Here is a 230686-nt window from a genome sequence, read left to right as displayed (position 1 = left end):
CCGCCCCCTCTCCTTCCCCTCCCGGCTCACCCGACCCCGGTCCTCCGGTCACCGTCCCGGCCGTCGCCCCTGTGACCGCCCCCGCCTCAGAACCACTGGCAGGCGTTCGCGAACCCCGCGCGCTGCGACGATTTCTTGTAACAGAGGAAGTAGAGCCTTCCGCCTCGAACACCGCACTCGGTGCGGTCTTTCCAGCAGGCGAGGAGGTCCGGGTCCACCGCCGGGTTGCTCGCGACCGTCGTGCCCTCCTCGAGGTCCGGCGCCTCGTCGGGGACCGGACAGAGCGCCGCGTCGGAGGGCGACCGGACGCCGACCGTGTTCGACTCGATGCCCGTGTGGAAGATCGCCTCGGCCACGCGGCGCGCGGCGGCGGCGCGGTCACGCCCGCACAGCGAGAGGATATCGAGGCTGGAGCGCTCCACCTGGACGAGGACGAAGTTGCGCCCCTCGGTCACGGTGAGCTCCAGCCCCCCCGCGGTGAGCTCGTGGCGGAGCAGGTCGGGCGTGTCGTCCGTGGCCGCGTGGATCGCGTGGCGCGCCCCCAGGGCCTCGTTGTGCGGGTTGACCTCGCTCCTGAAGATCGAGTCGCACCAGTAGTACGAGTCGGCGCGCGCCTGGTCCGGCACGTCGTCGAACCGCGCGACGGGCGTGAACCCGTCCGGGGTCACGCGCGCCACGGCCGCGAGCCACGCCGCGATCCGCGCGTCGATGTCCTGCCCGAGAGCGCCATTCCCGTTCATCGCCCACCTCCCGAACGCCCGTACGTTGCCACGATCTTCTCGACGCGGTACCCGTCGTTCGGCGCCGAGCTGAACCAGATGAGCCCCCAGAACACGCCGAGGATCGGCTCCACGCTGTCGAACACCCCGGCGCCGCCCGCGTAGTACCGCGTCCGGCCGCCGTGCGAGAACTCGAGGGCCGCCTCGTACCGGTTGAGCCCCGGGCTGAGCGTCCCGTCGGAGAGGCGCGTGTGCGAGGCCGGATAGGTCCTCCCCTCCTCGACCGGACCGTCGACGAGCGCCGCGCGCCACACGCGGTCGCCCACGGTCCTCGTCACGTCGAGCCCCGCCCACGGGTGCTCCTCCAGGTCGGCGGAGAGCGTCCTGCGCCCGCCGTCCACGTTCGGATCGCCCCACACCACGACGATGCGCGTCCGCCCCGGGATCCCGAGCTGCCGCAGCATGCCGCGGATGAGCCGGACGATGGCCTGGCACTCGCCGCTCTCTTGCACATAATCGCTCATCGGCCAGGCCCCTCCCTCGCTGTTCAGGTACGTCGGGTGGTGGTATTGCCGGGGCACCCTGGGGCTCGGCTGGAGCGTGTAGATCGGGAATTTGGCGAGCAGCCCGTCCACGATCTCGTGGGGATCCAGGGTGTTGAGCGGCTCGATCCACGAGACCGCCCTGTCCATCCGCCTCAGGGTCACCCCATCTTCCTGCCAGATGTTCTGTTTGTCGGTCTGGGGCCTCCCCATCGTGACATAGACCAGGTTCGATGTCCGGGAGGGCGACACCGGGGCTCCCCCGCCCGCCGACCAGGACAGGTTGAGGGTGAACTTCTGGAGCCGCCTCGCGAGCTTCCGCGACGACACGAGGTCGAGCGGCCCCCCGCCCGGCGCGAGGCTGCGGCTCTCGAACGTGAGCCCCGCCGGCCCGACGGCGCGGATCGAGGTCGGCCCCGCGCTGGACGCGCCGTTCCTCGACTCCAGGCCGACGCGGATGACGACGCTCCTGCCCATCGAGATCGACAGCGGCGCTGCGGCGTTCGACGTCCACTCGGGCTGCGGACACGGGTCGCCCTCGTTCCTCCAGCCGCTCTCCCCTTTGCAGTCCTTCAGGAGACCGTGATCGGACCTGAACTCGATGGAATGCAGCGCGATGGACTGCGCCGCATCGGGCGCAGCTTCGGGCTGCGGGCTCTCCGTGGTCGGATCCGCCATATCGACCTTCCTCGCTCCCGGCGCTCATGAACTCGGCCCCCGCCGAGCCCCCCCGCCGGTTCACGGGGATCGTAACGTCAGCGCCGGTCGGGCCAAGTCGGGAGTCGTCGCAGGGGCGGAGGCGCCCTGCCGGAGAGCGCCTCCGCGGCGCGGCGCGGCGCGCTCGCGATCGACGCGAGCCCGCGCGGCCGGGCCGCGTCCATCGCGAGCGCGCGTGGGCCATGCGCGCGGGCGTGGCGCGGAGCGCGTGACCGGCCCTCGCGCGGACCGGCGCCGGCCACGACCCGGGTTCCTGCCGCCGCGCGGCCGAGCTAGATTGCGCCCATGCCCAACAGCCTGTTCATCGTGCACGTCCACGTGCATGTCAAACCCGAGCTCGTCGACGCCTTCCGCCAGGCGACGATCGAGAACGCGCGCGAGAGCGTCAAGGAGCCCGGGATCGCCCGGTTCGACGTCGACCAGGACCTCGACGACCCCACGCGCTTCGTGCTCGTCGAGGTCTACAGGAACAAGGAGGCGCCGGCCGCGCACAAGGAAACGGAGCATTACAAGCGGTGGCGGGACACCGTCGCAGACATGATGGCCGAGCCGCGGACCAGCCGGAAATACGTCAATGTCTCCCCGGACGACGCGGGGTATTGACGTGGCGCCCCCCGTTCAAGCGCTCGCCTTCGAGTTCGCCACCGCGACGCGCATCGTCTTCGGCGCCGGCAAGCTCGCCGAGGTGCCCGCGGCCGTGAAGGGCCTCGGCGGGACGCGCGCGCTCGTCGTCACCGGGCAGCGCCAGGGCCGCGCCGCGCCGCTCCTCGCCGCGCTCGCGGCGGCGAACGTCGGCGCGGTGACCTTCGCCGTCGCCGGCGAGCCCACGGTCGAGCTCGCCCGCGAGGGCACGGCCCGGGCCGCCGCCGAGCGGTGCGACGTCGTGGTGGCCTTCGGCGGCGGCAGCGCCATCGACGCCGGCAAGGCCATCGCCGCGCTCCTCGCGAACGGCGGCGACCCGCTCGACTACCTCGAGGTGATCGGCCACGGGAAAGCGCTTTCCCATCCGTCGGTGCCGTTCGTGGCGATCCCCACGACCGCCGGCACCGGCTCGGAGGTGACGCGCAACGCGGTGCTCGCCTCGAAGGAGGCCCGCGTGAAGGCGAGCCTGCGCAGCCCGCACATGCTGCCGCGCCTCGCGGTGGTCGACCCCGACCTGCTCGCGGGCGCGCCGCCCGAGGTGCTCGCCTCGAGCGGGCTCGACGCGCTCTCGCAGCTCATCGAGCCGCTCCTCTCGGTCCGCGGCAACCCGCTCACCGACGGCCTCGCGCGCGAGGGCATCCGCCGCTCGGCGCGCTCGCTCCGCCGCGCGGTCCTCGAGGGCCCCGACGCGGCCGCGCGCGACGACCTCGCCGTGGCGAGCCTGCTCGGCGGCCTCTGCCTGGCGAACGCCGGGCTCGGGGCGGTCCACGGCTTCGCCGCGCCGGTCGGGGGCATGTTCGACGCGCCCCACGGCGCCGTGTGCGCCGCGCTCCTCCCGGCCGTCCTCGAGGTCAACCTCCGGGCGCTGCGCGCGCGCGGCCCCGACCACCCCGCGCTGCCGCGCTTCGACGAGATCGCCGCGCTCGTGACCGGCCGCGCCGGGGCCGCCCCCGAGGAGGGCATCGCCTGGGTGCGCGAGCTCTGCCGCGACCTCGCGGTCCCCGGGCTCCGCCGCTACGGCGCGAGCGAGGCCGACCTCCCGGCGCTGGTCGCGAAGGCCCGGGCGGCGAGCAGCATGAAGGCGAACCCGCTGCCGCTCACCGACGACGAGCTCACGGAGATCGCGGCGGCGTCCTTGTGATCGCGGCGCCGGTGGTATGATTCCGCGGTGGCGAGCCCTTACCGCACGAGACCGCCCTCTCCGCCTGCCCGGCCGACCGACGAGCGGAAGCTCGGCGCCGCGACCCTCGCGTTCGGCCTGCTCTGCGGCGTGATGGGGCTTTCGCTGGCCGAGGAGGGTCGGGCAGAGTGCGCGCTGCTCGGAGGCCTGGGCGGCTTCGCCCTGCTCCTCCAGCGCGAGGGCGCTCGCTAGCCCCCACCACACCCCCGACGACCGGAGCTCGATGAAGAACGATCCCGCCCCGAATCCCACCCTCGACGCCATGCTCGCTGCCCAGCGCATCGCGTTCGCGCCTGTCATGTTCCAGGTGGCGCGGGTCATGCGGAACCGCGGCGTCCTCAAGGCGCTCCAGCGCGCCGGCAGGAGCGGCAGGACCCCGGCCGAGGTGGCCCAGGACACGGGCCTCTCCGCGTATGCGGCCAAGACGTTGCTGGAGGCGAGCCTGAGCTTCGGCCTGGTGGAGTGCGCCGGCGCGCGTGGAGAGCGCTACACGATCACGCGGGTCGGGCTCATCGTCGAGAACGACCGGATGACCCGTATCAACATGGATTTCATCCATGACGTTTGTTACGAGGGCATGCGCCACCTCGACGAGGCGATCGACGACGGCAAGCCGGCGGGCCTGAAGGTCTTTGGCGAGTGGCCGACGGTCTACGAGGCGCTGCCCGAGCTCCCGCCGCAGGTGAGGGAGAGCTGGTTTGCCTTCGATCACCTCTACTCCGACTCGGCGTTCCCCGAGGCGCTGCCGGTCGTGTTCGAGCGGCGGCCGAGGACGCTGCTCGACATCGGCGGCAACACGGGGCGCTGGGCGATCCAGTGCTGTACGCACGACCCGGACGTGCGGGTCACCATCCTCGACCTGCCCGGCCAGCTCGAGGACGCCCGGGTCAACGTGGAGCAGCACGGGATGCTCGGCCGGATCATGGGCACGCCGATCGACTTCCTGGATCACGGCCAGGCGTTCCCGACGGGCTTCGACGCCATCTGGATGAGCCAGTTCCTCGTGTGCTTCTCCGAGGCGGACATCGTCCAGATCCTCCGGCGGGCCCGCGCCGCCATGGGGGGCGAGACGGTGCTCTGGATCCTGGACACGTTCTGGGATCGGCAGAGCAACGAGGTGGCGGTCCACTGCCTGCACGGTTCTTCCCTGTATTTCACGTGCCTCGCGAACGGGAACAGCCGCATGTACAGCGCCGCCGACATCAAGCGCTGCATCGACGAGGCGGGGCTCGTCATCGACGCGGAGATCGACGACCTCGGCCTCGCCCACACGCTGCTCCGCTGCCGCAGGCGCGACGTCGACGGATGAGGCGGCCCGCGCGCGGGCGTGTTTGAACGCCTTCCGCCTGCGGTCCTCGCGGTGCATAGTGGGGTTCCCCGACGGCGCGCCGCGCCATGGGCCCACAAGGAGAAACCATCGTGTCCCAGCCTCCGCTCACCCAGCTCTCCGACGAGGAGCGCCTCTTCCGCGACTCGGTGCTTGATTTCGCCCGGAAGCGCGTCGCGCCGCGCGCGGCGGCGATGGACGAGCAGGGCGCGATCGACCACGATCTGCTGCCCCCGCTCTTCGATCTCGGCCTGATGGGCATCGAGATCCCGGAGGCTTACGGGGGCTCCGGCGCGAGCTTCTTCAACGCGATCCTCGCGGTCGAGGCGCTCGCCGTGGTCGATCCGAGCCTCAGCGTGCTCATCGACGTGCAGAACACCCTGGTGGCCAATGCGCTCCTCCGCTGGGGCAGCGAGGCGCAGAAGGAGAGGTACCTCCCGCGGCTGAGCCGGGAGTGGGTCGGCTCGTATGCGCTGAGCGAGGCGGGCTCCGGCTCGGACGCGTTCGCGCTCGCGGCCCGGGCCGAGCGCAAGGGCGACCGCTGGGTCCTGAACGGCCGCAAGCTCTGGATCACGAACGCGAACGAGAGCTCGCTGTTCCTGGTGTTCGCGAGCGTCGATCCGTCGAAGGGCTACAAGGGCATCACGGCGTTCGTCGTCGAGCGTTCTTTCCCCGGGTTCTCGGTGGGCAAGAAGGAGAACAAGCTCGGGATCCGCGCCTCCAGCACGTGCGAGCTCGTCCTGGAGGACTGCGAGGTGCCGGAGGGCAACGTGCTCGGCGAGGTCGGCAAGGGCTACAAGATCGCGATCGAGACGCTGAACGAGGGGCGGATCGGCATCGGCGCGCAGATGCTCGGCCTGGCGGCCGGCGCGTTCGAGCACGCGATGCGCTACATGGGCGAGCGCAAGCAGTTCGGCCAGTCGATCGCGAGCTTCCAGGGCGTGCAGTTCCAGTATGCGCGCGTGGCGATGGAGATCGAGGCCGCGCGGCTCCTGGTCTACAACGCCGCGCGGCTCAAGGACGCGGGCCAGCCGTTCGTGAAGGAGGCCGCGATGGCGAAGCTGTTCGCGTCCGAGGTGGCCGAGCGGACGGCGTCGCTGTGCATCGAGTTCATGGGCGGCGTCGGCTTCACCAGGGACTATCCGGTCGAGAAGTTCTATCGCGACGCGAAGATCGGGAAGATCTACGAGGGCACGTCGAACATGCAGCTGTCGACGATCGCGAAGCTCCTCCAGGCGGAGTACGACGTGAAGGGGTGAGCGGCGGGCTGCATGCGCGCGGCCGTCGCGTATGCCGCGGAGCTGGCGCGGGAGCGGCCCGCCCGCGTCACGGTATCTGCCGCTTGATGTTCGTCATCCACCGGAGCGTCGACACCTGCTGCGGCAGGATCACGTCCCGCACGAGGACGTGCGACTCGGTGTCGAGCTCCTCGAGGTCGTTCCGGTAGTCCTTGAGGCCATGGTCCTCTCCCTCCGCCAGCACCGAGAGCGCCGTCTTGTAGCCGAGCGCCACAGCGGTCCGCTCGACGGCCTTGGCGAACGCGCCCCACGGGCCGGAGCTCTCCGGCGGATCGCCCCCGAGCTCCTCGATCCGGCGGCGCAGCAGCTTCACCCGCGCCTCGTGCGACGCCAGGTTGAGCCGGAGGTGCTCGGCCACCCACCCGCCGCCCGCGACGGCGATGGCATGACGGTACGTCTCGACCGCGGACATCTCGCCGCGGCAGAACGATTTGAGCTGCTCGATCGAATCGTCGTCAATCAAACCGTCCAGACCCACGCTCTCGTCTGCGAATGCGATCGGCTCCATGGGGACCCTCCTGAGGTGTCTGTGACCGCCGTTTCCTTCCTCCTTACCTCCCGAGCAGCGGCCTCCGCGCGGACCGTCCACGCAGTACTGTGAGCGAAACTGCCAACCATCGCCTCACAGCGGAGATCGCACGACCATCTTGCCTCAGGGGTACAAAATCGCCTCACGCCGAGTCAGCCTCGGCTGATTTCTCTGGATATCATTCAAGCGGCGTTCCACCTATCCGGAACCTCCGCAACTCCGAGCGGGCTCATCCCCAGAGGTGCGAAGGAACGCCCGGGGTAGCGAGGCGCATCACCGATGGATGGGTTCTTGATCTCGCGTTCCGGGTGGCTGTCCCGGACGTGACCGGGGCGCTAGTTCCGCCCTCCAGGAGTCCGGCCGGGGATCCGGATGGAGATTTCAACGCCAAGGCGCCAAGGCGCCAAGGCGCAAAAAGACATGAAATTATTGTCTTTTTTGCGCCTTGGCGCCTTGGCGTTGAAATCTCTCCTCTCGCGAGGCAGATCCCTGGCAGGACTTCTGCCCCGCAGTACTAGGCGAACGACGCGAAGACGCGCGCACCCTTGCTGGTGCCGCAGGACTCTCCGCTGCCGACGTCGCGCAGGATGGCTTGCAGCGCCGCGGCGTCGGCGTCGTCGCGCGCCGCCACGCCGATGAGCATCGCGCCCTCCTTGAGGCGGCGCTCGGCCTCCGGGGCGCGCTGCTCCGGGATGCCGGCGTCGACGAGCACGCTGCTCAGGCTGGCCACCGTGCTCGCCGAGCTCGCGTCGGCGAGCTGCACGGCGATCGGGCCTGCCACCGCGAGCCGCAGGCCGGGGACCACGAGACCGGCGCCCGCCGCGCCGAGGATGGAGCTGAGCGCCTGGCCGTGGACGGCCGCGCCCTGGACGCGCGAGCGCGAGAAATGCTGGCGCCTCGCGGCCTCGCTCACGATGAGGCAAATGTCTCGGCGCGAGTGCCCGCTGTCCAGGATCCGCCGGATGGCGTCCTCGGCCTCGACACGTGTACGCACCGTCCCGGTGATCAACCTCTGGCTCGCCATGCAGACCTCCTTGGCTGAGGGTTCGCGCCGCTCTTCGGAGATCCCGAAGAACACGAAGCGTACCGGGCGCGACCTTCGCGCAAGTCTGCGAAACTGTTCGCGAACCCACCGCAGCGCTGCCGCGTCCGGGGCACAACGCCACAGCGCCATGGGCGCGTTGTGACGGAGAGACACGTCGATCTCGTCAGCACCCATGACGACCAGAGTCGGGACGTCGAGGACGGCCAGAGTCGGACGTCGGGGACGGCCAGAGCGCAGGTTGTGGTGGGGATTTCGACGTGGCGGCTCAGGCCGCGGCGCGACGCTCTTTGCTGGACCGCTTGGCGCTCTTCACGCCGCGCCGCGCACCGCCGGCGCGCCGCGCCTTGGCGGCGGCGCGCACGCTCTCGCGGAGCTGGTTCGCGAGCGGCACGGCGTCGCGCTCGCTGAAGCCGCGGACGATCCGCAGCATCGTGGCCTCCTCGGGCCGGAGCGCCGCGAGCGCTTCGTCCGTGACGGCCTGCTCCGCCTCGAGCAAGGTCTGCAGGGCGCCCTCGGTGTAGGCGCGGATCACCGCGGGGTGGACATAACAGCGCTGGCAGACGGCGCGCGTGTTCCCGAGGCGCGCAGACACCATGTCGATCACCTGCGCCACGCACTTCTTCATCTGGCGGGCCGTGGTCGCGACCTCCATCTCGCAGAAGAAGGACGCGCACAGCACCGTGCCGGTCCACGTGCGGAAATCCTTCGCCGTGAACTCCTGCCCCGCGATCGCGCGCAGGTACTCGTTCACGTCGTCGGAGTGGATCCGCTGCCGGCCGCCGTCGCCGTCGATGTACTGGAACAGCTCGTGACCGGGCACGTCCTGGCAGCGCTTCACGACGCGCGCGAGCCGGCGGTCGCGCACCGTCAGCTCGTGCTCCTTACCGCTCTTGCCCCGGAAGTGGAACCTGATGCGATCGCCCTGGATCTCGACGTGCTCGTCGTGCAGCGTGGTGAGACCATACGAGTTGTTGTCGCGCGCGTACTCGTCGTTCCCGATGCGGATCGAGGTCTCGTCGAGCAGGCGCACCACGGTCGCCAGCACCTTCTCGCGCGGCAGCCCCGGCAGCGCGAGGTCGCGCTCCGTCGCCGCGCGGATCGCCGGGAGCGCCGCGCCGAACGCGAGCATCCGGTCGTACTTCGTCTCGTCGCGGACCTCGCGCCAGCGCGGGTGATACCGGTACTGCTTCCGGCCGCGCGCGTCCCGGCCGGTGGCCTGGATGTGCCCGCGCTCGCTCTGGCAGATCCACACCTCGGTCCACGCGGGCGGGATCGCGAGGCGGCGGACGCGCGCGAGCGTCTCCTCGTCCTTCACGGGGCGCCCCTCGGCGTCGAGGTACTTGAAGCTCTTGCCCGCCTTGCGCCTGGAGATGCCCGGCTCACCGTCGTTGACGTACCGGAGGCCCGCCGACCTGGCCGACTCGATCGGCGACGGGGTGAGCGGCGCCGCCGCGGCGACCGCGCGCGGGTCGTCGACCGCGCGCGGGTAGTCGACGGTCTCGACGGTCTCGACGGTCTCGACGGTCTCGATCGCCAGGGTCACACGGCGCCGGCGGACGACCGCGCTCGGCGCGGAGCGCCGCTCGCGCCGCGGAGCGCTCCGCGAGCGACGCCTGGTTCGGGGGGTTGTTGCGCTGGAGCTCTGCATACGTCACGAGCTCAGACGGCGTCCTCGACGACCGCAGCCGGGGCGCGCAGCGCGCGCTCGCGGTGCGCCTCACCGAGGTACCGCCGCACCTCCTCGTCGATCGCCGCGATCGCCATCCGCTTGAACATGCGCAGCGCGAGCGGCACGTCGACATCGAGATCCACGGCGCTGGGCCGGAGCTCGAGGCGCCCCGTCACCTTGTACCCCTTGAAGGAGAACCCGAGATCCGCGCGCCGATCGTCGCTCCAGAGCATGGAGGGCGAGTACTCCGCGTAACGATCGCGATACCGCGCCAGCGCCCGCAGGACTGCCGTCTTCGCTTCGTCGTCGTTCAGGTCGTGATGGACCGTGTGCTTCATGGATGACCTCGGGTGATCGCTGGAACAAGCATCCAGCGGGGGCTGCTGTGCGACAGGCTCGGCAGCGCAGCGGTCGCCAGGGTTAGCAAGGGGGGTGCCTGCCGGGCGCCGCGGCGTCGGCCGCCCCCGGCGCCGCGATCTCCGGCAGATCCAGGGCAGATCCAGGAAAACCGCGCGCTGCTCGTCGCGTCGCTCGCCGCGCGCCTGGCGAGCTTCGCCACAAGCGAGGCAGATCGCTACGGTGGCCCCCCCTCCCGCGGGCGCGCGCCACGGGTCAGCTCGGCGGCATGCCGCGTGCGTTCCACGCGATCATGCACGCAGCAGGAGCGCTGAGGTCATCGCCTGGACTCAGGGGGTGGCTCGGGCCGCGGGCGAGCAAGGCGCTGAAGGTGCTGTTGATCCTGCCTGTCGCGCTCTGGCTCGGCTACGTCGTGATCATCAATGTCATGCTGAGCACGAAGCTGATGGCGCGGCTCATCAGCTACAACCCGATCGACGCGTCGCTGCAGTACGAGTCGGCCTGGAGCTTCTGGCCTGGTGTCGTGCACGTCGAGGATCTCCAGCTCAGCGGGTCGGACAGCTTGCTGCAGTGGGCTGTGTTGCTCGACGAGGTGGACGTGGACATCCACCTGACCGATCTCCTCCGGAAGAAGTTCTACGCCGAGGACATCCGCGCCGAGGGCTTCGTGTTCCGGATGCGGCTGCTCGTGGATCCGACGAGCGAGCGCGATCTGGAGGCGCCGCACATCGAGGCGCTGCCCCCCATCCCGAATTTCGCGAACCCTCCGATCAAGCCGGCGCTGCCGCCGCAGCGGGATCTCGAGAACTCGGACGAGGGGTACAACCTCTGGACGGTCCACCTCGAGGGCGTGGACACGACGCTCAAGGAGATCTGGATCCAGCAAGTCCGCTATGCCGGCGGCGGCCGCATCCGGGGAGGCTTCTATTACAAGCCGCTCCGCTCCGTCCGTGTCGGGCCGCTCGCGATGGAGCTCCGCTCGGGCGATGTCCACCTCGCCGATCGCGTGGCCGCGCGGGTCGACGGCGACCTCGACGTGACCATGAACACCTTCGATCCGCGGGAGATCGACGGGATCGACCTCCTCGACACCACCTGGGCGCGCGCGCGCCTCGACGTCGCGCTCCCCGGGGTCGATTTCATCCACTTCTACACGGGCGAGGACGCCGAGCCGCGGGTGGAGGACGGGAGCGGAGAGCTCCGGACGAACCTCGTCATCAACCGGGGCAAAGTAGAGCCGGGGAGCTCCGCCTCGTACGCGACGAGCCACCTCGTGGCCACGGCCTCTTCGCTGCGCGCGGCCGTCGAGGCGGGCGTGGACCTCCGCGTCGGCGAGCGCGGGGAGGCGCGCCTCGAGGTGCGGGTGCCCCGCGCGACGCTCGAGCGCCCCGAGAAGGGGCTGCCGCCCATCGTGGTGGAGCGGGCGAGCGCCGTCTTCGACGCGCCGGAGCTCCACCTCATGAGGTTCCCGCCGGGGTTCTCGTCGAAGGTGGATGTCGTCGCCGCCGCGATCCCGGACCTGCGCTGGCTCAACGCGGACGGCGCCGCGCCGGACGCGCCGCGGTTCACGGGCGGCGCCGCGTTCATGCGGAGCAGCCTCGAGGTCGACCCGCTGGGGCGCGGGTCCGGCGTGCTGAGCCTGCTGATGAAGCAGGGGGCGCTGAGGTGGAAGGAGACGACCGTGAAGGGCGACGCGGAGGCGCGCATCGCGCTCGACGCGGCCAGCGTCCTGAACCCGGCGGCCACGTTCCGGAAGAGCCGTATCGAGATCAAGGACCTCGCGGTCGAGCACAAGGGCGAGGCGTGGCCGGACTGGTGGGCGCGCATCGACATCGACGAGGCGAAGGTGGGACGAGGCCTGATGCAGGCGGCGATCCGGCTCGAGTGCAAGGACGCGCGGCCGGCCGTGGAGCTGCTCGACGCAGAGGACGCGATCCCCGGGTGGGCCACGGGGCTCCTGACCATGGAGGGGCTCAAGGCGTCCGCGACGGTCACGCGCAAGGCGAGCGACGTCGACTTCAGGCTGCTGGAGGCGCAGGGGGGCAACCTCGCGATCCGCGGGCGGCTCACGAAGTCCGACGGGCAGGACCCCCGGGGCGCGTTCCTCGTGAAGAGCGGGCTCCTGTCGGTGGGCATCGACCTCGCGCAGGACGGCGCCGGCGTGCACCCGCTCGTGGGCGACGACTGGGTGAACGAGCAGATCGCCGCGCTGGGCAGGTGAGCCGGCGTCTCCGGGCGGGCGACCCGGCGTCACGGGGCGATTGGTCCTGCGCCTCGCCGAGGCGGCGCGACGGGGAGAATCCCCGCCGGTCCAGGTCGCCGGTCGCTATCCTCGACGGATGACGTGCGCCGTCCAGATCCGGCCGGCCCGGCCGACCGACGCTGACCGGGAGGCCGTGGCGCGCATCAACGCCGCGGTCCCGCGCGAGGAGCGGCACGACATCGAGCCGCGCTCGGCGGGCGCGCTGCGGGAGCTCGACGAGCTGCTCGCGCGGCGCGGCCACGTCCTCGGCCGCCACGTCGCCGAGGTCGTCGCGACGGGGGAGATCGTGGCGTATGCGCACCACTTCCACGTCCCGTGGGAGCACCACCCCGCGCGGTTCTGGTGCGCTGTGCGGTGCGCCCCGGACCACCGGCGGCGCGGCATCGGCGCGCTGCTGTTCGCGGCGATGGAGCGCGACCTCGCGCGCCTGGGCGCCCTGGAGCTCCGCGCCATGGCGCGCGAGACGCAGCCGGAGATGCTCGCGCTCGCCGCGCGGCTCGGCTTCCGGGAGCTCTTCCGGAGCTGGGACTTCGAGCTCGACCTCACGCGGCCGGCGGGGGCGGTGCGCCTCGGGGAGCGCGCGGTGACGGGCGTCGCGATCGCGCCGCTCTCCGAGGAGCGGGCGCGCCGGCCCGGGTGGCTCGCGGAGCTGCACGCGCTCTACCTCGCCGTGAACCGCGAGGTGCCGCTGCCGAACCACGTCGACCCGGAGCTCCCGGCGGACGCGTTCGCGGCGTACCTGGAGCGGTCGCCGACGTCGCTGCCCGAGGCGTGCTTCGTCGCGCGGGACGGCGACAGGTACGTCGGGCTCTGCATCCTGCACCGGAGCGAGGACGACCCCGCGTGCCTCGACCACCTGTTCACCGGGGTGGCGACGGCGAGCCGCGGCCGCGGGGTGGCGAGGGCGCTCAAGCTGGCCACGATCGATTTCGCGCGGCGGAGGGGGTATTCGCGGATCGCGACGGCGGTCGAGTCGAACAACCCGGGGATGCTCGCGCTGAACGAGGAGCTCGGGTTCGTGCGGCGCGGCGGCCTCGTCGTGCTCGAACGGCAGATGAAGTGGAATCTTGCAGGGTGACAGCGTTGCCCGCGCGGAGCTGGCCAGTTACCTCGCCATCTTCTCGAGCGGCCCAGCCCCGCAGGGCCCCGACTCCCTCGGTCGACCGCGCACGCGCCGGCCCCTCCGGCGCGTGCGTTGCCCATGCCCGCTCTCAGACGCGGGCTGCAGAGGCGGCGTCCTGCTGCAAGCGGGCGATCAGCGCCACCAGCACATCGAACGACATCACGGCATTCGAGTGCATGGTGTGGAACACCCTGCCATCCACATCGAGAATCTGCGACCGCTCTGCCCAGAGGTTGGATGCGACGTCGGCAATGCGTTCGATCGCGATGGTCTTCCCCTCGATCGTGAGGTGGCCGCGGGTGAGCTCGATCCTCTGCATCGGATGGTCCATGTTGCGGGAGGCGAACAGGGTCTTGGACAACGCCACGCTGTCGGGCAGAGCCCGGAAGCCGACCGAGCCACCGGCCTGAAGCTCGCGGTAGAGCCGCTCCCCGCGCTGCGCTACATGGCGCATCCGCAACGTGTGGCTCAGCTCGGCGTAGCGCGAGGTGCGCGCTCCAATGAAGACCCACGGCGCCTGTGGTGTCGCTCGGTAGCCGATACCGCCGAAGTAAAACGTGTAGAGATCCTCGATGTCGGCGTAGAAGTCGGTCCGGGTGCCTTTGCGCTCCCGAGCCTGGATCGCGTTCTGGTACAGCACGAACACGGGCTGCGAGCCGACGACCCACCACGTGCCCAGCGCGATCACGACGCCCAGCGCGATCGCCCCGTAGCCAGCGCGATACAGCACCGACACATCCCCATCGAACCGCACCGTGCTGCCCGGCCCTGGGACCAGGGACAGCACCAGGGCGCCCGCGCCGGCGAACAGCGCCGCCAGAAACCATCCGGCAAAAAGAAGCGAACGGCTCTTGCCGTAGGTGCCGATCACATCGCCTGGATTGTGCATGCGTCCATCCCTAGGTGTCGACGTATCACCGTTGCCCCGGTCGCTCCCGAACACGGCGCGCGTGCCGCCAGGGCTGGGCACGGTGTGCGGTTCGGCCCCTTCGCGGTGCCCTCCGCAATATCCCATGTCACGAGGAGCCCGATGGCGGCATCGCCGCCGGGACCGGGATCGTAGACAGCCTCGCTCCAGGTGTCGTGACCGTTCACCATGCTCAGCGACGCGTGGCCGTACGGCTCCAGGCGCCGCCCGAGCAGAAGTCAAACGTCGTCACGACGTCCTTCGTCCAGGCGCCGACGTGGTAGCGGATGAGGTCCTTGCCGTCAACGTGGAACAGGACGTCGGGATCAGATGTGTGCGAGTACACCTGCTCGACGCCCGCCGGCGAGCTGTCGAGCGCCTTGATGAGCCGGTACCTCTTGCCGTCGTAGCTCCGCCCGCCAGGAGTCCGGCGCCGGCCAGAGGTGGCCGGACTCCTGCGCACCTCAGGTCTCGCGACCGCTTCCAGGGTGAGCGCCGCGCGCGGCGCGTTTGCGCTCATCACAGCGCGCAGATCAGCCGCTGGCCGCGCACCGAGGTTGCGCCGTCGAGCTGCTCGATCCAGGCGACGAGCAGCTTGGTGCCGAGCTGCGCGACGGTCGAGCTGAGGATCTGCGCGCTGCTGCCGTCCGGGAGGGAGAAGACATGCTCCTGAGGGAGCAAGGACTCACCCGTCCGCGTGAACCAGCCCAGATTCACGGTCTTTCCAGGGTGCGGCACCAGCGTCACATACACGTTTTCGCCGTCGCTCATGGGCGGGCCCGGGGGGTTGTACTGGCTCACGTTCTGGAGCTCGAAGACAGGGGTAAAGCCGGGCGGGGGGACCTCGACGAGCGACGAGAAGTCCCTCACGACGCCCACCTCCGCCGAGACGGCGAGCCTCGGCGGAGGTACGATGTGCGCGATCAAGAGCGTGACCCCATCGCCCTCGGGCAGCGGGAACGCTCCGAAGAAAGACTCCACCTCTTCAGGAGATGGGCTGAACTGGACCTGGTGCGCCACGCCGAGATCGGCGGCGGCGGCGCCCGTCCTGAAGAACGCTTCTCCGGTCGCGCTGTCGTCCAGCAGGAGGAGATGCCGGCCGCTCGTGACCGTGTAGAAGCGCACGTTGAGCGAGGCGTCGGTACGCGGGCCCTGGGCCACCAGGGTCGGCGCAGGCTCGGCCGACCCGCCGACGACGAGCGAGCGCGTCGAGCCGCCCGGCGCCTCGCAGGTCGCGGCGTAAAAGATCTCATCGCCCGCTCGGGCGAACGCCATCGACGCGGCCACGTTGGGGCTCGAGCACTCCGGGGCGAGCGCGGGGAACCGCTGGAACGTCCCTTCCGACGAGACGCCGTCGGTGGTCGTGAGGAAGACGAGCTGCCCGATGTCGGACCCCACCCTGCCCAGCAGGGTCAATTGCCCTCCCGACTCGCGGCCGGTAACGAAGGCCGCTCCGTCGGCGAGGGGGAACTCCGCCCTGGATCCGACAGGGTCCCGGAGCTCGTGCACCGTCCCGATCACGAGCCGGCTCGCCGCCTTGTCGATGACCGAGACGAAGACGCGACCGGGGCCGCTCGCCAGCACGAGCGAGGAGGCGTCGACCTCATGGCCTCCGAGGTCTTCGGACGTGAGGATGTCGAACGGATCGAGGTCCAGCACGCACTTCGCCTCCGCCGGCTTGCAGACGCCGTCCTGACAGGCGCCGCCCGGGCAGTCGGAAGGAACGGTGCACCCTTTGCCGCCGCTCCCCTCCTGGTTCAGCTCCGCGTCGGTGCGCACGCCCGCGACGAGCTGGCAGCCGGCGACGAGCAGAGCGCCTCCGGCGATGACGAGCTTCCATGGTCGCATCGCTCGCATCTCAAAAACTGCCTCGCAACGACATCCCCGCCGTTCCCGCCCCGACCGCGGGCTGAAGGCGCACCTCCAGCGCCGCCTTCGGCGCGGCCTCGCTCGACGGCGCGGTCAGGAACACGACCAGGCCCGCGATGAGCGCCGCGCCTCCCGCCGCGAACGCCACATTGGAGATGTTGGCGGTCGTATTGGCGGCCTGATGGAGCTTGATCCCCTCGGCGTCACAACGGGGAGGGTCGTCGTCGGTGCACCCGTGCTGGCTGCGCGCGTCACCAACTTTCAAGAGCGTATCGACGCCGAACACGGCGCCTACCGCGATCCCGGCCAAGCTCACCCCGCCCAGCACGAGCCCCACGGTCTTCTGCGCGCTCCACGAGCTCGCCGCGGGCGCGGCGCTCGTGGCCGCACGCGCGCGCGAGGGCCGCTCCGGCGCGGGCGCGGTGGCCGCTCGTGGCGGGGGCGCGTCCTCGAGCCGAGGGACGCGTACCGTGCTCTGCCCGGCCCTCGGCTCGATGAGCACCTTCGCGCTCCATGCCTTCTTGCCGGGCGCCGCCGCCTCGATCGTATGCTCGCCCGGATTGACCGGGATCGCCGAGCCGAACAGCGCAGCATCGAGCAGCTTCGTGTTGCGACGCACCTCGAGCCCCTCGATCCGGGCCTCCGGCGCCACCTCGATGACGAGCCTCGAGAGCTGCGGTTCCAGGAGACCCGCGCGCCGCGCCGCCTCCTTCGAGCGCCGCGGATCGTCCGCTTTGCGCGCCATCGCCTCGGCGTCGTTGAAGGTCGCCCAGGCGCTCGCCGTCTCCCCATTGAGCTCGTAGCAATCCGCCAGGGCGAGCAGCGTCCCGGCCATCGGATCCAGCTTCTGGCTGGCGACGAGCTTCGAGCACCCGAGGGCGTAGCTGCCCTGCTTGATGAGCGCGCGCCCCTCGCGGAAGAGCACGTCGGCGGCCGCCCGGTCCTCGGCGGTCGGGTCCGCGAGGGCGCGCGGCGCGAGCGATAACGAGAGGACCAGCGCACTGGCAGCGATGACGCCGCGTTTCACACGCATCGGGCCTGGGCCACGCACCGCCCGGAGGATATCGGCCCCCCTCGCCCTTGTCCCGGTGTCAGCGCCGCTCATCGTACGAAAACGTCGGCTCAGGCTTCGGGGCGCGAGGGCCCTCGGCCGGGGGCTTCGCCCGCACGAGGGGCTTCGTCGCCTTCCGCGTGGCCTTCGCCGTCGCCGAAGGCGAGGTGGGCTCCGCCTGCGCCGTCGCGCTCGCGCCGTGAGAGGCGATCGTGGAGGGAGGAGCCTGGGGCTCATCGGGCGCCGGCAGGGCCGCGTCCGGCGCCCCCGAGGCGGCCGCCTGCGCGCCTGTCGGAGCCGAGGGTGGCGCCCCCTCTTGCCTGCCGCCGACGAGCGCCGCGAGCGCCGCGCCCGCGACGAGCGCGCCGGCGAAGAGGAGGAGCGCCCGGCGGCGCGGCTTCTTCCCCAGCAGCTCGTAGGACGACGAGGTGCTGCGAGGCGGGGACAGGGTGTGCGCCGTCTCCTCCACGGAATTCGGCGGGAGCGGCGCGGTCTCCTCGGCGGCTCCGGCGCTGGCCGGCGGCGGAGGCGACTCCACGCGGCGCGCCGCCGGCTCGTGCTTGGATCCCGACGAGGACAGCCGCTGCAGGTCGAGCACGCGCGAGACCCGCTCCGGATAGCCCGACGCTCGCGCGGGCGCGTGAGGCGCGAGGGCGCCGGCGAAGGCCGCCACGTCGCTCCAGCGCTGCTCGCGATCGTGCGTCAAGCACCGCTGGATCGCGGCGTCGAGCTCCGGGGGCACGTCGCTCCGGCGCTCGCGGAGCGGCGTCGGCCGGGCCGCGAGGATGCGCCCGTAGAACTCCGGCAAGCTGTCCGCGTGAAACGGCGTCTGCCCGGCGATGAGCTCGTACAAGAGGACGCCGAGCGCCCAGAGATCGCTGCGCGCGTCGACGTCCTTCGACGAGATCATCTGCTCGGGCGACATGTAGTAGGGGGAGCCGAGCGTCTGGTCGTCATCGGTGAGGGCGAGGTCCGCGCCGCTGATCTTCGAGATGCCGAAGTCGAGGACCTTGATGCACGGCGAGCCGCTGACGTCGTGCGTGACGAAGAGGTTCGACGGCTTCAGGTCGCGGTGCACGATCCCGGCGGCGTGGGCCTCGCCGACGGCCTCGCACGTCTGGAGGACGTACTCCACGGCGTCGTCGATCGAGAGCGACCCGCGCTCCCTGAGCAACGCGGCGAGATCCCGCCCTTCGAGGAACTCCATGACGATGTACGGCGCCCCGCCCTCGAGGGTGCCGACGTCGAACACGCGGGCGACGTGCTGGCTGCGCAGCCGCACCGCCGCGCGCGCCTCGCGCAGGAAGCGCGCGTGCGCGCCGGCGGCGTCGTCGTGGGCCGAGCGCATGAACTTGACGGCCACGCGCTGGCCGAGCTCGACGTGGACCGCCGCGACGACGACCCCCATGCTCCCCGTGCCGAGCAGACGCTCCACGCGGTACTTGCCCGCCAGGATGTCGCCGGGCTGGACCGGGCCGGTGCGCATGGCTCCCCATGTGGTCTCAGCGGCTCCGGGAGGTCAAGCGCCGCTTGATGGCCTCGCGCGCGCTCCGCCGCCCTGAAACGCGCTGGCAACCCCCACATGCCCGGGGGAGATGATGCCGCGGGCAGCAGCAGCGCTCCCGATGTGGGACATGGTACACAACGGCCTCGCTCTCCTCGGCGATGGCCCCCGCCGTGATCTTCGCGGTCCTGCTCGCGCTCGCGCTCCACGAGACGCTTCGGCTTTCTGAATCGTCGCAATCACCTCCCGAGAGGACGACGGCACGGATCTCCATGACGGCTACGAGGGAGCGAGGACGTCCTGTCCGAGTCTCTCCCTGCCGGCGTATCGGGCTTCGCCGCTCGCCCCGGCGCCTCAGGCGACCGCGTTCTGCCGTACTGCATCGCTCCGCGATCCTCGGAGGCCGCTGCGGTCGCCCGCTCCTCGGCCGCAGGGGCGGCTCAAGGCTGATAGCGCCTCAGCCATGTGCGCGTGTCCCTGTGGCGAGAGCCGTGGATTTCATTCACCATGGCGCTGCATGTGGCCAGCCGGCATACGGAAGGAATCTTCAGATGTCGTCGCGCCCTCGCCCGATGGCAGCGCCCTGGACGCGAGCGCCGCGGGCTGCCTCGCCGGGGGCGGCGAGATGGGCGCCCTGATGCGCTCGATCGACTGGTCGAAGACGAAGCTCGGCCCCGTCGCCAGCTGGCCGATAAGCCTCAAGACCGTGGTCGGCCTCGTGCTCGGCAATCGGTTCTCCATGATCGCGTTGATCGGGCCGGATTTGCTGCAGATCTACAACGATGCCTATCGGCCCATCCTGGGCAACAAGCACCCTGCGTCGATGGGCGCCCCGGCGGCCGAGGTCTGGGCCGAGGTCTGGGACGTCGTCGGCCCGATGGCGCTGAGCGTGCTCGACGGCGGGCCCGCGACGTGGAGCGAGCACCTCCTGCTCCCGGTGCAGAGGCGAGGCTTCGTCGAAGAGACGTATTTCACGCTCTCCTTCAGCCCGATACCGGGCGACACCGAGCGGGTCATCGGCGTCCTCATCACGGTGAAGGAGACCACGGAGCAAGTGCTCGATGCGCGCCAGCTCCACATGCTGCGCGATCTCGCGACCCGCTCTGCCCACGCGAAGTCTGCCGAGGAGGCGTGCTCCACAGCCGCGGAGATCTTCGCGGCGAACGGCGCCGACCTGCCGTTTTCGTTGCTTTACCTCTCGGACAGCGGCACGGGCGACGCGCGCCTCGTCGGCGCGAGCGGGCTCGACGAGTATCAGGGAGCCGCGAAGCCTGAGCGCGTCTCCCTCCACGAGCACGCCGACGCGTCCTCGACCTGGCCGCTCGCGGAGGCGGCGCGCCCCTCTGGCGAGCTCCTCGTCGGCGATCTCGCGGCCCGCTTCGGCGCCTTGCCCCTCGGCCGCTGGGGCAGCGCGCCCGAGCAGGCGATCGTTCTGCCCCTCTCGCGGCCAGGACAACCTCGTCCGTATGGCTTCCTCGTCGGCGGCGTGAGCCCGCATCGCCTGCTCGACGAGTCGTATCGCGGGCTGTTTCGGCTGATCACCGATCAGGTGGTGACCGCCATCGCGAACGCGCGGGCCTACGAGGAGGAACGCAGGCGCGCCGAGGAGCTCGCCGCGATCGACAGCGCGAAGACGCTGTTCTTCAGCAACGTCAGCCACGAGTTCCGGACGCCGCTGACGCTGATGCTCGGCCCCATGGAAGACGCGCTCGCGTCGCCGGAGCGCGCGCTGAGCGGTGAGCACCTTTCGCTCGTCCACCGCAACGCGCTGCGCCTGCTCAAGCTGGTCAACACGCTGCTCGACTTCTCGCGCCTCGAGATGGGCCGAGCGCAGGCGTCCTACGAGCCGACGGACCTCGCCGGCCTCACGGCCGATCTCGCGAGCGCGTTTCGCTCCGCGATCGAGCGAGCGGGGCTCGCGTTCAAGGTGGACTGCCCGAAGCTGCCGGAGCCGGTGTTCGTCGACCGGGACATGTGGGAGAAGATCGTCCTGAACCTGCTGTCCAACGCCCTGAAATTCACGTTCGAGGGCGAGGTCCTCCTGTCGCTTTGCTCGCGCGGGGACCACGTCGAGCTCGCGGTGCGCGACACGGGCACCGGCGTCCCCGAGCGCGAGCTGCCGCGCCTCTTCGAGCGCTTCCACCGCGTCCAGGGGGCGCGCTCGCGCACGCACGAGGGCTCCGGGATCGGGCTCGCGCTCGTGCACGAGCTGGTGCGGCTGCACGGCGGCAGCGTTCGGGCGGAGAGCCGCCTGGGCGAGGGGACGGCGTTCACGATCGCGATCCCGCGCGGGTGTGCGCACCTGCCGGCGGAGCGCATCCGCGCCGAGAAGACGCTCTCGTCGACGGCGACCGGCGCCGCGCCGTATGTCGAGGAGGCGCTGCGGTGGCAGCTCGCGACGGAGGCGCCCGCCCTGGCGCTCGCCCCGGCCGATCGCGCCGAGCCCGCCCCTGTCGCGGTCCCGCTCGACCCGAGCACGCGCATCCTCGTCGCCGACGACAACGCCGATATGCGCATGTACGTGCGGCGCATCCTCGATGAGCGGTGGACCGTCGAGGCCGTCAGCGACGGCGCCGGCGCGCTCGAGATCGCCCTGCGATCGCCGCCGCATCTCGTCATCGCCGACGTGATGATGCCGGGGCTCGACGGCTTCGGCCTGCTCCGGGCGCTGCGCGCCGATCCGGCGACGCGGAGCGTGCCGGTGATCATGCTCTCGGCGCGCGCGGGCGAGGAGTCCCGCGTCGAGGGGCTCGCGGCCGGCGCCGACGATTACCTCGTGAAGCCGTTTTCGGCGCGCGAGCTCATCGCCCGCGTCGCGACCCACCTCCAGCTCGCAGCGCACCGGCGGGAGGCGGAGCGGGAGCGCGAGAGGATGTACGAGCTGTTCGAGCGCGCGCCCGTCGGGATCGCCGTCTACCGTGGCCCGGAGCACGTCGTCGAGATGGCGAATCCTCAACTCGTGTCCATGGTGGGCGATCATCGTGAGGTGATCGGACGCACGTTGGCGCAAGCCTTCCCGGAGATCGTCGGCTCGCCGCTCCTCGAGGTCTTCGACCGGGTCTACGCGACGGGCGAGCCGTTCGTCACCTACGAATGCCGGTTCGACCTCAATCGCGGGCGCGGCGGGCTGGAGGAGTCGTACTGGAGCTTCAACATGCACCCCATGCGTGAGCCGGGCGGTGCCGTCGTCCGGATCCTGGTCATTTCGCTCGACGTCACCGAGTACGTGCGGGCGCGAAAGAAGCTCGAGGAGGCGGCGCGGGAGCGCGAGGAGCTGCTGCGCCGCGCGGAGGACGCGCGGCGCGACGCGGAGCGAGCGAACCTGGCGAAGGACGAGTTCCTGGCGATGCTCGGCCACGAGCTGCGGAACCCGCTCGCCCCGATCGTCACGGCGCTCCACCTGATGCGCCTCCGCGCCGGGGGGCACGCCGAGCGCGAGCGGCTCGTCATCGAGCGGCAGATCAAGCACCTGACGGCGCTCGTCGAGGACCTGCTCGACGTCTCCCGGATCACGCGGGGCAAGGTCGAGCTGAAGAAGCAGCGTATCGAGCTCGCGGAGGTCGTGGCCAAGGCGGTCGAGCTGGCGAGCCCGCTGCTCGAGCAGCGGCGGCACGACCTCACGGTCGCGGTCCCCTCGAGCGGCCTCGCCGTGGACGGCGACGTCACGAGGCTCGCCCAGGTGATCTCGAACCTGCTCACGAACGCCGCGAAGTACACCGAGACCGGCGGCGAGATCGCCGTCCTGGCCGAGCGCGCGGGGGGCGAGGTCGTCCTCTCGGTGCGCGACAACGGCATCGGCATCGCCCCCGAGATGCTGGCGAGCGTCTTCGAGCGCTTCGTGCAGGAGCGCCAGGCGCTCGACCGCGCCCAGGGTGGCCTGGGCCTGGGCCTCGCCATCGTCCACAACCTCATCGCGATGCACGGCGGCCGCGTGAGCGCGCACAGCGAGGGCCGCGGGCGTGGGAGCGAGTTCACCGTCCGACTGCCGGCTGTGGCGACCGCGCGCTCGCCCGAGGCCGCGCCGGCGCGCCCGCCGGCCGAGATGCAGGCGACTCGGTCGCCCGCCGACGGGCGCCGCATCCTGCTCGTGGACGACAACCTCGATGCGGTCGAGCTCCTGGCCGAGTCGCTGGGCACGCTGGGGCACACGACGCGCGTCGCCTCCGACGGCCCGTCCGCGCTCCGGATCGCGGAGGAGTTCGCGCCCGACGTCGCGCTGCTCGACATCGGGCTTCCGGTGATGGACGGCTACGAGCTCGCGCGGCGCCTCCGCGAGCAGCCGGCGGGTGAGCGCGTTCGCCTGATCGCGATCAGCGGTTACGGGCAGGAGGCGGATCTCCGGCGCTCGAAGGAGGCAGGCTTCGAGACGCACCTCGTCAAGCCCATCCAGTTCGATCGGTTGACGGAGCTCATCGAGGAGCCTCCGGCCCGCAGGCTCGAGTGATCCACGTCCGAGATCCTCGGCGACGACACGACGTGACCGCGCCCGGAGCGCTTTGGCGACGCGCGCCGCGGCGAGATCGAGGCAGCTTCTGACGGAGAAGGAACGATGGATATGCAACGTAAGCGAATTGCGAGGATGGGTGTGCTGTTCGTAGGATTCGCCGCGACCGCGGGATGCACGCTGATCTCGGGGGTAGGATCACTTGATTTCAACGGTGAGGCCGCTGGAGGAGCTGGCGGAAGCGGTGGCGCCGGTGGCGGCGGCGCCGAAGCGGGAGGCGGCGAGGCGGGCGGCGCCGGCGGCGGCGGAGGCGAAGCGGGCGGCGGCGAGGCGGGCGGCGGCACGGGCGGCGAGGCGGGCGGCGGCACGGGCGGCGAGGTGATGGCCCAAGAGTGCGCGCCTGGCGAGGGGGTCGCCGTGGGCGCCCGCGTCTGGGGTGACGCGTGGCTCAACGGGTTCGTCCTTCATTGCGCCGACTTTCAGAGCGACGGTCACACGGGGGATGGGTACGATTCCGGCCCGGTGATCGGCAGCATGGCGGGCTCGCGCGTCTCCAAATTCTGCGACTACCCCAAGAATGTCGTGGCGTTCAGGTATACGTACGACGCAGAGCATGTGTACCAGGTCCAGTTCGGTTGCTCGACACCCGAGGTATGGAAATCGTCGACGCCTGGCGTCGAACAATGGCTCGATCCCATCGGCGGGACGACGGCCGGCCCGCAGCAGTACGAAGAGCAATGTGAGGCGGGGTCCGCCTACAGCTACTTCAAGCTCGGCGTCAGCGAAGATGGTCAATCCATACGAAGCTTCGAAGAGCCTCGCTACTGCTTGCAAATGCCCTGATCCCTGCCGGGTCGAGCGAGAGCTGCCGCCCGGCTGACGTTCGAGGGGCGCGACCACCGGATCGTCCGCGGCGCGATCTCCGTGGAGAGCTTCGCCGAGGCGGCGTGCGCGGGGATGCCGCGCGGCGAGGGGGGCTGACGCCGGCGCGACCGAGGCCGTGCTCAGGGGCTGAAGCTCGTGTACAGTCCGGGCGCAGCCTTGCTTCGGCGGGCGCTGACGGAGGCGATCGATGGTACTGTCGTCGGAGGTGTTGCGCGGCCTTTCCGGTCTCGGGATCGCCGCGCCCACGAGCTGGCATGAGCAGCCGCGCGAGCTGCTGGGCTTGCCTTTGCCGGAGCCGCTGCGCCAGTTCGCGGCCATCGAATGGCCCGAGGGGATCGCGTTCTCCCTCGATCCCTGCGCGACAGGCCCGATCTCCGACGAGTATTGGCTGCGCCGCGTGGAGTTCGGCGGCGTGTGGGCCCCCGACGAGCCGATCCGTCACGCCGACGGGCCCGCGCCGCTCGTGGGCATCGCGACGCCGAACGATGACTGGGCGGTTCTCCGCCTCGATGACCCGAACCCGTCGAATCCCACGGTGTACTTCCTTTTGCACGACGATCCGGGGCAGAGCCTCGGTACGGGGGTGCCGCTCGGTGCGCTCCTCGACGCTCTGTGTGTCCGCGCGGACGTTGTCCTCTCGAGCGACGTCCGCTTGCCGCGCCGCCGGCTCACCCATCCAGACCGCATCCGCTCGCTCCTTTACGAGGAGGCGACCCAGCTCGATGACCTGAAGCCGCTTCGTCGGCTCGAGAACCTCGCGCTCGATTCCTGCGAGCTCCCCGATCTCGAGGCCTTGTCGGCCGTTCCCACGCTTCGTCGCCTCTTCGCCACGCATTGCCGGATCGCCGATTGGTCGGGCCTGTCCTCGCTGACCCACCTCACGGATCTCCATCTCACCGCGTGCGACCTGACCGAGCTCGGCCCGCTCCTGGATCACCTCCCGGCGCTCGAGCGCGTCACGGTCGCTGGCAGCCCGCTGGGCCTGGCTGCTCGAGCCGATATCGCGCGGCTCCCCGCGCCGGTCTTTTTACCGCATCCGGACGCGATCGAGACGGAGGTCAACGAGGCGCTCCTGGAGCTCCGTCAGTACAACATCCACGGCGCGTGCGTCCGCTGGAACGACGGTTATATGGTCGGTCTGTGGAGCAACCAAGACTACCTGAGTTGGTATCGAATCGACGTCGACCGCTTCCGGACCGCCCTGAAGGAGCGCCGCTACATATGGGACATTCGCTCGTGGATCGAGGCGTGCCCCGAGGTGGTTGACGTCGGCTGGGCCTCTCACTGGAGCGGCCTCGGCTTGCGCCCCTGGCTCCACGCCTGAGCTCCTGCGGGGCCTGATCGAGGTGTCCCGACGCGCTCCGCGCCGCGCGCCCGACGAGCCGCTGGCGCGCCGTCCACGTTCTCCTTTCACCCGCGCAGGCTCGACGAGGCCGGGCTCGTGAAATCGACATCGGCCCGTGCCCAAACCGGCTGCCCCACGTTCTTCATCGGGTGAAGGGGCCGGCGGCAACGGCGGGCCGCTTCCGGGGCGCCGCGCTGCATGGGCCGGCCGGCTCCCCTCCATCCACACGTTGCGAGCTGCAGAGCTGGATCATGCGCAAGATTTATCTCATGGCGTCGATTTTCATTGCGACCGCGCTCCTCGCGGCCGGCTGCAAGACGGGGACATGCGCGGATGCCGTCGAGCACGCCGAGGCCTGCGGGGTCGACGACCTCGAGCTCGATGACGACTTCGCCGGCTGCTCCGAACACGAGGCGTGTCGCGCGTCGTGCGTGCTCGACGCGCCCTGCGACGAGATCAAGGCGTCTTTCGCCGGCGGCACGGACCGCAGCACGGAGGTCTGGCGCTGCTACGAGCAGTGCCCTCTCTCGGATTGATGGCCGTTGTACCGATCGGGTTTTCTCGGCTCTCGGCGCGGTCCGCCTCGCAGCTGATCGCGCCGCTCCCGGAGCGCGTCACCGATGAGATATCCTCCGGGCTCGGCCCGCTCCTCCCCAGGGCCGTCCAGGAGGCGACATCGTGAAGGCAGCTCCGGAGCAGATCCCGCCGCCGCCGAGGGGCTCCCTCGGCGAGCTCTTCAACCCCTTCCTCCCCGAGCAGATCGAGGACCCTTACCCGATCTATGCGCGCGCGCGGCGCGAGGAGCCGGTCTTCTATAGCCCCCGGCTCGACGTGTGGGTCGTCACCAGGTACGCCGACATCGTGGCCGTCCTGCGGGACACGGACCGGTTCTCGTCCTTCAACGCGCTCTACGTCAGGGCCGAGCCGATCCCCGAGGTCCGCGCGGTCCTCCGCGAGGGGTACGAGGAGTTCACCTCGCTCGTGCAGAGCGACCCGCCCGATCACACGCGCGTGCGCGCCGTCTTCGGCAAGGCCTTCACCCCGCTGCGCGTGGCGGCGCTGGAGGGGCACATTCGCGAGCTCACGCGGGATCTGATCGACGCCGTCATCCGCGATGGGCACGCCGAGCTGGTCTCGCGGATCGCCCTGCCGCTGCCGGGGTACGTCATCTGCGATCTGCTCGGGGCGCCGCGCTCCGAGATGAAGCAGCTCAGGGCGTGGCACGAGGACAAGCAGGCGCTGATGGCGGGGAGCGCGCCGCCAGAGGCGCAGGTGGCGAGCGCCCGCGGATACGTGGCGATGCAGCGCTATTTCCAGGCCCAGATCGAGGCGCGCCGCGCCGAGCCGCGGGAGGATCTGCTCTCGCTCCTCGTCCCGGAGGAGATCGGCGGGAGCGCCGCGCTGAGCATGCAGGAGGCGGTCTGCAACGCGATGGATCTGCTGGCCGCCGGGCACGAGACGACGACGGCCCTGCTCGCGAGCGGGATCGACCTCTTGCTCGCGCACCCGGAGGCGGCAGAGGCGCTGCGCGGCGACCCGTCGCTGATCCCGGGCGCGATCGACGAGATGCTGCGCTGCGAGTCCCCGGTCCGCGGCTTCTTCCGGGCGGTGACGGCGGACGCCGAGGTGGCCGGGGTCCGTATCCCGAAAGGCGCACGGGTGTACCTGCTGTATGCGTCGGGGAACCGGGACGAGGCGGAGTTCGCCGACGGCGAGCGCTTCGATATCCACCGCAGGGACACGGGCAAGCACCTCGCCTTCGGCAAGGGCATCCACTTCTGCGTCGGCTCGCTGCTGGCGCGCACGGAGGCGAAGATCGCGCTCGAAGAGCTCCTCGAGCGGCTGCCCGGCCTGCGGCGCGGGAAGGACCCCGCGCGCCGGAGCCCGTTTATCCTCATGCGCGCGTTCGACTCGCTCCCCATCGCGTGGGACGCGTAGCCCTCCCCCGCGCCGCGCCGGCGACGTGGCAAGCTCAGCCAGCTCTGCGCGGCATCCCCGGCGAAGGCCTTGAAACGAGCTTCTCGTAGAACCTCCTCGTAGCCTCGAGATCCTTGATGGTCGGGCTTGATCGAAGACGCGCCGAGCCGCCTTGCGAGATGACAAAGCCGAGAGCCTCGCGGTGCGCATCCCAATACCGGGACATTGACGGATGCCTCGTTCCGAAGGAGACTCGCCGCATGGGACTGCTGACCTTCGCCATCAACGTCACCCTGGACGGCTGCGTCGACCACCTGGAGGGGATCGTCGACGACGAGACGCACGCCTTCTTCACCCGCCTCCTGGACGAGAGCGGCGCGATGCTGTGGGGCCGCGTCACCTACGAGATGATGGAGAGCTACTGGCCGGCGGTCGCCCGCGGCGACGAGGAGGCGCCTCCGGCGATGCGCGAGTGGGCGGTCAGGCTGGAGACCAAGCCGAAGTACGTGGTGTCGTCCACCCGCAAGGACTTCCCGTGGACCAACAGCCACCACATCGCCGGCGATCTGCGCATGGGCGTGCAGAAGCTCAAGGACGCGACCCCGGCCGGCGTGCTCCTCGGCAGCACCAAGCTCGCGACCGAGCTGGATCGGCTGGATCTCATCGACGAGTACAAGTTCCTCGTCCACCCCAGGCTCACCGGCCACGGCCCGACCCTGTACCAGAGCGGGCTGCCCGCCACGCGGCGGCTCGATCTGCTCTCGGCCAAGCCGCTCCGCTGCGGCGCGGTGGCGATGCACTACCGGCGCGCGCGCTGACTCAGAGGAGCCCCATCGCGCCCAGCGCGCGCTGCAAGCGCTTGTACAGCAGGCAGTAGCCGTTGACGTCGAACCAGAGCGCCTTCAGCCAAGTCGCGCCGCGATTGGCGAAAATGAACAAGGAGCTGCTCTGCGGATCCTCTCCGAGCTTGAGCTTGACGGCGTGTGCCAGGCGATCGAAGCCCTGGCGCATGTCGAGCGGCTCGGTGCACACGAAGATGCGAACGCCAGCCGCGATCATGAGGCCTCCAGAACGTCGAGCAGGCGCCGCAGGCCGTCGGCATCGAATGACGCTGGCACTCGGAGACAGCGGCCCTGGCCGAGCTCCAGCTCGAACCGCGCGTCCGCTGGCGTGGACTGGATCTCGATCAAGCCGGCGCGATCCCCAGCCATAGGCACCGCGGCAGCCAGCTGGGCCTGCTTCGACGCGCGCGCCCGCTTCTGCGACTGTCTGCGTTCGAGCGCAGGCGCAGAGGCCTTGTCGTCGCGCACCAGCAGCCACTTCCAGTACATCACTTCTTCGCGCTGCGCTCCGGCTTCTTTTACCTACGCGCCACAAGAGCGGCGACGACCCGCTGGGCCGATGGGCAAAGGCCATCGACGGGCGCCGGGGTTGCCACGTCGCCGTCGTGGCGCTGGCGCGGCGGCTGTCGGGGGTGCTGTGGGGCATTTGGTGCGACGGCACGGTCTACCATGCGCAGAGAGCGCAGCGGTCGCTTCGGCCAAGGGCCTGTGGCTGCAAGCACAATCGATCGAGCAGCCGGCGCAAAGTAAGAAGGAGGCCGCGATCAAGGCGCGCCGCTGCCAGCGCTCGATCGACAAGGGACTCGGCGCCGCCGCTGCAACGGCTCGGTCGAGGCCGGCCTCGACCTCAAGAAGGGCCTCGATGCGCTGACTTTCCCCCTACGGGAACGTACGCCACGAGCGCGTCACGCTGGGAGCGTGACGGACGGCCACGTGGATGAGCGCGGAAGCATCGAGAGTGTTCGGCCTGTGGGTCGAACGTACCATCCCTTAGAATGCGCCTCCACGGTCTCGTTTCGGACCCCAGTGTCCATCCAGGTCAGCAGGGCGACCGCCGGCCTGTCAATGCGGATCGTCTATCGAGCCACAGCTCGCTCCTGCGAACACGACGAGGCGCTCAAACACAAGCGAAACGACGCCCGACCAAGGCGAAGGGAGACATCCCTGCCGAAACGACCTGCACTGACGACGCCGAGCGCCACCGCTGCCAAGCCGAAGCCGGCCAGCCGCGCAAAGAGAGCGCTCAAGCCCTCGACCTCAGGGCTGCCTCATCGTCGATGCATGGGCAAAGTGCTGAGATAGCGTCGCTTTTTCAGGAGGAGGCGGACCGAAACCCGGGGCAGGACCCGCAGTTGGGTTGTGACATCTTCGATACGTTTTGAGTTGCGTCTCCCCCTCGAAACGGTCGTCACATGGGTCGGAACAAGCCGTCAGATGTGTCGAAACACCGCGTCGGGGCCCGCAACGCCCCGTCACGTCCCCTCGAAACGATCCGTCACCTACGCTCGGATCCGGCCGTCTCGCCGGCCCGGAATACGCCCAGATGACGAAGTTTATCTGGGCTCGACGTACGGCAGCACAACCAAGCTGTCGACGTCGAGTTTCCCAGACATCAACTGGGAGTGTAGTGAGAGCACGCCATTTCCGTCGGGACCACCCGTACGTGGACCAGGCCGCGCCTTACGAAGGTTGATGAACCACTCGTGTCCGCGCGTGCGGAGGCGGCTGCCTCCTCCGCGGTACGCCAGCCTGGGTCGGGTCGCGATGTGGTAGCCTCGAGGTAGCAGAAAAAATGTCACCGGCGGACAGCCGCGGCGTACACCCGTCGGGAGAGCACATGACCCCCAATGTGACCATGGACGGCGCGGAGCTTGTTGAGAGCACGCTCTCCATCCTGTCTGTCGACCGTTGCGCAGTTACAGCGACTGAACCATCGCTGATTGGCGCTACCGCGTCGCTCAACAGCATCATGCAGCGTTACGCGGCGGGCGAGGCAACGGCCTTCGGCGAACTCTACGAGGCGCTTGCACCGCGCCTGCACCGTTTCTGTCTGCGCCTTGCGCGGAACCGCAGCGACGCCGACGATCTCTTCCAGGACGCGTTCCTCCGGCTTCACCGCGCGCGCGCCTCTTACATTCCCGGCGCACCGGCCCTCAACTGGGCCTTCGCCATCGCACGTTCCGCGCACCTGGACCGCGTCCGTCGCCGCCAGCGACGCCGGGAGGATCTGCGCGTAGCCGACAGCGGGCCCATCACGTGCCGCTCGCTGCCGAGCCGCGACGGCTCGCCGGAGGACGACGCGTGCACGCGCCACATGCTGCTGGTGGTCGATCGCGAGATCGGTAGGATGTCCGAGAAGAACCGGAGTGCCTACGTCCTGCTGCGGGAGGAGGGGCTCAGCATCGCCGAAGCGGCAAGCGTGCTCGGTACGACTGGCGATGTCGTCAAGCAACGCGCCCATCGTGCGTACGAGCAGATCAGATCTGCCCTACGCTACGCCGGGTGGGATGAAGGCATGCTATGATCGAGAACAACTTTGCACACAGAATTCCCCGTCGCTTCGAATCGGTGGCGAGGCCGCCCCATGAACTCCATGCCCGCCTGGTCACGGCGATAGCAGAAACGCCGGCGCCACGGACGCCAATTCGAAATCGTCTATTTCTGGTCGCCTGCGCGCTCCCGTGCATCGTCGCCGCTACGCTGCTCGGGCTCCACGCGCTGTTCGGACGACCCCTGCTTCGCAGCGATCTCCCCTCTCTCCCGACCGGGCAACTGCTGCTCGAATTCGTCTTGCTCGGCATCCTCACCGTCGGCACCACGGCAGTCGCCGTCCGGCCTGGATCGGCCGGGTTTGGATCCGGCGCGCGACTGCTCGGCACCACGACGCTTGGGGCAACGCCCGCATTTCTCGTGATCGCCCTCCTCTTTCCGCTGCGATCTGTCGATCCCGAAGCCGTTGTTGCGTCTACGCGGCTGCATCCCTTCGGGTTGCCGTGCATGGTCAAGGCCGCGATCATCGGCACCGTCGCGCTGGGAGCGCAGTCCTGGGCGCTGCGTCATGCCGTCCCCGTGTCTGCAAGGCTTCGCGGCGCCGCCTTGGGGGCTGCGAGCGGCGCGTGGGCGGGCCTCGCCCTGATTATCCACTGCCCCGCCGCAGAGCAGCTGCACGTCCTGACCAGTCACGTCGCTCCCATTGCTGTATTCACCGTCCTCGGGATGCTCGTGGCTCCTTCCTTTGTGCGGTCATGATGAGGCTGTGTTGCGAGTTTGGTGATGGTGAGAGGCAAAATCCTATTGCAAATGTCACCGCCCTCCATCGGCGGCGTAGTAAGAGTCTGGAATCAGATCGACAGCGCTGAGATCTGCAGAGCCTCCGGAGCTGATCCCGCAGCGAAGAGCCCGTTGAGCTCTTCTTGACGATCTGCTTGATCTTCTCCCGGAGGCGCGCGCGCTCACCTGCCGGCCATGTCCGGGGTGGCGTCGGACGAGGACGTGGTGCCCGAGGAAGCTCATCGGCTCCGTGACGGGGGTCACGAGCGTCTTCGAGCGAGCCGATGAGCCCACTGCGATAGAGCGCCACCGCTTCTGCGCGCCTCGATCGTGACGAGCCCGGCGCACTCGCCGGCCGCGAGCGGACCGCGCACCTGCCGCGACCGCGTTCCGTGGCCCCACAGCCCCAACCTTGCCCCCCCAGCGGGCAAGCCGCGGCGCCGCAGCGCGGGCAGCGGGCTGGTCGCGCGCGCTCTACGTCTACGGTGGGCGGTGAGGCGATCCAGCCTTTGACATCGAGGTCCAGATGGACGATGTGTTGGGGGCTCCGCTCTTTCAAGCGATTCGGAGCACGACGGGAGGGGGCCCGCGGCCAAAACGAGCTCCTCCCGTCGCCTATTTTGTGGCAAGCGCACCATCGGCATCAACAACGGTGCTCAGTAACAGACGGCAAGCGCGTGGCCGCGTTCGGGCGCGAGCTGGGCGAGCGGATCCGCCGTGTTCTCGTCGTGGAGGCCGCTCCTCCGTCACCAGACTTGAACCCGGAGCGGGACGTCCTCTGTATTCCTGACGAAGAGCTGGAGTCCGGCCCACCGACGCGCGACGGACGAGCTCTCCCCCGGCTCCGCGCAGAGCTCCTCCCAGAAGCTCGACACATGGAGCATCACGCAGCCCCGCTTCGAATCGTTGTTCGTGATCTTCACGTTGGTCCACCCCCACCAGCTCCACGTCGGGAAGGTCGCCTCCTGACCTGGGTTCAGTGTGATGTCCGAGAGCGCCAGCGTGGCCTCTTCAATGTCTCCCGTCGTGTCGCCCGCGTCGCTGGCCGCCTCGTCGTCCTCCTCGGGGGCGGCGACGCAAGCGGTGAGCGCGAGCACGGCGAACAGCGATGAGATGTGAATGAATTTGTTGAACATTGTGATCCTCCGATGTGTGATCGACGGTGTCCGCTGGGTTCAACGAGGTCGCGCGCTCCGCCGTCCGGCGCCTGCGTGCCCCCCGGCCTGGACCAGAAGGGTCAGCCAGGAGGTGGGACGCTCGCGCCAAGCGCCGGCGAGTCGCTGCCGAACCTTCGTGTCACATTGCTTGATACGCCGTCGGCGGCGCGCGGTGACGTCCTTCAATCTCGGGATCGCAGTGCGCACGACCCAGCTCCATCAAGGCCGCACGACGGCAGGAGCCGCGATCGCCCCGAGGAGCGTGAGCACGGCGACGGGCGCGACGTGACTGGCCAGGACGTGCAGCGGCGTCGATGCAGGGCAGTGGAGGACCAGGGCGAGGCCCCCTTACATGCCGCTCGCGGTCCCCAGAGCAGCGCCGCGCAGCTTCGCAGACACGGGGACGGCGTGACGCCGCGCCCAGGAGAGCGCCCCCAGCGCGACGGTGCCGATGATCGCGACGATGGCCATGCAGGGCAGCTCGCAGGGGTGCAGCCGCGCAGACGCAGCGACGGCCTCTGGATCGGCGGCGCGCAGCGGGAAGCCTGGTGCGGCTCTCGCTCAAGCGCGCCTTCGCTGACGGGACTGTCGCGGTGGACAGGGATCCGCTCTCGCTCCTGTGCCGCCTCGCGGCCAGCGTTCCGCCGCCGCGCTTTCACACCGTCAAGTACGCGGGCGTGCTCGCCTCGGCGAGTCGCCCACGTTGGCGCGCAAGCGCATCGGACCGCGCCGTGCGAAGCCAGAAGAGCCTACAAGGCGGACGATGACGCCGCTCCGAAACGCAAGCGTGGCGGCTATCGAGCGGTCGACAAACCGCGCCGAGCTCTTGCGCCGCACATGTGCGTTCGATGTCCTCGAGTGCCCAGCTTGCAAGGGGCGGATGAAGCTCGTCGCCATGGTCACCGAGCCCCGGAACATCGTCCGCTTCCTCTCCGCGCTCGGCGAGCCGACCGATGTTCCAGCACGCTCTCCCAACCGGGGACCACCGTACTGAAAAGCACCGTTGTGCGCCGCAAGGCGCTCGGTGACGCCGCATAGCGTCTCGCGACGCGCCTCCCGCGCCAGACCAACGCCCGGACAGACACGTGTGCCCACGGCACGCCGATGCGCCCCGTAGCGCGCTCGGCGCCGCCCGGACCACGCTCTTTCGACCCAGGACCGAGCCATCACGACGCTCGCGGTCCCACCATTTCGGTTTGCTGCGCTACACTTCTTCGCGCTGGGCAGCTTCTTTTGCCTACGCGCCGCTCGATCCAGAAGGTAGTTTTTTGATGAGGATGGAGCTGTCGGTGCCGAGGGGGGATCCGCATAGATCGCGTAGGTTTCCGTAGGAAGCGGGAGCCGCAGCGGCGCCTCTTCGAGGTCCTACGTTTCGAGGCGGAGCGGCTCGCGGCGGCTCCGCGCCGCGTCGGGGCGCGGAGCCACCGCCAGCGTCACGGCACGCGATAGCCGTGGCGCAGGACGGGGAAGAAGCCGAGGTAGAGGTCAGAGCTCCCCGAGACCGCCCCGATGGTAGGCCACTGGAGGTCGACCCGCATGCCGCCGAGCTCGGCGACCTGGCCGCGCAGGAGGTGGCGATAGAAGTGCACGAAATTCACCTCGCCATTGGAGCCGTCGTAATAGCCGTGCTGATGGCCGCCGTGCAGGCCGTCGATGCCGTTGTAGAGGTGCAGCGCGTTTTCGTTGTAATGCTCGTAGTTGTGCATCACCTCGTGAAGGAACTCGGCGTTCAGGAGGTCCGGCTTCCCTGCGGTGTAGCTGGTGGAGAACCCGACGTTGGTGCCGTCGAACGCCCACACGATGTTGCACACGTCATCGACCGAGGAGCCGTCGGCCCGGTGCTGCGAGAAGAAATATACAATCATGTCGTACTGGCTGGCCAGATGCGCGGTCCCGGCCTCCGCCAGGAAGCGCGTGGTGTCCCACCCGTCGTGGTTCTGCTCGTAGATCGGCACGTCCTCGATGGTGGGCAGGACCTCGATCTCCCAGGTCGCGAGCCCGTAGGACAGCGGCCGGAACCACAGATCGTTGGTCGCCTCGGCCTGCGCCACGAGGTCATCGACGTCCTCATCGAAGAGCACGCCCGTGTTCGACGCGTCCGGCCCGCCCAGCGAGGAGACGTAGTTGATGCTGTTCCGGATGGGCAGGATAGCGATGCGCGTCACCTCCTGGATCCCGAGCGGCGCGCTCGCCGTGGCGTTGACGTTCACGGGCGAGGAGCCGACGGTCACGTCGTGCTCGTAGAACGAGCCGGTGTAGTCGGCCGGCGGCAGCTCGCTGCCAATCCCGACGCCGAGCGTGTAATCGCCCGGCGGGAGCGAGAGGGTGGTGGGCGTGGTCCGGCCGGTGAAGACGTCGTTCACGTACACCTTGCCGGGCGTCGCGCCTTGAGCCGTCACGGTGACGGGCTGGAACGCCGGCCGGTTCGGGGTGCTCACGGAGAACGTCCGATCCCACACGAGCCCCCGCCACACGTCCGACCCGTTGCACAGCGTCGCCGGGCACGACTCGCTCACGACGAGCGCGTCGTCCACCCAGAGCTCGACGCCGGCGCTCGCCGGGCCTCCGGTGTTGAGCAGCTGAACGCGGAGCTCGTTGGCGCCGCTCCCGAACCAGTCGCTCACGTCGATGCGCTGGTCGATGTCCGACTCGCCGAAGTGGAACATCCTCCGCTGGATGCCGCCGACCGAGACGACGATCCGATCGTCGCCGCCCGAAACGCGCAGCTCGACCTTCGAGGGAACGCCAGACGTGCCGCCCACGAAGCGCAGGTTGTCAATCAGGTAGTCGACGGTCGTGTGTGGGACGTTCAGGGCGACCTTGAACGTCAGATCGCTGTAGGTCTGTTGCAGGGCGGTGACGACGCTCGTCGGCACGCTGAACGAGAGCGGTGCGTACGTGCCCGCGGCGAGCCCGGCGAGGCTCACCTGGCCCAGGTAGACGCTATGGACGCCGCGGGACGGGATATCGACATAGAGCTGCGCGGTGCCGAAGGCGGGCGAGACCGGCGGCTTCAGGTCGAAGGCGAGGGTCGATGTCACGCCCGACACGGTCGAGAGCGGCGCGGACCGGAGCTCCGCGAAGCTGAAGCTCCGCAGCGCGAGCGCCGAGGCGCCCTGCGAGCTGCTGGCGCTCGCGCTCTTCGTGGCGCCGGTCACCGTCCAGTCGGCGGGGCTCTCGAACCCGAGCACCGACGCCGGCGTCGTGAGGGCCTGCCCCACCTGATCGATGAGCTGCTCGTCCGCGTCGGGCGCCTGCGCGCAGGCGCCGAGCACGAGGGCGCAAGAGGTCGTTATCATGAAGCTTCCACGTCGCATGAAATGATCTCCTTCGTGGCATTGACGGACCGCCGCGCGCCTCCGCCATCTCTGGAGACGGCGAGCCGGACAGCCCCTCGCTGAGCCGCGGCGCAAGCCGCGTGGCAGCGATCGTTCAACGCGCCACGTAGACCGGAGCGGCCGCGGGCGGCCGCGTGGCGGCCGCTTCGGCCTGCAATGGCCCGTGGCGCGTCGTTCGATGGTGCTACGCGTCGCGTCCAGGTCGGTTTCGCGACTTTCTCACGCGGCTGCGCGATCGTTGGCCACGTGGGCCACGTGGATCGGGTTCGGGTCGGCCGGGGTGCACCGCGAGCGGCCGAAGCCGCGCGTCACGCTACCCGGACGCGCCCACGTAGTAGACACAGGTCCCGCGGTAGACCACGCGGGGGTAGGTCTCGATCTGGACCGGCGCCTCGGCGATGTGAACGACCGGCTCCTCGACCACCGCGAACTCCTGGTACGTGACGGTCGCCGGCGCAGGCGTGACGGTCCTGGTGTGGACCTCGGCCACGCCCCCGGGTCCCGCCGAGGAGCGCGAGCGTGGCCAGCGCGGCGAGCTTGCCGCGCCGCAGCGGATGCTGCGGAGTTTCCGGGCGACGAAGGGTCGAGGACCGGCATGGTCGTCTCTAGGAGGTTCATCGCAGCAACAGCGGTGCCATCCGGCGGCGCCGGCGCACGGCGCCGCGGGTATAGCACTTGCTGAATACCTGGGCATCGGCGCGACAGCGCCAGACCTCGCTTGATAAGGAAAGACGATCCCCATGAAACTCTCGAAGGTGCTCTCCGGTCTCGCTGGACTCACGCTCGCCGCCGCTTCGCTCGCGGGATGCATCGTCGTCGATGGCGACGGCGGCCATGATCACGTCGATGACCTCGGGAGCGGCTCGCTCACCGTGACGACGGCGATCAACGGCCTCAGCGACGCGCGGCAGTGCTCCAAATACGACGTGGATCTGCTCGCGGTCCGCGTCGAAAGCGAGGAGGGCTTCGTCTACAAGGCGCGCGTGAACTGCGAGGAATTCGGCGTCGCCTTCGACGGCCTCGGCGCGGGGTACCATGACGTCGATGTCTGGCTCGAGGACTTCGATGGAGACCCGAGGAGCGACGTCGTGCGCGTCCCGTCCGTCGAGGTGATCGACGGCATGGACACGCTGGTGGACGTCGACTTGCCCTCGAGGTCGATCTACCGGTGAGATGCGCGCGGCGCGCTTGATCGACCGCGCCGCGCCGCACCGCGCGGGAGGCGCTCACTCGCTCGCGACCGCGTTCGCGAGCCCGTAGACCCATGCCGATCAGAGGGAGATGGAGCATCCGGACGCCGCCGAAGCGCACGTGAACACGCCCGAACCTTGATGGTCCACGCACGCGCCATTCGCGCATTGGTCGCCCGTGGTGCATGTCGCGCCGTTCGGCCTCTTCGGCGCACAGACGGGTGGGTCGCTCGAGGTGTCGCAGTTGCCCTCTTTGCACTGACTGTCATTGGCGCACGGCTGCCCGTTGGCCTCGGGGTCGCTGCAGATGGTCTCACCACCTGAGTCGTTGCAGTAGCCGCTCAGGCACGCGCGGTTGCTCGCACATGCCTGGCCGTTGGGCTTCGCCGCCACGCAAAAAGAGCCACGTTTGCTCTCGCACACAAGGCCATCACCACATTCGCGCGTGCATGGATCGCCGGCCCCCGGCTTCACCACGCACGTACCGAGGTGCGCAAAGGGCGCGACCTCGCAGTAGGTGTCCGCGTCTGCGCATTCCGCGGACAGCGCGCAGTCGCCCCCCGTCGCGACCTTCGCGACGAACGCGCCGTCGCATGCGGGCCACGCCCCGGAGGCTCCCATTGCCTCGACGTCGGGGCACGACAGCGCTTGCAGTTGATCGATGCAAGAGTGCGCCGGACCCTCGCGGAACTCGAGCCGCCCCGCCGCGACAGCTTCCGCCTGGAGCTCGGGGTACCTACCCATCGAGGATCGGAGCTTGTCCACGCACGCGTCTGCAGGAACCGTCACGCCGCAGCATGCGGTGAGGTTCGCACAGAGCGCGCCAAGGATGGCGTCATGGAAGTCGTTGACGGAGAAGTCGTGGACGGGTGAATCGATGCAGCCGATCACCGTCACGAGCGGGAGGAGCATGATGCCTGCGATCCCATGGCGGACGCGCCTGGTCGGGTCGCCATCGCGGATCTGCCGTCGAAACTCCTTGGCGTTGCGAGTGAGCTCGGCGAGGTTCCTGTAGGGGTCGTCACGTCGGGCGTTACAGGCGTCGTCGTCATGGGGATAGGGCACAGTCCACTCCGACGCGTTGCGGGGCAAAAAGTTTGATTTCACCGAGCGAACGAGGTCGGCGCGGATCCGCCTCGGCGCCCTCGTGCTCACCTCTCGGCTGAGGCGCCGCCAACCACGTACAAGGAACGCGATCTCCGAGGATGGATCCTGGTCCCAGAGGTTTCCACAGCAGCTCGGCGTGATCTCGCCATCCAGATTGGAAGCTTTCGCCCTGGACGCCACTTGACATGCGGCTCCTCGTCGTGGTGCGATGTCCATCAGGTCGCGCAAGGACTCGATGTGACCTGCGCGTCGCATCGCTCCGGGGGGAACAGGCACGTGATGCGCTGGACGCTCGTCCCGCTGCCGACTCGATCGTCGTGATCGAGTGGGCCGTCTCCGGACGCCGGGCGCGCATCAGGTCTGATCTGCGCGCGAGGGTGCCGCGCGCGACCGCACGAACCACGTACGAACGAGCGACAACGTAGCAGGGGGTCTCATGACGATGATCGGGCGAAACTGGGCAGTGGCCATCGGGCTCATGCTGACGACCGCGGCATGCGGCTCGAGCGATCCGGACGCGGCGCAGACAGCCGCGCCCATCCAGCGAACGCCGCTTCCTCGGAGCGAGTTCATCCCGCTCGAGATCGAGGCGACCATCGACGCGCTCGTCGCCGAGATCAACAAGAGCTCGATCGAACCGATGCAGATCGCGGTGTTGCTGAAGTCCCTCGACGGCTTCTTTGCGCCGATCGCCACGGGCGCGAACCGAGCCATGGGTGAGCTCGGGGTCTCCGGGAGGGCCACGGGGAACGTGCTCGCTCCTTACAGTGCCGAGACAGAGCTAGAGGAATTGACGGAATTCCAGACTCAACACATCGAACAGTCGGTGGCGGAAGGCGCCGAGGGGATAGTCATCACGCCCGTTGGCGAAGGCAACGCGGCCGCGCTCGACAAGGCCATCGCGAAGGGGATCCCCGTGGTGACGCTCGACGCCGACCTGGCGAGCTCGAAGCGCCATATCTACGTCGGGGTACTCAACGAGGAGGCCGGGGCCCTGGCAGGCAACACCCTGCTCAAGATGCTGCCCGAGGGGCCGGGCACGGTGCTCATCCACGGCTGGGCCGACCCGATCTGGGCCGACGGTGTCAATCGAACTCAGGGCGCAAGGAAGGTGTTCGAGGATGCCGGTTACCACGTTCTGGTACATCAGTCCATCTATCATGACCAAGCCATGGACGTCGATTTGATGAGAGGCGAGATCGAGGACGCCGACCCGCCCGTCGTGGGCCTGATCGGAATGTTCATCGACTCGTATCGATGCGTGCTGGCCGCGGACGCCGCGGACGCGCCGGACCTCCCCATCGTCACCTTCGACTTCGCGCCGGAGACCGCCGGCTATATGCGCCAGGGTCGCATCAAGGCCACGCACGTCCAGCGGCAGTACTACGAGGGGTACCTCGGGCCCTACATCGTCTACGGCATCAAGAGCATCGGCTTCGACGCGATCAAGGAGATCCTCGCGCCGCAGCTCGTCAAAGACAGCCAGTTCAACCTCGGCGTCGACGTGGTCCCGGGGGAGAAGGTCGACGCCTACAACCAGTTCCTCGACGAGGTCGGCGCAGAGCAGTAGCGGCGCGCAGATCGAGGAGGATCTGCTCCTCGCCGCGCGCGAGGTCGTCGCCGATCCCCCGGCTGCTCGCGACTGCAGCGAAATCAGGGACGGATTCGGTCGCTTGGACGAAGCCCTGCGGGCGACGCCGAGCGGCTTCGAGCGTGCGGCCCGATACCCACCCGCCCAACGTCCAGCATCAGCCGCCTGCCGGAGCGACGGAGCGAAGCACCGACGCGGAGGCAGGTCGGCTGCATGCAACGGTCAGGCGATGTTGTCCCCAGCAAGGCGATGTTGTCCCCAGCAAGGAGCGCAAGTCCTCGGACCGGCAGCTACGTTTGGCGGCGGAGCAACTCCACCCCCTTGTAGAGTGCCTCAGCGCGATTCGCTGGTCCCGTTGTGCCGGTACGACGGGCAAGGGCAAGGTCAGCTACGCGCGCCATCGCCGGACGTGCTAGGCCTTCGCGTATGCCGACCCCCAAGCCCGCTGATGTCGATGCGTACCTCGCTGCCCAACGTCCCGAAGTCCGCGCCGCCCTCGTCAAAGTCCGAGCCGCGATGCGCCGTGCTCTCCCAACTTCCGTTGAGGCCATCAAGTACGGAATGCCGGCGTACCTCGTTGATGGCCGCGCCGTTGCATCCTTCGCGGGATGGAAGGACCATTACGCTCTCTACATCGTCTCGCCTACGCTCTTTGAAGCTATCACAAAGGATCTTGAAGGCCGCGAGGCGAGCAAGGGGATCATCCGCTTCAAACTCGACGAGCCCGTGCCCGAGTCCGTCGTGGTGCGGCTCTCGGAGTGGAACGCCGTCGCTGGCGGTACCGCCTCTGACGTCCCCAAGAAGCCGACGAAACCAAAGGCAGCTGCTTCGCCTACTCCAAAGCGCAACACTCGAAGCAGAGCTCCTTGACCGGTTCTTGACGTCGATACAGCGCATCGCGATCCCCGCAGGCCTAACTATCATTCGACTGACCTCGACGAGCAGGTCGAAAGCCGTCCAGGCCGCGGGCTTCCTGGCGCTCGAGTGGTGCCGGTCGATGGACGGCCTGTCGTGGCCGGTCAACGTGCTGGCGAGCCTCTTCCAGTCGGCGATGACGCGGACGGAGGGCTTCAACGAGGAGCGCGTGGGTATCGGGTGAGCGCGGCGCCGGTCCGGGTCGCGGCGCGTCCGCCGCGGAGGCGCGGTGAGGCGGCGCCGGCGATGGACGCGCCGCGGGCCCGCCCCGCGGCAGGGCTCCGCGCGAGGGATGTCTCGGCGCGGTCGGGGCCGGGGCGGACGCTCGACAGCCCCTCTCGGCGACCTCTGAAGATCGGCGATGTTCGATTCATGAAACCCGTACGATCGGCAATCGGGACATCGTCGATCACCACCTGATTACGAGTGCTCCCGACGCCTCGTTCGCGGCGGGCTCCGTCGCGGTGTGCGAGCCCGGCGCGGTCGTCGCGGGCCACGCGGGCCACGCGGGCCACGACTGCCGGCCGGGAGCGATCGCCTCATGACGCAGCGCCGCGACCACATGCCCCTCCACGCCGAAAAAAGCCGTACGTCCCGCTTGACCTTCATTCCGCGGTTGTGTGTAATCGGCTGCGCTGCGAATAGCCTTGAATTGTGGACCGTCACCCTGCCACGGCGTCGATGGACTCGCCCATCGAAGCGTGAGTACCAGCGTGATGCAGCATGGTATCCGTGCCGACCGCGCCCCTGAAACGTCGGGGGCGCGCCCGTGTCACCGGCTGCCGCCCTGGAGCTCACTCCGGCGCTCCTGGGACGGTTCTGAACGAGATGCGTGACGCCCTCGCGGCGCTGCTCGGGCTCGCACACGGCGGCTGATGTTCTGCCCCTGAAGAGACTCCTGCCACCACACACGACATGACCTATCACGACTTCAGCTCCGAGGACGCCAGCATTCACCGCTCGTTCGAGCTCCAGGCCGGGCGCACGCCCGGCGTCGTGGCCGCATCCTTCGGCCCTGACCGGCTCACCTATCAGGAGCTGAATCGCCGCGCGAACCAGCTCGCGCACCACCTGAGGAGCCTGGGCGTCGGCCGCGACGTCCTCGTCGCGCTGTGCGCCGAGCGCTCCCTGGAGGCGCTCATCGGGCTGCTCGCGGCGCTCAAGGCCGGCGGCGCCTATGTCCCTGTCGACCCCGCGTACCCGCGGGAGCGGGTCGCCTTCATGCTCGAGGACGCCGGGGCGCCCGTCCTGCTCACCCAGGCGCGGCTGCTCCCGTCGCTGCCGCGCCACGGGGCGCGCGTGGTCCTCCTGGACGGCGATCGCGATCTGACCGCGGGCTTCAGCGGCGAGGACCCGCCGGACACCACGGGCCCCGACGACCTCGCCTACGTCATCTATACGTCGGGCTCGACCGGCAGGCCCAAGGGCACGCTGCTGACGCACCGCGGCCTCACCAACCTCACCCGCGCGCTGGCCGAGCGATTCGACGTGGCGCCGGGCTGCCGCGTGCTCCAGTTCGCGTCCCTCAGCTTCGATGCGTCGGTCTGGGAGATCGCGATGACGCTCGCCCGGGGAGGCACCCTGGTGATGGGGGCGCAGGCCGAGATGATCCCCGGGCCCGCGCTGCTCGATCGGATGCGCGCGGAGGAGGTGTCGATCGCGACCTTCCCCCCCTCCGCGCTCGCCGCCTTCCCCGAGGGCGCGGAGCGCTCGCTGCCCGCGCTCCGGACCCTCATCGTCGCCGGCGAGACCTGCCCGGCCGACCTCGCCGCGCGCTGGGCGCAGGGGCGCAGGTTCATCAACGCCTACGGTCCCACCGAGTTCACCGTGTGCGCCACGATGGCCGACGGGCTCGACCCGGTTCGGGACCCCGGCGAGCCCCTCTCCATCGGCCGGCCGATCAGGAACGCGCGCTGCTACGTGCTCGACCATGCCATGCGCCCGGTCCCGGACGGCGAGGCCGGCGAGCTCTACCTCGGTGGACCCGGGCTGGCCCGGAGCTACCTGGGACGGCCCGAGCTCACGGCGGCGCGGTTCGTCCCCGATCCGTTCAGCTCCACCCCGGAGGCCCGGCTCTACCGCACGGGGGACGTGGTGCGCCGCCTGCCCGGCGGCGATCTCGCCTTCCTCGGGCGCGTCGACCAGCAGGTGAAGATCCGCGGCCACCGCGTCGAGCTCGGCGAGGTCGAGGCCGCGCTCGGGCGCCACCCCGCCGTCCGCGCGGCGGTGGCCGTCGCCAGCGAGGGCCGCCTCGTCGCCTACATCGTCGCGCGCCCGGACGCGCCGGACGCGCCCCCGGCCGCCCCCCGGGCCGTCGTGCCCGCGCTGCGCAGCTTCCTCCGCGAGAGCCTCCCCGAGGTCATGATCCCGTCGACGTTCGTGCTGCTCGACGCGCTGCCGCTCGGCCCCAGCGGGAAGGTGGACCGCGCGGCCCTGCCGCCGCCGGACGCCGCCCGGCCCGATCGCGGCGACGGCGAGCCCCTCGCGCCGCGCAACCAGATCGAGGCGGCGATCGCCGCGGCGTGGGCCGAGGCGCTCGGGATCGAGCACCTCGGCGTCCACGACGACGTCTTCGACCTCGGGGCGCACTCGCTGCTCGCCGCGCGGGTGCTGTCGCGGCTGCGCCGCGCGCTCGGCGTCGAGCTCTCCCTGCAGAGCCTGTGCGACGCCCCCACGGTCGCCGCGCTGGCCGAGCTCGTGGAGTCGCTCCCCCGGCCGAAGCAGCGCCCGGCCGCCGCGGCCATCCGGCCTGCGCCGCGCGACCGGCCCATCCCCCTCTCGCACGGGCAGCGGCAGATCTGGCTCCACGCCTCGCTCCACCCGGGCGCGCTGTTCTACAACGAGCCGTTCTCCCTGCGCCTCCGCGGGCCCCTCGACGTCCCGGTCCTGGGGCGCGCCCTCGACGAGCTCCTCAGGCGCCACGAGATCCTGAGGAGCGTCGTCGCGGTCGTCGGCGGCGAGCCCGTGCAGCAGATCCTGCCCCCGGCGCCGCTCGATCTGCCGGTCGTCGAGCTGACCGCGCTGCCGGCGCTATCGGCTGAAGCGCGGTGGGGGCGCGCCGTCGCGCTCGCCACAGACGAGGCCCGGCGCCCGTTCGATCTCGCCCGCGGCCCGCTGCTCCGGGCCACGCTGGTCCGGCTCGACGAGGCCGACCACGTGCTGTTCGTGGTGGTGCACCACATCCTGATGGATGGAGTCTCCATCTTCGACGCGCTCCCGAGGGAGCTCCACGCGCTCTACCAGGCGTTCGCCGCGGGCAGGCCGTCGCCGCTGCCCGAGCGCGCGATCCACTACGCCGATTACGCGGTCTGGCAGCGGGAGCAGCAGCTGAGCGGCGCCCTCCAGCCGCAGCTCGATTACTGGAGGCGACAGCTCGCCGGCCTGCCCACCCTGGAGCTGCCGACCGACAGGCCGCGCCCGGCCACCCCGAGCCTCGCGGGGGCCCGCCACTGCGTCGCCCTGTCGCGGGAGCTCACGCTCCGGCTGAAGGCGCTGGCCAGGGAGCAGGGCGTCACGCTCTTCGTGGTCCTGCTCTCGGCCTTCAAGGCGATGCTCTACCGGTACGCGCGGCAGGACGAGGTCGTCGTGGGCACGTCCGCGTCGTGCCGCCACCCGCCGGAGACCGAGGACCTCCTCGGCTTCTTCCTGAACACGCTCGTGCTGCGCACCGACCTGCGCGGCGACCCGACGTTCCGGCAGCTGCTCGGGCGCGTGCGGGCGGTGAGCCAGGCCGCGCTCTCGCACCAGGACGTGCCGTTCGCCAGCGTCGTGCAGGCGCTCCAGCCGAAGCGGGTCCCCGGCCAGAACCCGCTGTTCCAGGTCGCCTTCGTGCTGGAGCCGCCCGTGCCGGCGCTCGATCCGGGCTGGACCCTGAGCCAGCTCGACGTGGACACGGGCGCGTCCAAGTTCGACCTGATGCTGGAGCTCGACGAGCGCGAGGACGGCATCATCGGGCGCATCGAGTACAGCACCGCGCTGTTCGACGCCCGCACCATCGAGCGGATGGCGGGCCACTACGAGGCCCTGCTCGAGGGCGCGTCGCGCGACGTCGATCTGCGCCTCTCGGCGCTGCCGCTGCTCACGCCCGAGGAGCGGAGCGCGCTCCGCGCGTGGGGCACCGCCCCGGCCGGCCCCGGGTCGGACGCGTGCATTCACCGCCTCTTCGAGGCCCAGGTCGAGCGCTCTCCCGAGGCCGTCGCGGTCGTCTTCGACGACGGCGCGGGCAACGTCACGTCGCTCACCTACCGGGAGCTGAACCGGCGGGCCAACCAGCTCGCGCACACCCTGCTCGGCCTCCGCGCGCCGGGGGCGCCGGGGGCGCCGGGGGCGCCGGGGCCCGAAGCCGCGCCCGGCCCCGACGAGGGGGCCCTCGCGCGCACCGACGAGGGCGCCCTCGCGCCCGAAGACCGCGTGGCCGTGTGCATGTACCGGTCGATCGAGATGATCGTCGCGCTCCTCGGCGTGCTGAAGGCGGGCCTCGCCTTCGTGCCCCTGGATCCGACCTACCCCACCGAGCGCCTCGCGTTCATGCTGGAGCAGGCCCGGGTCCGCGTGATGCTCACCCAGGTGCGCGTCGGCGCGGTGCTGCCGGGGTGCCGCGCGCGCGTCCTCTGCCTGGACGCGGATCCCGAGGAGATCGGCCGGGCGCGCGACGACAACCCGACGGAGCTGGCGACGCCGGACCAGCTCGCCTACGTCATGTACACGTCGGGCTCCACCGGCCGGCCCAAGGGCGTGGCCGTGCCGCACCGGGGCGTGGCCCGGCTCGTCAAGGGCACGACGTACGCGCGCTTCGCGCCGGACGAGGTCTTCCTGCAGCTCGCGTCGATCTCCTTCGACACGTCGCAGTTCGAGATCTGGGGCGCGCTCCTCAACGGCGGCCGGCTGGTCGTCATGCCCCCCGCGCCCGCGTCGCTCGACGACCTGGATCGCGTGATCCGGCAGCACGGGGTGACCACGGTGTGGCTCACCGCCGGCGTCTTCCACCTCCTCGTGGACGAGCGGATCACGGCGCTGCGCGGCCTGCGCCAGATCGTGGCCGGGGGGGACGTCCTGTCCCCGCAGCACGTCAACCGGGTCCTCGCCGAGCTCCCGGGGTGCCGGATGATCAACGGCTACGGGCCCACGGAGGCCGCGACGTTCGCCTGCTGCGCCGCGGTGGAGCGCCCGGTCGGCCACACGGTGCCCATCGGAAGCCCGATCCCCGGCACGAGGGTGCACGTGCTCGACCGGGATCTCAACGAGGTCCCGGCCGGCGTCCCCGGGGAGCTCTGCATCGGCGGAGAGGGCCTCGCGCGCGGCTACCTCGATCTGCCGGAGCTCACCGCGGAGCGGTTCATCCACGATCCCATCGGCGGCGAGCCGGGAGGGCGGCTGTACCGGACCGGCGATCGCGTCCGCCTGATGCCGGACGGGCAGCTCGAGTTCCTCGGCCGCATGGATCAGCAGGTCAAGGTCCGCGGTTACCGGATCGAGCTCGGCGAGATCGAGGTGGTCCTCGGCGAGCACCCGGCCGTGCGCGAGGTGGTCGTGGTGGCGCAGCCGGCGCGCTCGGGCGACCGGCGCCTCGTGGCGTACGTCGTCCCGCACGGCGGCAGGGCCGCGGCGCCGCCCGCGCAAGCCGGGGCCCGCGCGCGCCCGTTCATGGCGGATCCGACCGGCGGGCTCGAGCGTGCGATCCGCGATCACGCGCAGCGGCGGCTGCCCGACTACATGCACCCCTCGGCCATCGTGCTGCTCGACGCGATGCCCCTCACGGGCAACGGCAAGGTGGACCGCCGCGCCCTGCCGGCCCCCGTCGAGCTCCGCCCCGAGAGCGCGCCCATGGTGGCGCCGCGGAGCTCGCTCGAGGAGCGACTCACCGCGATATGGCAGGACGTCCTCGGCATCGAGCGCGTGAGCGTGCAGGACAACTTCTTCGATCTGGGCGGCCACTCGCTGCTCCTGATGCGCCTCCACGAGCGCGTCCGGGAGTCGTTCGGCAGCGATCTCTCCATCGTCGATCTGTTCGCGCGCCCGACGGTCACCGATCTCGCCGCGTTCCTCGCGAGCGGCAGCGGCGGCGGGAGCGACCTCTCGGAGGCCGACGCCCGGGCGCTGAAGCAGCGAGAGATCCTGAAACGAAAGAAGCAGGCAGCCAAGAGCAGACAGAATGGATCCGCTTGATCAACCCGTCCCGGAGGACCAAATCGCGATCATCGGGATGGCCGGCCGCTTCCCGGGCGCGAGGAGCGTCGACGCCTTCTGGCAGAACCTGCGCGATGGGGTCGAGTCGATCGCGGCGCTCTCGGATCAGGATCTCGCCGCGGCGGGCGTGCCCCCGGAGGTGGCCTCGGACCCGAGCTACGTCCGCGCGCGGGCCGTGCTCGACGAGGTGGAGTGGTTCGACGCGGCCTTCTTCGGGATGACCCCGCGAGAGGCCGAGATCCTGGATCCGCAGCACCGCTTCTTCCTGGAGTGCGCGTGGGAGGCGCTCGAGCACGCCGGGTACAACCCCGAGGCGTTCAAGGGGACCATCGGCGTCTACGCGGGCGCGAGCGGCCACGACACGTATTTCCTGAGCAACCTTTACCCGAACCACGAGCTCAGGAAGGCGATGGACTATCAAGTCTACGTCGCCAACGACAAGGACTTCCTGCCCACGCGGACCTCGTACAAGCTGAACCTCCGCGGGCCGAGCGTCGCGGTCCAGACCGCCTGTTCCACCTCGCTCGTGGCCGTCCACATGGCCTGCCAGGCGCTGCTCACCTACCAGTGCGACATGGCGCTGGCCGGCGGCGTGGCCATCAACGTCCCCACGCGGTCGGGTTACCTGTACCGGCACGGCATGATCCTCTCGCCCGACGGGCGCTGCCGCGCGTTCGACGCCGAGGCGCAGGGGACGGTGGTCGGCAACGGCGCGGGCGTCATCGTGCTGCGCCGGCTCGAGGACGCCCTCGACAGCGGCGATCACATCGAGGCGGTGATCCGGGGCTCGGCCGTCAACAACGACGGCTCGGGCAAGATCGGGTTCACCGCGCCGGGCGTGGAGGGGCAGGCGCAGGTCATCGCGCAGGCCCTGGCGATGGCGAACACCGATCCCGAGACGATCAGCTACGTGGAGGCCCACGGCACCGGCACGCGCCTCGGGGATCCCATCGAGGTCGCGGCGCTCACCCGGGCGTTCCGCGCCCGGTCCCGCGGCCAGCGCAAGGGCTGGTGCGCGCTCGGCTCGGTCAAGCCGAACGTCGGGCACCTCGACGTCGCCGCCGGCATCACCGGCGTGATCAAGGTCGTGCAGGCGCTCCGCCACCGGCAGATCCCGGCCAGCCTGCACTTCAAGATGCCGAACCCGGAGATCGACTTCGCGAACAGCCCGTTCTACGTCAACGCGGCGCTCGCGGACTGGGAGCCCGGCGACGGGCCCCGCCGCGCCGGCGTGAGCTCGTTCGGCATCGGCGGCACCAACGCCCACGCCATCCTCGAGGAGGCGCCCCACGCGGCGGCGGCGCCCGGCGGGCGGTCCTGGCAGCTCCTCCTGCTCTCCGCCCGCACGAGGACCGCGCTCGACACGATCACCGAGAACCTCGTCGGGTACCTCAAGGCGCACCCGGACGTCAGCCTGCCGGACGTCACGTTCACGCTCCAGGTCGGCCGCAAGACGTTCCCGCACCGGCGCATGCTCGTCTGCAACGACGCAGACGAGGCGGTGAGCCTGCTGTCGACGCTCGGGGAGCGGCGGGTCCTCGCGCACGTCGAGGAGGCCATCGATCGCCCGGTCGTCCTCATGTTCCCGGGGCAGGGCACGCAGTACGCCGGCATGGCGCGGGAGCTGTACGAGCGGGAGCCCACGTTCTGCGCCGGCGTCGATCTCTGCGCGGCCATGCTCCAGCCCGAGCTCGGGTTCGATCTCCGCGAGGTGATCTACCCGCCCCCGGGGCGGGAGGCGGCGGCCGCGGAGCTGCTCAAGCAGACGCGCTTCGCCCAGCCCGCGCTCTTCGTGATCGAGTACGCGCTCGCCACGCTCTGGATGGAGTGGGGCATCCGGCCCGCGGCGATGATCGGCCACAGCCTCGGCGAGTACGTCGCGGCCTGCCTCGCGGGCGTCTTCTCGCTGGAGGACGCGCTGAAGATCGTCGCCCGGCGGGGCAAGCTGATGCAGGAGATGCCGCCGGGCGCGATGCTCGCGGTCCCGCTGCCCGAGGCCGAGGTGCAGCCGCTGCTCGACGAGGGGGGCGGCGCGCTCTCGCTCGCGGCCGTCAACGGGCCGGCCGCCTGCGTCGTGGCCGGGCCCGAGGACGCCGTCGAGGCGCTCTCCGACCGGCTCTTCGCCGAGCGCGAGCTGGAGTGCACGCGCCTCCAGACATCGCACGCGTTCCACTCCCGGATGATGGAGCCGATGCTCGCGTCGTTCACCGCGATCGTGGCCCGCGCGCGCCCGAGCGCCCCGAAGATCCCGATCGCGTCGAACGTCACCGGAACCTGGCTGTCCGCGGCCGACGCGCAGGACCCCGGGTACTGGGCGAGGCACGTGCGCGAGCCGGTGCGCTTCATGGCGGGGCTCGGCGAGGTGCTCGCCGATCCGACGCGCGCCCTGCTCGAGGTCGGCCCGGGCCGGGTGCTCGCGACCCTGGCCAAGCAGCACCCCGCGCGGGGCGCCCGCCGGGTGATGCTCTCGTCGATCCGGCACGTCCACCACCGCCAGTCCGACATCGGGTTCCTGCTGGAGACGCTGGGCCAGCTCTGGCTCTCCGGCGTCCGCGTCGACTGGTCGGGCTTCTACACCCACGAGCCCCGCCGGCGCGTGCCCCTGCCGACCTACCCGTTCGAGCGGAAGCGGTACTGGATCGACCCGCCCGCGCCCGCCGCATCGAGCGCCGCGCGCCGGCCGGCGCGCAGCGCGCCGGAGCCGGCCGGCCTGCTCCACCTCCTGGCCTGGAAGCGCTCGGTGCTGTCGGGGTCGATGAAGGCGTCGGCCCGGCCGGCCAGGGCGCAGTGCTGCGTCGTCTTCGCCGACAGCTACGGGCTGGGCGCCCGGATGGAGATGCGGCTCCGCCGGGACGGCTACAAGGTCATCACCGTGCGGCCGGGCGAGGGCTTCGCCGAGACGGGCGAGGGCGAGTTCACCGTCGCCCCCGCGAGCCGCGCGGACCACGCGTCCCTCTTCGGCGCGCTGCGCGCGGCGGGCGTGTCCCCCTCGCGCATCATGTTCCTGTGGGGCGTGACCAAGCCCGCGCGCGCGCCGCTCGACGCCGGCCGCCTCGCGGAGGCCCAGCGGCTCGGGTTCGCCAGCCTCGTCGCGCTGGCCCAGGGGATCGGCGACGCGGGGATTCGCGACGAGGTGCGGCTCGGCGTCGTGACGAGCCACATGCAGAAGGTGACCGACGCGGCCGTGCTCTGCCCCGAGAAGGCCACGCTGCTCGGCCCGTGCGAGGCCATCCCCAGGGCGTACCCGAACGTCTCGTGCATCAGCGTCGACATCGACCTGCCGGAGCCGCGGACGCTGCAGGAGGCGAGGCTCATCGACCAGCTCCTCGCCGAGGTCACGCTGGAGCAGACCGAGCCCGTCATCGCCTACCGGAGCGGCGAGCGCTGGGTCCGGATCTTCGAGCCCGCGCGCATGGACCGCGCCGAAGGCCTGCCGCCGCGCCTCAAGGAGGGCGGCGTCTACCTGATCGCCGGCGGGCTCGGGGCCGTCGGCTCCGCCCTCGCGGAGCACCTCGCGAAGGTCGCGCGCGCGAAGCTCGTGCTCACGGGCCGGACGGCGCTCCCGCCCCGGGAGGCCTGGGGCGGCCTCGCCGGCGCGGGCGTTTCCGGCGCGGGCGCCCCCGCAGCGCTGCGCCGCAAGGTCGGCGCGGTGCTCGAGATGGAGCGGCTCGGCGCCGAGGTGCTCCTCGTGACGGCCGACGTCACGCGGATCGACGACATGCAGCGCGCCGTGGCCGAGGCGCTCCAGCGCTTCGGGCGGATCGACGGCGTCGTCCACGCGGCGGGCGCCGGCCGCGCCGTGCCCCTCCACCGCATGACGCGCGAGGAGGGCGAGGCGCTGCTCGCCCCGAAGGTCGACGGCGCGCTCGTCCTCGACGAGGTGCTCCGGGGGCTCCGGCCCGATTTCGTCGCGTTGTGCGCCGCGCGGACCGCGGGCGCCCGCGGGGCGGGCCTCGCGGGCCAGTGCGCCGCGACCGCCTTCCTCGGCGCCTTCGCGCAGCGGCGGGCCGCCGGGGACGGCCCGCTCACGATCGCGATCGAGTGGGACCCGTGGCAGCAGAAGGACACCTCGCGCGGCAAGGAGCTCGAACCTGCGCCCGCGTCGAGCGACGGCGGTCCGGCCTCCGCGGAGGAGGGGCTCTCGCGCGACGAGGCGCTCGACGCCTGGATGCGCGTCCTCACGAGCCCCACGCCCCACGTCCTGGTCCTGAAGCGGGAAGCGCAGGCCAGGCAGCGCGCCGCGGCCAGCTCGAGCGCGCCCGGCTCGAACGCGCCGCCCTCGCGGGAGGCCGAGTCCGAGGGCATCCCGAGGTCGGTCCACCCGCGGCCCGACCTCGGCACGGCCTACGTGGCGCCGCGCGATCCGCTGGAGCGCGCCGTCGCCGAGACGTGGGAGAAGCTGTTCGGCATCGAGCGGATCGGCGTGCACGACGACTTCTTCGCGCTCGGCGGCGACTCGCTGCTCGCCGTCCAGCTCATCTCCCGGCTGCGCAACGTCGTGAACATGGATCTCCCCGGCCACAGCCTGCTCAACGCGCCGACCGTCGCGGCCCTGGCCGAGCTCATCGCGCAGTCCGACTCGCCCTCATCCACCTCGATGTCGCGGCGCTCTCCCGCGCGCCTCCTGCCCGCCTCGCTTGTGCGGATCAAGCCCGGCGCCGGGCGGCCGCTCTTCCTGATGCACCCGGTCGGAGGGCACGTTTACTTCTACCACGATCTCGCCACCTGCCTTGACCCGGCGCAGCCCGTGTACGGGCTCCAGGCGCAGGGCATCGAGGGCAAGGCGCCGCCGCTCACCCGCGTCGAGGAGATGGCCGCGCGTTACCTCGAGGCGGTGCGGCGGCACATCCAGCCGGAGGGGCCCTACGTGCTCGGCGGCTCGTCCTTCGGCGGGGTCGTCGCCTTCGAGATGGCGCACCAGCTCATCTCCGGGGGCGAGCGCGTCGCGCTGCTCACGATGATCGACACGCCCGCGCCCACCGCGGTGTTCCCGGAGGATCTCGACACCCCCGAGCGCCTCGCCTACCTGATCAGCGGCGATGCGAGTCTCCCCGTCCCCGCGGAGGAGATCGGGCACCTCTCCCCGGACGAGCAGCTGCTCCACGTGCTCCAGCGCAAGAAGGGTGTCTCCCGGATGTTCCCGAAGCTGGCGCTCCAGGAGCTCGCCACGTTCCGCAAGATCGTCACCGCCAACCTGCAGGCGATGCTGCGCTATGTCCCCCGCCCCTACCCGGGTGACGTGCTCTTCTTCGAGGCGAGCGAGCGCGACGCCATGACCGTGAACAACCCGGCGCGGGGATGGCTCGATTTGATCCAGGGCCAGCTCACTGTCCACGAGGTCCCTGGCAATCACATCACCATGAATTTGCCGCCGAACGTGCAAGTCATGGCCGATCATCTGCGCGCGGCCCTCGACGCGGCGGGACATCAGGGCTGATGTTGACGCCCGGCCGGCGGGCTCTTTACCATGGGTGTGGAGCGGCGACGGCGACGCCCCCGCGCGGTCGCGCGGGCTCGAGTGCGGCCGGGGCGCGCGGCGGAGGTGGAGAATGTCGAAGATCACCGCGGAGCAGGCGAGAGAGGAGCACGTCGCGCTCCTCAAGGCGTGGACGAAGGCGGTGGGGGCCGTCAAGGACTACGGCTTCCTCGATCGCCACCTGGCCGAAGGCTGGCGGTACGTCGATTACAACGGAGTGCAGCGCGGCAAGGACGAGTACCTGAAGCTCGTCGACAGCATGTTGACGTACACGCAGGAGCTCCGGCAGTGCGACGTGCGTATCGTCGGCGGGGACGTCGCTATCGTGAGCGGCGTCTACCGCTCGCGCGCCGAGCTCAAGGGCGGTGTCAAGCTCGATAACACCATCGCCTTCACCGCGGTCTGGGAGCTCAAGGGCGGTGAATGGAAAGCCCTCGTGCACCACACGACGAGGATCCCTGACGCGTCGTGATCGACGTCCGCGCCGACCGCGTCGACCGCGTCGAAGCGCTCCGGCGGCCGGCGCCTCGCCGGCGAGGCCGGAGGAAACGTTGACAGGGATCCTGCTTCGAGTACCGTACACTCTGGATCGTCCTGTCGACGATCACCAGGGTTCTCATGGATCTTCGCCGGTTCCTCACGCACGCGGTGCAGATCGCATCTGCGCTGTCGAAACTTCATAAGTCAGGCACCCTTCACCTGGACATCCGCCCCGCGAACCTCTCCGTGCACCCGGAGAGCGGGGAGGTGTCGCTCGACGGTGGGCTGGCCGTGGTGCGCGGCGATCTCGGCCTCTCCGACGAGACGAAGATCAACCCGGAGTCGCTGCCCTACATCGCGCCGGAGCGGACGGGCCGCGTCGACTGGCCGATCGACGAGCGCGCCGATCTCTACTCGCTCGGCGTCACGCTGTACGAGCTGCTCTCCGGCAAGCTGCCGCTCGACGCCGAGGACGCGCCCGCGTGGGCGCACGCCCACATCGCGAGGGCCCCTGTGCCGCTCGCGGAGCTGGTGCATGACGTGCCCCGGATCGTCTCCGAGATCGTGATGAAGCTCCTCGCGAAGTCTCCGGAGGAGCGTTATCAGACCGCCCGCGGGCTCTGGTCGGATCTCCTCATGTGCCAGACCGAGCTGGAGGAGCTCGGGATGATCGACTCGTTCCCGCTCGGGACGGCCGACATCCCGGACCGGCTGCAGCTCCCGACGAAGATCTACGGCAGGAGGCGCGAGCGCGCGATCCTGCTCGAGGCGTTCGAGCGTGTGGTCGCCACGGGCACGGCCGAGCTCGTGCTCGTCGCCGGGTACTCGGGCGTCGGGAAGACCTCGCTCGTGAAGGAGGTGCAGGCGCCCATCGTCCGCGAGCGCGGGGCGTTCATCTCCGGGAAGTTCGATCAGCTCCAGCGCGACATCCCCTACCGCACGATCGCCCAGGCGTTCGGGGAGCTCGTCCGGCAGATCCTGACGGAGAGCCCGCAGTCGCTCGCGGGGTGGAAGCACCGGTTGAGCGACGCGCTCGGCGAGGAGGGGCGGGTCATCATCGACATCATCCCGCAGCTCTCGCTGATCCTCGGCGAGCAGCCGCCGGTGCCGCCGCTCGCGCCGAACGAGGCGCGCAGCCGCTTCGTCCGCGTGTTCCATGCGTTCCTCGGCGTGGTCGCGCGCAAGCGGCACCCGCTCGTGCTGTTCGTGGACGACCTGCAGTGGGCAGATCCCGCCAGCCTGAGGCTCATCCGCGACGTCGTCGCGGCGCCCGAGAAGCGGCACCTGCTCGTGATCGGGGCGTACCGCGACAACGAGGTGACCCCGTCGCACCCGCTCATGGAGGTGCTCCGGCAGATCCACGCCACGGGCGCGCGCGTCTCGACGCTCAGCCTCGACCCGCTCCCGCACGAGAACGTCCTCGAGCTCGTCATGGACACCTTCCGCTGCGAGGACGAGCTGGGGGCTCAGCTCACCAGGCTCCTCGTCCAGAGGACGGGCGGCAACCCGTTCTTCGTGGGCCAGTTCCTGACGGAGCTCTATCGCCAGAAGCTGGTCTGGGTCGATCCCGTGAGCGCCGTCTGGTGCTGGAACATCGAGGCCATCGCCGCGCAGAACCTGACCGACAACGTCGTCGACCTGGTGCTGGGCCGCCTCAGGCGGCTGGACGGCGAGACGCAGCGGGTCCTCTCCCTCGCCGCGTGCCTCGGCGCCCGCTTCGACGCCGAGGTCCTCTCGGCCATGTACGGCGAGTCGACCGAGACGACGCACGCCGCCATCTCCCCGGCCATCCGCGAGGGGCTCGTGGCGCGCCGAGGCAGCACGTACAAGTTCCTCCACGACCGCGTGCAGCAGGCCGCGTACCTGCTCATCCGCGAGGGCAACCACGCCTCGACGCACCTGCGCATCGGGCGCCTGCTGCTCGTCCAGACGCCGGAGGAGGCGCTGGAGGACCGGCTGTTCGAGATCACGAACCAGCTGAACATCGGCGCTTCCTTCATCACCGATCCGGGCGAGCGGCGCAGGACGGCCGAGCTGAACCTCCGCGCCGGCAGGAAGGCGAGGGCCTCCGGGGCCTACGGCTCCGCGGTGGCCTACTTCGCCGCGGGCTGCGCGCTGATCGGGGAGGACGACTGGGCGGGAGCCGACGATCTGCTCGCCTTCGCGATGCACCTCGATCTCGCCGAGAGCGCGTGCGTGAACGGGGAGTTCGATCGGTCCATCGACCTCTGCTCGGTGCTCCTCGAGCGCGCGCGCACGCAGCTCGACAAGGCGGCGGCCTACCGCGTCCTGATGCAGAACCACATGGCCCGGTCCGAGCACGACGCGTGCATCGGCGTCGGGCTGGAGTGCCTCGCGCTGCTCGGCATCAAGCTCGGGAGGCAGCCGGCCGACGAGGAGGTTGTCGCGGAGATCACGGCGCTGCGCGACGCGCTCCGCGATCGCACGGCCGACGAGATCCTCGGCCAGCCGAGGATGACGGCGCCGCCGATGCTCGCGGCGATGGGCGTGATGGCCGTGATGTACGCCTCGACCTTCTACACCGATCCGAACCTCAACGACCTCCTGGTCTGCCAGATGGTCCGGCTCAGCCTGCTCCACGGCAACGCGGAGCCGACCGGCATCGGGTACACGTGCCTCGGCAAGGCGCTCTGCCAGAAGCTCGGCGCGTACCAGGACGGCGACCGGATCGGCAGGGTGGGCTACGAGCTGACCGAGAAGATGAACGCGCTCGTCTACAAGCCCGAGGTGGCCAACCTCTATGGCTGTCTGATCTCGGTCTGGACGCGCCACATCGACACCGGGATCGCCTGCCAGCGCGTGAGCATCCAGGCCGCGAACGAGGTCGGGAACCTGACGTGGGGGAGCTTCAGCAACATCCAGCTCACCCTGAACGTGATCGTGCGGGGCGACCCGCTCGAGGAGGCGTACAAGGGCGCGGTGAGCGCGCTCGACTACGCGACGAAGGCGAAGATCACGTTCGCCGCGGACGCCGTGACGAGCATGCTGCGCCTGGTCCAGGCGATGAGGGGCGCCACGCGCCACCTCGGCACGATGAGCGCGGACGACTTCGACGAGCAGGCGTTCGAGGACCGCCTCGAGAAGGAGAGCTTCCCGAGCGTGCGGCTCGTCCATTACGTGATGAAGACCGCGCAGCACCTCCTGGCCTCCAACCCCGACGAGGCGGCCCTGGCCGCGGAGAAGGCGGAGCGCAACATCTCGGGGGGCAACGGGATGTTGTTCTCGGCCGAGTACCACTACTTCGGCGCCCTCGCCCGGGCGGCCCGCTTCTCCGGGGCCCCGGCCGAGGAGCAGGCCGGGCTCCGGCGGTCGCTCGCCGGCCACGAGGAGCAGCTGCGCGTCTGGGCCGAGAGTTGCCCCGACAACTTCGCCGGCAAACACGCGCTCGTAGCGGCGGAGCGCGCGCGCGTCGACGGCAGGCACGACGAGGCGGCGGCGCTCTACGATAAGGCGATCGTGGCCTTCCGCGAGTCCCGGTTCATCCACCAGGAGGCGCTCGCGAGCGAGCTCGCCGCCCGGTTCTACCTGGATCGCGGCTACAGCGGCCTGCCGGGGCTCTACCTGCGGGAGGCGGTGGCGTCGTACTCGCGCTGGGGCGCGAGCGAGAAGGTGAGGCAGCTCGAGCAGCGGTATGCGCTCGTCCTGAACCAGGAGCAGCGCCGCGCGACGAGCAGCGGCGTCATGACGATGGCGGCGGAGGCCATCGACGCGCAGACCGCGGTGAAGGTCTCGCGGTCGCTCTCGAGCGACATGACGCCGAAGGAGATGATGGAGTCGCTCATGCGGCTCGTCGTCGAGCACGAGGGGGCGGAGCGGTGCTGTCTCCTGCTCACCGGGGACGGCCTGCGGCTCGCCGCCGAGGCCGTGGTGGACCGCGACGGCATCAGCATCCGCGTGTACGAGCGGAGCACGGCGCCGCTCGCGACCCGCGTCCCGGCGTCGATCGTCAACTATGTCGAGCGGACGCGGGAGCGGGTGGTGCTCAGCGACGTCGGGGCGAGCGGCGCCTTCGCCGGGGACGAGTACCTCGTGCGCGAGCGGCCGAAGTCGGTGCTGTGCATGCCGCTCATGAAGAACCCCGGCGAGGTGGGCGGCCTCCTCTACCTGGAGAACCGGCTGGTCCACGGCGCGTTCATCCTGCGCCGGCTGCCGCTCCTCGAGTTCCTGGCCGCGCTGTCGCTGCAGAACACCGTGCTCCGCGGCGAGCTGGAGCAGGAGGCGCTGAAGGTCCAGCGGACCGAGGAGGCGCTGCGCCGGAGCGAGAGGGCGCTCCGGGATCTGGCGGAGTCGAGCGACGTCCCCACGTGAGGCGCGGGCCGCGCCGCCGCACCGGCGTGGTGTGGCGGCGCGGCGTTCAGGCGCTCTCAGGCGCTCTCGAGCACGTGGCCCACGCTGTCGAGGAACGGCCTGTCCGACACGGAGAGGTGGAGCTGCACGAACCGCCAGTGATCCCCGTGGCGCTCCACCGTGCAGGTCAGTCGGAGCGCGGGCAGGTCGAAGCGCACGCCGCCCATGGTGGCGTGGATACCGAAGCCGGCCGTCCCGGCGCAGGCGGCCGCTCCCCCGGCCAGCAGACGCACCTGGACATCGCCGGTGATCCTGCACACGAGGTCCTTCAGGATCTCGCTCTGCCGCCGGAACGAGGCCTCGATCTCGGCCCAGCGCGTGAAGTGCAGCTTGTCGTGTGTGCCGTAGAAGATCAGGGCATCGTCACGTACGAACATGTCGCATAACGCGTCCACGTCGCCTCGCTCGAAGGCGCGCGCGAACTCGACGAGCATCTGGCGAACCGAATCTTCTGGACTTGCCGGCTTTCTCTCCGAGGACTCCATGCGCTCCGCTGCTCCCGTACCGATCCGAGCCTGATCTCGGCCGAGCATACAGCACCCCGGAGGCGACGCGCGACGCCCTGCGCGCGAAAGCGCTCGGAGTCCGGGCGGCTGCGCGCGACAAGGGTCGTCGCGGCCACGAACACGTAACACCACACGACCCCGACCAGCGCCAGCCGACCAGGTGCCCCCTCGAACCCCGGAACCCAGCTGACCGGAAACCCCACGAGCAGGAACAGCAGCCCCACGCCCTGCAGCTGCGCGATCGACATCCGCTTCAGGAGGGCGCCGACCGACGCGCGCCTCCTGCGGCCCGTACGCCGCGAACGAGAGCGCCGCCATGAGCTGGAGCGCCCCGAGCATCAGCAGGGCAGCGGGCATGTACCTGGACGTCCGCCCCTCCAGCAGGCCGAAGAGCGAGATGCCGGGGACGATGCCAGCGGCGCTGGCGAGCTGGATCATGGTCAGCAGTCCCGGCGCGCTTGCTGCTCGGCTGCCCCTCGAGGATCGCGAAGCGATACTGCTGCACGAACGCGCCTTGCAGACCGACGCCGCAGACCGCCGCGCAGAACAGCGGGAGATCGGCGCGCTCCACCGCGACCGCGGCGACAGCCGCGTTGGGCCACGGCCGAGCCCCGCTCGGCGGAAAGACAGACGGAAAGTGTTGAAAATGCCGAGCTATCTTCCGGCCCCTTCTCGCTGTCGCAGAAATCCCTGGCGGGATTTCTGACGCGCGAAACCAGCGCCCACAAGCCCCTGTCAGGGGGTCGTTCCGCGTCCGGAGCGCGCGTCACCCCTCGCCCGCGAGCACCGCGGCGATCGCGACGCGCTCCCCGCGCGGCCGCCCGGCCGCGTCGGCGTGGGCCATGTCGAGGGCGGCCAGCACCGTCGAGAGCGTCGTCTGGTCCAGGACCGACGACGCCTCGAGGGCGTGGAGGTCCTCTCCCACGAAGTTCTTCGGGCACGCGTCGATGACCGGCAGCGCGCGCGTCGCCGGCGCGGGCGCGAACCGGATCGGCAGGCCGTGGGTGCGGCAGATGAGCGGCCGCGCCGCGTAGACCGCGCACCTCCCCTCCCCGTCGAGCGCCGGGCACACGCCCGGGTCGCCCGCCCGCGCGCGCGCCGCGAGCGCCGCCCGGTCGGCCTCGGGGAGCGCCGCGACCGCCTCGCGGAGGGCGTCTGCCTCGAGCGACGTCACGGAGAACCGCCGCCGGCAGCAGTCGCTGCACCCGGTGCGGCAGGCCATCCGCGCGCCGTGGCGGGCGCTCGCGTGCGCGAAGAACGCGTCGACCTTGGTGAAGAGCTCGCGGAGGCGCTCGCGCGGCGGGGGGCTCATGCGCCGGGTTCTAGCAGCCGGCGCCCCCGGCGCCCCGCCAGGGACACGAAAGCCGCCGGCAGGGACAGGGAGAGCGCCGGCCGGGACTGGGGTTCAGGTCGAGAGCGACCGGGGGCGGCCGCCCCGGCGACGAGAAGGCGGCGCCGGGGACAGGAGCGGACGCGTCAGGGACGAGGCAATCGACGCCAGGGACAGGAGCGAGCGCACCCGGGGCCCCCCTGGCGGGCCTTCACCTGTCCCTGGCGCCGGCACCGGAGCGCCGGCGCACGCGCAGGGCAGCGAGCCCCCCGATGAGGACGAGCCATGTGGGTGTCCCCTGGATTCCGGGCTCCATCTGGCAACCACCGCTGTCTCTGCCTGGCGGGCCGCCGCCAGAGCCGCTCTGCGCGCCGGTGTCACCGGCGCTACCCCCGTCGCCCGTCCCGCTGCTGGAGCCTGCGCTCGTGCTCGTGGAGCCGCCACCGCCAGCGGTGCTGGCATCACCGCCGCCGCCGCCGGTGCCGGAGGCATCACCGCCGCTGCCGCCTGTGCCGGACGCATCACCGCCGCCGCCGGTGCCGGAGGCATCACCGCTGCTGACGCCGGTGCCGGACGCATCACCGCCGCCGCCGCCGGTGCCGGAGGCATCACCGCTGCTGCCGCCGGTGCCGGAGGCATCACCGCTGCTGCCGCCGGTGCCGGAGGCATCACCGCTGCTGCCGCCAGTGCCGGAGGCATCACCGCTGCTGACGCCGGTGCCGCTTGCATCACCGCCGCTGCCGCCAGTGCCGGAGGCATCACCGCTGCTGACGCCGGTGCCGCTTGCATCACCGCCGCTGCCGCCGCTGCCGGAGGCATCACCGCTGCTGCCGCCGGTGCCGCTTGCATCACCGCTGCTGCCGCCGGTGCCGGAGGCATCACCGCTGCTGACGCCGGTGCCGCTTGCATCACCGCCGCTGCCGCCAGCGCCACCCTCTCCACCGCCGCTGCCGCCGGCGCCACCCTCTCCACCTGCGCTCGGCAAGCACACGCCAGCCTGGCACACCCCTGTGCCCGGACGCTGCCCAGGAACATAGAGGTACACCAGGTGGGACGGGTATGTACTGTGGCCGAGCTCGCCGCCCACGATCAGAACGCGTCCGTCATTCAGCCGCGCCGGCACGTATCCGTCGATCGGGATGCTCATCGCAGGCCCCAGCGACCAGATGTCCCTCGCCGGATCGTAAAGCTCAGCCGTATGATCGAGCGAATACGGGCCACCCAGATTGCCCGCCAGGAGCACCCTGCCGTCGGCAAGGAGCACGGTCTCGGTCACATACCGCCGGGCGGCCATCCCCGCCGCTGGCGTCCAGGTGTCGCTCGCCGGATCGTAGAGCTCGACTGTCGCGAGGTCGCTGCCATAGGAGCTGCCCCCCACGACGAGCACCCTGCCGTCCTCGAGCAGCGTTGCCGTATGCGACGAGCGTGCCGAGCTCATCGAAGCCACAGGCGTCCAGACGTCGGCCGCCGGGTCATACACCTCCGCGCTCGCCAGGCTGTCGCCGCCGCCGGCGACGAGCACTCTGCCGTCCTGGAGCAGCGTCGCCGTGTGATGGGATCGCTGCGCATTCATGGGCGCAACAAGGGTCCAGACGTCCGCGGCCGGGTCATACACCTCCGAGGATCCGGCGCTGCCCCCCGTGACGAGCACCCTCCCGTCCTGGAGCAGCGTCGCCGTGCCGAGGATGTGACTCTGGAGCATGGGCGCGGCCCCCTCCCATTCGTCCGTGGCCGGGTTGAACCGGTCCACGCGATCGCTACTGGTCACAAGGACCGTGCCGTCCTGCAGCAGCGTGGCATGGAGGGGGGAGCTTGGCCGGACCTGGAGACTCCACCCGAGGAGCTGCCATCCGTCCACGCTCGGGTCGTAGCGCATCGCCCCCAGGCGCGCGGGGGTGCTGTTCTCCCTCGCCAGGACCAGCACCGTGCCGTCCTCCAGCAACGTGGCCGTGAGCGCGCTCTTCATCTCGTTCGGCATCGTCGCCGCGGCCTGCCAGGCATCCGGCGTCCCCGCGAGATCGCAGCGCGCGCCGTCGGGCTTCTCGGGCGCGGGCCCCGAGCACCCGAGCGCAGGATCGCAGGCGGGAGGCTCGTGACAGCCGTCCGGCGGCTGGCAGCTCGCCGGGCTCGCTGCGACGCAGGCGCCGCCCTCGCACGTGCTCGTCGCGGAGCACACCTCGCCGTCGTTGCACGGGGTTCCGTCGGGCGCGGCGGTGCCGCCGGCGCAGGTGCCCGCCTCGCAGACGCCTCCCTCGAGGCACGCGTCGGTGTCGTCGCAGGGCGTGCCCGAGAGCGGCGTGCAGGCGCCGTCCCTCGTGGCCCCCGCCGAGGCCGCGCACGCGTCGCACGGACCGGCGCAGGCCGCATCGCAGCAGACCGAATCCGCGCAGAAGCCGCTCGCGCAGTCGCCGCCGGCCTCGCAGGCGGCGCCGAGCGGCGCGCGCTCGTGAAAGAGCAGGGCGGAGGCCGTCGGCACCGGCGCGTCGGCGGCCGAGGCGGCCTTGACCAGCCCGCCGGCGATCAGCACGCTGCCGTCGTGGAGGCTCGTCGCCGTGTGATGCGCGCGCGCCATCCTCTCCGGCGGCTCCACGTCGAGGGGCCCCCAGGCAGCCGTCGCCGGATCATAGACGTCGAGCGCGGCGCTGAACTCGCTGAAGTGCGACAGGATCACGAACTGGCCATTTTCGTCCTCGTATCCGCAGTCGTACAACGTCATGCCTCCTGTCAGGAGGACGCGTCCGCTGGGGAGCAGCGAGGCGCCCAGGCCGCTGTCGAAGCCCCCGACCGGCAAGCATTCAGGAAACGGGTCGTAGAAGGGGTCATGCCCGTCGATCACCATCCAGCGATCGACCTCGTGGAGGTAAAGCTGCGAGGGCCCCTGGCCCCAGAACCCGAATCCGCCCACGAAGAGGACGTCGCCGCTGGCGAGCCGCGTCGCGCGGTACGTCGGGGACCAGTGCTTGGGCTGGAAGGCCTGTGTCCAGGAATCGGTCTCCGGATCGTAGATGTTGCCGTGGCGGCTGCTCGCCGCGAAGCGGCTGCCCACCGCGAGCACGCGGCCGTCCAGGAGCAACGTCGCGGTCGAGACGGACACGCCGCTCAGCGGTCGGATGGGAGTCCATGTGCCCGCGAGGTCATCATAGATGCTGCCCGCGAGGTTGCGCGACGCGCTGCCGAGCATCATCAGCTTGCCGCCCGGGAGGTGCACGGCCTGGGGCGCCGTGAGCGCCGGGGTCAGGGGCGCCGCCGCGCTCCACTGATCGAGATCCGGGGAATAGACCTCGACATTCTCGCCGTCCGTCAACAAGGCCAGCCCGTCCGGCAGGACGGCCGTCGCGGCGACCTCGCGCAGCGGGCTGCGAAGCGGCGCTGCGGGCGCCCACGTCTTGCTCGCCGGGTCGTAGAGCTCGACCTCCCGGAGGAGCACGGTTCTGTCGCTGCCGTGGCCCCCCGCCACGAGCACCCGGCCATCCTGGAGCAACATGGCCGCGTGCCCGCCGCGGGGGGTGATCATCGGCGGCACGCGCTCCCAGGACGGCGTTTCGTCGGCCCAGACCTCTCCCGCCGGCAGCACCACCACCGCGCAGGCCAGGGCAACCCTCGGTAACCAGCTCGATTGCATTCAGCTCCTCCTTCGCCGCCGTCTGATGCCTCCCGGTCACCGAACGTTCAGCTCCTGGAGCACCGTCGGGGCGAACGGTGTCGCCGCTTCGAACGCCGAATTCATGAACCTGGCCATGAGGGCGCTCGGGCCGACCTCGCCTCCTGCCTCATGCGTCGAGGCGGAACGGGTAGCCGTCCGTGGCCACAACGATCGCCTCGGCGCCCGGCTCGCCCTGGGCCCGGCGCAGCAGGATGCTCTCTCCCAGCGCCCACATCTCGGCGCCGTCCCCGCGCACATCGAACAGGGTTCCCCAGGTGCCCGACGCCTCGCCCCGCCAGGTCCCGCCGCCGTCGGTCGAGCGCAGGAGCGCCCCGTTTCGGCCGCACGCCCAGAGCGTCCCGGCCTCGTCTCCCCAGATGCTCCCGAGACCGCCGGAGACCTCGGCCAGCACCTCCCAGGTCGCGCCGCCGTCCCGGGAGCGCAGCACGTCGCTGAGTCCCAGCCCGCCGACCGCGAAGAGCTCATCGCCCCTGCCCCAGATCGCCTCCAGATCGCGCGCGCTGCCGCTCGCGACAGCCTCCCACGTGGCGCCGTCGTCGACCGTGCGGACGACGGTGCCGCCGCGGCCCACTGCCACGGCGAGCTGCCCAGGCCCTGCCCAGACGGCGCGGAGGCGCGGCTCGCGCGGGGCCTCCAGCTCGATCCACCGGAGGCCATCCGCGCTGAGGCGGCATACCTGGCCATCGAGGATGGCGAAAGCTCTCCTTGCCCCCTCGCCATGCACCGAGGTCCCTCCGGGCCTGCCCGTCACCTCGATCCAGCGATGTCCGCCGTCCTCCGACCGGATCTGCGCGAAGCCCCCGCCGACAGCCAGGATCCTCTCGCCGCTGCCCCACACGGCGATCAGCGAGCCGGCGTCCTCCTCGGCGCTCCTCGCCCACGTCTGGCCCCCATCGCGGGTCTGCGCGATGCTTCCACCGTCGCCCACCAGCGCGACCCGACCGGACCCCGCGACCCAGAGGCCTCGGAACTTCCCCCGGACAGGCACCTTCACCCAGGGGCCCTCGAGCGGCGCGTCCCCTGCCTGCACTGGCACCTTGGTGAAGCTCTTGCCGCCATCGGTGGAGCGGAGAGCAGGCCCGCTCCCGATGCACCAGATCGCGCCGTGATCATCTCTCCACACGCCGTACCTGGTCTGTTCCGACCTGAGCGGGGGGCGCTTCCAGGTGCGCCCCTCATCCTCGCTGACCGCCAGGAGGCCGCTGTCGCCGGCCGCGATGACCAGGCCGGCGGCGCCGATCCACAGCGCGTGGATGGCGCTCCCGCTCCCGGTGGGGTGCGATGCCCAGGAGGCGCCCCCATCCCGGCTGGTATGGACACGACCATCGCCGTCGCCCACGGCCACGAGCCCGCCTCGCGCGCAGAGCGCCCGCGGACACCGGCCAGGGATCTTGCGGCGCGCCCACTCCCCTCCTCGCAAGACCGCGAGCTCCCCTTCGAGCGCGAGCGCGAGGAAGCTTCCCTCCGCGTCGATCGCCGCGGCCTCCAGGCAAAGCGCGTCGAGGCTCGGCCCTGGTTCCCAGGTCCGGCCGTGATCGCGGGAACGGAGCACCGTCCCGCCGAGCCCCACGGCGATGGCCTCGCCGTCGTCCCGCAGGGCGACGCCGCGCAGGTCGGCCTCCGCGCCGCGGCTCACGTCGGACCAGCGCCGCCCTTCATCGATCGACGACAGCAGGGTCCCCCGATGGCCGGCGGCGATCAGCGCCGGGCCCGCGCCGGCGAGCGCGCTCAGGTCCTGGCGAAGAGGCGTCTGCATCCGTCTCCAGCGCTGGCCGCCGTCCTCCGAGCGCAGCACGTGCCCCTGCGTCCCGGCGAGGACGATCACGTGACCTCGCCCCCAGATGGCGCGGTGGAGGGTGCTCATCGGGCCCCGATCACGGCATGTCCGGCGGAAGCGGCACGTTGTGCTCGGAGGAGACCGCGCCGGCCGCGCCCGGGGGCAGGCTGCCGATGGGACCTTTCCCGATGCTCCGCCCGGTCTTCTCGATCCTGCAGGCCGATTGTTTGAACGTCGGCTGCTTGGACAGCGGATCGGTGAAATCGGCCGTCAGGTCGTTGGCGGCCTCGTGCCCCTCCCAGCTTCCGTAGTGGAAAGGCACGAACACGAGCCCCTTCTGGACGGTCCTGCCCGGGCGGGCCGGCACCTCGATCCAGCCCCGCGGCGACGTGACCCGCACGACGTCGCCTGGCTGGATGCCCAGCGCGGCCGCGTCGTCCTCGTGGATCTCCACGTAGGCGTGCGGCGCGGCGACCTGCAAATGCGGCGAGCGCCCGGTCTTCGTGCGCGTGTGCCAGTGCCACACCAGGCGGCCCGTCGTCAGCCACATCGGATACCGCTCGTCCGGCTGCTCCACGGGCGGCAAGTAACACGTCGGGTGGAGGATCGCGCGCCCGCCGGCGCCGATCGCCTCGAACTCCTCCCGCGTGAGCGCCCGGCCGGTGAGCTGGTCCTTGGTGTAGCTCTGCGCCACGCCGGGGGAGGTCGGGAACACGTGATCCGCATAGAGCCGCGGCGTCCCGAGCGGCGCCTCGTCGTTCACGGGCCAGCGCAGCCCGTTGTGCTCCTCCAGCTTCGCGTACGTGATGCCGGTCATGTCGCACGGGCGCCCCCGCGAGATCTCCTTCCACTCCTCGAAGCACTCCTCGGGTGTCCTGTAGGCGATGAGCGGATTGCCCTCCCGGTCGCGGAAGTCCATCCGCGCCGCGAAATCGAGCAAGATCTCGAGATCGGACCGCACGCCCTCGGGCGGCTCCACCGCCTTGCGCAGCAGGTTGATCGTGCGATCCGCGTTCTCCATCGTCCCTTCCTTCTCTCCCCAGAGCGCGGCCGGAAGGACGACATCGGCGACGACCGAGGTCTCGGTCAGGAACGGATCCTGGACGACGACGAACGTGCTCTCGAGCGCTTTCCGCGCCCGCCACCGGTTCGGGAGCGACACCATCGGATTCGTCCCGATGTTCCAGAACAGGCCGATCTTGCCCTCCTCGATCATCGCGAGGATCTCCTCGATGCCCTTCTCGGGCCCGGCGGGCAGCGCGTGCTCATCCACCTTCCACAGCCTCGCCATCTCCTGGAGGTGCTTCGGGTCGTTGGCGTTGCGCTGCGCCGGATACGTGCCGACCCCGCCCGCCGTGCGGTTCGCCGAGGAGCTGGGCTGCCCTGCCATGTGGAGCGGGCCGCACCCGGGCTTGCCGATCAGCCCCCGGACGAGGTGCAGGTTGTTGATCGCGACGCACGCGGTGGTGGCGTCGGCGCTCTGGTAGGTGCCCTGAAGCGTGGTCGTCACGAGGCTACCTGTCCTGCCCAGCCGCTCCGCGGCCTCCCGGAGCGCGTCTCCGGGGACGCCGGTGACCTGCGCTGTTCGCTCGAGCGTCCACGTCTCCAGCGCGGCGGCCATCTTCTCGTACCCCACGGTGTGCTCCCGGAGGAAGCGCTCGTCCGTGGCGCCGCTCTCCAGCACATGGCGGACGATGCCGTTCAGGAGGGGCACGTTGGTGCCGGGGTAGAGCTGGAGGTGGAGATCGGCCGCCTCCGCCGTCACGGTCCGCCGCGGATCCACGACGATGAGGTACGGCTTGCCGGTCCGCCGTTTCCGCGCGATGACCCGCTCGAACAGGACGGTGCCGGTCTCCGCCAGGTTGTGGCCGAACAGCATCAGCGTGTCGGCCTCGTCCACGTCGTCGAACGACGCCGGCGTGCCGTCGGCGCCGAACGACTGGAGCAGACAGAACTCGGTCGTCGCCGTGCACAGGCGCGTGTTGGCGTCGAGCAGGTGGGTCTGCAGCCCCGCGCGGCCGATCTTGGCGATGGTGTAGTAGTCTTCCAGGAAGGCCTGTCCGGTCGAGTAGATGGCGACGCTGTTGCGCCCACGCTCGTCCAGCGATCGCTTCGCGTGGGCCACGACGAGCGCCATCGCCTCTTCCCAGCTCGCCGGGTGGAGCTCGCCGTCTCCTCGCCGGATGAGCGGGGTGCGCAGCCGGTCGGGGCTGCCGTTGGCGTACCACTGGTTCTCGCCCTTGGGGCCGAGCCTGCCCCGGTTGGTCGGGTGCTTCGCGTTGCCCTTGACGCCGACGATCCGGCCGTCCTTGACCGCCACGTGGCAGCCGCAGCCGACAGAGCAGATGCCGCAGGTGCCGTACACCCACCGATCCACCTCGCCCTGCGTATAGACGTTGCTGTCGACCCGCTCACCCTCCCAGGCCATGGCACCACCTCCTACCGCATGACTTTGTCGTAGAACGACGGGATCACGTACTTCAGCTCGTCGTGACGGAACCGCTCCTCCAGCAGCGCGGCGATCCGCTCCAGCCGCTTCTTCATCTCCGCGGAGAGCGCCGCCATCTCGCGCGCGAGCTGGAGCCGCGGATCGCCCGCCCACCCCAGGTGGCGGACCCAGGAGCGGAGGTTGGCGTCTGCGATCTCGTGGTCGTGGTAGACGATGCTGAGATCGGTCTTGATCGCCTCCATCGCGAGATCGTCGTCGCGCATCGGCGGCGTCAGCCGCTCCAGCGCCGCCCTCTGTTCCTTCAAGGCGGTCCGGAAGAGCACGGCCAGCGTGTCGTGCGACTGCTCCGTCCGCTGAAGCACCGAGTCCGTGAGCTCGGCGAGCTCATGCACGCAGGTCGGCAGCTCGTTCATGCACCGGTCCTCCTCGCGTCCTTCTTGCCTCCCGCAGGCCGGATCGTCGAGAGGGTCCGTCGCTCTCTGCGTGCGCCGCGCGCGCTCCCCTGCGACGGCCGGCGGGCGGCGGCGCGGGTAGAGGGCGGCAGGGGGAGTCGGTGGGTGGAATCGGGAGCGGCGGTCGACGCGCGCCGCGGGAGGGAGAGAGCGAAGGCCCGGCGCGACGGACGCGCCGGGCGTGTCACCGGAGGCCACGCTCCGCTGCCGCCCCGTCGACGTGCTCGCCCTCCGATCCGGGGGAGATCGCGAGGGGCGCAGCCCGCGTCAGGGCGCCTGGATCTTCGCCTTCACCCACCGTCCAGAGTCGGTGAGCTGGCCGTCGGACCAGGGGCCGCTCGCGCCCGCGCCGGGCCGGAGCGCGGCGCACGCCTCGGCCTTGTCGACGATCGACCAGTTGAGCCAGCTGATCTTGTTGGTGCTCAGGAAGTTGAGCCAGGTCTGCGCCTCGCCGAGGTCGAGCGCGCCGTCCCCGCTGGCGCTGCAGGTGCCCCACTCGGTCACGAACAGCGGGAGGCCCGCGGTCATCGCGCTGGTCGCCTTGGTGCGCAGGTAGTCCTTGTGCGTGGCGGCATAGAAGTGCAGCGTGTAGGCGATGTTGCTGTAGCGCGTGATCGGGCTCCTGGCGGCCACGTCCACGTCCTGCGACCAGGTCGGCGTCCCGACGATGACGAGGTTGTCGGAGCCGGCGCCGCGGATCTCGCCGATCACCTCTTCGGCGTACGACTTCACCTGTGCCCAGGTCTCGTTGTCCGGCTCGTTGTAGACCTCGAAGATCACGCCGGGCTCGTCGCCGTACTCCGTCGCCATCTCCCGGAAGAAGCGCTTCGCTGCGTCCTTGTGGCTCGTCAGGGTCGCGTCGTGATCGTGCCAGTCGATGATCACGTAGATGCCCCGGGCAATGGCGGCGTCGACGATTGTCTTGACCTTGCGCTTCTCCGCGTCCGGGTTGTGGAGATAGCCGTACCGCCCCTCCACGCTGACCGTCATCGCGGCGCGGACGACGCTCACGTCCCAGCCGTCCACGAGCGTGTTGACGGCGGAGGCGTTGTAGAACTTCTCTCCCTCCCAGACGCTCCAGAACAGGCTCATGCCCTTGAGCTGGAGCTCTGCCCCGTACGCGTCGACGACGCGGTTGCCCATCACCTGGAGGCTGCCATGCCGCTCCACGGGCGTGCCCGTGACAGGGCCCGTCCCGGTGGACGTCGTCGAGCTCGTGGCGCTCGCGGCGGTGGTCACGCTCGACGTCGACGCGCCGCCGCTGCCGTCCGCGCCGCCGCTGCCGCCCGCGCCGCCGCTGCCGCCCGCGCCGCTCGTGGTGGTCGTCACCGCCGACGTCGACACGGCCGACGTCGACGCGTCACCGCCGCCCGCGCCGCCGCTGCCGCCCGTGCCGCTCGTGGTGGTCGTCACGCTCGACGTCGACGCATCACCGCCGCTGCCGCCCGTGCCGCTCGTCGTGGACGCCACGGTCGACGTCGACGCGTCACCGCCGCCGGCGCCGCCGCTGCCGCCCGCGCCGGTCGTGGCGGCCACCACGGTCGACGTCGCTGCGTCTCCGCCGCCGCCGCCCGCGCCACCGCTGCCGCCGCCCGCGCCGCCGCTGCCGCCGCCCGCGCCACCGCTGCCGCCCGCGCCGCCGCTGCCGCCCGCGCCGCCGCTGCCGCCCACGCCGCCGTCACCGCCGCTGCCGCCCTCGCCGCCCGAGGACGCCGACGTCGTCGACGCCGAGCTGCTGCTCCCGGAGGACACCGACGTCGTCGACGCCGAGTCGCCGCCTCCTGACGCCGAATCCCCCGCGGTGCCCTCGCATCCGAGCAGCATCATGGCCGGCAGCGCGAGATGCAGAAGACCGCGCGTCCATCGCGGCCCGATAAACAACCCCGTCGTCACGTCGTGGCTCATCGTGTTCTCCGAGTGAAGCGCTCGCCCGGTGCGCCTGGCATCGAGCAAAGGGAGTCAAGGAAGGGCATCAAGGAAGCAGGGCCGACGCGCTGTTAGCAGGGCCAACGCGACGGGTGAAGAAGGAAAGAGGGGCATCCATCTTACCCACAGCGCGTCACGTCATCGCGGCGCGTCACGCCATCGCGGGGACCGCCGAGCGGAACCTGCGCTGTCCAGCGCATCGAGGACCGGGCGCGACTCGACGCGAACCGCCACGCCCGCCAGAGCATGAGATGAGCCTCGTGGCGCGTCCGGTCCTCGATGTGGAGGACACCGCCGCGGGGTGAGCGGGCGAAGGGTCGGCGCGGATCAGCGCGTCGTATATTCCTTGACAGGAATATACCCCGTACGGCATATTCGACCTCGTGATGGTCGAGACGTTCGCGGCGCTCGCCGATCCAACCCGCCTGCGCATCGTCGAGCTGCTTCGCGCCGGGCCGCGGCCGGTGGGCGAGATCTGTGATCGCCTTCCCCTGCCGCAGCCTCAGGTGTCGAAGCACCTGCGCGTGCTGAGGGACGCCGGCCTCGTCGACGTCCAGCCGCGGGCGCAGCAGCGCATCTACGGGCTGCGCGCGCGGCGGCTGCGAGAGCTCAACGAGTGGATCGAGCGTTTCCGGAGCATCTGGGACGCGCGCTTCGAGCAGCTCGACGACCTGCTGGCCGAGATCCAGCGCAACGAGGACGAGGAGAAGAGGTGATGATGAGCGCGACGAATCTGGAGGTCATGTCGGACCGTGAGGTCGTCATCACGCGCACGTTCGCGGCTCCGCGGCGCGTCGTCTTCGACGCGATGACGAGGCCAGAGTACGTGAAGCGCTGGTACGGCCTGAGGGTCCTCACGATGACGGTCTGCGAGATCGACCTGCGCGTGGGCGGCAGGTGGCGCTACGTCCTGCGCGCGCCCGACGGGAGCGAGCACGGGTTCACGGGCGTATACCGCGAGATCGTGAGACCGGAGCGGGTCGTCTGCACCGAGAACTACGAGCCGCTGGGGCCGGGCCACGAGATGGTCGCGACGGCGACGTACGACGAGCACGACGGGAAGACGCTGTTGACGAGCAGGATCGTCTACCAGTCGCAGGCGGATCGCGACGCGCACCTGCAATCGGGCATGGAGGCCGGCATGCGCGAGACGTTCGAGCGCCTCGCGGAGCTCCTTCCCACGCTCTCCTGAGAGCGCGAGCCAGAGGAGCCATGGGCGGCCCGCCCGCGCGGCCGAGATCGCCGCGCCGGCGTGCTGGAGGCCGAGGACCAGCGCGCTAGGCGCCTGTCGGCAGGAAGTCGCCGTGGAAGCCGTGCGGCACGCGGCCCGGGAGCTCGACCTTCGCGACCGGCCCGCCCGCCACGTCGGTGGCGTCGAGCACGAGCAGATGGCTCCGGCTCGTCGCGCGGCTGAACACGTACGCAAGGAGCCACCCGTCGTCCTCGGCCGTCCCCTGGGGGTCCTGCACGAACATCGCCTCGCCCGCCTCCTGGTCTGCAGGGAGCGCGTGCACGACGGTCTTGCCGGCGACCCAGTCGTATTTGACGATCTGATTGAGCGCCGGGGTCGCCCCGGGCTCGGACGGCTCGAGCGTCGTCGTCACGCCATATCCATAGCGGTATCTCCTGCCCTGCCGCGCCGGGTTGATGCGCGGGAACTCCACGAAGCGATCATCGAGCTTCGTGAGCGAGACCTTCGCCCGCGCCAGATCGATCGAGAAACGGTGAGGGCTCCCGGTCGTGTTGAAATCGGTCGACCCCTTGTCCCATAACGACGGGAACCGCACCCCCTCCAGGTGGACCACGTTCGGATCGGCCGGGTCATCCCACGCGTTCCACGTGTGGAACACGAAGCAGGGGTCCACCTCGATCCATTTCACGTCCGCCGCCGTGCCCGCGCGCGGCATCACCCCGAGGCGCGCGCCGCTCTCGGGCCTCCACACGTACGGGAGCGGGTCGCCCGCGATGGCCCGATCGAGATCGAACAACATGGGCAGATCCATGAAGATCACGCGCGTCTCCGTCACCTGAAAGTCGTGCATCATCAGGGCCTTCGGTACGGGGATCGTCTCGGTCTGCACGAGAGCGCCCTTCGCGTCGCAGCGGTGGTACGTGATGATGGGGTCGGAAAGCCCGTAGGCGAAGAACATCAGCTCGCCGGTCACCGGATCGATCTTCGGGTGCGCCGTCATCGCCGTCTTCAGCTTGCCGGAGAAATCGTAGGGGCCGACGGTCGACAGATCGTTCTTCTTGATCTCGTAGGGCAGCCCCACCTCCTGGCCGCAGAAGACGCGGCCCTGGTAGCCGAGGATACCCGTGCTCGCCTGGTGCTCCGCCAGCCCCGGGGGGCCTTCCCCTCGCTTCGCGCCCCCGAGGACAGGCGTCTGCACGAACCGCGCGCGATACCAGGGCGCCTTGCCCTTATCGAGCAGGACCCCGTGCACCATGCCGTCGCCGACGAACCAATGGCGCGATTCGACCCCCTTGGGGTTCGGTCCGTTCCGCAGGTAGAGCCCGGAGAGCGTGGGCGGGAGCGCGCCGACGATCGCGAGGTCCCTCGCCTCGGACTCGCCGACGGGCGCGAAGTTCTTGCGGAGCCACCACGGCTTGCTCGGATCGTCCGGGAGCGGATCGGGCCCGGGCGCGGAGGGCGCAGGAACGGCGGTCGAGCAGCCGGGCAAGAGCGGGAGCCCGGCGAGCGAGAGCCCGCCGAGGCCAGCGAAGTGGAGGAAATGACGGCGCGATAGCATGGGTCGGTCCTGGATTGATGACTTGATGGCCACTGGGAACGAGGGAGAAAACGAGGATTCAAACGCTTCGAAGATGCCAGCCCCGAGGTGCGAGCACCCGGCGAGGACGCCTCCCGCGCCGGACCTAGCAGTCGAACACCCCGGCGCCCCGCTCGAGCTCGCCGAACGGGTCCATGAGCGCGCGCACGAACAGGCGCGCCGGCGCGCTCTCGATGCCGCCCGCCGCGCGCCAGGTGACGTGGCGGAGCTCGCCCAGGAGAGCCCCGGCGAGCGGCGTGTAGACGAGATCGAGCGCCGAGGGGCGGACGCCGTTGGCCTCGTAGCCGTACTCCCAGAGGTGGGTGCCGGCGATCGCGAACGCGGCTGCGGCCGCGGCGCCGAAGCGGCACGTCCGGGCCCTGAGGTAGATCTCGCTCCCGAGCAGGGCGTGGCCGATCACGTTGATCGGCCAGGGGTCGTGGTCCCACCGGAAGGCGGGCTGGGAGGCGTCGAAGAGCGGCGGCTTCGTGAACGCCTCGCCGTAGTGGTAGGCCCAGCGCTCCGGGCGAACGTCGGCGAACGGCTCGGGCCACAGCACCGCTTCCACGCCGCGGGTCACCGTGAACACGGCCAGGGAATGCACGATCGGCGGCGCCCAGGCAGGATCGGCGCTCGCCGGCGCGGCGGCGCCCGCGCGCGGCGGGGGCGCTGCCACGGACGCGCGCTCCGGGGGAGCGGCGGCTCCGGCCGGCGGAGGGGCCGAGTCGGCCCGCGGAGCAGCCGACTCGACCGGAGGTGCGTTCGTGGACTGGCCGGCGCACGCGGCCGAGAGGACGGCGAGGAGGGCGGCGGTGCACGGGCGGATCTGGGCCATCGGGGACAGCGGACGCGGCGCGCCGGGAGTGGCGGCCGGGCGCGAGTCTAGTACCGCGGGTCAGAAATCCTGCCAGGGATCTGCCTCGCGAACGGAGAGAGATTTCAACGCAAAGGCGCAAAGGCGCAAAGGCGCAAGAATACATGGCATCTGTCCTTGTTTTGCGCCTTGGCGTCTTTGCGCCTTTGCGTTGAAATCTCCATCCGGATCCATGGCTGGACTCCTGGAGGGCGGCACAGCGCACCGGCACCCCTGGCGATGCGCCGGCCTCGCCGGGCCCCAGGGTATGCTCCCACCCCATGGCCGAGATCATGATCATCACGGGCGGCGGCCGCGGGATCGGCGCCGCCACGGCGCTGCTCGCCGCGCGGCGGGGCTACGCGGTCGCGGTGAGCTACCTCCACGACGAGGGCGCCGCGGCCAGGGTGGTCGACGCGATCCGCGCGCGCGGCGGCGTCGCCCTCGCGGTCGCAGCCGACGTGAGCGTCGAGGACGACGTCGTGCGCCTGTTCCGGACCGTCGATGGCGCCCTGGGGCCGGTCACGGCGCTCGTGAACAACGCCGGCGTGCTCGACCGCCAGGCGCGCCTCGAAGACATGACCGCGGCGCGCGTGCAGCGCATCCTCGCCACCAACGTCGTCGGCAGCTTCCTGTGCGCGCGCGAGGCGGTCCGGCGCATGTCGACGCGCCGCGGCGGCACGGGAGGCGCCATCGTGAACGTCTCGTCGAGGGCGTCGCAGCTCGGCTCTCCCGGCGAGTACATCGACTACGCCGCCTCGAAGGCCGCGGTCGACACGCTCACCATCGGCCTCGCGAAGGAGGTCGCCGCCGAGGGCATCCGGGTCAACGCCGTGCGGCCCGGGATCATCGACACGGACATCCACGCGAGCGGCGGCGACCCGGGGCGCGCCGAGCGGCTCGGCGCGAGCCTGCCGCTGGGCCGCGCCGGCAGCCCCGAGGAGGTCGCGCACGCCATCCTGTGGCTCGCCTCGAGCGAGTCCTCCTACTGCACCGGCTCCCTCCTGGACGTCGCCGGCGGCCGCTGAGCCGCGCTGCGCCTCGGCGCCGCCCTCGCCTCAGCGCCCCTCACCTCAGCGCCCCTCGCCTCAGCGCCCCTCGCCCGCGCCGATCGCCTCGCGCACGACGGCCGAGAGCGTCCGCGCCGCCTCCCGGAGCGCGGGCTCCGCGTGCGCGCCGAACCCCAGGATGAGCCCCGGCGCCCGCGGCGCGGAGCGCGGGCGCGCCGCGGTGCTGCGCGAGAGCGGCAGCGCGTCCACCCCCCGCGCCGCGAGCGCCTGGACGACCGCGACGTCGTCCACGCCCGCGGGCAGGTCGAGCGCCAGCACCGAGCCCCCCGCCGGGGCGCGCGCCCGCACCGCGGCCGGCAAGAGGCGCCCGAGCTCCGCGAGCAGGAGGTCGCGGCGGCGCCGCGTCGCCTGCTTCAGCTTCCGGAGGTGGCGCGCGAAGTGGCCCTCGTCGATGAAGTCGGCGAGCGCGGCCTGGAGCAGGTGGGGCGGCGAGCGCGTCGACGCCGCGCGCATCGCGGCCACGGGGCGCACCAGCGCGGGCGGCACGATCATGAAGCCGAGGCGCAGCCCCGGGAACAGCGCGCGGCTGAAGCTCCCCACGTGGATCACGCGGTCCTTCACGCCCTCGATGTCGAGGGCGAGCAGCGACGGCAGCGGGGTGCCGTCGAACCGCAGCTCGCCCTCGTAGTCGATCTCGACGACGACGGCCCCCGCCTCGCTGGCCCACGAGAGCAGCTCGACGCGCCGCGCGAGCGTGAGCCGCGCCCCGGAGGGGAACGCGTAGGCCGGCGACACGAAGGCGACCCGCGCGCGCGGCGCGCCCCGACGTCGATGCGCGCCGACGTCGACGCGGAGCCCCTCCTCGTCGACCGGGATCGGGACGGGCCGCGCGCCCGCCATGCGCACGGCCGCGCGGAGGGCGAGCGGCCCCGGGTCCTCGATCCAGGCGGCGTCGCCCGGGTCGAGCAGGGCGCGGCAGCAGAGGTCGATCGCGCCCTGGGAGCCCTCCGTGATGAAGACCTGGTCGACCGTCGCGCGCACGCCGCGGGCCACCGCGACGTGGTGGAGCACGGCGCGCCGGAGCAGCGGCGCGCCCCGCGGCTCGTCGAGCAGCGCGTCGGCGGCCGACATCGCGCGGAAGCGGCGCGCGATGCACCGGTCGAGGATGCGCCACGGCAGGAGCTCGAGGTCCGGCAGGCCGACCCCGAACGGCCGCGAGCGGGCGGGCGTCTCGAGCAGCGCGTCGAGCTTGTCGGCCGGCACCACCGCCGCGACGCGCCGCGCGCTCTTCGAGGTGCGCGGCGCCGCCGCTCCGGGCTGGGCGCGGGCGGCGCTCTGTCCCCCCGCGCGCGGCGGCACCCGGGCGACCACCGGCGCCCGGCGGGGGCGGACCACGATGGTGCCGTCCGCGGCCAGCGCCTCGTACGCCGCCACCGCGGTGTTGCGCGACACGCCGAGCTCGCGCGCGAGCTCGCGGGACGACGGGAGCTCGCGGTCGGGCTGGAGGACGCCCTCGAGCACGGCGCGGCGGAGCTGCTCGACGAGCTGCGCGGCCAGCGTCACCGGCGCGCCGCGATCGAGGCGGAGGAAGGCGCGGGCGGCCCGGGGGCCGTGAGGGCCGGGGGAGCCCGGGGAGGCACGTCGCACTGGCACCATCGAAACCCGCCGCGGTGGCACTTTCCAGGGTGCCAGATCCGGGTCACGGTGTCGACGAGGAGACGGCCATGGCCACCACGGAGGATCCCACCCGTTCGACCGCCGCCCGCCCGCGGCGGGCGTTCTCCGACGGCAAGACGGGCGAGCTGTCGTCGCGCGTCGCGCGCCGCGCCGCCGAGGCGCACGCCGGGCGGCCGCTCGACCGGCTGCTCGCGGAGGACCTCCCGGGCAACGACCTCACCACGCTGCTGCTCCACTGCCTGCGCCAGCGCGCCCTGCGGCGGAGCTTCGCCGACGTCCTCGAGCACGCGGAGCGCGCGCCGATGACGCACGCCTCGGCCGCGGACGCCCGGCGGATCCACGCCTTCGACGCGGCGGCGTTCGCCGCGGCGGCGGGCTTCGAGGCGGTGGATCTCGCGCCGGTCGAGCCGCTCGGCGCCGCGGCGTGCGCCGGCGTCGAGCCGAACAACGTGCTCGCGACGGTCCGCTTCGCCGAGGTCGCCGCGGATCCCACGACCGGGCTCGCGCTGCACGCGGCGCGCCGCCGGCGCGAGGCCGGGCGCGGCGAGCCGCTGCGGCTGTGCGCGAGCCAGCGCGTGCTGCGCATGCAGCCCACGAAGCACCCGGGCTTCAGCCCTCACTTCCGCCTGTTCGCGCTCGTGACGGCCGTCCGCTCGCCGGCCCGGGGCGAGGACGACGCGTGCGAGCGGCGGGCCCTGCTCGAGCAGCTCGTCGTCTGGGCCGATCTGGTCCGCGCGCTGCCGGGCGCCGGCTTCCGCGCGGCGGGGCTGCGCGTGGTCCTCTCCGACACGGCCCTGGTGCGGGCGTGCCTCGGCGCGCGCGGCCTCGACGCGGACGCCCTGGCGCTGCGGGCGAAGGCGCACGAGCCCGGCTCGACCGAGGCGGCCCTGCGCGAGGCGTCGGTCGATCTGCCGCGCGCGGCGGCCGATCTCGCGGGCGCGGCGCGGTCGCTCGGCCTCGGCCCGGAGCTCGTCGCGCGGGCCGAGCGCTGGGTCGCCGAGGTGGCCGAGCCGCTCGCGCGCGCGCGTCCCGAGGTCGAGGTCGTCCACGACCTCGCGCGGCTGCAGGGGCTCGGCTACTACGCCGGGCCGTTCATCCAGCTCATCGTGCGCCGGGACGACGGCCTCGAGCTCCCGCTCGGCGACGGCGGCGCGGTGCCGTGGCTCGGCGCGCTGCTCTCGAACCGCCGCGAGCGGATGATCGCGACCGGCCTCGGGACCGAGATGCTCGTGAAGCTCTACGATCGATCGACGCCGCGAGCCGGCGAGGCTCGCCCGGAGAAAGAGACGCCATGATCCTCGAGACGCCCTCGCTCACGCTCCGCCCCTGGACTCCGGCCGACGCCGACGCGCTCGCGAAGAACGCGGACGATCGCCGCGTCTGGGCGAACCTCCGGGACCGCTTCCCGCACCCGTACACGCGCGCCGACGCCGAGGGCTGGATCGCGTTCTGCACCGGGCAGGCGCCGCCCGGCGCGGGCCTGGCCATCGTGGTGGACGGGGAGGCGGCCGGCGGCATCGGGCTCGAGCGCTTCGACGACGTGCACCGGAACACCGCGGAGATCGGCTACTGGCTCGGCGCGCCGTACTGGGGCCGCGGCCTGGCCACCGAGGCGGTGATCGCGATGACGCGATACGGCTTCGAGCACCTCGGCCTCGAGCGCATCCAGGCCGGGGTCTACGGCTGGAACGGCGCGTCCGCGCGCGTGCTCGAGAAGGCCGGTTACGCGCTCGAGGGGCGGATGCGGCGCCACGTCGTGAAGGACGGGCAGGTGGGCGACGTCCTGCTCTACGCGCGCGTCCGGGACGATGCCCGCGTGGAGCAGGACGGCGCGCGGCGGTGAAGCCGGGTTAGACTTCACCCGATGGTCTTCCGCGAGCCCGCCTTCCGCCGCGCCTCGGGCAGCGTCGGCTACGGTCCGTTTCCCATCCGCGGCGCGCGCCTCCTCTTCTCCGTCCTGCTGCTCCTCGGCGCCATCGTCGTCTCGATCGTCGCGCTCTCGAAGGACCACCTCGCCTGCACGCCCGGCGCGCGGTGCGTCCTGACGCGCGCGATGACCTCCAGGACGATCGGGTTTCCCATGTCCGCGCTGCGCGACGTGCGCGTCGACGTCAGGCGGGGGTCGAAGGGAGGCAGCCTCGGCGTGGTCGTCCTCATCCTCGACGGCGGTCACCAGGTCTCCTTGCAGCAGGTGAGCCACGAGCGGGCCGCCGAGGTCGCGACGATCGTCCGCGCGAGCCTCGCGGGCGAGCAGCGGATCGACGTCACCCTGCGCGGCCCGTGGTGGATCCTCCCGCTCGCGATCGGGATGCTCGCGATGGGGCTCACGATGGCGTACTCGGCGACCAAGGGGCTCGGGCGGTTCCGTCTCGAGATCACGCGCGGCGGCGCCGCGCTCCGGGCCCGGCGGTTCGTCCTCGGGATCCCGGTCTCGTCCCACGAGGTCTCCCTCGAGGGCGTCACCGACGTCCGCGTCGAGGGCGGGACGCTCGGGGAGATGTGGCTCGGCCGAGGAGAGGCGCCCTCGCCGGCCGGGCGCATCGTCCTCGTCGACCGCTCCGGCGCGGCGCGCCCGCTCACCGAGGCCGTGTTCCCCGGCCAGGCCGTGCACCTGCGCGCGGCCGCCGAGCTGCGGGCGCTCCTCGGGATCGAGCGAGAGCGCCACGGCGTCGAGGAGCAGCTCGCGTCGCTGCCGCTCACCAGGACGCCGCTCGGGACGCGCGTCGCGGTGGCGTGGGCCGGCACGACCGTCGGCGCGATCGCCGGCGTCGGGCTCCTCGGGCTCGCGGGCGTCGCGCTCGGCCTGCTCCGCACGAGCGATCCGATCGAGGCGTGGCTCATCGCGGTCGGCGGCGGCGGCGGCGCGATCGCGGGAGTCGCCCTCGCCCTCTATCTCACACGAGCTCGGCCGCCGCGCTGAGCGCCTGTCGTCGCAGCTCGGCTTTCATCATCGGTCGATCGCGAGCCCACGCTAGACTCGCCCTGCATGGATGTCGTCTCGGCCTGTCCTCTCCGCGTCGCGTCGAGCCTCTGGCAGCCGCGGGCCGGCGCGTGGGCGCTCACGATCGTCTGCAAGGCGACCTACACGCTCGCGCCGGGCGAGTCGCTGCTCGCGCTGGAGCAGGACGAGCCCACCGGCGCGGAGTTGTACTGGGAGGACGACGAGCACCGCAGCCTGGTCCTCGGGAGCGATCTGGCCCCTTTCAAGCGGCGCGCCGACGTGCTCGTCGTGGGGCACGCGTACGCGCCCGGATCGCGCCCGGTCACGTCGCTGCTCGCGCGGCTCGCGGTGGGCGCGATCGACAAGTCGATCGCGGTGTTCGGAGATCGCGTGTTCACCCCGGATGGGGCGCTGAGCGAGCCAGTGCCGTTCGCGAAGATGTCACTCCGATGGGAGCGCGCCGCCGGCGGGGCCGGCACCGCGAACCCGGTGGGCGTACCGCCGCCGGGCGCGGCGCCCGACAGGCGGGCAATGACGCCCGCGCCCAACCTCGAGATGCCGGGCGCTCACGTCACCGGCCGCCGCGACGCCATCGAGCCGGTGGGCTTCGGGCCGATCGCCCCGAGCTGGCCAGGCAGGGCGCACAAGCTGGGGTGGCACGCGGCGACATGGAATCACGCGCGCTGGAGCGAGCGGCCGCTGCCCGATGACATCGACGCGGGCTATTTCAACGCGGCGCCGCCCGATCAGCAGATGGACGAGATCTGCCCCGACGAGCGGATCGTGCTGGAGAACCTGCACCCCGCGCACGCGCGGCTGATCACGAGGCTCCGGGCCGTGGTGCCGCGCGCCGTCGTGGCGCGGGGCGGCGCCCCGGCGCAGGAGAGGAAGCTCCGGTGCGACACGCTGTGCATCGACACCGACCGGGGGACCTGCTCGCTGACGTGGCGGGGATATGTCCTCCTGGACCACCCGCAGCAGGCGGGCCGGGTGGAGATCTCGCTCGCGGAGGAGCCGCGAGGGCTTGTCATCGCCGCGGCGGCCAGCGCGCTCGACGTCGCCGGTACGCTCCCCGCGTCGCTCGCGCTGCAGCCGCCCGAGGTGCTCCCGTTCGCGGGGACCACGGAGATCCCGCCCCTCGTGTCGCTCGCGCTGCAGCCGCGCGAGGTGCTCCCGTTCGCGGGGGCCACGGAGTTCCCGACCCCCGTGCCGGACGCCGTGCCGTCGCGCGCCGTGCTCCCGTTCGCAGGGACCACGGAGCTCCCGCCCCCTTCGCCGCCACGATCCCAGCCCGGCGCGCCGCGCGTGCCGTCGTCCCCCTTCTCGCCGGAGCCCATCCTGCACGACCCCGTGCGCGCGGAGACCGTCGCGCCGAGCGCGCCTCCCCCCATCGCCGAGCCGCCGCGGCTCGGCCCGCTGGCGGCGCTCGGGGCTCCTCCGCGCCCGGAGCCGCAGGAGTCGGAAGCGCCGGAGGACCCCGCGCCCCCCACGCGCGGGGCGGAAGCGCCGGAGGAGCCCGCGCCCCCCACGCACGGGGCGGCGCCGGCGCCGACAGCGGACCTGCGCGAACCGACGATCGAGGAGGTCTCCGTCGAGGCGTGCGCCGCGCTCGACGCCTCGCTGGCGCTGCGCCCGCACGAGAAGGATCGCATCCTGAGAGAGAGCCGGCTCGATGAGCCCGCATGGGCGCGGCTCCGCGCCGCCTGGGCGGCGGAGATCAAGCGCGAGCTGCGGCGAGGCCGGAACGAGCTGCTCCGCACCTACGACGCGGCCTATGTAGCGCAGCTCGAGAGAGAGCGCGGGCCCATCTCCGCCGATGAGCTCGCGCGCATCACCGTGGGCGCGGAGCGCGGTGATCTCGCGGACGCGCTGCGCGACGTCGGGCTGCCCGACGAGAGCGCGATTCGCATCCAGCGGACGTGGATCGCCAGGATCGCCCGCGACGCGGCGCTCGGCGATGAGGTGCGCAAGGCGGTGACGAGAGCGCGAGCGGGGTGAGCCGGAGCCGGCGGCACGGGCGCGTCCGGGCATTCCGCGCGCGTTCGCGCGCTTGCAGCCGTTACCACGCTCACGTAGCATCGCCCGCCTGTCCGTCGTGCGTCGGCCCCCCGGCGAAAACCAGGATGAGATGAGGTCATGACCACCCCCTCTTCACACCTCTTGTCGGTCCAGGTCGCCTCCGGCGACTCGCTCGATGTGCGGCAGTTCCAGATCACCGAGCAGATCTCGAAGCTGTTCTCGGTGTCCATCCTCGCGCACAGCGTCAATCCGGACATCGATTTCGATGCGATCGTGGGGTATCCCGCGTCGTTCACCGCGCACTTCGGCGCGGAGGTGCCGGCCTCGCGGACATGGGCCGGCATCTGCACGTCGCTGCAGCAGGTCGCGGTCGAGCCGGACGGCGTCTCCACGTACCAGGTCGACATCGCGCCGTCCCTCTGGTTCCTGACGCAGCGCCGGCGCAACCGCATCTTCCAGCACCTCTCGGAGCTCGGGATCGTGGAGAAGATCCTGGACGAATGGAGCATCCCGTTCGACAGGCGCACCTCGCTCGAGCACAAGAAGCGCAAGTACCGCGTCCAGTACGGGGAGAGCGATTTCGTCTTCATCTCGCGGGTGCTCGAGGACGCGGGCATCAGCTTCTACTTCGACGCCGCCTCCGGCGACAGCAAGCTGGTGCTCTGCGACGCTCCGCAGGGCAACGAGACGCGTCGGCCGATCCGGTTCATCGACGCGCCGGGCGGCCGCGACCTGGAGCACGTCACCGCGGTGCGCGTCGGCCGCAAGGTCCGACCGGGGAAATACACGCTGCGCGATCAGGATTACCGCAGACCGCCGACGTACCGTCTGATGCAGTCCGGGACCGGCGGCACCGCGCCGGAGCAAGGGCTCGAGCGATACCATTATGTGCCCGGCGCGTTCCTGTTCGAGAGCGGGAAGGGAGACGATACGCCGGCCGCCGACGACAAGGGGAAATACCGCACGGACGAGAAGATCGGGACCGAGCTCGCGCAGCGGCGGCTCGACGCCAAGCGCGTGACGGCGCGGACCGTCCAGTTCGAGACGAACTGCCTCGACGTCGCGCCGGGCGTGATCGTCACCTTCCTCGATCACCCGAAGAGCGAGGTCTCGACCGGCAAGCGGCTCCTCGTCACCTCGGCGGAGATCTCCGGCACGTACGGCGGGGAGTGGTCGCACGCCTGCAGGGCAGTCAGCGCGGACATGCCTTATTATCCGCCGCTCTCCACGCCCAAGCCCAGGACCCAGGGCGTCGAGACGGCCACCGTCGTCGGGCCGCCCGGCGAGACGCTCCACGTGGACGAGTTCGGGCGCGTGCGCGCGCAGTTCCACTGGGACCTGGAGGGAGCGATGGACGACGCCTCCTCGTGCTGGATCCCCGTCTCGCAGACGGGGGCGGGCGGCGGCTTCGGCCACGTGAACCTCCCGCGCGTCGGCCAGGAGGTGATCATCGACTTCCTGGGCGGCGACCCCGACAGGCCGGTCGTCGTGGGCCGCGTCTACACCAACCTGCAGAAGGTGCCTTACTCGCTCCCCGCGATGAAGACCCAGAGCGGGTGGAGGAGCCAGACGATCGGCGGGTCTGGCTACAACGAGGTCATGTTCGAGGACGCGCCCGGCCGCGAGCTCATGCGCGTCCAGGCCGAGCGGGACGCGACGAAGCTGGTCAAGCACGATGAGTCCAACACCGTCTGCAACGATCGCACGACGACCATCGGGAACAACGACTGCCTGACGGTCGGCAACGATCGCACCCACACGGTCGGCAACAACGAGTCCATCCAGATCGGCAACTCCCAGACGATCCTCATCGGCGTCAACCAGTCGATCACGGTCGGCGCGGATCAGACGATCACGCTCCCGGCCGGCAACCAGACGGAGACCATCACCGGCAACCGGACCTTCACGCTCACGGGCGATCTCACCGAGACGATCACCGGCAACAGCGCGCTCACGCAGGTCGGCAATCAGACCGAGCAGGTGACGGGCGACTCCTCGCGCACGCAGACAGGCAGCCAGTCGGTCACGCTGGTCGGGGATCGCACGCACATCCAGGTCGGCAGCCAGGCCGAGCTGCAGGCGGGGAACCAGAGCTCGCTCCAGTTCGGCGATCGGCTCGACCTGCAGGTCGGCAGCCGCAAGGACTTCCAGCTCGGCAGCCGGCTCGACGTCCAGCTCGGCGGCACCACCCGCATCGAGATCGGCGCCCTGAGCGACACCGTCGTCGGCGCGCGCACCGAGGGGACGACCGCCGACTCCACCGAGAACGTCGGCGCGGCCAAGAACGTCAACTCCGCCACCTGGACCGTGACCACCGGCGCGGCGAAGGTCGACGGCGGAGCGTCGTTCGAGGCGAGCGGCGCCGCGGTCAAGGTGACCGGCGGCGCCATCAACATCGAGGCCGGCGGCGAGACCGTCATCAAGGGCAGCATCATCCGCCTCAACTGAGAGCAGCGTGATTCCAGCGAGGACCCGATGAGCGCTCACGACCCGGAAGACATCGCCCCTGCCGACCCCGCGCCCGACGCGGACGTCGGCGCCGCGCCCCACACCGTCGCCCTCGCGCACGGCCACTCCCTGGTGGTCGAAGGGGGACAGGAGCACAACCGCCTCCAGCTCGTGGACCCGAGCGGCGCCGCGCACCTCGAGATCTCCATCGGTCCGGAGGGCATCCGCCTCGTGGTGCGCGGGGCCGGCCTCTCCCTGGCGACGACGGGCGCGCTCGCGATCGAGGCCGATAGCCTGTCGCTCCACGGCAAGAACGGCATCTCGCTCACGACGGAGGGGGACGCCCGCGTCGAGGCCGCCGGCCGCCTCGAGACCGTCGGGCGCAGCCAGCTCATCCGCTCGGCGCGCGGCAACGTGCGCATCCAGGCCAACGACGACGTAGAGGTCACGGGCGAGCGCGTCCGGCTGGGCTCCTGACCGGATCGAGGGGCATGGAGCTCGAGAACCACACCCGCTTCAGCGCGCGGCTCTTCCGCACGGCCATCGACGACGATCGCATCGCGGCGTCGCTCGTGACCAAGATCACCTACGAGCTCCGGGGGACCGAGCTCGTGCCCAGCGAGGAGCAGCCCTGGCGGATCTCGGCGGAGCCGTGGGAGAGCGAGTACGGCGTCATCGACACCGATCAGCTCTTTTACCGCGGCGGCGTCGACCTCTTCCTCTTCGGCCACGCGCGCCCGGAGAAGCCCGGAACGACGCGGTTCACCCTCTCCATCCTCGTCGGCCGCGAGTGGAAGCGGGAGGTCGCTGTCTCCGGCGTGCGGGTGTGGCGAAAGGGCCTGTCCGGGCTCTCAGCGACATCACCGCTCCCGATCGAGGCCATTCCGCTCACGATGGCCTATGCGTACGGCGGCAGGGACGTGTGGGACGGGCTGGACGTGCCCTATCCGCTCAACCCGGACGGGATCGGCTGTTATCTCTGGCCGCACAGCGCCGAGGACAGGCCGCTCCCGAACCTGGAGGAGCCCGACCAGCTCATCTCGTCGTGGGACGACAGGCCGCTGCCCGCGGGCGTGGGCCCCTGCCCGCCCATGAGCGGGATCCGCCTCGCGCGCCTCGCCGGGCCGTCGCTCCACGCGCACGCGGCCGGCGCGCCCGACGCCGCGGCCGCGGGGCCGCCCATCCAGTTCGACGCCACGTTCTTCAACGCGGCCCACCCGCGCATGATCGTGCCCTCGATCGAGCCGGGCACGCGCATCGCCGTGGACGGGGTCACGGGCGGGGCGCCGCTCGTCATCGACCTGCCCGAGGTCCGCCCGCGCGCCCGCGTGCGCTTCGAGGACGAGATGGACGAGCGCCCGCTCTCCATCGACCAGGTCGGCATCGAGGCGGACAGGGGTCGCGTCTTCGTCAGCTATCGATTCCCCTTCCGGTACGTCGTGGTCCCCGAGCAGATCCGCGAGGCGCACCTCTTCCTCTGAGGCCGATCATGTACTGCAACGTCCTCGTCCACGTGAACCCGATGATCGGCCTCGACCCGCACACGGCGCTCCCGCCGCCGGTCGGCCTGCCGCTCATCCCGATCTACGCCCACATCACCGGCGCGTTCAACCACTGGGCGATCTGGGGCTTCGCCACGGCGAAGGACAGCTCCATCGTGCTGTGCGATGGCAACAAGACGATGCAGCGGGGGACGGACATCGGCTTCTTCGTCATCCACGTCCCGATACCGCTCATCCCCCACTTCCTGCTCCCCATCTGGAACACGCTCACCGGGTCCAAGTCGGAGTTCGGCGTCAACGCCGTGCTGGTGGAGGACGCGCCGGTCGCGGTGGCGGTCGCCAAGATCGTCAACCTCAACCTCAACTGCTTCGGGTACACGTCGCCGCTGCCGGGCGTGGGGGTCGTGATCACGTGGACGAGCGTCCAGGCGGCCATGTCGCTGGCCGACTTCCTGGCGGGGCTCGCCGCGGCGGTCGTCGACTGGGCGATCCAGGCCCTCGTGAACAAGCTCACGGCGACCAAGGCGTTCGGCCGGTTCGTCGACCGGATCACCGGCCCGCTGTGGCGCCGCATCGCGCCCGGGCTCGTGGAGCGCCTGCCGTCGGGCACGATGCTCGGCTCTGCCTTGCATGCCACGGGGTGGAACCGGTCCGCCGCGTACTTCGCGGGCAACGTCCCTGCCGCGGCGATCAGCATCCTGGGGCACGGGTCGCCGCTCGGGTATTCGGCCCCCTGGACGCTGGGCGGCGGCGCCAACTTCGGCGACACCTCGTATTTCGACCCGTCCGGGTGGGCGCACGGCGCCGTGTACGACTACTTCAACAGCCCCTCGGTGCCCCAGTATCCGTCCGCGCCCGCGGGGCCCGTGCCCGTGCCCGCGCCGGGCCCCGCGCCGACCCCGCCGTCGCCCTCCACCGCGACCCCTGCGCCGACCGCGCCGGCGCCGCCCACGCCGACCCCCGCGCCGACCCCGGCCCCGGCGCCCACGCCGACAGGCAGGCGATGAAAGAATCGTTCTCCAGCCCCGGCCTCACGGCGCGCCAGCTCTCGGCGAAAGATCCCGAGGGCGGGCAGATCCTCTCCGTGGTCTGCAAGCGAACGTACAGCGTCGATGGCCGCGGCCGCCTGTCGCGCGCGTCCGAGCAGGTCCCGCTGTTCGAGGACTTCATCCTGGATCCAGCCGCGCCCGCGGTCATCGTGCACGACACCGACCTCGTCGCCTTCAAGCCCCTCACCGACGTGCTGGTGCTGGGCCACGCGTACGCGCCCGGTCCTGCCTCGTCCCTCCTCACGGCGGTGCGCGTCGGCGAGCGCTCGAAGCAGGTGCTCGTGCTCGGCGACAGGCGCGCCGCGCTGTCGCACACGGGGCGCCTCTTGTTCTCGGATCCGGCGCCGTTCGAGCGCATGCCGCTCGGCTACGATCGGGCTTACGGCGGCATCGACGCCGTGGCCGAGGCGCGGCTCGGCGATCCCACCGCGCCGATCAAGGCGTGCATGCCGCGCGAGGCGCAGGGCCCCGGCGCGAGCGAGTACAGCTACCCGCGCAACTTCGCGGGGAAGGGCTACCTGATCGAGGCCACGCCGGACGCGGTGGAGGCCCTCGTCCTGCCCAACCTGGAGGACCCCGAAGACCGGCTCACGCCGGAGCGGATGGTCGTGGGCAGCACCCGGGCGTGGCCGAGGATGCCGCTCCCCGCGTCGTACGGCGCGCTGGATTACGGGTGGTTCCCTCGCTTCGGGTACATGGGGGTCGTGCCGCTCCACGATCAGGAGCACGCCGTGTTCCAGGAGGTGCGGCGCGGCTTCGCGCCCACGTCCGTCCTGAAGGAGACCTTCCTGAGCCCGGACCACGACATCGACTTCCGCTTCACGTGCTGCGGATCTCTGGGTTTACAGCTCCCGCACCTCGCGGGCGACGAGGAGCTCGTGCTCTACAACCTGCACCCGCGGCACCCGAAATGGGAGATCCGGCTCCCCGGCGAGCGGCCGGAGATCGCCACGGATGGCCGCAATGGCAAGATGAACAAGGCCGATCCGGTGATCCAGACGGTCACGATCGAGCCCGATCACGATCGCGTCACCGTGGTGTGGCGGGGCGCGGCCAGGGCGATCCGTCCCTACATGCCGACGGAGCTGGAGAAGATGCCGCTCCGCGTGGCGTGGTGAGCGTGGCCGTCGCGCATCCGCGGTGAAGAGCGGACGGCTGCGGCCTCAGGCCGGGTGGAACGGCGCTCCGATCTCCTCGGCCGGAGCCTCGCGTCCAGCCGGCTCCACGAGCGGGAGCGTGAAATAGAACCGGGCGCCGCGCCCCACCTCGCTCTCCGCCCAGATACGGCCCTTGTGCGCGTCGATGATCCCCTTGGCGATGTAGAGCCCCAGCCCGGTGCCCTTCTTGCCGGGCGTCTCGTCCTTCCAGTACCGCTCGAAGATGCTCGGGAGGTTCTCGCGGGGGATACCGGGCCCTGTGTCGGCGACGGCGAAGCAGGCCATCGCCCCCTCCCGGTGCACGGACAGGGTGACGCGACCGCCCTGGGGCGTGAACTTCAGCGCGTTCCCGAGGAGGTTCGACAGCACCTGGAGCACGCGCTCCCGCTCCGCGCTGATCATGAGGCCGGGCTCCTTCACGCCGTGATCGAACCGGACCTGTCTGGACTCGGCGAGGGGCCCGAACACCTCCAGCGTCTCGCGCAGGAGATCGTCCACCGCGCACGGCGCCAGCGTCACGCTGAACTTGCTGGCCTCGATCGTCGTCACGTCGAGCATGGTCCGGATGAGGTGCTCCATCCGCTTGGCGACGTGCTCCATCGACTCCGCGTGATGCCGCACCCTCTCCGAGTCGCTCGTCTTCCGTAGCAGCGCCGCCTTCAGCGTGATGGCGCCGAGCGGGTTGCGCAGGTCGTGGGCCACGATGCCCATGAGCTCGTCGCGCGCCGCCACCGCCCTGCGCGCGGCCTCGCGCGCCTCCCGCACCTGGTTGTACGAGCGGCCGAGGCGGTTCGTGAAGTACCAGGCGATCCCGAAGCCCGCGAGCACCAGCGAGCCCAGCAGGGTATACAGCCGCACCTCCAGCTGGTCCAGATCCGCCCTCGCCTTGTCGTAACGCGCCGTGAGCTGGTCTTCCTTGTGCTCGACGAGGCGAGCGAGGGAGCCATCGAGCTCGCGGCGGAGCGGCATCAGCTCCTCGTCGAGCCGGCGCACGAGCGGACTCGCGTCCTCGAATCGAGCCTGTCGCCGGGCCGTGAACAGCTCTTCCTGGAGCCGCATGAAGCGCCTGGCCGTCTGCTCGACCTCCTCGACGAGCTGGAGCGCCGTCGGGCTGAGCGTCCGGCGGAGCGCGCGGACGTTCTCGTCGAAGCGCGCCGTGGAGTCCTGGGCGGCTCTCAGGAAGCTGTCGTCTCCGGAGATCTGGTAGCCCCTGCCGTTCACCATCGCGAGCTCGCAGTTCCACCGGAGCCGCTTCACGAGCGTGATCTCGTGCTCCTCGGCGCGGAGCCAGACGATCTGAGCGTCTGCCACGGACGAGAATCGTCGCACCGAGAACGCCATCCCGGCCGCCAGGAGCAAGGTCAGGAGGGCGTAGCCTACCCTCGCCTTGGCCTCGAAGCGCGACCGCGTCGGCATGACTCTTCAGGAAGGGTTCCTCTCAAGAACCAGGCCGAACGGCGCGAAGCGCAGGAGGGCCCCGGCGCCGTGGCGGAGAGCGGCGGAAGGCGCGCCGCCGACGGACAGGCGTGCCGCAGGCGCCTCGAGAAATCGCGACCCCCCCGAGAATGGGGAGCCTCGTTCGTCGCGCTCTGTGCTGGATCGACACAGCGCGAGCGGCCTCGGCGCGCGGGGAGCCCGCCGGAGCGCGCGATGAGCCTGCCCGCGGTGAGCCGTCCGCTGCGCGCCCCGTGAACAGGCCGGCGCCATCGCGCCGCGCAGGCCGCCCGCGCACCGTCACCGGCAGACCTCGAATTGCCCGAGGGGGTGCGGTACGCCGTTGACCATCGCGTCGATGCGGTGGCGACCGGGATAGTGGCGACGGGTCGTCATCTCCTCGAAGGAGACCTTGCCGGCTATCTCGGCGCGACCCGACGGCGGGAGCACGAGCTTCCGCAGCTTGAACACCCTCGGCCGGGTCGACCCGTTCGCCTTCACGAAGTGCACGGCGCAGTCGACGAGCAGCTCCTGGTCGCGCGGCGCCGTCGACGTGATCTCGAACGAGAAGCGGAGCTCTCCGCCGAGCTTCACCGGTCGCGGGGACAGAGACACGCTCGCGACCTCGACCCGCGGCTCCTCTGCGAAGCCGAGCGCGTCGAGCGCGCCGCGATCGCCCTTCTTGACGAGCGAGCGCAGCGCGTGGCCCACGATCCATCGCCGCCCGGGCGGCGCGTCGTCGAGCCACCGCCGGCAGAGGTCCGCCGCGAGGGTCGGATGGTCCTTGCTGATGTCATTGATGTTGTTGGCGACGGAGCGCTGCACGTACCGTTCGGGGTCGTCCTTCAGGAGCTCGAGCAGCTCGATGACCGGGCCTGGGTCCTGCTGGAAGGCGCGGAGCCGCGGGGCCCACGGCAGCCGTGGACGCGTCCCCTCGGAGACCAGCCGCCGCACATGGACGTTCGGGTCGGTGGCCCACGCGCGGAGCCGGCGCATCGTCGCGTCGGCGTGCCGCGTCAGGAACGAGCGGATGCTGAACTCCGCGGAGAACCGCTTCGTCAGCTCGTATTGCGCGGTCATCGCGTCCTCGAAGTGGTCGAGCCCGCGCTTCGCGACATAGAACACGTGCGGCATGTACTGCAACGGTGCGAGGCCGAACGCGTCGCTCCGGCCGAGCTCGGGCCCGAGGGAGGCGACGATCACCTGCGCCGCCTCCGGAAAGGGCTGCGGCAGGTGGTGGTGCATGACGTCCGCGATGTGGGAGGCGCGGCCCGTGAGCTCCAGGTCGGCGAGGCTGGCCAGGCAGTCGCGGGCGAAGCCTCGCTCGTCGAGGCCGGGATGCGCCGAGCGGAGATCGCGGGCGATCGAGCGGACGCACCGCTCGTCGAAGAGGTCTTTCAGCCTGTCAGCCATGGGCATGGGCCCCCGCCGGCGAGGACGCCGCGCTCACGACGACGCGCCCGCGCAGCGCACCGACCGCACCGACGCCGAGGCCGGCCCACCAGGTCTTCGTTGTGCTGGACATGGGCGTTGACTAGCGTGAGACCCTGACAGATTCTGTCACCATATGTCCCGCGCCCTCCGCGTCATGGAGCTCTCCGACGTGCTTCGCGCGCGGGGAGCGACGACGGTCGGCGAGCTGGCCGCCACGCTCGGGGTCAGCGCCCGTACGGTGCGCAGGGATCTCGCGACGCTGCGGGAGCGCGGCATCGACATCGAGGGCGAGGCCGGCCCCGGCGGGGGGATCCGGCTCGGCGCGGGCCGGGGCGTCACCGCCGTGCACCTCTCGGTCGCCGAGATCGTGACGCTCTGGCTCGCCGCGCGCCTCTCCCAGGCCGCGAGCGATCTTCCGTGGAGCAGCGCCGCCAGCTCCGCGCTGACCAAGCTGCTCAGCAGCCTCCCTCCGGAGCGAGCGCGAGAGCTGCGCGCCCTCTGCCGGAGGGTCATCGTCGGCGAGCCGGCGAGCGCGCCCGTGCTCGCCGGCGCCGGGGCGCCTCCCGCAGAGCTGGTGAGGCTGTTCGAGGAGTCGTTCTCCTCCGGCGTCGGCCTCGGGTTCGACTACCGCGATCGCGAGGGGAAGCCGTCGATGCGGCGCGTGGAGCCGCACGGCCTCCTGGTCCAGAGTCCTGTCTGGTACGTGCTCGCCCTGGACACGGGGAAGAACGAGCCACGCATGTTCAGGATGGATCGCATCTCGCGGCCCCGTGTCCTGCGGGAGATCGGCTTTCGTCCGAACGCCGACGTCATCTGGGCTCTCTTGCCGAGGGAATGCGCGTGGCGGCCGCTCCTCGGCGACCGTTCATGAGCGCCGAGCGGGGCGACCCGGCCCTGTGGGCCAGGCGCGCATCCTGCCCACGGCCCCACGGGCGCAGGGCGGCGGCCGGTCCGGGCGTCGAGGGGCACGCCAGGTGATGGCAAGCACACTTTCCCTGGTGTAAAGGATCCGCTCCATGGCCGACCGAGCTGCGAACCGGGTCCGCGAGCAGCGCGAGGCGCGCGGGCTGTCGCAGATCGCGCTCGCCGAGCGCGCCGGCCTCACGCGGCAGAGCGTGGGCGCCATCGAGGCGGGCCGCGCCACCCCGGCGGTCGACGTCGCGCTGCGCGTCGCGAGGGCCCTCGATTGCAAGGTCGAGGACCTGTTCGGCGCGCCGGGCGCGGCGACGCTCGTGACCGCCGAGGCGGACGGCCCGCCGGCGCCGGGCCGCGCCGCGATGGCGCGCATCGGGGGCCGCTGGGTCTCCTACGCGCTCGCGCAGGACGCGGTGCGGGTGGCCGCGGACGGCATCGTGACCGGCGACCGGCGCGGGAAGGCGTGCGTCGAGCCCCTCCGGGCGCTCGCCGAGGTCGAGGAGAACGTCGTCCTGATGGGCTGCGCGGCCGGCCTCGGGCTGCTGGCCGACCGGCTCAACACGAGGCCCGGGCCGGGGCGGTTCCTGTGGTTCCCCCGCTCGAGCACCGCGGCCCTCCGCGCGCTGGCCGGGCAGCGCACCCACGTCGCGGGCGTTCATCTGGTCGACGCGCGCACCGGCGAGGCGAACGTCGCCGACGTCCGCCGGCTCGGTCACGCCGAGCCGATCGTCCTCATCACGCTGGCGCGCTGGGAGGCGGGCCTCGTCGTTCGCGGCGAGGACACGGACCGCATCCGCGGCGCGGCCGACCTGGGCCGCCCTGGCCTGCGCCTCGCCGGCCGCGAGGCGGGCGCCGGCGCCCAGCGGCTCCTCGAGCGCGAGGTGCGGGCGCACGGCATGCCGATCGAGCTCGCGCGCAGGCCGCAGGTGCGGCTCACCGGCCACCTCGACGTCGCGCGCGCCGTGGCGATGGGCGCGGCGGACACGGGCGTCGCGACGCGCGACGCCGCGATGGCGTTCGGGCTCGGCTTCGTCGCGCTGGCCGAGGAGCGCTACGACCTCGCGTTCCCGCGCGAGGCGCTCGGCGACGCGCGGGTCCAGCGCCTGCTCGACGTCCTCGTCTCGGCGGAGTTCCGCCGCGAGCTCTCGGTGCTCGGCTACGACGTACGCCCGGCGGGCGAGCGGGTCGCGGAGGTCCGGGCGGCATGACGGGGCCGGCGGAGGCATCGAACCGAGGCATGCAGATGCGTCGTTCCCGGAGGCGTTTCTTGCGGTGTCTACCGCCCCTGTTGCTCGCGGCGTGCATCGTCTCGGGCGTCGGCTGCGGGCGCTCGGAGCCGGCGCCCGTGAAGGGCGAGGACAGGCTCGTCGTCTTCGCGGCCGCCTCGCTCCGCGACGTGTTCACCGCGATGGGCGGGGACTTCGAGCGCGCTCACGCCGGCGTCGAGGTCACGTTCAACTTCGCCGGCACGCAGGAGCTCCGCGCGCAGCTCGAGCACGGCGCCGCGGCCGACGTGTTCGCCTCGGCGGATCAGCGCCACATGGACGAGCTGGTGAAGGCCGGGCGCGCGGTGAGCCCCGTCGTCTTTGCCCGCAACGAGCCGGTGATCGTCGTCGCGCGGGAGAGCGCCGGGGCGATCCGGGGGCTCGCGGATCTCCCCGCCGCGTCCCGCGTCGTGCTCGGCGCCCAGGAGGTCCCGATCGGCCGCTACACGCTGGAGATCCTCGATCGCGCCTCCGCGTCCCTGGGCGCGGATTTCCGCGCGCGCGTGGAGGGCAAGGTCGTCTCGCGCGAGCTCAACGTGCGCCAGGTGCTGACCAAGGTGCGGCTCGGCGAGGCGCAGGCCGGCGTCGTCTACCGGACGGACGCGCAGGCGGCGCAGGACGGCGTGACCGTCGTGGCCATCCCGCCCGAGATCAACGTCATCGCCGCGTACCCGATCGCGGTCGTGGCCGGCACCGCGCACGCCGGCCTCGCGCGGGCGTGGGTCGACTTCGTCCTGTCGGAGGCCGGGCAGCGCGCGCTGCGGGGCGCCGGGTTCCTGGCGCCCGCCGGGGGCGGCCCGGGCCCGTGAGCGCGCGCCTCCGCGCAGAGCGGGCCGCGCTGGCCGCCGTCGGCGCGGTCCTCGTGGCGTTCCTGGCCGTCCCGGTCCTGGCGCTGTTCGCGACGGCCACGGCGGCGGACATCGAGCAGGGGCTCCGCCATCCGCTCGTGGGGCCCGCGCTGCGCCTCAGCCTGCTCACGACCTCGGCGAGCCTCGTCCTCGTGGTCGTCCTCGGGACGCCGCTCGCCTGGACGCTGTCGCGCGCGCGCGGGCGGCTCGCGCGCGCGGTCGAGACGGCGGTGCAGCTCCCCATCGTGATCCCGCCCGCGGTGGCGGGCGTGGCCATGCTGCTCGCGTTCGGGCGGCGCGGGCTCCTGGCCGGGTGGCTCTACCCGGAGGGGTGGTCCGTGACGTTCACGACCGCCGCCGTCGTCATGGCCGAGGTGTTCGTGTCGGCGCCGTTCTTCGTGCAGGCGGCGGTCAGCGCGTTCCGGCGGATCGACGCGAAGCTCCTCGTCGTGGCGCGGACGTTCGGCGCGTCGCCGCTGCGGGTGTTCTTCCGCGTGGCGCTGCCGCTCGCGGCGCCGGCGCTGGTCGCGGGGGCGGCGATGAGCTGGGCCCGCTCCCTCGGCGAGTTCGGCGCGACGCTCATGTTCGCCGGCAACCTGCAGGGCAGGACGCAGACGCTGCCGCTCGCCATCTACACGGCGCTCGAGTCGGACATGCGCGCCGCGCAGGCGCTCTCGATGATCCTTGTCGTCGTGGCGTTCGCGCTGCTCCTGTTCGTGCGGGCCGTGGCGCGGCGCTCGACCGAGCCGCCGGAGGCGGCGCTGTGATGGAAGCGCCGAGCCTGCGCGCGCGCGTGGCCGCGCGGATCGGGCGTTTGCGCCTCGACGTGGGGCTCGAGACCGGGCGTGGAACGCTGGCGCTGGTGGGGCCCAACGGCTCCGGGAAGACGAGCCTTCTCTCGCTGCTCCTCGGCGTGCTGCCCGTGGAGCGAGGGCGGGTGGAGGTCGGAGGCGCGGTGCTCCTCGACACGGAGGCGGGGGTCGACGTGCCCGTCGAGGAGCGCGGGATTGGCTATGTCCCGCAGGACTATGCGTTGTTCCCGCACCTCACCGTGCGTGAGAACGTCGCGTTCGCGGTGAGGAGCGCGGCCTCGCGGCGGAACGGCGTGGACAGCGCTGCCCGCGGCGAGCGCGTGGACGCGATGCTCCACGAGCTCGGCATCGCCGCGCTCGCCCGCCGCCGGACGCAGGCGCTCTCCGGGGGCGAGCAGCAGCGCGTGGCCCTCGCGCGCGCGCTCTCCGTGGGCCCGCGCGCGCTGCTGCTCGACGAGCCGCTCGCCGCGCTCGACGTCCATTCCCGCCGCGAGGTCCGGACGTTCCTTGCGGACTACCTGCGGGCGCTCGCCTTGCCGACGGTCGTCGTCACGCACGACGCGGCGGACGCGCGGCTCCTCGCGCACCGCGTCGCCGTGCTCGAGGCGGGGCGCGTGACGCAGGCGGGGACGTGGGAGGAGCTCGCGGCCCGGCCGGCGTCGCGCTTCGTGGAGGAGCTCGTCGCGTCGGCGCGCGGCGGCGGGGAGTAGCCGCTCGGCGCGATGGGCGGCGATCCGTCGCCGGGCCTGGCGCGCTCAGCGGCCGGAGGTCACGGGCGTGTTCCAGCTCATGGGGACCTCGTCTCGAGACGAGCCCGACGCGCTTCAGGCACGCTTGCTCGGACCGCCTTCGGACCGCCGCCGACGAACGCCGCCAGGTGCTCGCCGGTCAGCGTCGACCTCGCCGCCACCAGGTCGGCCGGGGTGCCTTCGAACACGATCCTCCCGCCGTCGTGGCCCGCGCCCGGCCCGAGGTCGATGATCCAGTCGGCGTGCGCCATCACCGCCTGGTGGTGCTCGATCACGATGACCGACTTGCCGGCGTCGACCAGCCGGTCCAGCAGCCCGAGGAGCTGCTCGAGGTCGGCCAGGTGCAGCCCGGTGGTCGGCTCGTCGAGCACGTAGACGCCGCCGTCAGCCCCCATGTGCGTCGCGAGCTTGAGCCGCTGCCGCTCGCCACCTGACAGCGTGGTGAGCGGCTGGCCGAGCCGCAGGTAGCCGAGCCCCACATCGGCCATGCGCTGCAGGATCGCGTGCGCGGCCGGCGTACGCGCCTCGCCGGCGCCGAAGAAGCCGACCGCTTCCTGGACCGACAGATCGAGCACCTCGGCGATGTTGAGCTTGCCGAGCCGGTATTTCAGGACCGACGCCTGGAACCGCCGGCCCTCGCAGTCCTCGCAGACCGTGGTGACGCCGGCCATCATCGCGAGGTCGGTGTAGATCACCCCGGCGCCGTTGCAGGTCGGACAGGCGCCCTCGGAGTTGGCGCTGAACAGGGCGGGCTTGACGCCGTTCTCCTTCGCGAACGCCTTGCGGATCGGCTCCAGCAGATCGGTGTACGTCGCCGGGTTGCTCCGTCGCGAACCGCGGATCGGGGTCTGGTCGACCGACACCACCCCGTCCCGGTTCGACACCGAACCATGGATCAGGGAGCTCTTGCCCGACCCGGCCACGCCGGTCACCACCACCAGCACGCCGAGCGGGATGTCGACGTTGACGTTCTTCAGGTTGTGCGCGCTGGCGCCGCGCACCTTCATCACACCCGACGGCTTCCGCACCGACGGCTTCAGGGAGGCCCGGTCGCTCAGGTGACGCCCGGTGAGCGTGCCGCTCTTCCGCAGCCCATCCACGGTGCCCTCGAAGACCACCTCGCCGCCGCCGGTGCCGGCGCCTGGGCCGAGGTCGACCACGTGGTCGGCGATCGCGATCACCTCCGGCTTGTGCTCGACCACGAGGACGGTGTTGCCCTTGTCGCGCAGCCGCAGCAGCAGATCGTTCATCCGCTGGATGTCGTGCGGGTGCAGGCCGACCGTCGGCTCGTCGAAGACGTAGGTCACGTCGGTGAGCGACGACCCGAGGTGGCGGATCATCTTGGTGCGCTGCGCCTCACCGCCCGACAGCGTGCCTGTCGGCCGGTCGAGGCTGAGGTAGCCGAGGCCGATCTCCACGAACGAGTCGAGCGTATGCCGCAGCGCGGTGAGCAGCGGCGCGACGGACGGCTCGTTCAGATCGCGCACCCACCCGGCCAGCTCGCTGATCTGCATCGCGCAGGCTTCGGCGATGTTGATCTTCTTGATCTTGGACGACCGGGCGGCCTCGCTGAGCCGGGTGCCCTGGCACTCGGGACAGGTGCTGAACGTGGCAACGCGCTCCACGAACGCTCGGACGTGCGGCTGCAGCGAGTCGAGGTCCCTGGACAGCATCGACTTCTGGATCTTCGGGATCAGCCCCTCGTAGGTCAGGTTGATGCCGTCGACCTTGATCTTGGTGGGCTCCTTGTGGAGCAGGTCGTGGAGCTCCTTCTTGGTGAACTTACGGATCGGCTTGTCCGCGTCGAAGAAGCCGCAGCCGTTGAAGATGCGGCCGTACCAGCCATCCATGCTGTAGCCGGGGATCGTGATCGCCCCCTCGTTGATCGACTTGCTCTCGTCGTATATCTGCTTGAGGTCGATGTCGCTGACCGACCCCATGCCCTCGCATCGCGGGCACATGCCGCCGGTGCGGGTGAAGACGACCTTCTCGGCCTTCTTCCCCCCCTTCTCGACCGTGATCGCTCCGGCCGCGCGGACCGACGGGACGTTGAAGGCGAAGGCCCCGGGCCCGCCGATGTGCGGCTTGCCGAGGCGGCTCCACAGCACGCGAAGCATCGCGTTCGCGTCGGTCACCGTGCCGACCGTCGAGCGGGGATTACCGACAAGCCGCTCCTGGTCGATGATGATCGCGGTCGTCAGCCCTTGAAGGACGTCGACCTCGGGCCTGGCCAGCGTCGGCATGAACCCCTGCACGAACGCGCTGTAGGTCTCGTTGATCAGCCGCTGCGACTCCGCCGCGATGGTTCCGAACACCAGCGACGACTTGCCCGATCCCGAGACGCCGGTGAACACCGTCAGCCGGCGCTTCGGGAGCTCGACGCTGATGTCCTTGAGGTTGTTCTCCCGGGCGCCCTGGACGCGGATGAGGTCGTGGCTGTCTGCGGGGTGTTGGTTGGAGGAGGTCATGTTCGCGCTCATGTCATCAAGGTTCGACGGAGATCTTCGCGAGCAGGTCGACGAGCTTCCCGCCCATCATCTTCCAGCCGTAGCGCGCGCCGCCGAGCTCCTGCTTCTGGTCCGGCTTGAAGCCCGACTGCACGACGGACAGGCGCGTCCCCGAGGCCGTGGGCGTGAGCGTGAAGGTCACGACGGTATCGAGGAAAGGGACGCCCCACGTGTAGCTGAGCTTCCTCTGCGCTTCGATCTCGAGCATCCGGCAGCTCACGACGCCGTCCCACCCGGGGTACGGCTGCGTCTTGAACGTGAACGCGGTCCCCGACTCGAGCTTGAACCCAACGACGGGCAGGAGCCACTCGGTGAGCAGCACCGGGTCGGTGAGCGCGCGCCACACCTTCTCCGGCGAATGACGCAGATCGAACTCGAGCGAGAGGGATTCGGTTTCCGATCGGGCGGTCTTGTCGGTGGGAGTCATTCGTCCATTTTCTCCAGCAGTCGTTCGAGGCGATCGACGTGCTCCGTCCAGAAGGCGCGGTAGTGTGCGATCCAGTCGATGAGCGGCTTCATCCCACGCGGCTCCACCCGGTAGTAGACGCAGCGCCCCTCGCGCCGGCCGCTCACCAGCCCGGCGTCCTTCAGGGCGGCGAGGTGCTGCGAGACCGCCGGCTGCGAGATGTCGAAGCGCGCCGTGAGGTCCTTCACCGCCGCTTCGCCGCGCGTGAGCGACTCGAAGATCGCCCGGCGGCTGGGGTCCGCCAGCGCCTGGAAGATCTTGTCTTCGGCCGCAGCCGCGCACTGCATGTCCAACCCATAAGCCGTCACTTATTGATTGTCAAGCGCGCGGATCGGACCGCCACGACGCAGGAGCCCCTTCCGTCGCTCGTCGGCTCGCCCTTGGCCCTTGCCGTCCCTCTATCCAGCGCGCGCGTAGCGGCCCGGAGGCTCGCCCACGTGTCGGCTGAACGCGGTGCTGAAGGTGCTCGCCGAGCCGTAGCCGACGCGCTCGGCGACCTCGGCGATCCCGAGATCGTGGCGGCGGAGCAGATCCCTCGCGACGGCCATGCGCCAGGCGAGCAGGTATTCCATCGGCGGCAGGCCCACGGTGCGGGAGAAGCGCTCGAAGAACGCCGAGCGCGAGAGGGCCGCGGCCTTCGCGAGCTCGGTCACCGTCCACGAGCGCGCGAGCTGACCGTGCATCTGTCGTATCGCCGGCGCGAGCCGCGCATCGGCCAGCCCGCGCAGGAGCCCCGGCGGCGCGTCGTCCCCCGGAGTGAGCCGCAGCGCCTCGATGAGCAGCACCTCCACGAGCCGCGTGAGCACGAGGTCGCGACCCGCCCTCTGCTCGTTCGATTCATCGCCGACGAGCCGCACCAGCACCGAGAGCCGCTCGACGCCGCGCACGTGCACCAGCGCCGGCAGCAGCGACACCAGGAGAGCCGCGTCAGGCGAATCGAAGACGAAATACCCTCCGAGCAGCCGCACGTCGGGGCGTCCGCCGCGCGTGCCATGGCGGACCTCCTCCGTCGGCGCGGACGTCACCTTCGGGTCGATGCGCTCTGGCCTCACCGGCTCGAAGCCCGACAGGGTGAAGCCCGGCGTCGCCGGCAGGAGCACGAAGTCGCCCGCCTCGATCGTCACGGCGCGCTCCCCGTCCACCGCGAGACGACAGCTCCCCTCCAGCACGGCGCAGAAGCTCGGCTGGCCGAAGTCCGCGTAGCGAACACCCCAGCGCCCGGCGCCGCTGATGCGCTTCGAGAACACGGCGCGAGGCTGGAGCAGCGCGATGACCTCCGAGAGCGGGTCGCTCATCCCTGGACTGTAGCAAACAAAATGTGGACTACCAATGATAGATAGTCCAGCACACGGTCGCTAGGTTCCCCCCATGAACGCCGCGCGTGCCGCGGCGAACGAGCTGCCCGCTGACGGCAAGCTTCACCTTGGAGGAATGCGATGAAGACCGTGCTCATTACTGGCTGCTCCTCGGGTTATGGACTCGAGACAGCGCGCCGCTTCCACGCGCAGGGCTGGAGCGTGATCGCCACGATGCGAACGCCGCGCGAGGACGCTCTGCCTCGGTCGGACCGGCTGCGCGTGGTGGCGCTCGACGTGACGAGGCCCGACAGCATCGCGGCTGCGCTGGAGGAGAGCGGGCCCATCGACGTTCTCGTGAACAACGCCGGCATCGGTCTCCTGGGCGCGTTCGAGGCCACGCCGATGAGCACGGTGCGCGAGGTGTTCGAGACCAACACGTTCGGCGTGATGGCCATGACGCAGGCCGTGCTGCCCCGGTTCCGCGCGCGGAGATCGGGCGTGGTGGTGAACGTGACCTCGAGCGCGACGCTCGCGCCGATGCCGCTGGTCGCCGTGTACACCGCCAGCAAGACGGCCATCGAAGGGTTCACTGCGTCGCTCGCGTTCGAGCTCGAGGCCTTCGACGTGCGCGTGAAGCTGGTCGAGCCGGGCTACGGCCCGACGACGCGCTTCGCCAGCAACGGGGGTTCGCGCATGGAAGGGCTGATTCCCGAGGTCTACGCGCCCTACGCGCAGCGCATCTTCGCGTCCTTCGAGCGGCCAGCGCTGGTGACGAGCGAGTCCGACGTGGCCGAGGCGGTGTGGCGCGCCGCGAACGACGCATCGGGGCAGCTCCGCTTCCCGGCCGGCCCCGACGCGGTGGCGCTGGCTCGGGCGAGATGAGCTGCTCGGGGCAGCTGCTGGTCCCCGATCAGCCCGGGCGCGCCGGCTGCCGGACCGAGTACTCGGTGCCCGAGCGGAATGGCACCGTCATCGACGCGAACCCGTGACGCGGATCGCGCACGTAGGCGACGTAATCGCGGTAATCGGCCCTGAAGACGCCGACGTTGTCGGTCACGACCACGGCGCCCGGACGCAGGGCCGGGGCGACGAGCTTCAGCACGTCGAGGGCCCGCAGGGGCATCCCGTCGTTGAGCATGAAGTCCACCTCGCCGAGGTCCGCCTGCAGCGTCTCCGTCGCGTCGCCCACGCGGATCTCGGCGAAGGACGCGAGTCCCGCCTCCTCCAGGTTCGCCTGCGCGCGCCGCGCCTTCTCCGGCACGAGCTCGGTGCCGATGACGCGGCCGCCGCCGTTGTCGCGCACCGCCGCCGCCAGCCATAGCGTCGAGACGCCGAAGGACGTGCCGAACTCGACGATCGTCCTGGCGCGGAGCGCCCGCGCCGTCAGGTAGCAGAACGCGCCCTGGTCGCGCCCGATCGCGATGTACTTGTCGGCGAAGTCGAGCTCCGTCCCCGGGGCGTCGACGCTGCGGCCGAGGAGCATCCGCGGCAGCTGCGGCAGGAAGTGGAGGAGGACGCCCGGCATCTGCCGGTCGGCCTCGTCGTGGAGGCGCCTCAGCACGGCGCGCACCCGCCCGTCGGGCAGGACGGCGAAGGGATCGGACTTCATGGTCGGCCTCCGGTCGAGGACACACATTCTCGGAGCATTCGCTTGCCCTCCTCACAGGCATTGCGTCCAGCGCTGGACACCGGGGAAGCGGTGGAAGGCGATGGCATGGAGGTGAACCTAGCGACCGGCGCCGTTGGCCGCATTGCGCAATCAGGACAAATTGTTTATCAAAACGGACGTGGCGGCGAAGCGGCAGAAGTCGAGGGCGACACGGATCGCGCATCCGACGGGCTGGACGATTCACGGAGACGTCCAGGTGGCGAACGAGCCCGGTGCCGCGTTGGCGTCGTTCGAGTCGCTCGCGACCCGTTTCGCGTTCGAGGCTTGTGGACGCTGGAAGACCGCGGTCGCGCGGCCGGTGAACGCGATCGGGCTCACCATGGCGAGCGGCGGGCTCGAGAGCGAGCCTCACGCGCACCGCGAATCGCAGCTCGTGTACCTGGTGCGCGGAGAGATGATCTGCGAAGCGTCGAGCGCCCTCTGGATCGTGCCGCCGCGATCGGCGCTGTGGATCCCCGCGGCAGTGACGCATCGGATCCGCGCGCGCGCGCCGCTCGAGGGCTACGGCGTCTTCGTCGAGCCCGGCGCGGCGCCGGACCTCCCGCGGGATTGCTGCGCGGTGTCGGTGACGCCGCTCTTCCGCGAGCTCTTGCTGCGCCTGGCGACGCGCCCCGCGCTCTACGATCTCGACGGACCGGACGCGCGCCTCGTGAGCGTGCTCCTCGACGAGCTCGCGACGGTCTCGATCGAGAAGCATCGCCTGCCCATGCCGACCGATCCGCGGCTCCGTCGTCTGGTGGATGCGATGACCGCCGATCCGGCGATCGGCGTGACGACGAGGACGTGGGCGAAGCGAATCGGCGTCAGCGAGCGCACCTTGAACCGTCTCCTGGTCGAGGAGACGGGCCTGAGCTTCGGCCGCTGGCGCCAGCAGCTCCACATCATCCTCGCCATCCAGAGGCTCTCCCGCGGCGCGGCCGTGCAAAGCGTGGCGCTGGACCTCGGCTACGAGAGCGCGAGCAGCTTCGTGACCATGTTCCGCAAAGCGCTCGGGACGTCGCCCGCGCGGTACATGGCGGGCCGCCTGGCCGCGCTTGCTCGATCGTGAGCGGTCCTGTTCTTGCGAGGGCCCCTCCCGCCCGAACGAAGCAGTGCTCCCGTGCCGCCCGAAGGAGACGACCATGCCGAGCAACACCGAGATGAGACACCTGCAACGCTGCGTCGAGCTCGCGGCGCTGGCGCTGGAGACCGGCAACGAGCCGTTCGGCTCCGTGCTGGTCGCGGCGGACGGAACGGTCCTCGCCGAGGATCACAACCGCGTGGGCGGCGGCGATCCGACCTGCCATCCGGAGCTCGCGCTGGCGCGCTGGGCGGCGGCGAACCTCGCCCCCGACGAGCGAGCCGCGGCGACGGTCTTCACCTCGACCGAGCACTGTCCCATGTGCGCCGCGGCCCATGGCTGGGTCCAGCTCGGCCGCATCGTGTACGCGAGCTCTTCGGCACAGCTGGCCGGCTGGCTCGCCGAGTGGGGCCTTCCGGCGCCTCCGGTGCGATGCCTGCCGATCCGCGATATCGTTCCGGGACTGCCCGTGGAAGGTCCCGTCCAGAGCCTCGCGGAAGAGGTTCGTCAGCTGTTTCGACGCCTCCATTCCGCGCGCTGACGCGCGTGGCCGTACCAGCGCGAGGACGCCCATGGAAGGGTCCTTTGGTTTTTCCGGGCCCCCACGGGGAGATCGGCGTGCTCAAGAAGCAGGGTGTGCAGGCGGCGAGCAGTGAGTCGGCTCATCGACCCGTGTCCTCGAGCGTTCGGCCCGCAAGAAGCGGCTGACAGCCGCGCCGGTTCTGTGGAAGCGGCTGGCGTCGGGCTATCCTGGGCGGGATGACGGTCCAGGAGCTCCACGTCGCCGGGTATCGCTCGATCCGGGAGCTGACCCTCCCCCTCGCGCAGGTCAATGTCATCGTCGGACCGAACGGCGTCGGCAAGACCAACCTCTATCGCACCATGGTGCTGCTCGGCGCCGCGGCGAGCGGGAGCTTCGCGCGCACCCTGGCCGACGAGGGGGGGATGCCCTCGGTGCTCTGGGCTGGCCAGCGCAGCAAGGGCCCGGTGCGGATGACGCTGCGGCTGCGGCTGGATCAGCTCGTCTACGAGCTTCAGTGCGGGCTGACGCCGCCGCCTGCGGGGCCGTTCGCGCTGGACCCGGACATCAAGGAAGAGACCCTCTGGCTCCTCGACAAGCGCCGTCGCCTGCCGATGCTGGAGCGGGCCGCGGGCTCGGCCTTCGCGCGCGACGTGGACGGCCACCGCGTGACCTTCCCCTTCTCGCTCTGGGGCTCGGAGTCGGTGCTGTCCCAGGTGGTGGAGCCGCACCGCTTTCCGTTGCTCTCGGCGGTGCGGCAACAGCTCATGAACTTCCGGTTCTATCACCACTTCCGCACCGACGCCGGCGCGCCGCTGCGGGTGGAGCAGGTCGGGGTGCGGACGCCGGTGCTCAGCACCGATGGCCACGATCTCGCCGCGGCGCTGGCGACGATCCTCGACATCGGCGACAGGGGCGCCTTGAAGGATGCCGTCTCCAGCGCGTTCCCGGGCGCGACGCTCGAGGTCTCCTCGACGCAGGGGCGGTTCCGCGTCGAGCTCGGGTTGCCGGGGATGTCGCGGCCGCTCGACGCCCGCGAGTTCTCGGACGGCACGGCGCGCTATCTGTGCCTCCTGGCGGCGCTGCTGAGCCCGAGGCCTCCGCTGCTGATGGCGCTGAACGAGCCGGAGACGAGCCTGCATCCGGATCTGCTCGGGCCGCTCGGGGATCTCCTTGTGCACGCGGCATCCCGGAGCCAGCTGTGGATCACGACGCACTCCCGCCCGCTGGCCGAGCGGATCCGGAAGGCGACGCCCTGCCGGCTCATCGAGCTCGAGAAGGACGGTGGAGAGACGGTGCTGGCGCGCGGCGCGGCGGAGGATGAATGACGTCCGCCCGGTCTCGGGCAGCCGCCGACCTCCGCAGGGGCAAAGCAGCCGCCCAGGCGCGGAGGGGACGAGTCGGCCTCGTGACCGCCGGGACGACGCCTCAGCGCTCGTTGCGCTTTCGCGTGGCGGCCTTGGGCGAGCGCGCGCGGCCTGCTGCGTGCTGCAGGAGCGGGCTCACCTCTCGCGCGCTCTCGATCAGCGCTCGCACCACGGGCGCGCCGTCGTCCTCCGCGCGCCATGTGACGACCTCGCTCAGGTCGATGTGGAGATCTTCGACGGGCCGCCACAGCAATGAGGTCTGCGAAGCCAGCTCCCAGAACTTCTCCGAGAGCAAGGTGACCGCGTCGCCGATCACGACCAAGGCCATGAGCGCCTCCAGGTCGAGCACCTCCGCCGTCACGTGCAGCGTCACGCCCTGTGCGCGCCCCGCCGTGAGGATGTCCGCGTGGAGCCTCGGATAGAGCTGACGCGGCTGGAGTAGCAGGCGCTCGCCCTGGAGGTCTCGAAGCCGGATCTTCTTGAGCCGCGCGAGTCGATGCTCAGGGGAGAGGAGCAGCCCGAGTCGATCGCGGGTCATCTCGAGGTGGTCGAGCGCGTCGTCATCGGGCGCGTAGGCCCCGTAGCCGAAGGCGATCGTCCCCTGCCGCAGCGCCGTCCACTGCTCCAGGCTGCTCATGGGGACGAGCTCGAGGCCGACGCGGGGCGTTCGCCGGCGAAACGCCGCGACGAGGGACAGGAACGAGCCCATGAAGGTCGTGCCCGTCTCGAAGCCGATGACCGCGGTTCCGAGCCTGCCTTCGGCGATTCCCCTCGCTTCGTCGACGGCCGCGTCGACGCTCGCGAGGATGCCCCTGGCTCTCTCCGCGAAGGACTTCCCGGCGGCCGTGAGCTTGATCCCGCGTCCCTCGGGCGCGAAGAGCTCGACGCCCATCTCCTCCTCGAGGTCCTTCATCTGCCGGCTCAATGGAGACTGCGAGACGTGGAGCCTGGTGGCGGCTCGGCGGAAGCTCTGCTCCTCGGCGATCGCAACGAAGTAGCGGAGGTGTCGGAGTTCCATGGTTCGAACCGTTACCCTGGAGGCATCATAGCATTGCGATCGATGTCTTGGACGGCTCGGTTCGAGGGACGCACCATGCTTCTCATGAAATCGACGATCCCGAAGCGTCCCGCCTCCCGGGTGCTGGTCTCTGGCGCCAGCGTCTCCGGTCTCACCATCGCAACCTGGCTCGCCCGCCACGGCTTCGCGGTCACGGTGGTCGAGCGCGCGCCGCATCTACGCCCGGGCGGGCACGCGCTCGACGTCCGGGGGCCGGCCCTGGAGGTGGCGGAGCGGATGGGCATCCTCGCCGCGCTTCGCGATCGAAGCACCAGGCTGAGGGGCATCTCCGTGGTCGACTCGGCCGGTCAGGAGATCTTTCGGAGCACGGAGAGCACCTTGACGGGCGGCCGACTCGACAGCCCTGATGTGGAGATCTTGCGCGACGACCTGTGTCACGTGCTTCACGAGGCCGCGGGCGCTCAGGTCGAGTATCTCTTCGCCGATTCCATCGCGTCGCTGACCCAGGACGAGTCGGGCGTCGACGTCACGTTCGTCACGGCTGCGCCTCGCCGCTTCGAGCTGGTCGTTGGCGCCGACGGCGTGGGTTCGGGGGTGCGGCGGATCGCCTTTGGCCCCGATGAGCAGTTCGTCCGCGCCTTCGGCGACCTGTACGTCGCGACGTTCGGCATGCCGAACTTCCTCGATCTCGAGCGCTGGCAGGTCATGTACCGGCAGCCGGACTCCGTCGGCGCGCTGGTCATGGGCCTGCGGAAGGATGTCGACGCGAGGACGTATCTCGGCTTCAACGCGCCGGAGAAGATCGACCGCGACGTCCGCGACGTCGACGCGCAGAAGCGGTTGCTCGCCGACCGCGTCGCGGGCGCAGGCTGGGTGATCCCGCAGATCGTGGAGCACATGCTGCGCGCGACCGACTTCCACTTCTACTCGCTGAGCCAGGTCCGCATGAGCAGCTGGTCACGCGGGCGGATCGTGCTGGTCGGCGATGCTGGCTACGCCGTCTCTCTGGGTACGGGGCAGGCCACCTCGGTGGCGATGGTCGGCGCTTACGTTCTTGCCAGCGAGCTCGCCCTGCACAAGGATGATCTGTTGCGCGGCATCGCCGCATACGAGGACGGCCTGCGCGCGTACGTGGTTCGCAATCAGGACATCGCGCTGGAGCAGAACGCAAACCCTGACGAACCGACGGACGAGGGGCAGACCGCCCTCGTCGGCAGCATCCCGGACTTCGGAGCGCTGACGCTGCCGTTCGATTTCAAACAGTACGACGGCGGCGCTGGCGATGCCCTTCCGCAGCGGCGGTAGCCAGGGGCTTGCGATCTTCCTGGACGGTTACCAGGAACGGCTGGAGAGCCCACACGCAAGGCTCTCGGGAGAAGAACATGAGCAAGACCGAACACCTACAGCGTGATCTCGAAGGCAGGGTCGCGATCGTCACCGGCGCGGCGAGCGGCATCGGTCGGGCGACGGCGCTCTTGCTGGAGGCGCGCGGCGCTGCGGTCGTGGCCGAGGACATCAGCCCGGCGGTCGACGAGCTGGCCCGCGGTGACGGCCGCATCGTACCATTCGTCGGGGATGTCGCCCAGGAGGAGACGGCGAAGCGCGTGGTCGCGCTCGCGGTCGAGCGCTTTGGAAGGCTTGATATCCTCGTCAACAATGCCGCGCGCATCATCAACAAGCTCGTGATCGACATGTCGCTGGACGACTGGAATTCGATCATGAACGTGAACATCACCGGGGTGTTCCTGCACTCGCGCGAGGCGCTGCGGGCGATGATCCCGAACAGGCGCGGGGCGATCGTGAACATCGGCTCCTACGCCTGCTTCTTCGGGTTCCCGCAGATCGCGGCCTATGCGGCGTCGAAGGGCGCGCTGGCGCAGCTGACGCGGGTCCTGGCCCTGGAGGCCATCGACCATGGTGTCCGCGTCAATGCCGTCGGGTCGGGCGACGTGGTCACGAACCTGCTCAACGACGTCCGGCGCGACGGCCGCGAGTTCTTGCGCGATCACGGCAGGGGCGCCCCCATCCGTCGCGCGGCCGCGCCCGAGGAGATCGCCGAGGTCGTCGCGTTCCTTGCGTCCGACAAGGCGAGCTTCATGGTCGGCTCCATCGTGATGGCCGACGGCGGGTACTCCGTCGCCATCCAGCCGGGGGATTGAGCGCCAGCGCCCCAGCGGGCCCCCCGGCCCGGTCGCTGCGCGCGCGAGGCGCGCGTCACCCCAGGTAGCGGGCGAGGTTCTCCAGGGACGCTCGAAGGCCGGCGTCGTGGTCGGCCTGGCTGATGCCGGGCGGGACGTTCTCCGCGGTGATGGTGATGAGGGTCCCTGCGGGCAGCGCCTCGAACGACCACGTCATCACCATCTCGCCCGCGAACGAAGCGTCCGACGAATCGAACGAGACCGACTGGACGATGCGCTTGCCCGGCTCCAGCGAGAGGAAGCGCCCGGCGCTGACGTCGGTGCTCCCGGTGGTCTTTCCCACGCCGCCGGGCGCTGCCTCATCGTAGGTCAGCTCGATGCGGTAGCGACCGCCCTCGCGGAAGTCGTAGTCGAGGACGCGGCCTGTCATGCCGTCAGGCGGGAGCCACGCCATGAGCGCGTCGGGGTCGGCGAAGGCACGGTAGACCGCATCGGGCTGAGCGGCGACGACGAGCGACGCGGTATCGGTCCGGCCCGTGGCGGCTGAGTCTCGCACCGGCACAAGCTACCATGCCACCGGTCCTCTGGGCACAGCCAGGAAGGGGCTGGTAGCGCCCGTACGCCCGAAGAGATTGCCAACGATCGCCCCGGCTGTGAGCCGGACGCAGGCCAGGGCGGCGACGGCGGACAGGGCGGCGACGGCGGCCAAGGTGGCGACGGCGGACAGGGCGGCGACGGCGGTGAGGCGCACAGCGCGCTGTGCTCCGGCCAGTGCGTCTCCCCCGCCCCGCTCGGCTGGTCCGGCCCGGCACTCCTCTGGTTCGGCCCGCCGGAGGCCACCCCCGACTGCCCGGCCGCCGCGCCGACGCTCGGGTACGAGGGCTTCGCCGAGCTCGAGCAGGCGCCGATGACGTGCCCGACCTGCGCGTGCGACCCGCCCGAGGTCTCGTGCGCGCTCCCCACCGCGTGTGCCGCGTCGTCGTCCTCGTGCCCCGGCGACGAGCCCGGCGCCGTCGCGACGTCGTTCGCCGCGCCCGACGCATGGGACGGCGCCTGCACCGCCGAGAGCGCGATCCTGGCCGATCAGCTCTGCAACGGCGTTCCCTGCGTGCAGTCGCTGACGGTCGCGGCGCCCTCGCTCGCGGCCGGCGCGTGTACGCCGCGCATCGAGGTCCCGCAGGCCATCCCCCAGGAGGCACCCCGGTGGGCGACGCGCGCGACGGCCTGCGTCGCCGGGGCGCACACCGCGTGCGCCGACGCGACGACGTGCGCGCCGGCAGCGCCGCCCGGGTTCCTGACGTGCATCTATCACGAGGGCGACCCCGACTGTCCGGAGGGCTACGCCCAGAGGCATGTCTTCTACAGGGGCGTGCTCGACGGCCGCGATTGCACCGCCTGCAGCTGCGGCGACCCGAGCGGTGCGTCGTGCACGGTCATGGCGTCCGTGTACCGAGACGCCGCGTGCACCGACCTTGTCGCGTCGACCCTTGTCAGCTCGAGTATCCCGTTCTGCGGGGTGACGCCGCCCGGCGTCGCCCTGGGGAGCAAGTCGGCCGCGGTCGTGGCGGTGGAGCCGGGCGCGTGCGCACCGCAGGGCGGCGAGCCCGTCGGCGAGCTCCAGCCGGCCGAGCCGTCCACGTTCTGCTGCATCGCCTGAGCTCGCCGGAGCCGCCGCCCGGCGGAGCCGCCGCGGCGCGGTGAGGAGGTCGAGACGAACGCAGGCGCGCTCGCGGTCAACCTGGTCGAGTTCGGGCTATCCCAGCCTGTCGCCCGATAATGCGGTGTCAAATCGGCTCAGGTAAGGTGTGCCTCGTGCATCAACTTGGCATACCCATGGGTGATGAGGATCATACGCGGTAGCACCTCCAATAGATACAGGTGGGGCCGCTTGCACACCCGGCAGCGCATCGAGGATCTCCTCGCTCCCCGAACGCCATCGAAAGGACCATCTCGTCATCTCGGAAGGTCTCGGGTGACGCGCGTTCCGACGTTCGATGATGCGGCCTCGCGTGTGGCGATACCAATCATTGAGCCGTTTGGCTACGTACAGATCCCCCGTGTGCGAAAACCATGCGTCAAGCTCAGACTCAGTGTTGATCGCGTTGACAAAAACTTTAACCGGCGAGAGCCACTCTTGCGATAGCTGTCGCAGGAGGAGCCCGTCAAAGCGCGACAGTAAGAGCCTGTGGCCTTCCCGTCGGGGAAAGAGTCCGGCGTGATACCGCCCAAGGTTCGCCAACTGCGGGTGGAACATGCTCCCAGATGCACAGAACCTGGAAAAGGCGACGGGCGAGCGGCGGCACCACAATTTCCAGAGCGTAGCCGCAAGGGTTGCCTCGAGCTTCGACCATTGGGCCACAGGCGGCTTGCGTAGCAGAGCATCCGCGACATTGAGGGATATGGCCCTGCCTGGTCCGGGCCCTTGCGGGAATGCGCCGGCCGCCTCTGGGCTGAGATCAACGACGAACAACGCGCGCCCGCGCTCGACCACGGAAGCACAGATTCGACAGAGGCTCATCAGGCCGCCTGGTGTCGGCGGAAGCGCCACGCAGACCGGCGGCCCATCAGAACGCGCAAGCTCTTGATTGAGATCGGCAGACGGCTCTCCCCCCCAGTATCCAACGCGCACAGCACGATGACGTTTCGGATCGACTCTTGATGGCCCCAGCAGGAGATTGTCATCGTCGGCCACGACCGGGGATGCAACCTTGGCTAGATCCGCTCCGGCCACCCTGCCCATGGCAACGTAGATTGCGCCCTGTATCGAATCGTTCATCATCTGAATCCGCACGACCTGCATTTGCACGCTGGCGGGTATGGTGCGTCCTTTTGGCAGGCGTCGCGGCAACTTTCACACGGTGTATAGCCCCATTTGTCGCAGCCTGGATATCCCGTGATGCACTTGCCCCCGATGTCTTGGCAATCTACGAACATGTCTGTGCATGTCTTGTCGGGCGTGCACCCTGCCATCTCCTCAGTGGCGCCGCTCCCCACGTCGTCACCGTTTCCGAACCAGTCTCCCGTAGCTGCTGACCCCGGTGGGTATGGTTCTCCGGCCCCTGTACCTTCCGTCCCCCTGAGGTAGCACTCCCCCACGTCGTAGTTGCACGCCCACACCGTGAGACCGAGAGGAATAAGAACAGGGATCGCCTTCAATTTCAGCCTGTGGCGCATGCCTATCCTCCAAGTCATTCCAGATGCGCGTGTGGAGGGGCGGCGTCAACCGTGATCCAGGGTGCGGATTGCGTCCCTGCGGCCACCACGTATCGACCTCGCCCCGCTCCGAAGCCGAGCGCGATCTGAGCGCAGCGGGTTGCACATCGTCGCGGCCGAGCTCGGCGCGGATCAGCGGAGGTCGAGGCGCACGTCGGCGCGGCCTTGAGCCCTGAGCCTGCTCGACGCATTGTGACGCCCGGGACGGGAGTTCTCGGGCCGCGCGGGGATCTCCTTGTGCACGCGGCATCCCGGAGTCAGCTCGGGATCACGGCGCACTCCAGCCCGCTGGCAGAGCGGATCCGAAAGGCGACGCCCTGCCGGCTCATCGAGCCTGGCGAGAGAGGTGGAGAGACGGTGCTGGCAGGCGGCGCGGAGGAGGAGGAATGACGTCCGCCCCCGCGTGAGCCCTGCGAGCGGAGCCGGCGTCGGATCGGCGCTCTAGGGTTCCCCTACGGGCTCGTCGTCTTCGTCGTCGCCGAAGAGCACGCCGACCTGCAGCGGAGTCGTCTCGAACGGCTCGGCCCGGACCTGCTCGCCGCGCTCGGCGGCGAGGATCTCGACGTAACCTTCCTGCGCCCAGCGATAGACAGACAGGGTCTCTTCCTCGGGATCGAGAATCCAGGTGTGTGGAACCTGATGCCGGTGATAGACGCGCTTCTTCTTGATGAGATCGTTCCGCTTGTTCGTCGAGAGGATCTCGCAGATCCAATCCGGGCGCACCATGATCGGGATACCGCGCGGGCGCTCCTGGACGCGGTCTCGTCGCCAGCCGACCAAGTCCGGGCGGACGGTGTTCGCGGCGTCGAAGTGGACGTCGACCTCGGTGGCGAACCACCATCCTCCGGGCCTGCGCCCGCCGGGGCGCTGATCGTAGGGGTCGACGTAGGCGGAGAGCTTGCGCTGCACGGCCCCGTGCTCGCCGGTCGCGCCCCCCTTCTCGACGATGCTGCCCTCGATGAGCTCGTGGCGCCGCTCCTCCTCCGGGATCGCAAGGAGATCCTGCAACGTCGCGGGACGGGCAGCCTTCGGCCCGGATGCGGTCATGCCCCGACGGTAGCAAATCCCTTTGGGCGGCGCCTGACGCGACGTGCTGCCCGCTCTGCCCGCGGCACCGGCGCAGCGAGCGGCATCGGTCGGGCCACGGCGCGCTTGCTGGAGGCGCGCGGCGCCGCGGTCGTGGCGAGGGCATCACCCCGGCGGTCAAGGAGCTGGCCGCCGGACTTCGGGCGGGCGGAACTAAGGGGTCGTGGGCGCGGCAGTCGTGGGCGCGGGCGCGGGCGCCGCCGCCAGCTTGCCGTTGGCCTCCGCCGGCTTGCCGTTGGCCTCCGCCGGCTTGCCGTTGGCCAGTCCGGCCTCGGCGGCCTTGGCGGACCTTCTCGCGCCGCCCCGCCGCGCGCCGGCGCCGCTCGTAGGCGCTCGTCACCTCGCGGGCGATCTCGGGGTGGCGCCGGAAGACGTGGGCCGCGGTCTTCCGGATGGCGCCGACCCGCGCGACCATGAGGTGCAGCAGCTGGTTGCGGGTCGTTGTCGCGGCGGCCGAGGCGCCGGCTCCGGGGGCCGCCGCCAGCGCTCGCCGTGGCAGCTCCTCCGCGAGCTTCCTGGCCTCGGCGATGAGGCGCACGCTCGGTGCGACGCCTGGATGACCCTCATGCCCGATCGCTGGCGATGCGCCCGTCGACGATCTCGATCACGCGGTCGCACTGCTCGGCGATGCGCGGATCATGCGTGACGACCAGGAACGTCGTGCCGAGCTCGCGGTTGAATCGGCGCATCAACGCGAACACCTCGGCCGACGACTCCGTATCGAGGTTCCCCGTCGGCTCGTCGGCCAGGACGAGCGGCGGTCGGCGCGACAGCGCGCGCGCGATGGCCACGCGTTGCTGCTGGCCGCCCGACAGCGCGGTCGCCCTGAAGTGCATCCGGTCGGCGAGCCCCACCGCTTCGAGCAGCTCGGCCGCGCGCGCCTTCATGGTCGACGATGGGAAGCCTTCGTCGCCCCAGGCGGGCAGCATGACGTTCTCGAGCGCGGTGAACATCGGCAAGAGGTGATGAAACTGGAACACGAAGCCGAGCGTCCGCGCGCGAAGCCTGGTGAGGCTCGCCTCGTCGAGCCCCGTCGTGTCCTCGCCGTCGACGACCACGCGCCCGCGCGTCGGCCGATCCAGCAGGCCAATGACGTTGAGCAGGGTGCTCTTGCCGGAGCCGGACGGACCGATCAGCGCAGCAAACTCGCCCTTCTCGATCCGGAGATCGACTCCATCGAGAGCGCGCGTGACGACGGCCTGGCCGTATTCCTTCACCGCACCTTCGACGACGAGCAGCGGATCAGCCATTGCGGATCGCCGACGCCGGATCGAGCCTCGAGGCGCGCCGCGCGGGGAGCACGGCGGCGAGGAGCCCCACGCTGATCGCGAGGGCGGTCGCGAGCACGAAGAGCTCGAGATCGAGCTGCACGGGAAACTTCGCGGCGCCGTCGGGCCCGCGCACGAGGCCCTCGAAGAGCTTCGACAGGAGCGCCCCGAGCGCCGAGCCGACGAGCGACCCGAGGAGCCCGAGGACCGCGCCCTGGATCAGGAAGATGCGCAGGACGCGGCCCCGCGACGTGCCGACCGCGCGGAGGATGCCAATCTCGCGCGACTTCTGGACGACCGACACGATGAGCACGCTCGCGATTCCGAGCGCGACCGCGAGGATGACGAAGAACTGGATCATGCTCTTCGAGCTGCTCTGCGCCGAGAGGCCGGTGAGCAGCTCGGCGTTGATCTTCATCCAGCTGTCCGCCTGCAGCCCCGTCCTTCCGCGCAGCTCGCCCGCGACGGTCTCGGCGGCGAACACGTCGGCGACCTTGAGCTCGATCGACGTCGCGCCGCCGGGGAGCGCGTAGAGCGTCTGCGCCCTGCGGAGCGACGTGATCACCCAGGTCTTGTCGACCGCCTCGTTCCCGAGCGAGAAGACGCCCGTGATCGCGACGACATCGTCGATCCCTTCGGTCGTCGTGATCCGGATCTTGTCGCCGACGCCGACGCCGAGCTCGCTCGCGAGCACCGCGCCGATGACCGCGTCGCCCCCGGCGACGTCGAACCGGCCCGCGAGCAGGCGCCTCCGGACGTCGATGATGGCGAGGAAGCGCTCGGGATCGACGCCGCGCACGACGACGGCGTTCTTCGCCTCGGCGCGGACGGCGAAGCCGGCGCCCACGATCGCCGGCGACGCGGCGATGACGCCGGCGGCGCGCTCCGCGTCGGCCATGACGAGCGGCCACTGGTCGATGGAGCGAAGGCGCTGCGGCGCGGGCTGCACGGAACGGGCGACGGCGCGATCGTGCGAGGGGTCGACGAGCGGGCGCGCCGCTTCGCGCTGCACCTTCAACGTGATGTGCGGCTGCGACCCGAGCGTCTTGTCGATGAGCGACGCCTGAAGGCCGTTGATCAGCGCGGAGAGGAAGACGATCACGCTCACGCCCACCGACACCGCCGCGAGGATCAGCGCGGTCTGACCCTTCGCGTCACGCAGGTAACGGAGCGCGACGAACCATTCGAACGGCATCTCAATCGCGCTCCGCGCGCACGCGCTGGCCCGGCGCAAGGCCCCGTCCGTCGGGCAACACAACGACGCTCCCCTCGTCGAGGCCCTCGACGACCTCGATGGCGCCCTCTCCGCGGATACCCAGCTTCACGTCCTTGCGCACGAGGCGATCGTCCTCGACCGCGAACAGCCAGGGCGCCGGCGTCGCCGCGTCGCGCACGGCGTCGCTCGGAACGATGAGCGCCTTTTCGCGCCGAGCGACCGAGAGATCGATGGAGACGGTCATGTCGGGCAAGAGAAAGGCTGGCGCGCTCGGCACCGAGAGGCGCACCTCGACGCTGCCTCTCTGCGGATCGATCGAAGGCGCGATGTAGCTCACCTCGGCGTCGAACACCTGTTGTGGATAGGCGTCCGCGGACGCGCGCGCCTTCTGCCCGAGCGCGATCCACGCGAGGTTCCGCTCATCGGGTTGGAAGACGAGCTGCGGGCTCCCGTCCGCGGCGAGCACCACCAGCGTTCGCGCCGGCTGCACGACGTCGCCGGGCTCCACGGAGCGCGTGAGCACGACGCCGTCCTGGTGCGCCACGATCCGCGTCTGCGCGAGGCGCACGTCCGCGCCGACGTACTGCGCCTGCGCCTGGAGGAGCGCGGTCAGCGCGACGCGGGAGTCCGCGCCCATCGGGGCCGACGCGATGCGTTGCGCCTCCGCTGCGACCTTTTGCGCGCGCGCGAGCTCGACGCTGTGTCGGGCGTTGTCGAGCTCGGCCTGAGCTACCGCCCCCGACGCCGAGAGCTCTCGCACCCGTGCGAGGTCGACCTCGGCGCGCTCGAGGTTCGTCTCCGCTTGCCGGAGCGCCTCCGTCGCGACGATCGCGCCGACGCGGCGGAGCTGCTCGACGCGCGCGTTCGCCTGATCGACGGCGGCCTTCGCCTGCGACACCGCCGCGCGCGCCTCGGCGTCGTCGATCTGCACGAGGAGATCGCCCGCCTTCACGCGTTGCCCCTCGATCGCGCCGACCGCGACCACGAGGCCCGGGACCTGCGCCGCGACCTGGACGCGCGTCGGCACCCTCACCCGTCCACTCGCGACGATGCGCTGCTCGAGATCCTTTCGAGCGGCCACGGCGACCTTCACCGTGGGTCCACGCGCGCGCACCGCCATCACGATCGTGCAGGCCACGAGCAACGCGATCAGGAGCCACAGCCCAGGCCGCCGGAAGAGCGTCCTCATCTGCCGGACGGTCTACCACCGAACGCCTTGCGCACGGGGAAGTTGGCGACGAAGAGGCGCATGGCCTGCTTCGCCCGCCGCGCCCCGAGTCTCTGTAGGCAGAGAAGAGAGCGCGAACGCGCTTCCCGCCACAAAGCTCACAAGAAGAAAGGAATGGCTCCAGCTGCTGGACTCGAACCAGCGACCCGGCGGTTAACAGCCGCCTGCTCTACCAACTGAGCTAAGCTGGAATGCGTCGGAGACGGGCGCGAGAATAGTCGGGCAGCCCTTCCCGTCAAGCGAATCCGCACGCCGCTTCACTTTGGTGACGCGCCTGCGAGCTCGCCTGCCTCCTCCCCTGCCGCGCCTGCGCCGCGCGCTTTCCCCTCGTCCCCTCGCCCGTTCCCGCGAGATTGCCCGCCCGGCGTGCTTCTGCGACAACCGCGCCGTGTCGCGCGCCGCCGAGCCCCTCCCGCCGCCGCCCGAAGCCTCCGCCCCCGCGCAGGCCCCTCCGAACCCCGCGCAGGCCGCCCCGTCCCCTGCCGCGCCCTCTCCCCCCTCTCCCGCCCCCTCCGCCGTCACCGCCCGCTCCGCCGGCCGCGGCGGCCTTGCCATCGCGGGCGCCAAGGTCTCCTTCATCGTCTTCGGCTTCGTCCAGCAGCTCATCCTCCCCCGGCTGCTCGGCACCGACGGCTACGGCGCGGTCTCCGTCGTCTTCGCCGGCGTCAGCGTCGTCAACAACGTCATCGTCGCGACCGGCATCCAGGGCGTCTCCCGCGCCGTCTCCAGCGTCGCCGAGCACCACGCCGCCGAGGCCTTCCGCCGCACGCTCGCCCTGCACGCCATCCTCGCCGTCGTCGTCTCCTCGGCCTTCGCGCTCCTCGCCGGCGCCATCGCCGACTTCTCCGAGGCCCCGCACGTCGCCGGCCCGCTGCGCCTCGCCGCCCTCATCGTCCTCCTCTACGGCCTCTACGCCCCGCTCGTCGGCGCCCTCAACGGCCAGCGGCGGTTCCTCACCCAGGCCGGCTTCGACATCGGCTACGGCGCGCTCCGCACCGCGAGCATCGCCGCCGGCGCCCTCCTCTTCCTCCGCGCGGGCCAGAGCGGCGTCCTCGGCGCCATCGCCGGCTTCGTCGCCGCCGCCGCCATCATCGCCCCCCTCGCGGCCCTCAAGACCGGCCTCGGGCGCCGCGGCAGCGCCGGCCCCTCGATCCGCGAGCACCTCGTCTTCCTCCTGCCGCTCGCGGTCTCGCAGACCTTCCTGAACTTCCTGCTCCAGACCGACTTCTTCCTCCTGCGCCGCTTCCTCGGCCAGGCCACGAACCACCTCGCCCTCGGCGCCAGGGCCGCCGACGACCTCATCGGCGTCTACCGCGGCGCGCAGCTCTTCGCGTTCCTGCCGTACCAGCTCCTCCTCTCGATCACGTTCATCCTCTTCCCGATGCTCGCCCGCGCGCACGCCGAGGCCGACAGCGCCGCGGTCCGCCGCTACACCATGACCGGCGTCCGCCTCTCGTTCCTGCTCACCGGCCTCCTCTGCGCCCCCATCTCGGGCCTCGCGCCGCACGTCCTGCGCTTCGCCTTCCCCGTCGAGATCTGGAGCCGCGGCGGCGACACGCTCCGCGTCCTCTCGCTCGGCATGGGCGCGTTCGCCGTCCTCGGCGTCGCCTCGGCCGCGCTCACCAGCCTTCACCGCGAGCGCATCGCGGCCGCGCTCACCGCCGCCACCGTCGTCCTCGTCGCGATCGGCTGCTCCGTCGCCGTCCCGCGCGCGTCCTTCGGCCCCGACATGCTCGTGAGCTCCGCGACAGCCACCTCGCTCGCGCTCGCCACGTCCGCGGTCGTCGCCGGCGTCCTGCTCCACCGCGTCGCCGGCGGCTTCGTCACCGCGAAGACGGCGCTCCGCGTGGGCCTCTCCCTCGCCGCCGCGGTCGCCGTCGGCGCGCGGCTCCCGTGGCTCGGCAAGGTCGCCGTGCTCGGCGAGGCGCTCCTCGTCGGCCTCGTCTACGTCGCGCTCCTCGTCGCCACGCGCGAGGTCGGCCGCGACGACCTCGCCACCTTACGGCAGGCGTTCGGGCGCGGCGCGCGGCGCGCCTAGCCGCTCGCCAGAAGTCCAGCCAAGGATGTGGAGAATTCAACGCAAAGGCGCAAAGGCGCAAAGGCGCAAAACTACAGAATAAAATGTCATAAATTCTTGCATTTTTGCGCCTTTGCGTTGAACTCTCTCTCTCTCTCCGCTTGCCTGCGCCGCGCCATGCCACGCCACACCGCCGCGTGCGCCCGCTCGCGTCCGTCCTGACGCACGCCCTGCGCGCCCGCCCACGGCGGCCTCGACGCCTCTTGACCGTCAGCCGGCGATCTCGCATACGGCGTCTCCTCCAGCACGGCCAGCGCCGCGCCCGCTCGAAGGCCGAGCGGCGGCTCGCGGCGCGCCGGCACCACAGGCAGGCGAAGACGTGGCTCCTCAATTCATCTTCACGATGCAGGACGTCCGGAAGGTGCACCCCCCGAACAAGGAGGTGCTGAAGGGCCTGTGGCTCTCCTTCTACCCGGGCGCGAAGATCGGCGTCCTCGGCTCCAACGGCGCCGGCAAGAGCACCCTGCTCCGCATCATGGCGGGCGTCGACAAGGAGTACCTCGGCGAGGCCAAGCCCGCCGACGGCATCCGCATCGGCTACCTCGCCCAGGAGCCGCAGCTCGAGGCCGGCAAGACCGTGCAAGAGCACGTCGAGATGGCGGTCCACGACGTCCGCTCCCTCGTCCAGCGCTTCGAGGAGATCGGCCAGAAGCTCGGCGAGTCGCCCCCCGACATGGAGGCCCTCCTCGAGGAGTACGCCGCGCTCCAGGACAAGATCGAGGCCGCGAACGGCTGGGAGATCGACCGCGTCGTCGAGCGCGCCATGGACGCCCTCCGGCTGCCCCCGCCCGACGCCGACGTCACCAAGCTCTCCGGCGGCGAGCGCCGGCGCGTCGCCCTCTGCCGGCTCCTCCTCGAGAAGCCCGACATCCTGCTCCTCGACGAGCCGACCAACCACCTCGACGCCGAGAGCGTCGCCTGGCTCGAGCGCTTCCTCCACGAGTACCCCGGCACCGTCGTCGCCGTCACCCACGACCGCTACTTCCTCGACAACGTCGCCGGCTGGATCCTCGAGCTCGACCGCGGCGCCGGCATCCCCTACGAGGGCAACTACACCGGCTGGCTCGAGCAGAAGAAGAAGCGCCTCGAGCTCGAGCAGAAGCAGGAGTCCGCGCGCAAGCGCACCCTCGAGCGCGAGCTCGAGTGGGTGCGCCTGGCCCCCCGCGCCCGCCAGGCCAAGAGCAAGGCCCGCCTCGCCGCCTACGAGTCGCTCCTCGCCGAGGACAAGTCGAAGAAGGTCGAGGAGAACGAGATCCACATCCCCGCCGGCAAGCGGCTCGGGAACGTGGTCGTCGAGGCCGATCACCTGCGCAAGGGCTTCGGCGATCGCGTCCTCATCGAGGACCTCACCTTCTCGCTCCCGCGCGGCGGCATCGTCGGCGTCATCGGCCCGAACGGCGCCGGCAAGACCACGCTCTTCCGCATGATCATGGGCCTCGATCAGCCCGACGGCGGCGCGCTCCGCATCGGCGAGACCGTCGAGCTCGCGTACGTCGACCAGTCGCGCGACGCGCTCAACCCGAACAACAACGTCTGGCAGGAGATCTCCGGCGGCGAGGACAAGCTGCTGGTCGGCAAGCGCGAGGTCAACTCGCGCGCCTACGTCGCGAGCTTCAACTTCGCCGGCAGCGACCAGCAGAAGAAGGTCCGCGACCTGTCCGGCGGCGAGCGCAACCGCCTCCACCTCGCCAAGCTGCTCCGCCGCGGCGGCAACGTCCTCCTGCTCGACGAGCCGACCAACGACCTCGACGTCGACACGCTCCGCTCGCTCGAGGAGGCGCTGCTGAACTTCGCCGGCTGCGCCGTCGTCATCAGCCACGACCGCTGGTTCCTCGACCGGATCGCGACCCACATCCTGGCGTTCGAGGGCGACAGCAAGGTCGTCTGGTTCGAGGGCAACTACGCCGACTACGAGGCCGACCTGAAGCGCCGCCTCGGCGCCGACGCGGCCGAGCCCCGCAAGATCCGCTACCGCAAGCTCACCGCGAGCTGACACGGCGCCGCGCTCCGCCGCCCGGCAAATTCCAGCACCAAAGCACGTTTCCGGTCTGGTGCGACGCCGGCGCCCGCAGTAGCTCTCCTCACCATGCACCGGAGCTCCCTTCGCGCGGGGCTCGCCGCTGCGGTCGCGGCGGGCGCGCTCGCCACCCTGGCCGCGACCGGCTGCCGGGACGCCGCCGAGACCCGCTCGCCGTTCGAGGTCGCCTCGTCCCGCGCCGGCGGCGGGACCGCTGGCGACGGCGGCGCGGGCGGCTCTGGCAACGCGGGCGGCAACGGCGCCAGCGGCTCCGGCAACGCGGTCGGCCACGGCGCCGGCGGCTCCGGCGGCGGCGATCCTCCGGTCGGCCCGCCGCCGGACGCCGCGCCGCTCGCGGTCGTCACGTGGAACACCAAGGATTTCTTCAACGACAAGGAGGACACCGACGGCGCCGAGGAGACGGTGCTCAGCCCCGCGCGCTACCGCGAGAAGCGCGAGGCGGTCGCCGCGGTGATCGAGCAGCTCGCGCCCGACGTCGCCGTCCTCCAGGAGGTCGAGCACCTCGACGTGCTCGAGGACCTGAACCGCATCGAGCTCGGCGGCGCGTACCCCCACGCCGCGCTCGTCGAGGCGTACGACCCGCGCGGCATCGACGTCGGCGCGATCTCGAAGATCCCCTTCGATAAGGTCGTCTCGCACCGGGACGACCGCTTCACGCTGCGCGGGACGCAGGGACCTGTCTATACGTTCACGCGCGACTGCCTCGAGCTCCACCTCACCCGGGGCGGCCGCAAGGTCATCCTGCTCGGGGTCCACTTCAAGGCCAAGGCCGCGCCGGACAACCCGGACCGGCGCCTCGCCGAGGCCCAGCGAACCCGCGCCATCGCCGACGCCCTCGCCGCCGAGCACCCCACCGCGGCGATCGCCGTGCTCGGCGACTTCAACGACCTGCCCGGCTCACCCCCCGTCGAGGCCGTCGCCGGCGCCGGCGACGTCGTGTTCGAGGACGTCGCGGCCGCCGCGCCGCCCGCGGACCGCTGGACGTACGACTTCAACGGACAGCTTGAGCTCATCGACCACCAGATGGTCAACCCGCTGCTCCGGGACATGCTCGACCCGGCCTCGGTCCAGATCCCCCACGACCCGTCGATCGACGACGCGAGCGATCACGCGCCCATTTTTTCCGCCTACAGGATCACCCCGCCCACGTAAGCGTTCGACCGCGCTTCAGCTAAGCTTCGCCCCGATGCACGGCACGAGGAGAAAGGGCTCCCCGCCGAGAGCCCGGAGGGACTGGGGTCGCCTCTTCGTGCGCGTGCTGTGCTTCGTGTTCGCGGTGATCGGGGGGATCCCGCTCGCGCTCGGCGTCCTCGTGCGGACCGAGACGGTGCGGGCCTGGGCCGCGTACGAGACGGCCGCGCTCCTCGAGCGCGAGCTCGGCATCACCGCCCGCTACGACGTGCGCGTCCAGGCCTGGCCGCTCATGGTCGGCCTGAACCGCCTCGTCGTCGACTCCTCGGACGGCGGCGCGCCGTTCCTCGAGCTCGAGCGCGTCGCGATCCGCCCGCGCCTGTTCTCGCTGCTCGCGGGGCACATCGACGCGGGCGACGTCGAGATCATCGGCCCCCGCGTCCGCGCCGTCGTGAAGGACGGCGAGCTCCGGAACCTCAAGCTCCCCACCACCGGGAAGAGCAGCGACGGGGGCGGGCTCGACCGCGCGCCGCTCTCCTCGGTGGCGATCACCGACGCGCGGCTCGACCTGACGATCGACAACGTCCGCATCCAGGCCCGCGAGGTCGACGTCGACGTCTCCGCCGAGCCGTCCAACGCGTTCGAGATCGCGATGCGCTCCGGCCTCGTCTCGGTCGTCCACACGCACGCCGCCCCCGGCCGCGAGGCCGAGGAGGACAGCGTCGACGAGGACGTCGTCTGCCGCTTCGACACGCGCGTCCGCGTCGAGCCCGACCGCGCGCTCGTCCGCCGGCTCATCCTGGAGGGCGCCGCCGACTTCGACCCGGATCCCGGCACCGCGCCGCCCTGCGCGCTCCCGGACGGCGACTGGCGCCGCGTGGAGCTCGAGCTCGGCGCCCTGCGCGCCGTCGGCCTGGGCGGCGGCATGCCCCACCACATCGAGGGCCGCGTGCGCGCGCGCCTGCCGGTGCCGATCGTGCACCGCTTCGTGAGCCTCCCGCCCGCGTCCGGCGCGCTCTCCATCGACGTCGCCGCCGAGTACGACGCCGCCGCCGCGCCGCTCGGCCTCGCGCTCCCCCGCGTGAAGGGCACCCTCGTGCTCGACCAGCCGGGCCTCGACGGCAGGGTCTTCGTGACGCGGCTCTCCGGCGAGGTCTCGACGACCCCCGACGCCGTGCAGCTCACGAACGCCGACGTCGCCTGGGCCGACGGGACGCTGAAGATCTCCAGCGCGGAGCTCAAGCCGTTCGAGAAGGGCATGCCGCTCCAGGCCGGGCCGATCGACCTCGCCAACATCGAGCTGCCCGGCCTGCTCCGCGATCTCGGCGTGCACCCCCAGGCGCACGTCGCCTGGACGCTGCACGAGGGCCGGTTCGATCACTTCGGCGGCACGCTCTCGCCGCTCTCGCTCGAAGGCCCGCTCGCCGTGCAGACGCGCGGCTTCGACATCTTCGACAAGCCGACCAAGGACCCGGCGCGCCAGCGCCTGATGGGCGTCAAGGAGGCCGCGATCCGCGGCTCGTTCCAGGTGCGGCAGAGCGCCGTCGTGCTCTCGGGCTTCTCGGTCGACACGCCGAGCTCGCACCTCCGGACGACCGTCTCGCTCGGCTTCAACGACCAGCTCGGGGTCGAGGTCCACCCGGGCTCGCGCGTGGACCTCGCCGAGGTCTCGCCCCTCGCCTCGCTCGAGCTCGGCGGCGTCGCCACGATGAAGGCCTCGATGCACGGCTCCTACGCGCACCCGAAGCTCAAGGGCGAGGTCGGCATCGAGAAGTTCGTGTTCACCGGCTTCCCGATCGGCGACCTCGAGCCCTCGCCTGTCGCGTTCGAGCCGCTGTTCCTGACGCTCGAGAACGCGCGCGTCCGGCACGGGGCGAGCCGCGTCCGGGTCCCCTCGATCAAGATCGACTTCGACCCGGCGGGCAACCTGCCGAAGGGCCGGCCGCTCGACAGCGCGTCGGGCGTCGTCGTTGTCGACGCGACCGTCGACACGCGCGAGGCGCCGCACCTCGCCGCGCGCGACCTGCTCGAGATGCTCCGCATGGACAAGGACCCGCGGTTCGCCGCCTACAAGGCGACCGCGAGCGGGACGGCGCGCGCGCACTTCGCGCTCGGCGGCCCGGAGGACCGATGCGGCGGCGGCTACCTCGCCGTGAGCGCCGGGATGCGGCTCAGCGGCGTGGAGCTGCTCGAGGAGCGCTTCGACGAGGGCGAGGTCGACCTCGACCTGATCTGGGACGACCAGGCCGCCGGCGCCGACGGCATGCGGCTCGACGTCCGCTCGGCGTCGCTGCGCAAGGGCACGGGCTCGGTGCTGGCGAGCGTGTCCGTGCAGCACGGCGGCGCGCTCAAGGGCAGCGTCATCGCGAGCGGCCTCCCCATCGCGCGGCTGGACGCGCTCGGGCCGGCGGCGTCGCTGGTCGACGGCTCGGTGTCGCTCGTCGCCAACCTGGGGGGCACCGTGAGCCGGATGGCCGGGTTCGCGGACGTCCACGTCTCGCGCGTCGGCATCCGCCGCTCGCACGCGAGCCTGCCCCCCTCGCGCGTCGAGCTCACCATCGTGCCGAACGACAGGGCGCCGAAGATCCTCGGCAGGACGCCGATCTGCGGCAACCCGCAGGGCGCGCCGTTCGATCCGGCGGAGTATGAGCGCGACCTCCCCGACGGGTCGTTCGTCGCGAACGGCTCGCTGTTCGGCGGGCAGGTCGCGCTCGAGGGCCTCCGCGTCACGCGCCAGCAGCGCAAGATCGTCGACGGCAAGGTGCGCATGGACGCGCTCGACCTCGGCACGCTCGCGAACCTGATCCCCGGCGTCGCGTTCTCGGCGGCGCCGCCGAAGGGCACGCTCACTGCCTCGCTCGACATCGAGCGGCTGCCGCTCGCCGACTTCCGGCAGGCGGCGCTCACGCTCAAGGTCGACGCGCTCAAGCTGGAGCGCGCGGGCCAGGGGCTGAACCTCACGAGCCCGAGCGGGCCGATCCGCCTCGCGGGCAACGCGGTGAAGGTGCCGGAGCTCCGGCTCGAGGCGCACACCGCCTCGCGCCTGTCCGCCGCCTTCACCGCGTCCGGCGAGGTGAAGCGGGTGTTCACCGCGCCGGACCTCGACGTCGCCATCCGGGTGAGCCCGACGAACCTGTCGCGGCTCAGCGCCGACATCCCGCAGATCCGGCACGCGCGGGGCACGGTGCAGGCCGAGGTGCAGGTGACAGGGCCGCTCGCGGGGCTGCGCTACGCGGGCTCGGCGACGCTCAAGGAGGGCGAGCTCGACGTCGTGGGCCTGCCGGTGTCGCTCGACGACATCGACGTGGAGATCGCGATCGGCGGCGACCAGGTGCGCCTCACGAAGGCGAGCGCGCGGGTCGGCTCGGGCACGGTGACCGCGGTCGGGCACATGCCGGTCCGCGGCCTGGCCCTCGGCACGGCGCAGGCCTCGATCGTGGCGACCGGCGTGAAGCTGCCTGTCGCGGAGGGCGTGAACCTCACCGCGAACGCGAACCTCTCCGCGAGCTTCCGGCCCGGCGTCGAGGACGACGAGGCGGGCGAGAAGAACCTGCCGTCGGTGAAGGGCACGATCACGCTCACGTCGTTCAGCTACACGCGGCCGATCCTGATGAGCGTCGACCTCGACGACCTGACGGGCCGCCAGCGGACGGCGGTGCAGACCTACGACCCCGCGGCCGACGTGGTCCGGTTCGACGTCACGGTCCTGTCGCCGAACCCGCTCCGCTTCTCGAACGATCTCGCGGACATGCGGCTCGAGGTCTCGCCGACGGGGCTCGCGCTCTCGGGCACGAACCAGCGCTTCGGCGCGCGCGGCTCGCTGCGCATCCTGCCCGACTCGAAGCTCATGCTGCGGAGCACCGAGTTCGAGGTCCGGGAGGGTTACGTCCGGTTCGACGACCCGTTCCGCATCGCGCCCAAGGTCGACGTGCGCGCCGAGAGCGAGTACCGCCGCTACACGTCGGCGAGCAGCAGCGCCGCGGCCGACCCGGCCGCCGGCGCGGAGGCGGCGGCGCCCACGGCCGCGGGCCTCGGCGCCGGCGCGAACCCGACCGGGCAGTGGCGCATCAAGCTGCACGCGCAGGGCGACGCCGACAACCTCCGGCTCAACCTCACGAGCGATCCGCCGCTCAGCCAGGAGGACATCGTCCTGCTGCTCACGCTCGGCATGACGCGCGCCGAGCTCAACCAGGGCGTCGTGTCGTCGCTCGGCGAGACGATGGGCCTGGAGGCGCTCTCGTCGCTGACGGGCGCCGACAAGGCGGTGAAGACGATCGTGCCGATCATCGACGAGTTCCGCTTCGGCACCGGCTACTCGTCGAAGAACGGCGCCCCGGAGCCGACGGTGACGCTGGGCAAGCGCATCACGGACGCGGTCCGCGCCAACGTCACCACGGGGCTCTCGCAGGGCAGCCAGGTGCGCGCGGGCGTCGAGGTGAAGCTCAGCGACCGCATGAGCCTGCAGGGGTCGTACGACAACACCAACGACGCCTCCTCGAGCTCACCGCTCGGCAACGTGGGCGCCGACCTCCGCTGGCGGCTGGAGTTCGAGTAAAGCCGCGGAGCCCGGGGCAACCGGGCAACGGCAGCGGAGCGCCGGCGGCCCGGCGCTCGCAGGATCAGCTGGCCGACGCGAGCGCCGCGTCGAGGGCGCCGTAGCGGTCGTCGCGGCCGACGACCCACTGCCGGTGGCCCATGAGCTCGAAGATGCGCCGGTGCTTCGGGTTCTTCCAGGTCATGCCGAGCAGCACGCGCTGGAACGCCTCGGCCTTCGCCTCGGGCAGCGCCGGCAGCGCGTCGAACATCGCGAAGTCGTAGGCCGGCGTCGTCCAGAGGACGTCGACCCGCCGGAGGTCGATGTGGCCGTTCGCCTGCTCGGAGAGCCACACCGCGTCCCCGACCGCCGCCGCCTGCGCCTTGCCCTCGTGCAGCGCCGCGAGCGCCTGGATCTCGCTCGTCGCGGTGTCCCCGTGCTTGCCGACGTCCACCTCGAACGGCATGAGCTGGATCTTCTCCACCGCCACCCCCGCCTGCCGGAGGAAGTGGAGCGGGAGGATGCGCGCGTGCGCCGAGTCGGCGCTCCCGACCGCGAGCACCTTGCCCTCGAGGTCGCTCAGCGACCCGACCGCGGCGTCGCGGCGGACGAGGAGCTTGCTGTGGAAGTCGCGGTCGATCTCGCGCATGGCGAGCGAGCGGGACCGACCCTCGGTCTGCCGCTTGACCCGCACGTGCGCCATCGCGCTGTCCCAGGCGACGTCGATGTGCCCGCGGACCAGCGACTCCACCTGGCGCTCGTAGGTAGAGAAGAGCGCGAAATCAATCAGGATTCCATGCTCGCGGAAGTGCTCACGCAGGAGCTCCCACAGCGTGACCACCTTGGCGTCGTGCGCCACGGCGCCGACCAGCATCGCCAGGTCCTTCATCCGGTGCCTCGCACGGGCGGCGACGCTAGCACGAGGTCCGCCCGCCGAGAGCCCCACGTCTCGCACATCGACACCCCGGAGCGCGATCCGGTCCGGCCCGGCCGGGCCGGGGGCTGGAGCGCGCGCGGATCGCGTTGCCGCGCGCACCTCGCGCGGCGGCGGGGACGACGCGCCGGCACGAACGCCGCGCGGGCGGCCTCTTGCCCCCCGGCGGCCCAACCGGGCTACGCTGCGCTCCTCGTGCACGCCGGCGCCGGTTCGTTTCGATTTCGTCCCCCGGCGCTCCGCGCTTGATGGCTCGCCTTCGCTCCACCCTCATTCCCGTTTTGCTCGGCCTTTTGCCGCTCGGCGCGACCGCCGTCGACGCGCGCGCCGATCAGGCGCCTGCGCGCCAGGCCAACCAGGTTGAGGTCAACCCCAACCAGGTTGGGGTCAACCCCGGTGGGGCCAACCCCGGGGTCAATCCCAACCAGGTTGGGGCCAACCCCGGCGGCCAGCCCCAGGCCGACCCCAACCAGGTTGGGGCCAACCCCGGCGGCCAGCCCCAGGCCGGCCCGGCCGCCGACCAGGTCGAGGCCCGCCCCGCCCCCTCGGGCGACGCGGGCACCGAGGCGACCGACGTGCCGTCGCTCCAGGAGCCGCTCGCCCTGGGAGAGCTCGTCGGCAAGCCGATCGTCCGCATCGACGTCGTCGCCCAGGGCGACCGCTGGCTCAGCGTGGCGCCGGTCACCAGCGTCGAGCTCGGCGAGCCGCTCAGCCCCGACGCCGCGCGCCGCGGGATGCGCGAGCTGCTCGCCTCCGGCAACTTCGCCCGCGCGTCGGCCGAGGCGCGCCTGCTGCCGGACGGCGCCGCGCTCCGGATCGTCGTCGTCCCGCGCCGGCGCGTCGCGACCATCCAGATCACCGGCGGCGCCCTCGACCGGCAGGACACCCTCCGGGCCGCCGGCGTCGCCGACGGCGGCGAGATCACCGCCGCGGCGCTCGCCGAGATCGGCCCCCGCATCCGCGCGTTCTACGCGCAGCACGGCTACCCGGCCGCCGCGGTCACGGTGCGCGCCGTCGACACCGACGACCCGACCCAGGTCGTCCTCGCCCTCAACGTCGAGGCCGGCGCCCCGCGCCTCGTCTCGCAGCGCGTCTTCGTCGTGGCGCCGCGCGCCGACCGCGAGCTCGGCTCGCTCAAGGAGCGCTACCCCCTCGGCGTCGGCGCCCGCGTCGACGAGCCCGCGCTCGCCGACGCCGACCGCGAGATGACCGAGCTGCTCCGCCGGAGCGGCTTTCACTACGCCCGGGTCTCCCACCGCGTGCTCGCGGTCGGCCCGAACAACTACCTCTACGTCTACCTCGAGCCCGGCGCGCGCATCGTCCCCGCCTTCGACGGCAACCGCGCCTTCGACGACGACGCCCTCGAGGCCGCGCTCGGCCTCGGCGAGGCGACCGACACCAAGCCGGGCGACCTCGCCGATCGGCTGCGCTCGTTCTACGTCGTGCGCGGCTTCCTCGACGCCGAGGTCACCCCTTCCCTGGACGGCAAGCCCGACGATCCGGTCCGCTACCTGACCTTCACCGTCCGCGAGAACGAGCAGGTGCGCGTCACGAAGCGCGTCTTCCCCTGCCTCACGGGCGACCTCAGCGCCGACGACCTCGGCCGCGAGATCGAGAGCTTCCTCGAGGAGGACCTGCCCGGCGACGACTTCGCGGTCCCCGACCCGCGCGGCGTCGCGGACCTGTTCGGCCCGACCCGCGGCGCCGGCGGCCGGGCGCGCCCGGTCGAGCTCATCCCGGCGATGACGTACGCGCCGGAGACCTACGACCGCGCCCTCAAGCACCTGCGCGACCTCTACTTCAGCAAGGGCTACCTCAACGCCGTCGTCGGCCCCGTCTCCGTGCTCCGCGCCACCTGCTCGCGCCGCTCTCCGCCGGGCGCCTGCGTCCCCGAGCCCGTCGCCGAGCGCGTCACCGCCCAGTGCCGCACCGACGCGCTGGGCCTCCCGCTCCCCGAGCCGCCCGTCCCCGCGGCCCTGACCTGCCGCCCCGACCCCGCGCGGAACGTCACGTGCGCCCCCGAGGTGACGCTCCGCATCCCGGTCCACCCCGGCCCGCAGACGGTGCTCTACGACCTCGCCTTCGAGGGGAACAAGGGCTTCTGCGCGCAGACGGGCCTCGGCGAGCGCGACAAGACCTTCTGCGCGGAGGAGCGGCCGTTCAGCGAGCGCTGGCTCAGCGACATCGCCGATCTCGAGCTCGGCAAGCCGCTCTCGACGCTCGCCCTCGACGCCGCGCGGCTGCGCATCCTCGATGCCTACCGCGATCTCGGCTACGCGTTCGCCGAGGTCCGCGCCGCCATCGAGCCGTCGCCCGACCGCACGCGCGCCCGCGCGCGGTTCATCGTGTCGGAGCGCGATCGGGTGTTCGTCACCGGCATCGTCGTCAAGGGGGCTGTCCGGACGGACGAGCGGCTCATCCTCCGCCGCGTGCTGCTGCGCGAGGGCGCCCCGTTCCGGCAGTCGCAGGCCCGGCTGAGCGAGGAGCGCATCGCGACGCTCGGGCCGTTCTCGAGCGTGTCGATCTCGCTCGAGGACCCGGACGTCCCGCAGAAGAACAAGCGGGTCATCGTCCACGTGGTCGAGCAGCTGCCGCAGTACCTCAACCCGCAGATCGGGTTCTCGACCGGCGAGGGCGTCCGCGCCGCCTTCGAGTATGGACACCGCAACATCGGCGGCCTCGCCGTCGGCCTGACGATGCGCGTCCAGCTCAGCTACCTGTTCGAGTTCATGATCGTCGACCCCGCGGCGCGCCGTCACTACGAGCAGCTCCAGGGCACCCAGCGGCTCGAGCGCCGCAACACCGTCTCGGTCACGCTCCCGGACATCGGGCTGGGCCCGCTGGTCAGCCTGTCGCTGTCGGGCGTCGAGATGCGCGACAACCAGCTCGATTTCGGCTTCGAGAAGCAGGCGATCATCCCCGCGCTCACGTACCGGCCGCGGCGCGCGGTGACGGCGCAGCTCGCCGTCTCCACCGAGCTGAACGCGGTCGACTTCTTCCAGGGCGACGCCGCCAGCGACCCGGCCGAGGCGGCCGAGGCGGCCGACGACAAGCGAGACATCCTCGACCAGCTCCGCATGCCCGAGGGCCGCACGATCGCCCTGGCGCAGCGGCTGGACGCGTCCTGGGACACCCGCGACGTCCCCTTCGCCGCGACGCGCGGCTTCCTCCTCTCCGGCGGGGTCGAGCACGTCGACGCGTTCGACGTGTTCGACTCGGGCGAGGCCCAGTCGAGCTTCCCCGAGAGCCATTTCCTGCGGTTCACGGGCCGCGTGTCGGGCTACATCCCGCTCTCGCGCCGGTCGGGGCTCACCCTCGCGCTGAGCCTGTCGGGCGGGTACATCCAGCCGCTCGTGGCCGAGAGCGGGACGTACCCCGATCGCCTGTTCTTCCTCGGCGGCGTCGACTCGCTCCGCTCCCACCTGGCCGAGTCGCTGTACCCCGAGGACGGGCTCGAGGAGGCGAGGAAGGCCGTCGGCGAGGGGTCCGACATCACGACCGAGGACATCCCCCGCGGCGGGACGGTCATGGTGAACCCGCGCGCCGAGCTGCGCGTTCCGCTGACCGATCTGCTCCAGCTCGGCCTGTTCCTCGACGCAGGCAACCTCTGGATCAGGGCGAGGAACGTCAACCTCGATCCGCGGCTGCTCCGCTACGGGCTCGGCGCCGGTCTGCGGGTGAACACCCCCATCGGCCCCCTCGCCTTCGACTACGGCTTCAACCTGGACCCGCGCGAGGAGCTGAACGAGATCGACGGCGCCCTCCACTTCTCCGTCGGGCTCTTCTGACAGACGAGGCTCCCCTGATGAACCGTTCTTTCCGTGGTTGTGCGCTGCTCGCCCTGACATCGGTCCTGACGATCTTCGGCTGTGGGGACGACAGCGCCGCGCCGAGCAGCTCGGGGACCGCGTCCGGCGGCGGGGAGGGAGGCCAGGGCGGGCACGGCGCGGCGGGCAGCGGCACCGCGGGCGGCGGCGCAGCCGTCGGCGGCGATGCGGCAGCCGGCGGCAGCGATGCGGCAGGCGGCGGCGCGGCGTCGACCGGCTCGGGCGGGGCGGCGGTGTGCGGCGACGCGCGGTGCGAGGCGCCCGAGACGTGCGGCTCGTGCGCGGACGACTGCGGCGTGTGCCCGCCGGTCTGCGGCGACGGCACGTGCGAGCCCGAGAGGGAGACCTGCCATGCGTGCGCGACCGACTGCGGCGAGTGCCCGGCGGGCGAATGCAGCCACGACGTGTGCGAGGAGGGCGACCCGCTCGTCGCCGGCTGCGACCCGTGCGTCACCGCGCTGTGCACGCGGGACCCGGCGTGCTGCATGAGCGCGTGGGGCCCCGACTGCGTGGAGGGCCTCGCCACCGCCTGCGGGCGGGCCTGCGGGTGCGCGCACGACCTCTGCGAGACGGGCAAGTCGCTCGACGCCGCGTGCAATGGCTGCGTCGAGACCGTGTGCGACCCGACCGAGGGCGACGGCTATTGCTGCATGTTCGACTGGGACGAGAGCTGCATCGCGCTCGCGCAGATGCGGTGCGGCCTCACGTGCCCGTGATCCCGGCGCGCCGCCGGCCCCCGCTCGCCTGCCACGCGCAGCGCGGGGGCGCGGCGTAGCTCACGCCGCGCACGGCGTGCAGGCCGAGGTCCGGGAGCGCCACGCCGAGGACCAGGTGGCCGCAGGCGGGGACGCCGGCCGGCCACCCCTCGCGCTGGCCGCCCAGCGCGGCCGCGTGGAGCGCGATCGACACGGGGCCGGCCGCGAGGTGGAAGGCCGCTGTCGCGGGGGCCCCGCCGGCGCCCAGCGCCTCCGCAAGGGCGCCGGCCGAGGCCTCGAGGTGCGCCGAGGCCACGCCGAGGGCCGCGGCGGCGAGGAGCGCTGTCGTGTTCGTGGTCAGCCGCATGGGCGTCTCCTGGAAGCGAAAGCCATCCTGGCGAGGACCGCCGTCGCGCGACAGCGGCGTGCAGCGAGCCGCGCGGCCGCTGCAGGGAGCGCGGCTCGCCCCGCGGCGAGCCGCCCCGTGGGGCCGCGACAGGCAGCGCCGATCAGCGCGCCGTGGCCGCCTTCATCTCCCGGACGAAGCCCGCGACAGCGCGCGCGGCCGCCTCGGGATCCCCGAGGTTCGCGGCGACCCGCTGGACGACAGCGGACCCGCTGACAACGCCGAACGCCCCGGCGCCGAGGGCGGCGCGCACGTGCTCGGGCTTGGAGATGCCGAACCCGAGGATCGCGGGCGGCGCGCCGAACCGGCGCAGCGTCTCGAAGAGCGTCCCGTGGCTGAGCTGGAGCTGCTCGTCGGCCCCGGTCACGCCCTTGCGCGTCACGCAGTAGGTGTACGCGGCGCACCGCTCCGCGAGCATCTGCAGCGTCGCCTCCGAGGCGTTGAGCGGCGCGATCAGCACCGGCGCGACGCCCACCGCGCGCGCCGCCGCCACGTAGGGCTCCGACTCCCGCACGGGCACGTCGGCGACGAGCACGCTGTCGACCCCGGCCGCGGCCACCGACGCGTAGAAGCCGTTGAGATCGCGGTGCTTCACCAGGTTCGCGTACGTCAGGATGCCGACCGGCACCTCCGGCGCCTCCGCCCGGAACCGACCGAGGAGCTCGATGCAGTCCGCCGGCCGCACGCCGGCCGAGAGCGCCCGCACGGCGGCGGCCTGGATCGTCGGGCCGTCCGCGATCGGGTCCGAGAACGGGATCCCGACCTCGATCGCGTCCGCCCCGCCCTCCACGGCCGCGCGCAGCAGCCGCGCGCTCGTGGCGATGTCGGGATCCCCGAGCATCAGGAACGGGATGAACGCCCCCTCGCCCCGCTGCCGCAGCCGATCGAATGCGCGATCGTAGCGCGTCGTCATCGCCTCCCGACTCATGTCGACCTCCCGGGATCGAGCAGCTTCTGCGCCTGCTCCATGTCCTTGTCTCCGCGCCCCGACAGGTTCACGACGAGCACCGCCTCGCGCCCTGCCTGCGCCGCCTCCGCCGCCATCTTCAGCGCGTGCGCGATCGCGTGCGCCGACTCGAACGCGGGGATGATGCCCTCGCTCCGCGCGAGCTTCTGGAACGCGTCGAGCGCCTCGTCGTCGGTCGCCGCCACGTAGGTCGCCCGGCCCGACGTCATGAGGTGCGCGTGCTCCGGCCCGACGCCGGGGTAGTCGAGCCCCGCCGAGACGGAGTGCGTCTCGGCGACCTGCCCGTGCTCGTCCTGGAGGATGTAGGTCTCCGACCCGTGCAGCACGCCCGGACGGCCCTTGAGGAGCGTCGCGCCGTGCTTGTCGGTCGAGAGCCCGTGGCCGGCGGGCTCGACGCCGATCAGCGCGACGCCCTTGTCCGGGATGAACTCGGAGAAGATGCCCATCGCGTTGCTGCCGCCGCCCACGCACGCGACCACCGCGTCGGGCAGGCGCCCCTCGGTCTCCAGGATCTGGGCCCGCGCCTCGCGGCCGATCACCCACTGGAAGTCGCGCACGATCGTGGGGAACGGGTGCGGCCCCGCGACCGTCCCGATGAGGTAGTGCGTGTCCTCGTAGCTCTCGGTCCAGTAGCGCAGCGCCTCGTTGAGGGCGTCCTTCAGCGTCTGCGTGCCCGAGCTCACCGGCACCACCTCGGCCCCCATGAGGCGCATCCGGAAGACGTTGAGCCGCTGCCGCTCGACGTCCTTCGCGCCCATGTAGATGCGCGTGGGCATCCCGAGCAGGGCCCCGATCATCGCCGTCGCGACGCCGTGCTGGCCCGCCCCGGTCTCGGCGATGAGCCGCTTCTTGCCCATGCGCCGCGCGAGAAGCCCCTGGCCGAGCGCCTGGTTCGTCTTGTGGGCGCCGCCGTGGAGCAGGTCCTCGCGCTTGAGGTACACCTTCACGCGCGGATCGCCGGTCAGGTTGCGGCACAGGGTGAGCGGCGTCGGGCGCCCCGCGTAGGTCGTCAGCAGCGCGTTGAACTCCGCCGCGAACGACGGATCGCCGCGCGCCTCCAGGTACGCGCGCTCGAGCTGCTCGAGCGCGGGCACGAGGATCTCCGGGACATAGGCGCCGCCGAAGGCGCCAAAGCGACCGCTTTGCTGCATGGTGATTGCCTCGATCGTCGATGTGCGTGGTGCGTTGTGCGTCGTGGAAGATGCGGTCAGGGGGAAGCGCGGTCCGCCGGGCCCGCGGGGTCGGGGTCGTGGCGCGAGGGGCCGCGCGCGCCGTCGAACAGCCGCACGAGCAGGTCGGCGCACTTCGCGCCGGGCGCGCTCTCGACCCCCGAGCTCACGTCGAGCGCCCACGTCCCCACCCGGCGCGCCGCGGCGATGTTGTCCGGGTTGAGCCCGCCCGCGAGCAGGCTCCGCGCCCGCGCCGGGTGGCCCTCGATCGCGCTCCAGGTGAACGTCCGGCCGGTGCCGCCCCGCGCCTCCGCGGTGCGCGTGTCGAAGACGAGCCGGTCGGCGCGGCGCTCGACCTCGGCGCCCGCGCCGGCGTCGCCCGCCGCGCCCGCCGGCTCGCCGGACGGCGCCATCGGAACCGCCTTCCAGACCTCGCAGCCCTCGGGCAGCGCGCGCCGCAGCGCCTCGACGAACGCGGCGTCCTCGTCGCCGTGGAGCTGCACGGCGCGGAGCCCGAGCGCCCGCGCCGTATCGGCGACGAAGTCCGCGGGTTGATTGAGGAAAACGCCGACGAAGGGCAGCCCCGCCGCGGTGGCGACCACGATCTCGGCCTGCTCGCGGGTCACCCGCCGCGGCGACGCCTCGGCGAAGACGAGGCCGCCGAAGCGGGCGCCGAGCCGCTCCGCCTCGCGCGAGTCCCCGGGCCGGGTCAGGCCGCAGACCTTCACCCGGCCGTTCACGAGCGCGCGCGCGGCGTCCGCGATGTCGGGGCTGCGCATGAGCGACGTGCCGACGAGGAACCCGTCGACCGAGCGCGCGAGCCGATCCACGTGGGCGCGCGACTCGACGCCCGACTCCGCGATGACGATCCGGTCGCGCGGCACGCGCGGGGCGAGCCGCTCCGAGACGGCGAGATCGACCTTGAGCGTCTTCAGGTCGCGGTTGTTGATGCCGATCACGGGCGCCGGCAGCGCGAGCGCGCGGTCGAGCTCCGCCTCGTCGTGGACCTCGACGAGGCAGTCCATGCCGAGCGCCTCGGCGGCGCCGAGGCACACGAGCGCTGTCGCGTCGTCCAGCACCGACAGCATGAGCAGGATCGCGTCCGCGCCGTGCGCCCGCGCCTCGACCACCTGGTAGGGGGTCACGACGAAGTCCTTGCAGAGGATCGGGACGTCCAGGACCGCGCGCACGGCCTGGAGGATCTCGAAGCTGCCCTGGAAGAAGGGCTCGTCGGTCAGCACGCTCACCGCGTCGGCGACGCCGTAGTACGCGGCGGCGACGGCGTGCGGGTCGAAGTCCGGGCGGATCAGCCCCTCGGACGGGGACGCCTTCTTGCACTCCAGGATGAACCGCGCGCCCGGCGCGGACAGCGCGCGCCGCAGGCTCCGCGACGTGGGCGAGGCCTTCGCCCTGAGGTCGGCGAGCGGGGTCCGCCGCTCGCGCTCGGCGACGTCCGCCCGTTTCCTCTCCACGATGCGCGCGAGGACATTGCTCTGCTCAGCCATGATGCGCCTCCTTCCGGGCTTCCTGGGCCGCATCCCGGCTCAGCGCCACGAAGCGCGTGAGCCGCTCGCCCGCCCGGCCCGACCGCAGCGCGTCGAGCGCCACGGCCGTCCCCTCGCGCAGGCTGTCGGCGCGCCCGCCGATCCAGAGCAGCGCGCCCGCGTTGATCGCGACGGCGTCGGTGTGCGCGGGCTCGCCGCGGCCGGCGAGGAGGTTGCGGAGCCACGCCGCGTTGGCCTGCGGGCCGGCGCCCCGGAGCGCCTCGAGCGGCGCGGGCGCGACCCCGGCGTCCGTCGGCTCGATCGTGAGCTCCTCGACGACCCCGTCGCGGAGCCGGGCGGCGCGGGTCGGGGCGTGCAGGGCGATCTCGTCGAGCCCGCCGCCGTGGACGACGAGGGCGGACTGACAGCCGAGCATCCCGAGCGTGCGCGCGGCGGGGACGACGAGCTCCGGGTCGTAGATGCCCATCACCTGGATGGGCGGCGCGCTCGGGTTCACGAGGGGGCCGAGCAGGTTCATGATGGTGCGCACCTTGAGGGCGCGGCGCACGGGCATCGCGTGGCGGAGCCCCGCGTGGTACTGCGGCGCGAAGAGGAAGCAGAAGCCGACCTCGTCGAGGGCCCGGCGCGAGACCTCGGCCGGCGGGTCGAGCCGGGCGCCGAGCGCCTCGAGCGCGTCGGCGGAGCCGCACTGGGACGAGACCGAGCGATTGCCGTGCTTGGCGATCGGCAGCCCCCCTTCGGCGGCGACGAAGCCGACGGCGGTCGACACGTTGACGGTGGACTGCCCGTCCCCGCCGGTGCCGCAGCAGTCGGCGTACGCGTAGGCCGGCCGCGCGAACGGCGCCGACGCCCCCCGGAGGGCGCGCGCGGCGCCCGCGATCTCGGCGGGGGTCTCGCCCTTCGCCTTGAGCGCGACGAGCAGCGCCGAGAGCTCGATCTCGGTCAGCGCCCCCGCGACAACGTCGCGGAAGAGCGCCTCGGTCTGCTCCGTGGAGAGGTCCACGCCCGCGCAGAGCGCATCGATCACTGCATGCATCATGGTTCGCTCCTCATGTTCACGGCCGTTCTGGCGGACACAGCTCCTCGAGATTCGAACATCGGACTGCGGCGCCCTGCATACCGGACAAAAACGAAAAGGCCCACCGTTGTTCGGCGGGCCCTCTTTCTTCTTTCTTCAGGTCGGCCTCCTCTCAGGGAGGCGCGTTACCCGTCGTGAGGGCCCGCCGCGGTAGACCGCCAGCGCCACCAGCGAAGGCCGGCGACCGCGCGCACGGCGGCGCCGAGGACGAGCGCCTCGGAGCCGGAGCGAGCGCAGGACGCGGTGAGCGCGCGGGGCATGCGGGAAACATAGCTTGCGGTCGCGCGCGGGGTCAAGCGGGTTCGCGGCGGTTCCCGCTTCGCTGGTTCTGCCTGTCTTCCGACGACGGCGGCGCGACGAGGCGCGGCGCGGCGCGCGGTGGTCCACGGCGCGCGGGGCGCGTGGCTGTGTGCGGCGGTGCCCTGTGGCCCTGAGCGTCTGGCGATGTCCTCGCCGTCGGGACGCGGGTGTGCGGGACAGACGCGCTGCCAAAGGCAGTGAGACGAGGGATACCAGGCTCGGCGCGCTCCCTTCGCTGTCCGGGCGTCCTGGAGTTGCTCACTCGAAGAAAGCATCTCTGCGACAGGCCCGGACTCGGCGACCGCGCCGCGCAGGCCCCTTATCGCTGCTCCCGCTGGACGCGGGGCGGCGGCCCGCCATGGCGCCGCCACCCCCGGCGCGTACGAGACGCGCGACATGGCCGGTGTTTTTGTGCTGCGCGCCCTGGCACACGCCCTGCCAGCGGCGCTTCGCATGGGAGATGCCGACATCGCGTTACGCCATATCGCCCGGAGGCGCCCCGAAGACCTGGCGCGCGCCTTTGTCCCCGAGGGCCGCGCTGTCGAGGTCCTCGGCTGGATCGACACCCAGGTCACCAAGATCGAGCGTCGCCTCGACAAGGCACTGCGCCTGCGCATCGACGGCCAGCCGCGCGTGCTGCACGTCGAGTTCTGCTTTGCGCTGCGCGACGACGTTCCGGATCAGGTGTTCGAGTACGTCGGCTTCCTCTTCGCCGCGCTGCGCATCGAAGCGCCTGGAGAGCGGGTGCCGCCCATCGAGAGCGTCGCCGTGGTCCTCTCGGGCCGCAGGCGGCGCTTGCCTGCCCTCGGCGTGCGCCGTACGGCCTGGCCGGAGCGGCGGTTCAGCGGCGTGCACTTCCGCATCGACGCGGTCTATCAACGCACGGTCGCCGAGCTCCGGGCGCGCGGCAGCGTGCTCTGGCTGGCGTTCGCGCCGCTCGCCAGGGACGCGACCGCGGAGGTGATGCGGGAGGTCGTCGCCGAGATCCACGCGCGGGCGACGACCGGCGAGGAGCGGGCGGAGCTGTACACGGCGTTCCTGGTGCTGGCGACCATCGACCCCTGGGGGCACAATCTGCAAAAGGAGCTCATCACGATGGTGGAGGACATGGAGGAAGGGCTGCTCCGGCGCACGCCGATCATCGGCGAGATGATCATCGAGGCCGAGCAGAGGGCCGAGCAGAGGGGGCAGTTGCAGGGCCGTGAGGAGGCGATCGCCGAGCTGCTCGGCCGCCTCTTCGCGCGGCGGGTCGGGCGGCGCCCCACCACCGAGGAGGAGCGCTCGATCCTCGATCGGGCGCGCGCGCTCGGCCCGGGCGAGGTCGAGGACGCGCTGCTCGACCTCGAGGGCGACGCGCTGGTGCGCTGGCTCGCCGAGCCGGCGCGCCGCTCGTGAGCGTTGCTGCGGTCGGCGCTCCGCTGCGGCCCATCGGCGTGATCTGCTCCGCGCTCAAAGAGCGCAGCCAGGCGCCCAGACAAGGCTCGGAGGGAGCGCCCGATGCCTGGCTCGAGGTGTACCCGTGGGCGGCGGAAGGACTGCAGGGTCTCACCGTCGGCGATGAGATCATCGTCATCACGTGGTTTCACCAGGCACGCCGCGACGTCTTCCTGGTCCACCCGCGGTCCGACCCGCGCAATCCGCTCACGGGTGTCTTCGCGACGCGATCTCCGGACAGACCGAATCCGCTCGGGCTTCATCCCGTCGTTGTGCGCGCGATCGAGGGGAACCGCCTGCGCATCGGTCCCATCGAGGCCATCGACGGGACCCCGGTCGTCGACATCAAGCCGGTGCTGAGGTGAGGCGCGTCGTGCCACGCCACGGAGACACGCGCAGATTCATCGATCCAGCGAGCCGAGCTCGCTCCCGAGGCGTCCGCGCTACCTGGAGATCACGAGCCATGTCAGCTCGTCGATCCCGGCGCGCGGCGCCGTCCTGACGACCGCGCCGTCGGCCTCGCCGGCGGCAGGCGCCGAGAGCGCGCCGTCGTACTCGCTCAGGGTCCGGAAGCGCACCGGCGTCCCGGGCGCCAGATCCGAGGGGGCCTGAACCGCGATCGGCGAGCCGCTCGTCGTCGCGAACGGGTACAGCGCGTACACGGCCACGATCTCCTCGCCGCCGAGATCGGGGAGCGGCGGCACGCGCTCCGGCGGGATTCGCCGGGCCGCGATGTCGTGGAGGGACGCGCCGGGCGGCGGGGCGACATCGGCGCGGTTCACGGTGAGCTGGAGACCGTCGCCGACCTCCAGGACCTGCGGATCGCCGCTGTTCGGGCCGAGGAGGGCGCCCGCGGGCAGCTCCGGCACGACGAGCGACCCGACGTCGACGGTGACCGCGTCGACGAAGTGCAGCGGGAACATGGTCACGCCCCGGCGCGGCGTCGTCCCCGCGTCCTCCATCGATTTCACCACGAAGTCGACCGGCACCTCCGCGTCGCAGAGAAAGGTGAAGCGGCCGTCCGCCGCCGTGTTGTCCGAGTAGCAGACCCTGGTGTTGCACAGCAGCACGGGGGCCCCACCGATGGGCTGCCCGGCTTCGTCCCCGAGCACGCCGGTCACGCCCGGCCCCGCCGGAGCGCCGCCCGAGCCGAGGCCGCCCGCCGCGCCGCCTTCTCCTCCGCCCGCCGCGCCGCCTTCTCCTCCGCCCGCCGCCGCGCCGCCTTCCCCTCCCCCGCCGCCGCCCACCGTTGCTCCGCCTCCAGCACCGCCGCCCACCGTCGCGCCGCCGGCGTCCCCCGCCCCGCTGGTCGAGCCGCCGCCGCCGTCGCAAGCGGACGCGACGACCGCGACCAGCAGGAGGAGCGTGCGGCGCTTCATTCGGCCAGCGCCTGCTCGATCACCGCCGTCATGGCGTCCGGATCGTATTCGTGGCTGGCGTACCGGACGATGCCGTCCTTGCCGACGATCACGTCGACAGGGAACGGGTTGGGCCCAGGGAAGTTGGATGTCACGGCGGCGTAGGTGCTCGCCGTCTCCTCGATCCCGAGCGGGAAGGTGACCTTGATGTTGTCGCCGTACGCCTGCACCTGACCGATCTGGTCGACCGACTCCCGCGGGTTGAGGGCGACGATCTGCAGACCCTGATCCTTGTACTTCCGCCAGAACCGCTCCTCGGTGTCCGGCAGGTGGTTGGCGCAGACAGGGCAGAAGGTGGCAAAGTAGGTGAGCAAGAGCACGCTCCCGGACGACTCCTCCGAGGTCCATGTCTTGCCGTCCAGCATCGTGCCCACGGTCGCGGGCAGCGGCGCGCCGACGGTCACGCCGGGCGCATTGCCGACGAGGTACGCCTTGCGCACCGGGGCCGCGGGGTCGTCGGAGACGACGTGCAGATAGCCGATCTCCTGGTCCGTCGCCGAGGCGAGGTAGGTCAGCTCGAGCTCGATCGTCTCTCCGGGCTGGATCCGGGCCTGGCGCGGCGCGACGCTGAAGGACGCGCCGCTGATCCAGCTGTCCACGAGCGTGAGCGGCGCCGTCCCCTGGTTCGTGACCTCGAGCGGGACGGTCTTCCTGTCCCCGACGGCGACCTGGCCGAAGTCGATCCTGGCAGCGGCCTCCGGCAGGCGGATGTTGGGGGCGACGCGCTCCGGCTCGAGGCGGTAGGAATACGGGTTCTCCCAGGTGCCGATGAACACGTCCTGCCCTCGCGCGGCGACGCCGAAGGTGCGCATCGTCGGGAGCTCGCGATCCGGATCGTCGTACTCGAACTCCCTCGGGATGCGCACGGCCGCCACGAAGGTCGGCGTCGCGGGCGTGGACACGTCGTAGACGCGCACGTCGTTCCACGCGGCGACGAAGAGGCGGCCCTCGGAGTACGCCAGGCGGAGCGGCGTCCCGGGCATCTCGGCGCGGCCGACGACGACCGGGCTCTCGAGGTCCGAGATGTCGACCACCGCGACGCCCGCCGACCCCGCCGCCACATAGGCGAAGTCGCCATCGACAACGACGCCCTTGGCCTGGCCGCCGGTGGCCACGCGCCCGAGCTCGACAGGCTTCGTCGGGTCCGTCGCGTCGACCGTGACGAGCCCGTCCACGCCGTCGGCGACGAACACGTGGTTGTCGCGCGCCGCGATGCCCCATGCATTGGTGAAGCCGCCCAGGCTCCCGACGCGCGTGAACCCGCTCGCGCTGTCGTAGTTGTAGACGCCGAGACCATTTCCGTGCAGCCCCACGAAGATGTTGTGGTTCGCGACGTCGACGCCTTCATAGCTGACCCCCTGCTCCTGCAGGACGTGGAGCTGCACCGGCGCCTCGGGGTCGCTGATGTCCCAGCCGCTGAGGAAAGCCGGGTTCCGGATGTTGCCGAGGTGCGTGGTGAAGACGAGGTTGTCGTCCCACGCGAGGTGCTTGCAGCCGGGTGCGCGGGAATCGTCGGGGATCGCGTGCTTGAGCCCCCCCGCGAGCACCTCCATGTCGGCCGGGTCCTTCGCGTCGATGACGTTGAACGTGTAGCTGCAGTTGAGGAGCAGGCCGTCCTCGCGGATGCGCACCTCATCGGTGTGGCTCCCGACCTCGTGCAGGTTCTGGAGCTGCACGAGAGGGCTCAGGAAATGGCCCGGCTGGAGCGCGGTCGGGACGCATTCCCCGTTGGCGTCCTCCGTGCCCTCACCGCAGGTGAGGCCGGGGCTCGTCGCCGCCGGCACGCACGCGCCGTCGACCTCCTCCGTGCCCTCGCCGCAGGTGACATCGGGGCTCGTCGCCACGGGCATACAGGCGCCATCGACCTCCTTCGTACCGGGGCCGCAGGACAGCCCGGCCCCGCTCGCGGGATCATCGTCGGCGCAGGCGGACGAGGCGACCATGACCAGCGCGAGGAGAGCGGCGCGACGTCGTAGCTGCGTCATCGAGAAGCTCCTTGAAATGAGGCGAAGATCGGGCGCGCGCGCGACCGCGCGCAGCGTCACGGGGAGGATAGAGTTCGCCAGGGGGGGCCGGGCAAGGAGATACCCGCTTACCGACGCCTCCCGAACCGCAGCGCTACGCCTCGTCCGGATCGTCCCCGAAGAGCACCCCGACGGACCACTCGATCGCATCGAACGGCTCTGCCCTGACCCGCTCGCCCCGCTCTGCGGTGAGCACATTCAGATAGCCATCCGGCATCCAGCGATGGACCGTGAGCACCTCGTTCATCGGATCCACGATCCAGTCATGAGGCACCTGGCACCGGTGGTACGTGCGCTGCTTCTTCACGAGGTCGTTGCGCGAGTTCGACGGGCTCAGCACCTCGCAGACCCAGTCGGGCCGCACGAGGATCGGCGTCTTCTCGGGCAGCTCTCGGGGAGCCGCTCGCCGCATCCCGCCAGCGCCGCGCCCCAGCCACGGCGGGCGACCTCGAGCCCGGGCGCGCGATCCCTCGCCTCCGGCGCCCCCTCCCCTATCCGCTCCCGCAGGATACTTTCCGGCCCCGGTGACCGATGGTAGGCCCCGGGCATCCCCCAGGGCGCACGACCCCGCGGCCAGGCGCGACACGCCCTCGCGAGGCGCCGCGCGGCCCGCCCCCCTGTGTGCCCATGATCACCGCCGAACCAGGTCCCCCGCCGCCGCCGAGCGCCGCCGGCGCTCATGACAGCGTCCCGCCACGATCGCCGAGCGGGCCGCCCCCCCACCCGGGCGCGCCGCCCGCGCGGTCCGCCCCCCCGCCAGCGCGGTCCGCCCCCCCGCCGCCCCGCCACGGCGCCTGGACCACCCGCCTCGGCGAGGCCTGCGTGCTCGGCCTCTGCGTCGCGTCGCTCTCCGCCGTGCCGACCGCGCTGCGCACCGCCCGCGCCGGCGCGTCGTTCCTCGACGGGCTCCTCGTCGGCACCGCGGTCCTGCTCCCGCTCGTCACGCTCGCGCTCATCCTCTCGCGCGCCGCCGGCCGCGGCTTCCGCGGCATCGTCGGCGCCGGCGGCGAGCGCCTCGCCGTCCTCCGCGTCGCGCTGTGGATCGGCGTCTCCCTGCCGGTGCTCGCCGCCCTCGCCGCCCTCCTCAAGGCCGCGACCCACCACCGCGGCCTCGCCGGCGCCACCTTCGGCGTCCTCGGCCTCGCCGGCGTCGCGGCCGCGGCGCTCCTCACCCAGCGCCTCGTCGCCCTCGGCGACCGCCTCGCCGCCCGCGGCGTGAAGCCGTGGATCCTCGCCGCCGCCGGCGCCGCCATCGGCGTCCTGCCGCTCATCGCCGCGTTCGCGCCCCTCGCCGCCTTCGCGGGCAACACCGCCGGCGACGCGGGCGCCGCCGTGCGCGCGGCCATCGTCGACGGCGCCATCGCGCTCGTGGCGACCGCGCTCGTCTCCAGCGTCGACCTCAGCGCCGCGGTCGGCCGCGTCGCCGGCCTCGCGGGCGTCCCGCTCGCCGCCCTGGTCCTCATGACCGCGACCGCGCGCGTCGAGTCGTTCCCCCCGCTCGGCCAGGCCGTGCGCGCCGGCGGCGGCCTCGCGGCCACCCTCTTCGTCGCGCTCGAGCGGTGGACCGACCGCGACGGCGACGGCATGGGCTCGCACTTCGGCGGCCTGGACTGCGACGAGGGCGACCCCACCCGCTACCACGGCGCGCAGGACATCCCGGGCGACGGCATCGATCAGGACTGCAGCGACGGCGCCCAGGGCGGCGCCCCCGGCCCCGCCAGGGCGCTCGCGGGCGCCCCTGCCAGCGCCTCGCCGGCCGCCCCCGCCGCCCCGGCCCCGCACGCGCCCGCGGCCACCGCGCCCGCGGACGACCGCGGCGCCGTCGTCCCGGCCGTCCTGACCCGCACCACCCCCGCCGGCGCCGTCACGCCTGCCGCCGTCACGCCCGCCGCCGTGACGCCCGCCGCCGTGACGCCTGCCGCCGTCCCGGCCCCTGCCCCTTCCGCCCAGCAGCGCCCCGACGTCATCCTCGTCACCCTCGACACGGTCCGCGCCGATCACACGTCGGCCTACGGCTACGGCCGCGACACCACCCCGCGCCTCGCCGAGCTCGCGTCCCGCGGCGTGCTGTTCGAGCGCGCCTACGCCGCCTCGAGCGAGATGCAGCGGGCCATCTCGCCCCTCGTCACCGGCCGCCGTCTGAACCGGGCGGCGCGCGACCGCCGCGCGTGGCCCACGCTGCTGCCCGAGAACGACACCCTGGCGGAGCGCATGAAGCGCGCCGGCTACCTCACCGCCGCGGTCAGCTCGTTCACGTGGATCAGCCAGGAGCGCGGCTTCGATCAGGGCTTCGACCGGTTCGAGGCCGTCTACGGCGAGGCCCACCCCGAGCGCGAGGCGACCGGCCACCTCGCCGTCCAGAAGGCCATCGAGCTGCTCGCCGACCACGCCCGGCGCGCCCAGCCGGTCTTCCTCTGGCTCCACCTCTTCGACGCGCACGAGCGCTACCTCGCCCACCCCGGCATCCGCTTCGGCTCCGGCAGGACGGCCGCCTACGACGGCGAGATCGCCTACGTCGACCGCCAGCTCGGCGCCCTGATCGACGCCGTCGCCGCGGGCCCGCGCGCCGGCCGCACCGCGATCATCGTCCACGGCGCCCAGGGCGAGGGCCTGGGCGAGCACGGCCCCGTCGGGCACGGCGTCGAACTCTACGAGGAGGTGATCCGCGTCCCGCTCGTCGTCGCCCTCCCCGGCGCCGCCCCGGGCCGCTACCCGCACCCGGTGAGCACCGTCGACATCGCGCCCACCGTCCTCGACCTCGGCGGCGCCGAGGCCGCGGCCGTCGAGGGCAGCTCCCTCGCCGCGATCGCGGCCGGCGCCGAGCGCGCGCCCCGCGGGCCGGTGTTCGCCCGCACCGCCCGCCGCTCGGCGCTCGTCGACGGCCACCTCAAGCTGATCGTGGCGCACCGCAAGAAGCGCGACCGGCTCTTCCTGTTCGATCTCGAGGGCGACCCCCGCGAGACCCGCGACCTCTCCGGCGAGCGCCCCGACGACGCCGCGCGCCTCCGACAAAAGTTGTCTGCCTTCGAGTCGCCCGCGCAGTAAAGTTACTGCGAGGGAGCATGCACAGATCTGCCCATCCGACGCGGGAGCCCGCGCCTGCCCGCGCGAGGGCGCTGCGCGCCGCGATCGCCGTCGGCTTCGCCCTGGGCCTCGCCTCGCTCGCGCTGCTCGTGGTGCGGCTCGCGAGGGCGCCGTCGGTGCCGCCGACGCTCAGCGCGGGCGCCATCACCGGCGCGCTGCCGCGGCGGCTCCGGTTCGAGTGGCGCCTCGTGCGCGACCGCCACTGGCAGATCGCGTCGTCACCCGTCGAGTCGCGCGACGCGACCGACCAGATCGAGGGCAACCGCGGCATCTGTCCGACGGGCATGGTCGAGGTCTCCGGCCTCATGAAGCTCGACCCGACGCCGAAGGCCCAGGGCGACCTCCGCAGCATCGACGAGATGCAGCGGAGCACCTGCAAGCACTGGATCAGCCGGGATTACCCCGAGCGCTGCGCCGAGTTCGATCGCGAGCGATGGCTCCTGATGTCGAGGGATCTCGACACGAAGCCGATGCACTTCTGCATGGATCGCTACGAGTACCCCAACCAGAAGGGCGTCTATCCGGTCATCCTGGTCTCGTTCTACGAGGCGGCCGAGCTCTGCGCCGAGGAGGGCAAGCGCCTCTGCGACGAGGCGGAGTGGACGTTCGCCTGCGAGGGCGAGGAGGCGCGCCCCTATCCCTACGGCTACGTCCGCGACCCCGAGGCCTGCGTCGTCGACCAGCCGTGGCGCCCGTACATCGAGACAGCGCTCCGCCCGCGGGGCGGCCCGGCCGCCATGGCCGAGATGGATCGTCTCTGGCAGGGCAAGCCGTCGGGCACGCAGCCCCGCTGCCGGAGCCCGTTCGGCGTCCACGACATGACAGGCAACATCGACGAGTGGACCCGCTCCGTCCGCGAGGGCGAGCGCCCCTCCATCCTGAAGGGCGGCTACTGGGGCCCGGTCCGCACGCGCTGCCGCCCCTCGACGCGCTCGCACGACGAGAACCACATGTTCTACCAGCAGGGCTTCCGCTGCTGCGCCGACCACGACGCGGCGCGCGCCGCGCCCGCGGAGCGCGCCGTCACCGGCGACCCGGCCGCCGCCCCGCTGCCGCGCGAGCTCCGCTGACGCGTCCGCCGGCGTGCCGCGCCGAGACGCCGCGCGGTCGACCTGGCTCGCCCCAGCGCGTATCCTCTGCGCTGATGGACGACTCCTCCGCCGGACAGGGCGCCTCGCCCGGCCGCGTCGATGCGGGCGGCGCCTCGACGCGACACGCCGGCGCGCGCCCCGCCGCCCCGGCGGAGCCGCCGCCGGGCGACGCGCCCGCCGCGCCGCCCGCGCGCCGGCTGGACCGGCTGACCGGGCTCGTGCTGCTCGCCGCCACCGCCGTCGCGCTGTTCCCGACGGCGCCGCTCCTCCTGCGCGCCCTCGCCGGCGAGCGCCCGCCGATGCAGGGCGCCGGCCGGTTCGCGCATCTCCTGGAGCGTCGTTCCCCGGACGAGGAGGCCTCGCGGGCGCACCCCCGCTTCCCGTTCGACGACGACGACCCGGGCGCTCACGACCCGCGGACGCCGCACGACGACCCGCCCGGCTTCGACGATGAGGTCGACGAGCCCGGCGCCCCATCGCGCCTCCAGCTCGGCATCGCGTCGCGCGGCGTCACGCTCGTCGACGAGCCGCGGCCGGACGGCGCCCGCGTCGGCGCGATCGCCGCCGGCGAGCTCGTGATGGTCGTGCGCGAGTCGGGCGGGTGGGTGCTCGTCGTCAAGAACCAGGGGGGAAGCATGATGATGGGCTGGGCGCGCCGGAGCGAGATCGCGGTCCGATGAGCGCGCGGAGCCATAGGTCGCCGCGCGCCTACCGCGGGCGCCTGCTCACCCCGTCCGCCGCGCCGGCGGGCGGCGCCGCCGTCCGCTTCCTGGACGACGCGTTGCTCGTCGTCGACGAGGCCGGCCTCATCGCTCAGGTCCTGCCGTTCGCCCCCGGCGCCTTCCGCGGCCCGGTGCTCGATCTGCGCCCGGCCGTGTTGATGCCCGGCTTCATCGACGCGCACGTCCATTTCCCGCAGACCCGCATCATCGGCAGCGCCAGCGGCGCGCTGCTCGACTGGCTCGATCGGTCCGTCTTCCCCGAGGAGGCCCGTTTCCGTGACGGCGGCTACGCTGCCCTCGTCGCCGGCGAGTTCACGGCGCGCCTCCGCGCGTCGGGCACGACCACCTGCGTCGTCTTCTCCAGCTCGTCCCCCGGGGCGACCGACCAGCTCTTCCGCGCCTTGCTGCACGCCGGCCTGCGCGGCATCGCCGGCCTCACGCTGATGGACCAGAACTGCCCCGAGGCGCTCTGTGTCCCTCGCGACGAGGCCATCCCGGCGGCCCGGGACCTCGTGCAGCGCTGGCACGGCGAGGGCCACGGCCTGCTCGAGTTCGCGATCACGCCCCGCTTCGCTCCCAGCTGCTCGCGTCCCCTGATGGAGGCCGCCGCGCGGCTCGCCCAGGATCACGGCCTCCTCGTGCAGACGCACGTCGCCGAGACCCCGGCCGAGGCCGAGGCGACGCGCCGCGAGCACCCGTGGGCGCGCGACTACCTCGACGTCTACGATCGCGTCGGCCTGCTCACCGGCCGTACCCTCCTCGCGCACAGCATTCATCTCTCGTCGCGCGAGTGGGATCGCATCGCCGAGACGGGCGCCTCGGTCGTCCACTGTCCCGACTCGAACTTCTTCCTGGGCAGCGGCCGCATGCGCCTCGGCGACGCGCGCGCCCGCGCGGTCCCGGTGGCGCTCGGCAGCGACGTCGGCGCGGGTCGCAGCTTCGACATGCGCCGCAGCATGTCGAGCGCCTTCGACAACGCCGTCTGTCTCGGCGACCGCCTGACCCCAGCCGATCTGTTCGTCGTCGCCACGCAGGGCACCGCCGACGCCGTCGGCCTGGGCCGCGTCATCGGCAGCCTCGACCCCGGGAAGGAGGCCGACTTCATCGCCGTCCGTTTCCCCGAGCACGTCGTCTCCGAGTCAGAGGTCCTGAATCACCTCGTCTTCGCCTCCGAGACAGCCGCCGTCCAGCGCGCCTTCGTCCGCGGCAAGCCCGTCCACCGCTGACCGCACGAGCCCGTCCCCCCGCCCCTACTCGGCGGCCTCGTAGACCTCGAGCTCCCAGACGAGGATCTCGAAATCTCTCCGCAGGATGTACCGCGCCCCGTCGTCCCCCCGCACCTTGAAGTAGAGGTGATCGACGCCCGGCCACCGGTCGAGGATCTCCGTCACCCGCACGCGCCGCTCCCCCAGGGTGAACGCCTCGGGCTCCTCGCTTCCGCCGTGGCCGGCACGGCACGTCATATCGAGCCGCATCTGTCGTTCGCGCAGGGTAGCAGGCGCGGGCGCCCGGCTCCCGCGTTCCCCCGAAGAGGCCGCCGGGCGCCGGGCGCTATGCGGCGCCGCGGCGCCCGCGAGCGCTCCCTCGCTTCAGAGCGGATCGACCCAGCAGCCGTAGAGCAGGTTCATGCTCGCGGAGTTGTCCTGCACCGCCATGGAGCAGGTGTCCGGGCACAGCCGGATGAGCCCCTCCTCGTAGTAGAACGACATCGCCTTGCACTCCTCGGGGCTCTTCACCTGGGTGAAGGTCTGCTTCTGCCCGCCGTTGCTCGGCGTGTACTCGATCCGCACCGTGTCCAGATCGATCGAGTGCCCGTCTGGCGCCTTCGGCACCTCGATCTCGCACGACAGCTTGGCGCCCGAGATCACGCTGTCCGCGATCGCCTGGAACACGGCGTCGTACGTATCGTACTGGTTGATCGGGTATCTCAGCCCGCCGGTCATGACGCTGAGGCGCTGGTACGTCGTCCCGGGGTCGACCGAGCCGGGGCGGCACTGCTCCCAGGTGGCGGGCTGGTCCGGCGGCCAGGGCGTGGTCGGCGGGTTGTTCTCCTTGATGCCCACGAAGCTGAAGAACATGTAGTTGCGCGCGCTCGGCGTCCCGAAGTGCTCCGGCGCGACCGCCGTCAGCGCCGCGTCGAACGCGTCCGCCGACTTCGTGCCCCCCGCGACGTTCTTGTTCTCCGGCTCGTCGTCGTCGAGATCGTACAGCGTGATATCGCCGTCATCGGTGGCCATCTTGTCGGCGCCGAGCGCCCTCGTCGAGCAGTTGGCGCCGTCGTCGGTGATCTCGACGAACACCTTCAGCGATTCCGGCCGCAGCCATTGCGACCACCCGGCCGACGTCGTCTCGCCCCGGGGCGGCATCGTGCCCTTCAGGGTGTCGATCGCCAGGCAGAGCGAATCGAGGCTGCCGACCTCGATGTTGTACTGATAGAAATGCGGCGGGTTCGAGTTCGGCGTCGACGGCACCGGCGAGCAGCTCCCGCTGCCGAGCGGCGCCTCGATACAGACGGACTGCTCCAGCGACGAGCTGCCGTGCCTCGACAGCATGATCACGCGGTAATCGATCCCGCTCCTGTCGATGATCGACGCGAAGTTCTGGTTGATGTTCCGCTGAACGCTCTCGATCTCCTCCGTCATGCTCTCGGAGTTGTCGATGATGAAGATGATGTCGGCCGGACGCTGCTCGTAATCGGCCTGCAGGCTGGTCGCGACACACGCCGTGTCCTCGTCGAGCCCACCGGCGTCGGGTGGTGTGAAGTCGCCGCCGCCGTTCCCGAGCCCGCTCGCGGTCGTATCGTCGCCGCCGCTCCCGACGCCGCTCCCGCCGCCGCTCCCGCTCCCTGAGCCGTTGTTGCCGGAGCTCGCCCCACCACCCCCGCCGGAGCACCCACCGATGGCTGCCGCCGACGCAAGCAAACCCAAACCGACCAGCCCAACAAGCTTCTTCGTCGAGAGCTTCAAAATGACCTCCCAATGGGGGGCGCAACAGTGCGCAACGACGGATGCTACCAGAGGCAAGTCTCCACGGATGCGATCAGCATGAATTATTTGAATGCGACCGGAGGTAGACAACCAACCACCGTTGTCGTCCCCTGTGCCTTGCCTGCGACGATCGACTCGCGATCTGGGAGAGGCTCCCCCAAGGAGCGAGGACATGGCCGATCGCAGGTGGACGGGCGCGCCGCGCGACAAAAAGGGTCCGGACGGCCCGGCGAGACCACCCTCGGGTACACGCGACGAGCGCCGCGCACCCGCGCGCTTCTTACGTAAGAACTACCCGCAAAGCGCGGAGCTCAGGACGACGCCTTCGACGCGACGAGATCGCGCGCCGCCGCGAGCAGGCGCTCGCGCGTGTTCGCCTCGGGCTCCTCGGTGACGAGCTCGACAAGGCGCTCCAGGATTTCCCCGACGAGCTTGCTGGGCGGAATGCCGAGCTCCTTCATCAGCACACTCCCGTTCACGGCGAGATCCTTGGCGGACAGGGCCGCTCCCGCGGCGAGCATCGCCTCCACGCGCGCCCGGAGACGCCCTATCGAGGCGATGTCCTCGGACGCGTCGCGTCCCTTGCCGAGCGCGTCCGCCACGCCAATCTCGTAGAGATCCGGCGCGAGCCCCGGGCTCACCCGCCTGAGCCACCGGCGCACCGCCGCGTCCGTCCAGGTCTCGTCATAGCAGATCAGGTGGTGTCGGATCAGCGCCACGATCCGCGCCCGCTCGTCGTTCGAGAACCGGAGCCGCGCGAGGATCGGCTCGGCCATCTCGGCGCCGACCCGCTCGTGCTCGTAGAACGTGTAATCGCGCGTCTTGTCCGAGAACGCGCGCGTCCGCGGCTTGCCGATGTCGTGCATCAGCGCCGCCACGCGCAGGATCGGCTCCGGCTTGCACGCGTCGAGGCAGGCCATCGCGTGCCCCCACACGTCGAACGCATGCCAGCGGTTCTGCTCGCACCCGACCGACTCGATCATCTCCGGGCAGGTGATCCCGAGCAGCTCCGTCCGGCGCATGATCTCGAACGCCACGCTCGGCCGGCGCGCGCGCATCGCCTTGAGCCACTCGTCGCGCACCCGCTCCGCGCTCACGCAGCGGAACGTCTGGTGCGACCGCGCCGTGCCCATGGCCCGCTCCGTCTCCGGCTCGATCGACCCCTCCAGCGTCGCCGCGAAGCGCGCCGCGCGCAGCACCCGCAGCCCGTCCTCCGCGAAGCGCTCGTTCGGGTCCCCCACCGCGCGGATGACGTTCGCGTCGAGGTCCTTCCGGCCGCCGAACGGATCGATCAGGTGCCCGTCGACCGGATCGAGCGCGATCGCGTTCATGGTGAAATCCCGCCGCGCGAGGTCGGCCGTGATGTCGTCCACGAACTCGACCCGGTCCGGCCGCCGCCCGTCGGTGTACGTCCCGTCCCCGCGCAGCGTCGTGACCTCGTACGGCACGCCGCGCACGAGCACGGTCACCGTCCCGTGCTGGATCCCGGTCGGGATCACCTTCCGGAACGCGGCCACGACCTCATCCGGCCGCGCGTCGGTCGCCACGTCCCAGTCCTTCGCGGGCTCCCCGCGGAGCAGGTCGCGCACGCAGCCGCCGACGATCCAGCCGCGCTTGCCGCGCTCGCGGAGGCGGCGACAGATGCCGAGCACGTCCTCGGGGACGAGGGTGATGAGGTGATCTACCTGGGTCACCACCGCGGCTTATCACGGAGCCCGGAGCGCGGGCCACGGGCCGCGCGGGCGCTCACTTCTTCTCTTTGGCCCAGGGATCCCGGACGTCCGAGCCCTTCGGCGTGCGGGCCGTCGCCGGCGTCGCCGGAGGCCTGCCCCCGCCGGGCCTCACCTTCTGCCCGCCCTTGTCGTCGACCTCGACGAGCTTCACCAGCTTGCTCGGCTCGGTGCCGTCGAGCACCACCGTGCTGGGGACGTACCCCTCGGCCCGGATGTCGATCGTGACCGTCTGCCCCTGCTCGACGTCGATGCTCGCCGGCAGCCTCAGCTCCACGCCGTTGCGGTAGCCGACCGCCGTCTCCGGCACCGCGGCCAGCGCGACCACCGTCTTCTGGACCGGCGGCGGCTCGGGCGCCTGCCTGGCCGCGGGCGCCTCGGTGACCGCCGGCTTCGGCGGCGGCGCGGCGTTGTGGCTCGCGGACCCGCTCCCGCCGATCACGAAGATCGCTGTCACGATCCCCACCGCGGCCGCCGCGCCCGCGACCCACACGTAGCGCGGCCACGGCGAGCGCGGGGGCGACGGCGGCGTCGCCGGGACGATCACCTTCGACGTCTTGAAGTAGTCGTGCGGCACGTTGAAGCCGCCCGACCGCGCCATCATCTCCGCGACCGCGCCCGGCACCCCGCCGCCCTTCACGCGCTCGAGGTCCTCGTGGAGCTCGCCCATCGTCTGATAGCGCGACTCCGGCTTCTTCGAGAGGCACTTCAGGATCACCGCCTCGAGCCCGGGCGGGCAGTCCGGCCCGCCGACGAGCGCGCGGATGGGGACCGGCGCCTTGTACATGTGCTGCGTCAGGATCCCCATGAAGTTGTCGGCGTTGAACGGCAGCTGCCGGCTCACGAGCTCGTAGAGCATCACGCCGAGCGAGTAGATGTCGGTCCGGTGATCGATCGGCGCGCCCGCGGCCTGCTCCGGGGACATGTAGTGCGGCGTCCCGAACACCGCGCCCGCGCGCGTCAGCTTGGTCGTCGTGCTGGTCGACACCTTCGCGATCCCGAAATCGAGGATCTTCACGAAGTTCGGATCGCTGCCGCGCGGCACCACGAACACGTTGTCCGGCTTGAGATCGCGGTGGATGATGCCCGCCTCGTGCGCGGCCGCGAGCCCCGCGGAGAGCTGCAGCGCGATCTGGCAGATCCGGTCCATCGGCAGCTCGTTCGGCGAGTCGATGAGCTGCGCCAGGCTCACGCCCTCCAGGTACTCCATCACGAAGTACGTGGAGCCGTCCGGCAGGTCGCCGAAGTCGGAGATGTCGACGATGTGCGGGTTGCCGATGCTCGACGCGGCGCGGGCCTCCTGCACGAAGCGCTCGAAGATCTCGCGGTCCCGCGCGAGCTCCGCGCGCAGCACCTTCACGGCCACGCGCTTGTCGATCACCTTGTGGCGGGCGAGGTAGACGTACCCCATCCCACCCTCGCCGAGCAGCCGCTCGATCTTGTACCGGTGGTCGAAGGTCGTCCCGATGTACGGGTCCTTGGCGCCGGGCGGCCGCCGCTCGCGCGGCTCGACCTCGTCCGGCGGCGGGATCTCCAGCGACGGCTCGGCCTCGCTCACCGGCGCCGCGCTCGTCCGCCCGCCGACCTCGTCGGCGTCGGGCTCGCTCTGCCGCGCGAAGCGCGGGGTCTTCTGGCGCAGCGGCGGCGGCGCGGCGAAGCTCGGCGCCTCGCTCGCCGGCCCCTCGACCCAGCCCGACCTGGAGGGCCTCGACGACGGACGGACCTCCACGTCCACCTGCACGTCGTCGCCGGCGCTCTCGGGCTCCCCGGACGGCATGCTCGCGGCCGCGACGCCGGACGAGCGCACCCCGACGGACGGGCTGGTCGGACGCGACACCGGCGCCTCCTCGAGCGCGCTCTCGTCCTCGGTGAAGACCCTGCTGCGCGCGGTGTGGTGCTCGTTCTTGGTGGCGCTCATGAAAGGCTCGCCGGCAGAGGTACACGCCACATGCCGCCGTCTGCGGCAGGGCTGGATTCTAGCAGGCGTTCGGTCCTGGAAGCGAGGCCCAGCGAACGCCGCGCGCGAAAGTCGAGCCGCCCGCGGGGCTCGTCTCGTCCCGCCTCGTCTCTTCGACCGCCGCGGCACGCCGCGCCGCGCCGCGGCCCAGCGTGCCGCGCGCGCCGCGTTCTGCTAGGAGGGCACCGCGATGAGCTACCCCATCGAGGTCGCGCTGCGATACCTCGGCTCCAAGAAGCGCGCGTTCATCTCGGTCGGCACCATCTTCGCGATCCTCGGGGTCGCGCTCGGCGTCGCGGCGCTCGCGACCGTGATGAGCGTGACCGGAGGCTTCCAGGCGGAGTTCCGCGAGAAGGTCCTCGGCGTCAACGCCCATGTCCTCGTGATCAAGTACTCCACGGATTTCCGGGAGTACCGCTCGATCATGGATCAGGTCGCCAAGGTGCCCGGCGTGGTCGGCGTCGCGCCGTTCAGCATCAACCCCATGATGCTGACCCACGGCGACGCCACGGCGACAGGCGTCCTCGTGAAGGGGGTTGACCCGGCCAGGAGCCTCGGCGTGGGCGCCGACGGCGCCGCCGCGCCCGTGCTCGACCTGCCGCGCCACATCCTCCCGGGCGGCGATCTCGCCGGCCTGCGCCGCCCTGGCGCGAAGCCCCCCGAGCGCGCGGCGCCGCCGTCCTTGCCGGACGTCCCTGCCGTGGAGGCGGACGCGGGCGCGACAGGCGCGCTCGAGCCGCCGGACGCCGGCGGCGAGATCGATCTCCTGAAGGCGTACGAGGCGCGCATCCTGGAGGACGAGCGCGCCGCCGCCGCGCGCGACGCCGGGGCCGAGCCCGCCCCGAGCGCGGCCGATCTCGACGGCGCGGCGGACGCCGGGGCCGACGAGGGCGAGGTGGACGACGCCGAGGTCGCGGTCGCCGCGGGCGCACCGCGCGGCTCGATCGAGCCGGAGGGCGGCTACGGCAGCGTGCTCCCCGACGACGACGAGCTGCCCCCCGAGGTCGATCCCGATCCCTGCGCCGACAAGGAGCAGATCGCGCGGATGCCGGGCATCGTGATCGGCGCCGTGCTCGCGAAGAACCTGTCCCTGGAGATCGGCGAGTGCGTCACCGTGACCTCGCCGACCATCGGCTTCTCGTTCTCGAACGGCGCCATCAAGCCGCCGGTCGCCAAGCGGTTCCGGGTCATCGCGATCTTCGAGGCCGGCTTCGAGCAGTACGACACCAAGCTGGCGTACGCCGATCTCTACGAGACGCAGGCCTTCTACGACCACGGCGACACGGTGACCGGCGTCGAGATGAAGGTCGACGACATCGACAACGCCAGCGCCATCGCGCGCGAGATCACGAACCTCCTCAGCAACGGCCTTTATTACACGATGGACTGGGAGGAGCTGAACCACGGCCTCTTCACGGCGCTGCGCATCCAACAGATCGGCATGAGCGCGGTGCTGGCGCTCATCATCGTGGTCGCCGCGTTCACGGTCATCGCGACGCTGATCATGGTGGTGCTCGACAAGAAGAAGGAGATCGCGGTCCTGAAGGCGATGGGCGCGACCGACGGCGCCATCCTGCGCATCTTCCTCTACCAGGGCGGCATCATCGGCGTCGCCGGCACCTCGCTCGGCCTCCTGCTCGGCGTGGTGGTGTGCAAGGGCCTCCTGGTCTACGGCTTCCCGCTCGACCCGAAGGTGTATTTCATCTCTCGCCTCCCCGTGCAGGCGCGCCCGCAGGAGTTCCTGATCACCGGCGCCATCGCCATCCTGATCTGCCTCGCGGCCACGATCGTCCCGAGCCTCTACGCCGCCCGCCTCCGCCCCGCCGAGGGCTTCCGCTCGCAGTGATCTTCCCCCGGGAGGCCCCCAGGCGGCCCCCGGGAGGCGCGCGGAGCTACCGCCGTGACGCCGAGTAGAGCTTCTGCTCCCCGTCCTTGTCCGAGGCGAGGTACAGCGTGCACTCGTCGGGCGAGAGCGACGGCGTCATGAAGGCGTGGGACGGATCCAGGTGTGACAGCAGCATGCTCGCCGTCTGCCCGGCCACCGGGAGCCCATCGGGGCCGAGCTTCACGTAGAAGCTCCGCAGCACCGACGCCGCCGCGCAGTCGCCGCGCGGGCTGTAGAGCGACTGGAAGAAGAGCACGCCGCCGTCCGGCGTCACCCACGGGGCGAGGTCGTCGCCCTGCGCCGGGCAGTTGCCCGGCAGGGTGATGTCGAGCGGCTGCGCCTCCGCGTCGTGGGCGCGCATGGTGACGAGCCGGCTCGTGGTCCCCCCGTCGTCCTGGCGCTTGATCATGAACCAGTACCGGTAGGGGCGAGCGGCGTGGGCGACCGCCACCGAGTAGCTCCCCGCGTCCCGGTTGAGCGTGTCGAACGGCACCGCGCTGGTCGCCTCGAGCGCATCCGCGACGATCAGATCCCGCGGGCTGCCCGGCCCGGCGAGGAAGCGGTCGAGGAGCAGCGAGCCCGGCGGGAACCCGTCGCGCGGCGAGAACGCGTCCACGGGCAAGAGCAGCGGCCCCGACTCCGCCTGCGGGGAGTTGACGAGCGCGCTCACGACGGCCTCGCCCCCCGTCCACGGCAGACCGGTGGCCGTGGCGATCTGCCGGTCGTTCGCGGAGCCGAAGCCGGCCACGTAGACGAGCCGCAGGACGACCCCGCCCGCACCGCCCGGGTCGCCTCCGCCGGCCGCGCCGCCTCCGCCGCCCTGGCCCCCCGCGCCGCCCTGCCCTCCCGCGCCGCCCTGCCCTCCCGCGCCGCCCCCGGCGGGCTCCACGCGCACGCGCGGGAACGCCGGCGATGTCCCCTCGACCTCGATCTCCTCCAGCGCGGCGTACGACAGCGCGCGGCTGCGGTCGCTGCAGCGCACGCAGGTCTCGCTGGCCGTGCAGAACTCCCCTTCCTTGCAGGCGCTGCAGCCGCCCTCGCCGCCCCCTCCCGAGGTCGACGTGCTCGACGACGTCGCGCTGGCGCCGCCCTCGCCGCCGGCGCCTCCCCCGGCGCCGGCGCCGCCGGTCCCCGAGCTCGACGACGCCGACGAGGTGGACGCGGGGCCCGCCGTGAAGGGCTCGCCGCAGCCGCACAGGGCCGAGGCCGCGGCCAACGAGAGGGTTCCGTAGAAGCGAAGCGTGCGCACCCGAGCTGCCTCCTGCCGTGATCCCGCCGCGCGGAGCAGGCGCGCGCCCGGGTCAAGATGCCTTGTTGTAGTCCGTGTCCTCGAGAAGGATGACGTTCGTCTTCGAGCGGGTCTCGCCGACGCTGGTCACGTAGACCGCCGGCTTGTCCTGCACCGGGCACACCTTCTCGCACGCCCCGCAGCCGATGCACAGCGAAGGATCGACGTGCGGACGCTGCACGTGGACCATCTTCATCGGCGGCTCCTTGCCGTGCTCCGCGGCGACCGGCTCCCGCTTCGGGATGTCGACCTCCTCGACCCAGATCGCCTTGGGCGACGTCGGGCAGAACTCCTCGCAGACGATGCACGGCACGCTCATCGACCACGGCAGGCACCGCCCCTGGTCGTAGAACGCGGTGCCGATCGAGATCGGCTTCTGGCCGATCCCCATCTTCTGCTCCTCGGTGATCTTCTGGATCGCGCCGGTCGGGCAGACGTCGCCGCAGAGGACGCACGAGTGCTCGCAGTACCCGATGCGCGGGATGACGATCGGCGTCCAGAGGCCCTCGATGCCCGCCTCGAAGAACGCGGGGTGGATCGCGTTGTTCGGGCAGACCTTCATGCACTCGGCGCACCGGATGCAGCGCTCGAGGAACTCGCGCTCCTCGACCGAGCCCGGCGGCCGGATGACGCGGTGGTCGTAGTTCGCGTCGAGCACGTCGGCGATGCGCGCCGTCGGGATGATCACCGCGCCGGCGGCGGCGGTCGCGAGCGCGGTGCGGCGGCCCGTGTCGGGCTTCACGAGGGCGCTCGTCCGGTTCGGGAGGAAGCGGAACTTGATGACGTCCTCGGGGCACGCGTTCTCGCAGTTGAGGCACATGTGGCACTCGTCCTGCCGCCACTTCACGCCGCCCTGGGGCGAGTCGGCGCCCTGGCAGTGCACGAGGCACAGGTTGCAGTCGGTGCACTTCGCGTGGTCCTTCTGCATCCCGAAGAGCGCGAAGCGCGCGAACACGCCGAGGAAGGCGCCGAGCGGGCAGAGCACGCGGCACCAGAACCGCGGGATGAAGCGGTTCATGAACAGGATCGCGACGAACAGGATCCCGACGAACCACGTCTGGTGGAAGTAGAACTGCTTCGTCTGCCACACGCTGGAGGCGAGGAAGTCCTGCGCGTGGTCCGCGGCGAACTGCACCGGCCGGCTCCCGGTCCCTGTCGCGGCGCCGGTCACCACGCTCGCGACGTACTGCGCGGCCGGGATGACGGCGAGGCCGATCGCGCGGACCGCCACGCAGATCGGATCGAACAGCCCGCCGATCACGCTGCCGGCCGCGCTCGCCGCGAGGAAGGCGTACATGAGGTAGTACTTCACCCGCTGCCGCGTGTACGTCTTGTTCGCCTCGACGCGCTTGCCGCCCTTGCCGTAGCGCGACGGGAAGATCCACCCGAAGAAGTGGTGGAGCGTCCCGAAGGGGCAGATCCAGCCGCAGAACACGCGCCCGAAGACGAGCGTCAGCGCGAGGATCCCGATCGACCAGAGCAGGCCCCGGTAGACGGTGTGCGTCGAGAGCAGGGTCATCGCGCCGACGAACGGGTCGGCGAGGAGGAACCCCTCGACGGGCAGCGGCAGGCGGACGCGCGCCTCGGACGACGCGAACGAGCCGCGGAAGCCGGTCTGGAACAGGAAGTAGAGGAACAGCCCGAGGCAGCCCGCCTGCACGGCGCGGCGCACCCAGACGAGCACCTGGATCGTCTTGCGCGCCGGCAAGCCCGATCCGGGCCGGCGCTTCGGCGCGGGCCGGAGGATCGCGCGCGCCCTGCGCAGCAGCGCGGTCCACGGGGCCACGCGCGCGGCCGCCGCGGCGGGAGGTCGCGCTGCTGTCGTGGGCGGCGCGGCCGCCGCGGCGGGGGGCGCCGCGGCCGCTGCAGCGGCGGCCGGGCCATGCGCCGGCGGGGCCGGCGTCGGGTCGGGATTTGCCATGAGTACTACACCTCGGCGAGCCGCAGGTTCTGCCAGTGCATCGTGCCCAGGCCCCGCTCGTGGCCCATCTTGAGGTACGGGATCTCCTCGGGCTTGCGGCCGATGAGCTGGCACCCGTACGCGTCGGCGGCGACCTGGTCGGTCGTCGCGATGATCGTGTGCATGTCCTTCGCGTCGGCGACGTTCCCGCCCTGCGGCCCGTTGCGCATGAGGACGCGCACGGCGTCCACGATGGTGAGCGTCGGCTGGATGAACGTCGCGAGGTCGGCGATGGAGACGTCGATGTTCTGGTGGAGCCGGTTGCGCCGCCCGCCGAGCGCCCCGTACCAGTTCTTCATCGCGGCGGTGTACTTCGACAGGTTGTGGTGCTTCGCGATCGGGACGTTGATCACCTTGTCCGCGTTGACGAGCGGCGTGTAGACGGGCCAGTCGTCGAGCACCTCGCCCTTCAGGCGCATGCCGCGGAAGCGGTGCGCCGCGGGGATGACGACCTCGGCGCCGACGTCGTACGCGGCCTTCCAGATGCCGGAGCGCTGGAAGCAGCGGTTCGGCTCGTTGCACGAGGCGTCGGTCACGATGACGCTCTTGGCGCCGGCGTCGTACGCGAGGCGCACCACCTCGGCGACGACCTTCGGGTTGGTGTTCGCCGCGTGGATGGGGGTGCGATCCCAGCCGATGTTCGGCTTCACGACCACGACGTCGCCGCGCGAGATGAAGCGGCGCATCCCGCCGAGCGCGTCGACGGCCTTGCGGACCAGGGCGGCCGGGTCCGGGCTGCCCTCGGCGAGCGCCTCGGCGCCCGCGCGGGCGACCACGAGCTGGGGCACCCCGTCCGGCGCGTCGCGGAGCCGGTAGTCCCGCGTCTGCGGGCGCTCCGCCGAGACGGCGGCGGCGCCGCCGCGGTCCCACCGGGCGGCAGCGACGCCGGCCGCGCCCCCGAGGACGAGGCCCGCCGCGCCCAGCCGACGCAGCATTTCACGTCGAGAGATGTCACCCATGGCCCTCGCCTTCCTGGCCTTACGGATAGCCTCCCCAGGCTGTCGCCACAAGCAGAGGCGGCCCGGCCACAGCGACGTCCATCGCCTCCACCGGCCTTCCAGCGGAGGCGCTCAAGGAGGAGCGGCGGTGGACGGCGCAGAGCTCGCCGGGCTCGCCGGCGCCGCCGGAGTGCCCGTGGCGGCGGCCGGGGCGCCCGCGCTCGCCGGCGGCTGCGGCGCCTGCGGCAGCCCGCCGCTCGCGGCGGTCGCCGGCGGTTTCCCCGGCGAGGGCGGCGCCTCGTAGGGATCGGCCGCCTCGGTCCTCAAGCGGTCGCGCTCTGCGATGCAGCTCGCGCGCTCCGTGTCGCAGGCGGCGCGCGCCTGCGTGGCGGCGGCGAGCTCGGCGGCGCGCTGCTCGGCGAGCGCCTTGGCCTCGTCGCGCTCGGTGACGAGCGCGGCGCGCGCCTTCTCGGCCTCGGCGAGCCGCTCGCGGTCGGTGAGGCTCGCCTTCTCCGCGGCCGCGGCGCGGTCCTCCCAGGTCTTGAGGCGCGCCGCGTGGGTCGCGTGCAGCGACTGGATCTGGCGCGCGTGCTCCGCCTCGGTCGCGGTGCCGCTCTTCTGGAGGCTGGCGAGCGTCTCGTTGAACTCCGCGCGGTCCTGCTCGCGGGCGCTGCGACACGCGCTCACGTCGGACTGGGCGATCTGGTGGGACGCGACGCAGGTGTCGAGCTTGTCGAACGACTCGGCCCCCATCTGGCGCGCGCGATCGAGCTCGTTCGCGAGCCGCAGGGTCTCGCGCTTCGAGACGCCGAGCAGCACGACCGCGCAGCCGATGAGGGTCATCGCGCCGGCGGCGATGCGCACGCGCAGGTACGACGTCTTCTGCTTGAGGCGCAGCCGCTCCGCCTCGCGCTCGGCCTCGCGCTCCGGCTCGAGCAGCACGTCGAGCTCCTCGGCGAGCTGGGTCATCGTCGGGCGCTCGTGCGGGTCGATGGCGAGCCACCGCTTGAGCGCCTCCTGGAACATCTGGCGGGGGCGCCCGGTGAGGTCGGGCAGCGCGTTGTCGGCGAGCGGCCTGTCGGCGCGGATATCGTGGGCCTGGACCAGCTCGGTGCGCGTCTGCGCGGACTCGCCCGGGAAGTCCCTGGGGTTCACGAGCGAGTAGAGGAGCGTCGTGGCGAGCCCGTACGTGTCCATCTTCTCGGTCAGCGGCACGACGCCGGGGAAGCCGTTCAGCGCGCGGATCTGCTCGGGCGAGGCGTAGAGCGCGGTGCCCGCGCAGAAGGAGGCCTCGCGCTCCGCGGCCACGCCGAGGTCGAGCAGGATGGGGTGGACGCGGCCGGCGAACTTCGCGAGGAAGATGTTGTCCGGCTTGACGTCCTGGTGCCGGAGCCCCGCCGCGTGGAGCGCCTCGAGCCCGCGCGCGACGGCGAGGAAGATGTCGTGCGCCTCGCGCATGCCGAGGGGGCTGCGATCGAGGCGCTGCGCGAGCGTCTCGCCCTCGTAGACGGGCATGGTGAGCCACACGTAGTCGGCGTTCATGCCGTGGTCCTTGAGCTGGACGACGTGCGGGTGGCCGACGGTGGCGAGCATGACGAGCTCGCGCTCGACGTTCCGCATCGCGTACAGCGAGCGGGGCATGAGCTTGAGGGCGACCTGGTGCTCGGGGACGTCGACGCGCTGGGCGACGTACACCTTGCCGAACATGCCCTTCCCGAGGAGGCGTCCGAGACGGTAGAGCCCGCCGACGATCTGGCCGACGTCCGGGAGGATGGAGGGGTCGCGGCTGGGTCTGTCGGGATCGTCGGTCCCGCCCCGGGACGTGGTGCGCACCAGGCTCGACGGGTCCGCCACCGTGACGGCGAACGCGTGAACGATCGTGGTGCGGAGGTTCGGGTCGACGATCGGCACGGCGGTTGCCAGGGTAGCGGAAGGGTCGCGCGCTGAGAAAAAAGCCGGCAGACGGGAGACGGCGGGCGCCGCGATTTTATTCGCGGATCCTGGCATGCAGGGTCAGGCTGCGGGCTCCGGCGCTGGAGCGATGCCGGTCACCTGGGCGCCGCCGGAGCGGCGGACGTTTCATGACGCGCAGGACGGCGCCGTGGAGGGAGGCCAACAGCGCAGGTCACTCCACGGTGAACCGCGGCGAACGCCCGCGAAGGGCACTCCAGACGGCCAGCACAAGGACCTCTCCGCTCCGGGGGTCGTAGGTGTAGTAGACGAGGTAGCGCGAGGTCGGGAGCGGAGCGCGGCGAACGCCCTTGATCCGTCGGTGTGCGTGCGGGGCTCCGGCCTCCGGCGCTGTCCTGAGCAAGCCGAGCAGGGCCGCGAGCTCCTCGCGAAACAGCGAGGGGGCGGCCGGACGGTTCTCGATCCACCAGGTGGCCGCCTCCCTCGTCTGGCGGGCTGCGTCTTTCGTGAGCCGGATGCGGGCTCGCTTCATCCGCGAGCCGGCTCGAGCCGCGCGATCTCGGCCAGGAGATCGTCCGCGTCGATCGTCCCTTCGCGCGCGCTCGCCAGCGATCTCTCCAGCGCCTCATCGAGGCGAGCCCGCTCGTCTTCGTCCAGGTTGTCGTTGTCGGCGACGACGAGATCGATCACGGTGCCCTCGGCAAAGCTCGTCGGCTCGTCGAGCACCAGCCGGCCGCCCTGAACCTTTGCTCGCAGCGCGCTCATACCGGCAGCGTACCACCGCAAGCCCGCGCCAGGTAGCTCACGTCGGGGGAGTGAGCCTCCGCGGCTCAGCCCCCGAGGGGCGCGGCAGGCACGTTCGGCGAGGGCGCTACCGGCGACGGTGACACCGGCGACGGTGACACCGGCGACGGTGACACCGGCGACGGTGACACCGGCGACGGTGACGCTGGCGAGGGCGTCGCCGCCGGGCCGGGCTGCGCCTTGGCCCGGCGGGCTGCGGCGCGCTTGCGGCGGTCGTAAGCGCTCGTCACCTCGCGCACGATCTCCGGCTGACCCCGGAACACGAAGCGCGCCGCGGACCGCACGAGGCCCATGCGCTCGATCAGCAGCGCCGCCAGCTTGTTGCGGAGCAGCAGGGCCTCCTGCGCTTGCCGGGAGATCGCCTCCGCCTGTGCGGGCAGCCGTCGCAGCTCGGCCGCCACGGCGCGCGCCTCGTCCAGGTAGCCCGCCTGGAAGCCACCGAGCCCATCGAGCGCGCCGCGGTGCTTCTCGCCGAGGAGCGCATAATCGTCCAGCGCGCTCGCCAGCGCGTCCGCCGTGTCGGGATCCCCCGCGTGCGCCGCGTCGATCCGGGCCAGCATCTCGTCCTTGTCGTCCTCGACGCCATCGTCGAAATAGAAGCTCAAGGTCGCCCAGATCTCCCCCAGCAAGAACTTCCCCCGCTCGCGCGGGCTCTTGTTTTTCTCGACGGTCAGGAGATACCGCGTGTGCGCCTCCTGCGTGGCGCGCTGCAGCGAGAGGATCTCTTCCGCCGTCTTCGGCCCGAGGCGCGCCGCATCTCCCTTCTTGCTGTCCTTCGGGACCGCCGACTCGAGGCCCAGGCGGGTCACCCGCTTCTGGGCGTCGGTCTGGGTCTTCCAGTACTTCTCGAAGAACTTCGCCACATCCACCGCCTCCCCGAGGAGCACGTGCCATGGCACCGTGAGCGCCGGAAGATCACCGGCGTTCATCCTCTGCACGGCTTCGGACCACCGCTCGATATCGCTCTTCTTCGACATGTCGACCTCCCCTGGGTTGCTGCGCCGGCCATCCTGTCCGGACCAGCCATCCCGGGCATCCATTCCAGAGAGCCCACCGGGCTCCCCTTCCCATTGACCTGATGACTCCCGTTCTCTCGCCCTGCGAGCCGCCCGAAGCGGGCATCGAAGCGCGCGAGATGCGGGAGCTTCGTGACAGGCCGACAAGGATCCACGTACCGTGCCTGGAGTACACGGCTCCAGGGACAAGAGGTCACGCGCCGGGTTGTCCCTGGCGGGTGACCTCTTGTCCCTGGCAGCGTGCCCCCTGTCCCTGGTGGGTGATCTGTTGTCCCTGGCAGCGCGCCCCCTGTCCCTGGCGGGTACACCGCCGGTCGTGACCGCGTGGCTCCGTTGTCCCTGCCGGCGCGCTCCGTGTCCCTGCCGGCGCGCTCCGTGTCCCTGCCGGCGTGCTCCGTGTCCCTGCCGGCGCGCTCCGTGTCCCTGCCGGCGCGCTCCGTGTCCCTGCCGGCGCGCTCCGTGTCCCTGCCGGCGCGCTCCGCGTCCCTGCCGGCGGTTGGCGCCAAGTGCGTCGCTGTGGCTGTCGAGCCGAACTGGCTATTCTGATGGAATATTGCCGCGAGGGCAGTCGAAGACGAGCACGTCACGGGATGCGAGGAGTGCACGTCGTCGAGCGCGGGGCCGAAGGCACCGTCGTCCGATGCGCAACTGCGCAACCGATTGCGTGATCGGTGGAGACGACACGCGAGGTCACCGCAGCCGTCCCCTGCCCCGTGAGAGCAAGATACCGGCGGGAACGGGCGATGTTCGATGAAGCCGGCGAGAACGGCGCCCTCCGTGGGCGGCGCCGCGAGATGCGACGGTCGACGGACAGGGCGTGAGCTCGTCTCCGGGCCCTGCCGCCAGGCGGTGCGTGTCCATGAGAACCAGGAGCAAGCGTCCGCCGGAACCACGCAGCGGAACGCCCCCATCGCAGCGAGAAGCTCACGCGCAGGGAGCGTGCTGGCCTGTTCGATGCACCACCATGTCCCGGGCGCGCCGCCAGGAACAACGGTTCCACCGGCGCGCCGCGAGATCGGGAATCCACGCAAATGCTCGCCAGAACCGCGCTCGTGATCGCCTGTCTGGAGCTCGCCGGGTGCGCCGCGTTCCGGCCGCCGGCGTCGCCGCCCGAGCTCGCCCGCGCGCGGGCCGCCATCCGCGCGGCCGAGCGGGAGGGCGCGAGCGCCGACCGGCGCGCGGCCCTGCACCTCGCGCTGGCGAGGAGCGAGCTCGCCCAGGCGCGGCGGCGGATCTCGGCGGGCGACCTGGATGGCGCCCGCTGGCTGCTGCGCAGGGCCGAGGTCGACGCAGAGCTCTCGACGCTCGTCGTGAGGGAGGCGGGGCTGCGCGACGCGGCGGGCCGCACGCTGGACCAGGCGGGCACGCTCGCCGGGGGGAAGGACCCGTGAGCCGCGCGCGCGCCGCTGCCCCGCTCGCGATGGCCCTCGCGCTCGCGGGCTGCGCGACCAGCGCGGCCGCGCCCCCTCCCGAGCTCCTCACGGCGCGCGCGGCCGTCGTGCAGGCGCAGGAGAGCCCGCTCTCGCCGCTCGCGATCGCCGAGCTGAGGCAGGCCGAGGAGGCGCTCGCGGTCGCCGAGCGCGAGCAGCGCGAGCGCCCGCGCTCGGCGACCGCGCGCGACGCCGCCTACGTGGCGCGGCGGCGGGCGCAGTGCTCGCTGCTCTCGTCGCTCGTGCGCGCGAACCAGAGCGCGCTCGTGCGCGCGCGGCTCACCGCCGCGCGAAGGCCGCAGACGCGCCGTAACGCGCCGTAACGCGCCGAAGACGCCCCGGCGACGCGCCGCCGGAGCCGCGGCGGACCTCGGCGGCCGCCGCCGCGCGCGGCGTACCGCCCCGGGCGTCACCCGGGCCCGAAGGCTCAGTTTGTCCTGGGATCGACCGATGTTTGGATCCAAGATGCGCGCGGCACGCCTCCGCCGACGGCGAAAGCGTCCCGGCGGCGGCAACGATCGAAGGGACACCCGGTCCCGCGGGCGAGGAGAGCGCGATGAACGAAGGCGCGAACGTGATACTGGTCCCCGTCGACTTCGAGGAGGCCTCGCTGAAGGCCATCGAGCTCGCGAAGGACCTCGGCGCGAAGCTCGGGCGCGAGGTCGTGCTGCTGCACGTCTACCAGCTCCCGGTCTACACGTACCCCGGGCTCGAGCCGGCGCTGATGCCCGGGTTCCACGCCGAGGTGAGCGCCGCCGCGTCGCGCGCGATCCAGCAGCTCGCGGCGCAGACGGGGGGGCTCCGGGCGATCCTGCGCGACGGCGATCCGGCGAACGAGATCCTGGCCACCGCCGAGGACGAGCGGGCGGCCATGATCGTCATGGGCACGCACGGCCGCCGGGGGATCTCGCACCTCTTCCTCGGCAGCGTCGCCGAGAAGGTGATCCGCAAGAGCAGCGTCCCCGTGCTCACCGTGCGCGTCGCCGGCTGATCCGGCCCGATCGCCTCGTGGATGTCAGGCCGGCGCTGCTGCCGGCCAGGGCGCGGCCCGGCTCGACCGCGCTCGACGTGGACCAGGACCATCCGGCTTTCGCGGCGCACCTGCGACGCATGGGACTCCTCGCAATGCCGACCCTGTCTGCACGCGATCTCGCGCTCCCGCCGAACCTGATGAGCCTGGCCCGGCTGCCGCTCGCGGCGCTGTTCCCGTTCGTGGCCACGCGCCCCGGCCCCGCCCTCGCCGTCCTCTGCTGCGCCGGGATCACCGACGTGCTGGACGGCTGGCTGGCCCGCCGCTCCGGTCAGGTGACCCGCATGGGCGCGATCGTCGACCCGATCGCCGACAAGGTGTTCGCGCTGGCGGTGGTCGGCACGCTCCTCCGGAACGGCGTGCTCCCGCTCTGGGGCATCCCGGCGCTGCTCGCCCGCGAGATCCTCGAGCTGCCGCTCGCGCTCTGGATCGCGCTGAGCCGCCGCTTCCGCGGCGCGCGCCTCTCGACGGCGAGCGCGAACATCCCGGGCAAGCTCGCCACGACGGTGCAGTTCGCGGCGGTCCTCACCGCGATCGCGCTGCCCGCGGCGCTGCCCCCGATGCTCGCCGCCGCGGCGGGCGCGGGCGCGGCGGCCGGCGTCTCGTACTGGGCGCGCCAGCTCCGGCGCGCGCCGGGACCGGCGAAGATCCCGCCCGGGGCCGGCGCCTAGGCCGGCGCTCGCCCGGGGCGGGTCGCCTGCGCCCTGGTGTAAGGTCGAGCGAGGCAGCGCGTTCTGCGCCTGTCACCGGCTCCACGCTCCGAGGAACCATGCGAAGAACGCTGCCCTCCTGGGCTCTCCTTGCCTTGCTCGCAGGCGCATCTGCCTGCGCATCCAGCCGCTCCACAGCGAGCGACGCCGCGAGCGCGCCGATGGCGATGGTCGCGCCGCAGGCCGTGGCCACAGGGATGCCGACGCAGGATCCGACGACGGGCATGCCCCCGGGCGACGCGTTCGAAGAGTCGTCGTCGGTCGACCTCGAGAGGACGGTGGCCACCGCGGAGTTCGCCAAGGCCGCGCCGACGCCCGCGGCGACGCCCGCGCCACCGCCTCCGGGCCCCACCGCGCAGGCAGCGGGGCCGGCCAGGCCGGCGCCGACAGGCCCGGCCCAGCAGCCCGCGACGACGCCGACCGGCGCTGCCCCGCAGGGCGCGGCGCAGACCGCCGCCGCGGTGAGCGCGTCGCCCGCGCCGCTCCTCATTTACACGGCGCACATCGCGATGGCGGTGTTCGAGGTGGGCGCGTCGCTCGGCAAGGTCGAGGCGCTCGCGCAGGAGCTCGGCGGCTTCCTCGCCCGCCGCGACGATCGGACGATCACGATCCGCGTCCCCGCCGCGCGGTTCGACGAGGCGCTGAAGCGCCTCGAGGGGCTCGGCGACATGCTCCAGCGCAACGTGGTCGCGGAGGACGTCACCGAGGAGTTCCTCGACCTCGGGGTCCGCATCCGCAACGCGAGGGCCGTGCGCGATCGGCTGGAGAAGCTGCTCGACAAGGCGGTGAAGGTCGAGGAGTCGATCCAGCTCGAGCGCGAGCTCGCGCGCGTCGCCGGCGAGCTCGAGCGCCTCGAGGGGCGCCTCAAGTACCTGCGCGACCGGGTCGCGTTCTCGACCCTCACCGTCTCCTTCCAGCCGCGCTCGACGGAGACGATCACGCCGTCGGGCCCGCGGCTCCCGATCGACTGGCTCAACGAGCTCGGCCTCTCGCGGCTCCTCAACCTGTGACCTGGGCGCTTCCGATGATGAACTCCCTTCGCCACGCCTTCGTCCTCGCCGCCGCGCTCGCCGGCGCGGCGGCGCTGCCCGGCTGCGGCCGGCCCTTCGTGCCCGCGACCCCGCCGGGCTTCGTCGACCTCGGGGATCGCTACGGCGACGACGAGTACCGCGCGACCACCGCCGAGGGGGTGGTGCTCGGGATCCGCGCCTTCGAGAACGAGCCGGAGGGCGACCTCGCCTTCTGGTCGCGCGTGATCGAGAAGCGGCTGCGGGAAGGCGGCGGCTACGCGCTGCTCGGCAAGACCGACGTGAAGAGCCGGAACGGCCTGCCGGGCGTCCAGCTGCGCTTCGGGCACGACGAGGGGAAGGAGGCGCACCTTTATTACCTCACCGTCTTCGTCAACGAAGATCGGGTCTTCCTCCACGAGGCGGGCGGCAGGAAGGAGCTGGTCGAGCGGAACCAGCAGCAGATCGACTGGGCCGTGCGCAACTTCCTGCCCGAGTGACGCGCGCCTGGGCGCGCGCCGCGCCGGCGGCTGCCGCGCAGCGCGCGGGGCGGAAGACCGCCGCGCTTGCTCGCGGAAGCCCTGTTTGCTACCTGGCGGACGTGCGTTCCCGCCCCATGCTCCGCGACGCGCGGCGACGCCGGTCGGCCCACGCGATGCTCCTCGCCCTGGCGGCGTCGCTCGGCAGCGGCGGCGCCCTGGCGCACGGCGAGGGAGAGCGGCCGCTCGCGACGGTGCCCGCGCCGCCGCCGGGCGACGGCGCGAAGGCGATGCAGATCCTCCGCGAGGTCGAGGCGCGCGCCGCGCAGACGCCCGCGCCGGGAGAGGGCGAGAAGAGCGCCGCCGGCGACAAGGCCGCCGCGGCTGACAGGAGCGCCGGCGACGGGACGCCGGCGAGGAGCGCCGCCAAGGTCGTGGCCGAGCCGGTGGCGCAGGCGAAGCAGGCGCTCCAGCGCGCGCACGGCGCGCGGGCGGCGGGCGACCCGGCGAACGCGCGGCGGCTCGACGTGCTGGCCCTCGAGTGGGCGGAGACGGCGAGGACGCTGCAGCGCGCCGCCGCGGCGGAGGCAGCTGCGGTGGAGGCGGCCAGGCGGGCGCGCGAGGTCGAGACGAAGCTGGAGCGGGCGCGCGCGCTGCTGGAAGAGACGCAGGCGCGGCGGGGCCGCGCCGCGGCGGAGCTGGAGCGGCTCGAAGCCGAGGCGCGCGAGGCGACCAGGGCGGCGAGCAGCGTGGAGGCGCAGCGGATCGAGGCCGGCAAGAAGGCGGCTTCCAGGGGGGCGGCACCGGGGAAGACCGGGGCAGGACAGGCGCGCGTCGCGCAACCGCCCGCGCAGGGCGCCGGGGTGAAGGGCGCCGGGAGCGCCGGCAAGGCGGCTCCGGCGGGCAAGGAGGGCACGCCGTGAGCGCGCGCCGCCTCGCGTCTGTCGGCGCCCTCGGGGCGCTGCTCGCCGCGTGCGCGCCGATCCCGCGGCCCGCGGTGCTCGACGAGCTCGATCACGTCCGCGCCGGGGCGGCCGCGGCGGAGTCGAAGCGGCTCGCGCCGGGCGCGTTCGCCCGGGCGGAGAAGCTCCGCGGCGAGGCGATCGCCGCGCACGAGCGAAAGGATCAGGCCGGGGCGCAGATCCTCGGCGAGCAGGCCGTCGCCGCGCACGCGCTCGCGCACGCGCTCGCGCGGGTGGCCCGGGCCGAGGCGGCCGAGACCGAGGCGAAGGCGCAGAGCTCGACCGGCGAGGCGTCCCTCGCGGGCCTCGAGGCCGAGCAGGCGCGCGTCGCGGCCGAGCTCGACGCGCTCGACATGCGGATCAAGGTCGCGCGCGACGCGCAGCCCGTGGTCCCCTCGGGCAAGGCCGACCCGGATCGCGAGAAGGCCCGCCTCGCCGCGGCGCGCTCGCTCGCGCTCCAGGCCCGCCTGCTGTGCGGCGCGGCGCGCCTCCTGATCGCCCCGACCCGACCCGCGGGAGCGCCGGCGGACAACGCGGTGCCCGCCAGCGCGCAGCCCGGCAACGCCCAGCCGACCAGCGCGCAGCCCGGCAACGCCCAGCCGACCAGCGCGCAGCCCGGCAACGCCCAGCCGACCAGCGCGCAGCCCGGCAACGCCCAGCCGACCAGCGCGCAGCTCGGCAACGCCGCGCTCGTGGCGCAGCTCGACGAGGCGACCGCCGCGATCGGGAAGCTCGACGCGGATCTCGCGGAGACGGTCGGCTCCGGCCGCGCCATCCCGGCGCCGATCGATCAGGCTTCCCGCGCGCGGGCGGGCTGCCTCGCTGCGCTGACCGCGGCGCGCCGCGCCGCCACGCCGGTGACCCGCGCGCCCGGCGTCGGCGACGCCCTCCTCGCGGAGCTCTCTGCCGCGGGCACGTGGTCGCCCGCCCGCGACGACCGCGGCATCGTGGTCACGCTCCGCGGTCTGTTCGCCGGCAACGCCCTCACCAAGGCCGGCGAGGCGCGCCTCCGCGAGCTCGCGCGGGTCGCCGCGGCGCACCCCTCGTTCCCCGTCGCCGTGGTCGTGCACACGGACAGGGACGTCAGCTCCAGGGAAGAGCCCGCGTGGGCGGCGCGGGCCGACGCCGTCGTCCGCGCCCTCGGCCCCGCGCACGCCGAGGGCCCTCCCGCCGTCCAGCCGATCGCGCCGTTCCTCGCCGGAGCCGCGGCCCCGGTCGTCGACCCGGGCGGCAGCGAGCGCGCCCGCAACGCCCGGGTCGAGATCGTGTTTGTAACCCCCGAAACCCTTTGAGGAGCGATGGTCCCGGTCGATGGAACTCCGCTCCCCTTGGAGAGTCGTTCTCGATGATGCGCTCTTCAACCCTCGCTCGAAGCGAAAGCAAGCCGCTCGTGCTCGCCTGCGCCCTGGCCGCCTCCCTCGCGGGCGCGTGCGAGGAGGACGGCAAGACGTCGCAGAAGCACGCGGCGGAGCTCTGCGCCAGGCTCGCGCCCGTCATCGCGGAGGACGTCGGCCAGGTGCGGACGGGCCTGCCGGCGGGCTCGCAGAAGCTCGCGTCGCTGGTGGACACCGACCCGGGCGCGAACCTGCTCGGGCTCCAGCGGGCGATCGCCGGCGCGCGCGCCTCGGTGAAGGAGCTCGAGTTCGCGAAGAGCACCTTCTTCTCGTTCGCCGACCCGAGCGGCACGGTGCTGCGCAGCGAGGCCGATCCGGACATGCTCGCCAACAGGTCCGTCCTGGCCTCGTTCCCTGAGCTCAGGAAGGTGCTCGAGCCGAGCAGCGGCGTCGTCGAGGCGTTCGGCGAGATGCAGGAGATGCGCGGCGTGCGGAACGGGCCGGATCTCCAGTGGGTCGCGGCGCACCCGGTCCGGGCGGGCGGCGGTGAGCTCAAGGGCCTCTTCGTCACGGGCTGGTCGTTCCGCGCCTACGCGTACCGGCTGCAGGAGGCGGCCAAGCGCGACATCGCCGACATCGCCAAGCGCGACGGGCTGAAGTCGACCCCGCTGCTCTACGTCTTCGCGTGGAAGGGCGGGAAGGCCTACGGCGGGCCGGTGACGCCCGATGTCAACACCGAGGCGCTCGAGAAGCTGGACCTGCCGGCGAAGACCGCCTCGGGTCCGTGGAGCGGCACGGTCGAGATCGCCGGTCGCACCTTCGGCGCCGCCGCGCAGCGCACGCCGGAGCTCGCGGCGGACGCGGGCGTCGCCGCGCTCGTGTCGACGCTCTGAGCGCGAGCGCCGGGCCGGCGCGTGGGCGCGTGTGCGCGAGCGCCGGGCGCGCCCCGCGGTCCTGGCAGCGAGCGGCGGCTGGGCGATCGCCCGATCGAGCGAGGCCGTGCTAGGCTGCGGCGATGGCTCGCGCTGCCGAGCTCACCCCCATGCCGGCTTCCATCGATCAGCTTCTCAAGGTCTGCCGCGAGGTCATCGCGCCGCTCATCCGAGCCGACGGCGGTGAGCTCTACATCGTGGCCGTCGAGCCCGATCACCTGACGCTCCACCTGGCCGGCGCATGCTCGGGCTGCCCAGGGGCGATGCTCACCGCGCGCGCGGTGATCGAGCCGGCGGTGCTCGCGGTCGCGCCGTCGGCGCGCGTCGTGGTCACCAACGGCATGCGCGTTCCCGACGGCGCATCGCTCGTATGAGGAGCGACTGAGGGAGGGCGAGCCGCCCGAGGGGCGGCTCGGCGGGCCGGTGCTGGCGGGCTACTTCTTCTTGCCGGCCTGCTCGGGCGGGGGAGCGGGGGGCGCCTCGTCCTTGCGGATGGCGGAGGCGACCGAGGGGTCGATGGCGTTCGCGTCGGCGGCCTTGTTGGGGCGGAGCGACTCGAGGCTGCTCAGCGTCACGAGATCCTCGTAGGCGAAGGCGATCTCGGTATCGCCCCGCTCGATCGCGCGGAAGTGCGTGGCCGCGTCCTTCCAGTCGACCTCGCTGCCGTAGCGGCCCTTGTCCGGGTCGGGCGGCGTCACGCGGCCAGGCAACCCGAACGCGGTCGCGAGCTTGGTGACGGCGGACGTGTAGTCCTTGCCGCGCGGGCTTTTCTCGCCGAGCGCGTGCTCGTCGATGATCTTCCAGAGCTTGTCCTGGATGAAGAAGAAGTACCGCTTCCCGCCCTCGCGGGACAGCGTCATCATCGATTCCTTGTTGAGGTAGGTGTACTCGCCCTTCAGCGGCGTCGCGTCGATGCCGGTCGGCAGCTTGCCGAAGTCGATGCGGCTGCGGCGGAACGCGCTCTTCTCCTCGGCGAGCTCGGCGTCGAGCGCCCTCATCTTCACGCCGGGCGAGGTCGCCTTGTAACGCGGCACGTAGGCCTCATCGAGCATCTTGTCGATGACCGCCGCGACCTGCTTGGTGCTCATCCCCCACTGGATGCCTGGAGGGGTCAGCGCGATCGTCTTCTTCGTCGTCGGCGGCTCGGCGGGCCGCGCGGGAGCCGCAGCGGCCTTCCCCCCCTTCGGCTGGGCAGCTACCACGGCCGTGCTCGTGATCGCCGCAAGGCCCAGCCCCACGGCCAACCCCGCTCCCAGGAGCCTCTTCGCTTTCATGTTCTTCCTCCAGGCCGGCGCAGGCCCTGTCCCTGCGCGCTCTGCAATCGGAAAAGTTAGGACGCCCCGCCCGGCAAGCCCGGGAACGCTAGCACCAGCGGTAGGACAGGAGAATAGGATCCCCGCACCGACCGGGGTCGACCTCACGTCGGGCCGTTGGACGATCGCTCGGCCGGATCGATGGAACGCGGCGCGGAAGGGGCCTCGCCGCGTGAGACGCGAGAGGGGGATGAGAGGGGGCGAGCTGCGACGAGATGGGACAAATCGGCTTCGACAGCGCATGTCACCGATGTGGGTCAGGTCCTGACAGGACCGGGCCGACGTGCTACGAGCTCCGGTCCCAGGAATGATTTCCGCCGCCGGTGTTGCTCCTTTGCGCCTCGCGCTCGCCGTGCTGGCGACGGTTGGCCCCGCCGGCGGCTGCGTCGCCGATCAGGAGCGCCCCGCGACGTCCGTCGATGCGCTCTCCGGCCTGCCGACCTGGAAGGGGCACGCGCCCGAGGTCTTCGACGACAACATCGAGCCCGCCGCCGTGGGCTTCTCGCTCGAGGGCCCCTCGCCGAGGTCCGACCGGTTCCTCCGGGAGCGGGCGCAGACCGCGGACGTCGTCGCGCGGGTCCGCGTCAGCACGGTGACGGTCGACTCGATCGGCGAGCAGAGCACCTACCACCTCGGGGTCCGCGTCATCGACGCGCCGCTGGCCACGCCCCGGGTGGCGGACCGGGCGTTCGAGCTCCACATCCGCCCGACGAGCCGCGCCTTCGGCATCGCGAAGGCGGTTGACGCGCGGCTCCGGGGGCTCACCTTCATCGCCTTCATCCGACGCTTTGCCGGCGAGGCAGGCGAGCCGGAGTTCCACTGGCACCTTTCACCTGATACAGCGGAGGTCACCGCGGCCGTCAGGGAGGCCGTCGTCCTCGGGGAGCTGTCATCGCCGTGAGCAACGTGAGCATCAAGACGGTCAAGGAAGTCGACGCCCTCCGCGTCGCCTCGCAGATGGCGGCGGAGACGCTCCTCGGCGTCGGCGAGATGATCCGCGCCGGCATCACCACCGAGGACATCAACACCTTCGTCCACGAGGACACCCTCCGCCGCGGCGGCTACCCCGCGCCGCTGAACTACCACGGGTTCCCGAAGAGCGTGTGCACCTCGATCAACGAGGTGGTGTGCCACGGGATCCCGTGCGACCGCGTCCTCGAGCCGGGCGACATCATCAACGTGGACGTCACCACGATCTTCAACGGCTTCTACGGGGACACGTCCGCGACGTTCTACATCGGCAAGCCGTCGCCGGAGGCGAAGCACGTGACCGAGGTGTCGCGGCGCAGCCTGCAGCTCGGCATCGCCCAGGTCCGGGACGGGGCGCGCCTCGGCGACATCGGCGCCGCGATCCAGGAGTTCGCCGAGGCCGAGGGCTGCTCGGTGGTGCGCGCCTTCGTCGGCCACGGCATCGGGCGGCGCTTCCACGAGGCGCCGCAGGTCTCGCACGTGGGCAAGTACGGCAGCGGCGCCCGGCTCCGCGCCGGCATGTGCTTCACGATCGAGCCGATGATCAACCTCGGCACCTACGAGGTCGAGATCCAGGAAGACAAGTGGACCGCGCTGACGGCCGATCGCTCGCTGTCGGCGCAGTTCGAGCACACCATCGTCGTCACGAAGAGCGGCTGCGAGGTGCTGACGCGGCGGAGCAGGCCGCTCGCGAACAGCGAGATCTTCGCCGATCCGTTCGCCGTCTCCGCGGCACGAGCGCTCTGAGGCGGAGCGCGCCGCGCGTCAGAGCGCCCGCGCCGGGCGAGCGCGGCGCGCGGCGCGCGCGACGGCCGACCCCGGCCAGCGGGGGCGCGGTGACCGGAGACGGCGATCGGAAACGGAGTTTTGTCGACCGATCGGCGCAGGATTAGGGGTAGAAGCAGCCATGGCCTTGGACGAAACGTCGCGTGCCAGAATCGCGCCGTATGTGTCGAGCCTGACGGCCGACGTCTTCTCGCTGTCGGGTCTGCCCGAGGAGGTCATCGCCGTCCTGTTCGCGTACTACTCGCGCAGCCGCGATGACCTGCGCACCAACCTGGCGCGCCTGCTCGGCGACGAGGAGCTCGACGTCGCCCCGGAGGCCGACGATCGGCCGCAGCGCGGGCTCGCGTTCGCGTCGGACAAGGCGCGGAGCTTCCACGAGAAGTGGGTCGTCGGCTACGGCCACGCCTCGGTCGCGGAGCACGCCGTGGTGCACCTCGCGATCGAGAACGTGAGCATCGTCGCGTCGAAGGTGATCGAGGATCTGCGGCTCGGCTCCTACACGGAGAAGAGCACGCGCTACGTCGTGTTCGATCAGCACGCGTTCGTGGACCTGCCGGAGCTCGAGGGCGAGCACGCCGCGAGGTACCGGGCCGCGTGCGAGCGGCTCTTCGCGGCGTACCTCGACCTGGTCCCGAAGGTGACCGAGCGGCTGAGCGCGCGCGAGCCGAAGCCCGAGAAGATGTCGGACGGCGCCTACAAGGGGGCGCTGCGCGCGCAGGCATGCGATCTGCTGCGCGGCCTCCTGCCGGCGGGGACGCGGACGAACATCGGCCTGACCGCGAACGCGCGGGCGCTCGAGATCCTGCTCACCAAGATGCTGTCGCACCCGCTCGAGGAGGTGCGCAGGGTCGCCCGCGAGATGCACGCGGCGGCGCTCGCCGTGACCCCGACGCTGGTCAAGTACGCCGCGCCGAACGAGCTCCGGAAGGAGCTGCAGGCGACGGTCGCCGCGGCGATGAAGCGGGTCTACACGCCGCCGGAAGAGGGCGTGAGCGCGACGATGGTGATCAACCAGCCCGTCCGGCTGGTGCGCTACGACAAGGACGCCCTGGAGCGCGTCGCGCTGGCGCTGGCGTACGAGGGCAGCGACCCGGGCGTGCACGCCTACAACCTGGGCGACGCTCTCCGCCGCGCGACCCTGCCGGAGCTCATCGCCATCGCGCAGGCGGCGTGCGCGAAGCGCGGGCCGTATGACGCCCCGCCGCGCGCGTTCGAGGCGTCGACGATGACCTTCGAGCTGATGCTCGACTACGGCGCGTACCGCGATCTGCAGCGCCACCGGATGCTGACGCCCGCGACGCAGCGGCTCACCTGCCGGCTCGGCTTCGAGACGCCGCAGGCGCTCTCGGAGCTCGGCCACGCCGAGGCCTACCAGGACGCGATGCTCGCCGCGCGCGACGCCTGGCACGCCCTGGAGGAGCGCTACCCCCTCGAGGCGCAGTACGCGGTGCCGCTCGGCTTCCGCGTGAGGACGCTCTGGACGCTGAACCTGCGCGAGCTCTTCCACGTGATCGAGCTCCGCTCGGCGAAGCAGGGGCACACCAGCTACCGGCGCATCGCCCAGGGGCTCTACCGCACCGCGATCACGGTGCACCCGTGGCTCAAGGACATGATCCGCGTCGATCTGAACGACTACGCGCTCGCCCGCAGCTGATCCGCGCCGGCGCCGCCTCTAGACCGCCGCCGAGCGGCGGTCACCCGCACAGGAGACGGGTCCAGATCGGCGTCTTCGGCGCGCAAGCGCACTCCAGTGCGCTGAGCACCGAAGGCGCCGAGATGGGCCCGTATCCGAAGCGGGTGACCGCCGCTCTAGAGGCGGGCCGCCTCGATGAGCTCCGTCGCGGCTTTGAGCGATGCGCCGGTGACCTTCGCGCCCGACAGCATGCGCGCCACCTCGGCGATGCGGTCCTTCTTGTCGACGCGCGCGACCGAGCTCTTGGCGATGCCGCCCGCGTTCTCCTTGGCGACTACGAAGTGCGCGTCGGCGAACGCGGCGATGGGCGCCAGGTGCGTGATGCAGAGCACCTGGTGGTGGCGCGCCACGTCGCCGATCGCGCGCCCGATCTTGTCGGCGACGGCGCCGCCGACGCCGCTGTCGACCTCGTCGAAGACATAGAGCCCGGCCGGCCCGCACTCGGCGAGCACGCGCTTCAGGGCGAGCAGGGCGCGCGACAGCTCGCCGCCCGAGGCGATGCGGCGCAAGGGGCGAGGCTCGATGCCCTTGTTGGGCGAGATGAGGAACTCGACGCGGTCGATGCCGTCCTGGCCGAGGCGAGCGCCGTCGACGACCAGCTCGGCGCGGTCGCCGCCGTGCGGCGCGACGTCCACGACGACGCGCGCGCCGCCCATGCCGAGCTCGGCGAGCTCCCCGGAGATCGCGGCGCCGAGCTTCTCGCCGGCCTTGCGCCGCTTCACCGAGAGCTTGCGGGCGCGCTCGGCGGCGACGGCGAGCAGGGCGTCGCGCCGCCGCTCGAGGTCCGCGACGTGGCTCTCGACGCCCGCGAGCTGCTCGAGCTCACCGGCGAGGCGCGCGCGCGTGGCGAGCACGTCCTCGATCGTGGGGCCGTGCTGCCGGAGCAGGCCCTCGAGGCGGTACATGCGATCCTCGATCTCGGAGAGGCGATCCGGATCGGCCTCGGCGCGCTCGGCGTAGCGGGCGATCTGGCGGGCCGCCTCGCTGAGCTCCGTCCAGCAGGCGTCGACCGCGCGGGCGACAGGGTCGAGGGCGGGGTCGATCTCCGCGGCGGCCTGGAGCTCGGAGGCGAGGCGCGCGAGCTCGTCGCACATCGCGTCGTCGCCCTGGTCGAGGCGGGAGGCCGCGCGCCGCGTGATGTCGTGCAGGCGGCCCGCGTGGCGGAGCCGGTTGCGCTCGGCCGCGAGATCGGCGAGCTCGCCGGGGCGCGGCGACAGCGCGTCGATGGCCTGGAGCTGGAAGGCGAGGAACGCCTCGCGCTCGCCGCGGCCGCGCTCGAGCTCGCGGGCGGCCCTGAGCTGCGCGCTGAGCGCCTCGAGCTCGGCGACGTCCGCCGCGAGCTCGCTGCGCGCCGGCACGAGGCGGCCGAAGCGATCGAGGTAGCCGAGGTGCGTCGACGGATCGGTGAGCGCGACGCTCTCGTGCTGCGAGGCGACGTCGGCGAGCTCCGGGGCGAGCGCCTGGAGCTCGCCCGCGGTGCAGAGGCGGCCGTTCAGGTAGGCGCGCGAGCGGCCCGTCGCCTGGACGACGCGGCGGACCACGAGCTCGCCGCCGCTCGCGATGCCCGCGGCGTCGAGCATCGCCATCGCGCGATCGGAGCTGCGCACGTCGAACAGCGCCTCGATCTCGGCCTCGTCGGCGCCGGGGCGGATCTGCTCCGCGCTCGCGCGGCCGCCGAGGACCAGCGAGAGCGCGCCGACGACGATGGACTTGCCCGCGCCCGTCTCGCCGGTGAGCACGTTGAAGCCAGGCTCGAGCCGGAGCTCGAGGGCATCCATCAGAATGAAGTTCTTGACCCGAAGCGCTACCAGCACAGCGGCGGGAGGATAGGAAGCTTTCGGCCCGTCGTCAGCGGATCTTCACCTGCTTCATGACGGTGACCGGAATTCCTTCGAAGGGCGGCACCGAGATATTTCGGAACGCATTCGCAATGCATGCGGCCGTGGCCGTGCCCACGAGGTCGCCCCCTTCCACGCGCGACGACATCACCTTGCCCGAGGTCGCGAAGGTGACGGCCACGCGGGCTGTGCCGGTGAGGCCCTCGCCGGTGCACCCGGCGGCGGCCGCCGCCGCGGACGCGAGGGCGCTCGAGGCCGCGTTCGGGTCGAAGCGGGCCGGGGCGTCCCGCGCCGGGAGGAGCGGCTCGGGCGGCGGCTGCTTTCCCGCAGGTTTCGCGCGATCGGGAGCGCTCGGCGCCGCGGCCAGGGCCGGCTTCTCGGCAGCCTGAGGCTTCTCGCTCGCCTGCGGGGCGGCGGTCGCCGGGGGCGCGGCGCTCGGCGACCGCGCGGCGGTCGCCGAGGCGGCGGGCGCCGGGGCGGCGGGCGCCGGCGGCGCGGCCGGCTCGGGTGCGGCGCTCGGCGGCGGCGCGGGCGGCTCGGGCGCGGCGGCGAGGGCGGTCCCTGCCGACTCGGGCGGCGGCGCGGCGCTCGGCTCGGGCGCGGACGGCGCCTGCTCCGCGAGGGCGGAGGCGGCGGCCGGCGGGGCCGCGACCGGCTCGTCGTCGAGCGACGGCTCCCGGTCGGCGATCGGCGCTCCCTGAGCAGGGGGGGCGGGCGACGGCGGCGCCTGGTCCGGCGGCGGCGCGGCGAGCGCACCGGCGCTGTCGGCGGGCGCGGCCTGGGCCGCCGCGGCGCTGGACGATCGGCCCCGGGCCTGCGCGAAGTAGAGCGCGGCGCCGAACACGACGAAGACAACGACCACCCAGCCGGTGATCGCGAGGTACTGGCGCGACGCCGGCGTCGAGAGGGCGCGCAGCCCGTCGGACACGAGGGAGCCGGCCGTGATCGAGGTGCGCACCGGCGTCTCTTGCCCGGAACCGGAAGCAGACGCGGCGTCCTCCTCCGCGACCTCGTCCGCGGCCGGGAGGTCGGGATCGAAGGACTGCGCCGGAAACGAAGGGGACGAGCTGCGCGCCGCGGCAGCCCCCTCGAAGAGCCCGCCGCTGATGCTCAGGATCTCCTCGTCGGCCCGGTGCTCGTTGCGGCGCTCCCCGTCCTCCGCGCCGGGCGGCGGCGCCATGCTGCGCAGGTCGATCAGGCCGGAGTCCTCCTTCCGGCCGGCGCGCCCTCGGGCGTCGGGCTGGCTGAAGATGTCGGGCTGGCTGATGCGGTCGCCCCCCGCGCGGGAGGCCACCCTGGCGGCGCTGCTCGCGCGCGTCGGCGCCTCGCCCGAGGGCCGCTCGTCGTTGTTCCCAGGCTCGCGAGGCCCCCCGGCGGCGCCCCTCGCCTCCGCGGCCCTCGGCCTCGCGCGCTCGCGCCGCGACGCTTCCGTGGCAGGGAGCGGGGGCGGACCCGGGAACGGCGGCGGGCCCGGCAAGGGCGGCGGGCCCGGGGATGGCGGCGGGGTGAGCGATCCCAGCAGGGCGAGGTCCGCCGGAGAGGAGTCGGCGGGCTGCGTGGCGCCGGACCGGGCGCGCCGCGCGGACGGCAGGGGCTGCGGGGCGAGCGCCGCCATCGCCTGGACGTCCTGGAGGCGGAGCTCGGGCGACGAGCGGTGAGACGACGGCCGGCCCTCGTCGATGGAGAGCGGCGCCGGCGGGAGCTCGGACAGCGGCGCCGGCGGCATCTCCGAGGGCGGCGCGATGGGCCGGGAGGAGCCGCTCGCGCGCGGGGCGGCCGTGGACCGCGGCCGCGCCGTGGGCGTGCGGTGCTCGCGGCGCGCCGGCGGCCGCACCGGGACCGGCGCGGGCGCGCCCGAGCGAAGCCTGGGCGCGGCCTCCGGCGCCGACGCGGGGCGGCTCGCGCGATCGTCCTCGGGGGCGTCCGACCCGAACGAGAGCGACGGCGGCTCGACGCCGGGAGAGAGCATCTGCGCGAGGTCCTGGATCGAGACGGGATCGGAGTCGGCCGGGGGGAGCGCGGACGGGCTCCGGCCGCTCGTGGGCGGCGCCGAGCCGCCGCGCCGCGCGTCATCCCAGGAGGCGCCCGCGAAGGTGCGCGACCGCATCAGGATCTCGCGCCGCCCCAGCCCGCCGTCCGGCGTCACCACCGCGTGCTCGAGCGAGGCCTCCGCCGCGACGTCGAGCGCGTCCAGCGAGGGCGCCCGCTCGCCGGATCCCGGCTCGTCGCCCAGGTCCTGCTGCGCGATCCGCTCCGCGAGCGTGAGCCCCCGCGCGCGCCCGGCCGGGCCCGACCCCGCGCGCCGCCCCGGGCCGCCGGCGGGCTCCGTCCTGCGCTGGATGCCCGCGCCCGGGAGCGTCGACTCGGCGTCCAGGAGGTCGCCGGACAGCCCGTGGTCCGGCTCCAGCGCGCGCACAGACGAGGGTCGCGAGCGCTCCGGCTCGCTCGACGGCTCCCGCCGGTCGCGTCCGCTCGCCGAGCTCGGGACGCCCGAGGGCGAAGGGCGCGAGTCGGTGCCCCCTGCCCTGTCGGACGCCGCCTGCTTGCTCTTCGCGCGGCAGGACTTGCAGACAAACGGCAGAGACGGACGCATCTCGCGTCCCACGCCGATTTCCACGTAAGCCCTGCAGAGAGAGCAGGCGAGTTGCACGTTGAGAAGAGAATCGCGCAGCTCGTCAGGACGCGCAATCTTTCTCGCTGGCGACCAGGGCGGCCGCCCTCAAGGGAGGCCCGACCGCGCCGTTCGGCCGACGTTTCCGGCCGATGTTCCAGCCGAGCTCCGGCCGGTCCTCCGCCGCGCTTCCGCCCTGCGTGGAGCGCGTGGCGGCGATCACAGCCCGAGGGGCGCGGGCGGGCGCACCCAGCGCTGCTCCAGCCACGCCAGCGAGACCGGCGCGCTCCGCAGCGCCGCGTCGACGGCGCGCACGGCCGGATCGGGGGCGGGCGGGGACCCGGGGGTGCGGGTCGACAGGATCCAGTTCGACAGCTCGTAGTGGTGCAGGAGCGGCGCGAAGCGGTGCGCGTCGAACCCGGCGAGGATCTCGGCCGCGCGGCTCAGGCGATCGCAGGGCAGGAGCGCCGTGGTCACGTCGAAGAGCAGGGCGCGGAGGTCCTCGAAGGCGCGCTCGGGATCGGCGGCGACGCTCTCCAGGAGCGCCTCGAAGCCCGCGTCGGAGAGCCCGGCCGCCTCGGCGGCCTCGGCCATCGCGGGGACCTGCGTGGCCAGGAAATCGGCGTTCGGCGCGTGCCCAAGGAGCCGCCCCACGAGGTACAGGTCGAACGCGCTCGCGATCGCCTCGGCGAGCAGGAGCGCTTCCGCGCTGGGCGGAGCGCCGGCGCCCGCGGACGTGAGGGCGCGGTGGGCGAGGTGGTGCCACGCGACGTGCGCGACGACGTCCGCGGCGATGTGCTCGCCGGGGATCAAATCGCCTTGCTCGCTCTGGCTCCAGAACGTCAGGTTCAGGAAGACGACCCGATCCCAGCTCGCCTCGACCTCGGGCACGCGGAAGCGATACCCGTCGCGCCGCAGCGCCTGCTTGAGATCGTCGTAGAGCGCGACGTGCCGGAACGAGCGCTCGTCGTCGATGGTCAGCTCATCGAGGGTCAGGCTTCTCAGCTTCACGCCGCGGACCTTAGACCCTGATCGTTTCATCAGCCACAGCGGACGCCTGGAAGAACCCGGCGACCCGGGGTGTTTGGGGCTGGAGCCGGGGTTTTCCCGACCAGGCCCGCAAGTTCCCGCCAATGGCCGGTGTTGCAAGCGCCGCCGGCTTAGGCATGATGCGCCCCGTTCCTGCGCCAGCCGAGGAGGCACTCCGAATGATTTCCGTCAGGTCTCTCTGTTCCATCGCGCTCGTGCTCGTCGCCAGCGGTGCCGCCGGCTGCAAGGAGGACCCGCCTCCTCCGCAGCCGGAGCCGGCAAGCTCCGCGGCGGCGAACAAGGGCAAGGCGAACCTGCGGACGCCCGTGTCGCCGATCGCGAAGGTCGACCCGCAGTCGATGAAGGAGTACCGCGTCGACGCCTGCTACTTCGGGACGCTCTCGCTGAGGCAGGCGCGCGACGCGTACCTCGCGAGCCTCGGCAAGGACGAGCCGAGCGAGAAGAAGATCCCGAGCTTCGGCATCGAGGATCAGGCGAAGCCCGGGGACCCCAAGAGCCTGCTCCCCGCGAAGCCGCTCACGCCCACGACCGGCGCCGCCGCGCCGAAGACGACCGCCCTGCCGCCCGGCGCCGCCGCGCCGAAGGCGGCCGCCGCCGCGCCCGGCAGCAGCGCCGCCGCCGGCGCCAAGGGCGCGCCCGGCAAGCCCGACGAGCGCCGGCCGATCAACATCGGCGCGCGCGCCCCGTACGAGCGCAACGCGCGCGCCTGCACCGTCGCCCTCAGCCTGAAGGAGCCGGCCATGCCGGACGTCGACGCGGCGCTCTCCGAGTACGCGCCGTTCGCGAGCGAGCTCGCGAAGAACATCGCCACGGCGGCGAACTACTACCAGCGCGAGGAGTACAAGAAGGACAGCTTCGCCAAGGGCAAGGAGCTCCACGCGAAGCTGCTCGCCGACTTCGAGAAGCTCGACGCGCACTCCGACAAGCTCGGCCTCGCGGTGTCCGCGTGGCACGCGTCGCACCTGCCCGACCTCTCGAAGGCGGACGAGGGCCAGAAGGCCGCGATCACCGCCCTCGAGGACGCGCGCGCGCTCATGGTGATGCTCGCCAGCAAGAACGTCGATCCCGCGGCGGTGAAGACGGCGGTCCAGAAGCTGGAGACGTCCGCGGCGGCGCTCAAGGCCCACGGCTCGACGAACCAGACCGACCCGTGGTCCAAGATCATGGTGCCCGCGTTCGACAACTTCCTCCGCGACATGAAGGCGGCGGAGCCCAAGCTGACGGACAAGGGGATCAGCTCCCCCTCCCTGTTCTTGCCGGTCGTCACGGGCTTCGTGTCGCTGATCGAGGGCAAGCACCGGGCGCTCTCCCGCTCGCTCATGGCGAAGGCCCAGGCGGAGAAGGCCCAGACCGCCGGGACCGCGCAGCCGGCCGCGCCGGTCGCGCCCGCTCCGGAGAAGGAGTGACGCGCCCGGGGCGGCGCTCCCGGCAGGGAGGCGCCGCCCGCGCGCGCTGATCGCGGCGCGCGTCCCTGCGGGGGGCGCGCCGAGCACGCCGCGCCTCCTCCGGGAGGCGCGGGCGCGATCAGATCTGGCGGCCGGTCCGGCGGGAGATGGCGAGGCGGTAGAGCGCCTCGTACTGGCGCGCCGCGTGCGACCAGCCGAAGTTCTTCTTCATCGCCCGGAGCTGCATCGTCCGGAAGTAGGCCGGGTCGGCGCGGTAGAGGTGCACCGCCCAGGCGACGGTGTTCCCGAGCGCCATGGACGACATCTCCTCGAACTTGAAGCCGGTGACGTTGTTCTCGACGGTGTCGTCGAGGCCGCCGACGGCGCGCACGACCGGCAGCGTGCCGTACCGCTGGCTGTAGAGCTGGTTCAGCCCGCAGGGCTCGTAGCGCGACGGCATCAGGAAGAGGTCCGCGCCCGCCTCGATGCGGTGGGCGAGCCCCTCGTTCATGCCGACGTAGACGCGGAAGCGGTCGCTCGAGCCGGAGATCCGCGAGAAGAGCTCCTCGGCCCAGCGCTCGCCGGAGCCCAGGATGACGAGCTGGACGTCGAGCGAGAGGATGTGGTCGAGGGCGCCCGCGAGGATGTCGATCCCCTTCTGGGTCGCCAGGCGGCTGATGAGCCCGAGGAGCGGGACGTCGGGGCGCTCCTCGAGGCCCATCTCGCGCTGGAGCGCCGCCTTGCAGAGGCGCTTGCCGCTCAGGTCCTCGGCGGAGAACGTCGCGGCGATGTGGGGATCGGTCGCGGGGTTCCAGATGGAGTCGTCGATGCCGTTGAGGATCCCGATCACGTCGCTGCCGCGGTCCCGGAGCACGCCGTCGAGGCCCTCTCCCCCTTCCCACGTCTGGATCTCCTGCGCGTACCGGGGCGAGACCGTGGAGACGAGCGTGGCGTTGTAGATGCCGGCCTTGAGCAGGTTGATGCTGTCGTGCGCCTCCAGGCAGAACCTGTGGAACTGGTCCCAGCCGAGCCCCGTCGTGGAGAGCTGGAACTTGTTGAACCAGCCCTGGTAGCCGAGGTTGTGGATCGTCAGCACGGTCGCGGCGCGCGCGAGCGGCGACCGGTGCTCGAGGACGTTGATGTAGAGCGGCACGAGGGCCGACTGCCAGTCGTGGACGTGGACGACGTCCGGCCAGAAGCCGAGCGCGTGGCAGAGCTGCAGCGCGCCGCGCGAGAGCAGCGCGTAGCGGGCGAGGTTGTCGCCGAACTCGCCGTGCGCGTCGCCGTAGATGCCGTCGCGGTCGTAGAGCACGTCGTGCTCGAGCAGGTACACGCGGGGCGCGGGCGCGCCGGGGGTCGCGGGATCGATGAACGTCTCCCAGATGCCGGTCCACGCCTCGCCGTTGGCGAGCGGCACGCCGAGCGGCGCCGGCAGGCGGTGGGGCGTGAAGATCTCGGCCGGCGTCGCGCCGTCTCCGCCCTGCGCCGCGACGATGGAGGGCGCGGCGTCCGTGGGCGCGGCGTCCGTGGGCGTGGCGGCGGCCAGCGCGGCGTCGGCCGGGTCGATCGCCGGGGCGCCGGCTTCGGCCGCGGCGACGGCGGGCGCGGCGACGGTCTGGCTGCCGCCGAGCTTCCGCTCGGCGGCCTCGATCTGGCGGGCGAGGTAACGCTTGGCGACCCGGTAGGCCGGCATGACGATGCGCACGTCGTGGCCGGCTGCGGCGAGCGCGATCGGCAGCGCGCCGGCAACGTCGGCGAGGCCGCCCGTCTTGCTGAAGGGGACGCATTCGGACACCACGAAGAGAATTTTCAGGCGCGGCATGGACATGGGAGGGGGCGCGCCCCGGATCACGGCGAGCGCGTCGCGTTCCTTCTACCAGCTTCACGGGCGATCTTGACCACGCGATCGACAGAGCGGTCGAGACCGAGCGCCGACGTGTCGACCACGAAGTCGGCCTGCTCATAGAGCGCGCGCCGGGCCAGGAAGAGCGCCCTGAGCTCCTTCATGGCGTCGGCCCGGTTGGCCATGGGGCGAGCGTCCCCCTGCTCGACCACGCGCCGCCAGTGGTCCTCGGGCTTCGCCCGCAGCCACACCGTCACGGCGCAGCGCCTCAGCCGCTCGAAGGTCGCCGGATCGGTCACGAGGCCGCCGCCCGTGGCGACGATCCCGTGGGCGCGCGCGTCGGCGAGCCGCGCGAGCTCCTCGCGCTCCAGCCGCCGGTAGTACGCGTTGCCGTGGATCTCGAACACGGCCGCGAGGCTCATGCCCGCGCGCGAGGCGACGAGGCCGTCGAGCTCGAGGAAGGGCACGCCGAGCCGGGCCGCGGCGCGGCCGCCGATCGTGGTCTTGCCCGCCCCGCGCAGGCCGAGCAGCGCGACGAGGGCGCCGCCTGACCCGCCCTCCGCCTCGCCGGGAGCCAGGCCGCGCGACGCCTCGTCGCCGACGAGCTCGCCTGCCGAGAGCAGCGCGGCGGCCGAGGTGCCCAGGGCGCGGCCGATGTCCTCCAGCCGCACCACGGACACGTTCGCCCGGCCGCTCTCGAGCAGCACAAGGAAGCGCTCGCTGACCCCGGCGAGCTCGGCGAGCTCGCGCAAGGTGAGCGCGAGCTCCTGGCGCCGCTGCCGGAGCCGCCCGGCGAGGTGCTCGAGGATCGGCGGCGCGCCGCGCTCGACGTCCGCGACGTCCTCTGCCTCGGGCGCTCGCCCTGCGCGCGCTCCGCGCGCGGCCTGTCCACGCGTTGTCTGGCGTTTTGGCTCGCGCGGCGGCATCTGGCACTGCACTATATTTCATGAAGCATGATTCAACAAGCACTATAGTGCTTGACGAAGGCGCTCCAGGGTGGTGGGCTCGTGCGCATGGAAGCGACCACCTCTCCTCCTGCCGCGGCGGCAGCGCCGCAGACCAGAGCCCGGGACGAGGGCTCGCCCGGCGAGGGCGCGCCCCTCCGCTTCGAGACGGAGCCGGGGCGTTACAGGCACTGGAAGCTCTCGTTCGAGGGGGCGATCGCGCGCGTGGCGATGGACGTCGACGAGGAAGCGCCGGTGCGGCCCGGCTACCAGCTCAAGCTGAACAGCTACGACCTCGCGGTCGACATCGAGCTCGCGGACATCGTGCAGCGGCTGCGCTTCGAGCACCCCGAGGTGAAGGCGGTGGTCATGACGAGCGCGCAGCCGCGGATCTTCTGCGCGGGCGCGAACATCTACATGCTCGGGTCGTCGACGCACGCCTTCAAGGTCAACTTCTGCAAGTTCACGAACGAGACGCGGCTCGCGCTCGAGGAGGCGTGCGCCGAGAGCGGGCAGCGCTACCTCGCGGCGCTGAACGGCGTCGCCTCGGGCGGGGGGTACGAGCTCGCCCTCGCGTGCGAGGAGATCTTCCTCTGCGACGACGGGAGCAGCGCGGTGTCGTTCCCGGAGACGCCGCTGCTCGCGGTGCTCCCGGGGACGGGGGGGCTCACGCGGCTCGTGGACAAGCGCAAGGTGCGGCGCGACATCGCGGACGTCTTCTCGACCCTGGCCGAAGGGGTGCGCGGCAAGCGCGCGCAGGAGTGGGGCCTCGTCGACCGCGCGATCCCGAAGAGCCGCTTCGACCAGGCGGTGGCGCAGCGCGCCGCCGAGCTCGCGGCGGCGACGCCGGACAGGGAGGGGCCCGGGGTGAAGCTCGCCCCGCTGGAGGCGCGGCGCGAGGAGAAGGGCGACGTCTCCACCTGCGCGTACCGCCACGTCTCGCTGAAGGTCGACCGCGCCGCGCGGACGGCGGAGATCCGCGTGCTCGGGCCGGACGGCGGCGGGCCGTCGGACGCCGCCGGGATGCGCCGGGCGGGCGCGGACCTGTGGGCGCTGCGCGCGTTCCGCGAGCTCGACGACGCGCTGCTCGACCTCCGCTTCAACCACCCGGCGGTGGGGCTCGTCCTCCTCAGGACGAGCGGCTCGCCGGACGCGGTGCGGGCCGCGGACGAGGCGCTGTGGGCGAACCGGGACGACTGGTTCGTGAAGGAGGTCCTGCTCCACATGCGGCGCGTGCTCAAGCGGCTCGACCTGACGGCGCGCAGCGTGTTCGCGCTGATCGAGCCGGGCTCGTGCTTCGCGGGGAGCCTGTTCGAGCTCGCCCTCGCGGCGGACCGGTCCTACATGCTCGACGGGGGGGAGGACGGCGCGGAGCCCGCGGCGATCGCCCTGAGCGCGCTGAACTTCGGTCCGCTCGTGATGTCGAACGGCCTGACGCGGCTCGCGTCGCGCTTCCTGGCCGCGCCGGAGCGCGTCGCGGCGCTGAAGGAGAAGACGGGGCTGCTGTCCGCCGAGGAGGCGCTGGAGGAGGGCCTCTGCACCTTCACGCCGGACGCGATGGACTGGGACGACGAGGTGCGGCTCGCGATCGAGGAGCGCGTGAGCCTGTCGCCCGACGCGCTGACCGGGATGGAGGCGAGCCTGCGCTTCTGCGGGCCGGAGACGATGGAGACGAAGATCTTCTCCCGGCTGTCGGCCTGGCAGAACTGGATCTTCCAGCGTCCCAACGCGGTGGGACCGCGGGGCGCGCTGACCGTGTACGGGCGCCCGGAGCGCCCCGAATTCGACTGGAGGCGGACGTGAGCGCAGTCATCAACTCGGAGAGGATCCCGAACAACGTCGACCTCGCGTCGGACAGGAAGCTCCAGCGCGCGCTCGAGGCGTGGCAGCCGAAGTTCATCGACTGGTGGCGGGAGACGGGGCCCGCGGGCTTCCAGGCGGACGACGTGTACCTGCGCACGGCGATCAGCGTCGATCACGAGGGGTGGGCGCACTTCGACTACGTGAAGATGCCGGAGTACCGCTGGGGCATCTTCCTCGCGGATCCGGTGCCCGATCGGAAGATCGGCTTCGGCGATCACCTGGGCGAGCCGGCGTGGCAGGAGGTGCCGGGGGAGCTGCGAAACATGCTGCGCCGGCTGGTGGTGACGCAGGGGGACACGGAGCCGGCGAGCGTGGAGCAGCAGCGGCTGCTCGGCCAGAGCTGCCCGAGCGTCTACGACCTGCGGAACCTGTTCCAGGTGAACGTCGAGGAGGGGCGGCACCTCTGGGCGATGGTGTACCTGCTGCACAGCCACTTCGGCCGCGACGGCCGCGAGGAGGCGGAGGCGCTCCTGGAGCGGCGGAGCGGCGATCCGGACAAGCCGCGGATCCTGGGCGCCTTCAACGAGCCGTGCACGAACTGGCTCTCGTTCTTCATGTTCACCTACTTCACGGATCGCGACGGCAAGTACCAGCTCCTGGCGCTGGCGGAGAGCGGCTTCGATCCGCTGTCGCGCACGACGCGGTTCATGCTGACCGAGGAGGCGCACCACATGTTCGTCGGCGAGACGGGGCTGCTCCGTATCTGCCAGCGCACGTGTGAGCTGATGAAGCGCAACAAGAACGAGGACGCGCGCGCCGAGGGGGGCATCGATCTGCCGACGATGCAGAAGTACCTGAACCTCTGGTACTCGCTGTCGCTCGATCTGTTCGGCGGGGAGATCTCGTCGAACGCGGCGTCGTTCTTCGCGTCGAGCGTGAAGGGCCGCGCGAAGGAGGAGTCGTACGGCGATCACCGGGCGCTCGAGGGCGTGTACGCGATGGAGGTGCCGATCGCGGCGGCCGGGGGCGCGCTGTCCGGGTGGCGGCGCGAGGAGGTGCCGCTCCGGAACGCGATGAACGAGGTGCTGCGCGACGAGTACGTGAGCGACTCGCAGCGCGGGATCGACAAGATGAACCGGGTGATCGAGGAGTCCGGCGTCTCGTTCAGGCTGAGGCTGCCGAGCCGGCGCTTCCACCGGAGCTCGGGGATCTACGCGGGGCTCCACTTCGACGTCGACGGCAACCCGATCTCGAAGGAGGCGTGGGAGCGCCGGCGCGACGAGTGGCTGCCGACCGCGGGCGACGAGGCGTACGTGAAGAGCCTGATGGAGAGGCCGGTGTTCGATCCGAAGCAGATGGCGAACTGGATCGCGGCGCCGGCGAAGGGCCTCAAGGGCAAGCCGGTCGACTTCGAGTACGTGCGGCGCTCCGGCTAGGGGGCGCCCGCGTCGGGGGAGGGCGCGCCCGCGTCGGCCGGCGGCGGGGGCGCCTTCTTCGGCGGGTCGCCGTGCTCGGCGGCGAGCTTCTTCACGAGGCCGTCGAGGAGCACCTGCTCGTGGTACTGCGGCATCGCCGGGAGCTGCACGGCGACGTGCACGCCGGCGCCGCCGTTCACGATCTCGATCGCCCCCTGCGTCACCCGGCTGCCGCTCTCCGGGCTCCGGTACTCGAAGAGCAGGTAGCCGTTCGAGGGATCCTTCTCGACGAGCTTGAAGCCGAGATCGACGCGGACGAGGCGCAGCGCCGTGCCGAAGGTCTGCTCGAAGGTGTAAGGCGACTCGTAGGCGACGCTGGCGCTGGCGTCCCGCGCGCCGAGGCCGACGGCGACGGGGACGGCGAGCGCGACGAGGAGGAGCGCGATCGGCGAGAGGCGGCGCATGTCCGCGGCGTAGAGGGGCGGACGAGGGTGGGCCAAGTTTGTCGCCGGCGAGCGCGCAGGTATGCTGGCGTCGACCTCGATGGACCGACCCCATGTCGAGCAGCTCCGCATCCAGGGCTACGGGTGCGTGCAGGACGCGACGCTGCAGCTCACGCCGCTGCACGCGCTCGTCGGGCCCAACGACAGCGGCAAGAGCACCGTGCTGCGGGCGCTGCGGACCCTCTCCTCGGTGCTCGATCGGGCGCTCGGGGCGCCGGCGCCCGACGCGCTCGGGCGCGGCGCCCCGGCGAGCTCGAGCAAAGGCCCGGGCGGCCCGGTGTTCGAGGTGTCGGCGGCGAGCACGACGTGGCGCGTGGAGCTCGACGCCGAGGGGCGGGCGCGCACCACGTCGTTCCCCAGGGACCTGGAGCCCCCCTCCTTGCTCGACGACGCCGACGAGGACGATGTCACGACCGGCGGGACGGGCCCTGAACGGCCCGCGCCGGACATCGTCCAGGCCCTGCGCGGAACCCAGGTGCTCCGCCTCGACCCCGACGCGCTCCGGTCCCCGCACCCGCTGATCCCCGACGGGCAGCCGCTCGGCTTCGCCGACGAGCGCGGCGCCGGCCTGCCGGCGGTCTACGACGCCATCATCAGCCGCGACCTGCCGGCCTACATCGAGCTGAACGAGGAGCTCACGCGCCTGTTCCCCAGCGTGAGGAGCATCCACCTGGGAAACCCGAGCCCCACCACGAAGGCCATCGGCGTGAAGCTCGAGGGCGGCGCCGTCGTCCCGGCGGCGCTCATGAGCGAGGGCATGCTCTACTACCTCGCCTTCGCGGCGCTGCCGCACCTCGATCCGACGCCCCTGCTCCTCGTCGAGGAGCCCGAGCGCGGGCTCCACCCCGCGCGCATCGCCGACGTGATGCGCGCCCTGCGCATCCTCTCCGAGAAGACCCAGGTCGTCCTCGCGACGCACAGCCCGCTCGTGGTGAACGAGCTCCAGCCGGAGGAGGTCACGGTGGTCACCCGCGCGGGCGAGCAGGGGATGAAGGCCACGCGCATCCTGGGCACGCCGGGCTTCGAGGATCGCGCGAGGGTGTACGCGCTGGGCGAGCTCTGGCTCAGCTACGCCAACGGCGCGGACGAGGCGCCGCTGCTCGGAGGAGGCCCGCGGCCGTGATGAAGCCGCCCGAGAAGACCAGGGTCTTCCTGGTCGGCGAAGGTGAGAACGAGCTCGGCAGCCGCGCCGGAGCGCCCGCCTTCCAGTCCGACAAGCGCCCCGGCGTGCTCTTCACCCTGCTCTCCCGCGTCCAGCCGAACGGGTGGGTCGTCGGCGGCGCCCGCGAGTGGAGGAGCATCCGGAAGTACAACGCGCGCGGCGCGGCCCACGAGGACACGCGCCACGTGCTCGGCGCGGCCCTCGACGCGAAGGAGGCGGGGTGCGACGTGCTCGCGTTCTCGCGCGACATCGACCGCGATCCGGCGCGCCGCGAGGCGGTCGCGGAGGGCATCCGTCGCGTGTCGTCGAGCCTGTCCGCGCCGCCCGAGGTGATCGGCGGCGTGGCCGTGCCGGCGCTCGCGGGGTGGATCCTCGCGCTCCTCGGGGAGAGGGCGACCGAGGAGCTCTCGCCCCTCAGGGCGCAGGCGATGCTCGCCGCGAAGGGGATGATGCCGGACGACGGCGCCGCCATGGTGCGCGTCGCCGAGGACGCCGACCTCGACGCCGTCCCCCAGGACGCCACCTCGCTCACGGAGTGGATCGCGCGCGCGCGCGCCGTGCTGCCGCGGCGGACCGGCCGCGGCGCGAGGTGACGCGCGCGCTCACCGGCGGCACTGCGGCGTCGCGGCGAGCGCGGCCCGCGCCGTCTCGCGCAGGCCGTGCGGCGTGTCCTTGTCGAGGAGCGGCTTGAGACGCGCGGGCAGATCCGCCGGGTGCACGGCCCCGAGCGCCGCGAGCGCCGCCGAGCCGAGCCGCTGATCGCGCTCGCCCATCGGCGCCTTCGCCTGGAGCGCGAGCCGCGTCCACAGGTCGACCGAGCTCGCGTCGCACATCGCCCCGAGCGCGAGGATCGCCCGCGCGCGCACCTCGATGTCCTCCTCCTTGTCCTCCGCCCTGTCGCGCACGGCCTCGATGTGCGCCGTCGCCCGGTGCGCGCCGAGGCCGTCGAGCGCGTGCCGGCGCACCTCGGGCGACCTGTCGGCCAGCGCCCCCACGAGCGCCCGGTCGCCCGCCGGCGTCGCGGGCATCGCGCCGATCGCGAGCGCGGCGCCGCCGCGGATGAACGTCCACGGGTCCGAGGCGAGCCGCGCCGCGAGCGCCTCGGCCGCGCCGGCCGGCAGCTTCGCCCCGGCGGAGGCCGCGCGCGAGAGCGCCACGACCGCCGCCTCGCGCACGCGCACGTCCGGATCGGAGGCCGCCGCGAGCAGGTCCGGCGCGAGGGACGGCACGTCCGCCGCGACCTCGGCGGCGCGGAGGCGGACGTGGGCGTCCGCGTCCTTCCGGAGCGAGGCGCGCAGGTAGGCCTCGGCCGGCGCCTCGCCCGCGCGCGCGAGCGCCGCCGCGGGCGCCTGGAGCAGGTAGCGCCGCTCGAAGGGGGCGCCCGCCGCAGAGGCGAGCGCCTGGAACGCCGCGCCGCCGCCCCTCACCCGCCCGAGCGACGGCCCAAGCGCGCGGAGCAGGTCGAGCTGCGCGTCCTCGGGGCGGGCGCGCAGGCGATCGAGCTGCACCTCCTCCTCGACCACGGGCGCCGCCCGCTCGCTGCGCGCCGCCAGCGCGAGCGCGGCCCGGAGCTCCTTCCGCGTCGCGCCGCGCGCCGCCGCGAGGGCGTCGAGCAGCGCCGGCACCGCCTCGGCGGGCGCCACGAGCGCGAGCTCGCGCGCCGCCATCACCCTGGCCGCGGGCGCGCCGCCCTTCACGATCTCCGCGAGCGCCGGCGCGGCCGCGCGCCCGCAGCGGCGGATACGGTCGCGCGCGTGGTGGAGCTCGGGATCGGGCCCGGGCGGCGCGGCGCGGCGGGCGCCCCGCGGCGGGGCCGCCGCCGCGCCGGACGCGAGCCGCGCGGTGAAGAACGGGATCTGCGCCGCGCACGGCGCCGTGTCGATCACGCCCGCCGCGAGCTGCCTGCCCGCGGGGTCGAGCCTGTCGTAGCCGGCGATCGCCGCCTCGACCGCCTCCGGCCCGCTGCGCGCGAGCAGCGCCGCCGCCGCCCTGGCGCGCTCGCCGCCGCCCGCGAGCGCGCCGACGAGCGCCGCCGGGGCCTGCCCGTCGAACGCCGTGCGCGCCGTGACCTCGGCGATCGTGACGCGCACCTCCGGCGCGGACGGCGCGCCCCGCTCCCCCGCCTGCGCGCCGCGCGGCGCGAACGCCTCGTCGAGGACGACGGCGACGCACGAGGCCCTGATCTCCTCGGGCAGCTTCACCTCGTAGCCGGCGGACTCCTTGACCCACGCGTCCTCGGGGAGGCTCACCTGGAAGAGCCGATCGGGCGTCGCCACGAAGAGCGTGCGCGGCGCGGCGCCGCCCTCCACGCCGTCGATCGGCTTGATGCGCAGGCCGAAGCCCGTGATCCCGACCTCGTCCGCCGACGAGAACGACACGAACTCGCCCCGGCCCGCGCCCGCCTTGCCCTCGGACCACGCGGTCTTCGGGTCGCCGTCGGCGATCTCCGCGAAGCGCTTGCCGACCGCGCTCGAGGCCGCGGTGGGCCGCAGCAGCCGGAAGCCGGGCGCCGCCGCGTCGGCCTCGCGGCGCTCCGCGGTCACCTTGCCCGCCGCGCGCCGCTCCTCGGCCGGGAGGTTCTGGAAGCTCGCCCCTTTCAGGAGCGTCATCGTCCGGGGATCGACCTCGCTCGCCCCGACCAGCGCCGGGCGCCCGCAGATCGTCACGTCGTCGCGGAGCTGCCCGACGAGCACGCGGCTGCCGTTGCCGAGCGGCTCCACGACGACGGCGTCGCTCCGCCCCTCGCCGTGCTCCCCGGTGGCGACGCCGGTCCAGCCACTCCAGAGCACGAGCGGCTCTGCCCCCTTCCCCGCGAGCGGCGCGGCGAGCAGCATCACCCACGACCCGCTCGCGACATCGCCGGCCCGCGCGCCGGACGGCGCGCCCGAGGCGGGCGCCTCGATCTTCGCGAGGCGCTTGCCGTCGGCCAGCGCGACCGGCGCGACGCGCGCGCCGCCGAGCAGCGGCGCGACCTCGGGCGGCACGGCGAGGACCTTGCCGCCGTCGGGCGCGCACGCCGCCGCCGAGGGACAGGCGCGGGCGGTGATCCCGCGCGCGTCGATGCGGACGGCGAGCGCCTGCTGGCCCGCCGCCGGAGGGAGCACCACGGGCGCTACCTGCGCGGCGGCGTCGCCGAGCCAGGTCGACGAGGCCGCGACGGCGCCAGCCGTGACGCTCGCGCGCAGCCACCGGGAACGAAACCGCGATCTGCTCATGTGGGCCATCGTAGTCGCGTCGCGCAGCGGTGCGCTCGAGAGTTGAACCCCTCGAGCATGGCGCCACGGAGGCCCGCCCCCGTCGCTGCGGCGCGTCGGTCGACCCACCCCGCCGCGCCCCGCCGCGTCCTCGCTACTTCGGCGTCTCCGCGGCGGGGATCCAGAAGCCGCCCTCGTCGGGCGGCGTCATGCCGAGCGCCTTCGGGAGCACGTTCGTCCAGCCGGCCACCGTCTCGAGCAGGTAGATCTCCGCGCCGGCCTCGATCTCGCCCACCGGCCGCTCCTTCTCGTCGCGCCGCGCGCGGATCGGGATCGCCCTCGTGGCCTTCACGATCGGCGGCGCCTTGTCGAGCGCGAGCTGCGCCCCGGCCACCGCGGTCGTCGGCGGGATGTACTGGTCCATCAGCTCGCCCTTCTTCAGCGGCTCCAGATCCTTGAGCCGCCCCCAGGCGTCGACCGTCAGATCGCCCCGCGACATCAGGTGGACGAAGCCGGCCTTCGCCTCCGTGCTCCAGAAGAGCTGGGCCGTCCCCTCGAGCATCTTCAGCGTGAAGATCACGTCGCCGTTCGGGCGATCGAAGAGCTCGATCGTCGACGTCTTCATCAGGTAGCCGCGGGCGCTGCCGGGGACCTCCATCTTCATGGGCGCGCCGCGCTGCAGCGCGAAGGCGTCGCACGGGGCCGAGGCCCTCGCCGTCTGCCCCTCGGACCCCGAGATCGCCAGCTCCGCGCGCAGCGAGTCGCCCGTCGCCGCGACGAGCTTCACCTTCTGCGCGCTCGAGATCCAGATGTGCCCGCTGATGACGGGGATGTCGCGCGTCGTGAACACCGCGACGTCCGTGGGCGCGATGTAGCCGTCGAGCCGCAGCGTCGGCGAGCCGTCGGACGTGCTCAGCCTCGCCCGGCCCGACGCCGGGTCCGCCGGGATCGCGCTCAGCGTCATCGGCGCCAGCGCGCCAGTGAAGTTCGCGATCGTCCGGCCGCCGCTCGGCGCGTCGTAGAGCCGGGCGCCCTTGTTCACCGGCGCCGTCCCCTTCAGCTTGCAGGTCGGCCCGGACACCGCCTGCGCGGTCGCCCCGGTCACCTGCGCGGTCGCCCCGGTCACCTGGGCGGCCGAGACCGCCACCTGACCGGGCTCTGCCCTCGCCTCGGAGACGGCCGCCGCGCCCGGGAGCCCCGCGCCGCAGAGCACCGCCCCAAGAGCCAGAAGACCAAGTCCCAGAACGTCGCTTCTCATCCACTTCCTCCGACGTAAGCCGGCAGCCCCGCGCTGGTGGCGTTCGCACGCGCGGTCCCTCGTGTCGAGTCTCCCTGGAGCCGCCGGCCTCCTGCGCGGCGGGCGCGGCGGCGTACTGCAGGACCGCCCGGCGCGCCGAGCCGTCCCTGCCGTTGGTCGGATTATCCTAGCGGATCATTCAGGCGTCGCCCGAGAAAGGTCCTACCTCGCAGCGCTTCAGGCATTTCGGGTGTATTGAGCAGGGCGCTCGCCGACACGCCGCCACACGTCAGGCAACCCGGCTCGACCGTACCTGACTCCCCGGGAAGCCACGCCATGCACGGATTCGATCTCGCCTTCGCCTCCCCCCGCAAGCTCCCGCGCGCGCGCGACCTGCGCGGCAACGTCGCCGTGCTCGACATCGCCTTCGCCTCGGAGGCGGGGGGCAAGAGCTTCGAGACGGTCACGCTCCCGCTCATCCAGGAGCTCGGGCCGCGGCTCGCCGCCTGGGTCGACCACCACGACAGCGCCCACCACGCGCGCTTCGCGGGCGACCCCCGCTTCGTCCTGTCGACCAAGGCGGAGCACGGCGCCTGCCCGGAGATGATCACCCCCGAGGTCGTCGCCCGCGCCGGGCGCGTCGACACCCTCGTCTGCCACGTCGACTTCGACGGCCTCGCCAGCGGCGCCAAGTGGATGCGCGGCGGCGTCGAGCCGTACCCCGGCTGCGACGACGACGCGCGCGCCATCGACACCCGCATCGGCGTCCCGGGCCCGGCCGCCACCCGCATGGACCGCGCCCTCCGCGCCCGCCCCCGCGATCAGGCCCTCTTCGGCCTCATCGTCCGGCACCTCGCGTCAGGGCTCTCCGACCCGTCGCTCTGGACCCCCATCGACCAGGCCGGCGCGGAGCTCGCCGCCATGGAGGCCGAGACCCGCCGGATCGCGCTCCGCTACGAGCGCGTCGAGCCGGGCGTGGTCCTCGTCGACGCATCGCAGCGAGGCGGGTCGTACGACAAGACGCTGCTCCTCCTCATCGGGCAGGAGCGCGCGCCGATCTCGGTCGTCGTGGACAACGACAGCATCACGTTCGCCGCCCGCTTCGACAGCGGGGTGAACTTCCTCGAGACCTTCAAGATCTCCGGCGGCATGCCGACCCGCATCTCCCTCCAGCGCGCCAAGCTCAAGGAGGCGCTCCTGGCGCTCGGGGTCAAGCCGGCGGACGCGAGCCGGCTCGCCACGCCCCCCTAACGGCCCGCGCCCCACCGCGACCGCGCCCCTACCCCGGTTCCCCCGGTTTCCACGGCGCCGCCGGATCGTTGACGCTGTCGCCGCCGGCTGCTACGGGGCATTTCAGATTTGCAATTTGCAAGTCTGCAATGGCGGCGTGACCCGAGGCATCACGCCCGCGCCGAGCACGAGGGGTATGGCAGCGACAAACCTGTCTTCGACGTCGAGCAGCGGTGTCGACGAGCTCCTGTTCCGGAACGACGCTGTGTCGCTCTGCCTGCTGGTCAATCGACGGCACCGGACGCTCCGCATCATCGACTTCCGCGCGGGGCCGACCCCATCCAAGCGGAACTTCGTCCTGTCGGCCGCGAAGCGCGAGGGGGTCGAGAAGATCTTCACCCTCGTCGAGCGCGACGAGGTGCCGACGTGGACGCGCCTCGGGTTCGTCCGGGAAGGGTCGATCCCCGGCTTCTACAAGCGCAGCGACGCGTGGATCCTCGGGGCGGTGGTGTCCGAGATGTCGTCACAGATGCGCGAGCAGGGCGACGACGAGGACGGCGCCGAGGGCGAGGGCAAGGCGGGCTCACCGGCGGTGCTGCTCGCGGAGCGCACGATCGCCCGCGCGCGGCGGCTGCTCCGGGAGAGCGAGGGGCGGCCGCTGCCCGCGATCAAGATCGCGCCGGCGAGCGGCCCGGAGCTGCGGCGCGCCGTCGCGGCCGCGCAGCGGGCGGGGCGGGCGCTCACGGGCTTCGAGCCGTTCGGGCGCGACGCGGTGCGGACGGGCTACGCGCTGTCCGCGCGCGGCGGCTTCAGCCTCCACGCGGCGTGGGAGATGCAGTCGTGCTTCGGCAACTCGTTCCTGGAGATCCTCTGCTCGCCGCGCCACGAGTCGGAGCGGCTCGCCACCACGGCGGCGATCGGCGCCCTCTGCGAGCGCCTCGTCCAGGAGAAGGCCGTGAGCACGTTCACCTTCGCCCCCGCGGACGACCAGGAGCTGTGCGCCGCCCTGCTCGCGAACGGCTTCCGCCGCTCGGCCGTGCTGGCGCGCCACCTCGTCGTCGGCCGCGCCCGCAAGGACGCGATCCTCTGGGCGAAGAAGCTCGTGGCGCCCGAGGCCTGAGCCGCGCGCGCGCGCCACGGGCTAGCGGCTACGGCGCGAGCGTGACCTCGTAGTCCTCGATGACCGTGTTGGCCAGCATCTCGTCCGCCATCTTCTTCAGCCGCGCCTCGAGATCGGGCGCGCTGCCGAGCGACGGATCGAGCTCGATCTCGATCAGCTTGCCCACGCGCACGCCCTTGACGCCCGGGAACCCGAGCGAGGTGAGCGCGCGCTTCACGGCGTCGCCCTGCGGATCAAGGACCTCTTTCTTCAATCGGACGGTGACGACGGCTTTCACTGGCTTTGCTCCAAGCGCTCTTCGCGCGACGCTACGACGGGCGCGGCCGCGCCCGCCTACACTCCCAGGTTGCGCGGGATGCGCACGGCCGGGTCCTCGAGATCGGGGATGAAGGCCGCGCCGGTGATCCGCTCGAACGCCTCGATGTAACGGCGAGACGCCTCGATCCGGATCTCGTCCGGGATCGGCGGGATCGGCCCGTCGCCCTGGAAGCCCCGCGCCGCGAGCCAGCGGCGCACGTACTCCTTGTCGAACGACTCCGGGTCCTCGCCCGCGGCGAAGCGATCGGCGTAGGAGGACGCGAACCAGAAGCGGGACGAGTCGGGGGTGTGGATCTCGTCGATGACGACGATGTTCCCGCTCCGGTCCTTGCCGAACTCGTACTTGGTGTCGACCAGGATGAGCCCCTGGTCCGCGCAGAGGCGCGCGCCGCGCTCGAAGAGCGCGAGGGCCATCTCGGCGGCGGCGTCGAAGTCGCGCGGCGCGATCGTCCCGAGGGCGAGGATCTCGTCGCGCGAGGCGGAGAGGTCGTGGCCGCCCTTCGGCGCCTTGGTGCTCGGGGTCAGGATGGGCCGCGGCAGGCGCTCGTTCTTGCGGAGGCCGTCGGGGAGCCGGTGGCCGCAGAAGACACGCTCGCCGCGGGCATAGTGCGTCCAGATGCTCGTCGAGGTCACGCCCGTCACGTAGGCGCGCACCACCATCTCGACCGGCAGCGGCGTGCACTCGATCGCCTCGAGGACGTTCGGGTCGGGCTGCGAGAGCATGTGGTTCGGCGCGACGTCGCGCGTGCGCTCGAACCAGAAGGCCGAGAGCCGGTTCAGCACCTGGCCCTTGAGCGGCAGCGTGCCGAGCACGCGGTCGAAGGCGCTGATGCGGTCGGTGACGACGAGCAGGCGCCGGCCGTCCGGCGTCGTGTAGCAGTCCCGCACCTTGCCCTCGTAGCGGGCGAAGGGGCCCGCGAGCGAGGTGCGTTCGAGCACCCTGCCGAGCGCGGTGCGCAGATCGTCCTCGGTGACCATGGGGCGCGGCTTACCCGGCCTCCGGGGCCGAGTCGACAGGTTTCGAAGGCGCCGGCCGAGTTCCCTCCCCCGCGCCCGGCCCGGGAGCCCCGTTGGTCCCCGGCCGGCGGGGTGGTAAAGGGCCGCGCATGGCCAACCGAAAGAAGATCGCCCTCATTGGCGCCGGGAACATCGGCGGGGAGCTCGCGGCCCTCATCGCGCGCAAGGAGCTCGGGGACGTCGTGCTGTTCGACATCCCCCAGAAGACCGACTTCGCGAAAGGCAAGGCGCTCGACCTCGAGCAGAACGGCGCCGTCCTCGGCTACGACGCCTCGATCAAGGGGACCTCGAGCTGGGCCGACTGCGCCGGCGCCGACGTCCTCATCGTCACGGCCGGCATCCCGCGCAAGCCGGGCCAGAGCCGCGACGACCTCGTCGCGACGAACCTCCCGATCATCCGCAGCGTGGCGGACGGCGCCAAGGAGCACTGCCCGAACGCGCTCGTGATCGTCATCTCGAACCCGATCGACGCGATGGTGTACGAGTTCAAGCGCCGCACGGGCTTCCCGCGCGAGCGCGTGCTCGGCATGGCGGGCGTGCTCGACAGCGCGCGCTTCCAGCTCTTCCTCGCGCGCGAGGCGAACGTGTCCGTGAAGGACGTGCGCGCGATGGTGCTCGGCGGCCACGGCGACGACATGGTGCCGATCCCGTCGGCGTGCACGATCAACGGCGTGCGCGCGACCGAGCTCATCAGCAAGGAGAAGCTCGACGCGCTCATCGCGAGGACGCGCAAGGGCGGCGGCGAGATCGTGCAGCTCATGGGGACGAGCGCCTACTACGCGCCCGCCTCGAGCGCCGTCGTGATGGCCGAGAGCTACCTGCTCGACCAGAAGCGGCTGCTCCCCGCCGCCGTCTACCTGGACGGCGAGTACGGCTACAAGGACATCTACATGGGCGTGCCGGTCATCATCGGCGGCAAGGGCGCCGAGAAGATCGTCGAGCTGCCGCTGACCGCCGAAGAGAAGGAGATGCTCGCGAAGAGCGCGAAGAGCGTCCAGGGCATCACCGACGTGGTCAAGGCCGCGAGCTAGCGTCCCGTCCCGGGTCGTACCGGGATCACGAAGAGAGAATGAACCACAGAGGGCACAGAGGAGAGAGAGAATAAGAACGAAGTTTTCTTCTCTTCTCTGTGCTCTGTGCCCTCTGTGCCTCTGTGGTTCGTCTCTCCCTCTTCACCTCATCACAGCTCCCGCGCACCTCACTCCGCGGCAGGAGCTATCGAGAGCTCGCGCGATGAATCGCCGGCAAGATCGCAGGCCGCCGGCAGATCCAGCGCCGCGTCGCTGCCCTCGGCGATGTCGTTGATGCGCTGGCAGATCATGTTCATCATCTGCCACCCCTCGGTGAGCGCGCCGCGGAGCGGGGCGATGTCCAGGCCGGGGAAGCTCTTCAGGAGCTCGTACCCCAGCCTGAAGTGATCGGCGTCCAGCTGGGCGTGGATGGCGAAATAGTCCACGTCGGGGAAGACCGCCTGGGCGGCGCTGAGGAGGATGTCGGCGCAGCGCTCGATGACGAAGTGGACGAGGACGGTGCGCTCCTCGGTGGACGCCGAGCCCATCCGCTCGATGAACCAGGACGACGCCGCGGCGATGCCGCGATCCCAGGACGGCGAGCGCGACGGGCCGCGCATCCGCGCGAGCCGGCGGTTGTGCCCGACCTCGTCGGCCAGGTGGCGCTCGGCGATCGCGCTGGCCGCCGGGTGCGACTCGAACACGACCCGGGCGCAGAGCACCTTCTGGAACGCGTCCGACCAGATCTGGAGCGCGCCGAGCATCCGCCGCTTCACCTCGTCCCCGCGCGCGCGCTCGGACCGGAGCAGCTGCATCAGGGGGCTGCCGGCGAACTCCCGCGCATGGACCTCGTTCTCCTCGAGGAGGCGATCCAGCGCGGCTACGCCCGAAGGGCCCTCGACCTGGCCGCCCGGCGCGGGCGCCGCGCACAGGCACGGCGTGTCCCAGCGGGCGCCCTCTCCCTCGAAATGGATGGATATCGCGGAGAGCCCGCCTGGCGCTCCGCCCACGAGCCCGCGCAGCCCGCCGGGAGGGACGAGCACGACGTCTCCCGCCTGGATCTCCCGGGGCGATTCCCCGATGACCTCGCCGGAGCCGTCGGTGACGACGAGCATGCCTCTCGTCGGGAGCTCACGAGTCGTGAACGGCTGTTCCGGCCCGAGGCGTATCCACCTCAAGGACAGGCGACAAGCTTCTGGCAGGAAAGCCGAGAGCTCCGCGTGCTTCCGGAAATCCTTGAAAAGCCCCAGCAGAGTGCGCTCATCTGTCTTGAGGTACTCGATCGCGGGGATGCCGGCTGTATTGATCACGCGCATCTACATCGTCCTCTGCGTCGACGTTGTGGTGCGCTGACTCTGCACGGCACGACTGGCCGTGTCCAGACGACTCACGGGGAAGGCACCAGAATGCCAGAGGCCTAGAGAAGGACGAGAGCCTGAAGTTTCCTCGCGGCGCCGCCGCGCGATGGGGCAGAATGCGGGCGTGAGCCAGCCGCAGCTCGTACCCACCATCCGGCGCGCCGTCGAGGCGGACCTGCCGGCGGTCGTCCACCTCTTCTCGATCCCCGACGAGGGCAACGTGAAGACAGACCACCCCGGTCCGCCGCTCGATCCGCGCTACCGCGAGGCGCTCGCGGCCATCGCCGAGGATCCGGACAACGCGCTGCTCGTCGCGGAGGTCGAGGGGCGCGTGGTCGGGGCATTCCACCTGACCATCATCCAGTACGTGGCCAACCACGGAGGGCGGGTGGCGCAGGTCGAGAACGTGATCGTGGACCCGAGCCTGCGCAGCCGCGGGATCGGCGAGGCGATGATGCGCTGGGCCATCGACGAGGCGCGGCGGCGGGGGTGCTTCCGCGTGCAGCTCACCTCGAACAAGACGCGGCTGCGCGCGCACCGCTTCTACGAGCGGCTCGGCTTCGTGGCGAGCCACCAGGGGATGAAGCTGAAGCTGTAGGCGGAGTCGAGGCGCCGTCCGCGCAGATCCGCGCAAGCGCGATAGGCAAGCGCCGGCCGCGCTGTGTACCCTCGGCGCAGGAGGCTCGAACGTGGCCACTGCGAAGAAGACGACGGCGAAGGGGACGACCACGAAGGCCGCTGGCTCCGTGAAGGCCAGGGCGACGAAGGCGGCGCCTGCGACGAAGGGCGCGAAGCCCGCGGCCGCGACGAAGAGCGCGAAGCCCGCGGCCGCGACGAAGGGCGCAAAGCCCGCGGCCGCGACGAAGGCGAAGCCGAAGACGGGCGCCGGCGCCGCGCAGGCGACGAGAGGCGCAGTCGCCAGGGGCGACGCCAACGTCTTCGAGGCGCTGCGGAGCATCCTCAAGCGGCGCGCGCGCGACCTCGTGGTCGTGCACGACACGCCCGACAACTACTACCTCGACACGCGCACGAAAGCGCCGAACGGGAAGCCGCTGTTCTTCGGCGCGGCGCGGGCGGGCCGGGCCTATACGAGCTTCTACCTCATGCCGATCTACGCGCACCCCGAGCTGCTCGGCGACGTGAGCCCGGCGCTCAAGAAGCGCATGCAGGGCAAGTCGTGCTTCAACTTCAAGACGAGCGATCCCGCGCTGTTCGCCGAGCTCGAGACGCTCACCGGGCGCTGCTTCGAGCGGTGGAAGGCCAGCGGCCAGATCTGAGCGGCGGGGCCGCGCCGGTCGCCGGGGCCGCCCTCGCGCAGAGCGCGCCAGCTCACGCGCCAGCTCAGAGGAGCGGCTCCCCCTCGGGACCGAGCAGCGACAGCGGGAACACCGGCGCCCCCGCCAGCACGTCGCGGCAGAGCGGCTCGACGTCGGGGCCGCGCAGCGGCAGGGCCCTCAGCTCCTTCAGCGTGACCCAGCGCGCCTCGAGCGAGTGCTCGTCCGGCTCGCGCTTGGGCGGCGTGTCGTCGGCGGGGCGCGCGAGGAAGATCACCCGCAAGCGCGCCTGCAGCGAGCTCGGGCTGTGCTCGATGCGCAGGATGCCTTGCAGCTTCACGGGGACGCCCGTCTCCTCGAGCGCCTCGCGGCGCGCCGCCTCCGCGAACGTCTCGCCGGGCTCGGCCCGACCCGCGGGCAGGTACCAGAGCTGGTCGTGCTTGCGCTCGTGCACCAGGAGGAAGCGGTCCCCGAGCTTCACCAGCACCACGGCGAAGCACCAGGTCGGGATGGGAGAGCGGGACATGATGAATCCGGCCCACAGCTTACCCTGGAACGCGCGGGAGGGAGCCCGGGATGCGCGCGCCCGCGCCCGGGCGGCCCAGCGCGCGGCGGCGGGGCTGACGTGCCGGCCCGACGCGCTGGTCGGGGTTGCGCCGCCCGGGTGAGGAGCGAGGCGGGCAGGTCGTCGAGCGTGCTACCGTGACCACGCCGGATCCGGCGGACAAGAGCGAGGTTCCATTGCTGTACATCCAGGAGAGCATCCGTATCGAGGCGCCGATCGAGATCGCGTGGGCGTGGATGAGCGATCTCGAGCGCCTGATGAAGGTGAACGACTTCCACGTGGCGATGCGCTTCGAGACCGACCAGCGCCGGGGCAAGGGGACGTGCGTGATCATCGAGCACTCGTTCTTCGGGAGCGCCCCGGAGCCGCGCGGCGCGCGGGTGACCCACTGGGAGGAGGGGACCGGGATCGGCTGGGTCGAGACCGATCTCGAGGCGCCGAGGAGCAATTTCCCGCACTCCTCCCAGTACCGGCTGAAGCCGCTGCCCGGCGGCGCGACGCTCCTCTCCGACGAGCTGCGCGGCTCGCTCAACCTCCGCTTCCTGGGGAAGATCGCCGACAGGCTGATGCAGGACGTGTTCGCGTCGAGGGTCGTCCGGCGCGAGTGCGTCTATCTGAAGGAGCATATCGAGGCGTTCGCGGCCGGCTGGAAGGCGGCGCGCGCGGCGGCATAGCGGCGCGCGGGGCACGGACATTTCATCCCGTGCGTCACCGCGTCGCATGCGCCCGGCGCAGCGGCGCGCTACGTTCCGGCCCGCCCGCATGAGATGGTCGTCGATCCTCGCCGCCCTGCCCCTGCTCGTGGCCGCGTGCAAGCGGCCTGCTCCCGCCGACGAGGGCGTCGCGCTCTCGCCCCGGGCCGAGCAGGGCAAGGCACTGTTCTCCACCCACTGCGCGGCGTGCCATGCCCCGTCCACCAAGCTGGTCGGCCCCCCGCTCACCGAGATGGCGAGCCTGTATACAACCGATCCCGAGGGCATCGTCCGCTGGGCCGTGACCCCGGGCCGCAAGCGCACCGACGTGCCCCCGATGCCCAGTTTCCGGGGCATGCGCACGTCGGATCTCGCGGACGTGGCGCAGTACATCATCGAGGCCGGCACCGCGGCCGGGAAGCAGAAACCATGATCTATTCCATCGTCCTCGTATTGCACTCGTGGCTGCGCTGGGCCGTCCTGCTGCTCGGGCTGGCGGCGCTGGTGCGGTCGGCCCGGGGCTGGGCCCAGCGCGCGCCGCGGACCGAGACCGATCGCAAGCTCGGCGCCGCGTTCGTCGGCTCGCTCGACGCCCAGTTCCTCCTCGGCGTCCTGCTCTACGTCGTGCTCAGCCCGATCACGCCGAGCTCTCTGGCCGCGCTGAAGGCCTCCATGCCCATCGCCGCGCTGCGCTTCTTCGCCGTCGAGCACGCGTTCGGCATGATCCTGGCGGTGGCGATCGCCCACGTCGCCTCCGCGCGGGCGAAGCGCGCCGCGGACCCCGCGACGCAGCACCGGCGCATGGCGCTCGGCGTCCTCTTCGCGCTGCTCGTCGTCCTCGCCGCCATCCCCTGGCCGTTCCTGCCGCACGGTCGCCCGCTGTTCCGGCTGCCCTGAGAGGCCGCCAGGCGTCGCCGGCGCCGCGCGACTTCCGCCTGAGCCACACCGCTCGCCAACAACGCGCCGTCCGCGCTTCACGGAGGCCACGCGCGTCCGCAAGAGGAGGGCTCCCATGCCCTGGCGAGCACCGACCTGTACGAGCCGGAGACGAACACCTGGACAGACGCAGGCTCGATGAGCACCACCGCCTACTGGCACACCGCGACGCTGCTCTCGACCGGTCAGGTCCTCGTGGCAGGCGGCAGCAGCTACGAGGCCGTGAGGACCTGGCCGACCGCCGAGCTCTATACCCCGGGGCTGACGGGCAGCCCCTGAGCCGGGCCTGGGTTGTCGGTCATGGCCAGCGCAGGTTGCGCGGCGTCGCCTCGTGCGCGGCCGTCCGATCGTGGAGCGGCTCGACCGCGGGCGGCGCAGCCGGCGCGCGACATGACACGTCGGCCTGGACTCAGGCGTCTTCCGCCGGCGCCACGCCGTTCGCGGGGGGCGTGCCGGCGGACGGAAGCGAGAGGAGGGGCTCGCCGTCGGGGAGGCGAAGGGGGCGCGGCAGGTAGGGGTCGAGCTCGCCGGGCTCAAAGCGGCAGAGGCCGATCACGTGCCAGAAGGACCCGGCGATGTCGCCGCCGAACCGGTAACGGCCGTCGGGGGTGAAGGCGGCCCAGCCCTCGGGACAGGGCAGCAGGATGGCGAGGCAGCGGCCGGTGGCCACGTGCCAGAGGCGGAGGGTGCCGTCGGTGGAGGCAGAAGCGAGGAGCGCGCCGTCAGGGCTGAAGGCAACGCTCTGCACAGAAGCCTTGTGGCCCTCGAGAGCGCGGAGCGCTCGACCGCTCCCCGCCTCCCATAACCTCACGCTCGTATCGTCCGACCCCGAAGCCAGCGTCTGACCATCCGGGCTGAGCGCCACGCTCGACACCGTATTGCCATGGCCCTCGAAGACGCGCAGGACCCGGCCGCTCTCGACATTCCATAGCCTCACGGTCCTGTCACCCGATCCCGAGGCCAGCGTCCGTCCACCGCGGCTCCACGCCACGCTCGTCACCGTATCAAGATGGCCCTCGAAGACACGGAGTTTTTGCCCGCTTCCCGCCTCCCACAACATCACGCTCTTGTCACCTGACCCCGAAGCCAGCTTCCGGCCATCGGGGCTGAACGCCACGCTCATCACCCAGGCGCCATGGCCCTTGAGGACGCGGAAGGCTCGGTCGCCTTCCACCTTCCACCACCACACGGTCCCATCCCCCGCCCCCGAGGCCAGCGTGCGGCCATCGGGGCTGAACGCCACGCTCATCACGCCGCTGGCGTTGCCCTCGAAGACGCGGAGCGATCGACCGCTCTCTACCTCCCATAGCATCACGGTCATGTCACCTGAGCCCGACGCCAGCGTGCGACCATCGGGGCTGAACACGAGGCTCCTCACCCAGTCCCCATGGCCTTCGAGGACGCGGAGGGCTCGACCGCTCTCTACCTCCCACAATCTGATGATCCCGTCACCGGAACCAGAGGCCAGCGTCCGGCCGTCGGCGCTGAACGCCGCCTTCATGACCCTGGTCCCACGGCCCTCGAGGACGCGGAAAGCTCGCCCGCTCTCGACCTCCCACAACCTCACGGTCCCGTCACCCGACCCCGACGCCAGCGTTCGGCCGTCGCCGTTGAACACCACGCTCGCCACCCAGGCGGAATGGTTATCGAGGACGCGGAGGGCTCGACCGCTCTCGACTTCCCACAACCTCACGTTCGTGTCCTCTGACGCGGAGGCCAGCGTCTTGCCGTCAGCGCTGAACGCGATGCTCAGTATCCTGGCGCGATGACCTTCGAAGACGCGGAGGGCTCGACCGCTCTCGACTTCCCACAACCTCACCGTCCTGTCACCCGCGCCAGATGCCAGCATCCGACCATCGGGGCTGAACACGACGCTCATCACGGCGTTGCCGTGGCCCTCGATGGCGCGGAGGGCTCGACCGCTCTCGATCTCCCACAACCTCATGGTCTTGTCATAAGACCCCGAGGCCAGCGTCCGACCATCGGGGCTGAACACGACGCTCATCACGGCGTTGCCGTGGCCCTCGATGGCGCGGAGGGCTCGACCGCTCTCGATCTCCCACAACCTCACGGTCTTGTCATAAGATCCCGAGGCCAGCGTCCGGCCATCGGGGCTGAACACGACGCTCATCACCCACGCGCCATGGCCCTCGAAGGCGCGGAGGGGTCGCCCGCTCTCGACCTCCCACAACCTCACGGTCCTGTCATCCGACCCCGAGGCCAGCGTCCGGCCATCTGCGCTGATCGCAACGCTGTTCACCGGGCCGAGATGCCCGTACATGCCCCGTATCGCTTGACCCGAGACAGCATCCCAGAGCCGGACCGAGCCGTCGTGATGGCCAGTGGCCAGGAGATCTCCCGACGGGCTCCAGACCACCGTGTTGCACGTCGAAGCCAGCATCCACACGAGATCAGCCCCGGAAGGCCGAGGTCGTGCCGCCCCCTGCGCCGCGTGCGGCGCGACGTCCACCCCGCGGGCGCCGACCAGCTTGGCGCCGCGCAACGCCGCCCCCTCGAGATCCGCGCCGGTCAAGTCCGCGCCCACGAGACGAGCAAACGACATGTCCGCGCCCCGGAGATCGGCGCCCATCAGCAAGGCGCCGCTCAGATCGGCCCGCGTGAGGCGCGCGGAGACGAGCGTGGCGCCGGCCAGCCCGGCCTCGACCAGCGTGGCGCTCGTGAGGTTGACCCTCGTGAGGTTGGCCTTGCGAAGATCCACGAAGTTGAGGTTCTGGCCGCTCAGATCGTGCCCGGCCAGATTGACGCCCTCCACCACCACGATCTCGTCGTCCCCGAGGACCGCCGCGTCCTCCTCGCCCCTCACCAGCCACCGCGCGATCCGAAGCCCGTTGTCCTTCGCGTGGCCGTCGGCCGGCCCGCGCAGCACCCGCGCCGCCCACGCCGACGCCCGCTCGCGCCCCGCCAGCGACACGAAGAAGTCCACCATCAGCTCGCTCATCTCGTCGGCCGCGAGCGCCGCGCTGTCGCCTGCGCTCTTCACCTCCCGCGCCGCCGCCTCGGCCACGAGCCACTCCAGCACCGAGCGGTGGACGAACGAGAACGCCCCCTCCGCGTCCCGCACGAGCAGCGATCCCGAGCCGATCAGGAACTCGATGATCCCCCGCTCCAGCGGCTGCCCATCCAGCGGCTGCACCCCTTTCACCAGGCTGTCCGGAAGGTCGCCGATCCCGACCGCGCGCACCCGCCGATCCCAGAGCAGCCGCGCCACCTCCGTCATCGCCCCCCGGAGCGCCTCGCGCGAGATCCCGCGCGGCGCGCCCGGCGGGTTCGCGCGCCGGTGCTCGTGGTCGAGCCACTGATCCACGAGCAGCTCGTACAGCTTCGCCGCCGTGATCTCCCCCGTCCCCTCCCGGGCCTCGAGGAGCTTTCTCTCCTCGATCCTCGAGATGAACCCGAGCATCCGCGGGTTCTCCGAGAGCCCGAGCAGGTCCTTGACCTGGTGGAGCAGCTGGTAGCGCGCCTCGGCCTCGGCGGCGGTGGGGAGCATGTTGCCAAGGAACCGCCGGATCTGCCGCTCCCCGAAGCCCTGGAGCTGCACGAGCCGGTAGCCCTGCACCTGCTCCGCCCGCCGCGCGAGCTCCTGCTTGATCTGTCGGTCGTCCAGGAAATGCTGCGTCCGGCTGGTCACCACCACCTTCGCGATGCCCTCGGTCGCCTGCACCACCGTCTCGAAGTGCTCGAGCACCCGGTCGTACGTCAGCCGCAAAGCGAGCTCGTCGAAGCCGTCGAAGAGCAGCGCGATCCGACCCTCGGCGAGCATGTAGTTGAAAGCGCGCGGGTCGACCGGCTCGTCCGCGAGCGCGAAGTGCTGCGCCACGAGCACGCTGAGCGAGCGCTGCTTCTCGAGCCGGCTCATCTCGATGAGCACCGGCACGAGCGGGTGCTTGTCCCGCGCCATCCGCCGCGCGAGCTCGTGCAGCAGGAACGTCTTGCCCGCGCCGAAGTCGCCGAGCACCAGCACGAAGCGCCGACGAGGCGCGTCGAGCAGCTCCCACAGCGACGCGAGCGCGCTTTCGGTCGCGCTCTTCTCGCGATCACCGAGGCTCACCACCGCCGGCTGCTCCACGTAGAGCCACGGCGGGTAGATCGGGTCCGCCTCGATCCGGTCCGTCTGCCGCGCGAGGTACCGGTCGAAATCGATGAGCCCCTGGTACTCGGAGAAGCTCTTCAGCGCGACGCCTCGGCGCCACGCGCGCTGGGCCAGCTCCGGCGGCGCTTGCGGGCCCGCGTGGATCAGCGTCGAACGCAGCAGCGGATCTTGCTGCCGGAACCGGCGCTCGACGTCGGTCACGTAGCGCGCGACGAGCTCCTCCGTGATCGGCTGGTCCAGGGCGCCGATCACCCGCATGTCGACGAGCGAGCCGTCGCGCGCCGCCACCTCGAGCACGCCGGCGAACGGCGGCGGCGCGCTGTGCCGCGTCACCGTCGCGCCGGGCGCGCGCAGCAGCGCCACGCGCTCGATGCGCTGCAGGAAGCCGTCGTGCCGGTCCTCGAACGCGCGCTCGCCGCGCTCGCCACAGTCGCCGTCCTCCGCGCGGCGCTCGACGATCTCTGCCGGCGCGCCCCGGCCCGAGCGCTCGCTCTCGGGCGGGGGCGCCGGATCGAGGTGCTCCTGCAGGAACGCGAGCAGCACCGCCGCCGACGCGCGGCACGCGAACGCGCGGAAGCCGTCGTCCTTGGCGAGGTCGGCGTGATCGCTCACCGCCTTGATGAAGATCGACCGCTTCTGGCAGCGCGCCGCGAGATCGCCGATCGCCGCGCCCTCCATGTCGAGGCCCAGCGTGCCCCGCACCACGCGCTGGAGATCGCCCCAGACGCCCGGGTCCTGCGTCACCGCCGTCACCGTGGCGATCGCCCCGACGTGCACGCGGAGCGGCGGCTCCGCCGGCGGCCCGTCCGGGTGGAGCAGCCGCTCCTCCAGCGCCCTCTCCCGCCCGGCGTCCGTGAGGCGCAGCGCGCCGCCCTTCGTCGCGGCGAGCCCGTCCTTCACGGCCTCCTTGAGCCGCGCCGTCCACCCCGGGCAGGCGCGCCGCCGGTCCGGGTGCGCCACCGGCGGGGGGCCGCCCTCGGTCTCGTGCGCGTGGAGCGCCTCGAGGAGCCACCGCTGCTGGGCCTCCCGCGACGGCGGGCGCTCGCGGGAGAGCGCGGCGAGGTCGAGCTCGCGCGCGAGGAAGGCGGCGTCCATCTTCCACGTGGCCGCGAGATCGAAGGTGCGCAGGTCGTGGAGGAGCTCCGCGCCCTCGCCCCGCGGCGCGACGCGCTTGCCCTGATCGAAGCCGTAGAGCCGGTCGGCCACGATCACGTCGCCGAGCGCCACCTTGCCCGGATCGCCCGCGCAGATGCCGCACATCGCGAGGCACGCGGGGTCGAGCTCGGTCACGAGCTGCTGCCCTCGGATCGCCGCCGTGCGCTCGCCCGCCTCGCCGATCCACGCCGCGGCCACCGCGAGCGGCCCGCCTTGCGCGCTCGGAAACGTGCGCCGGTAGTAGCGGAAGCCGCCGAGATCCCGCAAGACGCGCCACGCCGCTGCGCCGCCGCCCTGCGCGAGCACGCCCTCGAGCTCGTCCTGCAGCGCCGTGACCACCAGCACGTCGATCGGCCCGCCGTCGGGCTCGACGCTCGCGCCTCCCCTGCCCTCGTCCCGCGCCTCCGCTGCGTCGTCCTGCGCCTTCACCACGCCAGACATGGTGCGGCCGGAGCGAGATGCGCCGCAATAGACCGCGACGCACGCGCTCCAGGCCAGGTCGGCGCGAGCGCCCGACCCCGCACGGTTCCAGCCGGCTGCCGGACAGGGTACGCTGAACCCAACTTGACCGGGAGAATGGCACCGTGAGCGACGTCGACTTCGCCTTCGCATGGGAGGGCGCCTCGGAGGGGGCCGGGCCCTGGCGACACCTGCAGGTCGTCGAGCTCCGGGGCAGCGAGGCGATCTCGAGCCTCTACCGCTACGAGCTGGTGCTGGTCGCCCACGAGCCGGCCCCCGGGGTGGACCCGGAAGAGCTCATCGGGACCCGGGCGACCCTGCGCGTGACAACGCGCTCCGAGCCGGCCTACCGCGCGGTGCACGGGATCATCACCGAGGCGGAGGAGATCGGGCCGATCTACGACGGCATGCTCTACCGCGTCGTGCTCTCGCCGCCGCTCGCGCGGTCGATGCACCGCACCCGCTGCCGGATCTTCCTCGAGAAGACGACGCGCCAGATCATCGACGCCGTGCTCCAGGGCGACCCGTCGCTGCGCCGCGACGACGGCGCCACGGCCCAGCCCGACGCGGGCGACGCGCTCACCTTCCAGCCGGCGCGGGAGATCTACGCGTGGCGCGTGACGGACCCCACGCGCATCGACGACGTGGCCACGCGGCCCTACTGCGTGCAGTACAACGAGAGCGACCTCGCGTTCGTCTCGCGGCTGCTCGAGGAGGAGGGCATCAGCTACCACTTCGAGCACGGCGACGGGGCGTGCCTCCTCGTCCTCGCCGACACGGACGGCGGCCGGGCGCGCCTCGCCCCGTTCGCGCCGCTCGGCCCGGGGGTGCTCGGCCGCGAGATCGCGACGATGAAGCTCGGGGCGCGCCTCCGCCCGAGGAAGGTGTCGCTGGTCGACTACAACTGGAAGAAGCCCGCGCTCGACATGGCCGTGTCCACGTCGGGCCAGCCGGACGGCGAGGACCTCGTCGACCACGAGTACCCGGGGCGCTACCCCGACACGCCCGACCAGGGGCGGCCGCTCGCCCAGGCGAAGCTCGATCGGCTGAGCGTGGAGGCGAGCTACGCGGTCGGCGAGGGCACGGCGCGGGTGCTCGGCGCGGGGAGCGTTTTCGCGCTGGATCACCCGGCGTCGCGGTACGACGGCGAGTACCTGGTGACGCGCGTGGAGTCGCGCGGCGAGCAGCAGGGCGCGCTGCCGCCGGAGCTCGCGGCGCGCTTCGCGCTGCAGGGCGTGCCGTTCACGGCGCGGTTCGAGTGCGCGCGCCGCGGCAAGAACGGGAGCGTCGCCGAGTCGCGGTTCCGGCCCGCGCGCGTGACGCCGAAGCCGCGCGTGCAGGGCACGCAGACGGCGTTCGTCACCGCGGAGCCGACCGCGCAGGGCGCCGAGATCCACGTGGGCGGCCCGCCCGGCGCGGAGATCGGCTGCGTGCGCGTCAAGTTCCACTGGGACAAGGACGGCGAGCGGCTCGCGAAGGAGCCGTCGTCGTGCTGGGTGCGCGTGAACCAGGTGTTCGCCGGGGTCGGCGAGGGCGCGGTGTTCCACCCGCGGGTCGGCGTGGAGGCGATCGTCGACTTCGAGGAGGGCGATCCGGACCGGCCGATCGTGGTGGGCCGCGTCTACAACGGCCAGAACCGCCCGCCGGGCGGCGCGCCGACCGTGAGCACCTTCAAGACGATGACGAGCCCCGGCGGCGGCACCCACAACGAGCTGCGCTTCGACGACACCGCCGGCAGCCAGCAGATCCTGCTGCACACGCCGATGAACTGGAACAGCGAGGTCGGCAACGACCGGAGCGAGCAGGTCGCGTCGAACAGCGGATCTTCCGTGGGGAGCAACCGCAACGAGTCGACCGGCGCGAACCGGAGCACCATGGTCGGCGGGAACAACTCGGAGATCATCGGCGCCAACGAGTCGACCACGGTGGGCGCCAACCAGAACGTCACCATCGGCGCCAACCAGACGCTCAGCGTCGCGGCGAACCAGACCCTCACCGTGACCGGCAACCAGAGCGCGAGCATCACCGGCAACCAGGACGAGAAGGTCACCGGGAACCGCACGGGCGACGTCACCGGCAACGACAAGCTCACGGTCACCGGCACCCAGGACGTCGCCGTGACCGGGGCGCAGACGACGGCGTACCTGGCGACCCACGACCTGAGCGTCGCCGCGAGCCAGAAGATCAACGTCGGCGGGGAGCAGACCGTGGCGGCGACCGGGCCTCAGGGGCTGAAGTCCTCGGCCAGCCAGAAGATCGAAGCGCCGTCGCAGGAGATCAAGGCCGACGGGGTGCAGGCGCTCAAGTCGACGACCCTCGCCGTGAACGCGTCGAGCACCATGACGGTCGACACCTCGCTCTTCCAGGTGAACGGGTCGACGCTGGAGCTGAAGGGCGGCCAGATCCTGATCAAGGGCGGCCAGGTGGTCATCGAGGACGGCGAGATCGCGATCAAGGGCGGGAAGGTCACCGTGAACGGCTCGCCGATCGAGATGGACGGGGGCGGCATGGTCCAGGTGACGGCGGGGGTCATCAAGCTGAACTGACGGCCGCGATGCGCTTCTCGAACGACACGCCCCTGCCCGCGGCGATGATCCCGAACGCGGAGCAGGACGACCGGGTGACGGCGATCTTCCTGGCCGCGATCACCTACCGGATCGCGCGCGGTCGGCTCGCCCTGGCGGCCGCGCAGCGGCCGCTCCTGCTCGACCCGGAGCTGCCGTACCCGCACGACGGGATGCTCCAGAAGAGCGTCGCCTCGGTGTGCGCGACGGGCTTCGTGTACCCGAGAGAGGCGCGCGCCCGCGAGGCCACGGCGGTCCTGCGGGTCGGCGAGCGCGACGCGGGGATCGTGGCGTACGGTCATCGGGTCTGGCAGCGCTCGCTCGCCGGCGGGCTCGCGCCGAGCGCGCCGCTCCCGTTCGACCGGGTCGAGATGAGCTGGCGGAACGCCTTCGGCGGCGTCGTGAAGGAGCCGGCGCGGGTGGTGCGGCTCGACGACGACGAGGGCGGGGGCGAGGCGTTCGTGCCGGAGCACGAGAGCGGGTACCCCCACAACTTCGAGGGCAAGGGGTTCGCTGTCGACGCGGCGCGCGCGGTCGATCAGCCGCTCCCGCAGCTGGAGCACCCGGAGCAGCTCATCCGGCGCTGGGACGACCGGCCCGAGCCGGTCTGCTTAGCGCCCTACCCGCTCTGGGGCGGCCTGCGCGCGGTGCACGTGTGGCACGACCAGCAGTTCGACCCCGGCGGCGCGAGCAAGCTCGCGAGCAGGGCGGCGCCGCGGACGACGTTCGACGCGATCGCGCCCGGCACGCGCATCGCGCTCGGCGGGATGCGGCCCGGCGGGGAGGCGCTCATCTTCGAGGCGCCGCCGCCGCCCGTGGCGGTGACGGTGACCGTGGGCGGCTCCTCCGAGCGGCTCTTGCCGGCGCTCGACGCGGTCGACATCGACGCCGAGGCCGCCGAGGTGCGGCTGCTCTGGCGGGCGAGCGTGAGCTACGGCCTGGTGCAGTTCGAGCGCCGGCGGGCGCGGCTCGAGGCGACCGAGGGCTTCCCGGTCGAATGAGCGAGGCGCCCGAGAGCTTCCCGGTCGGGTGAGGAGGAGCGGACGTGGCGCACAACTTCCACGACATCAACGGCTGGTTGCTCGTGGGCCTCGAGATGCACCAGGGGTTCCACATCTTCCCGCCCGCGCCGATGAAGTTCTTGAAGCTCGTGCTGCTTCACCCGTTCACGCTGGGGGACAGGCAGCAGCCGACGGTGCTCTTCAACGGCGTGCCCTCGGTGACGCACCAGCACGAGCCCAAGTTCCTCTGGCCGCACCTCGGGATCGTCCCCGATCCGCTGGACGCGCTGACGCCGCTGCACATCCTCTTCGGCTCGCAGAAGTGCTGGCTGCCGCGGGGCGCGGTGGAGATCTGCGGGGAGAAGGCGACCTGCTGCGTGATCGGCGGGCCCATCTCGCTGAACGCGGACTGCTGGGACATCGGCAGGTGGCCGAGCTCGCTGGTGCTCAACCCGGGGACGGTGCAGACGACGCCGACCTTCGGCGACTTCGCGATGGGCGCGGTGACGCTGGCGATCGATCTGGTGCTCGACCTGCTCTTCGAGGGGGCGGCCAAGCTCGCGGGCGGGCTGCTGCTGAAGCTCGGCGGCAAGGTGCTGAAGCCGCTCTTCAAGAAGGCGAAGGACCTCGTCGGCAAGGGGCTCCGGGCGGCGACGAAGCAGATGGGGAGGGCCGGGAAGGCCCTGGCGAAGGGGGCGCGGGCGCTCAAGGGCAAGGCGGCGTCGGCGCTGAAGAACGCGAAATGCTTCTTCACCGGACACCCGGTCGACGCCACCTCGGGGGCCGTCGTCGACAGCAAGGTGGACATCTCGCTGCCCGGCGCGATCCCGCTGGTCTGGGAGCGTCATTATTCATCCGCCCGCGCGCTCGAGCGGACGTCGCTGGGGCGCGGCGGGTGGGTGCACAGCCTCGAGCAATGGGTCGTGTCGGATGAGGAGGGGATCACGCTCCGGGACGAGCAGGGGCGCGACATCTACTTTCCCCGCGTCGGCGCCGGGGAGAGCGCATTTCACCGGCCGGACCGGCTGACGCTGCGCGCAGAGCAGGGCGGCGGCTTCTCGGTCTACAGCCATGCATCGCGCCTCACGCGCCACTATGCGCCGGTCACGCCGCCGGGCAGAGCGCTGCTCCGCTCGATCACGGACCCCCACGGCAACGAGATCACGCTGGAGTACACAGGAGAGCGGCTCCACCGCGTCGTCGACACGGCAGGCCGCGAGGTCCGCGTCAAGGCGACCCACGGCGGCCGCATCGCGCGCCTCGAGGTCTGGGCCGAGGGCATCCTCGAGCAGTGGGTCGACTACGCCTATACGAAGATGGGCGAGCTCTCGAGCGCGGCGGACGCGCTGGGGCACGCCGAGCAGTACGGCTACGACGATGACCACCGGATGGTGGAAACCACGCTGAAGAACGGCGTGAGCTTCCATTACGCCTATGACCCCGATACCGGCTGGTGCAAGAGGACCTGGGGCGACGGCGGCCTGCACACGGTCGAGCTCCGGGTCGACCTGGAGAAGCGGATCACCTGGTTGACCGGCAACGAGGAGCCGCGGGTCCTGCGCTGGAACGAGGACGGGATCGTCGTGCGCGAGGAGACGCCGGACGGGATCGTCCTCAGGACGTGCGAGGTCGATGGCGATCAGTACGTCACCGCCGAGGCGAACGGGGCCGGCGAGACGACGAGGTACGAATACGACGCGAGGGGCAACAAGGTCCGGGAGATCGATGCGGCCGGGAATGTGACCCAGTGGGAGTACGACGGCGATGTACCGGCCCTGCGCGTCGGCCCGGACGGGCTCGCGACGGCGTACGAGCATGACGCCAGCGGCTCGCTGACCGGCGTCGTGTATCCATCGAAGCAGCGCTATTCGCTGAGCTACGATGAGCGCGGCCACCTGCGCGCGATCCGGGGCGATGAGGGGGAGCTCACGTCGTTCGTGGTCGACGGCAGGCACCGGGTCGTCGAGGAGATCGACGCGCGCGGCGCGAGGACGGTGTACGGCCACGATCGGCTGGGACGCGCCGTCTCGCGGACGGACGCGATCGGCAGGACGACCAGGGTGACCTATGATCGCCTCGGCCGGCCGCTGGGCGTGCAGCATCCCGATGGAACCGCGACGCAGACGGCCTACGACGCGCTCGGCAACGTGCGCCGCGTCGTCGACGCCGCGGGGCAAACCACGGAGATGGAGCACGCCGGGACGGGCGTGATCACCCGGTTCAAGCAGCCCGACGGGCGCGCGTGGTCGTTCAAGTACACCGCGCGGGAGAAGCTCCAGCGTATCACGAACCCGAGACAGGAAGCCTACGAGTTCGCGTACGACACCGCAGGGAGGGTGACGGAGGAGAGGACCTTCGACGGGCGCGTGCTCGGATACCGCTACTCGGCCGGCGGGCGCCTCGCCCGGATCGACTACCCGGACGGGAGCTTCCGGTCGTTCTCTCACGATCCGCTCGGCAACGTCGTCCGAGAGGACGGGACGGACGGGTCGATCCTGTTCGATCGCGACGCCACCGGGCGGCTGCTCGGCGCGGCGGTGGAGCACGGCGGAGAGCGCGTCGCGACGCGCTTCGAGCGAGACGCGCTCGGGCTGGTCGTGTCGGAGACGCAGGGCGGCGGGACGCTGCGCTACGGGTACGACGCGCGCGGGCGCCGCACACGGCGCGTCATGCCCGGCGGGGCGACGACGCGGTATGCGTACAACACGCTGAACGATCTCGTCCGCGTGGAGCACGACGGCCATGGGCTCGCCGTCGAGCGAGACGCGCTCGGTCGGGAGAGGGCGCGGGGGGACGCGGAGGGGCGCTTCTCGATCCGGAGCGAGTACGACGCGATGGATCGCATCGTCGAGCAGCGCGTCGATGTCCGCGCGCCCGGAGGAGGCGCGCCCACGGCAGCGGTGCAGCGACGCTGGCAGTACGACCTCCTGGGCCGTGTCAGCCGCGTGGAGGACGGCCGCTGGGGAGCGACGTCCTACAGCCATGATGAGATCGGGCAGCTCGTCGAGGCCCGGCGTGGATCACACCGCGAGGTCTTCGAGTACGACGCCGCCGGCGCGGTGTCGATGATGCTGGAGGGCCTCGAGCAGAGCGCGCCCGACGCGCAGGCCGCAGCCTGGGAGATCGCGCCGGGGGACCGGCTCCTTCACACCGCCCAGGCGCGGTACGCCTACGACAGGCGGGGGCGGCGGATCGCCAAGGTGGAGCCGGGAGATGGGCCGGAATCCAGGCGGACCGAGTATGCATGGGACTGCCGTGATCGCTTGCGCGAGGTGCGGCTGCCCTCCGGCGAGCGGGTCGTCTTCACCTACGACGCCTTCGGGCGACGGACGCGGAAGGAGCTCTTCGACGCCCACGGCGACCTCCGGCGCGAGGTCCGCTTCCTGTGGGATGGGGACGTGCTCGCGGCGGACATCGACAGCCAGCATGGCTCCCGCTGCTTCGTTCATGCTCCGGGGACGTTCGTTCCGCTGCTCCAGGCGGAGCAGGGGGAGGTGTTCAGTTACCTCAACGATCACGTCGGCGTGCCCAAGGAGCTGCTCGACGCGAGCGGGCGCGTGGCCTGGTCGGCGTCGCACTCGGCCTGGGGCCGCGAGACCGAGGCGTTCATCGGTACGGGGCGCGAGCGCTCGACCGGCCGCGCGGTGGCGTCGCCGTTCCGCCTCCAGGGTCAGTATGCGGACGACGAGACGGGGCTTTGCCTCACGAGGTTCCGGTACTTCGACCCGGAGGTGGGAAGGTGGTGCAGCCCGGATCCGCTGGGCCTCGCCGGCGGAGGTGACCAGTTCGGCTTCAACGCGGCGCCGACCTGGGCTGTCGACACGCTGGGGCTGAATCCGACCCCCGAGCAGATCGATCACGCCGTGAAGAACATTCCTGGGCTCACGGAAGAGCAGGCGCGCTTGATCATGACCGAATCCTTCAAGCGCAACTCGTCCGCGGTCTTCGGCGGGAGCAGGATCCGCGGCAATTTCAGGCCGGACAGCGACCTTGACGTCGGCTTCGGCGGGCTCTCCAAGGCGCAGGCAGGCAAGGTGATCGACAAGGCCAACGAGCTGGGCCCGCTGAGCATCGAGACAACGCGCATCGTCCCGGGGAACGCGACAAACAACATCCCCGTCATCGAGAGCCCGGAGGAGTTCTTCATGCGAGAGGGCGTCCGCTCGGACCCGGGCCGGGTCGGAGAGCGGTTCGTCCCGTCCGGGTACATCGCCTATCATCCCGACGGCCGCGTCGTGGACGGCAGGATCACGTGCTGATGCTGGAGAAGGTCCCATGAAGCTTCGGTGCTACGTGGATGGACACCCCGCGGACCCGAGGTCGCTCACCCGCCGGCCGATGAACTTCGGCCAGGGCTGCCCCGGTCTCCCGGCGCACGCTTGCCGGATCGAGGCCGAGACCGACGGATTCCTCGCGGCGATCCGGGGCCAGTTCGATCAGCTCCGGGAGGAGCTCATCGAGGACCTCCCCTACGATGCCGATTCGGAGGAGGTCCGCGCGCTCCAGGCGCTCCACTGGCCATCGCAGGAGGAGCTGTTGCGCCTCGACGAGCGGCTCCTGGCGCGCGTCCTGTCGACGTACTTGATCCAGGAGGTGCTCGACACCCTGCTCCCCCATCGGATCGAGGAGCTGATCGCTCCGGCCTATGCCATCGACAGCGTGTCGACGTTGCAGATCAGCCCGGCGACCCTGCGAATCGAGGGGATCGCCTACCCGATGGCCGGTTGATCACCGCCCCCACGTCACCCCGAGCTTCGTCTCCTCGAGCTGCTCCTCCGCGAGCGGCGCCACGAGCCGCACCGCGCCGCACCAGGTCAGCGACGCCGTCCGCTTCTCCGCGTCGATCCGCACCGTCTGCAGCACCGGCTCCGGCGTGAAGATCTTCGGCGACCCCGGCGGCCGCACCGTCATCCCCGGCGCCTCCCCCGGCAGCGCGAACTGCACCTCCGGCTGCCCCTGCACCAGGTACTTCAGGATGACGAGCTCGTCCCCCCGCAGCCGCTCCGTCGCCAGCCCCGGCGCCGCGCCCTGCGCGAACCGCGGCAGCACCTCGTTCTTCCGGAACGGCCCCCCGAGGTCCTCCCCGTCCGCGAACGCCATCTCCCGGATCGGCTTCGCCGGTGGGTCGTGCTCCAGGAACGCGCCGAGCCCCCGCATGATCCGCGGGTACCACGTGTGCGCCACCCAGCCGAGCCCGCCCGAGGCCGGCGCGTCCAGCCAGGCCTTCGGCGCCTGCACGAAGAAGCGCGGCGCGGTGAGCGGGTCCCCCGGGTCCTCGATCTGCGGCAGGAGCTCGCCGTCCGCCCGGTCCCGGTCCACGTCGAGGAAGTAGCCGCGCCCGATCTTGTTCCGCGGGTACGCGAAGACGCCCTCCTCGCGCGGCGACGGCTCCACCCGCCGCCCGTTGCGCCGGAGCGGCGGATCGAGCTCGTCGTGCGCGTACGCGTCGTAGCCCCCGTAGGCCAGCTCCCACGACAGCGGCGCGCTCTCGAACGGCGCCGGGTCCGGGAAGCGCACCTGCCCCTCGAGCGTCACCTCCACCCGGCGCTCGCCGAGCACGCGCAGCACGCGCGCGCTCCGGCCCACCGCCACGCCGACCATCAGCTCGCGCACCTTGCCCGGCGCGTGCGCCCGGCCCGTCACCACCACGTCGGTGGCCGGCTTCGGCGGGAACAGGTCCATGTCGTCCCGCAGCGCCCGGTAGCGGTCGTGCGGATCGGTCTCGATGTCGGGCTCGAAGACGACCGGCGCCTGCTCGTCCGCGAGCGTCACCCGGCCGCCCGCGAAGGAGTACGTGCGCTTGGCCACGCAGACCATCCACAGCCTGCCGTCGTGGCTCTTCGCGCACCGCACGGTCTGGGTCACACGCGGGGAGGCCTCCACTGCGCTCATCGGGCTCCTTGCAGGCTCGCGTTCGACGGGTATCCCTGCCCTCGCGCGCGCGCAAGGGCGAGGACCGGCGCGCCCCGGCGGCGCAACCGGCGCGCCCCGGCGCTCGAGCGGCGCGCCTCGGCGGCCGACCGCGCGCGGCGCCCGTCCCTGCGCTACCCTGCGTCCGTGCCGGACGCGCCCGACCCTCTGCCACCGCAGGATCCCCCGCCGCAGGCCGCCGCTGCTGCCCTCGCGCCTGCGCCCGCCGCGGCGCTCGCGGCGCCCGCCCGGGTGGTGCCCCTCGCCTCCGGGCGCTCCATCGAGATCGCCGAGGAGGGCGCCGAGGAGCGGATCCAGATCCGCGCCGCGGCGGGGCAGCTCCTCGTGTCGATCCGGCTGACCGACGAGGGGCCGGTGCTGTCGCTCTCGGGCGCGTCGCTGGAGATCGCGGCCGCGAAGACGCTCTCGCTCTCGTGCGACACGCTGCGGATCCAGGCCGCGCAGGACGCGGCCGTCGAGGTGGGCGGGAGCCTGCACGAGCGGGTGCGCGGGAGCGCCGTGCGCGAGGCCGGCAGGAGCGCGCGCACCACGGCCCGCGAGGTGATGCTCGAGGCGTCTCCCGGCGGCGTGGAGATCCGGGCCAACGACGACGTCGACATCGTCGGCGAGCGGGTGCGGCTCAACTCCGAGGATCCGCCGATGCCGCTCTCCTGGGAGGAGTTCCGCGCGCGGCAGGCGCTCGCCGGCGGTCCCGGGCACCCCTCCGCGCTCGGCGCCGGCGAGGGCGCCGCGCCGGGAGAGCCGGACGACCGCTCGCCGCGCAACGCGCGCTGAGCGCCGCGCTCACTCGGCCCGCAGCTTGTCCATCAGCGCCATCAGCTCCGCGGAGAGCGCCATCTGGCCCGCGGCCCTCTTCGTCCACACCCGCACGATGGGCATCAGCGCCGCCCGCTGGATCGCGAGCGCGTCGAGGACCTCGCCGGCCATCCCGCGCTCGAGCCCCACGGCGATGCGCGCGTACTCCGGGAGGCCGATCGGACCGCGGAACGTCTCGACCGCCGCGACGTAGGCCGCGTCGTGCGCCGCGCGCAGCTTGCCGCCGGCGCGCGCGTCCTTGTCCAGCAGGGCGCGGACGTGGCGCTCCACGGGGGCCCAGGCGCGCTCGCTCAGCCCGTGCGCGCGCAGCACGTCCGCGCGCGGCGCGCGCTGCTCGGCGATCTCGGCGGAGATCGCCGCGAAGCGCTCCACCGTGACGTCCTCCGGCCGCACCGCCGGCTCGGGCGAAGGCGGGGCGTCGGCGCGCGGCGCTTCGGCGCGCGCAGCCTCGGCGCGCGCAGCCTCGACGCGATCCGGGGCCGCCTTGGCCGCCGGCTTCGTCAGCAGCTGCCCCAGGAACGGCGGTGGAGCCGGCGTGGCGCGCGCGGGCGCCGCCTGAAACGGCAGCGGCGCCGCGGGCGTCCGCGCCAGGCCCGAGGGCAGCGTGTCGGACGCCAGGGCGTCCGGCGCCGCGGTCTCCGGCCCCTCGCCTCCGTCGCCGCGGCCGCCCGCCCCGGCGCGCTGCGGCCGCTCGGAAGGGCCCGCGGCCGCCGGCGGGACCGCCGACGGCGGGGTCGCCGACGGCAGCCGGCCCGCGCCCTCGGATCCCGGCTGCCCAGGCGGCCTGCGCGCCTCGGCGCCCCGGGTCGCCGGCGCGAAGGGCAGCGCGGCGGGCGCCACGAACGGCAGCGCGTCCGAGGGCCCCGCCGCGCGCAGCATCGGGGCGAGCGTCGTCTCCGGCTCCCCCGCGGCGGCGCCGCCCCTCGGCTCCACCTCCGGCGCGGCGGTGTCGGCCAGCGCCGACACGGCGGCGCGCGCCGCGAGCGCGCCCTGCGGCAGCAGCGTGTCCGCCACGTCCTGCGCCGCCTGCGGCCGCTCCGCGGTCACCACCACCGTGACGTCCTCCGCCAGGTGCCGCAGCGGCACCGCCCCCCGCCACGTCAGCGTGCAGATCCCGCGATCCGCGTCGATCCACAGCGTGTCGCAGCGCAGGCGCATCTCCTGCGGCCCCGCGTCGCCGTGGAGCAGCGCCGCGTGCGGGATCACCGCCTCCAGCACGGTCGCGAGCTCCGGGTGCCGCGGGTGCAGGTGGGTGAGGACGATCCGCTCGCCCGCCGGGAGCTGATCGAGCTGCTGGTCCGGCGGCGCCGCGTTGAAGTAGCCGGTGTCGATGTCGTCCGGCAGCGGCCGCTCCGCCCAGGCGTCGTGCCCGAACGTCGCGGCGTGCCGGCGCAGCTTCGCGGTCCGCTCGGGCCACGACGGCGCGACCGGCCCGAAGCCGACGGGCGGCAGCGGATCCGCCGGGCTGCGGAGCTCCGTGCCCGGCGGCAGCAGGCTCGGCGCAGGCCGGAGCCCGCGCGCGTCGGGCGGCGCGTTCGGCGGAATGCCCGCCGGGTTCCACCGATCGGGCCCGCTCGCCGCGCGCTCCCACCGGAGCGACATCCTCGCGAACGGCGTGGCCGCCGTGATCTGCCCGTTCGCCGTCCACGCGCGGTGCCCGTGCACCTCGATCCGCTTGTCGATGGAGCCGACCGCGAGCCGCGTCACGAGCGAGGTCACGCGGCCCCCGTGGGGCGCGTGGGCGTGCCCGGCCACGAGCACGTCCACGCGGCGCTTGAACGGCGCGAGATCGCTCGCTGCGCGGAGGCTCGCCCGCGGGTCGTCGTCCCAGCGGACGTCCTTCTCCCACGTCGGCTCCTGCGAGGGCGCGAGGCGCGAGAGCCCCGGCTCGAGCGTGAAGGTCGCCTTGCAGACCACGGTGAGCGCCGCGGCCTCGGGGCGGGGCTGCCAGACGAGGTACGCGACGCGGAGCGGGCAGGCCGAGGAGACGTGCACGCCGCCAGCTTATCTCGCCCGGCTCCCGCGATGTTCCCGCGCTACTCCTGCCAGAGCACGCCGAGCTCGATCTCCACCGCGTCGAACGGCGCCGCGCGCACGGTGACGTCGCCCTCCCACGCCCCCGCGCGCGCGAACCGCCCGGCCTCGGCGCGGTAGACCTCGAGGAGCCGGAGCCGCGGATCGATGAGCCAGTAGTGCGCCACGTGCTCGCGCGCGTAAATTTCCATCTTGTCGCGACGATCGAGCGCCTCGGTGGACGGCGAGATCACCTCGCACACCCAGTCGGGCGCGAGGAAGATGGCCGCGTTCCGCATCGGGATCTGCGGCATCCGGTCGCGGCGCCACGCCGCGATGTCGGGGATCACGATGTCCGGATCCGTGCCGAGGTGCAGCTCGGGCTCGACGAGGAGCGCCCACCGCCCCGGCCCCTTGATGCCCCGGCGAAACGGCAGGTAGAGCTCGCCGGCGAGGACCGACGTGACGTTGCGGCAGGACAGCGACGGCCGCGGGGTCGCGTGGAGGACGCCGTTCAGGATCTCGGCCACCTGGTTCGGCGGGGTGTCAAGAACATCCTGGTAGGTAGCGCGACGAGCGCAGTCGGACATGGTCGGATGTTAGCACGCACGCCGTACAGGGCGGCTCACGTCGCGAAGATCTGTCCCATGTCCCTGAACGATTTGAACTCCAGCGCATGACCGCTGGGGTCGACGACGAAGAGCGTCGCCTGCTCGCCCGGCTCGCCGACGAACCGGATGTGCGGCTCGATCAGGAACTGCACCGCGAGCCCGCGCAGCCGCTCCACCAGCGCGTGCCAGGCGTGCCACTCGAGGATGGCGCCGAAGTGGCGCACCGGCACGTCCTTGCCGTCGACCGGGTTGGTGGGGAGGACGGCGCCGGCCTCATCGACGAGGTGCGCCGAGATCTGGTGGCCGAAGAAGTCGAAGTCGATCCACCGGGCGGCCTCCCGCCCGACGCGGCAGCCCAGCACCCCGGCGTAGAAGCGGCGGGTCGCCTCGAGGTCCGAGACGGGGAAGGCGAGGTGGAACGGCGGGGCCTGGGTCATCGAGGTCCTCCCTTGCGGCGCCTTCCATCGTAAGGGAGGCGGCGGACACGGGACAGCCCCCGCCGCCGCGCGGGCCCCCGAGGGGGTCGAAATTCCCGGAGCGACCCCCCCGATCGCCGCGGCTTCGTTGTAGATTCCGCCGCCATGAGCGAAGCCGCACCTTCTCCCAGTCAACGCCCCCGCCCGCTCGTCCTCTGTATCCTCGACGGATTCGGCGAGCGCGAAGAAAAGGACCAGAACGCGATCGCCCTCGCGACGATGCCGCACCTCGACGCGATCAAGCGCGACGCCCAGAAGACGTTGATCGGGACGAGCGGCCCAGACGTCGGCCTCCCGGTGGGGCAGATGGGCAACAGCGAGGTCGGCCACCTGAACTTCGGCGCGGGCCGGATCGCGCTGATGGACATCTCGCGCATCGACGTCGCGATCGCCGAGAACAAGCTCGGCTCGAACCCGATCATCGACAGGACGTTCCGCATCGCGCAGGACCGCAAGTGCCGGGTGCACCTGTTCGGGCTCGTGTCGGACGGCGGCGTGCACTCGTCGCTCGAGCACTTCTCCGCGCTGTTCAAGCTCGCGAAGTTCCACGAGGTCCCGGTCGTCGTGCACGCGTTCCTCGACGGGCGCGACACGCCGCCGAAGAGCGCGTGGGGCTACGTCGAGCGGGTCCAGCAGGAGCTCGAGGGCGTCGGCGTCATCGGCACCATCTCGGGCCGCTACTACGCCATGGACCGCGACAAGCGCTGGGACCGCGTGATGAAGGCCTACTCGGCGATCGTGCGCGGCGACGCGCCGCGGGCCGACACGCCGTTCGAGGCCATCCAGCAGTCGTACGCGCTCGGCAAGACGGACGAGTTCGTCGAGCCCGTCCGCATCGGCGACTACACCGGCATCAAGGGCGACTTCATGGCCGACTTCGCCTCGAAGGAGCCGAAGTGGGAGTGGTGGGGGGAGGAGGTCGGCCTCGCCGTCAACTTCAGGCCCGACCGCATGCGCGAGATCTCGGCGATGCTCACGCGGCAGAACCTGCCGCCCGAGGTCCTGGAGTTCCTCAGCGATCGCGGCAAGCCGGTCCACGCCTTCCAGGAGCACTGCTACAGCTGCATGACCGAGTACGACGCGGCGCTGAAGCTGCCGATCGCGTTCCCCAAGGACGAGATCACCGAGTCGTTCCCCGAGGTGATCGCCCGCGCCGGGCTCACGCAGCTCCGGTGCGCGGAGACCGAGAAGTACGCGCACGTCACGTACTTCTTCAACGGCGGGCGCGAGGAGACGTTCCAGGGCGAGGACAGGAAGCTCGTGCCCTCGCCGCGCGACGTCGCCACCTACGACAAGAAGCCCGAGATGAGCGCGGCCGGCGTCGCGAGCGAGGTCGTCGCCGCGATCAAGAGCGGGAAATACGACTTCATCCTGGTGAACTTCGCGAACCCGGACATGGTCGGGCACACGGGCATCCTCGAGGCCGCCATCCACGCCGTCGAGGCGGTCGACAAGGGGCTCGGGGACATCGCGGACGCCGTGCGCGAGGCGGGCGGCGCGCTCATGATCACCGCGGACCACGGCAACTGCGAGCAGATGAAGGACGAGCACGGCAACCCCCACACGGCCCACACGCTGAACCCGGTGCCGTTCTATTACCTGAACCAGCACGACCAGGGCGTCGCGCTCCGGTCGGGCGGGCGCATCTGCGACGTGGCGCCGACGATGCTCGAGATCCTCGGCATCCCGCAGCCCGCGGCGATGACGGGGCGCTCGCTCCGCGTTCGACAGCGGTAAGTGAGCACGGCGGAGAGGCAGCTCGGCCCGTACATCCTGCGCGAGGCCGTCTCGGCGCGGGCGCTCACCGTGACGTACCGGGCCGAGCACGCCGAGCTCGGCCGGGCGGCGCTGATCAAGACGCTGAAGCCCACGGTGTCCGCCGCGAGCGCGTTCGCGGCCGGCCTGGAGCGCGAGGCGAAGATCCTCGCGCGCATCCGGCACCCGAACATCATCGACATCCACGACTTCCAGCGCGACGAGGACCGGATCTGGCTCGTGCTGGAGCCGCTCTCCGGGCCGACGCTCGCCGCGCTGTGCGCGCGGGCGGGGCGCCTCGACGAGGGCGCGGCGGCGGCCATCGCGCTGGAGATCGCGCGCGGCCTCGGGCACGCGCACGAGCGGGGCGTGGTGCACCGCGAGCTGCGCCCCGAGCGCGTGGTCATCACGCCCGCGGGCGGCGTGAAGATCCTCGAGTTCGCGGCGGCGTTCGACGGGCGGCTGCCGTCGCTGCCCGAGCCGTTCGAGGGGAGCGACACGTTCGCGCGGCCCGACTACATGGCGCCGGAGCAGATCCTCGGGGCCGACACGGGCCCGCAGGCGGACGTGTTCACGCTCGGCGTGGTCCTGTTCGAGATGCTCACCGGCGCGCGCCCGTTCGACGAGCCGAAGGCCGAGCCGGCGGAAGGGAGCGCCGCGCCGCGCGCGTCGCGCACGTCCATCGCGCCGCGCGAGGACGACCGGTGGGCCGAGGGCAGGGCCGTCGCGCTCCGCATCCGCAGCGCGCCGCCGCAGCCGCTCCGGGCGCTCGTGCCCGACGTGTCGCGCGGCCTGGAGCGGGTGGTGCTCCGGTGCCTCGAGAAGGAGCCGGAGCAGCGCTACGAGAACGGCCGCGCTGTCGCCGACGCCCTCGCCGAGGAGCTCGCCGAGCGCGGCCACCCGACGCCGCGCGCGCTCATCACGAGGGCGCTCGCGGCGGCGAAGCTCGGCGGGGACGAGCTGCCGCCCCAGGCCACGCCGTCCGTCCGCCCGCCCGCCGAGCGGCGCCACGCGCCGTCGATCGCGCCCGACGTGGGCCGGCTGGCCGGCATCTTCGCGCTGATCCTCGCGGGCGGCGCGCTCATCGAGCTCGGCCTGCGCCAGCACGAGGCGGTCGGGCCGCCCAGCGCCGAGGCGAGGCAGCCCGGCGCGAGCTCGGAGGAGCGCGGCTACCTGAAGGTGCTCGCGCGGCCGTGGGCGGAGGTCGTCGTCGACGGGGAGCTCATCGACGTGACGCCGATGGCGCGGCCGATCCCGCTCCAGGCCGGGCGACACTTCGTCACGTTCCGGCACCCGAACGCGCCCGAGGAGAAGCGCACGATCTCCGTCTCCGCCGGGCAGACGGTCACGCTCGACGTGAGCATGCGGATCGATCGCCCCCCGCCCGACGCGGGCGCACCGCCGGTGGACAGGGACGCCTCGCCCTGAGGACGAGGCGGGCGGCGCCTACGCGGGGCCGCCCTGCCCCGCGCCGCCGTCGCCGCGCGCGCCGACATCCCCGTCGGCGCGGCGGCGGAGCCTCTCGAGCGCGATCAGCGGCCGCTCGCGCTTCTCGTGCAGCTCGCCGAGGCACGCGCCGCTGCCGCGCTCGAGCGCGCGGCAGCAGTCGGGCCGCACCTCGTAGATCGAGCAAAGGAACCGGCCGCGCTCCGCGTCGAGCGTGAGCGCCGCGCAGCGGCCGTCCTCGATCCGCATGTAGCAGCGGTTGCCGATGAAATGCGTGAGCTCACGGGCGCGATCGTCCATGCGATCGTGGTCGCACCCGAAGACCCGGATGTACTCGGGCAGCGTCGAGAAGCAGCAGGTGCCGCACGCGGTGCACTCGGGGACGACCACCTCGCCGCGGCCGCCCGCGCCCGCGCGCGTCAGAGCCGGACCTCCACGTGCGTCCCGCGCTTCAGCTCGTCGAGCCACTTCTGCTTCGCCTTCTGCAGGATCTCCCCCTGCAGCCGCTGCAAGATCTCCGGGCGAGCGGCCTCCAGCGTCGTGAAGCGGGACGGCTGGCGGCTCAGGAGCTTCATGACCACGAACGCGTCGCCGGCGCGCATCGGCCCGGTCACCTCGCCGGGCTCGATCGCCATCAGCGCGGCCTCGAGCTCCGGGGCCATCACCTCGCGCTGGCCGGTCACCGCGGCCTGCGTCCCCTGGGGCGCGCGGACCCCGAGGTCGCCCCCCTCGTCGCGGGTCGCCGAGTCGTCCGAGAACTGCCCCGCGAGCGCCGCGAAATCCTCGCCCCGCCGCGCGCGGTCGGCGAGCGCCGCGGCGAGCGCGCGGCGCTCCGCGACCGCCTCGGCGCTCGCGCCGGGCAGGATGCGCAGGACGATCCACGCCGGGTGGTACTCGCGCCGCCGGCGCTCCTCGCGCACGAGCCGGTCGAAGGCGGACTGCACGTCCTGCTCGGTGAGGCGCACGCGGCCCTTCACGCGGAGCTGCAGCATCTTCCCCTCGAGGAGCTGGCGGCGGATCTCGTCGCGGTACTCCTGCTCGGTGAGCCCCGACGTCGTGCGCGCCAGCCGGAACAGCTCCTCGACCGTCGTCTGCTCCGCGGCCGCGATGTTCCGGAAGGCGTTCTCGATCTCCTCGGAGGTCACGCGGACATTGGCCTTCTCGGCGGCCAGGCTCTCGAGCTCCTCGTCCACCATCTTCTGGATGAGCTCGCGGAGGACCTGCGACTCGGCCGCCGCCTGCTGCGGGCCCGGCGGGACCCGCGCCTGGATCTGCAGGAGGAACGGCCGGGCCCGCTGCCGCAGGTCCGAGAGCAGGATGGCGCGGTCGCCCACGACGGCGACGATCCGCTCGCTCACGACCGCGTGGGCGAGCGGGGCGACGAGGCCAGCGGCGGCGACAAGCCCGGCGAGGGCGAGGCGAAGCGGTGCGCGCATCGAGCGCCTCTACCACCGGACCCCGGCCGGTTCCACGCGTTTCCGGCCCGGCGCGGCCCGCGCATGGCGCGACGCACCTCCCCTGCGCAACGCTTGCGCGTGGCTCCGCGGCGCGCCGCATCGCCCGCTGCCCAGCCTGTTGCCGCAGCGATCCCGGCGCGGTAAGCGGCCGCAACGACAACATTCCACGAGCCCACGCAAGGACAGCCGTTCTCCACGCGCCGGCGGGCACGTTCAACCCTCGAGGAAACAGTGGAAACCCAACATTCTACCATCATCTACACGAAGACGGACGAGGCGCCGGCCTTGGCCACCTATTCGCTCCTCCCGATCGTCGAGGCGTTCACGAAGGCCGCCGGGGTCCGGGTCGAGACGCGCGACATCTCCCTGGCGGGCCGCATCCTCGCCAACTTCCCGGAGCGCCTGACGGACGGCCAGAAGCTCGGCGATCACCTGGCAGAGCTCGGGGAGCTGGCCAAGACGCCGAACGCCAACATCATCAAGCTGCCCAACATCAGCGCCTCGATCCCGCAGCTCGTGGCCGCCATCAAGGAGCTGCAGCAGCAGGGCTACGCCGTGCCGGACTACCCCTCCGAGGCGAAGACGGAGGAGGAGAAGGCGATCAAGGCGCGTTACGCCAAGGTGCTCGGCAGCGCCGTGAACCCCGTCCTGCGCGAGGGCAACAGCGATCGTCGCGCCTCGCCCGCCGTCAAGGAGTACGCGAGGAAGCACCCGCACTCGATGGGCGCGTGGAGCCGTGACTCGAAGAGCCACGTCGCGCACATGTCGGGCGGCGACTTCTACGGCAGCGAGAAGTCGGTCGTGGTGGACAGGGCGCAGGAGCTGAAGATCGAGCTCGTCGCCGGCGGCAAGACGACCGTGCTCAAGCCGAGCGTCAAGGTGCAGGCGGGCGAGGTCGTCGACGCCAGCGTGATGAGCGCCAGGGCGCTGCGCGCCTTCTACGCCGAGCAGGTGGAGGACGCGAAGAAGCAGGGAGTGCTGTTCTCCCTGCATCTCAAGGCCACGATGATGAAGGTCAGCGACCCGATCCTCTTCGGGCACGCCGTCAGCGTGTTTTACGCCGCGGCGCTCGACAAGCACGCGGCCACGCTGGCCAAGGTCGGCTTCGACCCGAACAACGGCATCGGCGACCTGTACACCAAGATCCAGGGCTTGCCGGCAGACGAGAGGGCGAAGATCGAGGCCGACATCAAGGCCGTCTACGAGCAACGCCCGACGCTGGCCATGGTCGACTCCGACCGCGGCATCACCAACCTCCACGTGCCCTCGGACGTGATCATCGACGCCTCGATGCCGGCGGCCATCCGCTCCAGCGGCAAGATGTACGGCACCGACGGCAAGCTCTACGACGCCAAGTTCACGATCCCCGATCGCTCCTACGCCGGCATCTACCAGGCCACGATCGAGTTCCACAAGCAGCACGGGGCGTTCGACCCGCGCACGATGGGCAGCTCGCCGAACGTCGGGCTCATGGCGCAGGCCGCGGAGGAGTACGGCTCGCACGACAAGACCTTCAAGATCGCCGAGAGCGGCACGGTGCGCGTCGTCGACGCCTCCGGCAACGCCCTGCTGGAGCAGGAGGTCGAGGCGGGCGACATCTTCCGCGCTTGCCAGACGAAGGACATCGCGATCAAGGACTGGGTCAAGCTGGCCGTCGCCCGCGCGCGCGCCACGGGCGCCCCGGCGGTGTTCTGGCTCGACGAGAACCGCGCGCACGACAGGAACCTGATCGCCAAGGTCAAGGCCTACCTGCCCGAGCACGACACCCAGGGCCTGGAGCTCCCGATCAAGAGCCCGGTGGAGGCGATGAAGTTCACGCTCACCCGCATGAAGGAGGGCAAGGACACCATCAGCGTCACCGGCAACGTGCTGCGCGACTACCTGACGGACCTGTTCCCGATCCTGGAGCTGGGCACCAGCGCCAAGATGCTCTCCATCGTGCCGCTCCTGGCCGGCGGCGGCCTGTACGAGACCGGCGCCGGCGGCTCGGCGCCGAAGCACGTCCAGCAGCTGCAGAAAGAGAACTACCTGCGCTGGGACTCGCTCGGTGAGTTCCTGGCGCTGCAGGTCTCGATCGAGGACCTCGCCAGCAAGACCAACAACGCCAAGGCCAAGGTGCTCGCCAGGGCGCTGGACACGGCGATCGGGCTGTTCCTCGAGAACAACAAGAGCCCGGCGCGCAAGGTCGGCGAGATCGACAACCGCGGCAGCCACTTCTACCTCGCGCTCTACTGGGCTCAGTCGCTCGCCAAGCAGACCGAGGACAAGGAGCTGGCGGCCAGGTTCGGCAAGCTCGCCAAGACCCTGACGGACAACGAGTCCAGGATCGACGGCGAGCTGATCGGCGCGCAGGGTAAGCCCGTCGACCTCGGCGGCTACTACCACTTCGACGATCAGAAGACGTTCGCCGCGATGCGGCCCAGCGCCACGCTGAACGCGGCCATCGACAGCTTCTCCTGAGCCGCGCGGGGCCCCCGCCGAGCCGCCCGTGTACAGGCGGCTCGGCGGGAGGTCTCGCCGGGCCGCCCGGCTCGCGGCGAGGGTATTCTCGGCGCGAGCCTACGGGGACATGCAACCAGGGACGAGGCTGGGCGACCGGGCCGGCTACTCGCTGGCTCCGCCGGAGCCGGGGTACACCATCCGCCGCGACGCGCGCTCGCGGACTGCCTCGCGGGCGAGCGCGTCGGCGCGCTCGTTGAGCAGCACGCCGGCGTGCCCGGGCACGTACACGAGGCGCGCGCGCGGCCGCCGCGCGTCGAGCGCTTCGCGCAGCGAGGCGACGAGATCGACGTTCGCCTTCGCCTTCCACCCCTTCTGGAGCACGCCGATCGAGTACTGGCTGTCCGTGTGGATGACGATGGGGCGCCCGGGCTCCACCTCCTCGAGCGCGCGAAGGATGGCCGTCAGCTCGGCGATGTTGTTGGTCCCGGTGCCGAGGTACTCGCTGAGCTCGATCCGCCGGCCGCCGTCGTTGATCACCACGCCGAGCCCGGCGGGCCCCGGGTTCCCCGAGCACGCGCCGTCGGCGTAGACGATGACGGCCCCCTCCGGCACGGGCGCGGCGGCCGCCGCCCCCCGCGCCGGGGCCTTGCGCTGCGCGCGCGCCGGCCCGGACGGCGCCGCGGCGCCTGCGCCCCCTGCCCCTTCGGGCTGCTCGCCGGCGCGCGCCTTCACGACCGCCTCGGCGGGGCCGCAGGTGTCGTCCGGCAGCACCTTCGGATCGGCGATGGTCAGGTTGTCCGGCCGCGCCTTGTACTTGCGGCCGTCGTGCGGCTTGTAGCGGATCTCGACGCCGCCTCCCTCCTCCACGGTCAGGGCGCCGGCGGCGTCCGCGCGGGCATAGACGGTTTGACCTCGAAGCGATGCGCGAACCCAGGGCACGCGCGCACCCTGGCATGGATCGACGGCCGGGGGTACGGCAGACAGGGTCCGGCGAGCGCGGCCGGACCGGGCCGGATGGGCGCGGCGGACGACGCCGGATGGGCGCGGCCGGCAGCCGGCGCTCGATCAGCGCTCGTCAGCGCACGCTCAGCGCTCGATGCAGAGGGCGAGGGACCACGAGTTCAGCGTGCCGGCGTCGGAGCCGGCGTCGTCCCCGACCCGGAGGGTCCACGTGCCGTTCGCCGGTCCGGACAGGAAGGCTCCGAACGACGCCTCCGGGCGGAAGCACCCGCGGAAGGGCGCCATCGCGGACGTGATCGGGGACGCGCAATCCATGTCGAAGACCGTCCCGCGGTAGTTGTCGCCAGAACCTCCGTTGTCGCTCGAGACATCGACCGTCGCGCCCGCGGGGGACGAGAGCGAGATATCGAGATCTCCGTCGAACGCATGCGTGATGTCGAGCTCCAGCGTCACGCGCCGGATCGCGCCGGCCGAGGCCACCGGGAGCAGGCTCGAGGCGACGGAGCGATCCGCGACGTTCCTGGGAACGTCGGTGGACGATTGCACCCACAGCACCTGCCCGGGCGCGCAAGCCCCCGCGGCGTCCTCGCAGCCCAGCGCGCAGTCCGGGTCATCGCAGTCCGTGTCGCCGTCGAGGTCGTTGTCGTCCGCGTCGCCGCAGTTGCGCTCCTTCGCGTAGGTGCACGTGCTGGGCGTCCCCCGGCACGTGTAGCTCGCCTCCACGACGCAGGTCGCGCTGCAGCCGTCGCCGCTCGACGTGTTGGCGTCGTCGCACCCCTCGACGCCGGCCTGCACGAAGCCGTCGCCGCACCGGGCGACGCGGCACGTGATCGGGCAGCCGTCGGTGCTGTCGGCGTCGCCGTCGTCGCACTCCTCGCCGGCCCGGACCGCGCCGTCGCCGCAGCCCTCGACGATGCACCCGGGGCTGCACCCGTCGCCGGCCCTCCGGTTGCCGTCGTCGCACGCCTCGACGCCGGTGCGCAGGAAGCCGTCGCCGCACGCGGCCCGCGCGCAGCCCACCGGGCACGCATCGGTGGTGATCGCGTTGCCGTCGTCGCAGCCCTCGACGCCGGCCTGCACGAACCCGTCGCCGCACGAGGCCGCGGCGCACGTCCTGAGGCAGGCGTCGGTGTTGCT

179 protein-coding genes, 1 tRNA gene and 2 pseudogenes (1 of these 182 running past the window's edge) are annotated in these 230686 nt (G+C 72.0%); 97 read left to right on the top strand and 85 right to left on the bottom strand.

Translation table 11 applies throughout. The annotated features are described in order from the left end of the window. Positions 1–86 precede the first annotated feature (86 nt). A complete protein-coding gene (locus WME96_RS06810; RefSeq protein ID WP_437289354.1) occupies positions 87–740 on the bottom strand; it encodes a hypothetical protein in 654 nt (217 codons plus the stop codon). Continuing rightward, the gene (locus tag WME96_RS06805) at positions 737–1939 is read right to left on the bottom strand and encodes a hypothetical protein (RefSeq protein WP_437289353.1); all 1203 of its coding nucleotides are present in this window, start codon (positions 1937–1939) and stop codon (positions 737–739) included. The genes WME96_RS06810 and WME96_RS06805 overlap by 4 nt, the downstream gene beginning before the upstream one ends. 324 nt (positions 1940–2263) lie before the next feature. Between WME96_RS06805 and WME96_RS06800 the strand changes: the two genes are divergently transcribed. The 5 genes from WME96_RS06800 (at position 2264) to WME96_RS06780 (ending at position 6386) form a co-directional block, all read left to right on the top strand. After that, positions 2264–2581, top strand: a complete 318-nt coding sequence (locus tag WME96_RS06800) for a putative quinol monooxygenase (protein WP_437289352.1) — start codon at positions 2264–2266, stop codon at positions 2579–2581. A gap of 1 nt (position 2582) precedes the next feature. Next, on the top strand, positions 2583–3761 hold the full coding sequence (locus tag WME96_RS06795) for an iron-containing alcohol dehydrogenase (RefSeq protein WP_437289351.1): 1179 nt from the start codon (positions 2583–2585) through the stop codon (positions 3759–3761). A 27-nt stretch (positions 3762–3788) separates the two neighbouring features. Then, complete coding sequence (locus WME96_RS06790) at positions 3789–3992, top strand: hypothetical protein (RefSeq protein WP_437289350.1); 204 nt, start codon at positions 3789–3791, stop codon at positions 3990–3992. 31 nt (positions 3993–4023) lie between these two features. Beyond that, on the top strand, positions 4024–5109 hold the full coding sequence (locus WME96_RS06785; RefSeq protein WP_437289349.1) for a class I SAM-dependent methyltransferase: 1086 nt from the start codon (positions 4024–4026) through the stop codon (positions 5107–5109). Positions 5110–5219: 110 nt separating this feature from the next. Further along, the gene (locus tag WME96_RS06780) at positions 5220–6386 is read left to right on the top strand and encodes an acyl-CoA dehydrogenase (RefSeq protein WP_437289348.1); all 1167 of its coding nucleotides are present in this window, start codon (positions 5220–5222) and stop codon (positions 6384–6386) included. A gap of 67 nt (positions 6387–6453) precedes the next feature. Here WME96_RS06780 and WME96_RS06775 read toward each other — a convergent pair whose 3' ends face one another. The 4 genes from WME96_RS06775 to WME96_RS06760 all read right to left on the bottom strand — a co-directional run bounded on the left by WME96_RS06775 (position 6454) and on the right by WME96_RS06760 (position 10006). Further along, positions 6454–6933, bottom strand: coding sequence for a DUF2383 domain-containing protein (locus WME96_RS06775; RefSeq protein ID WP_433934268.1), 480 nt, complete (start codon positions 6931–6933; stop codon positions 6454–6456). A 535-nt stretch (positions 6934–7468) separates the two neighbouring features. Then, positions 7469–7978: a hypothetical protein gene (locus WME96_RS06770; protein WP_437289347.1), complete on the bottom strand. Its 510-nt coding sequence runs from the start codon at positions 7976–7978 to the stop codon at positions 7469–7471. Positions 7979–8264: 286 nt separating this feature from the next. Beyond that, entirely contained in the window at positions 8265–9647 is a 1383-nt protein-coding gene (locus WME96_RS06765) for a DNA topoisomerase IB (protein ID WP_437289346.1), read from the bottom strand. An 11-nt stretch (positions 9648–9658) separates the two neighbouring features. Beyond that, positions 9659–10006: a polyhydroxyalkanoic acid system family protein gene (locus WME96_RS06760; RefSeq protein WP_437289345.1), complete on the bottom strand. Its 348-nt coding sequence runs from the start codon at positions 10004–10006 to the stop codon at positions 9659–9661. Between the two features lie 389 nt (positions 10007–10395). On the opposite strand from WME96_RS06760, the gene WME96_RS06755 reads away from it, so the two are divergent. After that, positions 10396–12246, top strand: a complete 1851-nt coding sequence (locus tag WME96_RS06755; protein WP_437289344.1) for a hypothetical protein — start codon at positions 10396–10398, stop codon at positions 12244–12246. Positions 12247–12364: 118 nt separating this feature from the next. Then, positions 12365–13366: a GNAT family N-acetyltransferase gene (locus WME96_RS06750; RefSeq protein ID WP_437289343.1), complete on the top strand. Its 1002-nt coding sequence runs from the start codon at positions 12365–12367 to the stop codon at positions 13364–13366. Positions 13367–13499: 133 nt separating this feature from the next. Here WME96_RS06750 and WME96_RS06745 read toward each other — a convergent pair whose 3' ends face one another. From WME96_RS06745 to WME96_RS06725, 5 genes are all read right to left on the bottom strand, one after another. Continuing rightward, a complete protein-coding gene (locus WME96_RS06745; protein WP_437289342.1) occupies positions 13500–14300 on the bottom strand; it encodes a hypothetical protein in 801 nt (266 codons plus the stop codon). Positions 14301–14511: 211 nt separating this feature from the next. Next, positions 14512–14781, bottom strand: a complete 270-nt coding sequence (locus tag WME96_RS06740) for a hypothetical protein (protein ID WP_437289341.1) — start codon at positions 14779–14781, stop codon at positions 14512–14514. 56 nt (positions 14782–14837) lie between these two features. Then, a complete protein-coding gene (locus WME96_RS06735) occupies positions 14838–16166 on the bottom strand; it encodes a hypothetical protein (RefSeq protein ID WP_437289340.1) in 1329 nt (442 codons plus the stop codon). A 10-nt stretch (positions 16167–16176) separates the two neighbouring features. Further along, positions 16177–17220: a hypothetical protein gene (locus WME96_RS06730; RefSeq protein WP_437289339.1), complete on the bottom strand. Its 1044-nt coding sequence runs from the start codon at positions 17218–17220 to the stop codon at positions 16177–16179. Positions 17221–17278: 58 nt separating this feature from the next. Then, on the bottom strand, positions 17279–18724 hold the full coding sequence (locus tag WME96_RS06725) for a protein kinase domain-containing protein (protein ID WP_437289338.1): 1446 nt from the start codon (positions 18722–18724) through the stop codon (positions 17279–17281). Positions 18725–19379: 655 nt separating this feature from the next. Between WME96_RS06725 and WME96_RS06720 the strand changes: the two genes are divergently transcribed. From WME96_RS06720 to WME96_RS06695, 6 genes are all read left to right on the top strand, one after another. Then, on the top strand, positions 19380–23186 hold the full coding sequence (locus tag WME96_RS06720; protein ID WP_437289337.1) for an ATP-binding protein: 3807 nt from the start codon (positions 19380–19382) through the stop codon (positions 23184–23186). A 105-nt stretch (positions 23187–23291) separates the two neighbouring features. Further along, complete coding sequence (locus WME96_RS06715; protein ID WP_437289336.1) at positions 23292–24029, top strand: hypothetical protein; 738 nt, start codon at positions 23292–23294, stop codon at positions 24027–24029. Positions 24030–24258: 229 nt separating this feature from the next. Next, positions 24259–25395 carry a hypothetical protein gene (locus tag WME96_RS06710; protein ID WP_437289335.1) on the top strand — a complete coding sequence of 379 codons (1137 nt, stop codon included), beginning with the start codon at positions 24259–24261 and terminating at the stop codon, positions 25393–25395. Between the two features lie 272 nt (positions 25396–25667). Beyond that, on the top strand, positions 25668–25952 hold the full coding sequence (locus WME96_RS06705; protein ID WP_437289334.1) for a hypothetical protein: 285 nt from the start codon (positions 25668–25670) through the stop codon (positions 25950–25952). A gap of 142 nt (positions 25953–26094) precedes the next feature. Next, the gene (locus tag WME96_RS06700) at positions 26095–27354 is read left to right on the top strand and encodes a cytochrome P450 (RefSeq protein WP_437289333.1); all 1260 of its coding nucleotides are present in this window, start codon (positions 26095–26097) and stop codon (positions 27352–27354) included. Between the two features lie 239 nt (positions 27355–27593). After that, positions 27594–28151 (top strand): dihydrofolate reductase family protein, encoded by a 558-nt coding sequence (locus WME96_RS06695; protein ID WP_437289332.1) that lies wholly within the window; start codon positions 27594–27596, stop codon positions 28149–28151. A 1-nt stretch (position 28152) separates the two neighbouring features. Here the strand turns inward: WME96_RS06695 and tnpB are convergent, their stop codons facing one another. Together tnpB and WME96_RS06685 are read right to left on the bottom strand one after the other, a co-directional pair. After that, on the bottom strand, positions 28153–28392 hold the full coding sequence (tnpB, locus tag WME96_RS06690; RefSeq protein ID WP_437289331.1) for an IS66 family insertion sequence element accessory protein TnpB: 240 nt from the start codon (positions 28390–28392) through the stop codon (positions 28153–28155). Continuing rightward, entirely contained in the window at positions 28389–28664 is a 276-nt protein-coding gene (locus tag WME96_RS06685; protein WP_437289330.1) for a hypothetical protein, read from the bottom strand. Before WME96_RS06685 ends, tnpB begins: the two co-directional genes overlap by 4 nt. Positions 28665–30012: 1348 nt before the next feature. Between WME96_RS06685 and WME96_RS06680 the strand changes: the two genes are divergently transcribed. Then, positions 30013–30699, top strand: coding sequence for an RNA polymerase sigma factor (locus WME96_RS06680; RefSeq protein WP_437289329.1), 687 nt, complete (start codon positions 30013–30015; stop codon positions 30697–30699). Then, positions 30696–31424, top strand: a complete 729-nt coding sequence (locus WME96_RS06675) for an NrsF family protein (protein ID WP_437289328.1) — start codon at positions 30696–30698, stop codon at positions 31422–31424. Before WME96_RS06680 ends, WME96_RS06675 begins: the two co-directional genes overlap by 4 nt. 767 nt (positions 31425–32191) lie before the next feature. Here the strand turns inward: WME96_RS06675 and WME96_RS06670 are convergent. The 4 genes from WME96_RS06670 to WME96_RS06655 all read right to left on the bottom strand — a co-directional run bounded on the left by WME96_RS06670 (position 32192) and on the right by WME96_RS06655 (position 36430). Continuing rightward, positions 32192–32581, bottom strand: coding sequence for a hypothetical protein (locus WME96_RS06670; RefSeq protein ID WP_437289327.1), 390 nt, complete (start codon positions 32579–32581; stop codon positions 32192–32194). Positions 32582–32950: 369 nt separating this feature from the next. Further along, entirely contained in the window at positions 32951–33073 is a 123-nt protein-coding gene (locus WME96_RS06665) for a hypothetical protein (protein ID WP_437289326.1), read from the bottom strand. A 962-nt stretch (positions 33074–34035) separates the two neighbouring features. Beyond that, positions 34036–35901 (bottom strand): hypothetical protein, encoded by a 1866-nt coding sequence (locus WME96_RS06660; RefSeq protein WP_437289325.1) that lies wholly within the window; start codon positions 35899–35901, stop codon positions 34036–34038. A 352-nt stretch (positions 35902–36253) separates the two neighbouring features. Continuing rightward, a complete protein-coding gene (locus tag WME96_RS06655; protein WP_437289324.1) occupies positions 36254–36430 on the bottom strand; it encodes a hypothetical protein in 177 nt (58 codons plus the stop codon). 250 nt (positions 36431–36680) lie between these two features. Here WME96_RS06655 and WME96_RS06650 point away from each other — a divergent pair, with 250 nt between their 5' ends. Further along, the gene (locus WME96_RS06650; RefSeq protein ID WP_437289323.1) at positions 36681–37112 is read left to right on the top strand and encodes a hypothetical protein; all 432 of its coding nucleotides are present in this window, start codon (positions 36681–36683) and stop codon (positions 37110–37112) included. A 99-nt stretch (positions 37113–37211) separates the two neighbouring features. Here WME96_RS06650 and WME96_RS06645 read toward each other — a convergent pair whose 3' ends face one another. Then, the gene (locus WME96_RS06645; RefSeq protein WP_437289322.1) at positions 37212–38237 is read right to left on the bottom strand and encodes a hypothetical protein; all 1026 of its coding nucleotides are present in this window, start codon (positions 38235–38237) and stop codon (positions 37212–37214) included. 436 nt (positions 38238–38673) lie between these two features. On the opposite strand from WME96_RS06645, the gene WME96_RS06640 reads away from it, so the two are divergent. The 7 genes from WME96_RS06640 to WME96_RS06610 all read left to right on the top strand — a co-directional run bounded on the left by WME96_RS06640 (position 38674) and on the right by WME96_RS06610 (position 57214). Then, positions 38674–39807: a substrate-binding domain-containing protein gene (locus WME96_RS06640; protein WP_437289321.1), complete on the top strand. Its 1134-nt coding sequence runs from the start codon at positions 38674–38676 to the stop codon at positions 39805–39807. A 447-nt stretch (positions 39808–40254) separates the two neighbouring features. Then, a complete protein-coding gene (locus WME96_RS06635; RefSeq protein WP_437289320.1) occupies positions 40255–40698 on the top strand; it encodes an iron chaperone in 444 nt (147 codons plus the stop codon). 7 nt (positions 40699–40705) lie between these two features. Beyond that, complete coding sequence (locus WME96_RS06630; protein WP_437289319.1) at positions 40706–40927, top strand: hypothetical protein; 222 nt, start codon at positions 40706–40708, stop codon at positions 40925–40927. A 731-nt stretch (positions 40928–41658) separates the two neighbouring features. After that, positions 41659–46908, top strand: coding sequence for an amino acid adenylation domain-containing protein (locus WME96_RS06625; RefSeq protein ID WP_437289318.1), 5250 nt, complete (start codon positions 41659–41661; stop codon positions 46906–46908). Continuing rightward, positions 46895–52366, top strand: coding sequence for an SDR family NAD(P)-dependent oxidoreductase (locus WME96_RS06620; RefSeq protein ID WP_437289317.1), 5472 nt, complete (start codon positions 46895–46897; stop codon positions 52364–52366). The genes WME96_RS06625 and WME96_RS06620 overlap by 14 nt, the downstream gene beginning before the upstream one ends. Positions 52367–52478: 112 nt before the next feature. Beyond that, a complete protein-coding gene (locus tag WME96_RS06615; protein WP_148313982.1) occupies positions 52479–52877 on the top strand; it encodes a YybH family protein in 399 nt (132 codons plus the stop codon). A 146-nt stretch (positions 52878–53023) separates the two neighbouring features. Then, a complete protein-coding gene (locus WME96_RS06610; RefSeq protein WP_437289316.1) occupies positions 53024–57214 on the top strand; it encodes an ATP-binding protein in 4191 nt (1396 codons plus the stop codon). A gap of 56 nt (positions 57215–57270) precedes the next feature. On the opposite strand, the gene WME96_RS06605 is transcribed toward WME96_RS06610, so the two are convergent. Further along, positions 57271–57687, bottom strand: a complete 417-nt coding sequence (locus WME96_RS06605) for a nuclear transport factor 2 family protein (RefSeq protein ID WP_061614382.1) — start codon at positions 57685–57687, stop codon at positions 57271–57273. 388 nt (positions 57688–58075) lie between these two features. Between WME96_RS06605 and WME96_RS06600 the strand changes: the two genes are divergently transcribed. Then, the gene (locus WME96_RS06600) at positions 58076–58465 is read left to right on the top strand and encodes a hypothetical protein (protein WP_437289315.1); all 390 of its coding nucleotides are present in this window, start codon (positions 58076–58078) and stop codon (positions 58463–58465) included. A 60-nt stretch (positions 58466–58525) separates the two neighbouring features. Here the strand turns inward: WME96_RS06600 and WME96_RS06595 are convergent, their stop codons facing one another. From WME96_RS06595 to WME96_RS06570, 6 genes are all read right to left on the bottom strand, one after another. Continuing rightward, a complete protein-coding gene (locus WME96_RS06595; protein ID WP_437289314.1) occupies positions 58526–59071 on the bottom strand; it encodes a YkgJ family cysteine cluster protein in 546 nt (181 codons plus the stop codon). Positions 59072–59300: 229 nt separating this feature from the next. After that, positions 59301–62711 (bottom strand): kelch repeat-containing protein, encoded by a 3411-nt coding sequence (locus WME96_RS06590; protein WP_437289313.1) that lies wholly within the window; start codon positions 62709–62711, stop codon positions 59301–59303. Positions 62712–62859: 148 nt separating this feature from the next. Next, entirely contained in the window at positions 62860–64617 is a 1758-nt protein-coding gene (locus tag WME96_RS06585) for a WD40/YVTN/BNR-like repeat-containing protein (protein WP_437289312.1), read from the bottom strand. A 10-nt stretch (positions 64618–64627) separates the two neighbouring features. Beyond that, positions 64628–66958: a molybdopterin oxidoreductase family protein gene (locus WME96_RS06580; protein ID WP_437289311.1), complete on the bottom strand. Its 2331-nt coding sequence runs from the start codon at positions 66956–66958 to the stop codon at positions 64628–64630. 11 nt (positions 66959–66969) lie between these two features. Further along, positions 66970–67392 (bottom strand): hypothetical protein, encoded by a 423-nt coding sequence (locus tag WME96_RS06575; RefSeq protein ID WP_437289310.1) that lies wholly within the window; start codon positions 67390–67392, stop codon positions 66970–66972. 306 nt (positions 67393–67698) lie between these two features. Next, entirely contained in the window at positions 67699–68601 is a 903-nt protein-coding gene (locus WME96_RS06570) for a glycoside hydrolase family 5 protein (RefSeq protein ID WP_437289309.1), read from the bottom strand. Positions 68602–68611: 10 nt separating this feature from the next. On the opposite strand from WME96_RS06570, the gene WME96_RS06565 reads away from it, so the two are divergent. The 3 genes from WME96_RS06565 (at position 68612) to WME96_RS06555 (ending at position 70549) form a co-directional block, all read left to right on the top strand. Then, positions 68612–69352: a hypothetical protein gene (locus tag WME96_RS06565; protein WP_437289308.1), complete on the top strand. Its 741-nt coding sequence runs from the start codon at positions 68612–68614 to the stop codon at positions 69350–69352. A gap of 391 nt (positions 69353–69743) precedes the next feature. Then, entirely contained in the window at positions 69744–70073 is a 330-nt protein-coding gene (locus WME96_RS06560; RefSeq protein WP_437289307.1) for an ArsR/SmtB family transcription factor, read from the top strand. Positions 70074–70075: 2 nt separating this feature from the next. After that, on the top strand, positions 70076–70549 hold the full coding sequence (locus WME96_RS06555; protein ID WP_433934163.1) for an SRPBCC family protein: 474 nt from the start codon (positions 70076–70078) through the stop codon (positions 70547–70549). Between the two features lie 85 nt (positions 70550–70634). Here WME96_RS06555 and WME96_RS06550 read toward each other — a convergent pair whose 3' ends face one another. From WME96_RS06550 to WME96_RS06540, 3 genes are all read right to left on the bottom strand, one after another. Then, positions 70635–72107: a carotenoid oxygenase family protein gene (locus tag WME96_RS06550; protein WP_437289306.1), complete on the bottom strand. Its 1473-nt coding sequence runs from the start codon at positions 72105–72107 to the stop codon at positions 70635–70637. A gap of 124 nt (positions 72108–72231) precedes the next feature. Continuing rightward, a complete protein-coding gene (locus tag WME96_RS06545) occupies positions 72232–72960 on the bottom strand; it encodes a DUF3943 domain-containing protein (protein WP_437289305.1) in 729 nt (242 codons plus the stop codon). Positions 72961–73020: 60 nt separating this feature from the next. After that, positions 73021–73173, bottom strand: coding sequence for a hypothetical protein (locus tag WME96_RS06540; RefSeq protein ID WP_437289304.1), 153 nt, complete (start codon positions 73171–73173; stop codon positions 73021–73023). 86 nt (positions 73174–73259) lie between these two features. Between WME96_RS06540 and WME96_RS06535 the strand changes: the two genes are divergently transcribed. Continuing rightward, positions 73260–74006 (top strand): SDR family oxidoreductase, encoded by a 747-nt coding sequence (locus WME96_RS06535; protein WP_437289303.1) that lies wholly within the window; start codon positions 73260–73262, stop codon positions 74004–74006. Between the two features lie 60 nt (positions 74007–74066). Here WME96_RS06535 and WME96_RS06530 read toward each other — a convergent pair whose 3' ends face one another. Next, on the bottom strand, positions 74067–75635 hold the full coding sequence (locus tag WME96_RS06530; RefSeq protein ID WP_437289302.1) for a PLP-dependent aminotransferase family protein: 1569 nt from the start codon (positions 75633–75635) through the stop codon (positions 74067–74069). 77 nt (positions 75636–75712) lie between these two features. Between WME96_RS06530 and WME96_RS06525 the strand changes: the two genes are divergently transcribed. From WME96_RS06525 to WME96_RS06485, 9 genes are all read left to right on the top strand, one after another. After that, positions 75713–76960, top strand: a complete 1248-nt coding sequence (locus tag WME96_RS06525; RefSeq protein WP_437289301.1) for a hypothetical protein — start codon at positions 75713–75715, stop codon at positions 76958–76960. Continuing rightward, positions 76957–77508, top strand: a complete 552-nt coding sequence (locus WME96_RS06520; RefSeq protein ID WP_437289300.1) for a GNAT family N-acetyltransferase — start codon at positions 76957–76959, stop codon at positions 77506–77508. Before WME96_RS06525 ends, WME96_RS06520 begins: the two co-directional genes overlap by 4 nt. Before the next feature lie 21 nt (positions 77509–77529). After that, complete coding sequence (locus WME96_RS06515; RefSeq protein ID WP_437289299.1) at positions 77530–78585, top strand: hypothetical protein; 1056 nt, start codon at positions 77530–77532, stop codon at positions 78583–78585. A gap of 66 nt (positions 78586–78651) precedes the next feature. Continuing rightward, entirely contained in the window at positions 78652–80604 is a 1953-nt protein-coding gene (locus WME96_RS06510; protein ID WP_437289298.1) for a DUF2169 domain-containing protein, read from the top strand. Between the two features lie 138 nt (positions 80605–80742). Next, positions 80743–83073, top strand: a complete 2331-nt coding sequence (locus tag WME96_RS06505) for a type VI secretion system Vgr family protein (RefSeq protein WP_437289297.1) — start codon at positions 80743–80745, stop codon at positions 83071–83073. A gap of 27 nt (positions 83074–83100) precedes the next feature. Further along, complete coding sequence (locus WME96_RS06500; RefSeq protein WP_437289296.1) at positions 83101–83550, top strand: hypothetical protein; 450 nt, start codon at positions 83101–83103, stop codon at positions 83548–83550. A gap of 14 nt (positions 83551–83564) precedes the next feature. Then, complete coding sequence (locus tag WME96_RS06495) at positions 83565–84554, top strand: DUF2169 domain-containing protein (protein ID WP_437289295.1); 990 nt, start codon at positions 83565–83567, stop codon at positions 84552–84554. Positions 84555–84562: 8 nt separating this feature from the next. Then, the gene (locus WME96_RS06490; protein WP_437289294.1) at positions 84563–85582 is read left to right on the top strand and encodes a hypothetical protein; all 1020 of its coding nucleotides are present in this window, start codon (positions 84563–84565) and stop codon (positions 85580–85582) included. Further along, positions 85579–86742, top strand: a complete 1164-nt coding sequence (locus tag WME96_RS06485) for a DUF2169 family type VI secretion system accessory protein (protein ID WP_437289293.1) — start codon at positions 85579–85581, stop codon at positions 86740–86742. The genes WME96_RS06490 and WME96_RS06485 overlap by 4 nt, the downstream gene beginning before the upstream one ends. A 45-nt stretch (positions 86743–86787) precedes the next feature. Here WME96_RS06485 and WME96_RS06480 read toward each other — a convergent pair whose 3' ends face one another. Next, positions 86788–88197 carry a sensor histidine kinase gene (locus WME96_RS06480; protein ID WP_437289292.1) on the bottom strand — a complete coding sequence of 470 codons (1410 nt, stop codon included), beginning with the start codon at positions 88195–88197 and terminating at the stop codon, positions 86788–86790. Positions 88198–88515: 318 nt separating this feature from the next. Further along, positions 88516–89628: a DNA alkylation repair protein gene (locus tag WME96_RS06475; protein WP_437289291.1), complete on the bottom strand. Its 1113-nt coding sequence runs from the start codon at positions 89626–89628 to the stop codon at positions 88516–88518. 154 nt (positions 89629–89782) lie between these two features. Between WME96_RS06475 and WME96_RS06470 the strand changes: the two genes are divergently transcribed. The 5 genes from WME96_RS06470 (at position 89783) to WME96_RS06450 (ending at position 94199) form a co-directional block, all read left to right on the top strand. Beyond that, the gene (locus WME96_RS06470) at positions 89783–90520 is read left to right on the top strand and encodes a helix-turn-helix transcriptional regulator (RefSeq protein WP_437289290.1); all 738 of its coding nucleotides are present in this window, start codon (positions 89783–89785) and stop codon (positions 90518–90520) included. Positions 90521–90665: 145 nt separating this feature from the next. Then, positions 90666–91772, top strand: a complete 1107-nt coding sequence (locus tag WME96_RS06465) for a substrate-binding domain-containing protein (protein ID WP_437289289.1) — start codon at positions 90666–90668, stop codon at positions 91770–91772. 35 nt (positions 91773–91807) lie between these two features. Then, positions 91808–92638, top strand: a complete 831-nt coding sequence (gene modA, locus WME96_RS06460; RefSeq protein ID WP_437289288.1) for a molybdate ABC transporter substrate-binding protein — start codon at positions 91808–91810, stop codon at positions 92636–92638. Then, positions 92635–93444, top strand: a complete 810-nt coding sequence (locus tag WME96_RS06455) for an ABC transporter permease (protein WP_437289287.1) — start codon at positions 92635–92637, stop codon at positions 93442–93444. The genes modA and WME96_RS06455 overlap by 4 nt, the downstream gene beginning before the upstream one ends. After that, a complete protein-coding gene (locus WME96_RS06450) occupies positions 93444–94199 on the top strand; it encodes an ABC transporter ATP-binding protein (protein ID WP_437289286.1) in 756 nt (251 codons plus the stop codon). The genes WME96_RS06455 and WME96_RS06450 overlap by 1 nt, the downstream gene beginning before the upstream one ends. 77 nt (positions 94200–94276) lie before the next feature. Here the strand turns inward: WME96_RS06450 and WME96_RS06445 are convergent, their stop codons facing one another. From WME96_RS06445 to WME96_RS06430, 4 genes are all read right to left on the bottom strand, one after another. Then, complete coding sequence (locus WME96_RS06445) at positions 94277–96706, bottom strand: ATP-binding cassette domain-containing protein (RefSeq protein WP_437289285.1); 2430 nt, start codon at positions 96704–96706, stop codon at positions 94277–94279. A 16-nt stretch (positions 96707–96722) separates the two neighbouring features. Continuing rightward, positions 96723–97172 (bottom strand): SRPBCC family protein, encoded by a 450-nt coding sequence (locus WME96_RS06440; RefSeq protein WP_437289284.1) that lies wholly within the window; start codon positions 97170–97172, stop codon positions 96723–96725. Further along, positions 97169–97498 (bottom strand): ArsR/SmtB family transcription factor, encoded by a 330-nt coding sequence (locus WME96_RS06435; protein ID WP_437289283.1) that lies wholly within the window; start codon positions 97496–97498, stop codon positions 97169–97171. Before WME96_RS06435 ends, WME96_RS06440 begins: the two co-directional genes overlap by 4 nt. Before the next feature lie 111 nt (positions 97499–97609). Next, entirely contained in the window at positions 97610–98506 is an 897-nt protein-coding gene (locus WME96_RS06430; RefSeq protein ID WP_437289282.1) for an AraC family transcriptional regulator, read from the bottom strand. 141 nt (positions 98507–98647) lie between these two features. Here WME96_RS06430 and WME96_RS06425 point away from each other — a divergent pair, with 141 nt between their 5' ends. Then, on the top strand, positions 98648–99391 hold the full coding sequence (locus WME96_RS06425) for an SDR family oxidoreductase (protein WP_437289281.1): 744 nt from the start codon (positions 98648–98650) through the stop codon (positions 99389–99391). Positions 99392–99419: 28 nt separating this feature from the next. Here WME96_RS06425 and WME96_RS06420 read toward each other — a convergent pair whose 3' ends face one another. Beyond that, positions 99420–100118, bottom strand: coding sequence for an O-methyltransferase (locus WME96_RS06420; protein WP_437289280.1), 699 nt, complete (start codon positions 100116–100118; stop codon positions 99420–99422). 256 nt (positions 100119–100374) lie between these two features. Here WME96_RS06420 and WME96_RS06415 point away from each other — a divergent pair, with 256 nt between their 5' ends. The 3 genes from WME96_RS06415 to WME96_RS06405 all read left to right on the top strand — a co-directional run bounded on the left by WME96_RS06415 (position 100375) and on the right by WME96_RS06405 (position 103086). After that, positions 100375–101226, top strand: a complete 852-nt coding sequence (locus tag WME96_RS06415; RefSeq protein ID WP_437292282.1) for an AraC family transcriptional regulator — start codon at positions 100375–100377, stop codon at positions 101224–101226. A 73-nt stretch (positions 101227–101299) separates the two neighbouring features. Next, positions 101300–101779 (top strand): nucleoside deaminase, encoded by a 480-nt coding sequence (locus tag WME96_RS06410; protein ID WP_437289279.1) that lies wholly within the window; start codon positions 101300–101302, stop codon positions 101777–101779. A 218-nt stretch (positions 101780–101997) separates the two neighbouring features. Continuing rightward, complete coding sequence (locus WME96_RS06405; protein ID WP_437289278.1) at positions 101998–103086, top strand: AAA family ATPase; 1089 nt, start codon at positions 101998–102000, stop codon at positions 103084–103086. 100 nt (positions 103087–103186) lie between these two features. Here the strand turns inward: WME96_RS06405 and WME96_RS06400 are convergent, their stop codons facing one another. Further along, entirely contained in the window at positions 103187–104143 is a 957-nt protein-coding gene (locus WME96_RS06400; protein ID WP_437289277.1) for a LysR family transcriptional regulator, read from the bottom strand. Positions 104144–104227: 84 nt separating this feature from the next. On the opposite strand from WME96_RS06400, the gene WME96_RS06395 reads away from it, so the two are divergent. Further along, positions 104228–105448, top strand: coding sequence for an FAD-dependent monooxygenase (locus WME96_RS06395; RefSeq protein WP_437289276.1), 1221 nt, complete (start codon positions 104228–104230; stop codon positions 105446–105448). A gap of 77 nt (positions 105449–105525) precedes the next feature. Continuing rightward, complete coding sequence (locus WME96_RS06390; RefSeq protein WP_437289275.1) at positions 105526–106302, top strand: SDR family NAD(P)-dependent oxidoreductase; 777 nt, start codon at positions 105526–105528, stop codon at positions 106300–106302. A 55-nt stretch (positions 106303–106357) separates the two neighbouring features. Here WME96_RS06390 and WME96_RS06385 read toward each other — a convergent pair whose 3' ends face one another. Then, positions 106358–106837 carry an SRPBCC family protein gene (locus tag WME96_RS06385; RefSeq protein ID WP_437289274.1) on the bottom strand — a complete coding sequence of 160 codons (480 nt, stop codon included), beginning with the start codon at positions 106835–106837 and terminating at the stop codon, positions 106358–106360. A gap of 351 nt (positions 106838–107188) precedes the next feature. Here WME96_RS06385 and WME96_RS06380 point away from each other — a divergent pair, with 351 nt between their 5' ends. Continuing rightward, entirely contained in the window at positions 107189–107938 is a 750-nt protein-coding gene (locus WME96_RS06380; protein WP_437289273.1) for a hypothetical protein, read from the top strand. A gap of 1997 nt (positions 107939–109935) precedes the next feature. Here WME96_RS06380 and WME96_RS06375 read toward each other — a convergent pair. The 5 genes from WME96_RS06375 to WME96_RS06355 form a co-directional block, all read right to left on the bottom strand. Next, positions 109936–110502, bottom strand: coding sequence for a Uma2 family endonuclease (locus tag WME96_RS06375; protein ID WP_437289272.1), 567 nt, complete (start codon positions 110500–110502; stop codon positions 109936–109938). A 641-nt stretch (positions 110503–111143) separates the two neighbouring features. Continuing rightward, positions 111144–111830: an ABC transporter ATP-binding protein gene (locus WME96_RS06370; RefSeq protein ID WP_437289271.1), complete on the bottom strand. Its 687-nt coding sequence runs from the start codon at positions 111828–111830 to the stop codon at positions 111144–111146. After that, a complete protein-coding gene (locus WME96_RS06365; RefSeq protein WP_437289270.1) occupies positions 111823–113043 on the bottom strand; it encodes an ABC transporter permease in 1221 nt (406 codons plus the stop codon). The genes WME96_RS06370 and WME96_RS06365 overlap by 8 nt, the downstream gene beginning before the upstream one ends. 1 nt (position 113044) lies before the next feature. Continuing rightward, positions 113045–114253, bottom strand: a complete 1209-nt coding sequence (locus WME96_RS06360) for an efflux RND transporter periplasmic adaptor subunit (RefSeq protein WP_437289269.1) — start codon at positions 114251–114253, stop codon at positions 113045–113047. A 154-nt stretch (positions 114254–114407) separates the two neighbouring features. After that, positions 114408–114483 (bottom strand) — tRNA-Asn (locus WME96_RS06355). Between the two features lie 197 nt (positions 114484–114680). Here WME96_RS06355 and WME96_RS06350 point away from each other — a divergent pair. The 4 genes from WME96_RS06350 (at position 114681) to WME96_RS06335 (ending at position 124093) form a co-directional block, all read left to right on the top strand. Then, the gene (locus WME96_RS06350; RefSeq protein ID WP_437289268.1) at positions 114681–116330 is read left to right on the top strand and encodes a lipopolysaccharide biosynthesis protein; all 1650 of its coding nucleotides are present in this window, start codon (positions 114681–114683) and stop codon (positions 116328–116330) included. 358 nt (positions 116331–116688) lie between these two features. Beyond that, positions 116689–118362 carry an energy-dependent translational throttle protein EttA gene (gene ettA, locus WME96_RS06345; protein WP_433934108.1) on the top strand — a complete coding sequence of 558 codons (1674 nt, stop codon included), beginning with the start codon at positions 116689–116691 and terminating at the stop codon, positions 118360–118362. A 93-nt stretch (positions 118363–118455) separates the two neighbouring features. Next, positions 118456–119559, top strand: coding sequence for an endonuclease/exonuclease/phosphatase family protein (locus WME96_RS06340; RefSeq protein ID WP_437289267.1), 1104 nt, complete (start codon positions 118456–118458; stop codon positions 119557–119559). A gap of 34 nt (positions 119560–119593) precedes the next feature. Beyond that, positions 119594–124093, top strand: coding sequence for a translocation/assembly module TamB domain-containing protein (locus tag WME96_RS06335; RefSeq protein WP_437289266.1), 4500 nt, complete (start codon positions 119594–119596; stop codon positions 124091–124093). A gap of 64 nt (positions 124094–124157) precedes the next feature. Here WME96_RS06335 and WME96_RS06330 read toward each other — a convergent pair whose 3' ends face one another. After that, entirely contained in the window at positions 124158–124961 is an 804-nt protein-coding gene (locus tag WME96_RS06330) for a phosphate/phosphite/phosphonate ABC transporter substrate-binding protein (RefSeq protein ID WP_437289265.1), read from the bottom strand. A gap of 326 nt (positions 124962–125287) precedes the next feature. Here WME96_RS06330 and WME96_RS06325 point away from each other — a divergent pair, with 326 nt between their 5' ends. Beyond that, positions 125288–128794 carry a POTRA domain-containing protein gene (locus WME96_RS06325; RefSeq protein WP_437289264.1) on the top strand — a complete coding sequence of 1169 codons (3507 nt, stop codon included), beginning with the start codon at positions 125288–125290 and terminating at the stop codon, positions 128792–128794. A gap of 17 nt (positions 128795–128811) precedes the next feature. Then, on the top strand, positions 128812–129549 hold the full coding sequence (locus tag WME96_RS06320; RefSeq protein ID WP_437289263.1) for a hypothetical protein: 738 nt from the start codon (positions 128812–128814) through the stop codon (positions 129547–129549). Here WME96_RS06320 and WME96_RS06315 read toward each other — a convergent pair. The 5 genes from WME96_RS06315 to trpD all read right to left on the bottom strand — a co-directional run bounded on the left by WME96_RS06315 (position 129536) and on the right by trpD (position 134611). Further along, entirely contained in the window at positions 129536–129895 is a 360-nt protein-coding gene (locus WME96_RS06315; protein ID WP_437289262.1) for a hypothetical protein, read from the bottom strand. The two genes, WME96_RS06320 and WME96_RS06315, sit on opposite strands and share 14 nt — an antisense overlap. A 142-nt stretch (positions 129896–130037) precedes the next feature. Beyond that, entirely contained in the window at positions 130038–130862 is an 825-nt protein-coding gene (gene trpA / locus WME96_RS06310) for a tryptophan synthase subunit alpha (RefSeq protein WP_437289261.1), read from the bottom strand. Then, positions 130859–132052 carry a tryptophan synthase subunit beta gene (trpB, locus tag WME96_RS06305; RefSeq protein WP_433934099.1) on the bottom strand — a complete coding sequence of 398 codons (1194 nt, stop codon included), beginning with the start codon at positions 132050–132052 and terminating at the stop codon, positions 130859–130861. Before trpB ends, trpA begins: the two co-directional genes overlap by 4 nt. A 56-nt stretch (positions 132053–132108) precedes the next feature. Continuing rightward, positions 132109–133575 carry a bifunctional indole-3-glycerol-phosphate synthase TrpC/phosphoribosylanthranilate isomerase TrpF gene (gene trpCF, locus WME96_RS06300; RefSeq protein ID WP_437289260.1) on the bottom strand — a complete coding sequence of 489 codons (1467 nt, stop codon included), beginning with the start codon at positions 133573–133575 and terminating at the stop codon, positions 132109–132111. Next, a complete protein-coding gene (gene trpD / locus WME96_RS06295; RefSeq protein ID WP_437292281.1) occupies positions 133568–134611 on the bottom strand; it encodes an anthranilate phosphoribosyltransferase in 1044 nt (347 codons plus the stop codon). Before trpD ends, trpCF begins: the two co-directional genes overlap by 8 nt. A 795-nt stretch (positions 134612–135406) precedes the next feature. Here trpD and WME96_RS06290 point away from each other — a divergent pair. Beyond that, complete coding sequence (locus WME96_RS06290; protein ID WP_437289259.1) at positions 135407–136348, top strand: hypothetical protein; 942 nt, start codon at positions 135407–135409, stop codon at positions 136346–136348. Then, positions 136345–136752 carry a tRNA (N6-threonylcarbamoyladenosine(37)-N6)-methyltransferase TrmO gene (gene tsaA, locus WME96_RS06285; protein WP_437289258.1) on the top strand — a complete coding sequence of 136 codons (408 nt, stop codon included), beginning with the start codon at positions 136345–136347 and terminating at the stop codon, positions 136750–136752. Before WME96_RS06290 ends, tsaA begins: the two co-directional genes overlap by 4 nt. A 78-nt stretch (positions 136753–136830) precedes the next feature. On the opposite strand, the gene WME96_RS06280 is transcribed toward tsaA, so the two are convergent. From WME96_RS06280 to WME96_RS06270, 3 genes and pseudogenes are all read right to left on the bottom strand, one after another. Continuing rightward, complete coding sequence (locus WME96_RS06280) at positions 136831–137766, bottom strand: hypothetical protein (RefSeq protein WP_437289257.1); 936 nt, start codon at positions 137764–137766, stop codon at positions 136831–136833. Continuing rightward, positions 137763–139790: a redoxin domain-containing protein gene (locus WME96_RS06275; RefSeq protein ID WP_437289256.1), complete on the bottom strand. Its 2028-nt coding sequence runs from the start codon at positions 139788–139790 to the stop codon at positions 137763–137765. The genes WME96_RS06280 and WME96_RS06275 overlap by 4 nt, the downstream gene beginning before the upstream one ends. Before the next feature lie 133 nt (positions 139791–139923). Beyond that, positions 139924–140229, bottom strand: a pseudogene (locus WME96_RS06270) (Uma2 family endonuclease); the annotation flags it as partial. 422 nt (positions 140230–140651) lie between these two features. Here WME96_RS06270 and WME96_RS06265 point away from each other — a divergent pair. The 4 genes from WME96_RS06265 (at position 140652) to WME96_RS06250 (ending at position 145952) form a co-directional block, all read left to right on the top strand. Continuing rightward, entirely contained in the window at positions 140652–142874 is a 2223-nt protein-coding gene (locus WME96_RS06265; protein WP_437289255.1) for a sulfatase-like hydrolase/transferase, read from the top strand. Positions 142875–142891: 17 nt separating this feature from the next. Continuing rightward, complete coding sequence (locus WME96_RS06260; protein WP_437289254.1) at positions 142892–143983, top strand: formylglycine-generating enzyme family protein; 1092 nt, start codon at positions 142892–142894, stop codon at positions 143981–143983. Between the two features lie 74 nt (positions 143984–144057). Then, entirely contained in the window at positions 144058–144684 is a 627-nt protein-coding gene (locus WME96_RS06255) for an SH3 domain-containing protein (RefSeq protein ID WP_437289253.1), read from the top strand. Further along, positions 144681–145952, top strand: coding sequence for a guanine deaminase (locus tag WME96_RS06250; RefSeq protein WP_437289252.1), 1272 nt, complete (start codon positions 144681–144683; stop codon positions 145950–145952). Before WME96_RS06255 ends, WME96_RS06250 begins: the two co-directional genes overlap by 4 nt. A 24-nt stretch (positions 145953–145976) precedes the next feature. Here the strand turns inward: WME96_RS06250 and WME96_RS06245 are convergent, their stop codons facing one another. From WME96_RS06245 to WME96_RS06230, 4 genes are all read right to left on the bottom strand, one after another. Then, on the bottom strand, positions 145977–146189 hold the full coding sequence (locus tag WME96_RS06245) for a hypothetical protein (protein WP_233562046.1): 213 nt from the start codon (positions 146187–146189) through the stop codon (positions 145977–145979). 126 nt (positions 146190–146315) lie between these two features. Beyond that, positions 146316–147653, bottom strand: a complete 1338-nt coding sequence (locus tag WME96_RS06240) for a hypothetical protein (protein ID WP_437289251.1) — start codon at positions 147651–147653, stop codon at positions 146316–146318. A 371-nt stretch (positions 147654–148024) separates the two neighbouring features. Continuing rightward, complete coding sequence (locus WME96_RS06235; RefSeq protein WP_437289250.1) at positions 148025–149407, bottom strand: CCA tRNA nucleotidyltransferase; 1383 nt, start codon at positions 149405–149407, stop codon at positions 148025–148027. A gap of 52 nt (positions 149408–149459) precedes the next feature. Further along, the gene (locus WME96_RS06230) at positions 149460–151361 is read right to left on the bottom strand and encodes a protein kinase domain-containing protein (RefSeq protein WP_437289249.1); all 1902 of its coding nucleotides are present in this window, start codon (positions 151359–151361) and stop codon (positions 149460–149462) included. A gap of 229 nt (positions 151362–151590) precedes the next feature. On the opposite strand from WME96_RS06230, the gene WME96_RS06225 reads away from it, so the two are divergent. Continuing rightward, positions 151591–153246: an ABC transporter permease gene (locus tag WME96_RS06225; RefSeq protein WP_437289248.1), complete on the top strand. Its 1656-nt coding sequence runs from the start codon at positions 151591–151593 to the stop codon at positions 153244–153246. Positions 153247–153292: 46 nt separating this feature from the next. On the opposite strand, the gene WME96_RS06220 is transcribed toward WME96_RS06225, so the two are convergent. The 7 genes from WME96_RS06220 to WME96_RS06190 form a co-directional block, all read right to left on the bottom strand. Continuing rightward, positions 153293–154534 (bottom strand): hypothetical protein, encoded by a 1242-nt coding sequence (locus WME96_RS06220; protein ID WP_437289247.1) that lies wholly within the window; start codon positions 154532–154534, stop codon positions 153293–153295. A gap of 52 nt (positions 154535–154586) precedes the next feature. Next, positions 154587–156494 carry a 4Fe-4S binding protein gene (locus WME96_RS06215; protein WP_437289246.1) on the bottom strand — a complete coding sequence of 636 codons (1908 nt, stop codon included), beginning with the start codon at positions 156492–156494 and terminating at the stop codon, positions 154587–154589. 5 nt (positions 156495–156499) lie between these two features. After that, positions 156500–157492, bottom strand: a complete 993-nt coding sequence (locus WME96_RS06210; RefSeq protein ID WP_437289245.1) for a DUF362 domain-containing protein — start codon at positions 157490–157492, stop codon at positions 156500–156502. Positions 157493–157603: 111 nt separating this feature from the next. Further along, the gene (locus WME96_RS06205; RefSeq protein ID WP_437289244.1) at positions 157604–159382 is read right to left on the bottom strand and encodes a serine/threonine protein kinase; all 1779 of its coding nucleotides are present in this window, start codon (positions 159380–159382) and stop codon (positions 157604–157606) included. 214 nt (positions 159383–159596) lie between these two features. Beyond that, the gene (locus tag WME96_RS06200) at positions 159597–159914 is read right to left on the bottom strand and encodes a type II toxin-antitoxin system RelE/ParE family toxin (protein ID WP_437289243.1); all 318 of its coding nucleotides are present in this window, start codon (positions 159912–159914) and stop codon (positions 159597–159599) included. Further along, complete coding sequence (locus WME96_RS06195; RefSeq protein ID WP_437289242.1) at positions 159911–160147, bottom strand: hypothetical protein; 237 nt, start codon at positions 160145–160147, stop codon at positions 159911–159913. The genes WME96_RS06200 and WME96_RS06195 overlap by 4 nt, the downstream gene beginning before the upstream one ends. A 65-nt stretch (positions 160148–160212) precedes the next feature. After that, a complete protein-coding gene (locus WME96_RS06190) occupies positions 160213–161163 on the bottom strand; it encodes a hypothetical protein (protein WP_437289241.1) in 951 nt (316 codons plus the stop codon). A gap of 1070 nt (positions 161164–162233) precedes the next feature. On the opposite strand from WME96_RS06190, the gene WME96_RS06185 reads away from it, so the two are divergent. The 10 genes from WME96_RS06185 to WME96_RS06140 all read left to right on the top strand — a co-directional run bounded on the left by WME96_RS06185 (position 162234) and on the right by WME96_RS06140 (position 169460). Continuing rightward, positions 162234–162593, top strand: a complete 360-nt coding sequence (locus WME96_RS06185; protein ID WP_437289240.1) for a DUF4398 domain-containing protein — start codon at positions 162234–162236, stop codon at positions 162591–162593. Continuing rightward, the gene (locus WME96_RS06180; RefSeq protein WP_437289239.1) at positions 162590–162955 is read left to right on the top strand and encodes a DUF4398 domain-containing protein; all 366 of its coding nucleotides are present in this window, start codon (positions 162590–162592) and stop codon (positions 162953–162955) included. The genes WME96_RS06185 and WME96_RS06180 overlap by 4 nt, the downstream gene beginning before the upstream one ends. Before the next feature lie 233 nt (positions 162956–163188). Next, entirely contained in the window at positions 163189–163623 is a 435-nt protein-coding gene (locus WME96_RS06175) for a universal stress protein (protein ID WP_437289238.1), read from the top strand. 134 nt (positions 163624–163757) lie between these two features. After that, the gene (locus WME96_RS06170) at positions 163758–164333 is read left to right on the top strand and encodes a CDP-alcohol phosphatidyltransferase family protein (protein WP_437289237.1); all 576 of its coding nucleotides are present in this window, start codon (positions 163758–163760) and stop codon (positions 164331–164333) included. Positions 164334–164533: 200 nt separating this feature from the next. Continuing rightward, entirely contained in the window at positions 164534–165382 is an 849-nt protein-coding gene (locus WME96_RS06165) for a DUF4349 domain-containing protein (protein ID WP_437289236.1), read from the top strand. Positions 165383–165396: 14 nt separating this feature from the next. Continuing rightward, positions 165397–165879: a serine/threonine protein kinase gene (locus WME96_RS06160; protein WP_437289235.1), complete on the top strand. Its 483-nt coding sequence runs from the start codon at positions 165397–165399 to the stop codon at positions 165877–165879. 101 nt (positions 165880–165980) lie between these two features. Continuing rightward, positions 165981–166781 (top strand): hypothetical protein, encoded by an 801-nt coding sequence (locus WME96_RS06155; RefSeq protein WP_437289234.1) that lies wholly within the window; start codon positions 165981–165983, stop codon positions 166779–166781. Beyond that, on the top strand, positions 166778–168112 hold the full coding sequence (locus WME96_RS06150; RefSeq protein WP_437289233.1) for a hypothetical protein: 1335 nt from the start codon (positions 166778–166780) through the stop codon (positions 168110–168112). The genes WME96_RS06155 and WME96_RS06150 overlap by 4 nt, the downstream gene beginning before the upstream one ends. Before the next feature lie 53 nt (positions 168113–168165). Beyond that, positions 168166–169047 (top strand): hypothetical protein, encoded by an 882-nt coding sequence (locus WME96_RS06145; RefSeq protein ID WP_437289232.1) that lies wholly within the window; start codon positions 168166–168168, stop codon positions 169045–169047. A gap of 122 nt (positions 169048–169169) precedes the next feature. Beyond that, positions 169170–169460: a NifU family protein gene (locus WME96_RS06140; protein WP_433934047.1), complete on the top strand. Its 291-nt coding sequence runs from the start codon at positions 169170–169172 to the stop codon at positions 169458–169460. A gap of 60 nt (positions 169461–169520) precedes the next feature. Here WME96_RS06140 and WME96_RS06135 read toward each other — a convergent pair whose 3' ends face one another. Further along, positions 169521–170360, bottom strand: coding sequence for a hypothetical protein (locus tag WME96_RS06135; RefSeq protein ID WP_437289231.1), 840 nt, complete (start codon positions 170358–170360; stop codon positions 169521–169523). A gap of 391 nt (positions 170361–170751) precedes the next feature. Here WME96_RS06135 and WME96_RS06130 point away from each other — a divergent pair, with 391 nt between their 5' ends. From WME96_RS06130 to WME96_RS06120, 3 genes are all read left to right on the top strand, one after another. After that, entirely contained in the window at positions 170752–171300 is a 549-nt protein-coding gene (locus WME96_RS06130; protein WP_437289230.1) for a cobalamin ABC transporter substrate-binding protein, read from the top strand. Further along, the gene (gene map / locus WME96_RS06125) at positions 171297–172115 is read left to right on the top strand and encodes a type I methionyl aminopeptidase (RefSeq protein ID WP_437289229.1); all 819 of its coding nucleotides are present in this window, start codon (positions 171297–171299) and stop codon (positions 172113–172115) included. Before WME96_RS06130 ends, map begins: the two co-directional genes overlap by 4 nt. A gap of 160 nt (positions 172116–172275) precedes the next feature. After that, the gene (locus WME96_RS06120; protein ID WP_437289228.1) at positions 172276–173808 is read left to right on the top strand and encodes an FAD-dependent thymidylate synthase; all 1533 of its coding nucleotides are present in this window, start codon (positions 172276–172278) and stop codon (positions 173806–173808) included. Between the two features lie 155 nt (positions 173809–173963). Here WME96_RS06120 and recN read toward each other — a convergent pair whose 3' ends face one another. The 3 genes from recN to WME96_RS06105 form a co-directional block, all read right to left on the bottom strand. Further along, the gene (gene recN / locus WME96_RS06115; RefSeq protein ID WP_437289227.1) at positions 173964–175661 is read right to left on the bottom strand and encodes a DNA repair protein RecN; all 1698 of its coding nucleotides are present in this window, start codon (positions 175659–175661) and stop codon (positions 173964–173966) included. A 34-nt stretch (positions 175662–175695) separates the two neighbouring features. Beyond that, positions 175696–178278 (bottom strand): hypothetical protein, encoded by a 2583-nt coding sequence (locus WME96_RS06110; RefSeq protein WP_437289226.1) that lies wholly within the window; start codon positions 178276–178278, stop codon positions 175696–175698. Positions 178279–178515: 237 nt separating this feature from the next. Continuing rightward, positions 178516–179307 carry a hypothetical protein gene (locus tag WME96_RS06105; protein WP_437289225.1) on the bottom strand — a complete coding sequence of 264 codons (792 nt, stop codon included), beginning with the start codon at positions 179305–179307 and terminating at the stop codon, positions 178516–178518. A 197-nt stretch (positions 179308–179504) separates the two neighbouring features. Here WME96_RS06105 and WME96_RS06100 point away from each other — a divergent pair, with 197 nt between their 5' ends. Further along, entirely contained in the window at positions 179505–180752 is a 1248-nt protein-coding gene (locus WME96_RS06100; RefSeq protein ID WP_437289224.1) for a DUF3829 domain-containing protein, read from the top strand. Positions 180753–180870: 118 nt separating this feature from the next. Here the strand turns inward: WME96_RS06100 and WME96_RS06095 are convergent, their stop codons facing one another. Next, positions 180871–182553 (bottom strand): glycogen synthase, encoded by a 1683-nt coding sequence (locus WME96_RS06095; RefSeq protein ID WP_437289223.1) that lies wholly within the window; start codon positions 182551–182553, stop codon positions 180871–180873. Positions 182554–182579: 26 nt separating this feature from the next. Further along, complete coding sequence (locus WME96_RS06090; RefSeq protein ID WP_437289222.1) at positions 182580–183500, bottom strand: shikimate kinase; 921 nt, start codon at positions 183498–183500, stop codon at positions 182580–182582. Positions 183501–183587: 87 nt separating this feature from the next. Between WME96_RS06090 and boxC the strand changes: the two genes are divergently transcribed. Both boxC and boxB read left to right on the top strand, forming a co-directional pair. Continuing rightward, positions 183588–185321 carry a 2,3-epoxybenzoyl-CoA dihydrolase gene (boxC, locus tag WME96_RS06085; protein WP_437292280.1) on the top strand — a complete coding sequence of 578 codons (1734 nt, stop codon included), beginning with the start codon at positions 183588–183590 and terminating at the stop codon, positions 185319–185321. Beyond that, positions 185318–186757 carry a benzoyl-CoA 2,3-epoxidase subunit BoxB gene (boxB, locus tag WME96_RS06080; protein ID WP_437289221.1) on the top strand — a complete coding sequence of 480 codons (1440 nt, stop codon included), beginning with the start codon at positions 185318–185320 and terminating at the stop codon, positions 186755–186757. The genes boxC and boxB overlap by 4 nt, the downstream gene beginning before the upstream one ends. On the opposite strand, the gene WME96_RS06075 is transcribed toward boxB, so the two are convergent. After that, positions 186754–187200 carry a hypothetical protein gene (locus WME96_RS06075; protein ID WP_437289220.1) on the bottom strand — a complete coding sequence of 149 codons (447 nt, stop codon included), beginning with the start codon at positions 187198–187200 and terminating at the stop codon, positions 186754–186756. The two genes, boxB and WME96_RS06075, sit on opposite strands and share 4 nt — an antisense overlap. Positions 187201–187279: 79 nt before the next feature. Here WME96_RS06075 and WME96_RS06070 point away from each other — a divergent pair, with 79 nt between their 5' ends. Together WME96_RS06070 and WME96_RS06065 are read left to right on the top strand one after the other, a co-directional pair. Continuing rightward, a complete protein-coding gene (locus tag WME96_RS06070) occupies positions 187280–188362 on the top strand; it encodes an AAA family ATPase (RefSeq protein ID WP_437289219.1) in 1083 nt (360 codons plus the stop codon). Continuing rightward, positions 188362–188994, top strand: coding sequence for a hypothetical protein (locus tag WME96_RS06065; protein WP_437289218.1), 633 nt, complete (start codon positions 188362–188364; stop codon positions 188992–188994). Before WME96_RS06070 ends, WME96_RS06065 begins: the two co-directional genes overlap by 1 nt. A gap of 9 nt (positions 188995–189003) precedes the next feature. On the opposite strand, the gene WME96_RS06060 is transcribed toward WME96_RS06065, so the two are convergent. Both WME96_RS06060 and WME96_RS06055 read right to left on the bottom strand, forming a co-directional pair. Then, positions 189004–191616 carry a HEAT repeat domain-containing protein gene (locus WME96_RS06060; protein ID WP_437289217.1) on the bottom strand — a complete coding sequence of 871 codons (2613 nt, stop codon included), beginning with the start codon at positions 191614–191616 and terminating at the stop codon, positions 189004–189006. Positions 191617–191749: 133 nt separating this feature from the next. Next, positions 191750–192853 (bottom strand): hypothetical protein, encoded by a 1104-nt coding sequence (locus WME96_RS06055; protein WP_437289216.1) that lies wholly within the window; start codon positions 192851–192853, stop codon positions 191750–191752. A 315-nt stretch (positions 192854–193168) separates the two neighbouring features. Here WME96_RS06055 and WME96_RS06050 point away from each other — a divergent pair, with 315 nt between their 5' ends. Both WME96_RS06050 and WME96_RS06045 read left to right on the top strand, forming a co-directional pair. After that, on the top strand, positions 193169–194083 hold the full coding sequence (locus tag WME96_RS06050; protein ID WP_061615363.1) for a hypothetical protein: 915 nt from the start codon (positions 193169–193171) through the stop codon (positions 194081–194083). Between the two features lie 175 nt (positions 194084–194258). Further along, positions 194259–195182 carry a hypothetical protein gene (locus WME96_RS06045; RefSeq protein ID WP_437289215.1) on the top strand — a complete coding sequence of 308 codons (924 nt, stop codon included), beginning with the start codon at positions 194259–194261 and terminating at the stop codon, positions 195180–195182. A 28-nt stretch (positions 195183–195210) separates the two neighbouring features. Here the strand turns inward: WME96_RS06045 and purS are convergent, their stop codons facing one another. Both purS and WME96_RS06035 read right to left on the bottom strand, forming a co-directional pair. Further along, complete coding sequence (gene purS / locus WME96_RS06040) at positions 195211–195459, bottom strand: phosphoribosylformylglycinamidine synthase subunit PurS (RefSeq protein ID WP_061609813.1); 249 nt, start codon at positions 195457–195459, stop codon at positions 195211–195213. A gap of 56 nt (positions 195460–195515) precedes the next feature. Next, complete coding sequence (locus tag WME96_RS06035; RefSeq protein WP_433934011.1) at positions 195516–196478, bottom strand: phosphoribosylaminoimidazolesuccinocarboxamide synthase; 963 nt, start codon at positions 196476–196478, stop codon at positions 195516–195518. Between the two features lie 128 nt (positions 196479–196606). Here WME96_RS06035 and mdh point away from each other — a divergent pair, with 128 nt between their 5' ends. Then, entirely contained in the window at positions 196607–197548 is a 942-nt protein-coding gene (gene mdh / locus WME96_RS06030; RefSeq protein ID WP_437289214.1) for a malate dehydrogenase, read from the top strand. 167 nt (positions 197549–197715) lie between these two features. On the opposite strand, the gene WME96_RS06025 is transcribed toward mdh, so the two are convergent. Beyond that, positions 197716–198642 carry a hypothetical protein gene (locus tag WME96_RS06025; RefSeq protein ID WP_437289213.1) on the bottom strand — a complete coding sequence of 309 codons (927 nt, stop codon included), beginning with the start codon at positions 198640–198642 and terminating at the stop codon, positions 197716–197718. 367 nt (positions 198643–199009) lie between these two features. Between WME96_RS06025 and WME96_RS06020 the strand changes: the two genes are divergently transcribed. Both WME96_RS06020 and WME96_RS06015 read left to right on the top strand, forming a co-directional pair. Continuing rightward, positions 199010–199483: an N-acetyltransferase family protein gene (locus tag WME96_RS06020; RefSeq protein WP_433934007.1), complete on the top strand. Its 474-nt coding sequence runs from the start codon at positions 199010–199012 to the stop codon at positions 199481–199483. Between the two features lie 91 nt (positions 199484–199574). Then, positions 199575–200162, top strand: coding sequence for a hypothetical protein (locus WME96_RS06015; RefSeq protein ID WP_437289212.1), 588 nt, complete (start codon positions 199575–199577; stop codon positions 200160–200162). Between the two features lie 64 nt (positions 200163–200226). Here WME96_RS06015 and WME96_RS06010 read toward each other — a convergent pair whose 3' ends face one another. Beyond that, positions 200227–200685, bottom strand: coding sequence for an NUDIX domain-containing protein (locus WME96_RS06010; RefSeq protein ID WP_437289211.1), 459 nt, complete (start codon positions 200683–200685; stop codon positions 200227–200229). Positions 200686–200861: 176 nt separating this feature from the next. Here WME96_RS06010 and WME96_RS06005 point away from each other — a divergent pair, with 176 nt between their 5' ends. The 4 genes and pseudogenes from WME96_RS06005 to WME96_RS05990 all read left to right on the top strand — a co-directional run. After that, entirely contained in the window at positions 200862–201398 is a 537-nt protein-coding gene (locus tag WME96_RS06005) for an SRPBCC family protein (RefSeq protein ID WP_437289210.1), read from the top strand. Between the two features lie 88 nt (positions 201399–201486). Continuing rightward, complete coding sequence (locus tag WME96_RS06000) at positions 201487–201849, top strand: c-type cytochrome (protein WP_437289209.1); 363 nt, start codon at positions 201487–201489, stop codon at positions 201847–201849. Next, positions 201846–202313, top strand: coding sequence for a hypothetical protein (locus tag WME96_RS05995; protein ID WP_437289208.1), 468 nt, complete (start codon positions 201846–201848; stop codon positions 202311–202313). Before WME96_RS06000 ends, WME96_RS05995 begins: the two co-directional genes overlap by 4 nt. 87 nt (positions 202314–202400) lie before the next feature. Continuing rightward, positions 202401–202631, top strand: a pseudogene (locus tag WME96_RS05990) (kelch repeat-containing protein); the annotation flags it as partial. Between the two features lie 130 nt (positions 202632–202761). Here WME96_RS05990 and WME96_RS05985 read toward each other — a convergent pair. After that, positions 202762–208059 carry a pentapeptide repeat-containing protein gene (locus WME96_RS05985; protein WP_437289207.1) on the bottom strand — a complete coding sequence of 1766 codons (5298 nt, stop codon included), beginning with the start codon at positions 208057–208059 and terminating at the stop codon, positions 202762–202764. A 143-nt stretch (positions 208060–208202) separates the two neighbouring features. On the opposite strand from WME96_RS05985, the gene WME96_RS05980 reads away from it, so the two are divergent. The 4 genes from WME96_RS05980 to WME96_RS05965 are packed head-to-tail and all read left to right on the top strand — an operon-like array spanning position 208203 to position 216370. Further along, a complete protein-coding gene (locus WME96_RS05980; protein ID WP_437289206.1) occupies positions 208203–210623 on the top strand; it encodes a type VI secretion system Vgr family protein in 2421 nt (806 codons plus the stop codon). An 8-nt stretch (positions 210624–210631) separates the two neighbouring features. Further along, positions 210632–211642, top strand: a complete 1011-nt coding sequence (locus WME96_RS05975; RefSeq protein WP_437289205.1) for a DUF2169 domain-containing protein — start codon at positions 210632–210634, stop codon at positions 211640–211642. 44 nt (positions 211643–211686) lie between these two features. Beyond that, positions 211687–215901, top strand: coding sequence for a DUF6531 domain-containing protein (locus WME96_RS05970; RefSeq protein WP_437289204.1), 4215 nt, complete (start codon positions 211687–211689; stop codon positions 215899–215901). A 16-nt stretch (positions 215902–215917) separates the two neighbouring features. Beyond that, complete coding sequence (locus tag WME96_RS05965) at positions 215918–216370, top strand: hypothetical protein (RefSeq protein ID WP_437289203.1); 453 nt, start codon at positions 215918–215920, stop codon at positions 216368–216370. On the opposite strand, the gene WME96_RS05960 is transcribed toward WME96_RS05965, so the two are convergent. Continuing rightward, positions 216371–217534 (bottom strand): DUF2169 domain-containing protein, encoded by a 1164-nt coding sequence (locus WME96_RS05960; protein WP_437289202.1) that lies wholly within the window; start codon positions 217532–217534, stop codon positions 216371–216373. It lies immediately after the preceding gene. 165 nt (positions 217535–217699) lie between these two features. Here WME96_RS05960 and WME96_RS05955 point away from each other — a divergent pair, with 165 nt between their 5' ends. Continuing rightward, positions 217700–218347: a hypothetical protein gene (locus WME96_RS05955; RefSeq protein WP_437289201.1), complete on the top strand. Its 648-nt coding sequence runs from the start codon at positions 217700–217702 to the stop codon at positions 218345–218347. 9 nt (positions 218348–218356) lie between these two features. Here the strand turns inward: WME96_RS05955 and WME96_RS05950 are convergent, their stop codons facing one another. The 3 genes from WME96_RS05950 to WME96_RS05940 are packed head-to-tail and all read right to left on the bottom strand — an operon-like array spanning position 218357 to position 221450. Next, positions 218357–220384: a DUF2169 domain-containing protein gene (locus tag WME96_RS05950; RefSeq protein WP_437289200.1), complete on the bottom strand. Its 2028-nt coding sequence runs from the start codon at positions 220382–220384 to the stop codon at positions 218357–218359. Between the two features lie 41 nt (positions 220385–220425). After that, positions 220426–220992 (bottom strand): Uma2 family endonuclease, encoded by a 567-nt coding sequence (locus WME96_RS05945; protein ID WP_437289199.1) that lies wholly within the window; start codon positions 220990–220992, stop codon positions 220426–220428. A 35-nt stretch (positions 220993–221027) separates the two neighbouring features. After that, positions 221028–221450, bottom strand: coding sequence for a VOC family protein (locus WME96_RS05940; protein ID WP_437289198.1), 423 nt, complete (start codon positions 221448–221450; stop codon positions 221028–221030). A 144-nt stretch (positions 221451–221594) separates the two neighbouring features. On the opposite strand from WME96_RS05940, the gene gpmI reads away from it, so the two are divergent. Next, positions 221595–223226 carry a 2,3-bisphosphoglycerate-independent phosphoglycerate mutase gene (gene gpmI / locus WME96_RS05935; protein WP_437289197.1) on the top strand — a complete coding sequence of 544 codons (1632 nt, stop codon included), beginning with the start codon at positions 221595–221597 and terminating at the stop codon, positions 223224–223226. After that, the gene (locus WME96_RS05930; RefSeq protein WP_437289196.1) at positions 223227–224672 is read left to right on the top strand and encodes a serine/threonine-protein kinase; all 1446 of its coding nucleotides are present in this window, start codon (positions 223227–223229) and stop codon (positions 224670–224672) included. 18 nt (positions 224673–224690) lie between these two features. Here the strand turns inward: WME96_RS05930 and WME96_RS05925 are convergent, their stop codons facing one another. Further along, on the bottom strand, positions 224691–225080 hold the full coding sequence (locus WME96_RS05925) for a YkgJ family cysteine cluster protein (RefSeq protein ID WP_437289195.1): 390 nt from the start codon (positions 225078–225080) through the stop codon (positions 224691–224693). Positions 225081–225109: 29 nt separating this feature from the next. Next, on the bottom strand, positions 225110–226126 hold the full coding sequence (locus tag WME96_RS05920; protein ID WP_437289194.1) for a peptidylprolyl isomerase: 1017 nt from the start codon (positions 226124–226126) through the stop codon (positions 225110–225112). 252 nt (positions 226127–226378) lie between these two features. Here WME96_RS05920 and WME96_RS05915 point away from each other — a divergent pair, with 252 nt between their 5' ends. Then, a complete protein-coding gene (locus WME96_RS05915; protein WP_437289193.1) occupies positions 226379–228607 on the top strand; it encodes an NADP-dependent isocitrate dehydrogenase in 2229 nt (742 codons plus the stop codon). 144 nt (positions 228608–228751) lie between these two features. On the opposite strand, the gene WME96_RS05910 is transcribed toward WME96_RS05915, so the two are convergent. Next, positions 228752–229528: a ribonuclease HI gene (locus WME96_RS05910; protein WP_437289192.1), complete on the bottom strand. Its 777-nt coding sequence runs from the start codon at positions 229526–229528 to the stop codon at positions 228752–228754. A gap of 147 nt (positions 229529–229675) precedes the next feature. Next, positions 229676–230686 carry the 3' portion of a DUF4215 domain-containing protein gene (locus WME96_RS05905; protein WP_437289191.1) on the bottom strand. It continues 1095 nt past the right edge of the window, so only the last 1011 of its 2106 coding nucleotides appear in the window; its start codon lies beyond the right edge, outside the window; the stop codon is at positions 229676–229678.

The sequence above is a fragment of the Sorangium sp. So ce406 genome, from assembly GCF_051474675.1.
In the GTDB taxonomy this organism is placed as follows: Bacteria; Myxococcota_A; Polyangia; order Polyangiales; family Polyangiaceae; genus Sorangium; species Sorangium cellulosum_G.
The sequence above is the reverse complement of the archived record's forward strand: the minus strand, read 5'-3'. Positions and strand labels throughout refer to the sequence as shown.

Coding starts and splice junctions, on each gene's coding strand:
- WME96_RS06490 (WP_437289294.1), top strand. CDS start 84,563: ATGTACTGCAACGTCCTCGTCCACGTGAACCCGATGATCGGCCTCGAC.
- WME96_RS05920 (WP_437289194.1), bottom strand. CDS start 226,126: ATGCGCGCACCGCTTCGCCTCGCCCTCGCCGGGCTTGTCGCCGCCGCT.
- WME96_RS06000 (WP_437289209.1), top strand. CDS start 201,487: ATGAGATGGTCGTCGATCCTCGCCGCCCTGCCCCTGCTCGTGGCCGCG.
- WME96_RS06495 (WP_437289295.1), top strand. CDS start 83,565: ATGGAGCTCGAGAACCACACCCGCTTCAGCGCGCGGCTCTTCCGCACG.
- WME96_RS06055 (WP_437289216.1), bottom strand. CDS start 192,853: ATGAGAAGCGACGTTCTGGGACTTGGTCTTCTGGCTCTTGGGGCGGTG.
- WME96_RS06545 (WP_437289305.1), bottom strand. CDS start 72,960: ATGGCCCAGATCCGCCCGTGCACCGCCGCCCTCCTCGCCGTCCTCTCG.
- WME96_RS06010 (WP_437289211.1), bottom strand. CDS start 200,685: ATGTCCCGCTCTCCCATCCCGACCTGGTGCTTCGCCGTGGTGCTGGTG.
- WME96_RS06050 (WP_061615363.1), top strand. CDS start 193,169: ATGCACGGATTCGATCTCGCCTTCGCCTCCCCCCGCAAGCTCCCGCGC.
- WME96_RS06210 (WP_437289245.1), bottom strand. CDS start 157,492: ATGGGTGACATCTCTCGACGTGAAATGCTGCGTCGGCTGGGCGCGGCG.
- WME96_RS06025 (WP_437289213.1), bottom strand. CDS start 198,642: ATGCTCGTCGTCACCGACGGCTCCGGCGAGGTCATCGGGGAATCGCCC.
- WME96_RS06035 (WP_433934011.1), bottom strand. CDS start 196,478: ATGGTCACCGAGGACGATCTGCGCACCGCGCTCGGCAGGGTGCTCGAA.
- WME96_RS06650 (WP_437289323.1), top strand. CDS start 36,681: ATGAAACTCTCGAAGGTGCTCTCCGGTCTCGCTGGACTCACGCTCGCC.
- WME96_RS06405 (WP_437289278.1), top strand. CDS start 101,998: ATGACGGTCCAGGAGCTCCACGTCGCCGGGTATCGCTCGATCCGGGAG.
- WME96_RS06315 (WP_437289262.1), bottom strand. CDS start 129,895: ATGCGGCTGACCACGAACACGACAGCGCTCCTCGCCGCCGCGGCCCTC.
- WME96_RS06275 (WP_437289256.1), bottom strand. CDS start 139,790: ATGACGCAGCTACGACGTCGCGCCGCTCTCCTCGCGCTGGTCATGGTC.
- WME96_RS06135 (WP_437289231.1), bottom strand. CDS start 170,360: ATGAAAGCGAAGAGGCTCCTGGGAGCGGGGTTGGCCGTGGGGCTGGGC.
- WME96_RS05975 (WP_437289205.1), top strand. CDS start 210,632: ATGCGCTTCTCGAACGACACGCCCCTGCCCGCGGCGATGATCCCGAAC.
- WME96_RS06360 (WP_437289269.1), bottom strand. CDS start 114,253: ATGAGGACGCTCTTCCGGCGGCCTGGGCTGTGGCTCCTGATCGCGTTG.
- WME96_RS06255 (WP_437289253.1), top strand. CDS start 144,058: ATGGACGACTCCTCCGCCGGACAGGGCGCCTCGCCCGGCCGCGTCGAT.
- WME96_RS06705 (WP_437289334.1), top strand. CDS start 25,668: ATGCGCAAGATTTATCTCATGGCGTCGATTTTCATTGCGACCGCGCTC.
- WME96_RS06200 (WP_437289243.1), bottom strand. CDS start 159,914: ATGAAGCGAGCCCGCATCCGGCTCACGAAAGACGCAGCCCGCCAGACG.
- WME96_RS05940 (WP_437289198.1), bottom strand. CDS start 221,450: ATGACCCAGGCCCCGCCGTTCCACCTCGCCTTCCCCGTCTCGGACCTC.
- WME96_RS06685 (WP_437289330.1), bottom strand. CDS start 28,664: ATGTACTGGAAGTGGCTGCTGGTGCGCGACGACAAGGCCTCTGCGCCT.
- WME96_RS06065 (WP_437289218.1), top strand. CDS start 188,362: ATGAAGCCGCCCGAGAAGACCAGGGTCTTCCTGGTCGGCGAAGGTGAG.
- WME96_RS06425 (WP_437289281.1), top strand. CDS start 98,648: ATGAAGACCGTGCTCATTACTGGCTGCTCCTCGGGTTATGGACTCGAG.
- WME96_RS06250 (WP_437289252.1), top strand. CDS start 144,681: ATGAGCGCGCGGAGCCATAGGTCGCCGCGCGCCTACCGCGGGCGCCTG.
- WME96_RS06185 (WP_437289240.1), top strand. CDS start 162,234: ATGCTCGCCAGAACCGCGCTCGTGATCGCCTGTCTGGAGCTCGCCGGG.
- WME96_RS06175 (WP_437289238.1), top strand. CDS start 163,189: ATGAACGAAGGCGCGAACGTGATACTGGTCCCCGTCGACTTCGAGGAG.
- WME96_RS06625 (WP_437289318.1), top strand. CDS start 41,659: ATGACCTATCACGACTTCAGCTCCGAGGACGCCAGCATTCACCGCTCG.
- WME96_RS06640 (WP_437289321.1), top strand. CDS start 38,674: ATGACGATGATCGGGCGAAACTGGGCAGTGGCCATCGGGCTCATGCTG.
- WME96_RS06290 (WP_437289259.1), top strand. CDS start 135,407: ATGGGAGATGCCGACATCGCGTTACGCCATATCGCCCGGAGGCGCCCC.
- WME96_RS06750 (WP_437289343.1), top strand. CDS start 12,365: ATGACGTGCGCCGTCCAGATCCGGCCGGCCCGGCCGACCGACGCTGAC.
- WME96_RS06060 (WP_437289217.1), bottom strand. CDS start 191,616: ATGAGCAGATCGCGGTTTCGTTCCCGGTGGCTGCGCGCGAGCGTCACG.
- WME96_RS06595 (WP_437289314.1), bottom strand. CDS start 59,071: ATGAGCCCCCCGCCGCGCGAGCGCCTCCGCGAGCTCTTCACCAAGGTC.
- WME96_RS06420 (WP_437289280.1), bottom strand. CDS start 100,118: ATGAAGTCCGATCCCTTCGCCGTCCTGCCCGACGGGCGGGTGCGCGCC.
- WME96_RS06575 (WP_437289310.1), bottom strand. CDS start 67,392: ATGAACGAGCTGCCGACCTGCGTGCATGAGCTCGCCGAGCTCACGGAC.
- WME96_RS06260 (WP_437289254.1), top strand. CDS start 142,892: ATGCACAGATCTGCCCATCCGACGCGGGAGCCCGCGCCTGCCCGCGCG.
- WME96_RS06120 (WP_437289228.1), top strand. CDS start 172,276: ATGGCCTTGGACGAAACGTCGCGTGCCAGAATCGCGCCGTATGTGTCG.
- WME96_RS05995 (WP_437289208.1), top strand. CDS start 201,846: ATGATCTATTCCATCGTCCTCGTATTGCACTCGTGGCTGCGCTGGGCC.
- WME96_RS06170 (WP_437289237.1), top strand. CDS start 163,758: ATGCCGACCCTGTCTGCACGCGATCTCGCGCTCCCGCCGAACCTGATG.
- WME96_RS06770 (WP_437289347.1), bottom strand. CDS start 7,978: ATGGCGAGCCAGAGGTTGATCACCGGGACGGTGCGTACACGTGTCGAG.
- WME96_RS06590 (WP_437289313.1), bottom strand. CDS start 62,711: ATGCAATCGAGCTGGTTACCGAGGGTTGCCCTGGCCTGCGCGGTGGTG.
- tnpB (WP_437289331.1), bottom strand. CDS start 28,392: ATGATCGCGGCTGGCGTTCGCATCTTCGTGTGCACCGAGCCGCTCGAC.
- WME96_RS06605 (WP_061614382.1), bottom strand. CDS start 57,687: ATGCTCGTCGAGTTCGCGCGCGCCTTCGAGCGAGGCGACGTGGACGCG.
- WME96_RS06710 (WP_437289335.1), top strand. CDS start 24,259: ATGGTACTGTCGTCGGAGGTGTTGCGCGGCCTTTCCGGTCTCGGGATC.
- WME96_RS06095 (WP_437289223.1), bottom strand. CDS start 182,553: ATGCCGCGCCTGAAAATTCTCTTCGTGGTGTCCGAATGCGTCCCCTTC.
- WME96_RS06680 (WP_437289329.1), top strand. CDS start 30,013: ATGACCCCCAATGTGACCATGGACGGCGCGGAGCTTGTTGAGAGCACG.
- WME96_RS06505 (WP_437289297.1), top strand. CDS start 80,743: ATGACCACCCCCTCTTCACACCTCTTGTCGGTCCAGGTCGCCTCCGGC.
- WME96_RS06395 (WP_437289276.1), top strand. CDS start 104,228: ATGAAATCGACGATCCCGAAGCGTCCCGCCTCCCGGGTGCTGGTCTCT.
- WME96_RS06475 (WP_437289291.1), bottom strand. CDS start 89,628: ATGGCTGACAGGCTGAAAGACCTCTTCGACGAGCGGTGCGTCCGCTCG.
- WME96_RS06330 (WP_437289265.1), bottom strand. CDS start 124,961: ATGAAGGACCTGGCGATGCTGGTCGGCGCCGTGGCGCACGACGCCAAG.
- WME96_RS06145 (WP_437289232.1), top strand. CDS start 168,166: ATGATGCGCTCTTCAACCCTCGCTCGAAGCGAAAGCAAGCCGCTCGTG.
- WME96_RS06525 (WP_437289301.1), top strand. CDS start 75,713: ATGGCCACCACGGAGGATCCCACCCGTTCGACCGCCGCCCGCCCGCGG.
- WME96_RS06075 (WP_437289220.1), bottom strand. CDS start 187,200: ATGCGCCGCCTCTCGCCGATCGCGCTCCTCCTCGTCGCGCTCGCCGTC.
- WME96_RS06445 (WP_437289285.1), bottom strand. CDS start 96,706: ATGACCTCCTCCAACCAACACCCCGCAGACAGCCACGACCTCATCCGC.
- WME96_RS06485 (WP_437289293.1), top strand. CDS start 85,579: ATGAAAGAATCGTTCTCCAGCCCCGGCCTCACGGCGCGCCAGCTCTCG.
- WME96_RS06775 (WP_433934268.1), bottom strand. CDS start 6,933: ATGGAGCCGATCGCATTCGCAGACGAGAGCGTGGGTCTGGACGGTTTG.
- WME96_RS06660 (WP_437289325.1), bottom strand. CDS start 35,901: ATGATAACGACCTCTTGCGCCCTCGTGCTCGGCGCCTGCGCGCAGGCG.
- WME96_RS06190 (WP_437289241.1), bottom strand. CDS start 161,163: ATGTCGAAGAAGAGCGATATCGAGCGGTGGTCCGAAGCCGTGCAGAGG.
- WME96_RS06510 (WP_437289298.1), top strand. CDS start 78,652: ATGGATGTCGTCTCGGCCTGTCCTCTCCGCGTCGCGTCGAGCCTCTGG.
- WME96_RS06470 (WP_437289290.1), top strand. CDS start 89,783: ATGTCCCGCGCCCTCCGCGTCATGGAGCTCTCCGACGTGCTTCGCGCG.
- WME96_RS06695 (WP_437289332.1), top strand. CDS start 27,594: ATGGGACTGCTGACCTTCGCCATCAACGTCACCCTGGACGGCTGCGTC.
- WME96_RS06810 (WP_437289354.1), bottom strand. CDS start 740: ATGAACGGGAATGGCGCTCTCGGGCAGGACATCGACGCGCGGATCGCG.
- WME96_RS06730 (WP_437289339.1), bottom strand. CDS start 17,220: ATGCGTGTGAAACGCGGCGTCATCGCTGCCAGTGCGCTGGTCCTCTCG.
- WME96_RS06320 (WP_437289263.1), top strand. CDS start 128,812: ATGAACCGTTCTTTCCGTGGTTGTGCGCTGCTCGCCCTGACATCGGTC.
- WME96_RS06635 (WP_437289320.1), top strand. CDS start 40,255: ATGCCGACCCCCAAGCCCGCTGATGTCGATGCGTACCTCGCTGCCCAA.
- WME96_RS06480 (WP_437289292.1), bottom strand. CDS start 88,197: ATGCCGACGCGGTCGCGCTTCGAGGCCAAGGCGAGGGTAGGCTACGCC.
- trpB (WP_433934099.1), bottom strand. CDS start 132,052: ATGCAGCAAAGCGGTCGCTTTGGCGCCTTCGGCGGCGCCTATGTCCCG.
- WME96_RS06215 (WP_437289246.1), bottom strand. CDS start 156,494: ATGGCAAATCCCGACCCGACGCCGGCCCCGCCGGCGCATGGCCCGGCC.
- WME96_RS06440 (WP_437289284.1), bottom strand. CDS start 97,172: ATGACTCCCACCGACAAGACCGCCCGATCGGAAACCGAATCCCTCTCG.
- WME96_RS06225 (WP_437289248.1), top strand. CDS start 151,591: ATGAGCTACCCCATCGAGGTCGCGCTGCGATACCTCGGCTCCAAGAAG.
- trpA (WP_437289261.1), bottom strand. CDS start 130,862: ATGAGTCGGGAGGCGATGACGACGCGCTACGATCGCGCATTCGATCGG.
- WME96_RS06365 (WP_437289270.1), bottom strand. CDS start 113,043: ATGCCGTTCGAATGGTTCGTCGCGCTCCGTTACCTGCGTGACGCGAAG.
- WME96_RS06100 (WP_437289224.1), top strand. CDS start 179,505: ATGATTTCCGTCAGGTCTCTCTGTTCCATCGCGCTCGTGCTCGTCGCC.
- WME96_RS06615 (WP_148313982.1), top strand. CDS start 52,479: ATGTCGAAGATCACCGCGGAGCAGGCGAGAGAGGAGCACGTCGCGCTC.
- trpCF (WP_437289260.1), bottom strand. CDS start 133,575: ATGGCTGAGCAGAGCAATGTCCTCGCGCGCATCGTGGAGAGGAAACGG.
- WME96_RS06555 (WP_433934163.1), top strand. CDS start 70,076: ATGAGCGCGACGAATCTGGAGGTCATGTCGGACCGTGAGGTCGTCATC.
- WME96_RS06760 (WP_437289345.1), bottom strand. CDS start 10,006: ATGAAGCACACGGTCCATCACGACCTGAACGACGACGAAGCGAAGACG.
- WME96_RS06610 (WP_437289316.1), top strand. CDS start 53,024: ATGGATCTTCGCCGGTTCCTCACGCACGCGGTGCAGATCGCATCTGCG.
- mdh (WP_437289214.1), top strand. CDS start 196,607: ATGGCCAACCGAAAGAAGATCGCCCTCATTGGCGCCGGGAACATCGGC.
- WME96_RS06370 (WP_437289271.1), bottom strand. CDS start 111,830: ATGGCTGATCCGCTGCTCGTCGTCGAAGGTGCGGTGAAGGAATACGGC.
- WME96_RS06600 (WP_437289315.1), top strand. CDS start 58,076: ATGAGCTGGAGCGCCCCGAGCATCAGCAGGGCAGCGGGCATGTACCTG.
- WME96_RS06515 (WP_437289299.1), top strand. CDS start 77,530: ATGGTCTTCCGCGAGCCCGCCTTCCGCCGCGCCTCGGGCAGCGTCGGC.
- WME96_RS06090 (WP_437289222.1), bottom strand. CDS start 183,500: ATGCCGCCGCGCGAGCCAAAACGCCAGACAACGCGTGGACAGGCCGCG.
- WME96_RS06580 (WP_437289311.1), bottom strand. CDS start 66,958: ATGGCCTGGGAGGGTGAGCGGGTCGACAGCAACGTCTATACGCAGGGC.
- WME96_RS06735 (WP_437289340.1), bottom strand. CDS start 16,166: ATGCGACCATGGAAGCTCGTCATCGCCGGAGGCGCTCTGCTCGTCGCC.
- WME96_RS06585 (WP_437289312.1), bottom strand. CDS start 64,617: ATGAGCACCCTCCACCGCGCCATCTGGGGGCGAGGTCACGTGATCGTC.
- WME96_RS06535 (WP_437289303.1), top strand. CDS start 73,260: ATGGCCGAGATCATGATCATCACGGGCGGCGGCCGCGGGATCGGCGCC.
- WME96_RS06280 (WP_437289257.1), bottom strand. CDS start 137,766: ATGAAGCGCCGCACGCTCCTCCTGCTGGTCGCGGTCGTCGCGTCCGCT.
- WME96_RS06560 (WP_437289307.1), top strand. CDS start 69,744: ATGGTCGAGACGTTCGCGGCGCTCGCCGATCCAACCCGCCTGCGCATC.
- WME96_RS06435 (WP_437289283.1), bottom strand. CDS start 97,498: ATGCAGTGCGCGGCTGCGGCCGAAGACAAGATCTTCCAGGCGCTGGCG.
- WME96_RS06230 (WP_437289249.1), bottom strand. CDS start 151,361: ATGAGCGCCACCAAGAACGAGCACCACACCGCGCGCAGCAGGGTCTTC.
- WME96_RS06110 (WP_437289226.1), bottom strand. CDS start 178,278: ATGCGTCCGTCTCTGCCGTTTGTCTGCAAGTCCTGCCGCGCGAAGAGC.
- WME96_RS06720 (WP_437289337.1), top strand. CDS start 19,380: ATGCGCTCGATCGACTGGTCGAAGACGAAGCTCGGCCCCGTCGCCAGC.
- WME96_RS06380 (WP_437289273.1), top strand. CDS start 107,189: ATGACGTGCCCGACCTGCGCGTGCGACCCGCCCGAGGTCTCGTGCGCG.
- WME96_RS06245 (WP_233562046.1), bottom strand. CDS start 146,189: ATGACGTGCCGTGCCGGCCACGGCGGAAGCGAGGAGCCCGAGGCGTTC.
- WME96_RS06165 (WP_437289236.1), top strand. CDS start 164,534: ATGGCGATGGTCGCGCCGCAGGCCGTGGCCACAGGGATGCCGACGCAG.
- WME96_RS06195 (WP_437289242.1), bottom strand. CDS start 160,147: ATGAGCGCGCTGCGAGCAAAGGTTCAGGGCGGCCGGCTGGTGCTCGAC.
- WME96_RS06765 (WP_437289346.1), bottom strand. CDS start 9,647: ATGCAGAGCTCCAGCGCAACAACCCCCCGAACCAGGCGTCGCTCGCGG.
- WME96_RS05960 (WP_437289202.1), bottom strand. CDS start 217,534: ATGAGCGCAGTGGAGGCCTCCCCGCGTGTGACCCAGACCGTGCGGTGC.
- WME96_RS06745 (WP_437289342.1), bottom strand. CDS start 14,300: ATGCACAATCCAGGCGATGTGATCGGCACCTACGGCAAGAGCCGTTCG.
- WME96_RS06390 (WP_437289275.1), top strand. CDS start 105,526: ATGAGCAAGACCGAACACCTACAGCGTGATCTCGAAGGCAGGGTCGCG.
- WME96_RS05945 (WP_437289199.1), bottom strand. CDS start 220,992: ATGTCCGACTGCGCTCGTCGCGCTACCTACCAGGATGTTCTTGACACC.
- WME96_RS06045 (WP_437289215.1), top strand. CDS start 194,259: ATGGCAGCGACAAACCTGTCTTCGACGTCGAGCAGCGGTGTCGACGAG.
- WME96_RS06500 (WP_437289296.1), top strand. CDS start 83,101: ATGAGCGCTCACGACCCGGAAGACATCGCCCCTGCCGACCCCGCGCCC.
- WME96_RS06620 (WP_437289317.1), top strand. CDS start 46,895: ATGGATCCGCTTGATCAACCCGTCCCGGAGGACCAAATCGCGATCATC.
- WME96_RS06335 (WP_437289266.1), top strand. CDS start 119,594: ATGCACGGCACGAGGAGAAAGGGCTCCCCGCCGAGAGCCCGGAGGGAC.
- WME96_RS06520 (WP_437289300.1), top strand. CDS start 76,957: ATGATCCTCGAGACGCCCTCGCTCACGCTCCGCCCCTGGACTCCGGCC.
- WME96_RS06140 (WP_433934047.1), top strand. CDS start 169,170: ATGGCTCGCGCTGCCGAGCTCACCCCCATGCCGGCTTCCATCGATCAG.
- WME96_RS06070 (WP_437289219.1), top strand. CDS start 187,280: ATGGACCGACCCCATGTCGAGCAGCTCCGCATCCAGGGCTACGGGTGC.
- boxC (WP_437292280.1), top strand. CDS start 183,588: ATGGAAGCGACCACCTCTCCTCCTGCCGCGGCGGCAGCGCCGCAGACC.
- WME96_RS06340 (WP_437289267.1), top strand. CDS start 118,456: ATGCACCGGAGCTCCCTTCGCGCGGGGCTCGCCGCTGCGGTCGCGGCG.
- modA (WP_437289288.1), top strand. CDS start 91,808: ATGCGTCGTTCCCGGAGGCGTTTCTTGCGGTGTCTACCGCCCCTGTTG.
- WME96_RS06160 (WP_437289235.1), top strand. CDS start 165,397: ATGATGAACTCCCTTCGCCACGCCTTCGTCCTCGCCGCCGCGCTCGCC.
- gpmI (WP_437289197.1), top strand. CDS start 221,595: ATGAGCGAAGCCGCACCTTCTCCCAGTCAACGCCCCCGCCCGCTCGTC.
- WME96_RS06450 (WP_437289286.1), top strand. CDS start 93,444: ATGGAAGCGCCGAGCCTGCGCGCGCGCGTGGCCGCGCGGATCGGGCGT.
- WME96_RS05985 (WP_437289207.1), bottom strand. CDS start 208,059: ATGTCTGGCGTGGTGAAGGCGCAGGACGACGCAGCGGAGGCGCGGGAC.
- WME96_RS06400 (WP_437289277.1), bottom strand. CDS start 104,143: ATGGAACTCCGACACCTCCGCTACTTCGTTGCGATCGCCGAGGAGCAG.
- WME96_RS06465 (WP_437289289.1), top strand. CDS start 90,666: ATGGCCGACCGAGCTGCGAACCGGGTCCGCGAGCAGCGCGAGGCGCGC.
- WME96_RS06540 (WP_437289304.1), bottom strand. CDS start 73,173: ATGGATCCGGATGGAGATTTCAACGCAAAGGCGCAAAGACGCCAAGGC.
- WME96_RS05965 (WP_437289203.1), top strand. CDS start 215,918: ATGAAGCTTCGGTGCTACGTGGATGGACACCCCGCGGACCCGAGGTCG.
- WME96_RS06805 (WP_437289353.1), bottom strand. CDS start 1,939: ATGGCGGATCCGACCACGGAGAGCCCGCAGCCCGAAGCTGCGCCCGAT.
- WME96_RS06675 (WP_437289328.1), top strand. CDS start 30,696: ATGATCGAGAACAACTTTGCACACAGAATTCCCCGTCGCTTCGAATCG.
- WME96_RS06665 (WP_437289326.1), bottom strand. CDS start 33,073: ATGGCCATCGTCGCGATCATCGGCACCGTCGCGCTGGGGGCGCTCTCC.
- WME96_RS06785 (WP_437289349.1), top strand. CDS start 4,024: ATGAAGAACGATCCCGCCCCGAATCCCACCCTCGACGCCATGCTCGCT.
- WME96_RS06800 (WP_437289352.1), top strand. CDS start 2,264: ATGCCCAACAGCCTGTTCATCGTGCACGTCCACGTGCATGTCAAACCC.
- WME96_RS06670 (WP_437289327.1), bottom strand. CDS start 32,581: ATGTTCAACAAATTCATTCACATCTCATCGCTGTTCGCCGTGCTCGCG.
- trpD (WP_437292281.1), bottom strand. CDS start 134,611: ATGCATGCAGTGATCGATGCGCTCTGCGCGGGCGTGGACCTCTCCACG.
- WME96_RS06715 (WP_437289336.1), top strand. CDS start 23,292: ATGGATATGCAACGTAAGCGAATTGCGAGGATGGGTGTGCTGTTCGTA.
- WME96_RS06430 (WP_437289282.1), bottom strand. CDS start 98,506: ATGAGCGACCCGCTCTCGGAGGTCATCGCGCTGCTCCAGCCTCGCGCC.
- WME96_RS06550 (WP_437289306.1), bottom strand. CDS start 72,107: ATGCTATCGCGCCGTCATTTCCTCCACTTCGCTGGCCTCGGCGGGCTC.
- WME96_RS06410 (WP_437289279.1), top strand. CDS start 101,300: ATGCCGAGCAACACCGAGATGAGACACCTGCAACGCTGCGTCGAGCTC.
- WME96_RS06725 (WP_437289338.1), bottom strand. CDS start 18,724: ATGCGCACCGGCCCGGTCCAGCCCGGCGACATCCTGGCGGGCAAGTAC.